A 230,686-nucleotide genomic window follows, 5' to 3' on the forward strand; every position below is an offset into this window, starting at 1 on the left:
GGAATGTTATTCTAATGTATGGAATAATAATAAAAGCGGGACTAGGTTCATGCCTATCAGTACAAACCCTAGAGCACAAAAAAAGCCTGAATCCAGAAAGGATTCAGGCTTTTTAAAACATTCCACAGCAATCACCCTCCAGGGTGATACCCGGTAACCGGCACTATCTTAAAACCGGTTCTTCATCAGCTTGACTCAAGCAGCTTGCCACTCAGTCAGGAACTGTTGAGGTTCAGGGCGCTGCGCAGGGCCTAGTTTATGAATCGGTGTACCCACAGACACAAAGCCCAGGAACTGGTAATCCAGGGAATCAAAGCCCAAGGCTTCAGGGACTTCTTCACCGTAAGTGCCCAGACCAGTACTCCAGAAAGCACCAAAACCCAATTGATGCGCCGCATGCAGCATATTACTGACAGCCGCACCGGTAGCCAATACACGTTCCAGTTCAGGGATTTTTTCTTCACCGTGATCAATGTGGCTGGCCACGGCGATCAGCATAGGCACCTTGGCCAGCCAAGCGCGCACGCTGGCGGCTTTCTGTTCGGTCAAGGGATTACCGGCGCGTTCGTTGGCGGCAATAGCCAGCTCACCCAAAGCCTGCACGTTTTCACCGCGAATCAGGCAAAAGCGCCATGGCTGCAAACGGCCATGGTCAGGAGCGACCATGGCAGCGCGCAAAATCAGGTCCAGCTCTTGCTCGTTCGGGCCGGGGCCTTGCACCAGCTTGATGGAGCGACGGGACAATAAAGAATCAATAGTACTCATAGTGCTTCCAGAATCAGTTAAGCGTGCCCTGCCCTGATGGCAGGGCTCAGTCAGGCTTGAGCAGGGGCGAGCGCTTGCACCAGCAGGGCCTTCATGTCACGCACGGCTTTTTCCCAGCCGTCAAAGACAGCCTGGGCAACAATGGCATGACCAATATTGAGCTCCGTCAGTCCGGGCAAGGCGGCAATCGCTTGTACATTACCGTAATGCAGACCGTGACCCGCGTTCACACGCAGACCTTGGGACACACCTTGAGCAATGCCGGCACGGATACGTTCCAGTTCGCTGGCTGCCTGTTCGGGTGTTTGAGCATCCGCATAAGCGCCAGTGTGCAGTTCAATCACGGTAGCGCCGACGTCACTGGCAGCGCGAATTTGCGCCGGGTCGGCATCAATGAACAGCGAAACACGAATGCCGGCAGCTTGCAATTGCTGCACTGCGGCCCTGACCTGGTCCAGATGACCGACCACATCCAAACCACCTTCGGTTGTCAGTTCGGCACGGTGTTCGGGAACCAGGCAGACATCGTCCGGTTTGATACGGCACGCAATGTCCAGCATTTCGGTGGTGATGGCGCATTCCAGATTCATCCGGGTACGCAGTACGGGGCGCAGCGCCTCGACATCGGCATCCTGAATATGACGCCGGTCTTCACGTAGATGTAAGGTGATCAGGTCCGCTCCGGCTTCCTCTGCTCGCAAAGCGGCCTGAATTGGATCAGGGTATGTGGTCAGACGCTGCTGGCGCAGCGTCGCCACATGATCGATATTGACGCCCAGTTCTAACATTCCCCAAGGACCTCCGTAGTTTCAGGGATGAATGACTAGACGTATTATCGCCTGTTTATTCCGGTGCTGTCCCAGCGGCCTGAGTCTTTGTTTCAGGCTGGATGGTTTCGGCTGTCCAGCCGCCCCCCAAGGCCTTGTACAACTCGACCCGGTTCATCAAGGATGCCAAGCCAGTTTGGATATAAGCCTGACGCGTACCGTACAGGCTGACTTCCGCCGTTTGTACCTGCAGGAAGCTGTCTATACCCACTTCGTAACGCAGCTTGGCCAAACGCAAGCTTTCGCTGGCCGCCTGATCGACCTCTTGCAAGGCATCGATCTGCTGACCATAAGTGGCTTCGCCCGCCAGAGCATCAGCCACTTCACGGAAAGCTACCTGAATGGTTTTTTCGTACTGGCTGATCGCAATATCACGACGAGCCTCGGCCAAATCCAGATTGGCCCAAGTGCTGCCCGACAACAGCGGCATGGTGACTTGCGGCTGGAACTGCCAGTAACGGTTACCCGAACTGAACAAGCCACCCAGCTCGGGACTCATGAAGCCCAACAGGCCGGTCAAGCTCAGACGCGGGAAAAAAGCAGCGCGTGCCGCACCGATGCTGTAGTTGGAGCCACGCAAAACGTGCTCGGCGGCCAGAATGTCGGGACGACGTTCCAGCAATTCTGCGGACAGGCCTACCGGCAAGCTAGGCATCAGCTGCGCACGGGTAAACGGCAAGCCAGCAGGCAGATCCTGGGGAATTTCACGTCCCAACAAGACCTGCAAGGCATTGAGCGCCCGCTGGCGATCACGTTCAACAGCCTGCATATCAGAACGCACGGTGTTGTATTGCACCTTGGCCTGATTCAGGTCCAGCGCAGACACGGTACCGGCATCATAAGAGGATTGCACCAGGCGCAATGTCTCTTGACGGCTACGCAGGGTGTTGCTCATCAGAGCATGCAATTCTTCTGCTGCACGTACCTTAAAGTAGGCTTCAGCAGTGCCCGCCACCAAAGCAATATGGGCGGTGCGCTGAGCCTGCTCAGTGGCAAAGTACTGTTCACGAGCAGCACGGGCCAAATCACGCACCCGGCCAAAGAAGTCCAGCTCGAAAGCAGTAATACCGACGCCGGCCTGATACGTACGAGACACGGGCGCCGAGCTTGGGCCAGCAGGACGCAACTCAGCCGGTGTATGAGTGGCCTGCTGGGCCGCCTGTACACCAATGCTGGGCAACTGATCACTGCGTGCCACACCATACTGCGCACGCGCTTCCTCAATACGCTGGGTGGCAATACGCAAGTCACGGTTGTTTTCCAGAGCCTGTTCGATCAGGGCATGCAGGCGCGCATCGGTAAAGAATTCGCGCCACCCCAGATCAGCGACCTGTGCCACATCCGCCTGGCCCTGCTGGGCCAGAGGAAATTGTGCAGGCACAGGGGAATCAGGACGCTCGTACTTCGGTGCCAAGGAGCAAGCCGACAAGGCAAACGCCACGGCCAGCACCAAGGGACTACGTAAAAACATACTAGACATCAGTGCTGTCCTCCTTGCGAACCGGCCGGTTGTGCAGCTTGCTTGGCCAGTTCTTCCTCGTGCAATTTGGCGGCTTCGCCAAACAAACGGGGTTTGGTTTTAAAGAGCTTGAGGATCACGACAAAGAAAGTCGGCACCATCAAGACCGCCAAAGGCGTAGCGGCCAACATACCGCCCAGCACGCCCAGACCCACGGCGTTCTGACTGGCCGCACCCGCACCGGTAGAGGTAGCCAGAGGCACCACACCCAGCACAAAGGCGAAGGAGGTCATCAAGATAGGACGGAAACGCAGACGGGCGGCTTCCAAAGTGGCATCGATCAAGGTGGCGCCACGGGCGTAAGCATCCTTGGCAAACTCCACAATCAGAATTGCGTTCTTGGCCGACAGACCGATCACCGTCACGATACCCACCTGGAAGTACACGTCGTTAGGCATACCCAGACCGGACACCAGCAAGACCGAACCGAGCATACCCAGTGGCACGGCCAGCATCACGGACAGCGGGATCGCCCAGCTTTCATACAAGGCAGCCAGCAGCATGAACACCACCAAAACAGCCAAGCCCATCAGGATACCCGACTGACCCGCCGCCTGACGCTCCTGGTAGGACAGGCCAGTCCAGTCCACACCAAAGCCGCTGGGCAATTGCTTCATCAGGTTTTCCATCTCGATCATGGCTTCACCCGAGGTGTAACCTGGAGCGGGACCGCCACTGATACGAACAGACTCGTAGCTGTTGTAACGCACGATCTGTACCGGACCTTGTTCGGTCGTCTGGTTCACAAAGGCAGACAGCGGAACCATCTTGCCTTCCTTATTGCGAGCGTTCAGCTTGAGCACGTCCTCAATGGTCATGCGGTACGGCGCATCAGCTTGCACCCAGACACTTTGCACACGGCCCTGGTTGGTAAATTTACCCACGAAGGACGAACCCAAAGCGCCACTGATCAAGGCAGACGCTTCGCTAAAGTTCACTCCCAAGGCAGCAGCCTTGTCACGGTCAATTTCCAGACGAATCTGCTTGCCAGGCCCCAAGCCTGTGATACGCACGCTCTGTGGATCAAACACAGGGCTTTGCTTGGCCAGACCCAACAACTGATCGGCCGCAGCCATCAAGGCATCGTGACCCATGCCACCACGGTCTTCCAGACGCATATCGATACCCGAGGAGTTACCCAGAGCAGAAATAGCGGGTGGCACAATCGCGATCACCATGGAGTCGGGCAAACCGAACAGCAACTGCCCCATGGCTTTGCCGGAGATGGCTTGAGCCGAGTTTTCCTCGCCTTTACGTTCGTTGAAGTCCTTCAAGGGCACAAAGGCAATCGCCGAGTTCAAACCACTACCGTTAAAGCTGAAACCTTGAACGGCGATGATGTTTTCAACCTGAGGCTGCTCTTTGAAGTAATCCTCGACCTTGGTAATGGTTTCAATCGTACGGTTGGCAGTCGAACCGGCAGGCAGCTCGATATTGGCAATCACGTAACCCTGATCTTCCTCGGGCAAGAACGCGGTTGGCATGCGCATGTACAAAAAGCCCAGCACCAGCACCATGATCAGATAGATGAACATCATCCGACCGCCACGACGCAGGGTCTTGCCAATAAAGCTTTCGTAACCGTTGGTGGTACGCGTAAAGACACGGTTGAACCAGCCAAAGAAGCCACGCTTGGTTTCGTGATGCCCCTTGGGGATCGGTTTCAACAAGGTCGCGCACAGAGCAGGCGTAAAGGTCAGTGCCAGAAAGCCCGAGAAGGCAATCGACACGGCCATGGCCACCGAGAACTGACGGTAAATCACCCCCACCGAACCGGCCATGAATGCCAGCGGCAAGAACACGGCCGACAGCACCAGCGTAATACCCACAATCGCGCCACTAATTTGCGGCATGGCTTTCTTGGTGGCCTCTTTAGGCGAGAGCCCGTCTTCCACCATGATACGTTCGACGTTCTCCACCACCACGATCGCGTCGTCCACCAAAATACCAATGGCCAGCACCATCGCGAACATGGTCAGCACGTTCACGGACATGCCCAGCACCTGCATCACCGCGAAGGCCCCGAGAATCGCCACCGGCACCACCAGTGCAGGGATCAGGGTATAGCGCACGTTTTGCAGGAACACGTACATCACGATGAACACCAGCACCATGGCTTCCAGCAAGGTGTAAACCACCTGGGTGATGGATTTGTCCACGTAAGGTGAGGTGTCGTAAGGAATGTCGTAGCGAATGTTTTCCGGGAAGAACTCGGCCAACTTCTCCATTTCGACTTTAATCGCCGCCGCGGTATCCAGCGCGTTCGCTTCAGGCAATAAGGAGATTGCAAAGGCCGCTGTCGGCTTGCTGTTCAGACGGGCACCAAACTGGTAGTTGTCCGCCCCCACTTCCACTCGAGCCACGTCCTTGATACGCACGGTCGAACCATCGGCCTGCGAGCGCAGAATGATGTTTTCAAACTCTTCCACGGTTGCCAACTGACCGTTAACCGTAATCGGCGCAGCCACGCGTTGACTGTCCTGATTCGGTGGGCCACCCAGAATACCGGCAGACACCAGCATGTTTTGCTGACGAATGGCGTTGGTCACGTCTGCCGGGCTCATCTGGTAACCGACCAGCTTGGCAGGATCCAGCCACACACGCATGGCACGACCGGACGCAAACAACTGGAAGCGAGCCACACCAGGGACACGGGAAATCGTGTTCTTAATATTACGTTCGATGTAATCGGCCAGAGCCGTCTGGTCCAGGCTGCCATCCGTGGAGGACAAGGTCACCACTTGCAGAAAGCCTGTACTGGACTGCTCAACGTGCAGGCCCTGCTCCATCACCGCTGTCGGCAAGGACGCGGTAATGTTGCTGACCCGGTTCTGGACGTCCACCTGAGCCATGTCAGGATTGGTACCAGGACGGAACGTGGCGGTGATTTCGGTCGAACCGTAGGAATCACTGACGGACTCGTAGTACAGCAGACCCTTGGCACCGTTCAGTTGATCTTCGATCACACTGGCTACCGTGCTGGCAACGTCTTCCGCCGTTGCACCGGGGTAGGTCGCCCGGATGGTGACCGAAGGGGGTGCCACATCGGGATACTGCGCTACGGGCATATTGGGCAAGGCCAATAAGCCAAATAGCGTGATCGCCAAGGCAACGACCCATGCAAAAATGGGCCTTTCAATAAAAAACTGAGGCATGTCGCTTACTCGCTAGACTTGGCTTCGTTTGGCTCAGCCGCAGCGGCCGGTTCCTGTGCGGGGGCCGCATCAGGAGCAGGCGCAGCGGCGGATTTGTTGCCCTGCTTCCAAGGCATCGTCTGGACAGGTGCACCGGGTCGAATCTTCTGGAAGCCTTCGACAATGATCTGGTCTCCAGCTTGCAGGCCATTCTCCACGACATACTGACCATCGCTTTCAGGTCCCAATACAACCGGTACGGACTGGGCTTTCTCTTCACGAACCACGTAAATATTAGAGGCCCCATCCGAGGTGTACTGAACCGCCTGGGCGGGCACCAACAAGGCATCGGGAATCACGCCTTGTTCCAGACGAACGCGCACGTACATACCGGGCAAGAGGATCTCGTCAGGGTTCGGGAACACGGCACGCAAGGTCACTTGCGAAGTAGAAGGATCCACGCTGACACCGCTAAACAGCAGCACACCGTCCTGATCGTACAAAGAGCCATCTTCCAGCACAGCCTTGGCTTTGGCCTGGGCCTCACCCGCTGACTTCAAGGTGCCATCGGCCATGGCGCGACGCAGTTGAGTCAGCTCTGCCGTCGAACGGGTCACATCAATATAGACACGATCCAGTTGCTGTACGGTTGCCATGTGCGTGGCGTTGGCGGCCGAGACCAGCGCACCTTCGGTTACGAAGGATTTGCCAATACGACCTGACACCGGCGACACAATCTTGGTGTAGCCCAAATCAATATTGGCGCTCTCTAACGTGGCTTGCGCAGCAGCAATCGCCGCATCCGCCTGCATCGCACGGGCCTTGGCATTATCGTAATCCTGACGCGAAACCGCATTTTCCTTGATCAAACGCTCATAGCGCTGGGCCAATTGCTTGGCACTTTGCGCTTCCGCCTGCGCATTTTTCAACTGGGCGGCGGCCTGATTGCGAACAGCTCGGTAAGGAGCAGGATCAATGGTAAACAAGAGCTGGTCTTGTTTGACATCAGCGCCCTGTTCAAAGTTGATTTCTTCCACGATTCCCGACACACGGGCGCGAATTTGTGCATCTTTGATGGCTTCGACTCGTCCAGGCAGCTCGGAGAACAACTCGGTAGAGGTCGGTTGGACGGTAATCACACTGACCGGGACCTTCATCCCGCCGGCCGGAGCTTGAGGCTCTTTGTTGCCGCAAGCGGCCAGAAGAACCAAGGAAGAGAAGGCAGCAATACGGAAAGTCTGCCGACCCAACAAGCTTTGAAATGACATGAAGAACTCCTGAGCTAAGCGTTGCATGGGAGTTTAACGCTTAAACTGACTGGATTGTATGGTTTGGACAAGCAGCAAGTATATGTCGAAAAAGCCCAAATCAAACAGGAAAATTTGCGATGAGACGCATTCCGATCTTGCAATCGTTTGGCGACTACGATTAGCCAGCTCCCCCCTTACACTTGCCCCGTCGTCCGCCTACGCCAAAAGAACACGTATTATCATATGCCTAGGGATTTTTTAATATAAAAAAACCGCGTTTACCCTCTAGAGTTGACGCGGTTTTCCAGATTCGGAATAGTGCTTTCTAGCCTAGCAATAAACTATCATCGGCTAGTGTTTCACCCCGCACCTTCTCAAACATCTCCAGCAAATCACGCACATCCAGGCCTTGGCGCTGCTCACCGCTGACATCCAGCACCACCTTGCCTTGATGCAACATCACCGTGCGGTCGCCCACATCCAGAGCCTGACGCATACTGTGCGTGACCATCATGGTGGTCAGGCCACCTTCGCGCACAATACGGTTGGTCAGTTGCAACACGAAGTCTGCCGTACGTGGATCCAAGGCGGCAGTATGTTCATCCAGCAACAATATCTTGGAAGGACGCAACGCGGCCATCAACAAGCTGACCGCCTGACGTTGACCACCAGACAGCAAACCGATACGGTCTGTCAGACGGTTTTCCAGACCCAGGCCCAAGGTTTCCAGGCGCTCTGCAAACTCAGCACGCATGGAGTGACGCACAGCACGGCTCAACCCGCGGCGACTGCCACGACACGTCGCCAGTGCCATATTTTCTTCAATGGTCAGGTCCTCACAGGTACCAGCCATCGGATCCTGAAACACACGGGCAACCCAGTTGGCACGTTCCCAGACCGGGCGACGAGTCACGTCCACGTTGTCGATCATGATTTGACCATCATCGACAGACTGGTCGCCCGAGATCGCATTCAGAAAAGTAGACTTGCCTGCGCCGTTCGAGCCGATCACGGTCACAAACTGCCCTTCAGGAATGGTCAGGGACAAGCCGCGCAAGGCGCGGGTTTCAATAGGCGTGCCTGGGTTAAAGGTCAGGCACAGGTTTTTTGCTTCTAACATTACTGAGCCCCCTTCTGTTTACGAGCACGCTTTTTCTTGAGCAATGGAATCACCAGCGCCACGGTTACCAACAAGGCGGTGACCAGATTCAAGTCCTGCGCTTTCAAGCCGATCACATCGGCATTCAGGGCCAAAGCAATAAAGAAGCGGTACAGAATCGCGCCCAGCACCACGGCCAAGGTGGCGTAGAACAGTTTACGGGCAGGCAAAATGCTTTCACCCACAATCACGGCGGCCAGACCAATCACGATAGTCCCAATACCCATGGAAATATCCGCCCCACCCTGCGACTGAGCAAACAAGGCACCGGCCAAAGCGACCAGCGCATTGGAAATCGCCATCCCCAGCAAAAGCATATTGCCGGTTGCCACGCCTTGCGCACGAGCCATACGGGCATTGGCACCAGTGGCACGCATGGCCAGACCCGTTTGTGTACCGAAGAACCAATCCAGCGCCAGCTTGGCGATGATCACCAAACCAATCAACAGCAAAGGACGGGCAATATAGTCAGCGATGGCTTCGGGCTGCAGGATCGTAAAGACCGTCGGTTCCATGATCAAAGGAACATTGGGACGACCCATGATGCGCAGGTTAATGGAATACAAGGCGATCATCATCAGGATACTGGCCAGCAGATCCATGATTTTCAGGCGGACATTCAACCAGCCGGTAATGGTTCCGGCAATGGCGCCGGCAAACGTTGCCACCACGGTCGCCAGAAAAGGATCATTGCCCTGACTGATCAGGATGGCGGCAACCGCCCCACCCAAAGGAAAACTACCATCGACCGTCAGGTCAGGAAATCGCAAGATGCGAAAAGAAATCAGAACACCCAGAGCAACCAGTCCGAAAATCAGACCAATCTCCAGGGCCCCCCACATTGAATAAATAGACATATTGTTGGACGTCTAGGATACAAAAGAAACAGGCGGGCAGCTTGTGGCAACCCACCTGCAAGAAGCAGTCAGCTCAGGCTTATTCGACGATTTTTGTAGCGGACTTCACGAAGTCCTCGTTAAGCGAAACGCCTTGGCGCTTGGCAGCGCCCGGATTGACATACAGCTCCAGATTGCTGCTGGTCTCGGAAGCCATATCGCCGGGTTTTTCACCCTTCAGAATACGGATGACTTGTTGACCGGTTTGCAAGCCCAGGTTGTAGTAGTTCACGCCCAACGCCGCAATCGCGCCACGGGCCACACTGTCGGTGTCAGAGGCAATCAGGGGTACTTTGGCATCGTTACCGACTTTGACCAAGGATTCGTATGCCGACACCACGTTGTTATCAGTATTGGTGTAGATCACATCGACCTTGCCCACCAGACTACGGGCAGCCGCACCCACGTCCACGGTACGAGGAGCCGTGGCTTCTACCAGCGTCATGCCATGCTTGGGCAACAGCTCTTTCATTTCCTTGACGACCACGGCCGAGTTGGCTTCACCGGGGTTGTACACCATACCCACACGCTTGGCATCGGGAACGATTTTCTTGATCAGATCCACCTGGGCTTCCAATGCCAGAGCGTCGGACACACCCGTCACGTTGGTGCCGGACGGCTCCATGCTGGGAACCAGATGCGCCACCACGGGATCGGTCACCGCCGAGTACACCACAGGAATGGTCTTGGTTGCTGATACGACAGCCTGAGCCGAAGGCGTGGAAATCGCCACAATCACGTCAGCCTTGTCGCCCACGAACTTGCGAGCAATTTGAGCAGCAATGGCAGGGTTGCCCTGCGCGGTCTGAAACTGCCATTTGAAGCCCGAGGCTTCGTTGTAACCGGCATCAGTCAGTGCTTTGTGTACCCCATCCTTAATGGCGTCCAAGGCCGGATGTTCCACAATCGACGATACCGATACAGATTGCGCATGAACTGCAGCGCCCGACATCAATCCCACACAAGCCAACGCGGCCGCCACCTGATGCACCGATCTGATCAGCTTCATCCAATTACTCCTTAGATGCAAAAACGAAAATTTTAGGTGTTAAGTCTAACGCGAACAGCAGGACTTTGCCCCTTGAGGTAATCCCTGCCCCAACACTTTACTGGTCTAGCATCTGTCGACGAAACGACAACAGTTCCCTGGCCCAACGCGTGGCCGGCAAGCCATAATCGGCCTGCACATGCTCGGCCCGATTGAGCAACTCTCCGGCCGTCATCTCCAGTGTGCTGCCCTTGAAGGCCAGAACCACTTGGTTGCCCTCGTCCATCTCGGGCAACAATAAGACTTTGCCATTGAAGGCTTCACGAATATTGTCAATATTGTGTTTGAAGCTGGGATGCGCACCAAAAAGATTGACGGTCATAATGCCCTCGTCATCCAGAATGGCACGGCAATCCTGGTAAAACTCCAAACTGTCGCGCACCGGGCCTTCGGCATGGGCGTCGTATAAATCCACCATCAAGGCGCGATATTGGCCGTGCTGATCACTGTCTTGCACCCAGACCCCGGCATCAGCCTGATCAATCAGGGAGCGTGGGCTACGTGGCAAACGGAAAAAGGCATGACACATCCCAATTACAGACGGGTTCCATTCCACGGTCTGCACCTGGCTGTCGGTCTGCTTCAGACAGAAGCGCAACAAGGATCCCGCCCCCAGGCCCAGAATGGCCAGCTTGTGTTCGGGCTTGGGGTCTGGCGTAAACAACAGCCAGGCCATCATTTGTTGTGTATAGGCCAAGACCAATTCAGCGGGCTTGCGAATGCGCATTGCACCTTGAATCCACTCCGTTCCAAAGTGCAGATAACGGATCCCCTCGCTTTCCGACAACGTAGGACTATCGTCCCCCTGCTCACCAGCCATGAAACTCTTCCTTGCAAATCAGTCAGGCACCCCGGTTCAGGCAGAAGCAACTTTCCCTCAGCAATCTGAACCTGGACATACCCTGCAGACAGAGAAAACAACGCCGGAAGGTGACATTGCGCCCCTTCCGGCGTTTTTTAGCAAGGCGCCATCATAACAGCGATCACTTGATGAGCAACGGCTCACTGGCGCTCGATAATTAGGGCCACTCCTTAGCTGCCGCCATGACACATGGTTACCAGCGCATACCGCCCCTGGATACGCTGCAACTCATGCAAAGCCTTGACCACGAGTGCCGCCCCTGTCGCCCCCAAAGGATGGCCCATACTAATGCTGCCGCCATTCGGATTGACACGTTCCGGATCAAAATCCAATTCTTTGGCAACGGCGCACACCTGTGCCGCAAACGCCTCATTGGACTCGATCACATCAATATCGGCCACTGTCAGCCCCGCTCGCTTAAGCGCCAAGCGAGTCGATGGCACCGGCCCCATTCCCGCAAGTTGTGGATCCACGCCCGCATGCGCCCATGAGCGCAGCTTGCCCATGGGTTTCAAGCCTTGACGACACGCCTGCCCCTCTTCCATCATCAGCACCACCGCCGCCGCGTCCGCTAAACCCAGAATGTTGCCAGCCGTCACCGTTCCCCCGTCGCTCTGGAAAATAGGCTTCAAGGCGGCAAGCTGCTCCAGGCTCCCATCATGCCGGACATGCTCATCTTGCTCGAAGACGGTCCCCTCATGGGCCACCATCGGAACGATCTGCTCTTTAAAGTATCCGCTTTCAATGGCACGCGCCGCTCGACGATGCGACTCCAGGGCCAACTGATCCTGTTCACAACGAGACACACCGTACTTTCTGGCGACATTCTCCCCCGTCACCCCCACATGCTCCCGAGTCAAAGGGCTGATAAAAATTTCCGACAAAACATCCACCAAGGCCACATTACCCATGCGGCTCCCCCAACGCTGGGAGGTCGCCATATACGGTATTCGACTGGTGCTTTCAACACCGCCAGCCAAAGCCACCTGGGCCTCACCCAATACGATCGCTTGCGCTGCCGAAATAATGGCCTGCAAACCTGATGCACATAAACGATTCACGCTCATCGCAACAGCCTCATGAGCGACCCCCACCCTCATGGAGGCCGCCCGAGCCAAATAGATATCCTGGGGCTCGGTCAGCACCACCTGCCCCATCACCACCTGCTCCACCTCCGAGGCAGATACGCCGCTTCTGCCCAACACTTCCTGCATAACAGCAGCGCCCATCTCAACGGGGGGCACACTCCGTAACGAACCACCAAAGTTACCAAACGCGGTTCGACACGCCTGAACCAGGACGACTTCTTGCATACGAACCTCCTTTTATTCTGACGAGAGAAAAAAGTGGCTCCGTGTTCAGCCACACAAGCCACGTATAATTTGTAAAACAATTCGATGCAATTGGCCGGATGCTTAGGGGCCACTACAAAACAAATAATCAGGTCGGCGTTTTGTAAGATTTACTGTTATGTGCCGCAAAAAAAGCCGGCAAGTGGTTTAGTACCACTTCCGGCTTTCTTGCTCTCTAAACGAGGCCTAGAGAGGGACAATCAACAAGCTCAAGAGCGCTCGAAAATCGCCGCAATGCCTTGGCCGCCACCAATACACATGGTGACCAGCGCGTAACGACCCTGAACGCGCTGCAATTCATGCAAAGCCTTGACGGTAATGGCCGCGCCGGTCGCCCCAATAGGGTGGCCCAGGCTAATACCACTGCCGTTGGGATTGACGCGCGCCGGGTCCAAGCCCAACTCACGTACTACCGCGCAAGCCTGGGCGGCGAAAGCTTCGTTGGACTCGATCACATCCAGGTCCGACACGCTCAAACCGGCACGTTCCAACGCCACACGGGTTGCGGGCACAGGGCCAATGCCCATGATGCTGGGATCGACACCGGCATGGCCCCAAGACACGAGTTTGGCCAATGGCTTCAGACCACGTTGACGCGCCTCTTCGGCACACATCAACAAAACAGCGGCCGCACCGTCATTCAGACCGGAGGCATTGCCCGCCGTCACACTGCCACCGTCGGGCAGGAACACGGGCTTCAAACCGGTAAAGTTCTCCATCGTGGCATCCAGGCGTACGTGTTCGTCCTGATCAAACACGATCTCGCCCTTACGGCTTTTCTGGATGATGGGTACGATCTGCTCTTTAAAGTAGCCTTGTTCGATTGCGCGACGCGCACGCTGGTGCGATTCCAGTGCCAGCTCGTCCTGATCGGCACGGGTTACGCCGTATTGGCGAGCTACGTTTTCAGCCGTAATACCCATATGAACGCGATCAAAGGGATCCGTCAGCGCGCCGGTCATCATGTCCATCATGACCGAGTCGCCCATGCGAGCGCCCCAGCGATGTGCGCTGGACATATAAGGAGCACGGCTCATGCTTTCTGCACCGCCTGCCAAGGCCACCTTGGCATCACCGAGCAAAATGCCCTGCGCGGCCGACACAATAGCCTGCAGGCCCGAGCCACATAAACGGTTAACGTTCATGGCCGGTGTTCCATGCCCCACCCCAGCCTGCACCGAGGCCACACGCGACAAGTACATATCGCGCGGCTCGGTCTGAATGACCTGCCCCATCACGACATGCTGGACGTCTGCCGCTGATACGCCACTTCTGTCCAGTACCGCGCGCAACACCGTGGCTCCCATCTCGATTGGCGACACATTCTTTAATCCACCACCAAAATCACCAATCGCGGTACGGCATGCCTGGACTACCACTACTTCTTTCATATGAATCTCCCTCAATCCCTTTGGGATATGATAACCAGCATAAAAAAGCCAAGCTGACAAAACGTCCACTCGAATATACACGGCTGCCATGGAAAACCGTAAAGCAGACACAAAGACCGTAATTCGCAGTATGGTTTGATACCTTACCCACAAGACACGTTCTTGATAACCCTTTTTATAGGATTCCCCCTCATGTACGAGCGTATCCTGGTATGTACCGACGGCTCAGAACTGTCCGCCCACGCCGTCACCCATGCACTGAATCTGGCCAAGACCAGCGGCGCCAAATTGCTGGCTCTGCGCGTCATTCCGCGCTATCGACAAAGCTATCTGGAAGGCGGCCCCATTATTGACCAGAAGCTGGATAGCCGTATCGAAGCCTCCTGGGTAGAGCACGCGCAATCCGAATTGGCTGCCGTCAAACAAGCCGGGAAAGATATTGGCGTTTCAGTCAAAGGCCTGGTGGTGAAATCAGAACTGGTGGCCGATGCCATTATCTCTACCGCTGAAAAACAAAAAGCCGACCTGATCGTCATGTCCTCGCATGGCCGCAAGGGCTACAAGCGTCTGCTCTTGGGCAGCGAAACACAGCATGTCCTGACCTACTCGGAAATCCCCGTCCTGGTTATCCGCAAGAAAGCCAAGAAAAAATAGAACGTGGCCAGGCATTAAAACGCAAACTTCGGTTTGCGTTTTTTGTTCTCAGGAGTTCGGCATGACAATCAGCACACAGGACAAACGCCGCCGTTTTCGAGCCTTGCATGAAAGCGGCTTACTGGTTTTGCCCAACCCTTGGGACATAGGGGGAGCCAAACGCTTGGAACGTTTGGGTGCTCAGGCGATTGCCAGCAGCAGCGCCGCTTTTGCCTGGTCAAACGGCCTGGAAGATTTTGAAGTGGGCCGCGATGCCCTGCTGGCACATTTGCGGCAACTGGCGGCCAGCACAAACCTGCCGCTCAATGCCGACTTTGAAAACGGTTTTGCCGATGAGCCGAAACAGGTCGCAGAAAACGTCCGTCTGGCCATTGATACCGGCATTGCAGGTTTGTCCATCGAAGATCGCCAAGGCAACGAGCTGTACGAGCTGGATCTGGCCGTGGCCCGCATCCAGGCGGCCAAGCAAGCCATTTGCAGCAGTGGTGAGGACGTTCTACTAGTGGGACGCAGCGAAGGCATGCTGATTGGCGCGCTGGATCTGGAGCAAACCATAGCCCGGCTGCAAGCCTTTGCCCAGGCCGGTGCCGATGTGGTCTACGCCCCCGGTTTACGCGAGCTGGACGATATTGCCCACGTAGTTCAGGCACTGGCACCGACACCCGTGAATGTGCTGCTGATTCATCCGGGGCTGAACGTGCCTGATTTGGCAGCCATTGGCGTACGCCGTGTCAGCACCGGCTCACAACTGGCCTTGGCCACCTGGAATTGCTTTGAACAGGCCAGCCTACAGTTGCTGGAGCAAGGACATCTGCCCCCTACCCAGGCCCATCGCCGCTGGTCTTAGTGCCAAACCGGCAGGCATAAAAAAAGCGCAAGCACCATGGCTTGCGCTTTTTACACCTACAGTCAGAACTTAGTTGTCCTGAGCCTGGTCGCTGGACGCGTCCACCTTGGCTTCCTGATCGGTTTCTACAACTGCTTTCTTGGGAGCCACCCAATTCAGGGGCTCAACCTCAAAGGCCTGTTTACGACGTACTGGTTTCGATTTGCTCACGAATAACTCCTGCTCAATATCGCCAGGGGGCACTGCCCTTAGTGCCCCGATTTCTTTATTATATCAATGATTAGACCACAAATCAATTTTTTAATAATATGAGTGCATTATGGATGCAAATTAGGCGATGTTAGAACAAAATAAAGGCAATTAAAAACGGGGCTTTTTCATAGGCAATTCCAGTCAAAATAACTGGTCTGCAAACACCACTCCCCACCCCAACCTAAGGCCCCCAGTAAAAACTCACTTTTCGCGCATTTAAGTAAAACAATAAAGAGACAATGGCATGCATGATTTCCGCTCCATCGACAATCTGGATCGTTCCTTGCGATGCTTTTTACGCATCGCACAACTGGGTTCGGTCAGCAAAGCGGCTGATGATTTGGGACAAAGCCAATCCAGCCTGAGCAAACAATTAAACACATTGGAACAAAGCCTGGGACAGGTCCTGTTTACCCGCACCGGACGCGGAGTCAGCCTGAATGACGCAGGCGAGCTACTGCGCCAGGCCATTGAACCCGCTTACAGTCGTATTGACGGCGCCATCCATGCAATGCGCCAGGACCATGGCATCAATTCAGGCACAGTAAGGCTGGCCACTGTACACACATTGAGCTACTACTTCATGTCCGATGTGGCTGCCGCTTTCATGAGCTCACACCCGGCCGTGAATTTATCCTTATTGGGGCGCAGCTCGCCCGAAGTGGTGGCGTTGGTGGCAAACGGCAAGGCCGATGTCGGTTTTGTATACGACTCGGCAGTGGACTGTGGAGGCTTGGTCTCGCACACTTTATTTGACGACCAAATGTGCCGTATCTCCGCCAAACAGGAGCCATTTCCAAATGCAGACTTAAACCACCAGGCCTTGCGCCTGATCGGGTTTCCGCCTCACTACGCCCTGCGCCGAATGATTCATAGCAGCGGCTTGCACCCTGAATTTGTGGCGGAAGTCGAAACCATCGACGCCATGTTACGACTGGTCGCCTCAGGATTGGGAGACTGTATCTTGCCCAGTCGCATTCCCGACAGCCTGCTGCACGAGCACAATCTGCACAAATACCCAATCGAGCAACCGAGCCTGCACCGCCGGGTTGTCGCGATTTTGCGGGCAGACCGCGACCCACAAATCCTGACCTCGCGTTTGCTGGAATGTGCTTTGCGCACGGCCCAGAGTCTATAGCGAAACGCTGCAACAAGAACCTGTCACAAGAATTGGTCGCAGGCAAACCGCCCATAAAAACCGGGCCTGATCAAAGACGCTTCAAATCTGGATGTTTTCCAAAATCTTGAAGGTCCATCACCAGGCCCGCTTGCTTTACAGCCCTAGCCAAAGACCGATGCCCAGCCCCGGCCTTGGATAGAAAACTGTTTTACTGCGCCACGCAATCCACGTAGTAACGCTTCTGACCCGAGGCATCGACCTCTTCCACAAAACCGTGGATATCCGTACCAAAGCCGGGACACTGGCGGTGCAGTTCACGCGAGAACTTCAGGAAATCCACAATCGTCTTGTTGAAAGCTTCACCCGGAATCAAGAGCGGAATACCCGGCGGGTAAGGAGTGATCAGGTTGGTCGTCACGCGACCTTCCAACTGATCAATCTCGACCCGTTCAGTACGACGCTGCGCAATGCAGGCAAAGGCATCAGCCGGACGCATGACAGGCACCACATCCGACAGATACATATCGGTCATCAGACGGGCAATGTCGTGCTTGGCGTACAACTGGTGCACGTGCTGACACAAATCGCGCAAGCCCATTTCTTCGTAGCAAGGATACTGACGCGCGAACTGAGGCAGAACACGCCAGACGGGCAAGTTACGGTCGTAATCGTCCTTGAACTGCTGCAAGGCTGTCACCAGGGAATTCCAACGGCCTTTGGTAATACCGATGGTGAACATGATAAAGAAGCTGTACAGGCCAATCTTCTCCACGATCACGCCACGCTGCGCCAGGAACTTGGTCACGATAGAGGCTGGAATACCGGTTTCACCAAACGTGCCCGTCAGATCCAGACCGGGGGTGACAATCGTCGCCTTGATCGGATCCAGCATATTGAAGCCATCAGCCAGCGGGCCAAAGCCGTGCCACTCGCTGTGCTCAACATCATCCGTAATAATCCAGTCTTCGGGCTGCCCCACCCCGTCCTCGGCCAGGGTTGGCGGCCCCCATACCTTGAACCACCAGTCGTCCTCATCAAACTGCGACTCGACCTTGCGCATGGCGCGGCGAAAGTCCAACGCCTCAATAATGCTTTCCTCTACCAGCACACGTCCACCGGGCGGCTCCATCATGGCAGCGGCCACATCGCAGGACGCAATAATCGCGTACTGCGGGCTGGTGCTGGTATGCATCAGGTAGGCTTCATTAAACAAATGGCGATCCAAACTACGGGTTACCGAGTCCTGTGCCAATACATGGCTGGCTTGGCTCAAGCCGGCCAGCAGCTTGTGGGTAGACTGGGTGGAGAACACCATGGTTTCTTGTGGACGCGGACGGTTCTTGCCCATGGCATGGAACTGACCGTAGAAAGGATGGAAAGCCGCATGCGGAATCCAGGCCTCGTCAAAGTGCAAAACTTCCACGTAACCGTCCACGGCATTCTTGATCTCCTGAGTGTCGTAAATAATGCCGTCGTAAGTGGACTGGGTCAGCGTCAACACGCGGGGTTTAACCGTGTCGGCATCCAGGTGCGAGAGCAAGGGGTGCTTGCGGATCTTCTCGCGAATGGTCTCGATATCAAATTCACTGCGTGCAATCGGGCCAATAATCCCGAAGTGGTTGCGCGTAGGACGCAGGAACACGGGAATGGCACCGGTCATCACGATGCTGTGCAGGATGGATTTGTGGCAATTGCGATCCACGACCACCACATCGCCGGGAGCCACAGCGTGATGCCAGACAATCTTGTTGCTGGTGCTGGTGCCATTGGTGACGAAAAAGCAGTGATCCGCGTTGAAAATACGCGCGGCATTGCGTTCACTGGCACCAATGGCCCCGTTGTGGTCCAGCAATTGACCCAGCTCTTCGACGGCATTACACACGTCGGCACGCAGCATGTTCTCACCAAAGAACTGGTGGAAAATCTGCCCGACCGGGCTTTTCAGAAAGGCCACACCGCCGGAGTGACCGGGACAGTGCCAGGAATAGGAACCATCTTCGGCGTAGTCGAGCAAGGCTTTCAGAAACGGGGGCTTGACGCCTTCCACATAGCTGCGCGCTTCACGCACGATGTGGCGCGCCACAAACTCGGGCGTGTCCTCGAACATGTGAATGACGCCTTGCAGCTCGCGCAAGATATCGTTTGGCATATGACGAGCTGTTTTGGTCTCGCCATAGACATAAATGGGCACATCGGTATTGCGACGACGCACAGCCCGAATAAAGGCACGCAAATTGACCAGCGCCGGGGCGCTGTCTCCATCTTGCGTGAACTCCTCATCATCGATGGACAAAATAAACGCGCTGGCACGACTTTGCTGCTGGGCAAATTGACTCAAATCGCCATAACTGGTGGTTCCCAACACCTCGAAGCCTTCAGCCTCGATCGCATCTGCTAATACACGAATGCTCAGACCAGACGCATTTTCAGAACGAAAATCCTCATCGATAATCACAATGGGGAATTGATATTGCATGCCATGTCCTTAATACAAGGGAGCGCCGCAGGGGCGGCAAAAAAAGGGAGGGACGCCAGTCGCTTTCGTGCAGCAGATCGTACCGATTTTCACGTCCCGTCATTTGACACTTGCTTTTCCCTACGTCCTTGGGCATAATTCTACATGTCCCAGGACAAAACAAAAGGCGTGGTGACAGATTGGCTATGTGACGGACTGCAAATCCGTTCAGGTTGGTTCGATTCCAGCACACGCCTCCATCTTGCTTGCATTCAAGACAGACAAAACTGGCCTTCTTTCCGGTTTTGATCACACAGAAAAAGTCGCCATTACGGCGATTTTTTTATTCCCTTTTCCTGCACGGCAAATCCTTGCATCACGCGCTGCGGCCAAGCACTTCCATCGTTTTTGGCCCACCGTTCCAACTTGGCCTGCAATTTAACACAAGCAGGCGCGTGATCTACGCAAAAAACCCTCTTTTTAGTGCCCTAAAAACATCAATCTGCCCACAACGGCATTCAGGTCTTGAACCCTGACTTTGTAGCTGTTACATGCAGACGGTTTGAGGGTAAATTTCTTGTCCGAGAGTGTCTGTTTTTCACTACGACCTAGAACAAAGATCAAGTCGAGCGGTCAATTTCATCCCCATCGCCTCGCTGGCTTTAAAACCAGTCCCTGGCTAGCGCTGATATGATGGCGGCATTCGCGCACGCTAAACGCCCTCTTGCCCGTTTCCGACACGCTGATGGCCGCCTCTGCACCACCTCTACCGACAAAGCTCCGCTCCAACGGCTTCCTCTGCTTTATTTAGATTGTCTGACACCATGAAACTCACCACCTGGAACGTGAACTCCCTGAACGTCCGTCTTCCTCAAGTTCTGGACTGGCTGGCCGCCAACCCCGTAGACGTGCTTTGTCTGCAAGAGCTCAAACTGCCCGACGAGCGTTTTCCTTTGGAGGCTTTTCAGGAAATGGGATATCACGCTCACTGGGCGGGTCAAAAAACCTATAACGGCGTCGCCCTGATTTCCCGCGAGCCGGGCACGGATGTGCAGCGCAATCTGCCCAATTACGAAGACCCGCAGCAACGTCTGCTGGCCGCCACCTACCCATCGCCTGACGGCCCGGTACGCGTGATTTGTGCCTACTGCCCCAACGGGCAGTCGCTCGAGAGCGAAAAGTACAGCTACAAGCTGGAATGGTTCGCCGCCCTGCACGACTGGTTGGAAAAAGAATTGCAGCAGTATCCCCGTCTGGCCATCCTGGGCGACTATAATATTGCCCCAGCTGACCAGGACGTTCACGACCCTGCCAAGTGGGCCGATGATGTTCTGGTCTCCCCGCCCGAGCGGGCCGCCTTCGAGCGCTTGCTGGCACTGGGCTTGCATGACGCCTATCGCCTGTTTGAGCAGAGCGGCAGCCCCTTTACCTGGTGGGACTATCGTCGTTTTGCATTCCGCCGCGACGCCGGTTTACGCATTGACCATGCCTTGTTGTCCGATGCCTTGAAAACCCGTTGCTCAGCCTGCGACATTGACCGCGAACCGCGTGCCAATGAACAGCCCTCGGATCATGCGCCTGTTACCGCTACTCTGTCCTTTACCTGACATAGCCACTGAATTATGCAACTACAAAGCCAAATCATTGAGCAGACTGACTCGGGCTACGTGCTTGAGATCATCCTGGAGCAAGAGCACAAGATCTGGGCGTATCTGGCCATCAGCGAGCCTGACCTGGACGCCGTTGCCAATATCGTCCCCCCCGAACAATTCGAGGCAGGTGGCGATGTGCACGTCATGGCCATCGCCCAGGCCGACGATGCCGCCCAGGAAGTACAAGAGGTTTTGTTTTCCATGAACCCCAACGACACGGTCGTCTTTTTGTGCTCGGACAAGGCCAGTGTGGTGGCTGTCCTGACTGAGTTTGGGCAAACCGACCTAAGCAGCAATTAATTCTTTTATAAAAATCTACTTCTAGAGTCTGCTCTCCATGTCCACGAGCTATCCTGGCACTGTTTTTATGGTTGTCGCCCCCAGCGGGGCGGGCAAATCCAGTCTGGTCAACGCCCTGCTGGCCAACGATTCCAACATCATGCTGTCCATCTCGGCCACGACCCGAGCACCACGCCCTGGTGAGACCGACGGCGAACACTACTTCTTTGTGGACAAGGCGCGCTTCGAGCAGATGTGTGCCGACAACGCCATGCTGGAATGGGCCAAGGTGCATGACAACTACTACGGCACACCCCGCGACCCCATTCAGAAAGCCCTGAATGCAGGCCGCGATGTGCTGCTGGAAATCGACTGGCAAGGCGCCCGTCTGGCCCGCGAACATTTCCCCGAAGCCGTAGGCATTTTCATTTTGCCGCCCTCCTTGCCCACCTTGCAGGCGCGTTTGCGCAAACGCGGACAGGACAGCGAAGAGATCATTGCCCGCCGCGTCGAGGCTGCCGAGCACGAAATCGCCCATGTTCGTGACTGTCAATATGCTATTATCAATGAGGATTTTGATACGGCATTACAGCAGCTATTGAGTATTGTGCAGGCCAGTCGGTTGCGCACCGCCACTCAGTCAGTACGGCATCGCCAACTCTTTCAACAATTAGGCGCAGATGCCCTGCTGAATCAGGGCTGATCTCCTTCTTATTTCTTTTTGATAACAGGTCTACTATGGCTCGCATCACTATCGAGGACTGCCTGGAGCAAGTCCCCAATCGCTTTAAGCTCACCTTGGCAGCCGCCTACCGTGCGCGCGAACTGGCCCAAGGCCACGAACCACGCCTGGAAAGCAAGAACAAGCCTACGGTTACCGCCTTGCGAGAAATCGCCTCCGGCGCGACCGGTCTGGAAATGCTGCGCAAAGTTCCTACCTGATAGGCACAAGCGGAGCACGGTATGGCATTTTCAGGTTTACGGGGCGCATCGTCTGGGCTGTTGGCCGTCCTTAAAAAGGGTTCACGGCTAGGTCGTCGCAAGCCTAAAGAAAAGAACACCCCGGCACTGGCACAATCCGCGCAGGAAAGTGCCAACCCGCCTATTGCCTCACTGGCTCCGCTAACCAAGATCATCTCGCAGTACCTGGACCCGAAAGATGTAGAACGGGTACGGGAAGCGTATCGCTTTTCCGATCAGGCCCACCTGGGGCAATTTCGCGCCAGTGGCGAACCCTATATCTCGCACCCCATTGCCGTCACAGAAATCTGTGCAGGCTGGAAGCTGGATACCGACGCCTTGATGTCGGCCCTGCTGCATGACGTGATCGAAGATCAGGACGTCACCAAGCAGGAACTGGCTGAAAAATTCGGTACTGATGTAGCCGAGATTGTGGACGGTTTGTCCAAGCTGGAACGCCTGGAGTTTGCCACCAAGACGCAACAACAAGCCGACAGCTTTCGCAAGATGCTGCTGGCCATGTCGCGTGATGTGCGCGTCATCCTGATCAAGCTGGCCGACCGCTTGCACAATATGCGCACGCTGGACGCCGTCAAACCTGAAAAACGCCGCCGCGTAGCCCAGGAAACCCTGGATATCTACGCTCCGATTGCGCATCGCCTGGGCCTGAACGCCCTGTTTCGCGAGCTTCAGGACCGCTGCTTCAAGGCCATCTACCCCAATCGCTACAAGGTGCTGCACAAGGCCCTGCTCGCCGCTCGTGGCAACCGCCGTGAAGTGCTGGGCAAAATCACCGAAGCGGTCAAGATTGCCCTGCCTGCAGCCGGCATTGATGCTGAGATATCCGGTCGTGAAAAGTCGCTCTACAGCATTTTCTGCAAGATGGTCGAGCAGAAAAAATCCTTCTCGGACGTGCTGGATATTTACGGCTTTCGCATCATTGTTCATACCTTGCCCGAGTGCTATCTGTCCCTGGGTACGCTGCATCAGCTCTACCGCCCCGTACCGGGCAAGTTCAAGGACTACATTGCCATCCCTAAAGTGAATGGCTATCAATCCCTGCACACCACCTTGATTGGCCCTTACGGCACCCCCGTCGAGTTCCAGTTCCGTACCCGCGAAATGGACCACGTGGCTGAAGAAGGCGTGGCCTCTCACTGGCTGTACAAAGAAGAAGACGTCACGCTGAACGATTTGCAAAAGCGTACACACCGCTGGTTGCAATCCTTGCTGGACATCCAAAGCCAGACGGGTGACTCCACAGAATTCCTGGAGCACGTCAAAGTTGACCTGTTCCCCGATGCGGTTTACGTCCATACACCCAAAGGCAAGATTATTTCCCTGCCACGCGGTGCTACGCCAGTGGACTTTGCCTACAGCATCCATACCGACATCGGCAATCACGCTGTTGCCTCCAAGATCAATGGCGAGTTTGCCCCGCTGCGCACCGAGCTGAAAAGCGGTGACTCGGTGGAGATCATTACCTCCCCCGCCGCCCGCCCAAGCGCGCAGTGGCTGAACTACGTCCGTTCCGGCCGTGCCCGTTCGGAAATTCGCCACTACCTGCGTACAGTTAAATACGAGGAATCCGTAGCTTTTGGTCGCCGCCTACTCGATCAGGCCTTTGACCAGCTAAGCCTGCCTCATGCTACGGACGACGATCCAAACTGGGACAAGCTGGCCAAGGGTTCAGGCGCAGCGTCCCGCGAAGAAATTCTGGCTGATATTGGCTTGGGCAAACGCTTGGCAGCCGTTGTGGCTCGCCGCTTTGCCCCAGAAAATCCCCTGCTGGAAACTACTGCCGCAGAATTTGACGAAATCAGTGCCAACACCTCGGCACCGATTCTGATTCACGGTAACGAGGGGCAGGCCGTACAGTTAGCACCGTGCTGCGGTCCGCTGCCTGGTGACGCTATTATTGGTGGTATCCGCTTAGGTCACGGTCTGGTCGTTCACATGGCGGAATGTGCTGTGGCACAACGCGCCCAGGCCAAAGAACCCGAGCGTTGGGTGCCGGTGATGTGGGACAGCAATACCGCCCGCCACCTCTCGACCCGTCTAGATGTAACTGCGATCAACGAGCGCGGTGTACTGGGCCGTCTGGCTGCTGAAATTACCGATGCCGACTCCAACATCCTGCATATATCCATGCCTGATGAATCGGCTGCAACCTCCGTACTGCACCTAACCGTTCAGGTGGATAGTCGCACCCATCTGGCCCGCGTGATTCGGGCAATTCGCCATGTACCCCAAGTTCAGAAAATTGTGCGTGTGAAGGGTTAAACCCGCTTGCAAACCAGTTTTCAGCCGTACAAAAAACGCCCGCTCACTAGCAGGCGTTTTTTTTGGTCTGAGACCTGACAGCAGACACTCAATAAAAAACAGGCGACTCCCCCTTCTTGCCTACCCAACATAAATTGCCGTGATCGATCAGCAAGAGAGCTTCGACCAGATCATCTACACACCCACATAAGCCACGCACAGGCCGTAGGCCAGCACGCCGGTCAGTGTTGAGCCCGCGATACCACCCGGCCAGCGGCGGCCCAGCAGCACCCCTGCCAGACCTGCCAGCAAAGGCGGCAAGTCCAGGGACATCTGCTCGGGGCGCAGCAAGGAAATCAGGGACACGACGAGCAAAGACACCACACCTGCCGGACCGATAGCGCCAAACAGGCGCGGCCAGATCGAAACGCGACTGGGGTCCGCCTTGCTTTGGCGTCCACCCAGGCGCAAAGGCAGGTAACGAATCAAAAATGTGCCAACGCCTGCCAGCATAATCATGAGCAGAAAACTCCAATCCATCTCTACTCCTTAAGCGCGGCGCAAGGCCATTAGGCCGCCGGCCAGCATACCGACAATAATGGCCAGATACGAGGGCAAGAAAGCCATGGCCAGCACTGCCCCGACAGCGGCTGCCACCAGCACCGGCAAAGGTGCGGAACGGCGGATTTCCAGCAGCAAAGCAAAAAACAAGGCAGGCAAGACAAAACCCAAGGTCTTCTCCAGCACAGGAGACTGGCCCAGCAGGTCGCTGGCAAAGAATGCCCCCAAAGCGGTGCCCAAGACCCAGGAGAGGTAAGAGCCTAACTGCAAGCCACAGTACCAGGACTCTTGCTCTTGGGCCGGCTGGCGGGCCACCCCGGCCGCAGAAGCGGCAAAGACCTCGTCAGTCAAACCTGGAGCCATGAACAGGCTGGACACGGTTCTGGGCCCGGCAAAAAAACCCATTAAGGTCGGACCGTAGAACACATGACGCAGGTTCATAAGCAGCACAATACCCAAAATACTGGGATAGGCCGCCCCTGCGACCAACAGGCTGATCAAAATGAACTGGCTGGCCCCGGCGTACACAATCAGGGACACTAGAACCGCCAGCCAGGGCGACAGGCCTGCATGTACCGCCGTCAGCCCAAAGGAAATCGCTACGGGGACATAGCCCAAGGCGATAGAGGCGCTGTCTCGCAAGCCTCGTCGATATGCCGAACCGATGATCATGAAAAACCTTGCAGCGCCTGACTAGGCCTGGAATGCACCAATAAAGATAGCGGGGTCCACCCGTGCGTTATTCAGACTGACGTTCCAGTGCAAATGAGGGCCGGTCGCACGCCCCGTCGCACCGGAGCGCGCTACGACATCGCCCTTGCTAACACGATCGCCCACACGCACATCAAAGGCCGACAAGTGACAGAACATGGTGATCAGGCCCTGGCCGTGATCCACAAATACGGTTTTACCGTTAAAGAAGTAGTCCGCCACGATGGTGACAACCCCATCGGCAGGCACTTTGACTGCCGTGCCGGTAGGCGCGGCAAAGTCCAGACCCGAATGTGGGTTACGCTCTTGGCCATTGAAGAAACGGCGCAGACCAAACGGACTGGTCAGGCGACCCGGAACGGGCTTTTCAAAGACCACATTGCTGGGGCCTTCGTTGCGAAAGCTGGCATAGGCCTGCATCTGCTCTTCATACTCGCGCTCAAAACGGGCCTGCTGCTGCGGGTCCGGATTCACATGAGACTTGTTTTTCAAGGTAATGCGCTGCTCCCGATACCGCTTGCTGCCCACCTGGAACGCCACACCCGACTGCCCTTGTACCGAGATGCTATGCTGGCCAGCTTGGATTTTCAGGTCCAGCCCGACAATCGCTTTCCAGCGCTGGTCAGCATCCTGAATTACCAGAACACGGTTGCCATTAAAGTGCACCACCGGGGCTGAGCCACCTGATCCCAGGTCCAGCACGGCTACCCCGCCCGGCACAGGACGATGCAGAGTACGTTCGATGAACGTGCCCTGCCCAGGCGCGGCCTGTGCCAGCCACGGAGCGGTCAGACCCCAAACAGTTGCGGCGCCTAAAAGGCGCCGCCGTACCAGAGAAATATCAGTGTGATTCATCAGAATGCTCTTTGAAAAACACCCTGGAGCCTGAGAGCTCCAGGGTTACCGGCCCTGATTCAAGCCGCCTTATTCATCCTCACCACTGGAGGTCAACTCTTTTTCTGCTTCGGGCAGAATCTGTACCTTCTCTTGTACACGCATCGCCTGCAAAACAGCTTGGGTCTCAGTACGAGCCATGGCTTGCGTCAACTGTGCCGTCAACATGTCCAGACCGGGATTGCCCGCCTTGCCGGGTTGGTGGCTCAGAATCTGCACGACGGTATAGCCCTGGGGCTGACGATCACCCACATACGCAGGCAACTTGTCCACGGGATTGGCCAGAACCTTGTTCAGCAAGGCTTCATCCATTTCCGGGAATTCAGCACGGCTCACAGCAAACTGGGCAGAGAAATTCTCGGGTTCGCTACCGGCTTGCAACTGTTTCAAGTAGTCTTCACCCGCTTGTACCGCCAGGGCAGCCGCCTTTTCACGGCGCAGGTTTTCCTCAGCAATCGTACGTACTTTATCCAGTGCAGGCACATGAGCGTCGGTTACGTCGATCACCCGCAAGGCAATCAAGGTGTCAGGGGACACTTCGACAACGCCCGCATTCTTGCGCGAAGCCAAAGCCTCGGCATTGAACAGCGCCTGACGCACACGGCTATCATCCAGCACGGCCGCATCGGGGCCATTGGCGGCAGCCAGATCACCCTCTACTTGCGAAGCAGGAATCAAACCTTGACGGCTGATACCTTCAGCTTGCTTCAAAGTCAAACCCAAGGCATTGGCCGCCGCTTCCAGACTGTCCTCATTGTCGTAGACCAGGTTGGTCAGCTTGCTGGCCATATCGGCAAAGCGCTCAGAGGCCAGTTGCTTGCGCACTTCTTCCTGAACCTTGCTGCGGGCCTGCTCGAAAGACTCGCCTTGCTCGGGCTGAACCTCATTGCTTTTGAAAATATGGAAACCGTTGGGGCCTTCGATCACGCCGGACACATCACCCTTTTTCAGAGCAAATACCGCATTTTCCAACACGCTGGGCCAGGAACCTTTGCTAATCCAACCTAGCTCGCCACCTTCGCGGGCACTACCTTCATCTTGGGAATTGGCACGCGCCAGATCGGCAAAATCGTCTTTATTAGCTTGCGCTTTTTCAGCCAGCTCACGAGCCTTGGTCTGGGCCGCTTCGCGTTCGCTGTCGGAAGCGCCCGCCGGTACGTTCACCAAAATATGGCTGATATTTACGCGGCCAGGCTGCACATAACGTGCCTTGTTCTGCTCGTAATACTGCTTGAGCTGTTCGTCTGTGGGCGTAGGCAGATCCTTGAAGGCTGCGGCCTCATTCAGCAACAGGTATTCCACCTTGACTTGCTGTGGCAATTCCAGCGATTGCTTGTTGGCATCGTACCAAGCCTGCAGGTCTGCATCGCTGATCTGCACCTCGGGTTCAAAATCACGAGTCAAGAAAGTGCGAGTGCGCACACCGCGCTCTTCGGTCAGGGCGATTTCCAGTTTGTTCATGACGCTAGGCAGCATCGAAGTGCTGGCAGCGACCGGGCCAAGCACACGTTGCAGGGCCAACTGACCACGCTGACTTTGCTCGAAATCACGGGTATCGATGCCGGCCGAGGCCAAAACCTGGCTGTAAAGGGCAGGTGAAAAGACGCCGTTTTCCTGAAACTCCGGCATGGTAGCGATATAGTCGCGCAACGCAATGTCGGACACGTTAAAGCGATCAGCAGTGGCCACTTCGATTTGTACACGTTGATCAATCAAGGACTCCAGCAATGCACGACGGCTTTCCAGGCTGTCGGCCTGGGCCAGATCAAAACCGGAAGGATTGTTGCGCTGCATATCATCCAGCTGCATGCGGCGCGCACGATCAAATTCCTGGGATGTAATGGCGCTATCGCCAACTTTGACAATATCGCTATCGCCAGAAACGTAGCTGGAGTAGCCGCTGACACCAATCAATACAAAAGATGGCAAAATCAGCACTAACAGGACCAGCTGCATGACGCGTTGGTTCTTACGGATAATCTCGAACATTAATCATCACCTACTTTCGCTTGCAGCAGGGCGCTGCGGGTGGCGCATCAGACCGGCAAGCCGGCTCGGCCTGAAAATATACCGTATATGAAAACCGTACAGTGTACAGCCCCGGTTAAAATAGTACATTGGCTTTTTATCACGCCTCTTGCGAGTCCGCCATGCCTTCACTGAACCATCACTGGCCCTACCCCGCTTTGATCGCCCACCGTGGCGCCGGCAAGATTGCCCCGGAAAACACCCTGGCTGCCATTCGGGTCGGTACCCAGAATGGTTTTCGCATGATGGAGTACGACGTCAAACTGAGCCGCGATGCGGTTCCCGTACTACTGCACGATGACCAGTTGGACCGCACCTCCAATGGTCAGGGTATTGCCTCCCGGCTGACACTGGCCGAACTGTCAGCCCTGGACTTTGGGGCCTGGCATTCCTCGGCCTACGCCGGAGAGCCCATACCCACATTAAGTTCGATAGCCGCCTTTACCCTAGCCAATCAGGTGCACAGCAATATCGAAATCAAGCCCACCACTGGGGACGAGGCGGAAACGGGTCGACGGGTTGCCCTGGCTGCGCAGGCTCTGTGGGCACAGGCCAGCTTGCCGCCTTTGCTGTCCTCTTTTTCCGAAGCGGCTTTGGAAGCGGCCCAGCAAGCCGCCCCCACCCTGCCTCGCGCCCTGCTGATTGAAGAAGACGTTCCGGCAGACTGGCCTGAACGCCTGGAACGCCTAGGCTGCATGGGTCTGAATTTGAATGATCGTTTTGTCAGCCAGGCCTTGGTTCAGGCGATTCGGCAAAAAGGCTATACCGTAGCCGTATGGACCGTCAACGAGGCTGAACGGGTACGCGAACTGCTGGATTGGGGATGCAATGGCATCTTCACTGATAAAGTCACTACCATTCGCCCCGATACGCTTTAATTAAACCGCAACATCAGGATTTCTCTTGTTCAGTTACCGTCACGCCTTTCATGCTGGCAATCACGCGGACGTGCTCAAGCACGCCACCTTGCTGCATATCTTTAATTACTACACTCAAAAAGACAGTGCTTTCAGCATCATCGATACTCACTGCGGTGCCGGTATCTATGATCTGGAACACGATTGGGCGCAAACCAAGGGCGAGTTCTACGACGGCCTGGACCGGGTCTTGCAGCAAGACGACTACCCGGAGCTGGTGGAACACTATATTGATGCCATTGCCGACCTGAACCCAGACGGCACGGCGCGCTACTACCCCGGTTCCCCCTGGTTGGCACTGGAGCGCTTGCGCCCCCAAGACAGCTTTCATGGCTTTGAGCTACATCCGTCCGAATTTGAAGTCTTGAGCGACAACGTGGCGCAATTGTTCCCTCAAGGCAATCGTCGAGTACGTCTGTATCCAGACAATGGGTTTGAACAGTTGGGGCGCCTGCTACCGCCGCCATCGCGACGCGCCATCGTGGTGATGGACCCCTCTTACGAGGCCAAATCCGACTATCAACAGGTCTTGAACAGCGTCAAAAATGCCCTCAAGCGATTTGCTCAAGCCTGTATTGTCGTGTGGTATCCCATTGTGCAGCGGCCCGAAGTGCAGGCCTTGCAACGCAAGCTGGAGCAACTGGATACGCCCTGGCTGCATGTCAGCCTGTCGGTTCGTGCTCCGGCCAAAAATGGGTTGGGTTTGCATGGCAGCGGCCTGTTCATCAGCAATCCTCCCTGGACGCTGCTCAAGGCTCTGGAACAAAGCATGCCGTGGTTAACAAAAACGCTGGCCCAGGATGACAAGGCCAGCTTTCAACTTCGTCATTCGGGGCTGTAAGCCGCCCCTTTGCCTTTAGGCCAGGCGCTCGGACTCTTTCATGTAGCGCCACTGGCCCATAGGCAGGTCGCCCAGTACCAGTTCGCCAATACGCACACGCTTCAAACCCACAACCTTCAGACCGACCAGCTCGCACATGCGGCGAATCTGGCGTTTCTTGCCTTCGCGCAAAATGAAACGCAGCTGGTCATCGTTCTGCCAGGACACTTGGGCAGGCAGCAAAGGCTTGCCATCCAGGCTCAAACCAAAGTTCAGCAGTTCCAGGCCGCGCTCGCTCAGCTTGCCGGTCACACGCACCAGATATTCCTTGTCGATGACCGAGTCTTCGCCAATAATCTGCCGCGCAATACGACCATCCTGAGTCAGGATCAGCAAGCCGGTGGAGTCAATATCCAGACGACCAGCCGGGGCCAGACCGCGCAAATGTGCTGGGTCAAAGCGTTGGCCACCGCGGCCACCCTTGTACTGCGTGGCCGCACCGATCAGGGAAACCGCATTGCGATAACCGGCTTCAGCTTGCCCCGACACATAGCCCACGGGCTTGTGCAACAGGATGGTGGCACGTTGGGTCTGGCGCTGACGCGCCTGTTTTTCCAGTGTGATTTTCTGATTGGGGTAGGCTTTACTCCCCAATTCAGAGACGATTTGACCGTCCACACGAACCCAGCCGCGTTCGATGAAGGCATCCGCCTCACGGCGTGAACACATGCCGCGCTGGGCCATTAATTTTGAGATACGTTCTTTTTCCATGAGCGCTATTTTATGGCTTTGGCGATAATACAGGACATGAAATTTTCCTCCAGCACAAAAAAACCCTGGCACGAGCGAATTCATCCCTCTGCCACCCCTGCCCAAAAGTACTGGCTACACCGTCCCGGCGCACTGACCGCCGGTTTACGCCGCTTGGGCAACGTCCATCTGGAAGTCGTCAGCGAATACACATGCCGCTTGAGTCCTCAAGAAGCCGCTTTGATTCAAAAGCCACTGGGCACGCTGGCCTGGATACGAGAAGTATCCATGTCCGTGGACGGAATCCGTTGTGTGATTGCCCGCAGTTTCACTCCCCTGCCCGCCTCGCACAGCGTCTGGCAGGGTATGCGCCGGCTACGCAGCCGACCGCTGGCCGACATGCTTTATAACGATGCCCAGATACAACGCTCGGCTTTTTTAAGCTGTCGATTGAATCGGGGCATGAGCGTTTTCCGCACAATTGAGCGCGCCCTGGCCAGTAGTGACGAACCAGTTCCGCCGGCTCAGCAGATTCTGTCTCGCTGCTCCGTCTTCTGGCGGCACGGTCAACCCCTCCTGGTGGCTGAATCCTTTATGCCAGCCTTCTGGGCACGTGGTGCTACACTGGCTTAGCTAAAATTCAGCATTAACTAATAAAACAAAGTTATATACCGAGACCCGCCATGTCCACGCAAGTCGATCCAAGCCGTCGCAACGCCTTTATTCTTTCTGGAATGCAAGCACTTGGCGGGGCCAATCCGGCATTGGTGGTGGCGCTTAGCAGTCTGGTCGGGCAAAAAATGGCCAGCAGCCCGGACCTGGCAACCTTGCCGGTGGGTATTTTCAACCTGGGGTTGGCCATCGGCATTTTGCCTGCCGCTTTTCTGATGCGCCGTTTAGGACGCCAGGGTGGCTACATCATTGGTGCCTTGCTGGGCATAGGAGCGGGCCTGTTGGCTGCTGCCGGGATTTACAGCCTGTCCTTTGTCCTGTTCTGTGTGGGCACCCTGTTGGCCGGGCTGTATGCCTCTTATGTACAAAGCTATCGCTTTGCCGCTGCGGATGACGCCAGCGATACGTTCCGACCCAAAGCCATTTCCTGGGTTATGGCCGGAGGGCTGTTGGGAGCAATTATCGCTACCCAGACGATTATCCATACTCAGGACATCTGGCCGGATCACCCCTTTGCCGCCGCCTTCCTGGCGCAGGCGGCCTTGGCAGCTCTGGTCTTGCCTTTTGCCTTTTGCCTACGCTTGGCACCAGGCACACGAAATCAGCAAGAGAAGATACCCTACACCGGACGCCCCTTGCGCGTGATTGCCTCCAACAGCTACTTCATTATTGCGGTCATCGCTGGGGTCGCTTCCTACGTCCTAATGAATTTTCTGATGACGGCCTCACCCTTGGCCATGGTCATGCACGGTCATAGCCTGAAAGAATCCACCCTGGGCATTCAGTGGCATATTCTGGCCATGTTTGGCCCGAGCTTCTTTACCGGCAACCTGATCAAGCGCTTTGGCAAGATCCCCGTCACCTTTGCGGGCGTGCTCTTGTTGGGGCTGGCCAGCATTGTGGCGTTGCTGGGCATGACGGTGCCGCACTTCTGGGTCAGCCTGATTTTGCTGGGCCTGGGCTGGAACTTTGGTTTCATCGGTGCCACCAATATGGTGGTGGACTGCTACCGTCCCGAAGAGCGTGGTCGTGTGCAGGCATTGAATGACTTCATCATCTTTACCTGTGTGGCCTTGTCCTCCTTTACCTCGGGTCGTGTGCTGGCCGTCTATGGCTGGTACGGCGTCAATACCTGGACGCTGCCAATTTCGGCAGTGGTCATGCTGGCCCTGGCCTGGCTGTACGTCAAGAACAAGCGTCAGCCCTACTTCGCCACTTAATCAAAGCGACCACTCATGAAAAACGGCCCCCAAGCCTGGATGTCATCCCAGGCTTGGGGGCCGTGCTTCCTGCATTCAAATCATTGGTAAATAAGCGGGCCTGGGGCCGCGTGGAAACTGAGCATCCAATGCTTGAATGTGCTCGGGCTGCAACACCAAATCTGCAGCGGCTGCATTTTGCTGGGCATGAACCGCGCGCGATGCCTTGGGAATCACAAACACATTGGGGTCACGCAGCAAAAAGGCCAAAGCCACTTGCCGCGCGGTGGCCTGATAGTGGCTGGCAATCTCGGCCAACAAGGCCCCGCCTTCAGAATCCGGCTCCGGGAAATCGTCGTGACCGAAGGGGCTGTACGCCACCACGCTGATCTTATGCTCCTGACACCAGGGCATGACTGCGTGTTCAATGGCGCGCTCATTCAGGTGATACAGAACCTGATTGCAAGCAATCTCGCCCGGCCCCACGATGTCATACAGCTCTTCCAGATCTGGCACGTCAAAATTGCTGACGCCCCACTGCCTGATCTTGCCTTGCTGAACGAGCCGGTCAAAGGCCGCGCAGGTTTCCTCCAAAGGAACCTGGCCGGGCCAGTGCAATAAATACAGGTCCAGATAGTCCGTACCCAAACGCTTCAGGCTGGCCTCGCAAGCACGGATCACGCCCTGACGGCTGGCGTTAAAGGGCAAGACCTTGGACACCAGAAAAGCCTCGTGACGACGACCTTGCAGAGCCTGACCGATCAAGGTCTCTGCCTGCCCGTCGCCATACATCTCGGCGGTGTCGATATGGTTCATGCCCGCGTCCAGCCCGGCCTGAAAAGCCGTCATGCTTTGCGACCAATCGGCCTGCTCGACATACCAACTGCCTTGGCCCACACACGAAACACGCGGTGCTGAACCTAGTTTTTCATATCGCATCAGCTTGTCCTTCCAGAACGACTACCCACACCAGCCAAGTTGCGGCCACCTTACAGTGCGTCGCGACCGCTCTCCGAGGTTCGAATGCGGATAGCCTGCTCAACCGGTGTCACAAATATCTTGCCATCACCGATCTTGCCAGTGTGGGCGGCTTTAATAATGGCTTCGATAATCGAATCACAGCGATCGGCTGCCACCACGATGTCCACACGGATCTTGGGCAGAAAATCCACCACATACTCGGCACCGCGATAGAGCTCGGTATGACCTTTTTGGCGACCAAAGCCTTTCACTTCAGTTACGGTCAAGCCGTTAACGTCCAGCTCTGCCAGGGCTTCGCGAACTTCATCGAGCTTGAAGGGTTTGATGATGGCCGTAATTTGTTTCATGGTTACTCGCACGTCAAATTTAAAGAGGATCTTTCGCACTGCCCGACAAAGACGGGCGGTGGCTTTCGGCTGCCAGACTCAAGCCAAGGCTCAAATCCCGACCGGTGGGCGACTGGAACAGACGCAAGCCAATCTCAGGCAGCACCGCCAGAATATGGTCAAAAATGTCACCCTGGATGCGCTCATAGTCCACCCAGGCGGTTTTATTAGTAAAGCAATACACCTCGATCGGGATACCCTCTGTCGTAGGGTCCATCATGCGCACCATCTGGATCATGTCCTGGTGAATTTCAGCGTGGCGTTTGATATAGGCCGTGCAATAGGCACGGAAGGTGCCCAGATTGGTCAGACGGCGATAGTTGACCGCATCCATACCCGCACGGCTCAGCTCCTGATTGGAGCGCTCCAAATCTTCTTTTTTCTCAGCCAAATAATCACGCAGCAACGCAAAACGCGACAAGCTATCAACTTCGGCCGGAGTCAGAAAACGAACGCTAGAAGCATCAATGCTCAAGGTACGTTTGATGCGTCGCCCCCCCGACTCGAACATCTGACGCCAGTTGCGATAGCTCTCGGAAAACAGCTTGTAGGTGGGGATAGTCGTGACGGTCTTGTCCCAGTTCTGAACTTTGACCGTATGTAGAGCGATATCAATAACAAAACCGTCTGCCCCGGCCTGCTTCATCTCGATCCAGTCGCCGATGCGCAACATGTCATTGGTGCTCATTTGCGTGCTGGCCACCAGCGACAGCAAGGTGTCTTTAAAGACCAGCAACAGCACGGCCGACAAGGCACCCAGACCGGAGAGCAGCAAGACAGGCGATTGATCCAGAATGATAGAGATCATGACGATAATGCCAATCGCCCACACCGCTATCTTGGCCACCTCCACATAGCCCTTGATCGACTTGGTGCGCCCCTTGCTGGAGTTGGCGTAGACCTCTTGCCACGCTCCCAAGAGGCTGACAATCGCCATGATGAGAAAGACCAGAAAGCCCAGTAAGGCCACCCGTTCGACCACCTCCAGCAAAGTCTTGGCCAAGGGCAACAGGGTCAGATTTGAGCTGACCACCAACAAAGGCACGGCATAGCCCACATTGCGCACAAAGCGTTTTTTCACCAAGGCTCGTGCCCAGTCATCTTTGCCCGCCACTTTCAGCAAACGCCGTACCAGGCGCGAGAGAACGGAACTGGTCAACCAACTGACAACCCAGACCAGCACAGTCAGCATCGCCAAACCGGCCAATATCTGTACCCAGCGATCCTGCGGTAAATACGCTTCGATCCATTGCCATCCCAACAAATCGGCAAAGGTACTGTCTTGCTCCATGTATTCTTCCTTATCCCACCAGCCCCAAAAAGGGCCTGCATGGTTTCCTAGAGTCTCAAAACTATCTAATATACTGCACAGCGTCTGTTTTCTGCGGGACTGGATGACCTGCGTCAGCCCGTCCAATCCACTATAATCACCCTCTATGTCAACAAACACCCCCCCCTCTTCCCAAGACCAGTTCGCCAATAAGGCCATGGCCTGGTCGGCTCGTTTTTCCGAGCCCGTCTCTGACCTCGTCAAACGCTACACAGCGTCGGTGGACTTTGACAAGCGCATGGCCCGCTTTGATATTCAGGGTTCCTTGGCCCACGCCAGCATGCTGGCTGCCGTCGGTGTGATCACCGAGCAGGACAAGGCCGACATTGAGCGCGGCATGAGCCAGATTCTGGACGAAATCGCCCAAGGCCAGTTCCAGTGGTTGCTGGACCTGGAAGACGTACACCTAAACATTGAAAAACGTCTGGTCGAGCTGATTGGCGATGCGGGCAAGCGCCTGCACACTGGCCGTTCGCGCAATGACCAGGTCGCCACCGATATCCGCCTGTGGCTGCGCAATGAAATCGACATTGCCCTGGACCTGCTGGCCCAGATGCAGCGCAAGCTGGCTGAATTGGCGCTGGCTCAGGCAGACACTATTTTGCCTGGCTTTACTCACCTGCAAGTGGCACAGCCCGTTACTTTTGGCCACCATTTGCTGGCTTACGCTGAAATGTTCCAGCGCGACGCCGAGCGTCTGCAAGACTGCCGCAAACGCGTGAACCGCCTGCCTTTGGGCGCTGCCGCTCTGGCCGGTACCAGCTACCCCATCGACCGCGAAATGGTTGCCAAGCTGCTGAACTTTGACGATGTGTGCCGCAACTCGCTGGATGCCGTGTCGGATCGCGACTTCGCCATCGAATTCTGCGCCGCTGCCGCCCTGATCATGACGCACATCTCCCGCTTCTCCGAGGAGCTGGTGCTGTGGATGAGCCCCCGCGTGGGCTTTATTGATCTGGCTGACCGCTTTTGCACCGGCAGTTCCATCATGCCGCAAAAGAAAAACCCCGACGTTCCCGAACTAGCCCGTGGCAAGACCGGTCGCGTCAATGGTCACCTAATTGCCCTGCTGACTTTGATGAAAGGCCAACCCCTGGCCTACAACAAGGACAACCAGGAAGACAAGGAAGGTCTGTTTGATTCGGCTGATACCATTCGCGACACCCTGACCATTTTTGTCGACCTGATCTCCGGCATCAAGGTCAAGCCTGAAGCCATGCGTGCTGCTGCCTTGCAAGGCTTTGCTACCGCTACTGATCTGGCTGATTACCTGGTCAAGAAAGGCCTGCCTTTCCGTGATGCCCACGAAACTGTGGCCTTGGCCGTGCGCGAGTGCGAGCAACTGGGTTGCGATCTGGCTGATCTGAACCTGGAGCAACTGCAGAAATTCGATAGCCGTATTGAATCGGATATTTTTGGCGTGTTGACCTTGGAAGGCTCGGTTGCTTCGCGCAAACACATCGGCGGCACCGCCCCCGAGCGTGTGCGTATCGAGGCACAGCGTATTCTGGATCGTATTCCAGGCTGATAAGAGCTTCGGCTGGAAGTAGAAAAAGCCGCTCCTGAAACAGGAGCGGCTTTTTTTTTGGCATTGACTCAGATTTGATCTGACGTGTTCTGTCAGTTGCGTTAGGGTTGGGACTGGAACTGCTGCTTTTGGCCAAGAATGGCCCTTCGGGAGCAGCCGCTTCGGAGTGATTCAAAATTCAAGTGTGCTTTAGGTAGGAACGCTGCAGCTCACCAGATGAACCAGACTCGAGATTAGATGCTGAATCAGCACCTGCCGCATGGGCGGCTAGTTCGTCGTTGAGGCAATTAGGGCGTTCCAGTGTCGTTTGTCTTCCTGCTGGATTTCCTCAAAAACTGCTTTGACGGTTTCCTCCAGAAGAAAAATTAATTCATTATTCCCCACAATTCGCTCAATCGTGTTTCCATGGCTAAACGTGTGCAAGAACTTGAGAATGGATTTAGCCCGCTCTTTGCCGAATAGCTCAGCTGCTCGCTGATCTACAGTCTCTCTCTGCGTACTTGGGATTCGTGCGAATGTGTAGAGTTCAACAAATCGCCTTAATGCATTCGGAAGAATAAGCAGATGCTCATGTCCGATCTTGTCGGCAGATGTGTGGAACTTGTAAATCTGATCGAACAGGAATTGATACTCTGAGCCATAGCGTGCCAAAGATGCAGGCATGTCTCGCAACTCTGATAAGTTCTCGCTGATGCGTTTTACGATGTATAGTCTGGCCTCGCTGTTGCTATCTGGCTTTAGCTCTCGCATCAAATTGAAGAACTCAAAATTGTGAGTAGAAATGAAGAGCTGCTTGCACGCCGTCTTCCACGCCTCACTTCCATTCGTTTGCCTTACCTTCGTGAAGAACAGATCGTTTATGGCTGCGGTCACCTGAAAAATGTGATTGCTATCGAGGCTTGAGATCGGGTCGTCAATGTAAACAATAGTTTCTTTGAACTCATCTTCCTTAAGCTCCTTGAGCTTGGTTAGGAAATAAGAGAAGGCAACGGCCGTCCTCTCACCATCACTAAGATTCTTGGCGACTCCTCCATTTTTTCTGACAAGCTGGAAGCGCTCTTGGTTACTCGCATCTTTGGTGACCTCGATCTGAATGGCCTGACTTCCAAGCATCGAAGCAAGCCGTTCATTTATCTGCTCTCGGCCCCGTTGTGCATGGCTTATTTCTGCTTGCAGCTTCTCAGACTCCGATTGAAGCCTTTGCACGAAGGTTTGAAGGCGGTCCATTCTTGCTATGATGATCTTCTTTTTTCTTTCGCGGCCTTCTGCCTCCAGTTTGTCGGACGCCTCTTGAACAAAGTGATTTTTCGCCTTCTTCAGTGCATCCTTTCGAGCGTGGACAAAGTTGGCAGCAAGAGCGTTATTCGCCATGATCACCACATTGATAGCAGCGAGGGTATTGCTGATGCCTGATTCAATATCCTCAGAGATCGGGGCAGGCTGAATAGATTTCCTTGGGAACTCCACCTTGCTTTTCACCTCTTCGACTAGTGTGCTCAGAGCTGAATTGAATGCCCTGACCTTTTCTTCGAGCGGTTTGCAGGCTTCGATATAGGCATCCTTGAACTGTGGATTCAGCTCAGCAGGTTTGGGGAGTTCAATATTGATTGCCGCAGCCTCAACACGTCGTTGAAGATCTTGCACCTTGTTCTTGTGCTCAGCTAGATCTTTAGAGAAGTGGGATCGAAAAGCATCGAGCCGATCCTGCGTAACTGTGTTACCGCAGAACTCGCAAGTACCTGGCTCAGCATGCAGCCCAAGGCCGTCCTCAATCCATCGCTCAATAGCTGGATTTTCTTCTAGGTGCTTTAGCGTGTTTGAGAACGTTGGTGTGGTTGAGAGCAGGCTATTTGCTTCTTCGTGAAGCTTCTTAATAGATGGGGCGCTGTGAACCTGAGAGACTTCCAAAGGCTTTTTTGAATCTGGCGTGAGAGCCAAATCAATGGCATCCACCAAATCCTTCTCTGACAACAGTTGAGATTCATCTAGGAGACCAATGGCTAGGATGTCATTGTCAAGATGTCCCGCATTGTAGGGATCGACCTTGAGGCTTAGCCGGATATTTTGAGCAAACACTCGTTTTGCTTCTCTGATAGCCTCGGTGTGCTCATCACATTTTTTTTTGAGCCCTCGGCTGCATTCCTTCGCTGCCTTAACCCTTTCGTTGCACTGGTTGATCCTTCTTTGAGCCTCTTCAGATTCCTTGCCTAGCAGGAGAATTGCATTGCAGTTCCCAGAGTCAAAGGACAGGTTGTTTCTTACGAAATCTGAATTAAAGACGCGAACGGGTATGACGGACTCATGGAAATTCCTTTCTGTGATGGCATCTGTGCCGCCATTAAAAGTGAACTCGCAGTCTTTGAAATCCGGGTGAGGTGACTTTGCTTCGAGCTTGGCAAAGAGCCTAGAGAGAGTGGTCTTTCCAGAATAGTTCCAACCATAGATCAGGTTCTTTGAGGCAAACTCTTTAGTGCCTGCCGGCTTGGTGTATGTCTGATAGACGCCAAGCTTTTTGATCCGCTCTATGCTTCTCAGCATTTAAGTCTCCCTTAGATAGAAATATTCTTCGTGATGCCTTTGCTGCTGGATTCGATTCTACCTGCGTTGGGATTGACCGTCATTGTGCAAGCAGACATAGCGGTTTTCAAGGGTGAAGAACTGCTTTCAGGCCACTCAACTCGTGGTAACGAACGACCTCAAAGGGTCGTTTTCTGCCCGATAGATCTGCCAGCTTCTGTTAGATCACCCTGAGTCAACATATTTATACCGCTTCGACTTACTTCCAATCCTGCCTGCCCGGATTTGCAGCGTAGACTTCGTACTCAGCTTCGCTGCTGATACTGGCAAGCTACCTTTACTAGCTACACCTCCTGGCCTGCCAAATCCTCCAGCAAGGATCGAAGAAGCGGCACCGCCTCAAAGTGCAGGTGCCGCACTCAACGTTAAGGCTGAGGCTGAATCAACAGCATCGTGCTGCTTTGCGCATTACGACGAATGTCCGCATGCGTCACATCCATGGTCTTGCACTCGAAGTTCTCGTACAACTTCAACTGATCCTCGTAATGCGGGCTACGCACACCATTACGGTCGGTGAAACCGCTTTGGCCGGGTGGCATGGCATCGCAGAACTCCACGCCCTGGGTATCAAACACCACACGGTTGTTTTCCGTGCCACGGTTCTGATAGCCGGTAAAGGCAAAGGTATTGCCCAACGTTGTCTGCGGGGTGCCTGTGAAATTCTTGTCACTGAAGCGGTGCACCGAGGTCGGCATGGTCCAGCGCTCCATCTGAGCGCCCTGCTCCTGGCTCAAGCGGGCCTGCGCATTTTGCAAAGCCGTGTGCATGATTTCTGGAGACGAGCGCTCACCAAAAACATTCACACGCTTGGGATCAGGATTGGCTTCCAGGGCCAAGGCACGCAACAGTACCTTGGTGCCCATGCTCAAGTTGATGGAACCAGGATTGGGACCTTGCTGTGTGGCAAAACCTGCCTGGCTGTACATGGTGCGATGGGACTCGGGCACCACCGGCATCAGAACCTGCTTGTACATTTCTTCCAGCCAGGTTTTGAACAACACCCGTGCCGGTCCGGTATTTTGCCCGGCTTGATCGTGTTCCATGCCATCCCAGGCCAACAAGGTCGTCAACGCCGCCTGACTACCATCATTGGCAGGTAGACTTTGCGCCAATTTTTCCAGATGTGGACGGAAGTAGCGCCAGTTCACATCGCTATAGGACGCCTTCTTGTTGAACGTCCAGATCTCCTGCACGCTGAATACGTCTTTCTGCTGATATTGGCTGACCAGCTCGTTCATGCGATCGCCGTAAGTCCAGTAGTACGTATCCGTGTTGGTCTTGTCCGGCGCAGGTTTGTTGTTCCAGTTGACCAGATAGCCCTGGGGTGGATTGTAGGCTTTGGGAATCGCGTCAAAACTCTTGATGCCCAGCCACTCCATGCTGCCGTCCCCTTTAGCAGGCACGCGGATGTCCTGATCGGCAGGACGCTGGGGCAGGAAGGCCGGCGAGACATAGCCAATATTGCCGTGCTTGTCGGCGTAGTACCAGTTAATGGAAATCGCCATCTTACTGGCTTGATCAAGAAACTCCGTCCAGTTGCGGGCCTTGGCCACGTTCAACCAGGCCAGCAAGGACTGCACCTCATAACCATCCCAACTGCGTTTCTTGCTGTAAGCCGTGCCCTGATCGTAATCAAACTGCATCACTGGGCCGTGTACGGTGCGCCAGATCGTCATTTCACGATCAGCCTGACCACGCACCTGGATGCGCTCCTTGCGCTGCTCCATCGTGCGCCAGGCATTGTTGAACCAGTACTGATCGGCACGCGCCGGATTCAGCCTCTCCTGGTACATATCCACCACGTCCTGAGGACCGGCAGTCGCCCCCCAGGCAATCTCGCTATTGGTGCCAAACAGAACAATTGGATAAGCAAAAGGCGTGTTGCCCACCACATCAAAGCCCGCGCCGTGCAAGCCGATGCCGTAGGTATAAGCCGGGTTGTACCAGCCAAACTGCGGGCCATTGATCAGCACGGTAGACCCATCCTGAACGCGCTCGGGGCGAGTGCTCCACAAATTGCTGGCCTTGGGCGCAAAGTCCGGGCCACGACCACCCCAGTGCTTGTCCTGACGTTCCAGCTCGGCAGCCAGCACTTGCGAGGAAACATGAGCCAGATTCCGCGTCCCTGCTTGCGCCTGTGGCTTGTGCTCGGCAGCGGGAGCCGGAACCGTGGTAGGAGCTGTTGTGTCATTGATCCACAGCAGCTCATCAAATAAAGCACGGCCACGTTCCGGGCCGTGCTCTTTTTCCAAAGACTGACGCATGGCCAGCGCCGTCACTTCCAGATTCGTGTCGGAGAAGCGATTAGCCATAGACCCGACCCAAATCATGACCACGTCAAAATCCGTCAGCGGCTCGGGCTGGAAATCAAAGTCTACATATTCTTTGGGCAGCAGCTCGGGACGTCGTCGCACCTGCTCCAGATAGGCGTTATAGCCATCAGCATAGCCACGGAAAATGTCGCGCTCATCTTTGGACAAGGCAGCGATTTGCCGCTGTATGGAAGCGGGTGTGAAATTCTGCCTGACCTGCATGTCGTACTTGACGTAAACATCCTGCTCGCCAGGGCCTAGGACGGCAGCGGTTGTACCTACAAAGGAGCGACGCGCCATGTCCATCTGGAACAGACGGTCTTGGGCGACCGCATAACCATAGCCGTAATACAAGCCATAGTGGCTGTCGGCAAAGACATGCGGCACACCATAGCTGTCGCGCATCACCTCTACCAACTGCACTTGCGCATGAGCCGGTGCCCACGCCAAACCCAAAATCAAACCAGCGGCCGCAACCCCTGTACGAACAAGCCCTTTCTGCATATCTGTCCCTCATTTTTATGATACTGATAATTCTTATGAACCTAAAATATTGAAGCCAATACAAATAGGAAATCACAATGTAAAGCAATCAGGATCGAAAACAAGTGAGGGCTTGCCCTAGTCAGCGCCGCTAAACAAGGACTTGAAAACGTACTTAGAAAGACACCAGGCGGCCGGGGTTCACCGCACTCATCATGCCAATGGCGGCTTTGACCACAGGGATCGCCAGACCCGATAACTGATGGCCCAACGGAATGCTGCGGTGGGTAATATCCGTCAACATGGCAAAGTCCTCGTTGCGACCCATGACGTCGTCACTAATGGCTTTACCAATACGCACGGTTTGCGCCACGCCGTGGCCACTCCAGCCATGCACCATGTAGACGGGCACCGCATCCTCGGTTTTGCGCGAGTCGGTCGCCCCGTTCAGGGTGAAGTCACTGATCCCGCTCCAGGAAAACTCCAGCTGCACCTGCTCCAGCTGTGGGAATACCGTTTGGATACGATCCAGCAAATAATCATTGATACGTTCAGGGGACCAACTGGTGCCCGTACCCTGCCCGCCAAACAGCAAGCGGTTTTGACGCACGGCACGGTAATAGTCGATCTGGAATTGGGTGTCGTACACCGCACGGTCCGTTGGCAGCAGCTCGCTGACCGGGCACTCAAGGGGTTCAGTCACGCCCACGTAGGTATAGAACGGGACGGTGGTATTGGACTGCGTAGGCAAGAACTGCGAGGTCGTGTCATGGACGGCCAGCACCAAGGCCTGACGCGCCAGAATCGTGCCACCGGCAGTGACCGCCAAGGCACCCTTTTCTGTCTGCTCGATCTCCTCGACCGGACTGCCTTCATAAACCCGACCACCATGCTGAACCAGGCCATACACCAGCCCCCGCAACAGCGCCAAGGGATGCAGTTGTCCGCCCAGAGTATCCACCACGGCACCGTGATACAGCGGTGAACGGATTTCCTGTTCCAGTTCGTAGCTACCCACAATCTCCACACTGGTATCGCCCAGGTAGCGGCGGGCATCCGCCCCCTCCACCAGAGCGCCCATATGGCCTGCATGAACCGCAGCCGTCAAATGGCCACGACGACGATCAAAATCCAGTTCGTAATCCTGAGCAATCTGATCGAGCAAATCCATCGCTTCATGCGAGGCAAAGCGCCACAAGCGGCGGGCTTCATCCAAAGGCAGATGGGCAATCATATCTGCCGCTTCCCAACGGGCCAAACCGGGAGTTAACTGGCCACCATTTCGACCTGAGGCGGCAGAGCCAATACTGTCTTTTTCCACCAGCACCACATCCAGGCCGGAGCGGGCCAAATGCAAGGCGGTCGAGGCACCTAACAGGCCACCGCCTACCACCAGCACATCACATTGCGTGTCGGCTTGCAGAGGATCAAAGCGGGTCCAGGGGGCAAGCGATGCTTCGTAATACGTCGCGGGCGCGACGGCGTCGTTCAGATGATCTTTGCGCCAGTTCCACAATCGGGGATTACTGACCAGCAAGCTCTCTGCGCTAGAGACATCGTTTAAAAGTGTGGGTTTAGAAATCAGCATAAATGTCCTGTGTCTGTTACGGCCCTTTGGCCGCCTGGATCACAGAGCGGAATGCTCCGGTGACGCCCCGTCAACGCGGCGTTCCGTTCTGTCTCGTTATCAACACCCCGTTGCAAAAACGGAATGGAACGATCTTCTTCTACGCTGTAGAATTAATTTATTCTACTCTGTAGAGTTAAACTTGGCAAATCAACCCTTTTTATCTCCGCTTCGACAAAGGAACTCTATTGGCACAAGCACCCTCCACGCGTACCCGCAAATTGAATAAGGACGAGCTGGCCATCGCTGCCGTCACCTTGATGGAAGAAGCCGGAGACAGCGGCTTTTCTTTACGCAAACTGGGCGAGCGCGTCGGCTGCGATCCAATGGCCGTGCTCTACCACTTCAAGTCCAAAGAAGGTTTGCTGCGCGCGATGGCTGATTATTTGACAAGTCGCATTCAAGCTGTGGATACAGAGCTCGCGTGGGCGGAACGCCTCTATGAGCTAGCCCGACAATACCGCGAATTGGCCTTAAACCACCCGCAGACGTTCAGGCAGATGCAGCGATTTCTGAATACCGGCAAGGCTGACTATCGGGTGCTTGAACAGGTGTACCGGGCCTTGCGCGACGCAGGTTTGAGCGATGCCGAAATCCCCGCCGCCTGTGTGGGCTGGTACGCCGCTTTATATGGACTGATTCAGGGCGAACTCGGTGGACTTATCCGCCCGGTCACAGAAGAAGAACTGAACGAACTGGAGCAATGGCCTGCTGAGGATGTGCCTATGCTGCGCCAGATTCTGCCGCGTTTTGTCAACCTGCAGCCCGATCACGTGTTCAAAATGATGATGGAGCTGATACACGATGGCTTGATTGCCCATGCCGGTAAAGCGGCGACGCCTACCCAAGGACAGTGAAGCCAGAAACAGACGGAGTCCAGCAGACAAAACAGACTGGTCTGCCTAGATCTAAAGCATCGCGGCAAAGAGCAGATCGCATTGGCAACAGCATGAGCCGGTTCAGGCCATCAGATTAAGCCAAGCACAGGTCCTTACCAACATTCCAACCGGCCTTTAGCACGTCATGCCGCCGAAGTAATCGGCATTGAAAACAACGGCGCCTTGACCTAACGAGCTGACAAAGCCACCCAGGAAAAACAAAACGCCCCGCAAACTGAACTGCACCCCAAAAGTTGGACACTCATCCAACCTTTGGGGCGTTTTATATCCAGCCCGCTTAGGTATGCTTAACGCGTAAAAACCGCAATCGATTCCACGTGCGCCGTGTGCGGAAACATATTCACCACACCGGCTGATTCCAGCGTATAGCCACCTTGATGCACCAGTACACCGGCATCGCGCGCCAACGTACCTGGACTACAGGAAACGTAAACCAGACGCTCGGGGCGTTCGTGCTTTTCCAACTGTGCCAAAGCGGTGGCCACAGCGAAGGCACCATCGCGCGGCGGGTCGATCAACATGCGGTCGAAATGCCCCAGGTCACGTAGCCATTGCACGTCCACTTCAAACAGGTTCAGGGTAGTAAATTTCGCCTTGTCCTGCAGGTCATGGGCCAAGGCCGCTTCACCGGCACGTTCGGTCAAGGTGCTGCTGCCTTCAATCCCGACCACTTCGGCGGCGCGGCGTGCCAACGGCAGGCTGAAGTTACCCAGACCACAGAACAAGTCGGCCACACGGTGCTCGGGTTTGACGTCCAGCAAGGTCAAGGCACGCGAGATCAGGCTGCGGTTAATGTCGTGGTTCACCTGCGTAAAATCCGTAGGGCGATACGGCATGCGCAGATCAAACTCAGGCAGTGCGTACGCCAGTTTGTCCGCATCCTCACGCAACAAAGGGTGCGCTGTTTCAGGGCCTTTAGGCTGCAACCACCAGCTAATATCGTGCTCCTGGCCGAAGTCTTGCAGGCGTTGAATATCTTCGCCCGTCAATGGCTCCATATGACGCAAGGTCAAGGTCGTGATCTTGTCGCCCATGGCCAGCTCGATCTGAGGCAAACGATCCGGTCGGGACAGGCCTGCCAGACAGGTGCGCAAAGGCGCCAGCAAGGCGGACACCTTGGCAGGTAAAACACGACATTCCGTCATGTCCACCACGTAGCGGCCATTCTTTTCACGGAAACCCACCAGCACTCCGCCTTTTTTAGGCACATAGCGCATGGAGAAACGGGCGCGATAACGATAACCCCAGTAGGGACCGTGCAATGGCGCCAAGACGCGGCCAGGTTTGACCTTGCCAATATGACCCAGGGAGTCTTCCAACACACGCTGTTTGACCGCCACCTGGGCCGAAGGCTCCAGGTGCTGCATGGCACAGCCACCACAGACACCAAAGTTGGGACAGGGAGGCTCGGCACGCTGGGACGAGGCTTTCAACAAAGCCGTCATACGGGCTTTATCGTATGAATCTTTGGAGCGTACCGTCTCGGCCAGCACTTCCTCGCCAGGCAAAGCACCTTCCACAAACACCACTTTGCCCTCTTTATGGGCGACGCCGCGTCCTTCCAGATCCAGCGATTCAATTAACAATACGTCAGACATTCGATAAAAACCTAAATAAGCGTCCTGCCAAGCAAAATGGCGCAGTTGCATTGCAGCAAATGATGGCGAATCGCTGATTTTACAATGAGCCTTCCGCACAGCGGGTAAAAACAAGCAGAATGCGGCAAGAGCGGTTGAGCACAGCGGGTGAACCCACCATGCCCAGGAGGGTCAGCAAACAGCGCGGGCAAGCGTCAGGGCCCATCTCCGTTAAAAGCCTCAGAGCACCCAGGCGCCAGACACAGTACACAAAAAAAGCGGCCAAAAGCCGCTTTCTTGTCAGTCCAGATACCGAGCTTATCGCGTAGGCAGGTACGAGATCGGATTGACCGGCGTACCGGAACGACGAATCTCGAAGTGCAGCCGTGGCGAGGTGGTGTCAGATTGACCCAGATCGGCAATACGCTGTCCCTTCTTCACCTGCTGGCCCGTTTTAACGTGCAAGACACTGTTATGGGCATAAGCGGTAATAAAACCATTGCTATGACCGACCAACACCATCGAACCTAAACCACGTACACCATTACCGGCATACATGATCTTGCCATCCGCAGCGGCAACCACGGGATCACCCACCTTGCCTTCAATATCAATGCCCTTGGTCGAGGCATTGAAGCCCTGGATGATCTTGCCACTGGCAGGCCAACCCCAGGCGATCAGGGCAGCGTCGCTAGCGCGAGGCGCAGACACAGGTGTTTCAGTCTTGACCGGAGTGGCCGGGCTGACGGGCGAGGTCTGTGTGCTACCGCTACCGGCTGGGCGAGTGTTGACTGCCGCCATCGAGGTATTGCCATCCAGACGCAAGGTTTGGCCCACGCGCAGCATGGAAGGATCGGTAATCTGGTTCAACTGGATCAGCGAGTTCACGTCCATGCCGTGTGCCTGGGCGATTTTGTAAAGCGTATCGCCAGGACGTACCACATAGGTACCTGTGGCACTGCTGACGCTGCCCGCCGCCGAAGAAGAACTCAGGTCGGTGACTGGGGCACGCTCGTTACGGCTTGCACAACCAGCCAGCAGGGTACTGGTGACCACAGCCGCCACCAGGCACTGACGGGGCGTCAAGAACCACTGTGTACCGGTGGAAGCAGCGGTTAACGGTAACCTGACTGCATGCTGCATAAAAATCTCCTGAGAATATCTGACTAAATCTGGGTTCCGGCTCGCATCGGCACGAAGCGAACCGCATCAAGTTCTTCACGACGCCACGAAGCCTGTCCGGTGCGTTCCACCAAAACCAGGCGCTGTTGTGTCGTACCTTCAGGGGCGATCAGCCTCCCCCCCAATGTTAATTGTTCCAATAAGGTTCTGGGAATGACCGGACCGGCTGCCGCCACAACAATAGCATCATACGGGGCTGCCGCAGGATAACCTTGCATTCCGTCACCAAACAGTATTCGAGCACGTTGCGACAGACCTAATTGACGCATGTGATCGCGGGCCATATCGCACAAACCTTTGATGCGTTCCACGGCGTACACTTCTTTGACCAATTGTGCCAAAACAGCGGCCTGATAACCACACCCGGCGCCGACTTCCAATACTTTATTCGGTATTTTCTGGTCACACACCAAACTGATCATATGAGCCACGACCCAAGGCTGGGAGATGGTCTGCGCAAAGCCAATGGGCAAGGCATCATCTTCATAGGCCCGACTGGCCAAACCTTGATCAACAAACTGATGGCGAGGCACTACCTGCATGGCGGCCAACACCCGTTCATCGGTAATTCCCTGTCGGCGTAAGCGCTCAATCATCATGCCACGCGAGCGTTCCGAGTTCAAACCCAGATTGACACTTGTTGACACTTGCGGTGACAAATTGACCGACGGTGTCGGTTGTAACTGACCCCGTTGCACGATGCGCGTATTGCTGTTGCTGGCAGACAAGCCACTGCCCAGGCTGGACTTGCCAAACCGGTTCCGTGTCCCATCCGCGAAGGGATAGCGTTTGCCGGGTTTGCTTGTCATTGCACCCAGTCCCGCAAACCAGCCAGTTGATCGTGATTCGTCAGATCTGCCCGCAAGGGAGTAATCGACACCGCACCGCTTTCAATCGCTCCGAAATCCGTTCCCTGCTCGCTATCGGACACGCCACCTACACGACCAATCCAGTAGACGGGTTCGCCATAAGGAGTCTGGCTTTTCACCACCGGCTCCGAGGGGTGGCGCTTGCCCAAGCGCGTCACCTGCATACCTGTCAGGGCTTCATACGGCAGGCACGGAATGTTCACGTTCAATAAGGTATTGGCCGCCAGTGGCTGCTTCTGACACCGCTGCACCAAGTCCCGTGCCACGCGCGCCGCGCTGTCCAGGTTTTTCCAGCCCCGTTCGATCAGGGAAAAGGCAATCGCGGGAATGCCGAATAAATGGCCTTCCATCGCAGCAGCGACCGTGCCCGAATACAAAGTGTCATCACCCATATTGGCGCCATTATTGATACCGGACACTATCAGATCGGGACGGAAGTCCAGCAAACCGGTCAGCGCCACGTGGACACAATCAGACGGTGTACCATTCACAAAATAAAAACCATTGCTGGCCTGGCGCAGCGACAAGGGACGATTCAAGGTCAGGGAATTGCTGGCACCACTGCAATTGGTCTCAGGTGCAATGACAGTTAGCTCGCCCAGCCCTTGCAAAGCTTCATACAACGCCTCGATACCGGCTGCTGTATAGCCATCATCGTTGGAGACCAGAATACGCATGCTTACTTTTCCGTTAAAAATCTAACAGGGGCAGCAAATTGTACCCGCTGCCTTTGGTATTTTGCTGCAAGGCCGGTAGAATCCGCGCAACAATAATTGTGGAGCTCAATCCTCATGAACGCCGTTTCTTTTGCTGTGGCTGTACCGCTTGTCGCCCTTTTATCCTACTTGCTGGGGTCTTTGCCGTTTGCCGTAATCGTCAGCAAGATCATGGGCTTGCAAGACCCTCGCACCTTTGGTTCGAAAAATCCGGGAGCCACTAATGTACTACGTAGCGGCAATAAAAAAGCAGCCATTCTGACCTTGTTGGGCGATGCCTTCAAAGGCTGGCTGGCTGTCTTTCTGACCCAACAGGCCATCAGCAACTGGGGCTGGGCACCCACGTTACTGGGCGTCAGCGCCTTTTTTGCCTTTTTAGGTCACTTATACCCGGTCTTTCTGGGCTTCAAAGGCGGCAAAGGCGTGGCAACCGCGCTGGGTGTCATCCTGGCCCTGCTGCCCTGGCTGGCTCTGGCTACCGCAGCCACCTGGCTGATTATTGCCTATGTCAGCCGTTACTCCTCACTGGCCGCCATTATCAGTGCCGTGTTCGCTCCCTTGTTTTACCTACTCGGTGCCAAGGTGGTCTGGCCCATGAATGCGTCCATTGCCACCGCCCTGGTCCTGATCAGTGCTTTCTTGCTGTGGCGTCACCAAGAGAACATTCGCCGTCTGCTGACAGGCAAAGAAAGCAAGATCGGTTCCAAGAAAAAATAAATACTAACGCTCTGGCGGGGAGACGGGCTGATTTACACAGGCCAGATCCCAGCGAGGCCGAATGGCAAAGCCATGCTGACTATCATCTAACGTCGCCAAACCGTGTTTGACCCGCATGGCCGCCGCAAAAGCAATCATGGCACCGTTATCGGTACAGAACTCCAGCGGTGGAAAAAACACCTCGCCCTTCAAACGCGCCACGGCTTTTTGTAGATACGCCCGCAAGTGGCGGTTGGCACCCACACCACCGGCAACCACCAAACGTTTCAAGCCGGTTTGCTTCAAGGCTTTGACGGCCTTGGCGGCCAACACATCCACAATCGCGGCCTCGGTCGCGGCGGCCAGATCAGCGCGTTGCTGTTCAGTCATCCCGCCCTCTTGCGCTTCCAGCTTGCGCAGGCGCGTCAGCACGGCAGTTTTCAAACCACTAAAGCTGAAATCCAGATCCTTGCTATGCATCATGGGACGCGGCAACTCGTAGACGCTGGGGTCTCCCTGTTCAGCCAGACGCGACAGGGCCGGGCCGCCGGGATAGCCCAGGCCCATCAGCTTGGCGCTTTTATCAAAGGCTTCGCCCGCCGCATCGTCCAGCGTTTCACCCAGCAATTCGTACTGACCCACGCCATCCACGCGCATCAGTTGGGTATGACCACCCGAGACCAGCAAAGCCACAAAAGGAAAGTCCGGACGCGGCTCGGCCAACAAAGGCGAGAGCAAATGGCCTTCCAGGTGATGGATGGCAATGGTCGGTTTCTTCAGCGACCAGGCAATCGACTGCGCCACGCTGGCTCCCACCAGCAAGGCCCCGGCCAGGCCAGGACCGGCGGTATAGGCAATGGCATCGACCTGATCGAGCTGCATATGGCAAGAAGCCAGCACCTGACGTGTCAAGGGCAGGACACGGCGGATATGATCGCGAGAGGCCAGTTCAGGCACCACCCCACCGTATTCACGGTGCATGGCAATCTGGCTGTGCAAGGCATGGGCCAACAAGCCCTGTTCCGTGCTGACCAGCGCCACGCCGGTTTCATCGCAGGAACTTTCAAATCCAAGAATATTCATAGGACTTATTTTAGCCTGCTGTATTGGGGAAAATAGGAATTTATCCCCTCAAGACAATCAGCGGATAGTGTCGGGGTTGTGCCGATACATCGCGACAAAGGGGGGCGACGCCGTGGCACACTCGTGGTTAAAATCCCGCATCGATAATCTCAAGCTCCGATCGCCTAATAATCACAAGGAGGCTGCCCATGTTTGAACGTCTCTTCAAACTCTCTGAGCATGGCACCAACGTTCGTACCGAGGTCCTGGCAGGTATTACCACCTTCCTGACCATGTCCTATATTATTTTTGTGAATCCAGACATCCTGTCCTCCACAGGCATGGATCGCAACGCTATTTTTGTCGCTACCTGCTTGGCCGCCGCTTTGGGCACCTTCATCATGGCCTTTGTGGCCAACTGGCCTATCGGCATGGCGCCGGGTATGGGTCTGAACGCTTTTTTTGCCTTCACTGTGGTCGCCTCCCTGGGCTATACCTGGCAACAAGCACTGGGCGCGGTCTTTATTTCCGGCGTAATCTTCCTGATCCTGACGGTGACTGGCATCCGATCCTGGCTGATTCGGGGCATTCCCAAATCCTTGCAAAGCGCGATTGCCGCCGGTATTGGTATGTTCCTGGGCCTGATTGCCTTGATGAACTCGGGCATTGTGGTCGCTCACCCCGACACCAAAATTACATTGGGTGACCTGACCCAACCAGCCGCACTGTATGCCATTTTAGGTTTCTTCATTATTGCCGCCCTGGATGCGCTGAAAATACGTGGTGCGATTCTGATCGGCATTCTGGCCGTGACCGTTTTATCTATGCTGACCGGTCATAGCGAGTTCGGTGGCGTAGTCTCCGCCCCGCCCTCTCTGATGCCCACGTTTATGCAACTGGACATCATGGGTGCTCTGCACACCGGCTTTGTCCACGTAATTCTGGTTCTGGTACTGGTTGAAGTGTTTGACGCCACTGGCACCATGATCGGCGTTGCCAAACGTGCCCGTCTGATCGAGGAAGGCAAACCCAATCGCTTGGGTCGCGCCCTTTTAGCCGACAGCACCGCCATTGTAGCTGGCTCGATGTTAGGCACCAGCAGTACCACCGCCTACGTGGAAAGCGCCTCGGGCGTGCAAGCCGGCGGCCGTACCGGTCTGACTGCCCTGACTATCGGCGTGCTGTTTCTGCTGGCCCTGTTCTTCTCGCCCCTGGCGGCTACCGTGCCCAACTACGCCACCGCCCCCGCCTTGCTGTACGTGGCGTGCTTGATGATGCGTGAAATTACTGAAGTGGAGTGGGAGGACATGACCGAGGCTGTCCCTGCTGCTCTGGCTGCCTTTTCCATGCCCTTCACTTACTCGATTGCCAACGGTCTGGCCTTTGGATTTATCAGCTACGTCATCCTGAAACTGACAACCGGCCGCTGGCGCAGTATTCACCTGGCCACGCTGATTGTGGCCATCTTGTTCGTGATCAAATACGCCATCGCTACGGAATGAAAAAGCATGCTTTAAACTCGTTTGGCGCTTTAGGGCTGTCTGGAAAACGAGTACACTGATCACATGTTTAACGAAGCGGCTGAACACCATCAGCCGCTTTTTTATTGCGGAGGCTCCCCCATGAGCATCGTCGAACTGAACGAAGAAACATTCCAGGCAGCAGTAGAAGACGGCAAACCCCTGATCATCGACTTCTGGGCTCCCTGGTGCGGTCCATGCCGCCAATTCGCCCCTGTCTTTGACGCGGCAGCGGCCAAGCACCCCGACGTGACCTTTGCCAAGGTCAACACCGAAGAAGAGCAAGAACTGGCTGCTGGCCTGCGTATCCGCTCCATTCCAACCTTGATGGTATTCCGTGAACGCGTTCTGCTGTTCTCGCAAGCCGGTGCCCTATCCGCTGCCCAACTGGACGACCTGATCGAGCAAGTCCAGGCTGTGGACATGGAAAAAGTCCATGCTGAAATTGCTGCTCAGCAAAATCAGCAGCCTGACCAGGCTTAATCGGCCCAGTTCCACAAAAAACGCCAGACAACTTGTCTGGCGTTTTTTTATGCCTGAGTCTGCTTTATTCGCAGTTTTCCAACTCAAGAATCGCAAAACCGCTACGTTTGATTTCATTCTCGACCGGCGCGGAAGCCATTTCCGTATGGCAAAAACGACACTCTCGCGAGGTGAAACTTTCCACACTCACCCCTTTGGCCTCGAGATAACGCCGACCATAACTCAGGACCTTGTCCATATCCTTGGCCTCATCGCTGACCAAAATATCAAAGTGCATACGCCGCCCGTCAGGACGCACGACGTAGGTATCAAACACGGCAATCTTCATGACAAACCCTTTTCAGCAAAACACCTAATAGGTACACGTAGGCCCGCAAGAGGGCGAGCCTTCCTTTTCCATCATCCCCTCTTTCTTGTTTTCCTGGGCCGGGCGACGAGCAATCAACTGCCCGACAAACGCACCCAGACGCAAATCATCCAGATGGCCCAATTCCTTCAAAGCCAGCTTGCCATCACGATCAAAAATAATGGTGGATGGCGTGCCGCCCAGTCCCCACTCCTTCATGGTGCGCGGCAAGGGGCCGCTGTCTGAGGGCTGATCAATGGCAATAGGAAAATTCAAGCGATACTCATGGGCGAAGGCTTGCAAGGCTGCCGGGCCCATCACCGCATGATGCTCGAACACGCTATGCAGGCCAATAATGCGCAAATCATCGCGCGAGAACAAGGTATCGAGTTTCTTGGCTTGCGGCAGGCTGTTGATGACACAGCCCGGACAAAGCATCTGAAAGGCAGTGACCACCACAACGCGGCCACGCAAGGATGACAGGCTTAATGGCGCGCTCGTATTGAGCCACTGGCTGGCATGGATCTCGTAGGACATGACATATACCCACAATGCTGACTAAACCCGATCATACCCGCAGGCTGGATGCAGACTTAGAAGGAATCAGAAGTGTTTAGTATGGCCACGGCCCGGACAGCGCGAAGGGACAATCGTCTGGAAAAGATACCTTTTCGTCCAAAAAGGCTCCATCAATACAGATGGCAAGAACAAGCTCATTGCGACCCGGCTTGCTGAACGGAAGATAGCCTACGTTTGCTCCAGGGGCTCACATTCGCCCTGGCCACGCGTCATATTGATAAAGGACTGCTGGAACTCCGTCTTATGCTCGACTGGCAGATTCAATACCCACTGCACGCCTTCAGCGTCGAATTGCTCGTCCTGAACCTGAACGCCAAAACTGTCGAAACGGGATTGAATCAAAGCCAGGTCGGCGAAGGAGCAGCGGCAGCGCAAGGCGGCCATGGGAATCAGTTCCTGCTTGTCAGCAAGACGCAAACATTGAGCGGCCACGCCGCCGTAGGCACGCACCAGGCCGCCCGTTCCCAGCTTGACGCCCCCAAACCAGCGAATGACCAGCACCGCGACACGGTCGCAATCTTGCCCTTCTATGGCTTGCAAAATGGGGCGCCCGGCCGTACCGCCAGGCTCGCCGTCGTCGTTAAAGCGGTATTCAGCCCCGATCTTGTAAGCCCAGCAGTTATGCGTAGCATCGGGCACAGCCTTGGCCTGGAAGAAGGCCAAGGCCTGGCTGGCACTGTCTACTGGTGCAGCCAGTGCCAGAAAACGGCTTTTTTTGATGTCCTGCTCAAAGCTGGTGGGCTCACGCAGGGTAAAGACGGCCACCGCTAGCCTCAGTCCTGTTCGCGGCTGGCCAGGTAGTCTTCGTAGCCACCACGGTAATCAACCAGACGGCCTTCAGGCATCACTTCGATAATGCGGGTTGCCACACCGGATACGAACTCACGGTCATGGGACACGAAAATCAGGGTGCCTTCAAACTTTTCCAGGGCCATCTGCAAGGACTCGATGGACTCCATGTCCAGGTGGTTGGTGGGCTCGTCCAGCAACATGACGTTATGCCGGCCCAGCATCAGACGCGAGAAGGTCATGCGGTTTTTCTCGCCACCGGACAACACCTTTACAGGCTTGATGATGTCATCGGCCGAGAACAGCATGCGACCCAGCACAGAACGCAGAGACTGATCGTCGTCGCCCGCCTGACGGAACTGGCTGATCCAGTCAAACACATTGTCTTCGGTGTCGAATTCGTCCGATACGTCCTGAGCCATGTAGCCGATATCGGCGTTTTCGGACCAGACGACCGAACCGCTGTCGGGAGCCAGATCACCAGCCAGCAAACGCAGCAAGGTCGTCTTACCCACACCGTTCGCCCCCACAATCGCAATTTTCTCGCCCGCATCAATCATGGCCGAGAAGTTCTTGATAACGGGATGATCGTAGGATTTGCTCAGCCCTTCGATGGTGACGGCCAGACGATGCAGGACTTTTTTCTGTTCAAAGCGAATAAACGGATTCTGACGCGAAGAAGGTTTGACTTCGATAGTGTCTGCTTTCAAGCGACCAATCTGCTTCAGACGCGACGTCGCCTGACGGGACTTGGACTTGTTGGCGGCAAAACGGCGCACAAAGTCCTGCAGCTCGCCAATGCGCTCTTTGGCCTTGGAGTTGGCCGCCAACACGCGTTCGCGCGACTGCACGGAAGCCAGCATGTAATCGTCGTAATTGCCGGGGTAGACACGCAGCTCGCCGTAGTCCAAATCGGCCATGTGGGTGCAAACCTGGTTCAGGAAGTGACGATCGTGACTGATGATGATCATGGTGCTCTGGTAACTGTTGAGCACATCTTCCAACCAACGAATGGTATTGATATCCAGGTTGTTGGTCGGCTCGTCCAGCAGCAGGACATCAGGATTGGAGAACAGGGCCTGTGCCAGCAGCACACGCAGCTTCCAGCCCGGAGCAATTTCGCTCATGGGCAACTGGTGCTGTTCGACCGGGATTTCCAGACCCATCAGCAGTTCACCGGCACGGCTCTCGGCGGTGTAGCCGTCGTACTCGGCAAAACGGGCCTCCAGCTCGGCGGCCTTCATGTAGTCTTCTTCCGTGGCCTCTGGATTATCGTAGATGGCATCACGCTCTTGCATGGTGCTCCACATTTCGGTGTGGCCCATCAACACCACATCCAGCACACGTTTGTCTTCGTAAGCAAACTGGTCCTGACGCAGCTTGCCCAGGCGCACGCCCGGGTCCAGCGATACATTACCCCCGCTTGGCTCCAGGTCGCCGCCAATGATTTTCATGAAGGTAGACTTGCCCGACCCGTTGGCACCAATCAGGCCATAGCGGTTGCCTCCGCCCAGTTTGACACTGACGTTTTCAAATAAAGGCTTGGCACCAAACTGGATCGTTAAATTAGCGGTGGAGATCACGTAAACGTACTTTGAAAAAGGTTGAGTTCAACCCAGTAGTGTATCAAGCAGGCGCGAAATCCGTTAGTGTTCGTGCTCATCTAGGACCAGATAAGCCATGCCATCCTCGGTGGCCAGGCCCACTTCCTTGCCAACAGGCAGGCTGACTTTGACCTCCACATGGCCATACGGCAGGCCCGTTACGACTGGAACCTTGACGGTTTCACGCAACCAGCGCACCACCGAATCCATATCGAAACCATTATCCGAAGCGCCCGTTTTGTAGGCCGTGAAACGGCCCAACACCACCGCCATTTGGCGATTCAGAACGCCAGCATGCCAAAGTTGCGTCAACATGCGCTCGACCCGATACGGGGCTTCGCCCACGTCTTCCAGAAACAAGATGCCACCGTCAATATTGGGAAAATAAGGTGTGCCCAGCAAAGAGCAGACCACGGCCAGATTGCCGCCCCACAAAATGCCATGGCCATCGACAGCATCCGAATCCTCGGACTCAAAGCTGAACAACTCCAACTCGCCACGCATCAACTCGCCAAACAGCTCGGTGGTCAGCTCATCGGTTTCATCGCCGCCGAAATCGGCAATCGCCGTGGGGCCGGTGTAGCTGATGGCCCCTGTTTGCGCCAGCAAGGCCAGATTGAAGGCCGTGAAATCCGACATGCCCACAAAACGCTTGCCGCTATCGGCCACCGCGCGCCAGTCGATCTGGCCCAGAATGCGGCTCAAACCATAGCCGCCGCGTGTCGCCATCACAATGGGCTGGGGCTGCTGCAAGGCCCGCTGTACAGCGGCCAGGCGCTGGGCGTCCGTACCGGCAAAGCGTTCGTGCACTTCCAGAGCGTCCGGGTCTATGTCCACGGCAAAGCCCAACTGATTCAGACGCTGGCTTGCCAGCTCCAAACGCTTGGGTTCAAGGATCTGGCCAGAGGGCGAAAACAGGTAAATGCCCGAACTGTCCTGCTGCCCACAATGGCATTGGCCATGTTCGTGGTGATGGTGATGGTGGTCGTGCTCGGGGCTGCTCATGATGAACCTTGATAATAAAGTGCTGATATTTTAGCGAGACTACGGGGTGCCATCCAGCGGCGATTGGACTGTTTGAGCCTGCTTTTGCAACTTCTTTTGTTCCCGTCGTTCGCGGAAAAAATCCCGTAAGGCCTGGGCCGCCTCCTCGGACATCAAACCGCCCGAAACACGGGTGTGGTGATTCAGAGTGGGATGCAAGTGCAAGGACTCCACGCTACCACACACCCCGGTCTTCGGATCGGCTGCCGCCCACACCACGCGTGACAGACGCGCATGCAGCAAGGCTCCCAGACACATCATGCAAGGCTCCAGAGTCACAAACAAACTGGCTCCAGGTAGGCGGTAATTACCGACCTTACGGGTTGCGGCACGCAGGGCCACGATCTCGGCATGCTGAGTGGGATCGTGATCACAGACCGTGCGATTGGAGCCCACAGACAACAGCCTGCCATCCGCATCCAATAGTACGGCACCGACCGGCACTTCGCCGATGCTGGCTGCCAGTTGAGCCTGTTCCAGGGCTAAAGCCATCGCCTGAGCATCACTCAAAACGTCACTGTCTGTTTGCGGTGGTAAGCTAGTTGGCATTGTCACATCCATTGCGTTATTCAAACCCTGTCGGCACAGCAAAAGGGTCATTTTACTGTCTATGCAGAACACTCCTGATTCTCACGCTATTTTGTGTGTTCGAGGCCTGAGCAAACAATACGCAAACGGGCATCAAGCCCTGCACGCTTTAGACCTGGATATCTGGCGAGGCGAAATCTTTGCCTTGCTCGGTGCCAACGGCGCAGGCAAAACCACCTTGATCAGCATTATCTGCGGGCTGGTCAATCGCAGCAGCGGCACCGTCCTGGTAGATGGGGCAGACAATGTCACCGACTACAAGCGCGCCCGCCAGAAAATTGGCTTAGTGCCACAAGAGCTGAGCGCCGACTCCTTCGAGACCGTCTGGAATACCGTCAGTTTCAGTCGTGGCCTGTTTGGCAAAGCCGCCAATCCGGCCCTGATTGAACAGATTCTGAAAGACTTGTCCTTGTGGGATAAAAAAGACAGCCCCTTGATTACGCTCTCGGGCGGCATGAAGCGCCGCGTACTGATTGCCAAAGCGCTTTCTCACGAACCTGAAATCCTGTTTCTCGATGAACCGACCGCCGGTGTGGACGTGGCCTTGCGCCAAGGCATGTGGGCCTTGGTCAAGCGATTGCGCGATCAAGGGGTCACCATTATTTTGACCACCCACTACATCGAAGAAGCCCAGGAAATGGCGGACCGCATTGGCTTTATCAATAAAGGCTCACTGCAACTGGTCGAGACCAAACATAATCTGATGCGCCGCCTGGGCGGCAAAACCCTAAGTTTGACTTTGGCTGAGCCGCTCAGCGCCCTACCCGCCTCGCTGGGTTCACTGGGCCTACAGACCTCCGCGGACGGCATGAGTCTGCTCTACCCCTTGAACAACCGCGACCAGGAACACGATTTGAGCAGCTTGCTGGCGGCTATCGGCCAAGCAGGGCTGAACATTACCGACATCCATACCCGTGAACGCAGTCTGGAAGATATTTACGTTGAGTTTGTAGGGGCACAATCATGAATTGGTACGCCATTCTGGCTATTTACCGCTACGAAATGTCGCGCACCCGTCGCACACTACTGCAAAGCATTGTGGCACCCGTGATTTCTACCGCCTTGTATTTTGTGGTGTTCGGCGCTGCCATCGGCCATCGCTTCAATGAAATTGGCGGTGTGCCCTACGGCGCATTTATTGTGCCTGGGCTGACCATGCTGTCAGTGCTGACGCATAGCGTCTCCAACGCCGCCTTCGGAATTTACTTTCCACGCTTTACCCGCAATATTTACGAGATTCTGTCAGCGCCCATTTCCCACTTTGAAGTGACCCTGGCCTTTGTGGGTGCAGCAGCCACCAAGTCGTTGTTTCTGGCGGCCATCATCCTGATTACGGCGCGCTTGTTTGTCCCTTACGAGATTGCCCACCCCGTCTGGATGCTGTGCTTTCTGGCACTGACCGCCCTGACCTTCAGCCTGCTGGGTTTCATTATTGGCATCTGGGCCGACAATTTTGAAAAACTACAGTTTGTGCCCATGCTGATTCTGACCCCCCTTACCTTTCTGGGCGGCACTTTCTACTCTATCGACATGCTGCCCGAATTCTGGCAAAAGCTGACCTTGCTGAATCCAGTGCTGTACCTGATCAGCGGCTTTCGCTGGAGCTTTTTTGATCTGGCCGATGTGAATGTGTGGCTGAGCCTGGGGATGACACTGCTGTTTTTAAGCGTGTTTCTGGGCGTGGCTGCCTGGATTTTCAAGACGGGATACCGGTTGCGGCCTTGAATAAAAATGGCCGGGACGATCCCGGCCATTTTTTGGCAATTCAAACAAGACCCGTCTTAACTAAATGCTGAGCGCTAAACGACCCGTAAGAGCCACTCAAACAGGACGCACCACGCAATCCATGAAACTGGCCTGATCGCCATACTGACGCAACTTTGCTTCCAGCACGGGAGCAGGAACACCTTCAATGGGCTTATAGCCAAGACGCTGCCAATACCCTACTGCCGGTCCTAAAGACACGAGACTGCAACGACGCAGACCACGCTGCCAGGCGTAGCGACGACCGGCCTGCAACAAGGCCCCGGCCACACCACGGCCTTGTGCTCGGCGCATCACGGCGCAATCGTGAATAAACCATTGGTCTGCAGGCGCAGGCAAGCTGTTCAAGGCATCCCCCAGGGACGGCGGCAACAGCCCCGCCCAGGGATAGGACACCAGATACCCTTGCAATTGATCGTCGGCATCGCGTGCCACCCAGCAGCTCTCCGGCGCCAGTTCCAGGCGGTTCTGATAAAAGCTGCGGTCTTCCAGAATATCCGCGTCATACACATCAGCCTGAACCTCCAGCACCTGGTCCAGATCGTGCAAACGCATTAATTCAATCTGTAAAGTCATACCTACTACACAGCGGCCCACTACTGCCACCGAGCCATTTCACTTTGTTAATCGCGGAAGTTATCGTACTGCAAAGGCAATTCCACCTCGGTCTGTTTAAGCAACGCGATGGCAGCCTGCAAGTCGTCCCGTTTTTTGCCAGTCACACGCAGTTTCTCACCTTGAATCTGCGTATCCACTTTCAGCTTGGCGTTCTTGATGGCGGCAATCAGCTTCTTGGACGTAGGCTGATCCAGCCCCTGGCGCACTTTCACTTTCTGACGGGCACCGGCCACGTTTTCCAGCACTTTTTCCGTATCCAGGCAACGCACATCAATACCACGGGCTGCAATACGACCACGCAAAATCTGCATCATTTGCTCCAGTTGAAACACGCTGGGAGCCGACTGCAAAATGGTGTTCTCGTCTTCAAGTTCAAATTTGGCATCCGTACCTTTGAAGTCAAAACGGGTAGCCAACTCGCGGCTGGCTTGTTCGACTGCGTTACGCAATTCGTGGGTATTGACCTCGGATACAACGTCAAAAGATGGCATTCCTAACCGTCCTGTTCCTTAAGTGCAGACAGGCCGCATAAAGCGACCTGTGTGCTTTTTAGAAAACGCTGGTCTTAGTCCGAAGCGGCTTGCTTGGCCTGCTGACGCAGCGCGAATTTCTGTATTTTACCTGTTGCCGTTTTGGGCAACTCTATAAAACTGAAATGTCGCGGTATTTTAAAGCCAGCCAAGTACTGACGGCAATGCGCGCGCAGTTCTTCCACGGTGACTTCCGCACCGGGACGCAGTTCCACGTAGACATGAGGCGCTTCGCCCCACCGTTCATCAGGCTGAGCGACGACAGCGGCCGCCTGCACGGCCGGATGCCGATACATGACGTCTTCAATCTCGATGGAGGAAATATTCTCGCCCCCGGAAATGATGATGTCCTTGCTGCGATCCTTGATGCGCACATAGCCGTCGGGTTCGCACACTGCCAGATCGCCAGTATGAAACCAGCCTGCTCCCAAGGACTCCTGAGTGGCTTCGGGATTTTTCAGGTAGCCCTTCATGGTGATGTTGCCACGGAACATGATCTCGCCCATGGTCTGACCATCTGCAGGTACAGGCTGCATGGTCTGTGGATCCAGAACCTGCACTGCCCCTTGCAGGTGATAGCGCACGCCTTGGCGGGCATTGCGCTGCGCACGTTCCTGAATGCCCAGTTCATTCCAGGGAGCATGTTGTGCACAGACCGAGGCTGGACCATAGGTTTCAGTCAGGCCATAAACGTGGGTCAGTACAAAACCCATACGCTCCATGCCTTCGATCATGGTGGCTGGAGGTGCAGCGCCTGCCACCATGGCCGACACACCCTTGGGCAGGCGGGACTTCAAGGCTTCGTCGGAGTTGACCAGCAAGGAATGCACAATGGGCGCACCACAGTAGTGGGTAACGCCATAATCGACCATATTGTCCACCATGGCCTGGGCTTCCACCTTGCGCAAACAGACGTTCACGCCAGCACGAGCCGCGATCACCCAAGGGAAAGTCCAACCATTGCAATGGAACATGGGCAGGGTCCACAGATAGACCGCATGCTTGGGCATGTCCCATTCCAAGACGTTGGACAAGGCCCCCAGATACGCGCCACGGTGGTGATAGACCACGCCTTTGGGCTTGCCGGTAGTACCGCTGGTGTAGTTCAGGGCAATTGCATCCCACTCGTTGGCGGGCAATTGCCATTCGTAATCCGGGTCACCTCCGTCAACAAACTCTTCATAGGTTTGCGAGCCGATGCGCTCTGCGCCAGTGTCAAAATAAGTGTCCACGACGTCAATAACCAGAATGGGCTCTTTGCTTTCGCGCAGGCTCAGGGCTTCTTTCATGACGGCGGCAAATTCGCTATCCACCAGAACCGCACGCGCTTCGCCGTGATCGAGCATATAAGCGATGGTGCTGGCATCCAGACGGGTATTCAAGGTGTTTAACACGGCGCCGCACATCGGCACGCCAAAGTGAGCCTGAACCATGGGCGGAGTATTGGGCAACATCACAGCCACGGTGTCGCCCTTGCCTATCCCTGCCTTGGACAAGGCACTACCTAGCTGACGGGTGCGAGCATAAAGCTGCGACCAGTTCATCTTGATGCCGTTTTGGGCGGGCCCGTAAACCAGAGCCGGGTAGTCAGGGTAGACAAAAGCACTGCGCTCGATGAAATCCAGCGGCGACAAAACACGATAATTGGCGTCTGTCTGGGGCAAATCCTGATCGTAAATACTCACCACAAAGTCTCCAAAAAAAGGGCGGGCTAACCGAAATCCACGGCGGTCCGTCTGATAATTGCGCTCATACATTAGCTGGCTACAGCGCTTTGGGCAAGGTCGCCTTTTCAGCTATAGAGGCGCATAATGACACGCTATCTAAGGTATATATCGCGACCGGCTGACTGCTCGCTGACAGTTTGCCCCCTACCCGAAGGTGCTTCATGCCCGTAGCCATGCTGTATATTGCCGCCGGAGGTGCACTGGGCGCACTGCTGCGGTGGCTCCTGAGCCAAGGTCTCAATGTCCTGTTCCCTACGCTGCCCCCCGGTACTTTGCTGGCTAACTTGCTTGGCAGCTATTTGATGGGCATTGCGATGGCCTATTTCAGCGGATTGGGGCTGGGCCACGAAGGCTGGCGCATGTTCATCATGACAGGTTTCCTGGGCGGCCTGACGACCTTCTCTACCTTCTCTGCCGAAATCATGACCCTGATGATGCAACAGCGTTATATCTGGGCCTTGGGCGGCATCGCCATCCATGTCGTCGGCTCCTTGGTGATGCTGGGTCTGGGCATGGCCACCTGGGGCCTGCTGCGGGGACAGACATGATAGACGTGCATTTTCTGCAAGCCGGCTCCCCTCCACCGGATGTGGAGCAACGTTTCGGGAATCAGAACGCCTGGTTCAAACGTGCCTTGCAAGCTCTGGAGGTGAATGTCCACACTTGGCGAGTCCATCAGGACAAGGCCCTGCCCGCAGCAGACTGCCCGGACCCTGTCGTGATCAGCGGTTCCTGGAGCATGGTCACTGACGAGCCGGACTGGAGCGAAAATCTGGCCGCCTGGATTCGGGAGCGCTATCAGACCCCCATGCCTTTGCTGGGTATTTGCTACGGTCATCAATTAATGGCTCACGCCTTGGGCGGACGTGTGGATTACCATCCTCTGGGAGCCGAGGTGGGCTATCTACCCATTCACCTGTCCGAGCAGGCGCACGAGCATGAGTTGCTGACCCATCTACCCATGCAGTTCCCTGCCCTGCTCACGCACCAGCAAAGTGTGCTGAGTTTGCCGGACCATGTGCAAGTGCTGGGCAGTTCCGCCCACGACCCCTATCAAATCCTGCGGTACGGCCCCGCGCAGTGGTCAATCCAGTTTCATCCTGAGTTTTTTGCCGGCCTGCTGCGATACTGCGTGCTGCGAAAGGCTGAGTCCTGGCGAACCCAGGGCATAGACCCGAAAACCCTGGCAGACCCCATTCAGGACACGCCTGACGCCCGTCGTCTGCTGTGCCGCTTTGTGCAGATTTACTCGTCCAGCGGCCCCAGTGGACGACGGAAAAATTCGCCAGGGGTTTGACCCATCAAATCCCGAAAAGCCGCTACAAAGGCCGACATGCTGTCGTAGCCGCATGCCAGGGCGACATCAGTCACCCTTTCATGTCGCTCCAAAAGAGGCAAGGCACTCATGACACGCAAGCGCTGACGCCAGACCCGAAACGTCAACCCCGTTTGCTGGCGAAACAAACGGCTCAAGGTTTTTTCGGACAAACCCTGTTGCTCTGCCAGATCCTGCAAACTCCAGTCACCCGATGGGTGGGCCTGCAATTGCTCACACACTTGCAAGAGGCGCGGGTCCGAAGGCCAGGGCAGAATCAGGCCGCTTTCAGGTGCAGCCAGCAAACGATCCAGCAAGACCTGCACCAGGCGCCCCTGTGCCCCCTCTCGCTCATACAACACAGGCAAAAGGCTGAACTCGCGAATCAGCTCGCGCAACAAACGGTCTACGATCACCACGCGACACACCGTTGGTGCTTCAGGCAAGGCACTGACATCAATATAAAGACTACGAATCTGGGCATCGGGTGAGCTACGCACCCCATGCTCAACGCCTGCGGGCACCCATACCGCCTGCTGAGGCGGTGCCATGAAACGACCGCTGGCCGTGCGCACCTCGATCACCCCAGTCAGGGCATAGGAAAACTGCACCCAGGGATGTCGATGAGGACGAGCAATAGCTTGATTGGGCAAGGTACGCTCCTGGCCATACAAAGGCCTGGGCAGGTAGCGCAACTGCTGCAAACTCGCTGGAATTGGCTCCGCCGGCATCAGAATGTCCGTTTGTCGATAATCCATATCCGTTTAGCGATAAACCCCCAAAAAAGTCTACGGTACAGTGAGGCCTTTCATAACACAAGCCTTTCAAGCCTCTAACAAATCCATGCTCTCTCAACTACGACTGCTTTTTGACAACTTCACCCTGATTCTGATCAGCGTGGTGGCACTGGCAAGTTTCTTTCCCGCCTACGGCCAAGGTGCGGTGATCTTCGATGTGATCACTGGTCTGGCCATTGCCCTACTGTTCTTCATGCACGGAGCCAAACTGTCCCGCGAAGCCATCATTGCCGGAGCAACCCACTGGCGTTTGCACTTGCTGGTCTTTGGCTGCACGTTTGTCATATTTCCGCTGCTGGGTCTGCTGTCCAAGCCCATCTTGCTGCCATTGCTGGGCATGCCTTTGTTTGTGGGCATTCTGTACATGTGTGCCCTGCCCGGCACCGTGCAATCGGCCATTGCCTTTACCTCCATTGCTCGTGGCAACGTACCTGCTGCCATTTGTAGCGCATCAGCCTCCAGCCTGATCGGTATTGTGCTCACGCCAGTGTTGCTCAAGCTCTTGCTGGATGCTGATGGTGGCTCGGCCGCCTCGACCTTGGATGCCATCAAAAAGATCAGCCTGCAGTTGTTGCTGCCCTTTGTCGTCGGCCACCTGATGCGCCCCCTGATTGGCAAATGGATGGATCGCAACCGCAAATGGCTGCGCAGCGTCGATCAATCCTCGATCTTGCTCGTGGTCTACACCGCTTTCAGCGCCTCGGTCATTGGTGGACTGTGGCAGACCGTACCGCCCAAGTCTCTGGCTATTCTGGCTGTGGTCTGCCTGGTCTTGCTGGCCATCATCCTGTTCCTGACCACTTGGCTGGCTCGTAAACTGGGTTTTAATAAAGAAGACGAAATTGCGATTGTCTTCGGTGGCTCCAAGAAAAGTCTGGCAACCGGCGTGCCCATGGCCCAGGTCCTGTTTACCGGTGCTGCGATTGGCCCAGCTCTGCTGCCCATCATGATCTTCCACCAGATTCAATTGATGGCTTGTGCATTCATTGCGAATAAATATGCGCAGCGTCCAGAAACACCAAATGAAAAAGCACAACTGCAACGTGCTTGATCGGAAGGACAAATGAAAATGGCCTGGTTTCTTGGAAACCGGGCCATTTTACTGACTGGAAGCAAAACCCCAACCGGTACGTTGAATAGTTCATCAAGGCAGCTTGATAGGCAGTTTACGAACGCCTTTTCAAGGGCTGGTTTGAGCTTATTTATAGATCCGAAATGTACACAAAAATAGTGGTGCCATCGTACCTGAATGAGCCATCAGGATTCTTTTGATTCAGCACCTTGCGCAAATCAACAGGATGCAGCCACCCTGCCCCCAGCAGACCGCCATTAATCGCTCTGATCTCCGTTCCACCCACCGCAATGGCGGCATGGAAGAACTGCATGCCTGCGACTCGACAAAATCCAATAGCCTTGCCTCCGGGCAAAGAGCTTTGCCCATCCCACTTCCTGCCTTTTGAAAAATTAAATAAAGGTAGCCAGTTCTGGGCAGATATGGACGTTAATTGTTCATAACTAATTTTGGCGTTATACAAATAACGCATATACGCTGCGGCGTCATAGCAAACGCCTTTCATATATGCCGTAATATCATCCGGACCATGAATAAGATATCTGTCTGCATAAATGATTCTATCGGGCGCTGAGAGTTTGGCGGTTTTCGTGCCTTTATCTGTCAAATTCATGGCTAAACCCTTATAAACAGATGAAAAACCTCGGCACATAGTAGCAGCAAATACTAATTTACATTCTTAAGGAAGTACTATTTACCGATTGAATTAAACAATCAACATCCAGCACTGCGCCTAACTAATAGATTAATTAAAAAAGTTAGATAATTTTATAAAAATAATTAAAAACCAAACTAGCAAACAATTAACAAGTAAATCATTCCTAACAAGCGTCTCCATAAACTTGTATTTTCCATCCAAACAAAAAGAGCGCTGAAGCACGCTACTGCTCCAACGCCCTGCTCAACACGCGCCAAACAACGCTACATCCAAACTGCTCACTTCAGCTTGTTGATCTTGTCGTTCAAGGTTGCTGCCGATAACTCCCCTGCCCGCACATCCACCAAACGGCCCTGCTCGTCCAGGAACAAGGTGGTTGGCAAGCCTCGGCTACGTACGGCCTGGCCCAGTTTCATTTGTGGGTCACGCCACATATTGCCCAGCTCCAGGTTCTCGTCCATCAGGTACTTCTGGATTTCACCCAGTTCCTCGCCCTGATTCGCAAACACAATATTGACATCCGAACGGCTGGACTGCACCTGCTTGAAAGCCGGCATTTCTCGACGACAAGGAGGACACCAACTGGCCCACAAATTGACGACAGTCACCTTCCCCTGATATTGATCCAGGCTCTGCGGCGCGCTGAAATCAGCCTGCATGGGGATCAGGTCTATTTCGGGTAATGGCATGGTCGGCTCTACACCGCCTCGGCCGACTGCCACCATGATCAAAGAAAAAGCGGCCACACCCACGGCCAGGCCGCCGGACACGGCTGGCAGCATCGCCTTGTCACGCAGCACACGCCACAGCACATAAAACCAGCCTGCCGTCACAGCGGCAGGGATCATCAGGCCACCGTCACGCAGATCCAGCCAGTGCAATGGCTCGCTTTGGTAGAACTCCCACTGCTGAATCAGAAAGCCCAAACGTCCAACCAGCACGCCCAAAATAATCGCCCGCCACAAGACCGATTCGGCCCGGGTCTGCCTGCGTCTATCCAGCCAGGCGGCCAGAAACAACCCCAGTAATGCCGCGACCATAAAAGCAAACAAAGAGGTGGCAAAGGTAAAGGGGCCGAGCTGTATGCTTTGCATAAACATCAATCCTGACAAGACCAAGTAAAAAGAGACCCGCCATAAGCGGGTCGGGGCAATAAAGACAGACAGCGGCGCGGCTAAAAGATTCCCTAAGTCAGGAGGCCTTGCCCAAGATCTGCATGAATTGACCCATTTTCGTGTGGCACTTGATACCGGGTTCCAACTCTACCCCACTGCTGACATCGATGGCATACGGGCGGTGCAAGGCCACTCGCTCAGCCACATTGTCAATACGCATCCCTCCGGCCAGAACCAAGGGAGGAAGGCCATCCTGGTCTTGCAGACGTGCTTGCAAACCTTGAATCAGTTCGGGATCAAAGGCCGTGCCGGTACCACCGTAGGCATCGTGATAACCATCCATCAACCAGGCGCGTGCATCGCGATAATTCAGGCACTGTTCCAGCAAACCGTCCACTGTATCCAGACCGGGCGCGCCCACCCGAAAAGCCTTGATATAGGGATGTGCGTAGCGCCGGCACTCTTGCGGGCTTTCTTCACCGTGAAATTGCAGCAAATCGGGTTGCACCTGTTCCAGAATTTCCCGCACAACGTTCTCGGAGGCATTCACGAACAGGCTGACTGCCTGCACAAACGCCGGCACACGGGCGCGCAAGGCGACAGCGTGCTCCGTGCTTAACATGCGAGCACTTTTCGGGTAGAAAACAAAGCCCACTGCATCTGCGCCCAACTGCACGGCAGCATCGATATCCTGCGCTCGGGTAAAGCCACAAATCTTGACTCGGGTACGGCTGAACATCGCACATCCTCGAATAAAAAACGGGGGCCAGATGCCCCCGTGTGAATCATAACGCGTCCTTACTGGAAACTGCTGGCGGCATCATCCATTCCAAATCCATAGCTGTCAGAACCATAGGTCGATTCTGTACCGAACTGAATTTGTGAATCATCCAGCAAAACTTCGCCGTGCTTGTAATGTGTGACTAAGCCGGGGAAGGTCAAAACAGCAGCCACCATCAACAATTGAATGATAATAAACGGCACTGAGCCCCAATAAATATCAGTCGTCGACACACGCTTGATACGCTCGCCCGTCACCTTGTCGGTATAGTCATCTTTGGGGGCCACCGAGCGCAGGAAAAACAACGCGAAGCCAAAAGGCGGGTGCATGAAGGAGGTCTGCATATTGACCGCCAACAAAACACCGAACCAGATCAGGTCAATGCCCATCTTGTCAGCAATTGGCCCGAGCAGCGGCACAATAATAAAGGCCAGCTCGAAAAAGTCGAGAAAGAAAGCCAGCAGGAAGGTCAGAATACTGACAATGATCAGGAAGCCCCATTCCCCGCCGGGCATGTCGATCAAGAGGTGCTCGACCCACAGGTCACCATTGATGCCGCGAAAGCTCAGACTAAAGACGGTCGAACCCACCAGAATGAAGACCACAAAGCACGATAGGCGGGTCGTCGATTCCATGGCCTGACGCAGCAGCTTCCAGGATAAGCGGCCACGCGTTACGGCCATGATGATGGCCCCCACCGCCCCCATCGCCCCGCCCTCGGTGGGGGTAGCCACACCAATAAAGATGGTGCCCAACACCAGGAAGATCAGGAACAGCGGTGGCACCATCACGAAAATCACGCGCTCGGCGATTTTGGACAGCATGTTCAGCTTGAGCAACTTGTTGATCAGCGCGATCACCCAGGCCGTTACCCCCCACAACAGCATCAGCACGACGATGTGCTCGTCCATGGGGATATTGGGGTGAGTGGCAAAATAGTGCTGCGAACCAAAGTAGGCCACGGCCGATGCCACAATGCTTAAGACGATCAGCGAGGTCAAACCACGGCTGCCATTAGGCTCCACATACACACGGGCCTCTGGCGGCAAGGCAGGAGCCGACTTGGGCTTGATGTAGGACATCACCACAATGTACAGAACATAGGTCGCCACCAACAGCAGACCGGGCAGCATGGCACCTCGGTACATATCACCGATGGAGCGCCCCAGTTGGTCAGCCAGAATAATCAGTACGATGGAAGGCGGGATGATTTGCGACAGCGTGCCCGAGGCTGCAATCACCCCTGTGGCTAACTTGCGGTCATAGCCATAGCGCAACATGATGGGCAAAGAGATCAAGCCCATGGAGATCACGGAGGCCGACACCACACCCGTCGTAGCAGCCAACATGGCACCGACCAGCACCACGGCAATGGCCAGACCACCACGCAAAGGACCAAATAGCTGACCAATGGTATCGAGCAGATCCTCCGCCATCCCTGAGCGCTCTAAGATCAGCCCCATTAAGGTAAAGAAGGGAACCGCCAGCAAGGTATCGTTCTCGACAATACCAAATACCCGTTGAGGCAAGGCCTGGAATAAGGCCGGCTGCATCATGTCCAGTTCAATGGCGACCAGACCATATAAAATCCCGATTGCCGACAAGGTGAAGGTAACGGGAAAACCCAATAGCAAAAACACGATCAGGTTAAAGAACATGATCGGAGCCAGATTATCAACCAGAAATTCCATTGTTACTGGCCCTTAGAAACAGAGGTTGTTGCTTCGTTTGCCTGGGCAATCTGACGAATTTCCTGGGCAAGTTCTTCTTCTGCGCTCAGCCCACCATTCCTTAATAAGGGGTTGGGACAGACACCGCGCAAAAAGCCTATGCATTTGATCAGGTGGGACACACCGGCCAAAGCCAATAAGGCAAAACCAATGGGGATCAGTAACTTGACAGGCCAACGCACCAGCCCACCCGTATTGGAGGACTGCTCGTTCAGCACATAGGACTGCTCAAAAAACGGAATAGAGAGCCAAAAAATCAGCAAGGTTGCGGGCAGAAGGAAAAAAATCACGCCAATAATATCGATCCAGACCTGAACACGCGGCGGAAAACGTTCCGCTAACGCATCCACCCGTACATGTTCATTCACAAAGAAGGTATAACCGGCCGCCAGCAAGAAAATGGCACCGAACAAATACCACTGCAATTCCAGCCACTGATTGGAGCTGATGCCATACACCTTGCGAACGATGGCGTTAATAGCACTGACCAACACCACGATCAGGGTTAGCCAGGTCACGGACTTACCAACGACCGTATTCAGACGGTCGATCAAACTAGACAATCGTAAGAAAAATTTCATGGCCTTGCTCAGGATATGGTCGCCTTCTGGATTCGCTTGTGGCTCATGCTCGAAGGTGGTCGGCCTTATACAGATAAGAATGTAAGAAACAAAATGGCTTCACATTTTATACGATTCAAGCATGTGAAGCCGGTTCGAATACCGGGGATAAACCCTTTAGACCCGGGCTAAATCATGATTTTTCTGAGACCGTTTCAGCAAATCGCAAGCCACTTAATTCATAGAGCAAATCGTAGGGATTGCGGGTAGGAATATCAAACTGCTGGGGGTAATCTACCCCGGCCAGATACAGACCACTGGCATCGAACGTCGGAGCCGATAAGCGGCGATCGCGCTGCGCCAATAAATGCAAAACCCAATCTGGCGGCTGTCGGCCTTGGCCGATATAAATCAGCATACCCATCAGGTTGCGAATCATGTGATGCAAAAAAGCATTGGCGCTGAAACGGAACAGGAAAAAATCGCCCTGCTGCTCGATATGAATGTGCGACATGGTACGCACCGGGCTGGCCGCCTGACATTGCGAGGAACGAAATGCACTGAAGTCGTGCTCGCCCACCAAATGGTGAGCCGCCTCGCGCATCAAGGCCAGATCCAAGGGGCGATACACCCAGGCAACACGACCATGCAATAAAGGGGAACGCACCCGATGCTGGCGCAACAGGTAAACGTAATGGCGGCCTTGGGCGGAAAAGCGCGCATGAAAATCATCCGGCACTTCGCGCGCCCATTGCACGGCAACGGAGTCCGGCAGCAAAGCATTCAAGCCGCGCACCCACGACTCCAGGCTGCGCTCGGCAGCCGTATCCAGATGAACTACTTGATTGAGGGCATGAACGCCGGTGTCGGTGCGACCGGCGCAGATCGTAGAGACAGGCTGGGCCGTAAAACGGCGCAGTGCCTGCTCCAGAACATCTTGAACGGTGTTGCCACCGGCCTGACTTTGCCAACCCAGCCAGGGCGTCCCTTCATAGCAGACACCCAATGCAATACGTCTCATGGTGGGTTTGCCTTACTGACGAACGGGAGGCTCGTCCGAAGGCGGCTGATCCAGGTCCAGATTGATTTTTTCCAGTTTTTCCCGAACCATCGCTTCGCTAACGGGTGCGGGCGAGTCATCGCCATGGCGATTTTCGGTATTGGCACGGCGCAACACCCAGGTCACCAGGACCACAATTAACGCCAGTACTACGGCCATCACGGCCAACATATGTTCTTGAATCCAGGACACGGTCTTTTTTGCCTTGTTAACTGCACCGGCCATCTTGCCCTGCTCGGGCTCAGATGGTGCGGAAATCGCTCCTGCCACGGCGGCAGAAGAAGCGGCGCCCGAAGCGCCAGAATGCGTGTTGCCCGTAGCAGCATCGCTACCGGCATCCCCCAGACCCAGCTCTTGCGCCGAATCCAGGATTAAATCTTTAGCGGCCTCGCCTTGAGACTGCAAGGCACGGCCCAGGGTGGAGACATTCTCTTCCAATTGCGAGACACGGTCGCCCGTCTCGCGCAGTTGATGCTGCAATTGCTGCTTGGCGTCACGGGCTTGCGTCCCTGCCGACAAGAGCAAACGATCCTGGCCTTGCGCCTGAGCTCCCGGCTCGCCTGAACCCGTTTGCGCCACACCCTGGGAGGCATCAGCCTGATCCTGCCCCTCCTGCGCAGCAGAGCGCAACGCTTGGGCCTGATCGACATAGAGGCGACGAGCTTGAGCATCGTCTATGGACAACATCGCCGCCACATCGGGAATCTGTAAGGTTTGGCCCGCCTTTAGGCGGTGCATATTCTGCTTGATGAACGCATTCGGATTCTGCTTATGAACCGCCATCATCCACTGATAGGCACTGACACCATCCACGGCATGGCGACGCGCCAAGGCATGCAAGGTATCGCCGGATTTCACGCGTACCGCGCTTTGTGCCTTCACATTGGATGGAGTGGTCGAACCGGAAACCTGCACAGACACTGGCGCCTGATGGCCTGCCTGTGTTTGAGTCACCGCTTTGACAGCCACCGGAGCCGGGGCCAGCACGCTGACCTGATGCAGGAACTGTCCGCTATCACTTTGAATCTGCAAGAGCACATCGGCCACAGAACCGGAGAACATCTGCTCGGAAGAGAGCCGAATGCGTCGTACTTGCCCTTGCTCGTCACGCTCGATCACGGTCTTCAGGGAATTCAGATCAACCGGAGGGGTCAAGCCAGCCTGCTGCCAGACCGACAAGGGAGCAGGTGCCACTTTCAGAGACAGGCTTTCTTCCGGACTGATCTGTCGAATACCCACATCCAGCTTGAAAACCTGATTGGGAGCTGACACCAAACGACTATGGCCAATCTCCAAAGCGCAAACCGGTGCGGCCGCCAGCATCCCGGCCACTAGCAGGGCCGAACCCAGCGTACGTACGGGATGAAGGCAGCCAACCATGATTAGAGCTCGCCCAAAGCAATACGCAACATGCGGCGCAGCGGTTCAGCTGCGCCCCACAGCAACTGGTCGCCAACCGTGAAGGCGCTCAGGTACTCGGGACCCATGTTCAGCTTGCGCAGACGCCCCACAGGGATATCCAGCGTGCCAGTCACGGCAACCGGAGTCAGCGAATCTACCGTGGCTTGACGCTCGTTAGGAATGACTTTGGCCCACTTGGAACCTTCAGCCAGGATATCGGTGATCTCGTCCAGCGGTACATCACGAGTCAGCTTGATGGTCAGAGCCTGGCTGTGGCAACGCATGGCACCGATACGCACGCACAGACCGTCGATAGGAATATGCTTGTCCTGCGCACCACGGCCCAGGATCTTGTTCGTTTCCACGCCGCCTTTCCACTCTTCACGCGTCATGCCATTGCCCAGGTCAGAGTCGATCCAGGGGATCAGACTGCCGCCCAGCGGAACGCCGAAATTTTTCTGCGGCAGATTGGGATCGCGCTGTGTCTGCAAGACACCACGGTCGATATCCAGAATGGCCGATGCAGGATCGTCCAGCAGGCTGGAGACGGACTGATTGATCAGACCGAACTGAGTCAGCAGTTCGCGCATGTGCTGTGCACCACCGCCCGACGCCGCCTGATACGTCATGCTGGTCATCCACTCAACCAGATTCTGGTTAAACAGACCGCCCAGACCCATCAGCATGCAGCTGACCGTACAGTTACCACCGATGAATTGCTTGCCACCGTTGGCCAGCGCCGCATCAATCACAGGACGATTGATCGGGTCCAGCACAATCACGGAGTTTTCATCCATACGCAGCGTGCTGGCCGCGTCGATCCACAAACCATTCCAGCCGGCGGCACGCAGCTTGGGGTAGATCTGGCTTGTGTAATCTCCACCCTGGGCGGTCACAATAATGGGCAGCTTTTTCAAAGCGTCAATATCGTGGGCGTCCTGCAAAGGGCCAGCGCCGTCAGCCCACGAGGGAGCTGCGCCGCCAGCATTGCTAGTCGAGAAAAACACCGGCTGAAAAAGGGAAAAATCGCCTTCGTCGCGCATGCGCTGCATGAGCACGGAGCCCACCATCCCACGCCAGCCGACCAAACCTACCGCTTGAGTCATAGTAGTACCACCTGGATATATAAAAAAATAAAACGATAGAAGATACTATCGCAAAGCCTTGAGCACTGCATCCCCCATAGCACTGGTGCTCAGCAATTGACAACCGTCTTCGTAGATGTCGCCGGTACGCAAACCTTGTTCGAGCACGCTGGCAACCGCTGCTTCGATACGTTTGGCCTGGTCTTCTGCATTGAGCGAGTAGCGCAGCAACATGGCAGCGGACAAAATGGTGGCCAAAGGATTGGCTTTGTCCTGACCGGCGATATCGGGTGCCGAGCCATGGCTAGGTTCGTACAAACCTTGCTGGGATGCGTTCAGAGATGCCGAGGGCAACATGCCAATGGAGCCTGTCAACATGGCCGCTTCATCCGATAGGATATCGCCAAACAGGTTGCCTGTGACAATCACGTCGAATTCTTTTGGTGCGCGCACCAATTGCATGGCGGCATTGTCCACGTACATGTGGCTCAATTCCACGTCCGGATACTCACGGGCCACATCAATCATGATGTCGCGCCAGAACTGGGATGTTTCCAGCACATTGGACTTGTCCACGCTGCACAAACGCTTTTGACGTTTTTGTGCGGCCTGGAAACCCACGTGGGCAATACGGCGCACTTCGCTTTCGGCATAGTGCATGGTGTCAAAACCCTGACGCTCGCCAGCAAAGTTGCCCTCTTCCACGGTACGCACACCGCGCGGCTGACCGAAGTAGATATCGCCCGTCAGTTCACGCACGATCAGGATATCCAGACCGGACACGACTTCTGGTTTCAGGGTGGAGGCGTTAGCCAGTTGCGGGTACAGAATGGCGGGACGCAGATTGGCGAACAGGCCCATGGCACGACGCAGGCCCAAAATAGCTTGCTCGGGACGCAGGTGGCGCTCCAGCGAATCGTATTTCCAATCACCCACAGCCCCGAACAACACGGCGTCGGAGCGTTGGGCCAGGCTCAGTGTTTCAGGTGGCAGAGGATGGCCGTGCAGGTCGTAAGCGGCGCCGCCCACCGGAGCCACGGTCATTTCCAGATCCATGCCCAGAGCGCCCAGTACGCGCTGAGCTTGTTCGGTAATCTCGGGACCGATGCCGTCACCGGGCAATACTGCGATTTTATGAGTCATGATGAGTAGGACGTAAAAATTAGAGAGTAAGAGTGAAGAGCGCCGGCCCGACGACCGAAGCATCTTGGCCGCCATAGGCAGGCCGCAACAGCGAGGCTTCTACAAGGCCGGCACCCATGTTCAAGGTTGGCCGACCAACCAAGGGTGGCGGGCCAGACGCTCGGCCTCGTACTGACGGATCATGTCCGCTTTCTGCAAGGTCAGACCAATTTCATCCAGGCCATTCAAGAGGCTGTGCTTGCGCGAGGCATCAATGGTGAATGGCAACTCCCGACCTTCAGGTGTGATGACGCGCTGCTCGGCCAGATCAATACGCAGCTTGTAACCGGGGAAGGCTTTGACTTCATCGAACAGGCGGGCAATATCCAGCTCGTTCAGGACAATAGGCAGCAAGCCGTTCTTGAAGCTGTTGTTAAAGAAAATATCGGCGAAAGACGGCGCAATGATGGCGCGAAAACCATATTGCATCAGCGCCCAGGGCGCGTGCTCGCGGCTGGAGCCACAGCCAAAGTTCTTACGCGCCAACAGCACAGAAGCGCCCTGGTAGCGGTCCTGGTTCAGCACAAAATCCGGGTTCAGCGGACGGCGGGAATTATCCATGCCGGGTTCACCGTGGTCCAGATAGCGCAGTTCGTCAAACAAGTTGGGGCCAAAGCCGGTGCGTTTGATGGATTTGAGGAACTGCTTGGGGATGATCAAGTCCGTATCCACATTCTCCCGATCCAAGGGAGCGACCAGACCTTCATGAGTAGTAAATGCTTGCATGGTATGGATTTCCTCAGCTGAACGAACGCACGTCGACAAAATGGCCAGCAATAGCGGCGGCAGCCGCCATGGCTGGGCTGACCAGGTGGGTACGACCACCCTGCCCCTGACGTCCTTCAAAGTTACGGTTGGAGGTCGAAGCGCAACGCTCGCCAGGTTCCAGACGGTCGGCGTTCATGGCCAGGCACATGGAGCAGCCGGGCTCACGCCATTCAAAACCGGCATTCAGGAAAATCTTGTCCAGACCTTCTTGCTCGGCCTGACGTTTCACCAGACCGGAGCCAGGAACAATCATGGCTTGCTTGACGTTGGAAGCCACTTTACGACCCTTGGCTACGCTGGCGGCCGCACGCAAGTCTTCAATTCGGGCATTGGTACAGGAGCCAATGAATACGCGATCAATGCGAATATCGGTCAAAGGCATATTGGGCGTCAGGCCCATGTATTCCAGGGCGCGTTCCATGCCGTTGCGGGCAACGTCGTCCTTTTCCTTGTCTGGATCCGGTACGCGGCTGTCGATAGGCAACACCATTTCCGGTGACGTGCCCCAGGTCAACTGAGGGGTGATCTGACTGGCGTCGATACGGATCACGCGGTCAAATTCGGCGCCTTCATCGGTATGCAAGGTGTTCCAGTAGGCCACGGCTTGATCCCACAACACGCCTTTGGGCGAGTAAGGACGGCCACGCAGGTACTGAATGGTCTGTTCGTCCACCGCCACCATGCCCGAACGCGCACCGGCTTCAATCGCCATATTGCACACGGTCATGCGGCCCTCCATGGACAAGGCGCGAATCGCCGAGCCGCCGAACTCAATGGCATAGCCTGTACCACCGGCCGTCCCGATCTGACCGATCACATACAAGATCAGGTCTTTGGCGGTACAGCCAAAAGGCAGCGTGCCGTCCACCTGGATCAGCATGCTTTTGCTTTTCTTCATCAGCAGAGTCTGGGTGGCCAGCGTGTGCTCCACTTCCGATGTGCCGATACCAAAAGCCAAAGCGCCCACGGCTCCGTGCGTGCTGGTGTGGGAGTCACCACAAACCACCGTCATGCCGGGCAAGGTGGCGCCCTGCTCGGGGCCAACAATGTGCACAATGCCCTGACGCACGTCGTTCATGCGGAACTCGGTAATACCGAACTCTTCACAGTTGGCGTCCAGAGTATCAACCTGCAGGCGCGAGATCGGATCTGTAATGCCGTTCTGGCGGGAAGTGGTGGGAACGTTGTGGTCCGCCACAGCCAGGTTGGCACTGATGCGCCACGGCTTGCGGCCAGCCAGTGTCAGACCTTCAAAGGCTTGGGGGCTGGTCACTTCATGCAGCAAGTGGCGATCAATGTAGATCAAACAGGTGCCATCCGCGTCCTGATGCACGACGTGTTCGTCGAACAACTTATCGTATAAAGTTTTTGCCATTGCGCTCTCGCGATTCAGTTAAGACGACAACCCGCACAGAGCAGGCTGCATATAAATTTTTTCTTATTATGACAGGCGCAGTAACTGGGACAAGGACATTCACTATCCTAGTATTAGAACTACCAGGATAGCCAAATAAAGAAAAAGCCTAGCAATCTCAACATGATCGAAGGCCCTACTGGCCCGACAGCGCACGGCCGGCATCCGGTCGCCGGGGCACAACTGGTCTTTACTGATTTCCAGTCATCAATGACTAGGGCATTACTCATGCATAATCGGTCAGTAAAGCACGTGGCCTGGAGGAATAAACAGGCTGCTAAAAACCGGAAGAATCAAGCATCGCTAAAGAACGGTAGCTTGCTCCCCCCCTTGTCTTACTTTCGATTGGATACGCCATGAGTACACTTCGCCTTCCCTACGACACCCTGTCTCCCAAAGCCTATCAAGGTCTGCTGCAAACAAAGCTGGCATTGGACAAAAGCAGCCTAGGTAAAGAGCTGATTGAGCTGGTGAACCTGCGAATTTCACAAATCAATGGCTGCTCCTTCTGCCTGGAGATGCACGCCTCATCCCTACGCAGCTCGGGCGTGGCCAATGCCAAGATAGACAGCCTGGCAGGCTGGCGCGTTAGCACGCACTTTAACGAACGCGAACGTGCGGCCCTGGAATGGACGGAATCGGTGGTGGATATCGCCCACACCCATGCCGCGGACGAGCACTTCGAGCCATTAAAAGCCCATTTCAGTGAGGCAGAGATCTCAGACCTGACTTTTGCGATTGCCTTGATGAGCGCCTTCAATCGTCTCGCCATCAGCATGCGCAGGTAAACGCGAGGAATGATTCTGCAACGGCAAGAAGCAAGATACCTACGCCACAACCCGCTTCAGTCCATCGGTGCCCGATAAATATCGCTGCACTACATCGAACTTGAACCGCTCGTCGTACTTCGCCATGTCATAACCCCCGAAAGTTGGAGTAATGTCCAAGCTTCGGGGGTCAATTCAGGGGCGGCTCCCCAGTCTGCAGGAATGCGTTTACTTCAAATCGGCCTTCAGGGTTTCCAGGGCCGCTACAGCGCACGCTTCGTCCAGGTGGCCGCCAGGCGCACCGCCCACGCCGACGGCGCCTATCGTGTCATTGCCGACCTTGACCGGCACGCCGCCGCCCAGCAGCAAAAAACCCTGGATATCACCCAGATTGGCGGCGCCAGCATTTTTCTGCGAACCCTCCAGCATGGCACTGGTCAAGCTACGGGCCGAAGCGGACGTATAGGCCTTGTCGATACTGGCATTGACCGTATGCGAACCGGCCTGATCAGCGCGTTGGAACGCACGCAGCACGCCGGCACGGTCAACCACCGCCGCCGCCACGTTGTAGCCTTTGGCCGAACATTGCTTGACGGTTTCGGCAGCCAGACGATTAGCCAGATCCAGGGAGATGTTTTTTTCGGTCAGCACACCCTGGGCCTGGGCGGCACCAGCGGCGAACAACAAAGCCATCAAAAGGGAAGAGCGCAACATAGCAGTAATCTCCATTTATCAGTTCCGACAACATTGTCGGCATGGAAAAACTATACTTGCGCCGCCCGCACGGGACTATTCGGACGCTTACCCTCGCCTCTACGTAGTTTTACGGAGAGGCACTCACCAAGCTGGCGTAATACCGAATCAGGTGGGCCAGGTTATCGACCTGCAGTTTGGCAAACAGGTTGGCGCGATGCGTTTCAACCGTACGGGGCGACAGCGACAGCGCCCGACCTATCTCCTTATTGGTCAGGCCCTCGACAATCAGCGCCAGCACCTCGCGTTCGCGTTCGGACAAGCTGGTGTAGCGCTCACGCGCCCATTGATCGGCCGCAAGGCGCTCACGGCGGCGCACGTGCTGGCGCACAGCTTGCTGTACCGCGTCCAGCAGAACATCGTCACCGACCGGTTTTTCCAGGAACTCGACGGCGCCCACCTTGAAGGCGCGCCTGCACATGTCTACCGTGCCGTGCCCGGTCAACAGAATGATGGGCTGGTCCACGCCTTGTTCGACCAAAGTATCGAGCAAGGTCAGTCCGCTGATGCCAGGCATGCGCACATCAAGAATCAAGGCCCCGATAGACTGCCGATCGAAAGACTCCAGAAACTGCTGCGGATCCGCCCAGGTCTGCACCCGCAGCCCTACCGTGCCGATCAGCAAGGCCAGACTTTGACGCACGGCGGCGTCATCGTCCAGCAGATGGATCAAGGGCGATAAGCTGGGGCCATTTTCGGTCGGGTTCATGATGATTCTTCGTCCACTCGTTGCAGTTCCAGCGCAAACACGGCCCCTCCCATGGGATCGTTGAACGCTGTCAAACCACCGCCCATGGCCTGAGCCAGGGACTCACTCAGGCTCAAGCCCAGGCCCAGGCCGTCGGAGCGCGTCGTAAAAAAGGGCTCGAACACGCGATCCAGATGCTGCGGGTCGATTCCCGGGCCGTTGTCACGCACGGTCAAGACCACGTGCCCTTGTCGCGGCAGCACCTCGATCCAGATACGCGGATGACTGATCTGGGCGGCGCCCAAGGCGGATACGGCATTATTGAGCAGATTATGAATTATCTGTCCCAGCGCCACGGGCTCGCCGACCACATCGACATCATGTGGAGGAAGACGTTTCTCCAGGGTAATGCCATGCCGTTCCAACTCCGGCATCAGCAAGTGCACAGACTCCTCCAGCACCTGGGTCAAGGACAACGGGTAGCACTGATCAGCCAGCCCGCTTTCACGCAGGCTGTGCCGCAGACGCGTCAGCACGCTGGCCGCCCGCCTGATCTGCTCCACCGAATGTGCCATGGCCTCACGCGCAGGCTCCAGGTCGGGGGGGTCTTCCTGCAGCAGGCGCAGACTGGCTTGGGTATTAGCCAATACGGAGGTCAAAGGCTGGTTCAATTCATGCGCCAGACCCGCGGCCATTTCGCCGAGCGAATTCAAGCGGCCCACCTGCCCGATACGCAGCAGCTCCTGCGCGCGCAAGGTCTGCTCACGTTGCTTGCGCACATAGATGATCAGCGCCACCAGCAAGGCGCTGGCCAGCGCGAACAGCGCCACTTGCCCCCAAGGCAGGTCGGCATAGCTCACGACACGACGCGTGTGCAATTGAAAACGCTGGCTGGGGGAGGCCAAGGTCTTGCCAGACTGAAACACCACAGGCCCGGCATGGTCCAACCCCGGACTGATCACCCATTGTTGATCCTGCCACTCCAGCACCACGCGCACCGGGCTGCCATTACGCCGGAAAGGCCATTCGTCCCAGGCGATGGCGGCATTCAAGTCCAGTAGCACGGCAAAGCTGGCCGGGTGCGCCGCCGCCAGCAGGACATACCGCCCCTGTGCCAGTCGCACGTCCGTTAATACGGCGCGCTCGGTCTTCAAGGACTGCAACTGCGCCTGCTGCCACTGAGGATTGGCCCACGCGATATCGCTCTCTTCGCGATAGATCGCCATGACCTGGGGAAACATGGCTTCCAGCGCTCCCAGACGTTCAATGCGCTGCACAGGCGGCTGCAACAGAGCCAGCATCTGCAAAATGGCGTCATGCTGGGCAAGACGCTGACCCAGCAGCCGGTAGGCAATATTGCTTTGCACCGTGAATGCCTCCTGTTGCCGCGACAGTTCAGCGCGCGTCAACACGGTGGCACCGGCCAAGGACAGGCCGAGCCAGATCAAAAAACCATACAGAAAGGTACGATGGCGCGATCTCATGGATGCATTTTGAGGATGGGAAGCAATTAGGTAAATAGGCCAACTGGTTGATAAAACCAGGGTTTCCTATATTAAACAATGCCCCTGTCCCGCACCGTTGCGAGCGGTGAGCTCTGGATCCGCAAGGCCGGCGGCAGCTTCTGCGAACGCACGTGTCAAGGACCGACGGCCAAGGGCAGGCCTGCACTGCAAAAACCTAAGGTCAGCCCAATTTTTGCAAGATAATCGATACGGAATAAAGTAAGCCTGCTTAAATCTATCCGGAGTCTATAAGGGGACATCTGTTCCCGCTCCATGATGAGAGCGACGCTTGGCAATCCTCAAAAAAGCCTCATCAAGGGCATTCTTCATTTCAAATTCGACTTCAAAAAATCAGCCTTTCACGGCTTAGCCGCCTGCTGATACAAAGGCATGACCCGCTCCGAGATTGCCTGTAAATCTGCAATCCGGGTTGAAGAAGCCGGATGGGTAGACAAAAATTCCGGCTGACTTCTACCCTGCTCCAAGGCTCCCATTTTCTGCCACAAAGTCACTGCCGCACGCGGGTCGTAGCCTGCTCGCGCAGCCAGCTCAACACCAATCAAATCCGCTTCGGACTCATGGGTGCGACTATTGGGCAACTCAAACATCACTTCGCTAAGCGTACCGCCCAGATCATTCACCGCTTGCACGCCGGTCAGGGCGGACAGGACAGTCAAGCCAAAGGAGGTCGCCATTTTCTGGGAAACCTGCTCACGCGAATGCTCGCGCAAGGCGTGGGCCATTTCATGGCCAATGACGGCTGCCAGTTCCGCGTCCGTGGGTTGAATCCGTTTGATCAAACCACTGAAAACCGCCATCTTGCCACCCGGCATGCACCAGGCATTAACCTCGTCCTCATTGATGACGTGAACTTCCCAGTTCCAGGAGCGGGCGTCCGCCCGGAAAACACCGACTTGGCCAATCAGACGTTGGGCAATGGTTTTGACCCGACGAGTCTGGGACGCGTTCGTATCCAACGCCTTTTTCTGCCGCGCCTGAGACAGCACCTGAGCATAATTCTGGGCGGCCACCTGATTCAGCTCGGCTTCGGACACCAGATTGGAAATGAACTGTTTACGCTCGACCCCCACCGCCCCGCTTTGCGTGGTCTGCACCGAGGCGCAGCCCGTCATGGCCAGTATCAAACCGGCTGCCAAAAAGCGTTTTCCTGTCGCCATACCTTTCATGCTCAGCTCCAAAAAACAAATCTGACAAGAAGATGAAGTGCTAGGCCCCTGCGCAAACCCTCAGGCTCAGACACCGCACTGCGAGCGATGACGCAGGCAATGATCCATCAGCACAATCGCCAACAGGGCTTCGGCAATCGGTGTAGCACGAATGCCCACACAAGGATCGTGGCGACCCAGTGTCTGCACCTCGACCGCTTCGCCCGCACGGTTCACGGAAGGACGCAGGGTGCGAATGCTGGCGGTCGGCTTGATCGCCAGGGAAACCGTCACGGCTTGCCCGGACGAAATACCGCCCAGCACACCACCGGCCTGATTGGTCTTGAAACCGTCCGGATACAGCGCGTCACCGTGCTCCGAGCCTTTTTGCGTGATGCAATCAAAGCCAGCGCCAATCGACACACCTTTGACGGCATTCAACCCCATCATGGCGTGGGCGATATCGGCATCCAGACGGTCGTAAATAGGCTCGCCCCAACCGGCAGGTACGCCTTCGGCCACCACTTCAATACGGGCGCCAATGGATTCACCTTCTTTGCGCAGCTCATCCATATAGGCTTCCAGCTGCGGCACCACGTCCAGATCCGGCGCGTAAAAAGGGTTTTGCTCGACCACATCCCAGCTTTTAAAAGGAATCGCGATGGGACCCAGTTGGCTCATATAGCCGCGAATCTTTACGCCAACGTGCTCGGCTAGCCATTTCTTGGCAATCGCACCGGCTGCGACGGTAGGTGCAGTCAGACGGGCCGAGGAACGACCACCGCCGCGCGGGTCACGGTTCTCGAACTTCTTCCAGTAGGTGTAATCGGCGTGTCCGGGGCGAAAGGTGTCCAGCAAATTGCCGTAATCCTTACTGCGTGCATCGGAATTACGAATCAGCAGGCTAATGGGCGTGCCCGTTGTACGGCCTTCGTAAATGCCGGACAGGATTTCCACCTGATCAGGCTCGCGGCGCTGAGTCACGTGGCGCGAGGTGCCAGGACGGCGGCGATCCAGTTCAAACTGAATATCCTGTTCAGACAGCTCCAGGCCCGGAGGGCAGCCATCAATCACTGCGCCAATCGCTGGACCATGAGATTCGCCGTAATTCGTGACGCGGAAACTTTTACCTAGAGTATTGCCGGACATAGAGAGAGTGAACGCAAAGAAAGGGGGGGAAATAAAAGACAGGCACGATTATGGCATTGTTCCCGAATCCGGACATGTTCTGCATCGCACCGGGTTATTTTAGGAAGAGCAGCTGACTGCCAGCTCCGCACTGCCCTCAGGTGGCGGCATGGCATAAGCCTCAAAGCCGGCCCGCTCGGTGTAGGGATCGCGCAGCAACATCAGCAAGGTATCGATTTCGCTGGCATCGTCCTTAGCAGCGGCCTGAATGGCCTGCTCGGCCAAGTGATTACGCAGCACATACAAAGGATTGACGCGATTCATAGCCTCGCGCTGCTCTGGCGTGTCAGAGCCGTCCAGTGTCAGACGTTGGCTATAGGCTTGCCACCAAGCCTGAGCCTGATCTTCAGAACCTTCAAACAGGCTCAGGAAAGCCTCGGGCGCCTTGCTGGCCTGTGCCAGAGCACGGAAGGACAAGGTGAAATCCGCCCCGCTGTTATGCAGTAAGCGCCACCAATCATCGACCAGTTGGGCATCATCAGCCTGCCAGGTACGCAGGCCGAACTTGGCCTGCAAGTTGGCGTGATAGCGATTCAGAAAACTGGCTTCAAAGGTTTGCAGATGCGCTTTGACCGTTTCAACATCTGGCTCCAGCACCATCAAGGCGCTGGCCAGGCGGTACAAGTTCCAATGCACAACCGCAGGCTGCGCGTTCCAGGCATAACGGCCTTGGTTGTCGCTATGATTGCAGACGTGATTCACGCGGAATTGATCCATGAATCCGTACGGGCCGTAGTCAATGGTCAGGCCCAGAATGGACATATTGTCGGTATTCATGACGCCGTGACAAAAACCGACGGTTTGCCAGTCGGCCACCATCTGGGCGCTGCGGTGCGTGACTGCCTGCAAGAAACGGCAGACGCGCTCTTGCTCCGAATCGCCTTCGAGCAGCAGTTCCGGATAAAACTCTCGCAGCACGTAGTCCAGCAACTCACGCACACGCGTGGCGTCATTAGCCCAATGCTCGAACGAGCCAAACCGTACAAAGCTGGGGGCAACACGGGTCACAATCGCGCCCGTTTCCACGGTCTCCCGGTACACAGGCGTATCCGAGGTCACCAGGGCCAAGGCCCGGCTGGTGGCAATACCCAAACCGGCCATGGCTTCACTGGCCAGATATTCGCGCACACTGGAACGCAGCACGGCACGGCCATCGCCCATACGGGAGTACGGGGTTTTACCGGCACCCTTCAACTGCAATTCCTGCGGGCCCGTGGGCGTGTCGATTTGCCCCAGCAAATGTGCGCGGCCATCGCCCAATTGCCCAGCCCAGACACCGAACTGATGACCACTGTATACAGCCGACACCGTCAGGCCACCGGGCAAGGGAGCCTGGCCACTGACCACATCCAGGAACTCCTGCTCACCCAAACGGGAAACATCCAGGCCCAGTTGCGCCGCCAATTCTTTATTGACATGCAGCAAGCGGGCATTGGCCAAGGGTTGCGGCGGAACCGCCGTATGGAAAGCCGATGGCAGATCGGCAAAATGGTGACTGATGGCCAGGCCATCGAACAAGCTGGACATACAGACCCCCTTAGGCCGATTTGGCGGCTTTGGCAGCCTCGGCTTTTTCGGCCTTGCTACGCTGCTTGGCCGCTTTCTTGGCTGGCCAAAGATAGAAAATGGCGCAGAAATAATAAATCAGCGATAAGACAATTTCTGCCATCGCCCAGGGCAACACATCCGCCACCGGGTCAGACCAGGCACGCATGACCCCTTCTGCGAAATACAGCAGAATCATCATGGACGTCCATTGCAGGGTATACAAATTGCCCTTGAGCACGCTGCGCAGCGGCAGCACCAAAGGAATCACTTTCAGCACCAGCCAGGAGCCGCCGGGTTTCAAGGGCGCAAAATGAAGCTCCCAGGCCAGGCACAAAGCAATCAAGGCGACCAAAGCCAGGGCCGCCACTCGATGAAGTATGGGGTTTAAAGGTTCATGCATGCTGTTATTATCACCTGAACCCTGTCGAAAAGCAGCGTCCGCCGCATCAAACCGCTATGAAAAACGACGAGAACTTTCCTATGTCCTCTGAGCAAGCTGAACAAACAGACTTGAATCCAGAAAACATCGACCCTGCTTTGCGGCAGGAGCCCGCGCCCGCCCCCACTGCCAAGCACCATTTTTTAAGTGTGGCGCGCTTTGCCATCAAACGGGTGGCCGAAAAAGATCTGATGAAGGTGGCCTCCAGCCTGACCTACACCACCATTTTGGCCATTGTGCCCATGTTGACGGTGGTGCTGGCCCTGTTCACCGCTTTCCCCCTGTTTCAGGAATTTGAAAGTGCTCTGGAAGGGTTCTTGACCCGCAATCTGATGCCCGAGGTGGTATCAGAGAACATCATGCTGTATCTGAACCAATTTGCGGCCAAAGCCTCCGGCCTGACCGCAGTGGGTAGCTTGTTCCTGATTGTCACGTCCATCATGCTGATCATGACCATTGACGAGACCTTCAACAATATTTTCCAAGTTCATACGCAGCGCCCCCTGGGCCAGCGCCTGCTGGTGTACTGGGCCATTATCTCGCTAGGTCCGATTCTGACCGGTGCCAGCCTGTGGGCCACCACCATTCTGGCGCGGGAGTCCATGGGCTATATCGGCAACCTGTCTGGCATTGTCTCCTTTGCTCTGGCCTATGTGCCTTTCCTGTTTACGACCCTGGGTCTGACGGCGCTGTTCATGTATGTGCCCAACCGCCGCGTGTGGTGGCGTGATGCCCTGATCGGCGGGGTGGTCACTGCCGCCTTGCTGGAGTTGATGAAAGCCGGCTTTGCCTTTTACCTGACTCGCTTTCCCACCTACACGATTATTTACGGTGCCTTTGCCATCCTGCCGATCTTCCTGCTGTGGATTTATATCTCCTGGCTGATCGTCTTGCTAGGCGCTTCCATGGTGGCAATTTTGCCCGATTGGCGTGGACGTAACTGGGTCAAGACCAATGTGCCCGGCATCGCTTTTACCGATGCCGTCAACCTGCTCTATCAGTTGTGGCTGACCCGCCAGAACCAGCAAGGGCTTAGCGTACGTGAACTTAGCCACAAGCTGGAACGCGACCCGGACGAGCTGTACGTCATATTGTGCAAGCTCAAATCCATGGGGCTGATTGCTGACACCCAGCAAGACAGTGACGAGCAATGGGTGCTCAGTTGTGATTTGCGTCAAGTCAGCCTGAAACAACTGACCAACGCATTTTTGCTGGACCGCGCCCATACTCACGAGGGTCCGCTAGAATATGTATTCAATTATCTTTCTCAGTTTTTCGATCAGCGACTATCCAATCTGGAAGAACTGTTTGAGTCGCCGCAAGGCATTCTGACAGGACAACCAGCCATACTAAACGCCGATCCCGGTCAGGAGACCCAGTATGCTAAAAGTCAGTGAAATCCTGCGTGTCAAGGGAGACACGCTTTATACAGGCACCCCCGAAATGACCGTCGAAAAAGCGGTACAGAGCATGAGCGAGCTGGATATTGGTTCGCTGGTGATCATGGAACATGGTCAGTTGGTGGGTATGTTGACCTTTCGCGAGATCATTCGCCACTGGCACGCCCAGGGTAATAAAGCCCAGGGGTTTACCGTGCGCAGCATCATGGATGACGCCCCCGTCAGTGTGACCCCCAACACCAGCGCCGACGAAGTGCAGCGTCTGATGCTGAACAACCATGCACGCTACATGCCCGTAATGGATGGCCCGGTGCTGATGGGGGTTATTTCCTTCTTTGATATGGCACGCGCCATTGTTCACGCCCAACAGTTCGAGAACAATATGCTCAAAGCCTATATACGCGACTGGCCTACCGATTCCGAGCAGGCCAGCGCGCCCTGATCCACCGAGTCCAGCCGCCTTTACTGTCGGCGCTGCAATTGCTCCCAGGCCTGCGCAAGCAGGCCTGGGTCGTTTTTGGCCAGCCAGGTGTGATCCGACAAGGTACGACGCCACTGGCGTGCGCCCTTCTTGCCGTGCGGCCAGCCCAGCATGCTCTTGATCACAATGCGCAACGGAACACCGGCCTGAACATGATGCCGCGCATACGCAATCATCTGTTCGACGACCGAATCTTCATCCAGCAGTACATCCTCGGGCCACAGGCGACGATGAATCTCACTTAATATCGCAGGCGTATGCCAGGCGGCCCGGCCCAGCATCACACCATCGAACTGTTCTTCCAACGCGACCGCTTGATCAGGCTCCTGAATGCCGCCATTCAAGATGAACCGTGCATCAGAAAAGTCCTTTTTCAGTTGCATGGCCATGTCATAACGCAAAGGTGGAATCTCCCGGTTGTCCTTGGGCGACAAGCCTTTCAAAACCGCATTGCGGGCATGCACCGTAAAGACACGACAACCGGCCTCGAACAGCGTCCCCACAAAATCTCGCACAAAATCATAGGACTCGTTGTAATCCAGCCCCAGCCTGTGCTTGACGGTAACAGGTACAGACACCGCGTCCTGCATGGCTTTCACACAGTCAGCCACCAATTGCGGCTCGTTCATCAAACAGGCACCAAAAGCGCCTTTTTGTACTCGCTCCGAGGGACAGCCGCAGTTCAGATTAATTTCGTCATAGCCCCACTTTTCACCGGCCAGGGCACTGGTGACCAAGGCGTCCCGATCGCTGCCACCCAGTTGCAAGGCCACCGGATGCTCGGCCTGATCAAAATCCAGATGGCGCGCCTGATCGCCGTGCGTCAACGCGCCGGTGGTGATCATTTCCGTAAACAGCAAGGCGCGCGGCGCCAGCAGTCGATGAAAAAAGCGGCTGTGGCGGTCAGTCACGTCAATCATGGGCGCCACACTCAAACGCCACATCTGGCTGTCCGGCATCACAAAATTAGTCATAAACAGGGAGCAAAGAGCCTGATAGCAGGCTTGGTAAAAAGGGAAAACACCCATTTTAATGGTTTCAGCCGACCACAGGATGAAGATAAAGCGCGGTAAATCGTCGCAAGGCCCCAAAAAACCGGCGCACTAGTCTAAAATCGGCCGTTTGACCTACTCGCGCGCCTAATAGTGCGCCAACAACCGGACCCTTACTGAAAGCATGGCTGTTTTTACTTCCGTCAGCGAACTTGATGCCCGTGAACTACTGGAACACTACACACTTGGTGAGTTTGTGTCCTTACGAGGCATTACCGCCGGCATTGAAAACACCAATTACTTTCTGAGCACGACCCAGGGCGAGTACGTTCTGACTTTATTTGAAGTCCTGACGCTGGAACAGTTGCCTTTTTACATCGAGCTGATGCACCATCTGGCGGCCAAGGGCGTTCCGGTGCCAGAACCGATGACACGCCGCGATGGTAAACGCATCTGTGTCATGCACGGCAAACCTTGCTCGATTGTGACACGCTTGCGTGGCGGCTACGAGCCCGAGCCTACGGTGGAACACTGCCGGCAGATCGCCCGCACCCAGGCCCAGGCCCACTTGGCCGCTCAGGACTTCCCCCTGGAACAGCCCAATCTGCGTGGCTTGAGCTGGTGGAAAAGCACCGTACCCCAAGTCCTTCCCTTCCTGGATGCCAGCCAGTCCGAACTGATACAGACCGTTCTACAAGAACAAAGCAACTTTGCCGATAGCGATACCTATCGCTCCTTGCCGCAAGGCCCGGCCCACTGCGACCTGTTCCGCGACAACGTGCTGTTTGCCGGCACCTCGGACGCGCCCCAGATGGGCGGCATCATCGACTTTTACTTTGCCGGTTGCGACACCTGGCTGTTTGACGTGGCTGTGGCTGTTAACGACTGGTGCATTGACCGTCTGAGCGGTGCCTTGAACCAGGAAAAAGCCCAGGCCTGGCTGGAGTCCTACGCCCAGGTACGCCCCTTTACTGAAGCAGAGCACAGCGCCTGGCCGATATTGATTCAAGCTGCCGCGCTGCGCTTCTGGATCTCGCGCCTGTACGACTTTTATCTACCTCGCCCCGCTCAAACCCTCAAGCCGCACGACCCACGGCACTTTGAGCGTGTGTTGCGTCAGCGTCGCGACCATGCTGTACCGGCGCTCCCTCGATAAATACGGATACTGATATGCAAGCAGCCAAGCTCCCCTTTCTTTACGGGTGGTACTGGATTCAGGAAGGAATGCGCTTGTTCAAGCTGCAACCAGCCGCTCTGTTTTTCTGGAGCCTGATCACCTCTATCCTGATCAACCTAAGCAATATCTTTCCCATCGTAGGCCAAATGGTGCTGATCGTGCTGGTCCCGACCATGACCTTCATTATTCAGAATGCCTGTCGCCGCATTCATCAGGGGGAGGTCATCCGCCTAGGCATGTGGACCGAGCCCTTGAAACCCGCTCCTGTACGCAACCGCCTGATCAAGCTGGGCCTCATTTATCTGCTGGCCTGCCTGGTCGTGGGCTTTGTGGCGACCTTCCCCTTTGTGAATGAGCTATCGCAATTGATGGACAATAGCGATGCCACTCCACAGGAAGTCATGGCGGCCTTTCGCAAGCCTATTATTTTGTTCTTCGTGCTGTACCTGGGCCTGTCCGCCCTGTTCTGGCACGCTCCGGCTCTGGTAGGCTGGCATGCCATCCCGGTCAAGCAAGCCTTGTTCTTTTCCATGGTGGCTTGCTGGCGCAACAAAGCCGCCTTCCTGCTGTACGGCCTGTGCTGGGCGGCGGCCTTCTTCGCCATCCAAACCCTGGGCGGGCTGTTGCTGGGGGCCGGTTTGAGCCCAGGCACAGCCACCATGGTGCTGACACCTATCAACCTGACCATGGCCGCTATCCTGTACGCCAGCTTCTACCCGGCTTACCGCAGCGTATTTGGTGATCCGATGCGCGATACTGAGCAAGGCTAAGCCCAGTCCAACCATACCCCGCCCCCTGTTTGACGTATTTTCTGCAGGGCGGCGGCCCAAGGTGCAAACTGCTCCGGCCCGGACAGATAACCAAGCGGCGCTTCCAGGACCGATCTGGCCTTTCTATGCCACCGTACTGCTCCTGGCGATACTGCCGGACAAAACCTCAAAGGCTGATCACTTTCATCCAGAAAGCAGATATCCAGAGCCTGACGCATTCCCCATAAATGAACCGCTCTGCACGGTCGCAGCCACACGGCGGTTGCGAAACCCTTATGCTGTGGCAGTGCCTTCCAGCCGCGCCAACGGGCCCAGAACGTACTGGCATCAAATAAATACAGGGCTTGTCGCTGCGTCTGTTGCAGCGGCTGTTTGATCAATACTGATATGGACATCCCCTAGCCTCCCCCTGCCAGCCACGGGCCGAGCAGGCTCATCGCAATCACCAAGAATGTGCAGGGGAAAATACACACCACCAAAGGGGCCAGCAAATAAACGGGCAGCTTGAGGGCTCTTTGCTCGGCTTCCAGGTGCAAATGACTACGCAGCTTTTCTGCTTGAGAGCGTAGCAACAAGGCCAAGGACAATCCCGTGTCCTGCGCCAGCTCCAAAGACAAGGCCAACTCTTCCAGCTCTGCCTGCCTGAAGCTCAAAGCGACATTGCGCATCGCTTGTGGCAAGCGTCGTCCTGCCCGAACCTCGCCCTGTACCTTGTTCAAGCTGATCAGCAAACTGCCTTGTGGTAGGGCCTGCGTTGCACGCGCCCAGGCCTGCTGCAAGCCCAGCCCAGACTCGACAGCCAGCACCAGCAGATCCAGAAAGAAGGGCAAATCCCGGCGGCAACGGGAATGATGCTGACGCTGTAGTTTTCTTCCCCGTGAGATAGCTTGTAATACGCTCAGGAAAAAACCAATCACAGTCAGCCCTGCAAGCTCCATCAATGAAGCCCCCTGAGTCAACAAGAAAGCACTAACAAGGCTTGTGAGCAGTCCAGTCAAAGCCACACGTTTGCTTAAAAAGCCCCGTACCTCCTGGGCATACGAACCCCACAATCGCTCCGGCCACTCATGTACAAAAGGCAGGGATAGGCAGAGACTCAGAACTCTGGAAAACGGTGCCTCCCACGCCTGCCAAGCCGCCTGCCCCAAACTGCTGCCACCTTGCAGCAAAAGCAGATAACGACCGCGCCACGCCCACAACAATGCGATCAGGAACAAGGCCGCACTCAGGGCAGAGAGTATCCAGATCATTGCGAGCATACTCACCCCTCCCCTCGCAGAATCACTTGCATCCACCACAACCCCATCAGCAGCATGGCTACTAGCGCTCCCGCCACCCAAACGCCCAATGTGTTGAACCAGGCTTGCTCAAATGCTGTGGCATCCAGAAGGTATAAAGCTCCCGCCACAAAACCCGGCAAGCAGAACATGATTCGCGCCTGCAAACGGGCCTGAGCGGTCAAGGCAACAATCTTGTCCTCGATAGTCAAACGTGCCCGAATGGTTTGCGCCAGTATCTTCAAGCGTTCCCCTAACCCCGCCCCCGTACTCTGGCCCATCTGCAAGGCACTGACCAGCATGGCCAGTTCTGACACCGGCACTCGCTCCACGAGCTCCTGATACGAGTCCTTGGCACTCGCACCCAGGCGCTGCTGACGCAAGAGCAAACGCAACTCTTGCCCTAAGGGCGCAGGCAAAGATTGAGCCAACTGCTGCAAGGCCGCTTGCAAAGCCAAGCCTGCTTGCAGACTCAAGGCCAAAGACAGCACAAAGTCCGGCAGTTGTCGTCGTAGCGTCTCCAGGCGACGCCGTCCCATCCAGCGCAGAACCACTAAAGGCGTTACCGCAGCCAACAAGGTCACCATCGCTGCCAGCCAAAACGACGGTATCAGCCACCATGCGGCCAGAAAGATCAGAGGCAAACCAGCCCAGGCCACAAAAGCAAGATACTGGCTGCGTACGAACACAAAATGCGACTGCAAGCTCTGCTCGGACTGTTTAAGAAGTTGCTGTCTATAGCGCGTAGCAAGACGCTGCCCTGAACGCAGCAACACATAAGCCAAAGCGGTGGTAGCCAAGACAATCAACAAAATACTGAGCAATTTCATGCTTGCCCCTCTGATGGGGAGACATATTCAGACCTCAAGCCGCTGGCCGTAAAACCAAACTCCGGGCGGTAACTGTACAGAGTCTGCAATTGAATACGCTGCGCTTCTATACCGGTTACTTCCACAATCTCGTGAACTAAACGCTTGCCATCGGGCAAACGGCTCAGTTGCACAATAATGTGCAGCGCCCGCGCGATATGCTCCCGCACGACCAGCAAAGGCAAATCCAGGCCCGCCATCAAGACCATACCCTCCAGGCGCGACAAGGCATCACGTGGGGTGTTCGCATGCAAGGTCCCCATCGATCCTTCGTGGCCTGTATTCATGGCGGACAACATATCAAAGGCCTCCGCCCCCCGACACTCTCCGACCACAATCCGGTCTGGCCGCATGCGTAAGGCTTGTCGCAACAGGCTCCGTATATCCACCTGCCCCTGACCTTCTGCATTCGCAGGCCGTGACTCCAAAGCCACCCAATTACTGTGCTGTAACTGCAACTCGGCTGCATCTTCCAAGGTCACGATTCGCTCTCCCGAATCGATGCAGGTGCTGAGCACATTCAGCAAGGTGGTTTTACCTGTACCCGTTCCGCCTGAGACCAGAATATTGCAGCGCCGCTGCACCGCCTGTTGTAGAAAATAGGCCATCTCCGGAGACAAACTACCCGTCTGCAACAGATCCTCCAGCCCCAGGCGTCGTTTGGGAAATTTGCGTATGGTCACGCAGGTACCCTTGACCGCAATGGGCGACAGTACCGCATGGAAACGCGAGCCATCGGCCAATCGTCCATCCACTGCGGGCGAGCTGATATCCAGCCGTCTACCCAAGGGGGCCAGGATGCGGTCAATAATCGCCCGCAAGGCCGACTCACTGCTGAACACCAGAGGATGGGCTTGGAGCCGCCCCGCCTGCTCGACAAAAACTCGGTCGTAATGGTTGACCATGATCTCCGAGACCGAGGTATCTGCCAGCAAGGGCTCCAAAGGTCCCAAACCCACCGCCTCAGCGCAGACGCTGGCCTGCAGTCTGGCCTGTTCATGCTTGGGGACAGCACATTGGGCCTGGATCAAGCGACCTAGACAATCAAAGGCTTCCTGCTCCAGCTGCTTGTCGCTTACGCGAGACAAGTCCCGACGCTCCAGCTCCAAAGCACTCAACAAAGCTTGATGCAAGCGTTGCTGCTCTTGCCTGAATAGCTCACTGTCGGATACTGGGAGATCTGCTTGCCCGGAAGTGAAAAAGCCTTGCTCGCCTTGTGCGGTCAGTCGCGGCTCCTCCAATACAAAAGACGGTTGTTCCGGGGCTACCAATGGACTCTTCAAGCTCGAAACAGCCCCATCACTTCGTGATGGAACCTCCTGCCCAAAGCCCGTAATCCGCAGCTTGAACCCACCCAACACCAGCACATCGCCCAGGCGCAAGGGCCCGTCGTCATAAACCCGTTTGCCGTTTAGCTGCACCCCTGTCAAAGAGCCATGATCCTGGATGTACACTGCCCCTGCCCGCTGCAACAAACTGGCATGCTGCCGTGCGATACGCCAGGATGGCAGAACAACATCACAGGCAGGGTCACGCCCTATCAAGGCCGGCAAACTGACCGCACAAAGACGTGTCGCCCCCAACTCTGACTCAAGTTCAAGGTTCAACACGAAACACCTCACTATCGGGTTCTGCCCATTGCGACCAGGCTCCTTGTCCTGCCCCCTTTGGAGTGGCGCGCACAGGCGTGTTCAAGCGTGGAGCGTCAGGAAAAGTCTGGTCCAGCCACTGGGCAGCATTCGCCTGCCGAGCCAACAAATCCGGATGTTCTGCCGCCACCAATGTCGGGGTCACAAAGACCGCCAGTTCCGTCTCCTGCCGGGCAAAGCGTTCGGAACGAAACAAGGCACCCAGCACTGGCAAACTGGCCAGCCCCGGCAAGCGATCCACATGCCGGGACTCTTCACGTGAAATAAATCCTGCCAGCACCAAGGTCTGCCCGGAACGCACGTTGAACTCGGTTGAAGCTCGTCGGGTTTTCAACGACGGCCCGGCAGGTTGGGACAAGCTGGCATCCACAGAGCTGACTTCGACCTCAATCTGCGAGCGCACCAAGCCACCACGCTCGACCCTCGGCACGATACGCAGAGATACACCATAAGGCTTGAAGCTGGTCTTGCTGTTTCCCTTGTCATCCGTGGTGGTGTAAGGCAGCTCGCCCCCAGCCAGAAACTCGGCTTGCGAACCACTACGCGCCAGAAGCTGCGGCTGCGCCAGAACCACCGCATGCCCTTCCTGCGCCATGGCTTGAACGCGAGCAGACATCAAGGCGCCAATGCCAAAGAACGCCGCCCCCTGCTTGGCAGGGAATGCCAAAGGCAGGACCGCTTCACCCGGCCTATCCAGAAACTGATGGGTGGCCGCATCCCAGGCACCTCCCATACTCAAACCACCCTGTGAGCTGCCATCCCAGCGCACGCCCAGCTCCCGCAGGCTGTTGCGCGGCACCTCGACCACCTGAACGTCCAACAAGACCATTGGCTCCCAACCGTCCTGCTGCGTAAAATCCAGTAATTGAGGGTGCTCCTGGCTTAACGCCTGAATGCGTTGCTTGTCCTGATCGCTTAAGCCCTCTCCTTCCAGCACCAGCTTTCCGCCCAATTCGCTGACACGTAGCTCGGGGATGCGCTCTAGCAAACTTCGTAGCTCCGCCAAGGTTTGTCTCTGGTTTTCGGGTGACACCTCAACGTGGTAGGACTGACTTTGCCCGGAATGGGACCACACTTGCACCACAGTGCTCCCGGTCTTGCGCGCAAACAAAATAAGCTCGCCCGATTCTGTAGTGACGGCGTGAACAATGTCACCGTCCCCCACCGCTACCCGCTCAACCTGTGTGTCGGGCAGCACCATCAACTCACCCACTTGCAGCCCCAAGCCCTGAGCCTGACTTTGCAGGCTTGCGCCAAACAGGGCTCCGAACAACAAGCTCACAACTGCCCACCTGGGCCCATAGCGATTTCTATTCATGGTGCTGCCCCACAGAAAAACTGTCCGGCATATCCAGCCAACCCAGGCGCTCCACCTCAGCCTGCTGCCCAAGTTGCCCTGCCGGTTTGTTGCCGTACAAAACCTGCACAGGCTGTTTGGGCCTTGCACCCGGCCCCAGCCCCAGAATATCGGCCAGCTCACCGCGCACGGCAGCCTGATGGGGCGTGTGATCATCCGGATTGCGCAGCAAGGCACTGATACGTCCATGTTGTCTGGCCGCCAGCAACTTCAAGGCATCGTCCGGACCCACATCCAAGGTCAAGGTGTTGTAGGCATCCTTATCCAATCGGGCCGTGGCCGAACCTTCACCCGACTTTTGTCCTGTTGCCAAAACAAGAACAGACTGCAACAACGGCGCCGTAACCCGCCGTTGCCTGTCATCAAAGCTGACATAGATATCAATCAAGTCTCCCGGTCGAATCAAACCCGACACCGAACTGATCGCATCCACCGGTACAGTCAATGCACGCCTGCCAGATAACAGTTGCTGTGAAAACGGGCTACTGACTTCCTGCACGTGCGCCTTACTGATCAAGTCACCTGCTCGCAAAGGCTGGCTCAGCACTTGCCCTACTAGATTCTCAAACTGCGCCACATCCCAACTATCACTAGGCACCAGTTCTGCAGGAAAGGCACGGGCGGCCAGATGCTCCGCTTGCAGCACGGTCCCCGCCGCCAGGCCGGACGCGGCCACCACCCGATCCAACTGGACACGATGCGCCGCCTGTCGCAACGCTTTTTCCTGCCGGTCCAGATAACGACTACTGGTCCCGGCTGCCATCAAACCAGCCAACAAGGCCAAGAGGCCAAACCCTGCGCTGGGATGACGACATAGCCACAAGAACTTTGCTCGCATCATGAGACCTCCTTTTCACAGGCACGGCAGATCAAGAGCAAGTAATCTTGCTGCTCATGCTCCAGTTCCATCACATCCAGCTCGGCTGGACCTTTGCGCCAGTAACGCTCACCCGCCTGCGCTCCCCAATCTTTGCGACGCAAGTCGGCTTGCCATCCAGGTTCGGCCACCAGCAGCCAGCTTTGCACTTGCCCTGGCTGTTCGTGCTGCCACAAGACAGCACCGCCAATGGGTGGTGCTGCAGACAAAAGAGGTGGCGGGGCAAACGCCTGAGCGTTTTCAGAAACACTTAACAAACCCGACAAGACGGGGGTTTGTATATCCTCCAGCCACAAAACGCAGTTCTTGCCCTGTTTGGCACGCAGGAACACCCATTGCCCCTCCGTTCTGATTGCTCCGTAATGCACACCACAGAATGGCTCTAGATGAGAAGCCAAGGTCTGCGCATCCAGGCTAGTTTTCAGCCCCCAGCTATACACGGGCCCAACAGCAGTCTGTGCCGCCTGCATTTGATCCCACTGAATTCGGGGATCCTGTATAGGCCCCGTCAAAGCCTGCGTTTTGGCCGGCACAGGGCTGAACATCAACAAAAACAGCAAGAGCAAGGCAAGCAGTTGTCTCATGGCTGCTCCTTGGGGCCATGCTCCGGCACGTAGTCCTGCCACCGACTCAACCAGTCCACATCAGCTTGCGCTCGTCCCCAAGCCGCGTCCATAGGCCCTGCATGTCGTATCGTTTCTCTGGCAGCGGGTCTGCTCGATCCCACTGCCTCACCCCAAGCAGTCGTACTGTTTTCCAAACGCTGACGAGTCTGCTGTGTACTGGCCGCCTGCCCCGCAGCCGCCCACAAGTGAGATTGGCGCTGCAATTGCGTCTTGGTCATCGACGCCTCCAGCCAGCGCGGCCACGGAATGGAAACGCGCGACTGTGCCGTCCAAAATCCGCTACGCAGACTCAAAAGCTCCCATTGCAGGGACTGGGCTGTCGCTATCGGGGATGCCAAAAATCGGGCAGGTGCCGTCTCGTGAGCAGGACTGCTTCCAACTGAAACCGGCTTGCCATGAGCGTCATGCATAAACAGGCTCAAATGCGTGCTTTGCTGCATTTGCTGCAAGCGATACTGCTGCTGCATCAGCCAACGCCCCGCCATCACCATCAAGCCCAACACCACACCCAGCAAACAAGCCTCGATCAGCGCCATCCCTTTTTGTCGCTTACTCATGATTGGCGCCCCCCTGGATCCATCAACCGTGCCTGCCAGAAAGGCAGGAACAGACTGGGATTGGGGCTCACCCCAGAATCTGCGCTATCCGGTGGCCAGGAGAAAAACGATTGAGCCGCCGCCCGTGTATGAACGATCTGACCCAAATGGCCTTGGGCCTGCAAGGTCAGCACCAGATCGGGGCCAGCGCTGTGCTCTGAATCTGACAAAGCGTACCCATCTACCCACGGCCTTTGACTCCAGGGCCTGGCATCGCGTCGTGCCCAGGATTGCGCCACCGTATTGCCTTGAGCAGATAGCAAAGAGCCATTGCCCTGCTCCAGCGCCCACTTCCAGAAGCTCTGCCCAGAAAAGTCATCCGGTGCATCAATCCCGGACGCATGCGCAGGTGTTTGCAAGGCCCACGCCATGGCATATTCCCGGAAGTAACAGCCTATCCAACGGTTGGAACGCACCATATGCATGGATTGCGTATCGTTGGAATGCCAGCGACCCGAACGATCAAATTCGGTACGACCTGCGCGACGCAAACGATGCCGCCACAAGGGACAACGCCGATCCACACCGGGATAAGAGCGAGCCTCGTAATCCCGAGGGGCCAGAAAGCCATACAAGGACACCAAATGCGTCAAACCCGGCTGCCACTGTGTTTGCCCGGATTGTGGTGACAGGAACTGCGGCCAATCGTCCTTCTCAAGCTGCCAGCGAATTGCTTGGGCGGGCCAGTCTGGCAAGCTGCCATCCAAGGTCGCCTGAATAATGGCCTGTCGGCGCTGCGGCAAACCCGCTACCAACTGCTGTTGGGCCTGCGCCAGAACTTGATGAATCAAACGCTGATGGGCTTGAAAAGCCTGTTCCAAGGCCTGCTGATTGTCCCCGGCAGAACGCGCCTGGGTATACGCCAGGCCATGAGCAGGGCCAAACATCATGGCGACTAAATGCGCAGGTGGATTCGCCCGACGCGCTTGCCCGGACTGGGTCTGCGCCGCCCTGTCCCAGGTTGCCAAGGTCAATAAATGCCCCAAAGCCAGTTGATGCCCCAACTGCGCCCGGTTGATATAAGACAGCAGATTCAAGGTACGCGCCTGCTCGGTGGCGGCACCATAGGCCGCCGCATCCAGCACCAAGGACAAGCGCCCTTGCTGCTCGGCAATCTGGTTCACATGAAAGTAGCCGCCCCAGGCGATAGACAGGAGCGCCAGCGCGATCAGCCCCCAGGCCAGCGCCGCCCCCTCCTGTGGATAGTCGGGCTGCCTCATTGCGCATTGCCCGTAAAAGATTTCAGGCTCTTGGCGCTGCCTTGAGCGGCCGCAGCAGAAGCGGCTGATTGCGCTTGTTGTGTCTGCTCGGAGCCATCCTCGCCCGCCAATTCCTTGGCCATGGCCGCAGTCTGGTTGCGAATCACCTGACCAAAGGACTGGTACACCGCAATGGCCGCCACAGCGACCAAAGCCACAATAATTAAATACTCGACCATACCCTGGCCGCGCTGCCGCCTGATGAACTGTCTCATTGGAATCTCCCAAAAGTCAGTTCACAGTCTGCCCCTTGTCAGCGAGCCAGAATATTCGCAAAAGCCGAGCCGGATGGGCTTGTCCTCTCGGTCCCTGTAATCAAACGTTCATATAAATACTACGAATTCCTATTTAAAGCACTGATTTATAACGACAGACATATCGAGAGTTCCGCCATCACGATTCCTCAATCCAATAACTAAAACTAGCAAAACTTTACGGAAAGACTGGATTGGATGTCTAACTCCTATCACAAACTTAAGTAGTTCTACATCACCTCTCTCTTCTTTCCTCAGCAGTCATCTTGCCCGCGACTCCCCGAACTTGCCATCCCAGGACATCGGCAGCCTGCATCACAACCTTGAACACTATTGTCTCGTTAGAGTCACCTGAGCCATCTAAAGGTCTGGCGTACTCGATTAACACTTGCTTCCCAAAACGAGAGCGCAGCGTAACAGGCTCAATTACATACACTGACACATCTAGTTCGGGTGTGCATAGAAACCCCTCACTGAAGACACTCAGAACTTGGCAGCCCTCCCCGGTAACCGCCAGACTTATATCTTGTAAGGCCCCAATTCCTAAAGCCTTAGCCACCCGATCCATCACAAAATTCGGATTATTCGAAAAAATAAGCAAGAAAAAGAATCCGACCGTACCCAGCGCACCTGAAACCTGAAGACGTGCTGTAAGCGTATTGCACGACGCCACTAGTCCCATACATACTGCCTGAGCAATTAGCCACACTCCGAACCCTGCCCACTGCGCTACATCCTCACTGCCTGGCTGGGCTCGATAAAGCTGTAAAAACACCATCGCGTTATAAGTCATAAGCACAACGCCAATGAATAATGCACCAGCCGACAAACCTAACTCTTTCCCAAATCCCTGATTTGATCTGGCCACCTTGAAACGCCAAGCCCCAAATAGCAAGCAAGAAACCGTCATAGCAATAAAGACGACAACAGAGACAATCCGAATTAGCCTCGGGGCCTCCCCGGGGATACTCAAAGCTGCATAGACAGCGCTAGCAGCAAAAAGCGCAACTAGCATTGATGTCTGACCACGTAGCTTTGCATCCCACTTCCCAAACCAGCTATACATGGCCCACCCACCAGCTGTGGTCAACATAAAGATCACGAAAATGAAAAACAGACTCACAAGTGACACGCTGGCTAACAGCGACACCGCTCCCGACAAATCCAGCTCAGGCAAGAAACCATTACTCAAGACAAAGGCTAACAGTACGAGTCCCCCCAAAATCAAAACAAGATTCCAGAGCAACGCCAATCCATTTACAGATTTCAGCGTCCTCCATACCGAAAATTCCGGCTTTACCTTTTCCATAGATCAATGCCCTCACCAAAGCGTGAATCAAAATCAAAATTAAGTGATAGGCAATCACGATGCCCACCATAAAAATCTTGTCCCCGCGAAGTAACGCCCAAATAAGCAGATACATCATAGAAGAAAGACCCATCGCCGCCGCTATTACTTAGCTTGCAACGTGGCCAACCCTAAAATCAGAAATGGTGGGAGGCTCGCAAGAGATGCCCTCATTGACCCTGTCTTGATAGCAAGTCTGTATGCAGTTGGCCCGTATCAGAGACCCATAAAAAAACCCGTCTGGAGACTGCTCTCCAGACGGGTTTATGACTAGCTAGTCAGACTTGGGTCAGACCAGACGCACGTCTATGCTGCCCAGACCGTCGATCGCCCCGTGCATCACATCGCCTCGTTCCACCGAGCCGACACCGGCTGGGGTTCCAGTGAAGATAATGTCACCAGGGACCAGCTCGAACAGACCCGACAGATAAGCGATGGACTCAGCCACATTCCAAATCAGCTGGTTCAAATCGCCGGTCTGACGACGCTCGCCGTTGACGTCCAGGGTGATCGCACCTTGGGATAGCTCACCAATACGGCTGCGTGGCACCAGAGGGCCGGTCGGTGCGGAATGGTCAAAAGCTTTGCCCACTTCCCAAGGACGACCGGCTTTTTTGGCTTGCGTCTGCAAATCTCGGCGGGTCATGTCCAGACCCACCGCGTATCCCCACACACATTCAGCAGCCTGCTCGACCGTAAGATCACGCCCGCCCTGGGACAAGGCAACGACGAGTTCGATCTCGTGGTGCAGATCCTGGGTGCGAGAGGGGTACGGCATGTCGCAAACTTGGCCGGGCAGCACATTCAAAATGGAGTCCGCCGGTTTGCAAAAGAAGAAAGGATCTTCTCGACCGGTAAAACCCATTTCCTGTGCGTGCTCGACGTAATTGCGGCCGACGCAATAAATGCGGCGCACAGGAAAAACCTGCTCACTGCCCTGTACGTTCAATGCCGCCATTGCCGGCGCGGGGATAACCGTGCTCATTTTGCCTGGCCGTCAGCAAAACGCTTGGCACCGTCTACCAGTTCTTTCTTGGCAGCTTCGATACCTTCCCAGCCCTTGACCTTGACCCATTTGCCTTTTTCGATGTCTTTGTAGTGCTCGAAAAAGTGCTTGATGCGCTCCAGCTCTTCAGGCTGCAGGTCTTCAGGCGATTTCACGTTGCGGTACAGGGGATACAGCTTGTCGGTAGGCACAGCCAGCAGTTTGGCATCGCCACCTGCCTCGTCGTCCATGTGCAGCACGCCAATAGGACGGCAAGGGATCACGGCACCGATCTGGATGGGGAAAGGAGCGATCACCAGCACGTCAACCGGGTCGCCATCGTCCGAAATGGTTTGCGGAACGTAGCCGTAGTTGCAAGGGTAGTGCATGGCGGTCAGCATGAAGCGATCCACAAAAACCACGCCGTTCTCGTCAACTTCATATTTGACGGGGTCCGAGTTCATGGGGATTTCGATGACTACGTTGATCTCGTCAGGCAGTTTTTTGCCAGCAGGTACTTGGGCGAGGCTCATTCGTGCAAACCTTTAAAAATAAAAGAGATTAATCATTGGAGCGTCGAGGACGGTCCGAAGTTTGAGAGAGATCGACCCCAGGAATGGGAGCCGTATCAAAGTAATCATCCAGATCCGAAGAGGAACTCACGCTATCTTGCGAAGGCGAAGCTGCAGGAGGCACGGGTTCGGCCACGACAGGCAAGGGACGACCTTGATCAGGCAGGTCCTCGGCCACGACGCTGGCGGCATAGGTGTAACGCGGCAGATCATCGTCATTTTGCGATGGCAAACTATCCGCATCAGTATGACTGGGGTCATGACGCGTATCAGCCGCTGGCAAGGCCGTGCTGACCGCCAGAATCGGCAAAGTACCGGCCATGGAAGCCGCCTTACGCCAGTAAGAAACGGCTTCATCGTGGCGACCCAGGCTGTCGTACAAGTTCCCCAGCAAGGCGTGATTGCGTAGATCACCCTGGATTTTCAGGCTGCGCAGCAGGTAGTGCTCGCCCTGCCCCCACAGTTGGCTGGTCAGGCAAAGGTGGCCCAAGGTGGATAGCAAGACCGGATTGTTGGGCTGGCTACGCAACCACTCTTCGGCCTTGGCCAAACGACGGCCCACATATTCAGGTGGGCACTGGGCGTAGGCTTCCAGAAGACGGCTGTCGAAACTAGCCGCAATGGCCGGTTCCAAAATACGGCCGGCCTCTTCGTAATTACCTTCACGCTCTTGAATCAGGGCGGCTTCCAGCGCTATGCCGGGCAAGACTTTCTCTTCGGATTTCAGGTCCGACCACAAGGCCTTGAACTGTTCAACACCGCCCGCGCGCAAACGAGCGGCAGCAGCAAATTCAATGCAATTGAGCGCCTCTTGACGCTCGATGCCACTGCGACGCACCAGCAAACGGGTCAATTCATACACGCGTTCGGCATTGCCTTGTTGACGATAGGCGCGCAATAGCAAGCGAGTGGCATGCAGATGGCGCGAACTGGCGTCCTGCAAACCCTGCAATAGCTCGATGGCTTCTTCTGTACGGTTCTGATCCAGGTACAGCTCGGCCGAGGCGACGGCACTGGCTTCTTTCAAACGCACATCATCGCCCGCAGCGGCACGAGCGGCCGCCAAAGCTTCATCACGTTGGGCAATCTGACCTTGATAATGTGCCGCACGTGCCGCTGCCAAACCTGCCACGACTTTGCTGGTCTGCGAGCGGGTTTTGCTCATCAGCTTCATCATGTCTTTCTCGGCCTGTTCGTAACGGCCTTCGAGAATGCTGATCCAGCCTGTTTCCAGCAAGGTTTGATCGCGGCGTTGAGCACGGCGGCCGCGCCACAGGCGAAAACGCTCTGGGCCATCACTGAACCACGCCAACAAGCGCAACAGCACATACAGGACGATGAATAGACCGAGCGTACACAGAACCACGTAGGTCAGCGACGCACGCGCCAGATAATGCGGTGTCACCAAGTAGACGTTACCAGCATGTTCACGCAAGACCAAGGCCAAGGCAACTGCGGCGACAAATAAGATGAGAGTCCAAAACCAAGTACGCATACCTTACCCCTGCGCCTGCGCGGGCTGTTCCGTCTCGGCTTGAGCAGGAGCGCCAGACTCAGCCTGCTCAGCAGCAGAAGCAGCAGGCTCCTCCTGCTTGGCTGGTTCTGTGGATTGAGAAGAGTCGGACGGGACGGGGCCGGTGTCGCCCTGCTCCGTCGTGGTGTCGTCGGTGTTGTTCTGACTACGACCAGCCTGGGCTTGACGCAGGCTTTCAATGGCTGCCAAGGTGTTATTCACGGTAGGCAAACGCGCACCGATGCGAGTGTCTTGCAATTGACGGGTCAGGCGCAAGGCTTGTTGAACCTGATTCGACTGGGTATCAAAGCGTTTTTCCAGGGCCGTCGCCACCGCATTGAGCTCGGTCTGCCAGACAGCAGACTGGTTCATCATCATGGCCAACTGTGCGGCCATAATGCGCAGACGCAGATTTTCACGTAGACGGGCGGCCTGATCGGGCGACATCAACAAAGCAGCGGCATCGTCTACACGACGAATGGAGACAAACTGCCCCAGATCGTGGCTGACAGAGCGCCACGCACTACTTCCCCACTGCTGCACCGTATTCCAGCTGCGTTCCCACCAAGGGGCATCCGCAGGCAACTCGGCAGACGCAACCGACTCGGACGACAAGTCCAGGGCTTCGGTGTTCGCACCGCCGGCAACATCATCGGGCACCAGCAAAGGAGCTTCCGATACGTAGCGCGACAAGGTGTCCAGTTGGCGGGACAAAGAGGCCACATCCACTGTGGCTGCCGCTCGAAGGCGTTCCAGATCGCCATTCAGGGTTTGTTGCAAGGAGGCCAGACCGACACGATTAGCACGCGCCAACTGCGCCTGGGCGGCTTCCAGAGAAACGATGGCGTTGGCTACATTGCCACCGAGCATCAGTTGTTGCTGCGCAATCGTGGCCAAGTGATCGACATCATTTAGCAGAACCAATTCCGAGCCGCTGTCTGTCATGGTCTGGAAGGCTTGACTCAGATCATGAAACTGTTCGGTGGAATCGTTAAAGGATTTCTCCAACTGGGCGAGCTTGTCAGATTGACGCTGTGCCAATGCCAGCGCCTGCTGCGCGGTTTGGCGCGCCTGCTCCGTGGTGTTGATATTGGTTGCCAGTTGGGCCTGCAGCTCGGCCTTGTGCTTTTCCAGCAATGAATTCTGGTACCAAAGACCGGCAGCAGCCAGCACCACAACAACAGCCGTCAAGGCATAAGCCGGACCTGCACCACTTTTACGCTGTTCAGGCGTGGTGGTGCTTTCTTTAGGATCGGAGTACGGACGAGAAGCCGGTGTACTGGCTGGGCTGGAAATCGGAGTCTCCGGTTCGCTTGCGGATGCGTTCTCTGTTTTATCGTTCATGGCAAGATTGTAATCCGTGTAAGGCTAATCGCGCGAGAGCACCGCCATCAAGGCAGCGACAATGTCATCATCGTCTGGCGTACACCTTTTTACCATTGGTGGCGCTGTGATTCCAGCCTGCCGCAATAAGGACTGTAAATGTTCCTCAATACGCGGATGAATGACCACATAGGCGCATCGCGCCCAAACGTCCATCAAACCCAGGCTTTGGACATTCGCAAATACCGCATCGGCACTTTGAGAGCTGCTAAGCAACACGGCCAGACGGCCTGCCTGCAAACTGGCACGAATTTGACGGCCCTGCTCCACGCTCCACTGAGCAGGACTACGCTGGTAAATGGCCAGACGCTGAACCTGAATACCGCGTTTCTCCAGTTGTTGCCCCAACCACTCACGGCCATTATGGCCACGCACAATCAGCACCCGCTCAAGTTGCGCGAGCCGGGGCTCCAGCACCGTCCACAGGGCCTCTGAATCCTGCAAGGAGTCAGCACTTTCAGGGTGTAGTACAGCTTCTGAACACACGCCCGGCTGGGTGCGTAGGCGGGTGGCGGTGGCCAAACCAACAGCGGCCAGCAATACGTTGTTAGGCCAGCTCCGGCCACGCGCCTGCAAGGCCGCAAAATAGAAATTAACGGCACTGCTGCTCACAAAGAGCACCAGATCAAAATCGTTGGGGTCTTGCCATTGTTCCTCAGACAGGTTTTGAGCCTGCAGGCTCAAGGCAGGTAAGACCAAGGAAGAAAAACCCTGCACAGCCAGGGCGGCCGACAGGGTTTCATTCCGTCCCGCAGGGCGGGTCAGCAAGACACAGGGCAGGTTCATGCCGCTTTACTCACCTTCTACGGGTAGTTCCGTAAGCAAGCGATCCAGAATGGCTTGGGCACCTTGCTGCTTCAGGTCGTCCGCCAGAGACAGACCCAGCTCTTCCGCATCTTTAGCTGCACCACTGATCTGGGCACGGTAAACCGTGGAACCATCAGGCTCGGCCACCAGGCCGCTTAGATTCAGTTCGTCACCATCCAGCGTGGCATAAGCGGCCAAAGGCACCTGACAGGAACCGCCCAAGGCGCGCGATACAGCCCGTTCGGCCAGCGCACACACATGGCTGGTGGAATGAGCCAAAGGCGCCAGCCAGTGGGCCACATCGGTACGGGTTTTCAGGATCTCGATGCCCAAAGCCCCCTGTCCGGCCGCCGGCAAGCTGTCTTCAATCGAAATGTAATCGCGGATACGTTCGGCTAACTCCAGACGGCGCAAACCAACCGAAGCCAGAATGATGGCGTCGTAATCGCCACGATCCAGCTTGGACAAACGTGTCTGGACATTGCCACGCAACGGACGGATGTCCAGGTGCGGGTAGCGTTCACGAATCTGAGACTCACGGCGCAAGCTGGAAGTCCCTACGATGGCACCAGCAGGTAAAGCCGCAAGATTGGCATAAGTATTGGAAACAAAAGCATCGCGTGGGTCGTCCCGTTCCATGATGATGGGCAGATCAAAGGACTCGGGCAATACCACTGGCACATCTTTCAAAGAGTGCACCGCCAGATGGGCACGGCCATCCAGCAAGGCGGTTTCCAGCTCTTTGACAAACAAACCCTTGCCGCCCACCTTGGACAACGTACGGTCCAGAATCTGATCGCCACGGGTCGTCATTTCGAGCAAGGACACCTTGCATTGCGGGTACAGCTGCTGCAAACGGTCGCGTACATGCTTGGCTTGCCACAAGGCCAGTTGACTGGCACGAGTGGCAATCACCAATTCCTGAGGAGTAGAAGCCACAACAATCACGCAGCGAAGTAGCGCACGATAGCGGCAGCAACAATACCGATAATGGCCAGGATACCTAAGCCTTGTAGCAGCGACAGACCGCTTTCCTGACCTTTGGCGTCAGAGGATTTAAAAATTGCCATAGAATTATGCTTCCTTGGTAGAACCTTTACGGTGCGCCAGCCACTTGCCCAGCGCCACCACTAATAAGGCACAAACAATCTCGACTCCGAGTTTAACAGGCTGGGGCTGCACGCCAAATTGATTTTCCACAATCTTGTCTGTGACCAGCATGCCGCCTGCAATCCAGCCTAACAAAGCACCACCCAGGGTCACCACGATAGGGAAACGGTCGATCAATTTCAGGACCAGAGTGCTGCCCCAGACAATAATGGGGACACTGAGCAATAAACCAAAGATCACATAGCCCAACTGGTGGTCCAGATGCGCGTTTTGCGCTGCACCGGCAATGGCAATCACGTTATCCAGGCTCATCACAAAGTCGGCGATGATAATGGTTTTAACGGCGGCCCAGATCGTGCCGCCCCCTTGGATATTGCCGTGCGCATCATCGTCGGGCATCAACAGCTTAATGCCGATCCACATGAGCAAAAGACCGCCCACCACTTTCAACAAGGGCAGGTCCAGCAAGGTCAGCGCAAAGAAGATCAGGATGACACGCAGAATAATCGCGCCTACAGTGCCCCACAAAATGCCTTGCATGCGCTGCTGCTGAGGCAGGTTGCGGCAGGCAAGCGCAATCACAACCGCATTGTCACCACCGAGCAGAATATCAATCAGTACAATTTGAAACAGTGAACCCCAATGCAGGGTTTGGAGAAATTCAATCATTTCGTTCCCGTGTCGCTAAACGTGAGCCCTCTTCCCAGACGCTGGACAACTTTTCTTTTTTTGTAGCCAGGCCGTTCCAAGACAACAACGCCCCTTAACGCAGCAAGCTAATCCTAGCCTATGCAAGATGGGGGCTTTTTCTTACTTGATTCGTTTGAGCATGATCAGGCTGGCCAGATTCGGGAAGGAATGCGCCCGGTTGTGGTGTTTTTCTTGACGAAACCGGCTGGCCAATCTTGCCCGGCTGCCTAAAGCAGCCAGACAACGAGCCCGCCGAAGCGGGCCCTGGTACGACTATTTACAGCACTGCCTTGAGCAGCTTACCCATTTCGGATGGGTTACGAGTGGTACGAATACCGCAGGCTTCCATCACTTCCAGCTTGGCATCGGCCGTGTCGGCACCGCCGGAGATCAGGGCACCAGCGTGACCCATACGTTTTCCGGGAGGCGCTGTCACACCAGCGATAAAGCCAACAACGGGCTTGGTCATATTGTCTTTAGCCCACAAAGCCGCGTTGACTTCGTCTGGACCGCCGATCTCGCCAATCATGATAACGGCATCGGTATCAGGATCGTCGTTGAACATCTTCAGTACGTCGATGTGCTTCAGACCGTTGATTGGGTCGCCACCGATACCCACAGCCGAGGATTGACCCAGGCCCAGTTCGGTTACTTGTGCAACGGCTTCGTATGTCAGCGTGCCGGAGCGGCTGACCACACCGATGCGGCCCTTGCGGTGAATGTGGCCGGGCATGATACCGATCTTCAGCTCGTCAGGAGTGATCAGACCGGGGCAGTTCGGGCCCAGCAGCAAGGTTTTGCGGTTTTCAGCGCGCATGCGGTTGCGAACTTCCAGCATGTCGCGAACAGGGATGCCTTCGGTAATGCAGATAACCAGGTCCAGGTCCGCTTCGACAGCTTCCCAGATGGCAGCAGCAGCGCCTGCGGGTGGAACGTAAATAACCGACACGGTCGCGCCAGTTTCAGCCTTGGCGTCGGACACGGAGGCGTAGATAGGTACACCTTCGAAATCCTCACCAGCACGCTTGGGGTTCACGCCAGCCACAAAGGCTTCCATGCCGTTACCGTATTCACGGCACATGCGGGTGTGGAACTGGCCGGTCTTGCCGGTGATCCCTTGCGTGATGACTTTGGTGTCTTTATTGATCAGAATCGACATTTGCTAATCCTCAACCTTTTCTTACTTGGCGGCAGCGACAACAGCAGTCGCCGCTTCGGCCATGGTGTCAGCACTGATGATGGGCAGACCGGAATCGGCCAGCATTTTCTTGCCCAGCTCTTCGTTGGTACCCTTCATGCGTACCACCAGAGGCACGTTCAGGTTGACGGCCTTGCACGCAGCGATCACGCCTTCAGCGATCACGTCGCAGCGCATGATGCCGCCGAAAATGTTAACCAGAATGGCTTTGACGCCCTTGTTGGCCAACATGATCTTGAAGGCTTCGGTCACTTTTTCGGCCGTAGCGCCACCGCCCACGTCCAGGAAGTTGGCAGGCTCGCCGCCAAACAGCTTGATGGTGTCCATGGTTGCCATAGCCAAACCAGCGCCGTTCACCAGGCAGCCGATATTGCCGTCCAACTGGATGTAGGCCAGATCGTATTTGCTGGCTTCAACTTCAGCAGGATCTTCTTCAGCCAGGTCACGGAAAGCCACGATATCGGGGTGACGGAACAAGGCGTTACCATCAAAGTTGAACTTGGCGTCCAAAGCGATGATGTCGCCCGAGCCGGTCAGGATCAGAGGGTTGATCTCGGCCAGTTCAGCGTCGGTTTCGGTGTAGCACTTGTACAGCTTCTGGAATTCAGCAACGGCTTTCTCGATGGAAGCGTCAGGAACGCCGATACCGCGAGCCAGCTTGGTAGCTTGCTCGTCGGTCAGGCCAACGGCAGGGTCCACGAATTCTTTCAGAATGGCGTCGGGGTCACGCTCGGCCACTTCTTCAATTTCCATGCCGCCTTCGCTGGAAGCCATCACGGCCACGCGCTGGGTAGCACGGTCGGTAACGATACCGACGTAGTATTCCTTCTTGATGTCCGCGCCTTCCTCGATCAGCAGGCGACCCACTTTCTGGCCTTCAGGACCAGTTTGGTGAGTGATCAACTGCATGCCCAGGATTTCCGAGGCCAGTTGACGCACTTCGTCTATCGAGCGAGCCAGCTTGACGCCACCGCCCTTGCCACGGCCACCGGCGTGAATCTGGGCTTTAACAACCCACACAGAGCCACCCAGCTCCTGCGCAGCTGCAACCGCTTCATCGACGGAGAAGGCAGGAATTCCGCGTGGCACGGCAACGCCAAACTGCTTAAGCAGTGCTTTGCCCTGATATTCGTGAATTTTCATGTGATACCTGTCAGTCTAAAAACACAATAAAAAAAGAAGGCAGGAACTCCAGGCCAGAGCCCGAGACCTGACTAAAACAAAAAACTAGTCCATCCCGTCGGTGACTTTGGGTCGATACCAGATGGGATAAAACTCCTCAACCACGGGACCGCTCAAACGCAAGGCATGACAGCCATCCAGGTGGAAAGGCTGCTTATCGGTGCGATAGATTTCTGATTCTCCACTGCTGCGACGTCGCCCGGCCATGGTCTGTACCGCAGTAGTTGGCAAAACCTGCGCCAACTCGCTCATGTGCGTACAGCCAGCCGAGCGCCCAAAGCGCTCTTTGACACCCTGACGAAACTGCTTGAGCAAATTCAGGCCTACCAATTTCCGGTAGGCGTGCGAAATGGACGAGCAGTTGTCCTGATAAGGGGCCGCATCGTAGACCGCCACCGCATCCACAATCTCGAAGCTGCTATCGATGGTGATACGCAGATGCATTAAATGCACGGGATCGCCTGCCTTGTGGGTTTGGCCATTGCGTATGGGAAAGTCGTAGGACTTCACATCCAGCAGCGAGGCCTCCAGATCCCAGAGGCCATCTTCCCGTGCAAACGACTGTACCGTGATGGTACGGGTATGCATTGGTTCACGGGCAATGGACGGCGGGGGCAAAGGCATTGATATGGACGAGGCGGCAAGATTGAAACCGATCAAGTATAACGCACCTCGTATGTTCCGTATCAGCCACTTACATAATCAGCAAGCACATCCAAAGCGGGCCAAACACAGGGTCTACGCGGCATCGATACTACGGTATACCAAATTTGCATGAAAAAAACGACCACCCGGCGGGAGGTCGCTTTTTCATGCTAGGAAAATCCGGCAACAAGGTGGGACGTGCGATGGCCTGACATTCCATTCAGGCGGTTTATTTCATGCCTGCACTAAATCAGGCAGCAGCCCGCAATGCTTTGGCCGCATCCACCATGGCCTGCAAGGAAGCTGCCGTTTCAGCCCAGCCCCGCGTCTTCAAACCGCAATCCGGATTCACCCACAAACGGTCGGCAGGCAGGCGCTTGGCGGCCTCCCCCAGCAATCGGACCATCCAGCCCTTGTCAGGCACATTAGGCGAGTGAATGTCGTAAACACCCGGGCCGATGTGGTTGGGATACTCAAAGCTCTCGAAGGCATCCAACAAGAGCATGTTGGAGCGTGAGGTTTCGATCGTAATCACATCTGCGTCCATATCGGCAATGGACGGCATAATGTCGTTGAACTCCGAATAGCACATATGGGTATGGATCTGGGTTTCGTCGGACACGGCGCTGGTGGACAGGCGAAAGCAATCCACTGCCCAGTCCAGATACGCCTGCCAATCCCCATGACGTAGCGGCAAACCTTCACGAAAGGCCGGCTCATCGAGCTGGATGACACGAATACCCGCCTGCTCCAGATCCAAGACCTCATCGCGCAGGGCTAACGCCAATTGACGGCAGGTATCGGCGCGCGGCTGATCGTCACGAACAAAGGACCACTGCAACATCGTCACCGGGCCGGTCAGCATGCCTTTGACGGGACGCTCGGTCAAAGACTGGGCATAAGAGGACCAAGCCACGCTCATCGGTGCCAAACGCAACACATCACCAAAGATAATTGGCGGCTTGACGCAACGCGAACCGTAGCTTTGCACCCAACCATTTTGCGTAAAAGCAAAACCACCCAACAACTCCCCAAAATACTCCACCATATCGTTGCGCTCGGCCTCGCCATGCACCAAAACATCCAGCCCAACGCGTTCCTGAAAACGGATGACTTGCTCGATTTCAGCCTGCATGGCTTTTTCATAAGCCGCATCACTGAGCGCACCGCCACGCCAATCGCGTCGAGCCGTACGAATTTCAGTGGTCTGAGGGAAGGAACCAATAGTGGTGGTGGGATAGGCGGGCAAATTCAGCTTGTTGCGCTGAGCTTCAATACGTTGAGCAAATGGAGTTCGTTGACGCTTGAACTGGTTAATTTTGGCCATCTGGGCTTGTACCGCAGGATTGTGCGTACGCTTGGACTCACGGCGCGTTTTCAAAGCAGCTTGTTGAGCTTGAACCGCCTGCTGCCCCGCTTCATCCAAGGTACCATCCAGCAACCCTTGCAACAGCTTGAGTTCATCAAGTTTCTGCACCGCAAAGGATAGCCAGCTCTTTAGTTCAGCATCCAGGCCTGTTTCACTCTGTACGTCCACGGGCACATGCAAAAGCGAGCAGGAGGGTGCTATCCACAGTCGCTCACCCAAGGCCGCTTTCAAGGGTTCCAGAGTTTGAAGTGTTTTTTCCAGATCAGTACGCCAAATATCGCGCCCCGAGATGACGCCGGCAGACAGCACCTGGTCTTGCCCCAATACCGCTTGCACCGCCTGTAAAGCAGCCGGTGCGCACACAGCGTCCACATGCACGCCCGCAATGGGCAAGTCTTTCAAGACCGTGACATTTTCGTGCAGATCATCAAAATAGGTCGCCAGCAGCAGCTTCAAACCGGATTGGTTCAGGCTTTGATAGACACAACGGAAGGCGTCCTGCCACTCTTGAGGCAAATCCAGAACCAGAACAGGTTCATCAATCTGTACCCATTCCACACCCTGGGCTTTGAAACGAGCCAGCACTTGCTCATAAACTGGTAACAAGGCGTCCAGCAAAGCGAGCTTGCCCACATCGGCCAAGCCCTCATACGCATCTCCCTTACCCAGCCACAACCATGTCAAGGGACCAGGAATCACGGGCTTGACCTTGTACCCCAGAGCCTTGGCCTCCTCAATCTGCTCAAACAAGAACTCACGGGCTATCCGAAAACCTTGACCTGGTGCGAGCTCGGGGACGATGTAGTGGTAATTCGTATTGAACCATTTGGTTATTTCACAAGCGGCGACAGCCCTACCGCTAGGCGCACGGCCACGCGCCATGCGAAACAAAATATCCAAAGACACGGGGGCATTTTCAGCCTGGCCGAAACGGGCGGGAACTGCCCCCAGCAAGGTGCTCCACTCCAAAATCTGGTCATACCAGGCAAAATCACCCACAGGCACGGTGTCCAGGCCTGCCTTGCTTTGCAAATCCCAATGCCGAGCACGCAAGGCCTTGCCTGTATCCAAGAGCTCTTGCTGGCTTACCTGGCTGGCCCAATAGGCTTCCAAAGCGCGCTTTAATTCGCGTTGTATCCCCATACGGGGAAAACCCAGATTATGAATAACAGTCATAGTAAACCCATAAATTAGAAATAAGAGGCCCGCATCAGGCGCTCGAAAACTATTGTGCCTGTATACTTACTTGAAAAAAAATCAAATAAACCATGCTAATTATGAGTTTCTCTCAACATGCTTGAAATTCGTCATCTCGAGACCCTAACCGCCATTCGTGACAGCGGCAGCTTGCAGGAAGCCGCCGAGCGTCTACATGTCACACAGTCCGCCCTCTCGCACCAACTGCGAGATCTGGAGGTGCGACTTCAAGTGCAATTACTGAACCGGCGTACCCGCCCTGCCCGCCTGACCACGGCTGCCTTACGCATCCTGGTTCTGGCCGATGACATCTTGCCGCGTGTACGTGCTACCGAACGTGATCTGCAACGGCTTGCCGCCGGACGTACGGGGCGCCTGCATGTGGCGATTGATTGCCATTCCTGCTTTCAATGGTTGATGCCCGCGCTGGACGCATTCAGGCAGCAATGGCCTGATGTCACGCTGGACTTGAGTGCGGCGTTTTCTTTTGCGCCCTTGCCCGCCTTGATGCGGGGGGATCTGGATGTAGTGATTACCTCAGACCCGCAAGACAATCCGGCCGTCCATTACGAGCCCCTGTTTCGCTACGAATTGGTGCTGGCCGTATCCAACCAACATCCTTTGTCACAGTACCGCTATGTAGAGCCTTTCCAACTGACGGATCAAGTCCTGATTACCTACCCGGTAGAACGCAATCGTCTGGATATTTTCACGCAGTTCCTGACACCAGCCGATGTGGAGCCTGCCGCTGTTCGACAGGCCGAACTGACGCCCATGATCGTGCAACTGGTCGCTAGCCAACGCGGCGTGACGGCTTTGCCGAACTGGGCTTTGACGGAGTTTCTGAACCCGGCTTCGATTCGTACCTGCCGTTTGGGCGAGCACGGTATCTGGCGTACGCTTTACGCCGCAGTGCGCAGCGAGGACTTACAGGCGGATTATGTACAGGCCTTTTTGGCGCAAGCACGCGAGACCTGCTTCAAAAGCCTACAAGGCATTGTGGCCGCGCAACCTTGAACTATTTAACGGTGGCATAGCAAAACACCTGAACCGCTATATAGATAAAGGGGACGTATTAACGAGCGTACTCCACACTTGGGCACACGTACGTTTTTTATGGCCGCAGCATACAGCCTAGAGGTGCCGCAAAGCATTGCCGATGAAGGGGCGCACTCAAGCCGGATCGTCTTCCCAATCACCCAATATTTGCTGCAAGATACGACCCGAGAAGCCGCGGCTGGCCATGAAGCGATATTGTTTGGCGTAACTGCGAGGATCATCTGGCGGCGCACTGAATTTCTTGCCCCACACTTGCTTGGCCCGTTCCAGCTCGGTCGCCATCAATTCTTCTTTGATGATCTCGGTCTGTTCTACATCCACGCCATGCTGGCGCAGTTCTTGCAGAATGACCCGGGTGCCCACACGCGAAGCACGGCGGTTCACGACACTATGCGCAAAGCGCTCGTTGGACAGCCATTTCTGCTCGACCAAGGCGTCGAGCAAGGCTTCCACTTCTTCAGCACTTTCTGCATGAGGGGCCAGTCGGCGGCCCAATTCCAGGCGCGAGTATTCGCGTCGGGATAAAAAATTCAAGGCTCTGGCTTTAAGAGACAACCCCGGCCGTTTGGACGAGGCTTTATTTTCCGAAGCCGGCGCAGTATCACCCGAACGATTTTCTACATTTCTGCCCGCCCGTGTGGGTCGGGCAGAAAGCGCAGCAATGCGCTCCCTTTGAGCTTGTTTACGTTCCCGGATTTCTTCCGGGTCTGTCTCAAAGGGTTCATCATCGAACTCTGGGGGGAAAATCAGACTTCTCCCTGGGCCGGATCAACCACAGGGGCCGTAACTGGGCGGCTGGTTGCGGCGCCCATCAAGACAACGCCCAATTTTTCACGCACTTTATTTTCGATTTCACGGGCCAGTTCGGGGCGCTCTTTCAGGAATTCACGCACATTGTCCTTACCTTGGCCAATGCGGTTGCCGTCGTAGCTGTACCAAGCGCCCGCCTTATCGACCACGCCCGTTTGCACACCCAGATCGATAATCTCGCCTTCACGAGAAATACCGCTGCCGTACATGATGTCAAATTCGGTTTGCTTGAAAGGCGGTGCAACTTTGTTCTTGACCACTTTAACTCGGGTTTCGTTACCCACCATTTCGTCGCCACGTTTAATGGAACCGATACGGCGAATGTCCAGACGCACGGAAGAATAAAACTTCAGTGCGTTACCACCCGTGGTGGTTTCAGGGTTGCCGAACATGACACCAATCTTCATACGAATCTGGTTAATGAAGATCACCATACAATTGGCGCGCTTGATGGTTGCCGTCAATTTACGCAAGGCCTGGCTCATCAGGCGGGCTTGCAGACCGGGCAGGGAATCGCCCATATCGCCTTCGATTTCAGCCTTGGGAGTCAGGGCCGCCACTGAGTCGATAACGATCAGATCAACCGAACCCGAACGCACCAGGGCTTCAGTAATCTCCAGGGCCTGTTCGCCGGTATCGGGCTGAGAGATCAGCAGATCGCCCAGGTTCACGCCCAGCTTTTGCGCGTACTGCACATCCAGTGCGTGCTCGGCATCAATAAAGGCACACGTGCCTTTAAGTTTTTGCATTTCTGCAATGACTTGCAGAGTCAACGTGGTTTTACCCGAGGATTCCGGGCCGTAAATCTCAATAACTCGACCGCGTGGCAGGCCACCGACGCCCAAAGCAATGTCCAGACCCAGCGAACCCGTAGAGACCACCTGGATGTCATGCTCGACGTTGTCGTCGCCATAACGCATGATCGAGCCCTTGCCGAACTGCTTTTCGATTTGCGACAGAGCGGCGGCCAGCGCTTTGGAACGTTCCGAGGCCACTGCTTTACTGTTTTTATCGTCCATGAAAAATCCTTGACTGTGGAATGGCGCCCCAACGGACGGGCACGGCAATTAAAAATCAAACCTAATTATTGCATCAAATTATACTGTATATATACACAGATATTCAAATATATTCACCAAGCGCCATCGTTATCCCCTACTGACCGGCCTGTCGAGCTTATGCAACAATGCCGAACAGCCATTCAATCATTTGTTTGTGTAGGGTCATGCGCATACTCATAGCCGAAGACGACAGTATTCTCGCGGATGGACTTTCTCGTTCCTTACGCTACGAAGGCTATGCGGTCGATGTCGTGCACGATGGCGATAGCGCAGACTCCGCCTTGCAGTTGCAAAGCTTCGACCTTCTGATCCTGGATCTGGATCTGCCCAAAAAAAACGGCCTGTCGGTGCTGCAGTCAATCCGCCAGCGCCAGGACACCTTGCCCGTTCTGATTCTGACCGCCAGCGACACCGTAGAACAGCGCGTACGCGGCCTGGACCTGGGCGCGGACGACTATATGTCCAAACCCTTTGCCCTGACCGAGCTCGAAGCCCGTGTACGTGCCTTGACGCGTCGCAGCACGGGCACCAGCAGCGCTTTGCTGCATCACAAGCGGCTGAGCTTCGATCTGAAAGGGCGTATGGCTTATATAGATAATCAGCCTTTGGAGCTGTCGGCACGCGAAACCAGTTTGCTGGAGATTTTCCTGTCACGCAGCGGTCGCATGATCAGCAAGAACCAGTTTGTGGACCTGCTCTGCGAGTGGGGCGAGGAAGTCACCCCGAATGCCATCGAGGTCTACATCCACCGCCTGCGCAAAAAGTTGGAGCCTAGTGGTGTACGCATCCTGACTGTGCGGGGTTTGGGATACTGTCTGGAACCAGAAAAACTGCGAGAAGACGCTCCAGCCTAAGGGATCGTCCATGCAGCACGCCAGCCCGCCCCAAAAAAATACCGACGCACGCGCAAAAGACAAGCGCGTGGCTCCGCGCCCGCTCATCCACAAGATCATGATCTGGATTTTCGGGCCTTTGTTCTTGCTGTGGACAGTGGGCATTGTCATTACTTATTTCATCGCCCAGCACATTGCCAACTCACCCTATGACCGCACCTTGCGCGATCACCTGGACTTGCTGCGAGTAGAAATCAGCCGTCAGGACCTGAGCCAAGCCATTCATTTGTCACATGGCGCGCAGACGATTTTGCGGCAGGAAAGCCCGACACCCACGTTATGGCAAATCCGCGATGCCAATGGCCAGCCGCTCGCTGGGAATGCCAGTTTGCCGGTTCCCGATAGCTGGAGCTATGACACCGACTTGCTGCGCTACCGAGACGTCACTCTGAACGATCAAAGTCTGCGACTGGCCTATGTCTGGGGCGGCAAGGACAAGAACAACACGCCCTTTCTGGCGGTTGCCGCCGAAACCAATGAACATAGAGCGGTTCTACACAGAGAAATTCTGATCGGGATGCTGACACCGCAATTTATTCTGGTGCCGCTGGCAGCCATGCTGGCGGGCCTGGGACTCACTCATGGCCTGGAGCCGCTGAACCTGCTGCAAGCGCGCTTGCGCGCCCGTGCGCCGGGCGATTTGTCACCCGTGGATCAGGAACAAGCGCCTGCCGAAATCGTGCCACTGATTGATGCCATGAATGGGCTACTGGCCCAGCAAGCACAGTTTTCAGCAACTCAACGCCAGTTTGTCGCCAATGCTGCTCATCAACTGAAAACTCCGCTTGCCGGGATACGCACCCAGGCCGAACTGGCCTTGCGCGAACGTGACCCAAAGCAGACCGAAGCCAGCCTGCAACAACTGGTACGCGGCACCGACCGCGCCACGCGTCTGGTTACCCAAATGCTGGCCTTGGCGCGCGCCGAGAGCAGCGACACCCTGTACGCCTCCACCCAGCAAACCCTGGACCTGAATACGCTAACCGAATTGCACGTAGGCCAACGTGTACCCGATGCCCTAGAGCTTGGACTGGACCTGGGCCTGGAAAACCATACCAAAGCCATCCTTTTGCAAGCCGATCCGGTCCTGCTCGATGAACTGATCAACAATCTGCTGGACAACGCCCTGATCTACACCCCGAAGGGCGGGTGGGTCACCATGCGTACCGGCCAGGCCCCAGGCAAAGCGTGGCTGGAAATTGAGGACAACGGACCCGGCATTCCCACTGAACATCAAGCACGGATTTTTGATCGTTTTTATCGCATCATGGGCAACCAGGCGGACGGTAGTGGTCTGGGGCTGGCCATTGTGCGGGAAATCGCCGAGATTCACGGCGCCTCTATCGACTTTATGCCACTGACTGGGGGCCAGGAAAGTGGCCTGCGCTTGCGAGTCAGTTTCCCACTGTCTTTGCCTTGGAGAGCCTGAACCCATGCCCCAGACAATCACCAGTGCTGCCCTTCCGAAAACCAAGAACAAACTGGATAGCCAAGGCCGCAAAGTTATTTTTGCCTCCGCCCTGGGCACCATGTTCGAGTGGTACGACTTTTACCTCTACGGCTCCATGGCCGCCATTCTGGCGCAACACTTCTTTTCCGCCGTGAACCCGACGGCCGGCTTCATCTTCGCCTTACTGGCCTTTGCCGCCGGTTTTGCAGTGCGCCCTTTTGGCGCCCTGCTCTTTGGTCGAATCGGCGACCGTGTGGGCCGTAAGTACACCTTTCTGATCACCATCTTGCTCATGGGTCTGTCCACCTTTCTGGTGGGTGTGCTGCCCAGCTATGAGGCCATCGGAATTGCCGCCCCCATCATGCTGATCGTTCTGCGCCTGTTGCAGGGACTGGCCATGGGCGGCGAATATGGCGGTGCCGCCACCTATGTGGCTGAATACGCACCCCAGCACCGACGCGGCTTTTACACTAGCTGGATTCAGACCACCGCGTCAGTCGGTTTGCTGCTGTCCCTGCTGGTCATCATGGGCATACGCAGCCTGGTCGGCGAAGACGCCTTTGTCGTGTGGGGCTGGCGCATTCCATTTCTGATTTCCGTTCTGTTGCTGGCCATCTCCGTGTGGATACGGATGAATCTAAAAGAGTCCCCGGCCTTTCAGCACATCAAGGAAGAAGGCACGCTCTCGACCTCGCCTATTACCGAGTCTTTTGGCCGTTGGGCGAATCTGCGTATTGCCTTGCTGGCCTTGTTTGGGCTGACCGCAGGCCAAGGCGTGGTGTGGTACACGGGGCAGTTTTACGCCTTGTTTTTCATCACCCACATGCTGGGTTTGCACCCCACCCTGGCGCAAACCTTGATGGTGATTTCTCTGTTACTGGCCACTCCGCTGTTTATCTTTTTTGGCTGGCTCTCAGATCAAATCGGGCGCAAACCCATCATCCTGACGGGCTGCTTGCTCGCTGCCCTGACCTATTACCCGGCCTTCCAGGGCCTGGCCTATTTTGCCAATCCCGCTTTGGTCCAGGCGCAACGCAACGCCCCCGTGACTGTCATCACCGACCCGGCCAGTTGTTCTTTCCAATTCAATCCGGTGGGCAGCCATACCTTCACCAGCTCTTGCGATATCGTGAAGTCCTATATGGCCAGCCACGCTGTCAGCTACAACAACGTCACAGGCTCACCCGGCCAGGTGGCCCAGGTGCGTATTGGCGACCATGTTATTGACGGCTTTGAAGGCGGGGATCTGAGCCGAGCCGATTTTGCTCGCCACTCGCAAGAACTAAAAAATGAACTGACCCAGACCATGCGCCAGTATGGCTACCCGAACGGTGCTGATCCGGCCCAGACCAATAAAGTCATGCTGGTGCTCCTGCTGACGTACCTGGTGGGTTTGGTCACGGCGGTCTATGGCCCTATCGCGGCCATGCTGGTGGAAATGTTCCCGATTCGCATCCGCTACACGTCCATGAGCCTGCCCTATCACATCGGCAACGGCTGGTTCGGGGGATTTTTACCCACCCTGTCCTTTGCCATCATTGCCGTCACCGGCAATATATATGATGGTTTGTGGTATCCGATCTTGATCTGTCTGGTCACCGTTGCAATTGGCGCTCCCTTTGTGCGGGAAACCCGCCACAACGACATCAATCGTTAGCAACGCCTTGCATCCGAACGCTTTTCGCCTGCCATTGCGCGCCCCCTCTCTGGCAAATGCAAGGGTCCGTAAATGGCCGGGCGACACAAGAAGATCTGCGCGTACAATCGAACATTGCCTCGGGCATGGTGCCCGCTTCCTTTATCTGTTTAATTATCTTCGTATCCATGTGGTTTAAGAATCTACGCATCTATCGTCTCTCCCCCGACTGGGTATGTTCCGCCCAAGAGCTGGAAGAAGCTCTGTCCAAACACAGCTTCACCCCTGGCTCCAGCCAGGAACCGTTGAGCCTGGGCTGGGTCAGCCCCCGCGAGAACAATGCCCTGGTACATGAAGTCAACGGCCAGTACCTGATCGCTTTGCGTGCCGAAAAGAAGCTGCTGCCCACCACCGTGATCAATCAAGTCGCTCGTGAAAAGGCTCGTGATATCGAAGAGCAACAAGGCTACAAACCCGGCCGAAAGCAAATGAAGGAAATCAAGGAGCAAGTCATTGTGGACTTGATGCCTCGCGCCTTCGCCGTCTCACGCGACACCCGTGTGTGGATCGACACCCGCAACCACTGGCTGGCTATCGATGCCGCTGCCACCGCCAAGAGCGACGAAGTGCTGGGCCTGCTGGCCAAAAGCATAGAGCCCTTCCCCGTGCAGCCCCTGTACACCGAGCAATCGCCCGCTGCAGCCATGACCTCCTGGTTGGTGGATGAAGAACAACTGGCCAACTTCACCGTGGACCAGGACACCGAGTTGCGCTCTACTGGCGACAGCGGTGCTGCCGTGCGCTACGTCAAGCAAAGCGCGGATATAGCCGAAGTGCGCAAGCACGTGGAGGCTGGCAAGCAGTGCACCCGTTTGGCCATGACCTGGGCGGATCGCATCAGCTTTGTGCTGACCGACGCGCTGGACGTCAAACGCGTGGCCCCGCTGGATATCCTGACTGAAAAACAAGACGTGACGGCCGTCAACGATGACGAAATTTTTGATGCCGACATGACCTTGATGACCTCCGAGCTGGCCAAGATGATCAGCGATCTGGTCGAAGTGCTGGGCGGCGAACGCAAGTAAAGCCCGTCCACATAGCCTAGCTGAACCGCCCTTCAGGCCAGTTCCTGTTGGGCGGCGCGATACACACCAGGCGTCATTCCCGTCCAATGGCGAAAGGCCCGGTGAAAAGTCGCTGGCGAACTGAATTTCAATGCATAAGCAATTTCAGCCAGCGACATATCTTTGCGCAGCAATTTGAAAATTGCCAAGTCTCGGCGCAATTCATCCTTGATCCCCTGAAACGACAGGCCTTCTTCTTGCAGCCTGCGGATCAAGGTGCGTGCGGACATATGCAGTTTTCCCGACACATCCTCTAGGGTATGACCCAAGTCGGCATGCAGAATTTCCCGTACCTTCAGGCGTAAGGCGTGTTCGCGATAGGAGGTAAAAATCCAGTCACGCGGGGCGCGTTCCAAAAAGGCCCGTGCCTCGACCTGCGTTCGTTGCGGGCGCACCTGCCCCAACTCCACCTGAAACAAAATATGCGAACAGGGCACATCAAAACAGACTGAAGCGGGAAACAATACAGAATAGTCCGCCGCAAAGGCCGGTCGAGCAAATGCAAACGCAACCTGTTGCACCGGCACTTCACGTCCCACCAGCCAGGAGACAATGCCGTGCGTGAATTTCAACATGAGCGCATGACCGAAGCGATGTACAACGGCCGTGGAATAACGCGGCACCAATTCGATGCCTAACTCCTTGTCAGTGCGGATCAGGTTCAAGCTGAAATCGTCCAGCAGCAGATTCCAAAACTGGGTAAAACGATACAAGGCCACATTGATGGAAGGCGCATCTCGCACGGTGCGCACAATGTACTTCAAGGCCCCTGAACGAATCGGACGTGTCCAAAAACCCATCATTTCATCACCTGTTTTCTTGGCGCTTTCCTGATACAAGCGCACTAACTGATCCCGCGTCAGCCGGGCACCGGGCCGATCAATAAAGCCCTTCACAATGCCCGCCTGCTTCAAGCACTGATCCAGAACCTCCTCCGAATAACTGGTGCGCAGGCTGTGAAACCAGTCTTGCACCAGATCCAGCGCCACCGTGGCGGTACGTGCGGCATCGACAGGCACGGGAAGCGCGCCGGGTGCACCATTCATTTTGTCATCCCCTCTAAGATTGTCACTTTTTGCATACTCGGCGTCAGTATTCGCTATTGGGTAAGGTGCTAAACCATCCTATGCTGACACACATAATACAAGGAGACATCACCATGTTAGGCACTGGAAATATGATGCACATGCCCTTGCTCATCAGTTCAATTCTCACCCACGCCCTAGAGAATAACCCTGAGCAGGAAATTGTTACCGCTTTGGATAATGGCGAGCTACATCGCTACCGCTATCTTGAATTTGCCCACCGAGTTCAGGATCTAGCCCTGGGACTGCACCGTGCAGGTCTGCAGCCCGGCGAGCGCGTGGCGACTTTGGCATGGAATACCTACCGCCACCTGGAAATTTACTACGCCACCTCGGGCATCGGTCTGATCTGTCACACCGTCAATCCCCGTCTGACGTACGAGCAAATTGCCTTCATCATCAATGATGCCCAAGACACGGTGATGTTCTACGACGAACATTTCGAAGAAATGGTCAACTATCTGCGCGGCCAATGCCCCACCGTCACGCAGTGGGTGCGCATGGGCAGCCAGGCCCACGGCCCGTTGGCTGACGAATACGAAAGCTGGCTGGGCAATGACACCACCGGCTTTACATGGCCCGTGTTTGACGAGAACACAGCCAGCGGCCTGTGCTACACCTCCGGGACCACGGGCGAGCCCAAAGGCGTGCTGTATACCCACCGCTCCACGCTCTTGCATGCCTACGCCTCGTCCCACCCCAATGCCCTGAGCATTGCCAGCAGCGATACCATCATGCCTTTGGTGCCCATGTTTCATGTCAACGCCTGGGGCCTGCCGTATTCAGGCTTGCTGTCCGGCGCCAAGCTGGTGCTTCCCGGTGCGAACCTGCAAGGCGAACGTATTTATTCCTTATGTGAACAGGCGGGTGTCACTCTGTCTGCGGGTGTACCCACCATCTGGAAAACCGTGCTGGACTACGCCAAAGCGACTGACAAACCGTTCAGCACCTTGAGCCGCATTCTGATTGGCGGCTCGGCTTGTCCCCCCAATATGATTGCCACCTGGGCCAGCTACGGCATTACCGTTCGCCACGCCTGGGGGATGACGGAAACCTCGCCGCTGGGCACGGTATGCCAATTGCTCCCCAAGCACAGCAATCTGCCCGAAGCGCAGAAACAACACGTGCTGGCCTCGCAAGGCCGAGCCCTGTTCGGCGTGCGCCTGAAAACCGTCGACGACCAAGGCAATACCTTGCCACGCGATGGCAAGAGCAGCGGCCACCTGCTGATCCAGGGCAACTGGATCATGGACCGCTATTACGGCAAACCTGATCTGGCCAGTGAAAACGGCTGGTTTCGCACCGGTGACGTAGGCGCCATCGACGCCGATGGCTACGTCTACATTACCGACCGCAGTAAAGATGTGATCAAGTCCGGTGGCGAATGGATTTCCTCGATCGAGATCGAGAACATCGCCATGGAGGAACCTTTGGTCGAGCTGGCAGCCTGCATCGCCCAAGCGGACGACAAGTGGGGGGAACGCCCTGTGCTGTTCGTGGTGCCACGCGAAGGGGCTGATCTGGACGAGACCCAGATGCTGCGACGCTATCAGGATCGTGTCACCCGCTGGTCGGTACCCGACAAAGTAATTTTCATCGACCAGATGCCCATGACGGCAACTGGCAAGATCCAAAAAATGGCGCTGCGAAAAATGCTGGCCGATCAAACCAATCCCAGCTGACTTGCACTGCCGCCCTCGCGATTACGTAACACAAGGAGTTTTTTATGGCCGCCCCTTTCCTGCTGACCACCGAGTTGGACAACATCGGAATTGTCACGCTGAACAAGGCGCACAAGCGCAACGCCCTGGATGAAGATGCCATTGCTGAAATTGATGCGTACTTCTCCAATATTCCCGAGCACATCCGGGTCATTCTGATGAAGGCAGAAGGCGACCATTTCTGCGCGGGCCTGGACCTGAAAGAACACCACGACAAAGAACGCGGCGCGGTGGATTTTTTGCGCGTTTGCCAAAGCTGGCACCGTGCGTTCGACAAGATCGAACATGGTGGCATCCCCGTCATCGCCTGCTTGCAGGGCGCCGTCGTGGGCGGTGGTCTGGAACTGGCCAGTGCGGCGCACATTCGTGTCGCAGACAGCAGCACCTTTTTTGCCCTGCCTGAAGGCACACGCGGCATCTTTACCGGTGGTGGCGCTACCGTGCGTACCGCCAAAATCATCTCCCCCAACCGCATGATCGAACTGATGCTGACAGGCCGCGTACTTGATGCCGTGGAGGGAGAACGATTGGGCTTGGCGCATTACGTATGCAATAACGAAGCCAACCCTAAAACTGCTTATGAGCTGAGCCTGGAACTGGCCCAGCGCATTGCAGGCAATGCCATCTTGTCGAACTACGCCATTGTCAGCTCGATCAGCCGCATTGCCGATATGTCTGCCACCGATGGCCTCTTTGCCGAGGGCTTGATGGCAGCCGTAGTACAAACCGGGCGAGATGTGCAGGACCGCTTGGGGGAGTTTGTTAATAAGAAAGCTCATAAAGTGAAGCCGACCAAATAACATCGGCCAGGCGAACATGGGCAGTAATCACAACAATACGGAGACAAAACCATGCTGTCGCATCAAGAGTTAAGCCGGAAACTAGCCGGACTACAGGAATATGAGCAACTCAAGTCGCAGCGGCGGCGTCTGGCATTTGCCTGCGCCGGCCTCTGCCTGGGGCTGACGGGCCTGCTCATCGTAACGGCCATTTTTTGGCCCGGCGTTCTAACCCATGAGCTGGGCAGTGGAGGAGCTGTCAACAGTGGCATGGTGTACGGAATAGGACTGATTTTTGTGTCCTGGTTATTAACCGGCGTGTATATCCATATCGCCAACACCCGCTTTGACCCGCTGTGCGAGCGAGTACTGGCAAAGGTACGCCCATGAATACACAAGCCATTCTGATCTTTGCGGCTTTTGTCCTGGTTACCCTGGGCATTACCTACTGGGCCTCGTCGCGCACACGTTCCAGCTCGGACTTTTACACGGCAGGAGGCGGCATTACCGGCACGCAAAATGGCCTGGCCATTGTGGGCGACTACATGTCCGCTGCAACCTTGCTGGGCATTTCGTCCCTGGCCTTTACCAACGGCTTTGACTCGCTGCTGTATGCGGTTTGCGCCTTCATGGGCTGGCCGATCATCATGTTTCTGATTGCCGAGCGCCTGCGCAACCTGGGCCGCTACACCTTGAGCGACATCGTCTCATACCGGCTGGATGAACGCAGCACGCGCATCTTTACTGCGATCAGCTCGCTGACGGTAGTGCTGTTTTACCTGATCGTGCAAATGGTCGGCGCAGGGCAACTGGTGCAACTGCTGTTTGGCATCGACTACACCTATGCCGTGGTGGCCGTGGGCTTGCTCATGATGGTGTACGTCGTGGTGGGCGGCATGGTGGCAACCACCTGGGTACAGATCATCAAGGCGATTTTGATGATGGGTAATGGCTTTTTGATGGCTGCCCTGGCCATGTGGTATTTCAACTTTGACTTTTCTGCCATGGTCAGCGCTGCTGCCGATCATCATCAGGCAGGCCAAGCCATGAAGGGCCCCTGGAAGCTGATGGCCGATCCGTTCTCGGGTCTGTCCCTGGCCGTTTCCCTGGTGTTTGGCATTGCAGGTCTGCCCCACATCATGATGCGTTTTTTCACCGTACCTGATGCACGCGCAGCCCGTAAATCGGTATTCGTGGCAACCGGGCTGATGGGCGTGTTCTTTGTGGTGATCTGCTTTCTGGGTCTGGCTGCCATGGCCATCTTGCCCAACCACCCCGAGTTCTATGTGGATGGCAAGGTTGGGGGCATGGTGTTGGGCGGCTCGAACATGCCTATCATGCATCTGGCAACGGCCTTGGGCGGCAATCTGCTGTTTGGTTTGCTGGCCGCCGTGTCCTTTGCCACGATTCTGGCCGTGGTCAGTGGCCTGACCTTGGCAGGAGCATCAGCGGTCGCTCACGATCTGTACGCCAAAGTCATCCGCCGTGACGACGTCACGCCATCGCAAGCCATGCGCGTCAACCGCCTGGCATCAATCGGTATTGGGTTCGTGGCCATTTTTCTGGGCCTGTTGTTCCGTGGCCAAAACGTGGCTTTCCTGGTTGCCCTGGCCTTCAGTATTGCCGCCTCGGCTAACTTCCCGGTCTTGCTGATGTCCATGTACTGGCGCGGTGTCACTACCCGAGGCGTTATCTATGGCGGTTTGAGCGGCCTGCTCGTGGCGCTGGGCCTGGTGATTCTGTCTCCAGCCGTGTGGGTACGCATTCTGGGCTTTTCCGAGGCAGTATTCCCGTATGACTTCCCCACCCTGATTTCCATGCCTTTGGCATTTTTCATGATCTACTTTGTATCAAAACTGGACAACAGCCGTCGCGCCAGCCAAGACCGTGATGGGTTTGACGCCCAGCAAGTCCGCGCTGAAACCGCAGTTGGTATTGCCGCTGTGTCTCACTAGGTACCTGGTACGCTGGCGGTAGCCCAGCCCAATCAGGTTACCGCCCCTTGTTTTAATTCATCCCAGCAGGAGCATCACCATGACAGAGTTAAACACCCCCGAAATTGCTCACTACATCGGAGGTGGCCAGCAGGCTGGCGCCGGTACCCGTACTCAACCGGTATACAACCCGGCCACCGGCCAGGTTAGCGCCAAAGTCAGACTGGGTAGCCAGCAAGATATTGACGCTGCGGTGGCCAGTGCCCAGGCCGCTTTCCCCGCCTGGGCCGACACCCCACCACTTCGCCGCGCCCGTGTCCTGTTCAATTTTTTGGCCTTGCTCAACGAGAACAAGGAAAAGCTGGCCGCCATGATTACGGCCGAGCATGGCAAAGTTCTGTCCGATGCAATGGGCGAAGTCACTCGCGGCATTGAAATTGTGGAGTTTGCTTGCGGCATTCCTCAACTGCTCAAAGGCGATTTCACCGAACAGGTCAGCACCAATATCGACAACTGGACCATGCGCCAGCCCCTGGGGGTGGTCGCGGGTATCACCCCTTTCAACTTTCCGGTCATGGTGCCCATGTGGATGTTCCCTGTAGCGATTGCTGCGGGCAACACCTTTGTGCTCAAACCCAGCCCTATCGACCCCAGCCCCAGCCTGTTTATTGCCGAGCTGCTGAAGCAGGCTGGCCTGCCCGATGGTGTGTTCAACGTGGTGCAAGGCGATAAAGACGCGGTTGAGGCCTTGGTCAATCATCAGGACGTGCAAGCCGTGTCCTTTGTGGGCTCCACCCCGATTGCCAACCGTATTTATGAAATGGGCGCCATTGGCGGCAAGCGCGTCCAGGCACTGGGTGGCGCCAAGAACCACCTGGTCGTCATGCCTGACGCCGACATCGACCTGACCGTGGACGCCCTGATCGGTGCCGCCTACGGTTCGGCAGGCGAGCGTTGCATGGCCATCTCAGTCGCTGTACTGGTGGGTGACTCTGCCGAGCGCATCCTGCCCAAGCTGGAAGAACGCACTCGCAGCCTGAAGATTCTGAACGGCACCAATGCAGCGGCAGAAATGGGCCCCATCGTGACGCAGCAAGCACGCGAGCGTATCAGCAGCTGCATCGACAAAGGTGTACAAGAAGGCGCCAAACTGCTGGTAGACGGTCGTAACTTTGACGGTGCCAAAGCCGGTGAAGGTTGCAAGGACGGCTTCTGGATGGGCGGCACATTATTCGATCACGTCACTCCCGACATGAGCGTCTATCAGGATGAAATCTTTGGCCCTGTGCTGTGCTGCGTACGCGTACCGGACCTGGCCAGTGCCATTGAGCTGATCAACAAGCACCAGTTCGGCAACGGTGTCGCTTGCTTTACCAGTGACGGGAACGTGGCCCGTGAATTTGGCCGCCGTATCCACGTGGGTATGGTCGGTATCAACGTCCCTATTCCTGTCCCTATGGCCTGGCACGGTTTTGGTGGCTGGAAAAAGAGCCTGTTTGGCGACATGCACGCCTACGGTGAAGAAGGCGTGCGCTTTTACACACGCCAGAAATCCATCATGCAACGCTGGCCTGAGAGCATCTCCAAGGGTGCAGAATTTGCCATGCCTACATCCAAATAAACATGGATTTTCTGGGCTGAATTTTCGCCTGCAAGCGACGATTCAGCGTGGCATGTCACCGCTATCAATCTGCTCACCCAGCCGATTTTAAAAGCGCTGTGATAAAAGACAAAAAACCGGGGCTCTGATTCAGAGCCCCGGTTTTTTTAATGCTGGCGCAGGATTAGCGCTAGCATCTACTCAACTTAGTACATGCCATGGAAAACCGCATCATCAGGACCGACGTGCGATGGCGGGTCCCAGGTCACATCACGCATGGAATGCTGCACCAGCGTCTCCACACCCAGCAGCACAGCAAAGATCGCCATACGTACGGGAATACCGTTGTCAGCCTGACGGAAGATAGCCAGGCGCGGGTCGTGGTTCAGGTCCACACTTAGATCATGGGCACCTTCACGGCTATCACGTGGCAATGGATGCATCACAATCACATCAGGGCCGCAGCAGCGGTCGATAATGGCTTTGTTAACCTGGAAGTCAGCCGTAAAGCTGCCATCCTGCCCTTCTTCAAAACGCTCTTTTTGCACTCGCGTGGCGTAAATCACATCCACGCCGGGCAGACCTTTTTCCAAGGAACTGGTCTGTTCAATGACATGCTTACCTTGCTTGGCAACCTGCTCCACAATGTGTTCAGGCATTTCCAGGCCGGGGGGCGAAATCAGGGTGAATTTCAGGCCACGGTACATGCCCAGCAGCTTGATCAGGGAGTGCACGGTACGGCCATATTTCAGATCCCCTACCAGAGCGATATGTGCGCCATCCAGCAACTTGCCCAGACGCGAAAACTCCGTGCTGATGGTGTACAGATCCAGCAAGGCCTGGCTGGGGTGTTCGCCCGCACCATCACCACCGTTCACCACAGGAATATTGGTGGCACGTGCAAATTCCGCGACCGAGCCTTGCTCAGGGTGACGGATCACCATGGCATCCACATAGCCGCTCATGACGCGGCTGGTGTCGTAAATGGACTCGCCTTTGGCCATGGAGGAAAAGGTAAAGCCGGTGGTGTCACATACCGAACCACCCAGGCGGCAAAAGGCCGAGCCGAAGCTGACGCGAGTACGGGTGGAGGCTTCAAAAAACAGGTTACCCAGCACAGCACCTTCCAGCACGCGCGATACTTTTTGACGGCGGGCGATAGGCTGCATGATGTCGGCCAGGCTGCACAGCTCTTCCACGGTTTCACGGGTGAACTGATCTACGGACAAGAGCTGATGTTTGCCGCCGGTGGCAATGCGATCACGCAAGGGACCGGACTGTGCGCTTTGCGCATATTTGCTCAGCAATGCTTCGTTTTCCACGATTTCCGTGACAAAACGCTGCACCACTTCAGGCATGGCCCGCGACTCCAAAGAGCCTTCAGGCAGCAGCCAGGTATCCAATGCACGGCGCTTGACCCCAATACGTGCCGCAAAAACGTCACGAGTCAGGTTCAGGCGACGCATTGCATCACGCAAAAAAACTTGTTGGGAGACGGCCATATCAGCTCTCGCTTCTAAAACATACGCAATGCGTATATTTTAAGACCGCAATTGATCAAAAAGCGAGAAAGAATTGAACCCACTGCAGAAAATACAACGACAATCTACGCAGCCGCTCAGAGCCGCTACTCGCTACGCGCACGGAGCAAAGCAAGACAACAATTAGGGATGCTGCCGATACGGCGTGGTAGAAGGTGCGGCCTGATCATCATTGGGCGCCATGAGGCCCTCGTAATCTTACTGACCGGAGGTAAGCCACTCGCTATGCTGGTAGGCAAAATCAGCCAGGCCCAAGGTGCCCCAGACACCGATCACAAAAAGCGCCAGGCTCAAGGCCAGAAAGAAGGCCGAACAGAAACCGGGAATCCAGGCCCAGCGACGCCCTGATTTGGAGCTGTGCCACGCCAGGGTCCAATGGCTCCAGCACAAGGCCAGAAACGCCGAGACCAGCCCCATCAGAAAGACGAACAGGGGCAGACGTAAAAAAGCGGGGACAAAAACGGATCCGATCGCTCCAGTGCCCATCAACATGATGAATAAGAGCGCGGCCCCATGAAGGCCGATCAGAACCCGAAAAGAAAGGATATAAAAAGTAAAACTGCTGGGCGGGGTCACCATACCGACTTTCCTGTTTTTAACAAGAGGGGTGGGTGTGGACACCCACCGCATTTTTCAACAAGCCAGGCATGGATGAACCCAAGACCAGGGTGGCATTAAGGTCGTAAGCAGGGCTTACTTCTTGCCGTTGGTTTGTGTCGCTTCTTGACCGGCAATGGCACGCGCAGCAGCCAAGGCGTTAGCTTCAGTACCCACCATGAAAATCAGGCGGCCATCTTTAACGGGCGAACCGTAAGCGGGAGCAGCCAACATCGTGTCACCCACGACCAACGCCAAGCGCTTTTTGGGGAACTGAGTGGTCACTTGCAGCAAACGTTGAGCCGCCTCTGGCGTTAAATCCAACGCCAACAAGCCTTCCTTGCTGTCGTTAGTACCGGCCTGTACGCCAACCAGATCCTGACGCACCACCACGGCACGCGGATTCACAAATAGAACACCATTGGGCTGGACATCGACGCGAGCCCAACCCGCTTGCTCCTGCGTGTCAGCCAGGAAAATCTGTACCGGTGCGGCTTGCTGCTGGACACCTGCCTGTGCTTGAGGCTGCTGAGCGCCAGTTGCTGGCGTGGAGGGAGTTGTTTGCGTTGCGGTGCTGGAAGCACCAGCGGTATCGCTCGGTTTTTCTTGAACGGTCTGACAAGCGGCCAGTGCGACCAAGCCAACAGGAGCCAAAATTCGAGCGAGCGCGCGTAAAGTCATCATAATGAAGTTTCCCTCTCTCTTTACGAAGAATCAATAAGGATAGCAGTGTATCAGCCATGTAAAAGTGCAAGCGGTTAATCTTTGTTAAAGCTTGTCATTTGTGCACCTCTAATTTGTACGCTGACTTCATCCATTAAGCGACCGTGTTCCGTTTTCAATTCAATTCGCAGCGTTCCCGGCACCAGCGGAATTCGCAACTGTGCCCCCTTCCCCGCTTCTACTCCCTGCACCCACCACACCAAGGGCTCGGTAATCTGTCCTTGGGCCAACAATCGCAGTTGCTGGTTTTGTGGTGGAATATCCGGATCCAGCGCGAAAATAGTGCCATTGACTGGCTCGCGAATACGGGCCGGGCCAGCATAGGCCTGTTCCACATCACTTAACACCACGCGATCAGTCTGCGTGCCTTCGACAAAAAATTCCTCACGGCTAGGTTCCATGGCAGGCAAAAACTCAATCTGACGCCTCTGCACCTGAGCAGGCATAGCCGTTTGACGGCCGGGGCGACGCTGCTGCAGGATCGAAATCACCTCGTGCCAGATCGGTGCCGCACCGCTAACGCCTGATACATCTTGCATACTTTGACCGGCACTATTTCCCACCCAAACACCGACGGTAAAGTGCTCTGTCCACCCCAGGGCCCAGTTATCACGCATATCTTTACTGGTTCCGGTTTTAACCGCACTCCAAAACGGTGTACTCAAGGCACTGTCCAAACCAAAGGTCAGTACCCGCGCCTGACGGTCAGACAATATGTCGCCCACAATCCAGCTAGCGCCTGCATCCATCACAGGATGAAAGGCAGCGCTTTGCTGGTCCATACGTGTTTGCACGGCTTGAGTCTGGCCTAAATTGGCCAGAGCACGGTAGGCATTGGTCAACTCCAACAAGCTGACATCCGCACTGCCCAAGGCCAAGCTATACCCATAGAAATTACCATCCTGGCGCAGATTCATGCCTAACGCACGCAAGCGATCCACCAGATTGGCAGGCCCCAGCATGGTCAACACCCGCACAGCGGGGATATTCAACGAAGAGGCCAGGGCATTACGCGCACTGACCCAACCCACAAACTGCTTGTCATAGTTTTGCGGGATATACAGGCCATTACCGGTGGACAAATTCAGCGGGGAATCCTCCAGCAAAGACGCCGCTGTCAACAGTCGCTTTTCAATCGCCATCTCATACAGAAAAGGCTTGAGCGTAGAGCCGGCCTGCCGCAAAGCGCGAGCATGATCCACCTCGGCCGCCTCGGACAGGTCACCACTGGAACCGACGTAGGCCAGAACCTGCCCGCTGTGATTGTCCAGCACCACAACGGCAGCATCCTGCACACGCGCGGTCCTGAGATCGAGCAAGTGTCGCCGCATACTGGCCTGCACCTGCATTTGCAATCGCGTGTCCAAGCTTGTGTGGACACTGTCACCCGCTTTGATTTGCGGATTCTGATCCAAGACCCAACGGGCAAAATGCGGCGCCCGTTGAGCCTGCCCCAAGGGGGCTTGTCCGGCCCGGCGCAAAGCCACCGGCACCAGATTACTCAACGCTCGACATTGCTCGGCGCGCCCCATTTCCTGCAAGGTCAAACACGCCCGGCGTTCAACCGTCAAGGCCGAGGCATTCGGGCCGCGCAACAACACAGCGGCAATGGCCGACTCACGCGCGTCCAATGCTGCGGCCTGCTTTTGAAACAGGGTGCGCGCCATCGCATCCACCCCGATCAGCTCACCCCGGAAAGCCACCTGATTCAGATAGGTTTCCAAAATTTCGGGTTTGCTCCAGGTATCTTCCAACGATTGGGCCGCCACCACCTGATCCAGCTTTTGCCAGACCGAGCGCCCACCACGACCACCAAGCAGATCCTGGTCCATCAGACCGGCTAGCTGCATGGTAATGGTCGAGGCACCGCGACTCCGTCCGGCAAACAGACCATCCCAGGCCGCAGAGCCGACGGATAACCAATCCACCCCACCATGAGACTCAAAACGGCGGTCCTCAGACATCAGGACCGCCATTTGCAAAGCCGGAGAAATTTGCTCCAGCGCGACCCAGTCGCCGCGTCGTTGATGAAAGTCCAGACGGACTCGTTGGATAAGCTGGCCCTGGCGATCCAGAACCTGTACATCGGAAGAGCGGTACGCTTGCCGAACGTCCTCGTAGCTGGGGGTAGCCTGCCCAGGACTGGCCCACAGGGCCAGTCCCAGCACCAGCAGTCCTGCTTTACTTGACGGGTGCATCCACAACTTCCAGAACTTGCTCGTTAGGCCAGACGGCAAATACATCAGGCTCGTACAGGGCCTCAGCACGACTGGCTGGCAACACAAACTGGCCCACAGTGTTCAAACGCACCGTATAGCTGACCTCGGTCGTGCCTTCTTCAAAGCGCTCGTAGTAAGCACGGTAACCATCAAAGCGACGCTCGACGAAGCTGGGCCACTGGCCGGATTGTTCTTCACCGGCTGTTGCCATGGCAGAGTCGCGACCCAGGCCACTGCCCAAGATCGTGGCTCCGGCAGGAACTGGATCAGACACAACGACCCAGCTTGCCTGACCTTGGGCCTTGACCTTGATCTTCACGCGCATGATGTCGCCACGACTCCACACGCCAGGCTTGGCCTGCTCCACAGCCTCAATATGACGCTCCAGGCTCAAGCCAGCAGAGATAGGTTTGGTCACAGGCACCGCCGCCAGGGAACGGACGTCGATCCAGGCCTTGCCTTCGCCCATTTGCTCAACGCTCAGGTTCTCGACCTGATCACCCCGCCAAGGCACGTCAATCTTGGCGGAACGCACACCCTGGCCGTCAGGTTTGAGCATGTCCCAGTCCACCACTTGGGCCGTTTCCGAGCCCAGAATCACCATGGACTGGCCGCTAGGTTGCTGTTCATGATGACGGCTGAACTGCTCAATGGCCAAGCTACCCAGAAGGTTTTCAGTGGTCATGCGCCATGCACCCCGTTGCTGTTCTGCCAACAGGCCCTGGGCCAGGCGAGGCATATCCTCGGTCCAGTCCGGCATCTGATTGACCAACAACATCAGGCGAGCCTGGTTGGTCACACGGCTGGTCATGGCCCATGGGCTGCCGTTAAGCGCATCCTCACCAAAGACCAGACGGGTACCACGACTGATCAGGCGTGCCTGAATCAGACCCATGGCTTCTTTACGCGTCTGCTCGGCTTTTTTGATGCCTGGCAAACGCTGAGTCAGATCAACCCAGGCCAGCAGAATTTCGGTTGGCCAGCTTTGCAGGTTCAGCTCCACCGAATCCAGCATATTGACGCGAGCGCGGTCGTACTTGGCCAACACAGCCGCAGCACGAATTACCTCGATATCACGCTCTTGACGAGACACCGTTTGCATAGTCGGGATTCGACCATTGACCACGTTCTCCAGGCCCTGCAGCATCTCGTTGCGCAAGCCATCCGGAATGGAGAAGTTCAAGCCAATGGATTCAGCAATATAGCTGATATCCAGGATGTAGCTGGTCAGCACACGACTGCCCCAACCGTAGTTGCTTGGGAAGTAACGCAGCAAACCATTCTGGTCCATATACGAAGGCATGCGCTGCATCAGACCAGCCCAAGCCTGTTCGGAACGCAGGCCCATGAAGCGCGAGGCTTGCTGCTCAAAGCAACTGTAAGGATAGCGTTCAAACCAGGCACGCACCCCTTCCATACCGCCGCCCAAAGAAGAGCGAAACAGCATCTGCAGCCCTCCTTGAACCACCCCTTGCTCGTTCTTCAAGGCACCAGCCGGTGCCTGCACCGACATGTTCAGGGGGGCATCAATACCCACAGCAACCAGTGTTCCCTGCTGAACGGTGATGGGGGTGGCAGTCAAGACCTCCTGCTTAATCGTCAGGCTGTCTTTGGCTGCTTTGCCCGTGACACCGGACTGCTGAACTTCCTGTGCATCAACCGTCCACTCCATTTGGTGCGAATCGGCCGATCCACTGGACAGTGGAACCGACATAGGCCAAACAAGCACTTTGGCCGAGCCGGAAGCCAGCTCAACGGTTTGCTCAGGCAACTCTGCCGATGGCAAGCCTTTACCACGGTACTTCGCCTGCACTTTCACGGTCATGGCACGTGGGCTGCTATTACGCAGCGTCACCTGGGCCTGATAGTCATCGCCTTCACGGGCAATGGCAGGCAAACCGGAAATGATTTGCAGGTCTTGCGTGGTGACGATCTGGGCCGAACCGCTACCAAAGCGATCACCCGCCAGATCAGCCACAGCCACGATGCGGTACTGGGTCAGGGAGTCTTTCAGCGGGACAGTCACCGTTGCGCGACCCTGTGCGTCCAGCTCCACATTACCATTCCACAGCAGCAAGGTATCCAGCAGCTCGCGAGTGGGGCTTTTGCCACCGCCACCACCGGCCGCTACGGCCTTGCGACCATAGTGACGACGCCCCACGATTTCAGACTGCGCCGTGGCGGTCTGCACGTTGTAGCCACGCAAGGCGCGCATGGCGTTAAGCAAGTTCCAGCTATTGTTCGGGCTCAGCTCCAGCAGGGCCTGATCCACCGCGGCCAAGGCCACGGAGGCACCGGCTGCCGGTGTGCCATCGGACTTCAGAACCTGAATATCAACTTTGGCCTGTTCGCGAATCGCGTACTGACTGCGGTCTGTCGTCACTTTCACATCCAGCGCATCTTGCTGGCTGCTGACTTCAATGCTGGCCAAACCAAAACGATAGCTAGGCTTGGACAAGTCCACGGTGGTCGTCGGGGCCACAAATTCGCCACCGCCTTCCGAGTAGGCCTTGTACCAGTTCAAAGGCTGACTCCAGCCCCAGCTAAAGAAGGAGTACCAAGGCACTTCACGCAGTCGGCCACGCAGCACCAGCACAGACACATAGACGTTCGGCCCCCACTCAGGCTTGATCTCTACACTGACGTTCGGGCTATCGCCCTCCAACTGAACCACTTGAGCCTGCAAGACTCCTTCACGCTCCACTGACACCAGGGCCGTGGCTTCGCGAAAAGGCATGCGCACCTGAAACTCGGCTGTCTCGCCAGGAGCCCAGGTCTTTTTCGCAGGAATCACGTCGATACGGTCATCGTTCTGACCACCAAACCACATATCGCCCGAACCGCTGACCCAAACACTGCTGGCGGAGACCGACTCACGGCCTTCGCCATCACGCGCAATCGCACGCAGCTCGACCTGACCGCCCTTGTCCAGTTTGACATCACACTGCACCAGGCCTTGATCGTCACTGCGGCCCTCGCAGATCGTGCCCAGGTCTTCGCGCTGCTCCTGATTGTCGTAGCTGTAGAAGCCACCCACCATACGCTTGCGAATCGAGAAGCGCTGCACATTGGCAGCTTCAATCCGCACGGGCACGTTTTTCAGAGGCTTGCCGTCAGGGCTCACCGCAATGGCCGAGAGCTTGGTGGACGAACCGGCGGCCAACCAGCTACCCGCACGCAGACCAGCCACTACATCGGCAGGCCATACAGACACCGTTTGGGTCAGGGTCTGAATTTCACCGTTAGGATCGGCAAAGGTCGCTTCCACCAGAAATTCGGAAGGTCGATCCACCACAGGCAGATCATCCAGCTTGGCACGCAAACCTCCTTGAGCATCCAACTGGAAGCGCTGCTTGTTCAGAAAAACGCGCGCGTTCGAGGCGTCAGATTGCTCAACCGTCTGGGGAGGAGCAAAGCTATAGTCGTCATACGCGCTAAATGAAGGCGACTGGGTACGAACCACCGCCGACAACTGCACTGGTAAGAAGTCCGCAGGACCACCTGACAGATAGTGCAGTTGCAAATCCGCCTGCATCTGTTTGGGGCTAACCAGATAAGGACGATCCTGGCCATCACCCAACTTGATGCTGCCGCCCAAAACAGGCAACTTAAACTGTTCAACGCGGAACTCGCCAAAATTGAAGTACTGGTTTTCACCTTCGGTACGCAAACGGTAAACACCCAGCTCGGCATCCTTGGGGATCTTCCAGTCATTCAAAGCAAATACACTGCCAGCGGCGGTCTTTTGCCACTTCAAAGGCAACTCAATTCGCTTGCCGCTGCCATCGTGCTCGACAATCATCGCCTCGGGATAACGATCGGGAGCCTTGAAACCGTCACGTACGCGTTCGCGCACGTAGTGCTTCATGTGCACCACTTCACCAGCACGAAACAGGCTGCGATCCATGACAGTGTGGGCCACAGGGTCGTCGCGACCGCCCCAGTTGTAGGGCACATTAAAGCGCCAGGGCTCGATACCCGAATTCCACTCGCTCAAGGCGAAGCTGAAATCAGCTTTACCGCGCGCCATGGGGTTGCTTTTGTCGATGCGCGCTGTCACAAACAAGCCGGAAAGACCTGTTTCCTGGCAGTAGTCGGCGCTGTCCACTGACTGCGGATGGTGGAACATCCCGTCTTTGTCCGTCTCGCCCTGCACCAGTTCCTCGCCACGGCAGTTCATGACACGGATCTTGGCGCCCGGCACCACCTTGGCATCATCCAAGGTGGTCACCCAAACCAGCAAGTCGTCCCCCCCTTTTTTGATGTGTACACCCAGATTAGTCACCAGCACGGAGCTGCGCACGTACATGGTGCCTGCCGATTCCAGCAAAGACGCGCCCAAACGTGGGGAAGCAACTTCCAGCACATGGAAACCAGGCTCTTTCAGCGGTACGCCGATCAGCTCAAAAGGACGTTCATCTTTTTGATCCATGCCAGGCAGGTCCAGCTTCTTGACCTCTTTGCCGACCAGCAAAGGCTGAGCACGTAGGTCCAATTGACCGTACTGATCAATCGGAGCGGTAATGTTGAAATCGCCGCCCATCATGTCACGCAGTCGTTCCGCACTGACCCTCCAGGAATAATCCAGCTGGCGCAGACGGGAATACCAGGCCAGGACCTCTCTATCATCCTTTACGGCCAAGGCCCCCACCTGACCGGCCGACACCAGCATTTGCTCAGTCGTGAGATCCGGCTCGACATTACGCAGGCTCAAACCAATGGCCGGGGGATCAGAATCATCCGAACCCTCGCGATCGGCATGGCCGAAACGCTCCACAATCCCAAAAGGCTCCACGGCAAACTTCACCAGCGGCGGATACGTTGTGGTGCTCATCCCATTACTCAGAACCTGCGGGTTCTTAAGACTGCGGCCAGCGTCGTCAGTCAGGCCGTCCGGAATTTTGACCGTCAGCTTAGCGTTTTCAGGGAAAGGTCCCTGGAAACGCAGGTATTGGCTGGGGCCACGATCCTGCCATGCCTCATCACTATCAGACACAGGCTCCCAAACTTGTTGGCCCGCTTCCAAACGGATCTGGCTCAAGTACTCGTACGCGACGGGCGCGGAGAACTGAACACCGAAGCTGCCAACTGGCGTGCAAGGTGCTTCGGCGCGCTCTCGCATGCAAGAGAGCGAGGCCGTAAATTCAGGACGCACATTGAAATCGTAGGTGTAACGATCCGTATTAGGGACACCCTTGCGATTTTCGATCTGGGTCATGATGCCCGGCTCCAGCACCACCGACACGGCGGCATCGGCTGGCAAGGGCCGCGCACACTGCACGGCTTGGTAACGCTCGTCTACCTCATCCACATAGAACTCAGAGCGAACCATCGCATCTCGCTGGGCACCTTCAACCGCTTTCAGGCCAATGCGCTCGCCAATACCCTCTACCCGGCAATAACCGTTCTTGATTAAAGAGCCGGTATTAACAGGCGCATTGAAACTGAATAGAAAAACCTGGTCCTCATCAATAATGTTGTAATACGGGCGGTTGCTTTCCAAAATGGCACCGCCAGAATTAAAACGATACTGAGCCGGCCCGCTGATCGCCTCATTGTTAATGCTGCGAAAGCTTTTGGACACGACCGCCGTACAACTCAACCCTGGCCCTGGGCGCTCGTCAAACTCATAAATCCAACGACGGGAATCGAGCCAGCGGCCCTGGCCAACCACAGCGGGATCATCACACTGCACCAGCACGGGCGCAGGTAATTGCGAATCCCCAAAATGGACAGCGGGTTTGGCAAAAGTAACTTTGACGTCCCGTAAATCCGATGTCGCCCCCTGAGGCGAAAAACTGCTTATCGTAATGGCTTGAGCGCTACTGACGCTCAGCAAGAACACCAAACCCAGCAAAGACTGGCGATGCATCGTTCTTCCCCTATGGAATATGCTATTTTCGGCGCCAGTTTAATGGAAATCAGCGCCTCTGAGCATGAATGAGAGACCTCAAAAGGACATAAAGAACACCACCAAGTGCAACAAAAAAAGACACGCTGATTTAAAAGCCTGCAATCTCACTTAAGGCAAACTCTGATGGCATTTGAAAGTAAAAATTTCATATGCGACCAATACCCCGCTTTTTTCCTAAAACAGGCGATATCAACTACGATTAGAAGCACAATTTCGCCACCCCTTACTGGAAACCCGGCCTACCCGCCCCATATGTGTTAAGGCTTGCACAGATCCCTCCGCCTTGATTTCAGGACAGACACATGAGCTCGATGACACTGCAGGAACTGGATAAAACCCGCGAAGAATGTCGCCAATTAATCAGTCGACGCGCCCTGCTATCGGCGGCCGCTGCCGTGGTCCCCATCCCCGGTGTGGATGTGGGCGCAGATGTGGCTATTTTGATGAAGGTCATTCCCATCATCAATGCCCGCTTTGGGCTGACCGCCAACGATGTGGACGCCCTAAGCCCGGAGCTTAAAAAACTGGTAGTCGTCGGTGGAACCAGCATGGGGCTGGGCATGGTGGGACGGGTTCTGACAACGGACCGTGTTATCAATATTCTGGTGCGCCTGGGAGCCAAAAAACTGGCCGGCAAATACGGCGCCAAATATGTCCCCTTGATTGGTAGTGCCATCTCGGCATCCATCAGCTTTGTCGTGCTGCGTAAAGTGGGCAACCAGCATATTGAAGAATGCTATGAAATTGCGCGACGCCTGGCGTTGGAAACGCAACGACATGAAGCGGTACATACGATCGATGGCAGTGAGCAAGGCCTGATACGTGAAATCAAGGACTAAAACCCTGTCGATGCTTTAGCTCTTATCAAGATCGCTCTTTGAATAGCTCAGATAAGCTGGACACAGTGAGCAAGCTGACAAAGTGTGACAAAGCGACGGGTCATTAACCCGCCCCCTCGTCATACTGCTCATTTTAGCCAGCAGGAACCACCCCAGGCGTTTTACTACGGCCATTCAACATATAGTCCATCAGCTCGCGCACCGACTTCATCGCCTTGCCAAAAGGCAGGGCTTCGGAACTGCGAAAGAACAGACCACGCTCCACATCCCCTTTCAAGGCGTAGGCTAGCTGACGGTCAATACAAAACTGACCATGACGCTGCACACCATCGCGCAAACCACAATGGGCCAGGCAATCAAAGCCTTCCGTGCAAGCACGCTCACGCGCCACCGATTGCAGTTTTTGCTCTTTGTGCAAATAGGCATCCAGCCAAGGCGTACGAACAGCGCGAGCGGGCAAGCCGGCCACACTCATGAATGTCACGATGTCCTTGGGCTCCGCATCCAACAAAACGCGCTTGAAGTTCTCATGCGCATCACCTTCTTCAGTGACCGCAAACGCTGTCCCCATTTGCACACCGTCTGCACCCCAATCCATTAATTGACGTAGTTGTTCAGGGCGGTGAATCCCGCCTGCGGCGATCAAGGGAATACGCTCGGCCTCCAGGCCCAGCTCGCGGAACAAGGCTCGGCAGCCCTCCAGCACACGCTGGAACGCATATTCAGGTTTGTTCAAGGACTGATCGTCGGCGGCGCCCAGGTGACCTGCGGCATAACGGGGGTTTTCCAGAACGACGGCGTCCGGCAGACGCTTGCGACGCAGCCATTTCTTGACCAGCAGGGTGACGCCACGTACATCCGACAAGATAGGAATCAGGGCAACTTTGGGGTGATCCTGAACCAGTTCAGGCAAATCCAGGGGCAGGCCAGCGCCTACCACCACCGCGTCTGCGCCGCTCTCGCAGGACTGACGCACATATTCGGGATACTGCGAAACAGCCTTCATGATATTAACTGCAATCCCGCCCTTTCCCCCTGATCGCTCTCGAGCCCGATGAATTTCACGGTCCAGCGCCTGCAAATTAGCCGCATCGACTACGCCTTTTTCGACACCTCCCCCGGTGCTGTCCATGAGATCTTCGTGATGGCGTCGTAAATCCACGCTGGAGATCGTCCCCAGCCCTCCCAATGCGGCCACTGTACCCGCCAGCCGGGACGCCGAAATACCGACTCCCATGCCGCCTTGAACAATAGGCAAAAGCAGTTTTCCCTTCAGGGACATGAGACGTAAATCCGTCTTTAGCACGATGTTAATACCTTAGGTTGATGCAAGAACCTGCCGGCCACGTCGGGACCCGAAACAGGGCAATAGAATCGTGGCCGTCTGCAAAGACGGCCACTGTGTTAAATCAGGCGGGAATAGCGTGCACCGCTTTCCTGGCTCAAATACTTGTCGAACACCATGCTGTAGGCGCGCACAAACAGGCGACCTTTGGGCAACACCTGGATAGACTGGGAATCGACCGTCAGCAAGCCGGCTTGGGCATAGCTGTGGAGCTCTTGCAGCTCAGAAGAAAAATAGCTAGCAAAATCAATACCATAACGCGCTTCCAGACGCGCAATAGGCACAGGCATGCTGCACATCAAATGCATGATCACTTCCGCCCGTAGGCGATCGTCTTGCTGCATCACAATGCCGCGCTCGATCGGTAGACGCCCCTGATCTATATCGGCGTAGTAATTGCGCAGGCTGCGGGCATTTTGCACATGCATAGTCCCCACTTGACCGATAGACGACACACCGAAAGAGACCAGATCACAGGCGGCACGGGTGGTGTAACCCTGAAAGTTGCGGTGCAAGCTCCCGTCCAGACGGGCCAGATTCAGTTCATCGGTAGGCAGGGCAAAGTGATCCAGACCAATGTAAACATAGCCGGCGTCCAACAGACGCTGCGAAGACATCAGGAACAGTTGCAGACGCTGGTCGGCGTCAGGCAATTCTTCTTCGTTAATCAAGCGCTGAGCCTTAAAGCGCGTGGGCAAGTGCGCGTAGTTATAAAGAGCGATGCGATCTGGACGCAATTGCACCAGCGAGTCAATCGTGATGGCAAAGCTTTCTAAAGTCTGCAAAGGCAAACCGTAGATCAGATCCGTATTGATGGATTGAAAACCGGCCGCCCGGCTTTCTTCGATGGCGCGTTTGACCATCTCGAAGGGCTGAATACGATTAATCGCCTTTTGCACGTTGGGGTCAAAGTCTTGCACCCCAAAACTGGTACGGTTAAAGCCCAGAGCCGCCAGGTTCTGGAGAGTGCCTTGCGCCAAGGTACGTGGGTCGATTTCGATGCCCAACTCCGCATCGTCCGTAAACGCAAACTGCTCGTTAAGCTTGGCCATCAGACGAGCCAGTTGCTCGTTATCCAGGAACGTGGGCGAGCCGCCGCCCAAATGCAATTGTTCGGTGCGCCTGCCCGCATCCATGTATTGGGTAACCATGTCAATTTCGCGCAGCAGGTAATCCAGGTACTGCTCACTCTTGCTACGGTCCTGCGTAATAATTTTATTGCAGGCACAAAAGTAGCAAAGCGACTGGCAAAACGGAATATGCAGGTACACCGACAAAGGGGGATTACTGCTGCTCAAGGCCCGTCGCGATAGCTCGTGAATATAGGGCTGGGCGGGGAAGTCCTGAAAAAAACGGTCTGCGGTGGGATAGGAGGTATAACGTGGTCCAGAACGATCAAAGCGCCGGATCAGGGCTTCTGAGATTTCAATATCTTGCGCGGTCGGAGCACTGGTATCCGATGCTTCCAAAGTTTGCGGCATACAGGGGCCTCCTGAAAAAGACCGGTTTCTTCTAGTCAAGCATTTATTGTGAGAGAAAACCTCACGTATGCGCTTGACCTGCATCAAGCCCGCAAGAACTAAAAAAACGCTTTTTTTCTCGCAGTTGGACTGAAATTAGCCGCATATATCGTATTATTAAGCGCTAGCCGCCTAAATCACCGCCTGTTGGAGTCAGATGTATTTGCTCGTGATCCTAGCACTGCCGTTCATCGGTAGTTTGCTATCTTCCCTGATGCCCGCGAACTCTCGCAAACTCCAAGCATCTCTTGCAGGCGCTGTTGCCATTACCTGCACCCTACTGACTCTCTACGCCTATCCAGACATTGCTCGCGGAGAGGTGTTGGAGTCATCCCGTTCCTGGATTCCCGCTCATGGCTTGACCTTCAAGCTGCGCATGGACGGCTATGCCTGGCTGTTCAGTGTCATCATTACTGCCATGGGGGCCTTGATTGCCCTTTACGCGCATTATTACCTGTCAGCCCAAGATCCAGTCCGACGTTTCTTCTCCTTTCTACAAGCCTTTATGGGTTCGATGCTCGGCGTGGTGCTGTCGGGCAACCTGATCCAGTTGGTGGTGTTCTGGGAGCTGACGAGCATCTCCTCCTTCATGCTGATCGCCTACTGGTATCACCGCATGGATGCGCGCCGGGGTGCGCGTATGTCGCTGATCATCACCGGCACTGGGGGGTTCTGTTTACTGGCAGGTGTGCTCATGCTGGGCCAGGCCGCTGGCAGCTATGACCTGAGCGTGGTATTGGAGTCGGGCGAGCAGATTCGCAACCACCCTTGGTATACCGGGATGCTGATCCTGATTGCCTTGGGCGCGCTCACTAAAAGTGCCCAGTTCCCCTTTCATATCTGGCTACCCCATGCCATGGCCGCCCCCACTCCCGTGTCGGCGTATTTACACTCGGCCACCATGGTCAAGGCGGGCGTATTCCTGTTGGCACGCCTGTGGCCTGCACTGTCGGGCACGACAGAATGGGCTGTCATTATTGGTGGCGCCGGTCTGTGCTCTCTGACACTGGGAGCCTACGTAGCCATGTTCCAGCGCGATATGAAAGGCGTGCTGGCCTACTCCACCATTAGTCATCTGGGTCTGATTACCTTGCTGCTGGGGCTGAACAGCCCGCTTGCTCTGGTCGCGGCGCTGTTTCACATGATGAACCATGCCACCTTCAAGGCTTCCTTGTTCATGGCAGCCGGTATCGTGGACCACGAAACGGGAACCCGTAACCTGAATCGGCTATCCGGTCTGCGCCACGCCATGCCCTTGACAGCCACTCTGGCAACTGTCGCGGCAGCCGCCATGGCCGGCGTGCCCCTATTGAACGGCTTTATCTCCAAAGAAATGTTCTTTGCCGAGACCATTCTGGCCGGTAACGGCAATATCTGGGAGTACGCCCTGCCCGTTGTGGCGGTCATCGCCGGGGCCTTTAGCGTGGCCTATTCCCTACGCTTTATCGCCCAGGTCTTCTTTGGTCCTGTCGCCACCGACTTGCCACGACAGCCGCATGAGCCGCCTCGCCGCATGTTGATCCCCAGTGCCATTTTGGTGCTGACCTGTTTGTTGGTCGGTATTATTCCTAGCCTGACGTTTGGCCCCTTCCTGCATACTGCGGCCAACGCCATTCTGGGCGCTGAAATGCCCCAATACAACCTGGCCGTCTGGCATGGTTTCAACCTGCCCTTGATCATGAGCCTGCTTGCCACCGGCATGGGCGTGATCTTCGTTCTGATCATCAACCGTTTCTACAAAAACCGCCAAGGCCGCACGCCTTTGCTGACCCGTGCCGATGGCAGGCGCTTCTTTGAGCTGGCCATGGAATATCTGGAAGTGGCCGCAAACTGGGCGGTAGGCAAACTGTACTCGCCACGCCTGCAACGTCAGATGCTGCTGATCATTGTGGCAACACTCTGCGTTGCCTCCCTGCCTCTGGCCCGTGGAAACTGGTTCAAATCCACCATTTCTACACCCATTGACCCATTCTTTGTCCTGATGTGGGCAGTGGGAATTGCCTGCGCGATTGGTGCTGCCCGTCAAGCCAAATTCCACCGTCCGGCCTCCTTGTTGCTATCCGGAGGTGCCGGTCTGGTTACCAGCCTGACCTTTGCCTGGCTGTCGGCCCCTGACCTGGCACTGACTCAATTGGCCGTAGAAGTAGTCACCGTGGTGCTGATTTTGCTGGGCCTGCGCTGGTTGCCACAACGGGTCAGTGATATACCCGGCAATCAGGACAAGAGTGCTCGCGCCCTGCTACGCCGTAGCCGCGATTTGATCATTGCCATTCTGGCCGGTTGCGGTATTGCTGTGCTGGCCTACGCCATGATGACGCGCCCTCACCCCAGCGGTATCTCCCCCTTCTTTGTCGAGAAAGCGCTGCCTCTGGGCGGCGGGGCCAACGTAGTGAACGTGATTCTGGTCGACTTCCGTGGCTTTGATACCTTTGGTGAAATCGTGGTGCTGGCTATTGTTGCCTTGACGGTCTTCGCCTTGCTGCGTCGTTTCCGCCCCCCCATTGAAGCCATTGCCCAGCCGCTGGCCCGTCGCCAGAACGTCAAGGACAGCCGCGAAGCTGTCTTTGTGGAGCCCGACCCCAAGACTGCCCTGCCCGAAGGCATCATGCAGATCCCTGCCGTCTTGCTGCGCTTGCTACTGCCTATCTCTACGCTGATCGCCTTGTACTTCCTGCTGCGCGGGCACAACCTGCCTGGTGGTGGTTTCGTGGGAGGCCTGATCATGGCAACCGGCATTATCTTGCAGTACATGGTCAGCGGCGTGGTGTGGATGGAATCCCGCCCACTGATTCAACCTCAAACCTGGATTGGCTTGGGTCTGTTGACCGCCGGTGTGGCCGCCATGCTGGTCTGGGCCTTTAACAAGCCCTTTCTATCGGCCCAAAGCTGGGATCTGCACCTGCCCCTGGTTGGCAATGTGCATACTTCCAGCGCACTGATTTTTGACATCGGCGTGTTCATGCTGGTGATTGGCTCCACCATCCTGATTTTGATCGCGTTGGCTCACCAGTCCCTACGTTTTTATCGCAAACTACCGTCGCTGCAATCCGCCTCGAACGCTTCATCCGGGATGGAGAACAAATAATGGAAATCGTGCTTTCAATTGCGATTGGTGTACTGGCCGGCTCAGGCGTTTGGCTCCTGCTGCGCCCACGTACTTTTCAGGTCATCATGGGACTGGCTTTAGTGTCCTACGCCGTGAACCTGTTCATCTTCAGTATGGGTAGGCTCAAAATCAGCGCCGCTCCCGTTATCAACGCCAGCAAACAGGGGGTGGACTATGCGGACCCCCTGCCCCAAGCTTTGGTGTTGACCGCGATTGTGATTGGTTTTGCCACCACCGCCCTGTTTCTGGTCGTCATTCTGGCCAATCGCGGCCTGAGCGGCACTGACCACGTTGATGGCCGCGAGGAAGACGATCTGTGAGTCTACTCAACCAACACTTGCCCGTATTGCCGGTCGCCATCCCTATGGTGGCTGCGGCCCTGATGGTGATGCTGCGCGACAAGCGCCGTCACTACAAGCTGCTGATCGCCTTTGGCTCCTTATTGGCCCAATTGTTTTGTGCCGTTTATCTATTGTTACTGGCCGATGGCACGCTGGCCCCGATCTGGCCACAATCCGTCGGAGTGTACCTGCTGGGGGATTGGCCGGCCCCCTTCGGAATCGTTCTGGTCGTGGACCGTTTGGCCGCCTTTTTGCTGGTTCTGACCAATGTGCTCGCTTTTTGCTGCTGGTTCTATTCACTGGCCCGTTGGGACCGCGTAGGGGTACATTTCCATTCCCTGTTCCAGTTGCTATTGATGGGTCTGAACGGCGCTTTCCTGACGGGTGACCTGTTCAACCTATTTGTATTTTTCGAGGTTTTGCTGGCAGCATCCTATGGGCTGATGCTGCACGGTTCGGGCGCCGCCCGCGTCAGTGCCGGACTGCACTACATTGCCGTCAACCTGATCTCCTCCTTCCTGCTGCTGATCGCCATTGCCCTGATTTACGGTGTCACTGGCACCTTGAACATGGCCGATTTAGCCCTGCGCGCCGGCTCCCTGCCCGACGCGGACCGCCTGGTGTTCGAGTCAGCTTTGGCCATCCTGGGTATCGCCTTTCTGATCAAAGCCGCCGCCTGGCCTTTGAACTTGTGGCTACCCAATGCCTACGGCAATGCCAGCGCTCCAGTCGCTGCCATGTTCGCCATCATGACCAAGGTTGGTATTTACGCACTGCTGCGCATCGGCTCCTTGCTACTTCCCACCGGAGCCCCGGCCGCCTTTGGCGTGGCCTGGATGTTCCCGGCGGGCATTGCCACTCTCACCTTTGGCGCTATCGGCGTGATGGCCGCACAACAACCCGAACGGCTGGCCAGTTATTGCATCATCGTGTCCTCAGGCACCCTGCTGGCCGCCCTGGGTATGCCAGGAGTCATTCTGACAGGCCCTGCCCTGTATTACATGCTGAGCAGCGTACTGGCTCTGGGTGCGTTTTTTCTGCTGCTGGAGCTGGTCAGCCGCACCAAGCCCTTTGGAGCCGACCTGTTGGCAGTCAGTCAGGAGGTCTTTGATCTGGACGACCCGGAATCCGAAGACCATAGCGATGATGTGGTCGGCGTGGCCATCCCCGGTGTCATGGTATTTCTGGGCATGTCCTTTATTGCCTGCGCCTTGCTGATTGTGGGCCTGCCGCCGCTATCGGGCTTTGTGGCCAAGCTGTCCTTGCTGACGGCCGCCCTGAAAGCCTCGGGTCAGTCGCCAGAGCCGCTTAACGCCTGGATTCTGACAGCCGCTGTGCTGATCTCGGGTGTGGCCGGTTTGATCGCCATGGTGCGTGTGGGAATTCGTCTGTTCTGGAGCAATAGCTCCTTGACGATTCCCCGCCTGAAACTGATCGAAGCCGCCCCCATCGCCAGCATTATTATGGCTTGCGCGATCTTGAGTTGGTATGCCGGCCCCATCACGACTTACCTGGAACAGACGGCGCAACAACTGGATGAACCCCGTATTTACATCGGCTCGGTCTTGCGGCAAAACCCCGTGCGCTCTGTCCAGGCGGAGGGATTCTAATGCGACGCTATACCAAACATCTTTTCCTGCCTTTGCTGCTACTGAGTCTATGGCTGCTGCTGAACGACTCACTCTCGGCCGGTTACGTGGTGCTGGGCCTGTTCCTGGCCATCGCCCTGAGTTTGGCTGCCATTCCCTTTCGTCCAGTTAAAGCCAGTATCCGTCATCCCTTTCTGGCCCTGAAACTCATCTGCCAAGTCACGTGGGACATTGCACTGTCCAATATTGCCGTGGGCCATCTGGTGTTGAAAGGCGGCGATGCGCCACGACCCGGTTTTTTAGCCATTCCCCTGCGCATGACCGACCCGCACGGTCTGGCAGCGCTGGCCTGCATCATTACCTATACACCAGGTACCGTCTGGTCCGGCTTTGACTATGAAACCCGCGTCCTGACCTTGCATATTCTGGATCTACAAGACGAGCAGGTCTGGTTAGACACTATTCAGAAGCGCTATCAAGAACCGCTACTGGAGATTTTCCAATGATAGACATTGTTTACTGGGCCTGTCAGTTTGCCCTGGGCTGCTTTGTCCTGGGCATGGGCTGCGCCGTCATCCGTCTACTTAAGGGTCCGTCGGCCGCCGACCGCGTACTGGCGCTGGACACCATGTACATCAACGGCATGCTGGCCTTGTTGGCCCTTGGCATCCGCTTTGACTCCACCCTGTATTTTGATATCGCCTTGCTCATTGCCCTGTTTGGTTTTGTAGGTTCGGCAGCGATGGCGAAATTCCTGCTACGCGCCGAGGTAATCGAACCATGACTACACCTTTGTTGCCCTGGTGGCTGGCCGTCCCGGTCGCCCTTTTACTAGTACTGAGCGGCATCGTGGCTCTGGTGGGGTCCGCTGGCCTGCTGCGTTTTAAGCATTTTTACTCTCGCATCCACGCCCCCACTATGGGCAATACATTAGGTACATTCTTTATGGTGCTGGCCGTAGCCATCAGCGCCAGCCACTTGATGAGCCGTCCTATCCTGCACCCGCTCATCCTGAGTGTGCTCTTGATCATTACCTCGCCAGTGACAGCCATTTTTTTGATGCGCGCCGCCATCAAGCGAGAGCATCGCCAGCGTCTAGCCAAATATGGCCCGGATGAACCGGGCTACCTGGACATGCCACATAAAGCGCCTCTACCGAAAGAATTGGCTGAACCGCCAACCAGCGACAGGACTTGAATCAAGCCATGGGGGTTTAGAAAAGTTTTATTACCCTCACTTGCACCTGCTCCACCTATACTAGTAAGTGTTTACTGCGTATCGGGAATTGCCCCATACGCAGTCGTTTTTGGGGCTTTGCGGCCTGCTACTCATACCTGCTCGTAACAGCGCTCGCCAAGCCGGTGATTCCCTTAGCAAGTCAAGGAGTGAGATCGATGAGTCTACTTACACGCCCATCCCGAATTCTGAAAGCAAGCTTGCTCAGCTTAGGTTTGCTCTCACCCGCTGCCTGGGCTCAAACCCCGTCCCAAGACTACCAACGCGATATCCAGCGCTGTGAACAATTCACCGGGGAGCAGCGCACCACTTGCCGTCGCGAAGCTGGTGCCGCTTTGCAAGCCGCGCGTCACCACAAGCTGGACAAACGCGACCACAATATGGATGCCAATCGCCAGGCGCGTTGCCATCGCCTGCCTGCGGATCGCCAGCAAGACTGCCTGAAAGCCATGACCGGCCAGGACACAACGGTGCGCGGTAGCGTGGAAGGCGGCGGTATTTTGCGCGAGACCACGACGGTGATGCCTGCCCCGTAAGTGCACGATGCACACGGCTATCCTGGCAGGTAGTCAAACAAAAAGAATGGGCCTTGCAAGGCCCATTCTTCATTTCTGCGGGCTGTTTCTTTAGCCCATCTCCAATTTACAACTCCACCTGTATCCCCATCTCCACCACACGATTAGGCGGAATCTTGAAAAAGCGGGTACTGCGGCTGGCATTGCGAGCCATGAACGCAAACAAGCGCCGACGCCAGCCCAAATACCAAGGCTGACGCGATTGAATCATCACCGTCTGGCGCGACAGGAAATAGGACGTTTGCATCGGCTCCAGATTCAGCTCTGGGTGCTCCAGGGTGATCTGCTCCAGTAATTGCGGCACATTAGGTTCCTGCTTGAAACCCCAGGAAGCGACCGCCTGCCAACTGCCACGACTGAGACGTTGCAGGGTATAACGCTCTCCAAATGGAACATAAGGGACACCGGCACTCGTCACAGTCAAGAACAAGACCTGCTCGTGCAGAACCTTATTGTGTTTCAGGTTATGCAATAGCGCCGGAGGAACAGAGTCGGGAATCGTACTCATGAATACGGCCGTACCCGGTACGCGGGTAGGCGCGTACTCCTCCAGACTCAGCAAAAACTCTTTCAGCGGCTGTTTGTTTTCCAGCAGGCGCTCGTGCAAAGCAGCCCGCCCCTGACGCCAGGTCAACATCAGGCCCAACAACACAGAGCCCACTAACAAGGGTAGCCAGCCACCCTCCAAAATCTTGAGCGCATTGGCCGAAAACAGGAGCACGTCCAGAATCAGGAAAATACCCAACAACCCCAACCAGGCCCAACGCTTGATTCCGCTGGCGCGGCGCGGCAGCAAAAGCAAGGCCAGCAAGCTGGTCATCAACATCGTCCCTGTTACCGCAAAACCGTACGCATGGGCCAGACGATCCGAGGAGCCAAAGCTCAGAACCAGAATCATCACTGCCACACACAGCAGTAAGTTCACACGCGGCAGATAAATCTGCCCCTCTTCTTTAGCCGACGTGTGTTGAATCACCATGCGTGGCCAGAATCCAAGCTGAACTGCCTGACGGGTAACAGAGAACGCGCCGGAAATCACGGATTGGGACGCAATCACCGTTGCGACCGTGGCCAGCATGACCATCGGTACCAAAGCCCAGTTGGGAGCCAGAAAAAAGAAGGGATTACGAATCGCCGTCGGGTCAGAAATCAGCAAAGCACCTTGACCGAAATAGCACAGGACCAGGCAAGGCATCACGATCATGAACCATGCTTTGCGTATCAATGGACGACCAAAGTGTCCCATATCGGCATACAAGGCCTCGGCACCGGTCAAGGCCAGTACCAGCGCCCCCAGCAGCAAAAAGGTTTGCCAGGGTGCCTCAGCAACAAAGGCCACGGCCCAACGCGGATCCAAAGCCAGCAACACTTGCGGGTGCTCAATAACACGCCACAGCCCCAGCCCACCCAACACCAGAAACCAGGTCAACATAATGGGGCCGAACAGCTTGCCCATGGTTCCCGTACCGCGCGACTGAATCAAGAACAAGGCCAGCAAGACCCCCAGCGCCAGAGGCACTATCCAGGGATCCAGCACATGGGACACCATACCTATGCCCTCCAGCGCAGACATCACAGAAATGGCTGGCGTAATAATACTGTCCCCGTAAAACAAAGCCGCGCCGATCAGCCCCAGCACCACAATGATCTGACGACGCGGCCCTTGAATGCCACGTGCAGCCAACTCCATCAGTGCCAGCGTACCGCCCTCCCCTTTATTATCCAGGCGCAACACTACCGTGACGTACTTGATGGAGACCACCACCGTCAACAGCCAGAACAACAAAGACAACACTCCATAGACCTGTTCGGCGCCGGGCTGTCCATAAGGACTCAGGGCCACTTTCATGGTGTAGAGCGGGCTGGTTCCAATATCGCCATACACTACGCCTAACGCGCCCATTAACAAGGCGGCTTGCGCCGCTTTCTTGGGGTTTTCTGTTGCTGTGTTCAAGGCTTAATTTCCAATCAAAGTATCGTGCCGGGTCAGACGCGCACCAATACGCGGACCAGGAAAAACAATGGTGATGCGAGTACCCGGAAAATCAGGACGACTCATCAAGCTCCACCAGGCGCCATGTGCACGGGCAATTTCCTGCACAATAGCCAAGCCCAAACCAGAGCCCCCCGCCTGCGTGCCAGGGGAACGGTAAAAAGCCTCAAATACGCGCTGCTGCTCGCTGGCCTCGATACCCGGCCCATGATCCTCCACCGACAAAGAAGGCGGATTACTGGCCACCCGCAAAACAATGCGGTCTGTACCTAGCCCATAGCGCAAGGCGTTATCCATCAAATTCGACAACAGCTCACGCAATAATATGGGGGCAGCATCAATCCAGACCGGCTTTTCAGGCGCCAGCAAATGGATTTCCACACCATGCTGGCGAGCCTGCAAGAACCAGTCACCGCCTTCTTCACGCACCCATTCGCACAAATCCAGACGCACAAAACTGTCCTTGATATTGCTATCTGCATCGGTGCGCGCCAGCACCAGCAACTGCTGACCTAGGCGAATCATGCGGTCCGACACGCTTTTGATGCGCTCGGCTCGTTGGCGAATGTCCTCTGGCAACGGTCGTGCCAACATCAGCTCAGACTCCAGTTGCAAACCGGTCAGAGGGGTACGCAACTGATGCGCCGCATGACCAATAAAGCGTTTTTGCGCCTGCAGGGTATCACGCTGGCGTTCCAGCAACTCGTTAAAGTGCTCCACCAACGGCACCACTTCGGCGGGCAAAGCACTGGCATCCAGGCGCTCGAAGTCATCATCGGACCGATTGCGGATCTGTTGTGATAAATCATCAATAGAAGCCAGTTGCGAGCGAATCCCCGACAACAACACCCAGGCAATCAGACTGACCAGCAATACCTGGCTAAGCGCCATGGTCCAGAAGATATCGCGCAGCAGCCAATCTTCCAGGCTCATGCGTCGCGTCAGTATCCAGGTAACACTCAAGTCGAGCACCACCAGAATGGAGATCGGGGGAAACAGACGGCCCATCAATTTACGGGCCAAAGAACCGGGGGCAAGAAAGCGCTCCAGCCAGCCTCGCAACAAGGAGGTTTTTACCGCTGGAGAAAGATGCTGATCGGGCATGGTTGACCTAGATTTTCAGACAGCAGGCACGGGCTGCCGTTATGCTCCGGCCACGCTCTCCACATCGAGCAAATAACCAAAGCCGCGCACAGTCTGTATAACCGCCCCGGTGCCCTCCAGGCGCTTGCGCAAGCGATACACGTAGACCTCGACCGCATTGTCGCTGAAATCGGCGTCCCAGGCAGACAGTGAGTTGATAATTTGCTGCTTGGTGACCACACGGCCCGCGCGCATCATCAACATTTCCAGTACGGATAACTCCCGCACCGACAAAGTGACGCGTTGACCCGCACAGCGCAACTCGCGGCCAATGGTATCAAAGCTCAAGGGACCGACATCGATAATAGGCTGTACCTGGCCACTACGCCGACGACCAAACACACGTACTCGGGCGGCCAGCTCAGACAGGTCAAAGGGCTTGATCAGGTAGTCGTCCGCACCAGCGTCCAGACCACCGACGCGATCATCCACGCCATCACGCGCAGTCAGAATCAGAACGGGAATGGCATTGCCTTGCCGACGCAATTGGCGCAGCACCTCCAGGCCACTGATACCGGGCAAGTTCAAGTCCAGAAGCAGAAGGTCATAGACCTGGGCAGTCAGCTCCTTCAAGGCACTTTCGCCTTCCTGGAGCCAGTCAACAGCGTAGCCCTGGTCGTTGAGAAATTCCTGCAGTGCGGCGCCCAGTATGGCGTCGTCTTCGATAACTAGTACACGCATTCGGGAGATTTTATTACGAAACTGACCCCTCGCGTTGCAGATGCAAAGCGAGGGGCCAGAAAAAACAACACGAACCAGAACCCAGGATTACGGAGCAGGCGCAGGCTCGGCTTCCTGCTGGGTAGCGGCGCCATCCTTGGCTTGACCGTCTTGACCGGCAGCCTTGGTCGTGGGGCCTGGACGAGTGATGAAACCCAGACGGGTCAGACCGGACGCCTTGGAGCGGCTCATCACCTGAGCCAGTGTTTCATAGCGCGTATCGGTATCAGCACGGATACGCAGTTCAGGCTGAGGCTCATCCTTGGAGTAGGGAGCCAGCGTGGCAGTCAAGTCCTCCATCGCCACGGGCTGCTCATTCACGAAGATCTGCCCTTCAGCGTCAATGGCCAGATCAATCGTCTTGGGATCTTGCTGAACCGGCTCGGATGTGGCCTGGGGCAGCTGAATCTTGATCGAGTGCGACAGCAGCGGAGCGGTGATCAGAAAAATCACCAGCAGAACCAGCATGACGTCGATCAGGGGCACCATATTGATTTCGGACAGCGCAGAGCCCGAATTGCGATTGTCAAAGCTGCCAAAAGCCATGATTAGTGCTCCCGCTTGGCAGCCGCTGCCGCGCTTGATGTCGCACCGCCACCCGAGCTAGGGACGCGGCGCAAAACAGGTTGGTTGTCCTGCACGGGTTGGCCTGTGGTCAGGAATGTAAACAAATCGTGGGCAAAGGCGTCCAGTTGGGACAAGTAAACGCGGTTGGTACGCACAAAGGCGTTGTAGGCCAACACGGCGGGAATCGCCACGGCCAGACCCAGACCCGTCATCACCAGCGCTTCACCCACAGGACCAGCAATCTTGTTCAGGGTCACGCCATCGGACAGACCAATATTGATCAGTGCGTGGTACACCCCCCAAACCGTACCGAACAAACCCACAAACGGGGCGGTGGAACCGACCGAAGCCAGCAGCGTCAGGCCGTTTTCCAACTTGGCCGTTTCTTCGTCCATGACTTTGCGCATGATGCGCGAGACAAAGGCATCGGTAGAACCCTTCTCTTCCAGACGCATAGCGCCATATTTCACATGATGTTTTTGAGCGTGGATGGCGTGACTGGCCAAATGGCTGAACGGATCGCGGGCACCGTGAGTGGCGATTTCGTTTTCAACCTGCTCCAGGGAGCTGGCGGACCAGAACTCGCGCATGAAACCTTGCGAGCGACGCTTCAGACGGAAGGACAGTACGCCCTTGACGATGATCAGGTACCAACTGGCAACCGACATCAAGGCCAAGATCACGAACAAGGTCTTGCCAACCACATCACTTTGCTGGATAAAGTGCAGCACCCCGGTCGCTTCCTCAGCAGCAGCAACACTGGCGGCAGCCTGATCGGCAACAGGCCCTGCAACTTGTGCCAGGCTTACCCATACGCTTTGAAATAGTTCCTGCATCATTGATATATCCTAGTAAACAAAGTCGAAAGGAATATCGGCCATGGCACGATAGGCCACACCATTTTCCGTATACGGTTTGAAACGCGCTGTGCGTACCGCCTTCAATGCTGACTCATCCAGACGCTCATAGCCTGAAGAGCTTTGCACCTTGGCCTCCAGCACGGTTCCTTGGGTTGAAATCACTACACGAACCACCACGCGGCCCTGTTCACGACGGCGTTCCGACGCCCTTGGATACACAGGCACAGGACGGCGCCCCAAATAATCCACACGACCGATCAGCTTGGGTCGGTCCCCATCGGTAGAGCGGGCAGCGGTTTGGGAGGTGTTGTCCGTTGCCGGGCCTGCTTGAGCGGCCGGCGCTGCTGGCTGAGCAGGCTGCGGTGTTTCTGCCGGTGGGACCTCAGGCTTGGGCTGTGGCTTGGGCTTGGGTTTCGGCTTGGGTTTTGGTTTGGGCTTGGGCGGCTCGGGAATGGGTGGTTTTTCCACGATAGGCTCTGGCTCAGGCTCCGGCTCAACAACGGGTTCGGGCTCAGGCTCGGGATCGGGTTCCACCTCGGGTTCAGGTTCAGGCTCAGGCTCAGCCACCACCTCCTCAGGGGGGGCGCTGACCTGCTCTTGCTGAACCGGGGACTCCGACACTTCCACCAGGGTCACACCGACAACATCCATCGGGGCGGGCTCGCCCACAATCTTGGGGGTTTCCGTCCACAAGATGGTAGCCACGACACCCACGTGCAATCCCAGTGCTAATGCCAAGCCAGTTGCCTTCAAGGCCAGCATCGAGCGATTATTCTTTTGAGAAGCAATTCCGGTCATAATCCGTTCTACACATTCTGCAACCCGCATGGACCATGACGGGACCGGACAGGATGCCCAGTGAAGTATCGAATCTTAACAGAAACAGGAATGATTCTCAATACTGAATCTCTATAATATTTTCTGCTGACAACCCGCCTCACAAAAACCTTCCAGATACTAACGCAGACAGGCTGCCCTAAGGGCAGCCTGTTTGTGAATAATTTGCAAAAAATCAGGACAAACGCACTTCAGCCTCAGGCCCAATAGGAAAAGCGCTGAACTTGCGCGGCAAGGCCAAGGCCCGTTCACCAGGTCGCAAGCCCAGCTGCGACCAGCGCTGATGATCAAACTCAGCTTCCCAGGCTCGCTCCCCCTCGTTCAAGGCCAACTCGACCCGCACCGTCGCGCCCAGAGGAATAATGCGCTGCACGGCTACGACGATACCCTGACCATCCAATTGACGCTGCAAATCCAGATCGTGCGGACGTACATATCCGACAGCCTCGCCCTGCCCTGTACCCTGACCATTCAAAGCCTGATTGGACTCGAATTGCCCCAACTGAGGATCAGCGACAAAGCGTCCGTGCTCGAACTGACCCGGCAAGCGATTCGCTGCCCCCAGAAACTCATACACAAAGGGACTGGCCGGATGGTTATAGACATCCTGCGGAGCACCTTCCTGCTCAACCCGACCTTTGTTCAACACCACGATACGGTCCGCCACTTCAATGGCCTCTTCCTGATCGTGCGTCACAAACAAGGTGCTGATATGCAGATCGTCATGCAAACGGCGCAACCAGGAGCGCAACTCTTTGCGCACCTTGGCATCCAAAGCACCAAAGGGCTCGTCCAGCAGCAGGACACCCGGCTCTACGGCCAAGGCACGTGCCAGAGCAATACGCTGTCGTTGACCACCTGACAAGGCCGCTGGATAGCGATCGGCCAGCCAGTCCAGTTGCACCAGTTCCAATAGTTCATGCACACGCTGACGAATCTGGGCTTCGGGCAAACGCTGCTTACGCGGTTTGATACGCAGACCGAAGGCAACATTTTCAAACACCGTCATATGACGGAACAAGGCATAGTGCTGGAACACAAAACCCACCTGGCGATCACGCGTGCCCACGGCGGCTACATCCTTGCCGTTGATCAGCACCTGACCCGCATCCGCATATTCCAGGCCAGCCACGATACGCAGCAAGGTTGTCTTGCCGCAGCCAGAAGGCCCCAGCAAGGCCACCAGCTCGCCCGCTGGAAAATCCAATGTCACATCACCCAGTGCGGTAAACGCACCAAACTGTTTAGATAGATGACGAACTTCGATACTCATAATGAACTCCGAATGCGATCATCCGTGATGACCGTCTTGAACCATTTTGCGCTCGGCCCACAATTTAAGCGCCAACGTCAGTAAAGCCAAGACTGCCAACACCGAAGCCGCCGCAAACGCGCCCACCGTGTGATAGTCGTTGTACTCAATCTCTACATGCAAAGGCAGCGTGTTGGTCTGGCCCCGTATATGGCCCGACAGCACCGACACCGCCCCAAATTCGCCCATGGCACGGGCATTACATAGAATCACGCCATACAGCAGGCCCCACTTGATTTTGGGCAGAGTTACCCGCCAGAACATCTGTCTGCCATTGGCCCCCAGCACCCGCGCAGCCTGTTCTTCCTCACTGCCCTGCATTTGCATCAGTGGAATCAACTCGCGCGCCACGAAGGGAAAAGTGACAAACAAAGTCGCCAGGACCAAACCGGGCAAAGCAAAGACGATACGAATGTTGTTGGCATCCAGCCAGTCCCAAAACGGGCCCTGTCGACCAAAAATCAGCAAGAACATCAAACCGGCAATCACGGGCGATACCGAAAATGGCAAGTCGATCAAGGTGGTCAACAGGCTTTTGCCACGAAACTCAAAACGAGCAATGGCCCAAGACGCCGCCAAGCCAAATGCAATATTCAACGGCACCGCAATCACGGCAACCAGAACCGTCAGGCTGGCCGCATGCCAGGTATCGCTCTGGCTCAAGGCGGACAGATACGGCATGATGCCCCGGCTAAAGGCCGTCATGAACACCAGGATCAAGGGCAGCAGCAAGAACAGCACAAAGAAGAGCAAGGCAATGCCAATCAGTATGGCTTTGACGGCCGGGCCTTCATCCTGCGCCGCCCGCAAACGTGCCGTCTGTACCGGCACCGCCTGCACAGCGGTGTCTATTGTCAGGCTGCTCATCGTGCGCCCTCCAAAGATAAAGGCGCTGCTACCTTTGCCGCTTTAGCACTGGCCTGCCCTGAGTGACGCAACTGCAAATACCACTGCAAACGGTTGATCGCCAACAGAATGATGAAGGACAACACCATCATCAGGACAGCCAAGGCCGAAGCTCCCGCATAGTCAAACTGCTCCAGCTTGATCACGATAAGCAAAGGCGTAATTTCCGAGACCATAGGGACGTTACCAGCAATGAAAATCACCGAACCGTACTCACCCACCGCACGAGCAAAAGCCAGGGCCACGCCCGTCAAGCAGGCAGGCAAAATGGCGGGCAAAATGACCTTGGTGACCGTCTGGAAGCGATCCGCCCCCAAACACGCACTAACCTCTTCCTGTTCCTGCTCCAGTTCTTCAAGAACCGGCTGCACGGTACGCACAACAAAAGGCAGGCCAATAAACACCAGCGCGATCAGCACCCCCCAAGGGGTAAACGCAATCTGCCCTACATAAGGTTCAGCCCAGGAACCGATCCAGCCGGTAGGCGCATAAATAGCGGCCAGTGAAATACCGGCTACCGACGTGGGCAGGGCAAAGGGAAGATCAATCAAAGCATCCACGATGCGGCGTCCAGGAAAACGGTATCGCACCAGAACCCAAGCCAGAATCAAGCCGAACACACCATTGATCAACGCCGCCAACGCGGCCATGCCAAAGGTCAATTTCAAAGAAGCCAAGACACGCGCGGCACTAATGGTTTCCCAAAACGCCGACCAGCCCATAGAGGTGGTCTTGAGCACAACAGCAGACAAGGGAATCAGCACAATCAGGCTTAAATAACTGATGGATAAACCCATCGTCAGACCAAAGCCTGGTAAAGCCCGCTGCTTGCGCACAGCGGGCAAAAATCCCCACAGACGAGCCTGTAACATCGGACGGTCCTCGGTGATAGTAGGGTTATCTGCTCAAGTAGATGCTGTCGAACACGCCGCCATCCGCAAAGTGCTTGGCTTGCACCTGTGTCCAGCCACCCAGCTCATCATCCACCTTATACAACTTCAACGCCGGAAACTGATCGCGGTACTTAGCGGCCACCGACTCCAGGCGAGGACGGTAAAAATGACGTGCGGCGATTTCCTGCCCTTGCGGGCTATACAGATATTCCAGATAGGCTTGGGCCACTTTTTCTGTGCCATGCTTGGCGACATTAGTGTCAAGCAATGCCACAGGCGGCTCGGCCAGAATGCTGCTGGAAGGCACCACAATATCGAAGCGATCAGGCCCCAGATCCTTCACCGACAAGAGAGCCTCGTTTTCCCAGGCAATCAATACATCGCCAATGCCTCGCTCCACAAAAGTTGTGGTCGATCCACGCGCACCGGAATCCAGCACGCTGACGTTGCGATACAGTTTGGCCACAAAATCTCGGGCCTGCGCCTCGTCCCCATTACCTTGCTTTAAGGCATACAACCAGGCAGCCAGATAATTCCAGCGTGCCCCTGCCGAGGTTTTAGGATTAGGCGTCACCACCTTCACATCAGAGCGAATCAAATCGTTCCAGTCGTCAATCCCCTTGGGATTGCCCTTGCGCACCAGCAGAACAATCGTAGAGGTGTAAGGCGTACTGTTGTCCGGCAGGCGAGCTTGCCAGCCTTTGTCCAGTAAACCGGACTGGGCGATCTGATCGATATCGGAAGCAATACCCAGTGTCACCACATCAGCGGGCACACCATCAATAACGGTACGCGCTTGCTTGCTGGAGCCACCGTGGGAACTACGGATGACCACACTGTCACCTGTTTGTTCTTTGTAATGTGCCTGGAAAGCCTTGTTGAATTCAGCGTACAGCTCACGCGTTGGGTCGTACGAAACATTCAGAATACTGACCTCGGCCGCAACAGCCGTTGCCGCCGCCAGCACCAAAGCGAGCAAAGCCCCCGCCCGAACGCCCTTCCACTTCTGTTGAATCCGCTTCATGTCCCATCCCCTAGAAACCATTTCCAAGCAATGAGAACGAGTCTAGCAAGGGTGTTACACCCGGCTAAATACCGATTCTTTGGTTAGATATAGCGGGGAGATGGAGGGGGCGGAAAGGGCTGCCGGATCAAGACTGGTCTACGCTAGCCCGATCAAAGAAACGCTTGCAATTGCCCTGATCGCGCTAGAAGTTGGCTTCAATCAACTCGCCCTGCCCGGCACCAAAATTCACATCTTCGATCGAGTTCAGACGACATAGAAACAAGGCACCGGGCCACAAACTGCTCCATATTCTGTGCACAATGTTCCGGGTTTCATCCCATGGGAAGTAGTGCAAGGACAGGCTGGCCAGAACCAGCTCAAGATTATTCGCCGCTTCCGGCCAAGGGCCGCGCCTATCCCTGCACTCAATCTGCGCCTCGGGCGCACGCTGCTGCGCGATCGCCACGCACTCAGGCGAGAGATCAAAAGCCGTCACCTTCACGCCTGCCCGGATCAAAGTCAGCGTGTCGTCACCAAAACCACAGCCTGTCTCCAGCACCGGCGAGGCGATTTCACGTTGAGCGATTAAAGGCAACCAGCGATCAAGCCAAGGGCCCGAACACATAAGCGCGTTTCTTGTACGACAAGGAAAAAATCAGGCGGCAGAAACGCTAAGGTCACGGATCAGCAAAGTTAGAACAATCGCCGCCAACAGACACTCACCGACATTGAACCAAAGGTGCCACGGCTTGGACTTGTCATTCATACTCAGCGCGTAGCGAATTCCTCTGTAATTGATCCAGCCCAGGCTCACGACCAACACCGGCCACAGGATCCACAGCGGTGGGAAAAACAGAAGAAACATGAAGGCCAGCCAAGCCAGAATCAGAGTGGCAAGTGGAGACAGACAAGAGAGGAGTTTGCTCATGAAGACCCAAGGAGCGCATATCGACCAGCCTAGTGTCACCTGAAATAGTCGCTGCGCTCAAGAGCAGGCAAAAAGCAGCGACAAGTTTGGCAAGACTGCGAAATCATCTCGGCCCTACCTTGCCTTGGACCGGATAAGTAGAATTGAAAAAGCCGAACCCAATGTTTCAAAGGGCCCGGCTTTATTGATCAACGCAACGCTTGCCTAATCAGGCAAGCAGAGGATCAAATGATCTGGATCTGGGTAGCGCAAGGGCCTTTCTGGCCTACGCCTGCAACGAAAGAAACTCGTTGGTTCTCTTCAAGAGATTTAAACCCAGCACCCTGAATTTCACTGTGGTGTGCGAAGAGGTCTTTACCGCCACTTTCGGGCATGATAAAGCCGAAGCCTTTTTCGTTATTGAACCACTTCACGATACCAATTTCTGTTTTCAATGTATGTCCTAATTAATCAGGGGAAAAATGTCCCTGGACACACTATGGACGCTATTTGCAGATATAGATAGCGCCGTTACAAATTAAACCGACGCCACACCTGCGCGAATCATCAACGAAGCATATGAAGGGTGCTCGGCCTCATGACTTTGCGCCCCGCTATACGTCGATATCCCAGAGCACTGTGCCCATATCTGAATACCTATAGGTCACTTACTCGCAGGTAATGCAGGAATTGACGTTGGCCCCAGCTACGTCTCTCGCATGCTCTCCCCTGGAAGAAAAACAGGTCAAAAGCGCATTGGTGAGGAGCGTGTCGAACGACTGAATGCCGCCTTCCCTGGCTGGTTTGCCGCTGAATCTGGGGAGCTGACAACTGCAATCAGTTGCGCACCGCCCCCAGCATACCTATGGCCGGAACACCTCTCCCCCACCACCTCTAAGGGCCGTGGCCAGGAAGCCGGCGTCCCCGTGCAACTCATTCAACACGTAAATGTGCTTGAGCAGTGGGTGCGTGAAAAGTGGGTAGTGTGAACCCGTACTGCATCAGGGGACTGACTGATAGCCGCAACAATATGTCTCCCACCATCAATGACGGGATTTTTTTTATCGATGTGGAGTGCCAGAGTGTTTAAGCTGGCGGAGTCTACGTGCTTAATGTCGCGGGTCGGTTAAATAGCCGCCTGATGCTTAACCCGGCACACAACCATTTAGACTAGAGAGCCCCATACTTGCACCAGCCCAAAAAGATGCACCAGCCCATAAACCAAACAGATCGCTGAGCTGATCATGATAAACCGGCGGCTTCGACCGGTACCCGCAAGGGCCAACGGCCCAAGCAAACCGCGCAACAAGTAGATCGAGGTAATGCCGATCAAAGCCGGTCGCACCAAGGGAAGGCGCTCGATCACGCCAGCAGCGGACAGCGCGTAGGCCGCCCATACCGCAAGCACTAAGGCGATCCCTGCTGTAAACACCGCAGGAAACCAGCGGCCAGCCTGAGCCGCACGCACAAAGCGATCGCCTGCGCCAAACAGTTGATACCAGGAAGGCCCAACAATGATCACCCCAACATGCAGCAGGGCAGCTATAAGACTGAGCCCAGCGCCGATCACAAGCATTAAGTTATGTTCGTTTGCCATTTCATCCTGACTTATTGCGGGCCTCCGCCAACTGGAGGGGAGTTGCGTAATTTAGCATGCCAACCACTTCACCGTCGCATGACAATGCACTCCAAAGCTGGCGGATACGGCAGATCAGTCCTTGTTCGCGGAAGTCGGCCCTCTTGAATGATCGCCAATTTCCTTTCGTACTCACCGCGCTAAGCCTACGGTCCCGCCCCATATCAACACGTCCGCCACCCGACAGCGCAGCATCCAACTTGATGTGCGTACCCATCCGGTAACGAGACGCTGTGAATGATCAGGAAACTGGACGTAACCTTTTCTCACTCCCCAGTCGGTGCAACGTGCCCCCTACGCGGGCACGAATGATAACTGGCGCAGCAGCCCCACCTTTTTCATTTCTGATGATCCAATTATCTACCCAGCCGACAGTAATCCTGGCCAACGGCCAATCCTCATGCATGCGCACAATCGTGCGCTGTGCTGCGACATTCTTCGGGAATGGATGGGCTTCCGGTTGGCACTCTCTGTCCAAGGCGCTAATCGTCAGGATGCGACCGTCTGGCTGATGCGCTGAAGAAATGATGTCCCAATCCCGCAAAGGACATCAAACCGCTGGGCATACTCATCGCCCCTTGCTCAGAGACGAAGGTCATATGGACAGGTTTTTCCAGTAACCCGGCTTTTTTGAATACGTATTCCCAGGTGCCGTTTGTGCGGACCTGTTTACAAGCCATTACATTTTCCCAGCACGCCATCCAAGCTTAAACAGGCTTCAATGCAGGGCGTAGTTGAGTGGGTAGCAAGCCAATCCTGGTTGGTTGAGGCTATCCAAAAAGCGGGCTAAACAGGCACAAAAAAAGCACTTAGTTTTACCTAAGTGCTTGATTCGACTAGCAAAAGAAATGGTGGGTGCTGAGGGGTTCGAACCCCCGACCTACGCCTTGTAAGGGCGCCGCTCTACCAGCTGAGCTAAGCACCCATTTCTGCGATGCCGTTCTTCTTGTGAAGAAAAAGAATTATAGGATCAAAGATTTCTTTTTGCAAGTCTTTTGCGTCAATTAATTTAAAAATTAATTCACGGCGTCTTTCAGAGCCTTACCGGGACGGAACTTAGGCACGTTTGCGCCTTCGATCTCGATGGTTTCGCCGGTACGTGGGTTACGACCCGAACGGGCAGCGCGTTCCGACACAGCGAAGGTGCCAAAACCAACCAGAGTAACCGTATCTTTTTCTTTCAGCGTGGTGGTCACGGCATCGATAAACGCATCCAGCGCACGACCAGCGTCAGCTTTGGACAGATCGGCTTTGGTGGAAATGAATTCGATAAGCTCGGTTTTATTCATTGAGAAAATACCCCTGAAAATTATTTTACGGGCCCCCAGCGGGAACCAGTGTGTGGCGGTCAGACTTAATAGTGACAAACGAAAGGGCAGCTAAGCACTGCCGTCTGCCATTGCTACCGGGCGCATAAGCACCCCGGTTGGCTACCGCGTATTAAGCCTTCGTTTAATACCCGTGTCAAGCAAAAAACCTCTGTAACCCGCATCATTGCTCACTGTTGATACAAGTTGCAGGACTTTCCCTAATTTGTGCCGCGAAACTTAACAGGCCGTCGCAAATATGTTATTTGAACTTTTAAAACTTCAAAATTAGCCAACTGATACTGTGATTTTGAATGTTTTTCAACCGCTTATGCGCCCCTCTTTGCAGCCGCAAAAACCACTCTCAGCCTAATTTCCCTTACGAGAGCCGGACTTAACAACAGATAACACCTTATCTGAGTGACAGGAGCAAGGCTCTGCACCCTTCTCTTGAGCACCAACCGTGCCCATATCAGAGCGGTCTGCTCTCCTACAATTTTCTGCATTGTTTGACTGTATTTCGGTACTTGCTACCGTCAAGGAGCGCAACGATGCACGGCAAGGTTTATTTGGTTGGGGCGGGGCCTGGCGACCCTGAACTTCTCACACTACGCGCTTTATACCTGCTGCAACATGCAGATGCTGTGGTCTATGACCGCTTGGTCAGCCGCGCCATCATGAGCTGCATCAACCCTGAAGCCACCCTGCACGATGTTGGCAAGGTGGCCGCCTGCAAACCCAGCATGCAGGACGACATCAACGACATCCTCTTATCACTGAGCAGAACGCATCAGCGCGTTATCCGCCTAAAAGGCGGTGATCCCTTTATTTTTGGGCGCGGCGGCGAGGAGCAGCTTTATCTGCAACAACACGGCGTCCGGGCCGAGGTTGTGCCTGGAATTACTGCCGCGACGGGCTGTGCGGCTTCTTTAGGCATTCCCTTGACTCATCGCGGGCTGGCCAGCAGTGTGCGCTTTATCACCGGACATTTGCGGGACAACCAAGGGCTGGAGCTGAACTGGGCCTCCCTATCCGACCCCACCTGTACGCTGGTGTTTTACATGGCCATGGCCAATTGCCGTCATATCGCCCAGGCCTTGATCCAACATGGACGCAGCCCACATACGCCCATCGCCCTGGCACAGGACGCCACACTTAAAAGCCAGCGATGGGGCTTGGGTACGTTGCAGACACTTCCACAGCTAGCACAGACATTTAGCCCTCCTGCCTTGCTGATCATTGGGCAAGTTGTACAGCTACACCCAGACTACCCGCAGCCCACATCGAACACGCAAGACACACTCACACCCGAATCATCCTGGGCACTGATGTGAGTGGTTTGCACTTCTCTTTAAAACGCTGCGGCAGACGGACTCTGGCCCGGATTGGGTTGCCTGTATTGCTCATCCTTGTTGACCCGCAACAAGCCACTGCAAATGACGTCACGTTGACTTCAGAGCAGCGCCTCTCTTTACAAACACTACTTCATCAAGAGTGCGGTTCCTGTCATGGCTTGTTCTTGAAAGGAGGTCTAGGCCCAGCCTTGACGGCAGATGCCTTGCAAGGCCAAAGCCCAGAACAAATCGCCTTGACCATCATGCAAGGTCGCCCCGGCACCGCCATGCCTGCCTGGAACCGCTTTTTGCAGCCAGCGGAAAGTTTATGGCTGGCGAACTTCCTTCTCCAGAACTCGGATACAGCACCATGAAAGCACTCATGACTCTTAGCCTGCTTGTCGTGTTAAGCGGCTGTGCCAACTCACTACGCGGCACTAACGACCTGGGGCTGATCGTCGAGCGCGCCACAGGCAGCGTAGCCCTTGTTGAGACCAGTCACCGCAGTCGCTTGGCGCGTATTGAGGGCTTGGGTGACCTCTCCCACGCTCATATCACTTATTCGCGCGACGGACGGTATGGCTATATATTCGGACGTGATGGCGGGCTGAGCAAAGTGGACCTGATCAAACAAGTTGTAGTCCGCCGCATTATTCAGTCCGGCAATGCCATAGGTGGGGCGATCTCCCAGGACGGCAAGCTGATTGTGGTACAGAACTACGAACCCGGCGGTATCAAGGTTTTTGACGCAAAGACCCTGGAATTGGTCAGTGAAGTTCCGTCCTACTACGCCCCCGACAAACGCGCCAAGGTGGTTGGACTGGCTGACCTACCGAATCAGCAATTCGCCTATTCCTTGTTCGAGGCCGGTGAAATCTGGCTCACCGACTTATCCGACCCGCTGCGCCCCACAACACGGCGTTTTGCGGCAGGCAGCCAACCTTACGATGCCATGGTCACCCCAGACGGACGCTACTACATTGCCGGCCTGTTTGGCGAAGACGCTTTGGCCATGCTGGATTTATGGAAGCCTGAAAATGGAGTCCGAAAAATCTTGCCAGGCTATGGCAAAGGCGAAACCGCCCTGCCCGTCTACAAGATGCCGCATCTGCGTGGCTGGTCCCAAGCGGGTCAGGACTTGTTTTTGCCTGCCATTGGACGCCATGAAGTACTAGTGGCCAGCACCTTGGATTGGCAAGAAAAAACTCGCATCCCTGTTCAGGGCCAACCCGTTTTCGTCATGGCTCAGCCCGATGGCCGGCAAGTCTGGGTGAACTTTGCTTTCCCAGACAACGACAAGGTACAGGTCATTGATGTCGCCACTTTAGAAGTGATTCGGACCTTGGACGCAGGCAAAGCGGTTCTCCACATGGAGTTCACCCCACGCGGCGAGGCTGTCTGGATTTCAGCACGAGACGATAATCGAGTCAGCGTATACGACACCCGCAGTTTCAAGCGATTGGACAGCCTGGAGATTCAGCAACCCAGCGGGGTGTTTTTTACGCATCGGAGTGGTCGCATTGGTTTCTGATCTTTCCCCTTCTGCCTTTCAACTATTGAATGCCTGGCAACACGGCTTCCCCCTGGAGTCCCGTCCGTTCCGTAAGCTGGGGCTGCTATTGGGACTAAGCGAGCAAGCCGTGATGGACTATCTCCAAGGCTGGCGCAGCGATGGCATCATCAGCCGTATCGGGCCGGTACTGAACCCCGCCTGCATGAGCAGCACCTTGGTGGGCATGCCTATCCCAGCCAAGGATCTGGACAGGATTGCGAACTGGATCAGCACCCTGCCCGCTGTGAACCACAACTACGCACGCGAACACGCGGTCAATCTATGGTTTGTGCTGACCTGTGCGAATGAGCAAGAACGGCAGGCAACCCTGGACCACATCGCCCAATACACCGGTTTGTTGCCCTTATCCTTGCCCATGCTCCGGGCCTATCACATTGACCTGGGGTTTAGCCTGACTACTCATGTCAAAATTGCCAGCCCCTTGGCACCAAGCCATAGTCTGCCTGCATTAGGCAGCGCTGAACGCAAACTCCTGGAGCGCTCCTTGCAAGGCTTGGAGATACAAGCCGAACCTTTCAAACCTTGGGCAGAGCATGCCCAAATGAGTGAGAAACAAGTCCTGCAACACCTGCGCAGCTTTCTGGAACAAGGTGTTTTCAGACGGTTTGGTCTGGTTTTACGCCATCGCACGCTAGGCTATAGCGCCAATGCCATGTGTGTCTGGACGGTAGACAACCATCGTATCGACGCCTTGGGTGAGGAACTGGCCAGACAAAACGGCATCACGCTTTGTTACCAACGACAGCCCCACCCGCCACATTGGAATCACAATCTGTTTTGCATGATTCACGGCAAAGATCGCCAGCACGTACTGGCTCACCATGCGGAACTGAATAGCCGTTTAGGCTTGGGACAGTTCCCACAGGACGTGCTGTTTTCCACTCGCTGTTTCAAACAACGCGGAGCCCTGCTTGGCCCGGCCTATCATGACTGACACTCACACGACGCCACTGCATGCGCCGGTCGAGTTAGACGACACCGACCGCCACATTCTCAATCGCTTGCAAGAGGGTTTCCCCATCTGCTCCCGCCCCTTTGCACGACTGGCTCCTGATCTTTCTTTAAGCGAATCCGACCTGATTGCGCGTGTCCAGTGCCTGCGTCAATCCGGAGTCCTGACCCGCTTTGGCCCCCTCTTCCAAATTGAAGCCTTAGGCGGCGCTTACTGTCTGGTCGCCATGTCTGTACCGGAAAAACGGTGGGACAGCGTTGTCAAAGCCGTGAACCGCCATCCCGAAGTCGCCCACAACTACCGACGCGCTCACGCCTTAAATATGTGGTTTGTACTGGCCACGGCAAGCGCACAAGACCTTGAGGCTTGCCTGACCACAATCGAAACCGAAACCGGCTTACCTGTCTTCGCTTTTCCAAAAGAACAGGAATACGCACTTAGCCTGAAACTGGAGCTTTGACATGGAGCATTTGAACCCTGCCTATACCGCACTGATACATGCTTCGCAGCAAGGGCTGGCTATAGAGCCGCAGCCTTACCTAAGGCTGGCGCAGGCGCTAGGCGTCTCCGAAGCCTATGTCATGAAGCAGTTTCAAACCATGTTGGACCAAGGTTTGATAAGACGGATTGCAGCCATCCCGAATCACTACGCCCTGGGCTATGTAGCCAATGGCATGTGCGTCTGGAACATTGCAGACGAGCGCCTGGACACCGTGGGTACATGGTTAGGTTCACAAGCTGGAGTCAGCCATTGTTATCGTCGCCCGCGTCGTCTGCCTGCGTGGCCATACAACCTGTTTGCCATGCTGCATGGCAAGGACCATGACACGGTCCGTGCCCAAGCAAAGAACATCAGCATGCACATCACGCAGCACTTTCCGGGTGTCTTGCATGATCACGACATTTTGTTTTCCACGGCCATTCTTAAAAAGACCGGCCTGCGTCTGCGGAGGCCTTGAGCATGTTCCGGATATCCCGTTTTATCGCTGCCCTGCACTCCCCTGTTGCCGCCACGCGTGCCAGCAAAGCCCCTGTGGTGATCTGGAATCTGATACGTCGTTGCAATCTCCATTGCAGCCACTGTTACTCTGCCTCCACCAACAAGGATTTTCCCGGCGAACTGAGCTACGAGCAGGCCTGCTCTGTCATGGACGATCTACATCAGTTCGGTGTGCGCGCCCTGATTCTGTCCGGCGGTGAACCCTTGCTGCGCAGAGACATTTACGACTTGGGTCGACGCGCAAAAACACTGGGTATGTACGTAGGGCTATCGTCCAACGGCACCCTGATTACTGAACAGAATATCGACCAGATTGCCGACTGCGGCTTTGACTATGTCGGCATATCCCTGGATGGTTTGCAGGCCAGGCATGACCGTATTCGTGGTGAAAACGGAGCCTACGCTGCTTCCTTGCATGGTTTACGGCTGTGTCGCGAAAAACACTTGAAAGTGGGCCTGCGCTTTACTCTGACCCAGGAAAATGCGGCTGACCTCAATGGCCTGCTGGCAGTGATGGACCAGGAGCAAATCGACCGCTTTTATCTCTCTCATCTAAATTACGCGGGCCGAGGTCTTAGCAATCGCGCTTTGGCCAGCCATCACGCCGTCACCCGGCGGGCCATGGAACAACTTTTCACGACCTGCATGACGTATCAGAAAGCCGGAAAACCCAAGGAATTTACCTCAGGGAACAATGATGCCGATGGCGTTTTCTTCCTGCACTGGGTACGACGCCACTACCCAGATCAGGCTAAAAAAATTCTGACCATGTTGCGTCAATGGGGTGGAAACTCCTCCGGCCAAGGAATTGCGAACATTGATAACCGTGGCAATGTACACCCGGACACCATGTGGTGGCACTACAGCTTAGGCAATGTGCTGAAACAGCCTTTCTCAGAGATTTGGTCCAACAATCAAGATCCTTTGTTAGCGAGACTGCGCCAACGGCCAAGGCCTGTACAGGGACGCTGTGCGGGATGCGCCTACCTGGATATTTGCAATGGTAATACGCGCACCAGGGCAGAAAAAAGTACGGGCAATGTATGGGCAGAAGATCCGGGTTGCTATCTCAATAACCGGGAAATTACTGCCTGAGCCTGCCCAATCAAGAAGCCAGTCAAAGCCCTTTTCGCTGTACCCCAATCCCCTTCCCTGCCCGGCCACGAAACCATGCAAAGCAACTGTCCAGAACAGTAAAGCAGCACTGAGAGGCGAATACAGTCTCCAGACATAGCCAAGTTCGGATAAAAGTCTGGACAGAGACAGACCCGAACCCCGGATTTCCTGCATACTCTGTACCGGTACAAATACAAACACCGATGATGATGATGCTGCCGGTGCCAGTGCTGGTGCAGACGCCAATGCTGGTGCTGAAGCGGATGTGGATGTGGATGTGGATGTGGATGCTGGCAAAGTTCATCATTTCCAGGCCCATAAGCCTGCACAAACAAGAGACAAAAAAAGTGAGGCAAGAATTCTTGCCTCACTCAAGCAGCTCCATATAACGTAGCAAGCACACGCCACCTAACTCTTCATCACTCCAACACTTCTAAGCCAGTTCACAGCTCAAGCCTTGCTGCTTTAACAGCTCAAGCAAAGGTTGCACATCCCACGAAGACTTCCAGGCAATGACGATGCGCTCTCCTGGCGCCCATGAACGGCATAGCGGTGTCCAGAATGCCTGATTCAACAGGGTATCTTGCAAGACCACACCGGCCTGATCCAAGGCCATCAAACGGGCATCACGGCGTGCTTTTTCCAGAATCGCGGGCAGGATCAGAGGCAGGTACAAGACCCAGTCCGCCTGATTCAATTTTCGCAGAGCGCGCAGCGTCAACAAGTCCACGGCCTCCAAATCCGCGATAGGCAAAATGGTGACCTGAACATGCTGCTGGGGAGTCTGCTTCTGCAAGGCGTCATCAAAAGCTGCCAATGCTTCGGTGGACTTTCCTTGTGCCAGGAGGTCAGGAATATGGCCATCAAGCACGTAGTCAAAAAAATGACGGCGAGTATGCACCTCGGGAAAAGCTTGCTTGATATCAGCTCGACGACGAGCCAGCAGACCGGCCAAGTCCCCTACGGATTCAGGCAACTCGCTTTCTATCCACTCCCGAACCCGCCGCGCCAGCACAGGTGCAGACCCTGCCGAGGAAACCGCAATCATTAAAGGCGAACGGTCGATCATGGCAGGAACCTGCACGGTGGACAGTTGCCCGTCATCAACCACATTACAGGGCAGATGCAAGGCATCGGCCGCCTGAGCCACGATACGATTTATTTCTCGTCGTCCGGTGGCCGCGATAACCAGCCAGGCCTCGCGAATATGCTCGGCGACAAAAGCAGTGAACAAGCTGCTTAGCGCCCCTGCTTGCGCGCTGGCCCGTAACCAGGGAGTCTGTTCCGGTGCAACCACCGTCACCCGCGCTCCTGCACGTAACAAGAGCCGAACTTTACGTTCGGCAACCGAGCCGCCACCTACAACAACAACGGCTTTGCCAGTCAGATTGAAGAACAAGGGAAACACATTCATTGCAGGACATCCTTAAGGCGCCAGTAAAAACTGGCGCCCAGTTCACACTTACTTCAAGCTGGCAAAGTAGGCAGCCAGTTCATTCACCATTTCCGGGCTGAGCGGTTCAGCCATCGGGCTCATGATGGGATCGTTACGCTCTCGGGATTTGAACTGCTGCAGCTGCTTGACCAGATACTCCACCTTCTGCCCCGCCAAGTTGGGGTACATGCCTTCCGTACTGACACCTTCCAGACCATGACAAGAGGCACATAAAGGCAACATGGATGACGCCTGGGCCGACAGTTGTGACTGCCCATGCGAACCTTGTAAACCGGCGGGTTTATCCGCCGCCAACGCTGCACCTGAGCCTAAAAGACCAACCAGAGCCACACCCATAAAAAGCTGTTTCATGACATTCCTTTGCTTAGAATTTTTGGGTTTCAGGCTGACCGATGGTGAGCCAGCGAGTGCGAGCGCGAGAGAAAATACCCGATGGGCTTTCCATCTTGTGCTCGGCTACCAGCTCCAGGCTACGGCTGTCGTAGATTTTCAGACGGTCCCCCCAGTAACCCGAGCTGACGTACAAGTAATCTCCTGTGCGGTTGTAGTTAGGGAAGAAGGCATGGCCGCCCACATCCAGGGTTTTCGCCACCGACAAGGTGTTTTTGTCGATTAACTGAATCCAGGAAGCGCGCTTGTCCTTGTCAATAATGTCCACCGCCACATACGGTGCATTGGGATGTGCGGCAGGCGATTCGGTGGCCCCGGCTACCGGGATTTGTTTCACCACGGAAAAGTCCTTGGTATCCCAGGCCGTAACAACCGAACCCAGCTTGCAGCTGCCCATATTGGTACCGAAAGCCAGCATGCGACCATTCACTTCGGTAACCGCCCCCGAGCCTGCATGCGGTTGGCAGCCAGCTGGAATATCACGCACCACCTTGTCGTCCTTCAAGTCGATCGCCACATATTTGTTGTCATCGTAGGAAGCCACCATGGAGTAGCGACCATCAGGCGTCAGGAAAGTGTCATGCAACATGCGGCCCACCTTGGCCAGTTTGGTGACCGGCATGTCTGGCTTGTCCGGATCAATAATCCAGATCTGCCCGGCTTGGCGCAGCGTCAGTGCAAACTTGTTATTGATGCGGCTGCCAATGATGGGACCGCCGGCGGATTTGATGAAATTGCCATCCGGGTCCTCGCCCTCCAGAGCAAGATACTTCACCGGCTCCAGTGTGTCGGCTTTCAGGATGACCATGCTATTGGGCACAAAAGAACTCAGTGCCAACCACTTACCATCTTTGGACAATGCAATACCGGTCCCCGTCAGGCCCACTTTGGCCTGCCGCACAATCTGCAAGGTGTACAGGTCAATTTTGTAGACGTGACCATCATCGCTTTTCAGGTAACCCCAACGCTCATGGCTGGGACTGAACTCCATGATATGTGGCGCACCAACCGTGGCGATTTCTCCTACCTTCTGATTGTTCTTGCCATTGATGAAAACGGCGCGTGCCTGATTAGAACCATCCCCCCGACCGTAGCGTCCCCGGGCCATGATGACCATCAAGTCGTAGACGGAGTCGATCTCGTAATTGGGCTTGCTGGGCAAGGTGGATTCGTCCACCAGTACTTTCACGCTGGCACGAATTTGATCCATGTCCCAACTGCGTTCCACCACGGGCTCGTTCTTGATCATCTTGGCCAGGGCACGAATATCCTCGTCGGGTAAACGTCCGACAAAAGGCGGCATCAAGGTATCCGGGATTCCAGTCATGATGGTGCCGCGCAAGGCAATCTCGCTTTGAACCAGGCGATCACTGTGCAAGCCCGGAGCAATATACCCTCCCCGGTCGGCTGCGTGACACACCGCACAGTTTTGCTGAAACAAGTTGTCTACCCGCACTTGCTCTTGCGTCGGTGCCGCCAGAGCCGCACTGACGCTGGTAGACAGGAAGGCCAGGGTCATCATTTTTCTATACATTCCATTACCTCCAACAATTGCCTTGCTAAAGGGCAAGACCATAACAACTATAACGATTGTTATTTTTTACTGAGAAGGTATGGATACAGATTACATAATGGGAATGGTTTTTTTATATCGTAATTACAATAAATTAAACACTCTTACTGAGATAAAAATATCCATGACAAGAGGCCAGTTGGCAGATCAAGAAGTCGGATAAATTTATCACGAACGAATCGTCACTTTGAGCTAACTCAAGTTAAAACTAGAGGCTGCTGCCTATAGTGGCCCGGCTTGGCTCGCCCTTGATGGTTTTGATTATTTTTCCAGTCCCGCCATGTTTTCTTTACCGATTACGCTCTCTCATACCCATAGCCCACCGTATAAGCGACAAATTGCACGTCAAATTGAAACCCTGATCTGTTCGGGACGTTTGCAGGAAGGCAATCGCCTGCCCTCAATCAACCGTATGGCTTCTTTGCTGCAGGTTTCTAAAAACACGATCATGGGTGCCTATGATTTGCTAATCGACTCCAACCTGATTCATAGCGAACCCAGCCGGGGCTTTTTTGTCGCCACGCCCACCCGCAACGGGCGCAGTCGACTGGTGCCGGATTTTGTCATGGAGACGGCCCACTGTTCACGCAACCTGCGTACCAGCACGGCCCTGGCCAGCGGTGTTCATGTGCCCGCCGCCAGTGTGCCGGTTCGTTTTGATTTCAAGATTGGGCGCCCCTCGCTTCATGCCTTTCCGCTGCGCCAGTTCATTTATCTATCCAATCAACTATTGCGTTATGCAGGCACTGGTATGACGGACTATCCACCGCCTGAAGGTTTATGGGGTTTGCGGCTGCAAATTGCAGATTATCTGGCCGCCAGCAAAGGCATTTTGGCTGACCCGGACCACATCCTCATTACGGCAGGGACGCAGGAGTCCTTGAGCCTGATTGCGGCCCACTTTCTGGACGAAAACAGCTGTGCGGTGCACGAATCGCCTGGCTATAACGGCTTCAGGCATCTACTGGCACGCCATCGTACTCAGGGCATTCCCGTGCCTGTAGATCAACACGGCTTATGCACCGATCAATTGCCCAACAGGGCGGTCCAACTAGCCTTTGTCACGCCCTCCCATCAATACCCCTTGGGGCACACGCTGACAGTGCCGCGCAGGCAGGAGCTGCTGGCTTGGGCCAGCTCCAGCGGTGCTTTGATTATTGAGGACGACTACGACGGAGACTTCTGTTATGGCCCGGCCCTACCTGCGCCGCTCAAGGCCATGAGCCCCGGACAGGTAATTTACCTGGGTTCGTTCTCGAAAACATTGGGGCCTGGTTTGCGCTTGGGCTATATGGTTTGTCCACCCCATTTGAGCCAGGACTTTATTGCTCGCAAGGCCTTGCTCAACAATGGATCGCCCTGGTTAACACAAGCTATTCTGGCACGTTTTTTTGATGAGTATGACTATCCTCGGCACCTGCAGTATTTGCGTCGCCGTTACCTGGAGCAACGCAATACCCTGCTGCAGGGACTGAAAAAAGCATGGGGAAATACCGGAGTGGTCAGCGGACACAATGCTGGCATGCATCTGGCTTTCCGACTGCCTTCACAAGGCCCGGATGCCCATCACGTTGCTGCGGCAGCGCTTCGCTATGGCATACGCCTATACCCTTTGGCACAGGCCGCCAGCCAGGAAGCGGACGGCAGCGACCCACGCCATCTGCTATTTGGCTACGCGAATCTGGAGTGCAGCGAGTTACAACAAGCGATGCAGCATCTAGCCCTGATACAAGCCAGGCTGAACCATGGCTAGCTGTGCAAAGAACTTAAGACTGGGCCAGTGCCTGATCAAAGTCGGACGTCAGATCAATGATCTCTTCGATACCCACAGAGATACGCAACTGATTGTCGGAAATACCCATCAGGGCACGCTGCTCGGGCCCCATCTCGTAGTAGATGGTATGGGCAACGGGCAGCACCAGACTGCGGTTGTCACCCAGGTGCGTAGCCAGAACAAAGACTTTCAGACGATTCAGGAAGTCGAAAATTTCGATGCCCTCTTCCAGCACGACACTCATCAGGCCGCCGAAGCGATTGCCGAACAACTGAGCCGTACGCTCGTGTTGAGGATGATCCTCCAGACCCGGATACTGCACGTGCTTCACCTTGGGGTGAGCCTTCAAATGGCGCGCCAAAGCCAGCGCATTGGAACAGATGCGCTCCATACGCAACGGCAAGGTTTCCGAGCCTACAGCCAAACGGTGGGCCACATCGGACGACAAGGTGCCGCCCATATCGCGCAAGCCCTTCTTACGAATCTGTACCAGGCCCCAGTTCTGCGTATTGCCATTGCGGTATACCTGGGCAATATTAGGATAGGTCGTCCAATCAAACAGACCTGTATCTGTCACCATGCCACCCAGAGCATTACCGTGGCCACCAATGTGCTTGGACAGCGAGTTGACCACCAAAGAGGCTTTGAACTCGCGGCCGGGCGACAGGTAAGGCGAGGACAAAGTGGCATCAACCACATACAACAAGCCCTCGTCCTGACACCATTGCCCCACCCCTTTCAAATCAGCCACCTGTGTGCCCGGATTGGCAATGGTTTCAAGAAACACCATGCGAGTATTGGGCTGACGCGCGGCTTGCACCTGGGCCACATCGGTTGCGTCTACCAGCGTGGTTTGAACACCCAGGTCGCGCAAGGTGCCCAACAGACTGTTGGTGTTACCGAACAGATATTTGCTGGCAATCAGGTGATCACCCTGGCGCAGCAAGGTAAACAGGGTCGCGGTCAATGCTGCCATACCGGTTGCAAAGCTGACGCTGCCCACCCCTTTTTCCATACGCGTAATCTTGGCTTCCAGCGCCGCCGTGGTGGGTGTGCCCTGACGAGAATAGGTAAAGCCGGATTTGCCCTGAAAGACTGCGGCCAGCTCACGCGCATCCTGAAAACCGAACTCGGTCGATGGGTGCAATGGCTGATGAATAGCGCCATACTGCGTACCCAAACGACGGTCAGAGTGCAAGGTAGAGGTAATAAAGCCGTTTTCTTCCATGATCGTTTCAAAGCCCATAATGCGTGTACACACCGTCAGCACCGATTGGGTTTTGCCCGGCTGACGGCCAATTACTTATTATCTGGTGAAGCGGCGAATGAAGCCCGCCGTTTTTTATACAAATAAGTAATTAAGTAAGTAACAAGACTTAAAAGAAATTAGGCCTGGCTACGTTGACGCAAGGTTTCGTACAGACAAACCGCACTGGCGACACTGACGTTCAAGCTTTCTACCGCGCCCATCATGGGAATGGAAACCAGCTCGTCGCAGGTTTCACGGGTGAGACGGCGCATGCCCTCGCCCTCGGCCCCCATCACCCAGGCCATGGGGCGGCGGGCATCCACCTGGTGGAATGTGTGGGTGGCTTGATCACTGGTACCGACTAGCCAGACATCGCGCTCACGCAGCATGCGCATGGTACGGGCCAAGTTCGTCACCGTAATGTAAGGGGTCGATTCGGCTGCACCGCAAGCCACGCGCGAGACCGTCGCGTTCAGACCCACGGCACGATCACGAGGCGCAATCACGGCATGCGCGCCGGCTGCGTTGGCACTACGCAGGCAGGCACCCAGGTTATGAGGGTCTGTGACCCCGTCCAGAATCAGCAAAAAAGGAACCTGACCGGCCTCTTCCAGATCATCCAGCAATTCGTTGACATCAACGGCCAGCTCTTGCTCCAGAGCCAATGCCACCACACCCTGGTGACGTGTGCCTTTGGCCAGACCATCCAGACGCTCGACCGGCACGGCCATGACTTTCAAGCCTGCCTGCTCTACCTGTTCGATAAAGGCCAGCATCCGTTTGTCGCGCCGGGTCTGATCCACATAGACCTCGCGCACCGAAGCGGCGCTGAAACGAACTCGGGCAATAACGGCATGGAAACCGGCCAAAACCTGCTGAGGCATAACAATCCTTGGGGGAAATAAGAGCAAATAAAGAAAGCCGGGCAAAAAGCCCGGCTTGGCATTGTACGCCTATCGGCGTCGCCCTCTAGGGCTGCGCGTGGATTTGGCGGACTTGGCCGCCTTCTCCGTACTGCGTTCTTCATCCCGCTCGGCCTGCTTTTGAGAAGCTCGTCGCTGGGAGGCCGTGGTGCCCTTCAAGGCCAGCGGCTTGGTTGAAGCCGCTTTCTTGATGGGCCGCTCGGACGGATCAGACCCTTCGGCCGCCGCCTTCACCGCTTTGTAGCCCACGCCTTTAACCAGACGGAACTCAATACGGCGCGCCTCCAGATCAACACGGGCGACCTGCACTTGTACCGCATCGGTCAGACGATAGCGCAGACCAGTGCGCTCACCACGCAACTCGTTCGAGGTTTCGTTGTACTGGAAGTAATCTGCGCCCAGCTCCGAGACGTGAACCAGGCCCTCCACATACAAGGTATCCAACGTTACAAACAAACCAAAGCTGGTTACGCCACTGATCTTGCCAGAGTATTCCTCGCCCACGTGCTCTTTGACAAACCAGCACTTGAGCCAGGCTTCCACATCTTTAGAGGCCTCATCAGCACGACGTTCGCGCGCCGACAACAAGGCACCCAGTTTTTCCCAGCGTGCAAAATCACGCTTGCTGGCTGGCAAGGCGGCATCGCCCGGTTCTTCGGCAATCGCCGGAATGTAGCGCTGGCCTTTCAAAATACCCTTGATGACGCGGTGTACCAGCAAGTCCGGGTAACGGCGAATGGGCGAAGTGAAGTGAGCGTATTGTGAATAAGCCAGACCAAAGTGACCCGTTTTCTCCGGGCTGTAAATAGCCTGCTGCATGGAACGCAAGCACATGGTCTGAATAATGGCGAAGTCGGAACGACCACGAGCGGCGGCCACCACTTTGGCGTAATCGGCAGAAGTCGGTTCGTCGCCCCCTTCCAGGGTCAGACCCAAGCTACGTAAATATTCGCGCAAGGCTTCCAGCTTGGGTGGCGTTGGGCCCTCATGCACACGGTACAAACCATTGCGACGGCTACGAGCAATGAAATCGGCTGCGCAGGTGTTGGCTGCCAACATGCACTCTTCGATCAGCTTGTGGGCATCGTTACGAACCAGAGGTTCAATACGCTCGATGCGACCCAAGGGGTTACACACGATTTTGGTTTCAACCGTATCAAAATCAATGGCACCTCGTGCAGTGCGCTGCTCGGCCAACAAACGGTACAAGGAGTACAGGTTCTGCACAGGTTCAAGCACATGCTGAATCTGTGCGGCGGCCGGACCTGTAGGCTGCTGCAGGGCGCTCCAGATATCGGAATACGTGGTGCGCGCATGTGAGTGAATGACCGCTTCATAAAACTGATAGGCCGATACGGTGCCGGACTTGGGACCATCAGCCAAGACGACCATATCGCACACCATGACCAGACGGTCTACCGACGGGTTCAGAGAACAGATCCCGTTGGACAGGCTTTCTGGCAACATGGGGATCACACGGCGCGGGAAATACACGCTGGTACCCCGCTCCAGAGCGTCTTCATCCAAGGCATCGCCGGAGCGTACGTAATGGCTGACATCGGCAATCGCCACCAGCAATCGCCACGCCCAGCGCGAGCGTTTGCCCGTGCCAATATCAACGCGTTCGCAATACACCGCATCATCAAAGTCCCGTGCGTCTTCACCATCAATGGTGATGAAAGGGACATCGCGCAGATCAACGCGACCTTTATATTCCGATGGCTTTACCTTGGCAGGAATACGGGCTGCCTGCTTGAGAGCCTTCTCGGAGAAATCGACCGGCACTTCAAACTTGCGCACCGCTATTTCGATTTCCATGCCGGGATCATCAATTTCCCCCAGCACTTCAATGACACGCCCCAAAGGCTGGCGATGGCGCTCGGGCTGCTGGGTGATCTCTACCGTGACGACCTGACCGGGCTCGGCCTCGCCCTGATCTCCACTTGGGATCAGGATGTCGTGCTTGATACGCTGATCTTCGGGCACCACGATAAACGTGCCACGCTCGCGCAAGAACCGGCCCACCAGCTTACTGGTATGACGCGCAGTAACTTCGACAATCGAGGCATCTGGTTTGCCACGGTATTCACCGACGATACGCACCATAACGTGGTCGCCGTGCAACACTTTGGCCATCTCTCGTGGCGACAAAAACAGATCAGGCTGCCCATCGTCGCGCTGCAAGAAACCAAAACCGTCGCGATGGCCCAACACTTTGCCTGCGATAAAGCCAGTTTGGCTGTTTTTGCGAATTTTGCCTTCGGGGGAGATAAGCAGTTGCCCATCGCGCTCCATTGCGCGTACACGCCGCTCAAAACCCACCGTAATTTCTTTACCCAGGCCCAGCTTTTTCGCCAGAGCCTGCATGGTCAGGCCGTCTGCATCCTCGCGCAGCCCCGCCAAGATCACTTCCCGCGTCGGGGTATCCGGGTCAAAGTCAGGCGGCAACTCATAACGGCCCGTTGATTGAATACGGTCCTCAGTACTGTCTTGATGTTTTTTATTCAAAAGGACACTTCCATTATTAATAAAGTATGCCTATAATCTTTTTTCTTTGCTGCTCACGCAGCGAAGTCGTTAAAAAGCTTTTGGCACAACCATAAGCATACAACGATATGCCCAGGTGGCGGAATTGGTAGACGCGCATGGTTCAGGTCCATGTGCCTTCGGGTGTGGAGGTTCGAGTCCTCTCCTGGGCACCACAAATTCCTAAAAAGCCGATCATCGCAAGATGGTCGGCTTTTTTCATTCTCGCCCAGAAAGTCAGGTGCTTGAGCACCTGACGTGAGGACGAGAAAGGTCGGGCATGCAAGCCCGACCGGGGTCGCGCCTGTGAGACCGAGTCCTCTCCTGGGCACCAAAATTCCGAAAGGCCGATCATTTCTCAATGATCGGCCTTTTGTAGTTTGCTGCTTCACCAATTCAATATCCTTCAGTATCAGTGCGACAAAGCCTGACTGCGTCAGAAAACGAGCAGCAATGCGACTCCTTTCTTGTTTGAACACAGCCATTTCCACATAACGAATCATCACCACATAATCGGCTGCTTTCTTTACAAGCTTGTGAATGCATAGGCAAACAAGCACTGGCGGGACCAAGCTGAAACTCTCAGGGCGCCACACCATCACACCCGTGCCTGCCCCTGCTTCGTACAGCCATAAAAAAACCGACTGTGTTTCTACAATCGGTTTTCTGCTCCAGGATGTAGTGAGTTTAACCGCCACAACCACCGCAACAAGCACCATCTTCACCATGCACAGGTTTAGCGATTTGATAGCCTGCCTGCTCAACGGCCGCATGGAGGTCTTCCAGCGAGACCTGGGTTTCATCAAAACGGACCGATGCCTTTGCATTTTCGAACGAGGCATCTGCCGCTTGCACGCCATCGATAGCCGCCAAGGCAATGGCTACTTTATCGGCACATTCAGGATGTCGCAGACCCGCCAGTTTCAGCATTCCAACTTGCATTTTCTATCCCTTTAACATGAGGTGAGGCAGTTGATGAAATCGCCACCGCCCATAAAGATATATATTAAATAAATCTTATAAATACAGCAAGAGACAAGAAGCCACCATAGAGAAAAAAGCCCAGCTTGCGGCTGACTGACAGCAAAGCCACGATACTGAGTAACGCCGCCATAAGCAGGGGATAGCGGGGCGCCACAGGCGAACTCGCCCAGAAGGGCAATCCCGTGACGATCACCGGGACAAAACCGCAGAGTACAGCCACCCCAATGTTGTGACTCAAGGACATACAGGTGTTTTGCCCTACTACAGGCAGGAGCTCATGCAACTGCTGGGTCATGGAGCTGCGAGAAAGCCAAGAGCACAAGACTAGCCAGACGCAGGCTGCAATCAATAGAAAAGGCCAATCATCACTCTGAACACACACAACAAAAAGCCGACCATCTTGTGATGATCGACTTTTTTTGAGGAATTGGTGATATCCAGGAGAGGACTCGGTCACACAGGCGCAACCCCGGTCGGGCTTGCATGCCCGACCTTTCTCGTCCTCACGTCAGGTGCTCAAGCACCTGACTTTCTGGGCTGGAATGAAAAAAGCCGACCATCTTGCGATGATCGGCTTTTTAGGAATTTTGGTGCCCAGGAGAGGACTCGAACCTCCACACCCGAAGGCACATGGACCTGAACCATGCGCGTCTACCAATTCCGCCACCTGGGCTCTGACTGCGGAATTTGTTTTTCAACCAACCCCTGCAAGACAGAAGGTAACTATAGCACGATTTTTAAATGATGCAAACTATTTCTGTATTTTTTCATATCCGACGGAAATAAACGCGGCCCTTGCACTTCATAAGAATCGCTTTTATGCTTATTGCTATATCAAGAGTTGGGGCAACCCATGCCAACCTGTGTACCCGCACAAGGTGGATTCAAGATATGGCCATCTGGCAATCAATGGGATCATCAAGACAAGAACCCGCTGCCAGCGGGTTTTTTTATGCTTGGCCCCTGCCGGGCAAAGGGTCTTTTAATCCAACTTGCTCACCCGGAAGCGCCTTCCAAGAGCTAAACAGGAGTATTTCATGTCGTCTGCACCGTTTTACTATCACCTGACTTTAGAGCAGCACAGCTACCGCATTGTCCTGCGCCCCGGATGTTCCCGGCTGGCCGTGGTATGTGAACTGCATGCTGATACGGTCGGGGATTACGAGCCGCGCTGGCTGGGTTCCAGTTGTCGCGGTGGCTATTGGGCTCGCTTCCAGCATGATATCGACAGCACCTTGCTGCTGAACATGGATGCCATTGCCCGTTTGATTGACGAGCACCGTCTGGCTCATCCCAATGCCGTGCTGGATACGGATTTACAGCCCGTCCTGAACGTAGGCGGGCGCTTGCGCGCCCAGCCCTACCCTCAGCAAAAAGCCGCTTAGTCCAGACGTGGGGCATCCTCGCCCTGGTCACCTTGACGCCAGTAGCTACTGGCCCGAATCGCACCTTTGTCCAGACCGCGTTCTTGCACCCAGTATTCGCGCAGGCTTTGAGCGATGGCATATTCTGCGGCGACCCATACATGGCCGATGCCGCTCAGCTCGGGCGCAGCACGCAGGGCATCCAAAATGCCATTCAGACCGGCCAGCGAAGGAATCCAGTTCACCGTGACATGGTCCGGCGCTTCCATCGCACCCACGGTCAGCAGATTACGTGCCAGCACGTAAACCTGCACCTTCACGTTGGACGGTAGTTCATTCACTCGTCGCGCCATGGCAGGCACAGCGGTTTCGTCGCCAATCAGGATTTGCCAATCCAGATCCTTGCTGACCAGAAAGGAGCCGCGCGGACCGGCCACGCCCAGCTTGTCACCCTCTTTGGCTTGCATGGCCCATTGGCATGCAGGACCTTCACCATGGACCACAAAATCAATATCCATCTCAAGTTCCTGTTCACGGAACAGGCGAGGCGTGTAATCACGGATGGGGGGCTTTTCCTGTCCGGCAGCAAAGACCATGCCACGATCGCCCATTTGGGGCAGACGCAACTCTTTGGTGGCCGGGTCCGGGAAAATCAGCTTGACGTGATCATCAAAGCCGGGGGTATAAAAACCTTCCAGATCCGAGCCTTCCAGGGTGATGCGCACCATATCAGGACCCAATTCGCGCCGCTTTTTCACGGTCAGCAAACGCAACTTCAGGGTATGAGCCACTTTCTGCGTTAATTGTTCGGACTGCATTTTTCAGACTCCTTGGGCAAGTTCCGTATTTCGGCGATGGCTTTTTCCAGAATGGCCACCACCTCCGCCTGTCGCGCCAGACTGGCGGTCGATTGTTCAAACATGGCCTGCTTCAGGCTGTGGCGTACCTGGACAAATTCCGGCAACCAGCCCGTTTGCTCCTGCGCGGCCTTCAAATCCTCGTCGCTATTGTGTTCGGCCAGCATCTGCCGTATCCACACCAGCTTGCGCCCGCGATAGGTCAGGGACTGCATCAGGTAATCGCACTTTTCCTTTTGCTCTTGCAAATACGCTTGACCTTCCTTGGTCAGGCTGTACATCTTGCGACGACCTTCTTCTTCGATCAGCACCCAGCCTTGCGTGGCGCAATACGCAAGGGCGGGATACACCGCGCCCGCGCTGGGCACATAGCTGTTCTGGCTAAGCTGCGCAAAGCGGCGAATCAACTGATAACCGTGAGTACTGCCCTCTTTGAGCAGAACCATCAGCATGAGCTGCATGGCCCGAGCGGAGTACTTTCGGCCCTGGCCCATATCCAGCAGCATGCGCTCGACATCCACTGTATTGAATTTCATGTCCATACTCTTATGCTATATCACATGACACACTATAATGATAATGAGAATGCTAATCAACTAAAAACTGAAATTGAATTTATCGAGTGAAAAACGCTTGCTTTACTTTGGGATCTCATCCTATAATTTAATGCTTGAGACGGGCAGCAGCCTTAATCAAAGCCCAGGTGGCGGAATTGGTAGACGCGCATGGTTCAGGTCCATGTGCCTTCGGGTGTGGAGGTTCGAGTCCTCTCCTGGGCACCAAAATTCCGAAAAGCCGATCATCGCAAGATGGTCGGCTTTTTTCATTCCAGCCCAGAAAGACAGGTGCTTGAGCACCTGACGTGGGGACGAGAAAGGTCAGGCATGCAAGCCCGACCGGGGACGCGCCTGTGTGACCGAGTCCTCTGCTGAGCACCACAAATTCCTCAAAAAAAAACCGATCATCGCAAGATGGTCGGCTTTTTGTTTTGTACATTCAGCACACAAAAGGTTTGAAAATCGTGTTTGAGGGCGAGAATAGTTGCCATGCAAATTCTGCGGGGATCATCTCGATGCGCCCAAGCTCTCTGCTGGCACTACAACCGCCGACCAGTAGAACTTCTTTCAGGATGCAACTCAAAGCGCCCAGAACAAACTCCAGCTGCACTGAAGAATAACCAAGCACAAAAAAGCCGAAACAGTGCCCATGTTGCTTCGGCTTTTTTACTCTGGCGGTGTTATCGCAAGTTATTCAGCTATCCCACCCTCTTCACCATCATTCCAATGGGCGATGACGACGTTGCCAGAAAGGCTGTGCCGCGTAGCGTTGCTCCATCCCATACAAAGCGTGCTGCGAATTCAAATGGCGCACCAAGCCCAGCAGATAGTCTTTCTCGTAAGCTCGAGCCGGTTCCGAATTGCCTTGTGTCAGGGCCACAGCAGCTTGCGCCGCTTGTGATCCGCTCCACAAGGCCGTTGCCAAACCGTTGGCGGCCAAGGGGTCCATGGCCGCGCCTGCATCGCCTGCTCGCAAGATACGACCTTCCACGAAGTAAGACACTGTGCAGCTGGCAGCGGCGCTGACTTTAGGCGTGTAGTCGGCCATCTTGCTATCCAGACCCAGGCTTTCCATACGCACCCGTGCCGCATCAGCACAGCCCAGCAAACCGGCCCATACCGCACCATCACGGCTCAAGCCATCAGGCAAAAGATCCGAGTCCGAGAACAAGGCCACCATCAAGCGATGACCTGGCATGGGGGACAAATACCACCAGCCCAGCTCTACCGCCTCCACCAGAGAAGCGGCTAATGGCTCGGCTCCTTCGGGCAAGTCAAAGACATGCCAGGCAGCGACCAGTCTGTCCAGACGATGGCGCTCGGCTGCCGCACCGGCGGACACGGCCGCACGGCCGGTGCAATCGATCAAGGCCGTTGCCTCCAGGCTGCTACCGTCTGCCAGCCTGGCAATGACTCCTTCCGCTTGATGCTCCAGACTCAAGACGCGAGTCTGGCGAATACTGACCTTCATTTCTTTTTGCACGCGCTCAAACAGCACCTGCTCCAGACGGGCCTTGTCCAGCAAATAGCCCTGCCCGTCCTCATCCTGCACGGTACGCAATCCTGCGCCACCCCATACTGAAAAACGCCCTTGAGAGCGCAAGGCAACCGCCTCGTCCAGGCAGCTTGCCCAGCCCAGACTGGTCAAGACCACGGCCCCGCGTTCGGACAAGGTCTCGCCAAACGAGGGCTGGGGCTCCTGAGGAGACACCAGCGTCACTTCCTGACCTTGCATACTCAGGCGACGCGCCGCCGCTAAACCCGCCACACCGGCGCCAACAACAATAATCATGCCTTCATCCTCAGGTTCCCGCCTGCTTTATCAGCGGGACAATGTCCATAGAACCGCGTTGTACTTACCCATACAGCCCGGGCGGAACTCCCGCCTGCCCGACTGGCCCCGGACGTTTTACCACGACAGCCCGGTGAGGAAAACGATTTAAACCCAATAGGCACACTCAAGCCTATTGCAGCCACCTTAAACAGAAAAATCCACGAAACCCCGCGTCGATCCCCCCTCCCGAAAAAGGCCACGAATTAGCACGCATCAACACACATAAAATCCAACAAAGGGAAAACCGGCGGTCATTTTTTTATAGTTATAAAAATCACGAGACTTTTCTTTACAAAATGCGAGGCAACGAAAACAACATGACCCAGCCTCCCAACACCAGATAGGGGCCAAAGTGAATCGCCTGCCCTGCTTGCAAACGCCCACCAAGGCGCAGGACCAGAGCCGCCAACAGGCCCAGTATCGATGCCGATAACAACACCCCCGGCAACGCAGTTGCTCCCAACCAGGCCCCCAAGGCAGCCAGTAACTTGAAGTCGCCATACCCCATGCCCGCGCGTCCGGTCAGCAACAAGAACACATGGTTCAACAGCCACAGCAATCCGTAACCCAGCGCCGCCCCCATCACTGCCAAGGGCAGGCTACTAAAAGTGTGATCCAGGTTGACCAGCAAACCCAGCCACAGCAAGGGTAAAGTCAGGCGATCGGGCAGATAGCCGGTTTCCGCATCAATCCAGGCCAGTAAGGCCGTCCCGGCGATCAACACGCAAGCCGCCACTGCCGCTGGCGTCAGTTGCCAGCGCCAACCGGCCCATAGCATCAAGACCAAGGCCAGGCTCTGGCATACCCACCCCCATTGGCGATGGGTACGCGGCGAACGCCTGGTCAGTTCAGGCTCCAGCTCGATGGGCAGGCTCCAGGACAAGCGTCGGGCAGGCCAGACGAAACAGATTGCCAAGACCAGAGCAAGCCCCATTCCCGCCCAGGCATTGCCCCACGACGTCCACATCATAATGATCCTTCACTGGGTGAATAAACACGCGCTGGCACAGGCCGCGCAGCCCAAATCCTAGCAGAGCCTTGCGTGCTTTTGATGACGTAAGCATTTTTTGCTCCGGGGGGAAAAAGCCGGACGGTGGCATTTTTTTGTTACCCGAATGACAGACAGAGCCCCACAAGGCTAGGCATAATGCGCTTCACACCTTTGTTTCGCTTACGGATGAATAAGGAAGCGCTATGAACCACTTTGTGCCCCACGCTGCGCGTACGCCTCGCCTGCGCTCTTTGACCGGCGCCCTGCTCCTGGTCTGGATGGGCTCGGCAGCCAGTAACGCCTGGGCTCAGCAGATCGAGTCCATTACCTTATCCAGCGCTGGTATGGCCGAGATCGAGCGACAAGTCCCCATTTCCGACGCAGGCACCACCCAGTTGCGTGTACCGCTGACTCAGGTCGATGACATTCTGAAAACCCTCATGGCCGTCGATGGCAAGAACCGCATTGACTCCCTGACTTTGTCGGGTCTGGCCCCGCTAAAAGAAAGCTTCGACAGCCTGCCCTTCTCGGCCAAAGACCTGCGCTCGCCCGCTACCCTGGCGCAGGCCCTGCGCGGCCAGCAAGTCAGCGCCAGTTCGCAAGGCCGTCTGGTACGTGGTGCCATCTTGGGGGTGCAAGCAACGGCAGCCACTAATGAGCGTCCCGCCCAGGCCATCTTGAGCATACTGACAGAGCAAGGCCAGATCCAGACTCTGGAGCTGGGCCCGGATACCAGCCTGGAAGTGCTGGACAAGACTTTGCAGCAGCAATTGCAGCAGGCCACCGACGTGTTGGCGGGCCAGAGCAATCAACAATCGCGTGATATTCAACTGGTCCTGAACAAGACCGATACCCAAACAGCGCGCCTGTCTTACCTGATTCCCGCACCGGTCTGGAAAAGCGCCTATCGCCTGATGATGCAGGACGGCAAGGCCCGTCTGCAGGCCTGGGCCATTTTCGAAAACACCAGCGGCGAGGACTGGAAGGATGTGAAAGTCACCCTCAGCTCCGGTTCGCCTGTGATGCTGCGCCAACGTCTGCTGGAGCGTTACTGGAACGAGCGCCCTGAACTGCCGGTGGCGGTAGGCAGCTCCATCGCGCCGCAAGCAGACACCCAGGCCACCTTGAGCGCGAATCGCGCCCGCAAAGCAGCCAGCGAGGCCATGCGTGCGCGCATGGCGCCAGCCGCTCCCGCTCCCATCATGATGGAAAACGCGGCCTACGCCGCCGATAGCAGCATGGCCAAACAGTGGGCTTCGGGCGGCGCGGGTGCCAGCACCCAGGCACAAGAAGGCCAGACTCAAGTGCGCTTTAGCCTGCCGCAAAAGCTGAGCGTGCCCACCGGCCAGACGGTCTCAGTGCCGTTTATCGATACCTCTTTGCAAGCCGAATCCCTGTCGGTGTACCGCAGCGGCCAGGCCGGTGATCACCCTACAGCCGCGATCTGGGTCAACAATGAACAGGCCAACAGCCTGCCGCCCGGCATCATCACGGTCTTTAACCAGGCGGATGGTCATATCGGTGATGCAGAACTGGCCGGTCTGCCTGCTGGCGAGCAGCGCCTGATCTACTTTGCCCAGGACAACAAAGTGCAGGTCCGCGAAGAACAGACGGATGAGTACCGCCTGAGCAAAACCCGTGTGACCGACGGCGTAGCCCGTTCGGAATGGACACGCGTGCAGAACTTTCGCTACGAGATCAAGGCCCCCGCGGATGAGGACCGTACGGTGCTGATCCAGTTGCCCCGTCAGGACGGCTGGACCTTCAAGTCAGATGCTCACGACAGTGATACCGCACAGGAACACCGCCTGAAGGTAAACGTGGCCAAAGGCAAAACCGTTACCGTCACCGCGCAACTGAGTTTGCAAGACCATATGGAATTGCGCCTGGAGGAGATTGACGAGAACATGCTGCTGCAATGGCGTGGCAGCGGCCAGGACAGCACACAACAAGCCAAGATGGACAAGCTGATCGAGCTGCGTCGTCAACTGAGCCAGGCCCAGCAGGCTCAAAACCAGGCCGTCGAGCGCCTGAACGAAACCGTGGCCGAACAGGAGCGCATCCGCGCCAACCTGGCTGCGGTCAGTGCTCAAAGCACCTTGGGCCAGCGTTTTAGCGAGCAACTGGCCCAACAGGAAGACCAGATTGCCAGCCAGCGCAAAGCCGTTCAGGAACGGCGCGACGCCCTGCAACAAGCCCGTCAGGCTTTTGAGAAGGGTCTGGCTGAACTGGCTTGATCCTGCTCGCTATACAGGCACAGGCAACTCGGCCTGCACCTGCTCCAGAAACGCGCGTATGGCATGGCCCTGCGCGCGTTCTTTCAGGCAATACACGAACTCGCTCAAATGAGCCGAGACATCACTCAGCGGCAAGCTGATAATGTCCGGATGCGCAGGCACTTCACGCAAGGGCAGCAAGCTGGCCCCCATGCCACACACCACCCCCCACCCGATCGCCTCCCGACTACCGATTTCCAGAATCTGGCTTGGTTCCTGTCCGGCCTGACGAAACACTTGATGGCACAGTTCGCGCGTCATGGACCCTTGCTCACGCATCAAAATGGGATAGCGGCACAAATCCATAATGCGCACACGTTGGCGATTTGCCAAAGGATGGTCTACCCGCAGCACAGCCACCAATGGATCCGAGGCCAGCAGCAGACGTACCAGGCGCGAATCATCAACCAGTGCCGACGACGCGATCACATCCAACTGATAGTCATGCAAGGCCCCCAGAACCCGTTGCGAGTTATCAATGCTCAAGCGCATCTTCACGCCGGGGTAGGCCTGATGGAAATTCCGTAATACCGCCATGATGTAATACGGCCCAGTCGCGCCTACCCGCAGCATGCCGCTTTTAAGATCGCGCAGATCACGCAAACTGAAATCAATCTGTGCGGCCTGCTGCATCAATTGCTCGACCTGCGGCAAGAGACGTTCCCCTTGCTGACTCAGGTACACACCCTTGCCCTGCCTGTAAAACAGCTCGACCCCATAGCGGGTTTCCAACTGCCGCAGATGGGATGTGACAGTAGGCTGGCTGATGCCCAATTGTTGGGCCGCCTTGGTAATAGAGCCACAATGCGCCGTGGCATGAAAGGACTTGAGTTCCAGAGCCAGCATGCTGCTGCTCTCCTTGGGAAGAGGGAAAGCCCAAATTATCCGATGCTCGTATTACAGAAATTAGTTGTACTGTCATAGGGCCGCCATATACGCCTCCCATACTGACGTTCATGACATTCATGACAAGTCGGAACCCCGGGATGAGCGCCAAGCCAGCTTTTTTAACCATACAAGGACTGCACAAGCAGTTCGGCTCCTTTACCGCATTAGACCAGGTCAGCCTGGACATACAAGCCGGTGAACTGGTGTGTTTGCTGGGCCCCTCGGGCTGTGGCAAAACCACTTTGCTGCGCTGCATTGCCGGGCTGCAACAAGCCGATAAAGGCATCATCGTGATGGCAGGCCGAGACATTACCCACCTGCCGCCCCAACAGCGTGACTACGGCATTCTGTTCCAGTCCTACGCCCTGTTTCCCAACCTGACCGTGGCCCAGAACATTGCCTACGGCCTGTCTCCACGCAAGAACCTGGCTACCCAAGTACGTCAGCGCGTGTCTGAAATGCTGGACCTGGTAGGTTTGTCCGGATCGGAAAACAAATACCCGGCACAACTGTCCGGTGGCCAGCAACAGCGCGTGGCCCTGGCCCGTGCACTGGCTCCCTCGCCCTCGCTGCTCCTGCTCGATGAGCCCATGTCGGCTCTGGATGCCCAGGTGCGCGAACGCCTGCGCAGCGAGCTGCGCGATCTGCAAAAACAACTGTCCATTACGACCCTGATGGTCACGCATGATCAGGAAGAGGCCATGGTCATGGCCGACCGTATCGCCGTCATGGACAAAGGCCGCCTGGTGCAGTTTGATCGCCCCCAGGCCTTGTACCGCGCTCCTGCGGATCCGTTTGTAGCCGGCTTTATCGGTGATGCAAACTGGCTGCCCTTCACCCCCTTGCACGATTGTTCAGTGCTGGTGGAACGTGTCCGTCTGGACTTGAGCCAGGAAGCCCCCACCCGCGCCGGACGCCTCTTCATTCGTCCTGAGAACATTCGTGTGTTGGACAACAACAGCCCCGCTCCTGTCACCAATACCTTTTTGGCCGACATTGTGGATGGCATCTTTCTGGGTCGTCACTACAAGCTGACGCTGCGCCCCGAAGGTATGGATGGACTGACCGTGCAGGCCATCGTCAACCCCGAGCAGGGCGACCGCTTGCTTGATCCCTTGGCCGCGCGTCGCTGCCGAATCCAGCTTCCCAGCGAGGCGCTGCATGCCCACCACTGATTCCATGCCACAGCCTGGCACTGCGCCCCTGACATCCACCAGCCTGTATAGCCTGCCTGTAGCTAAAACCAGCGTGAAGAACCACCCCTTGATTCGCCCCGTGCTGCCGGCCTGGATAGGCTCGGCAGTACGACGCATCTTATTGATTGCCCTGTTTGCCCTGCTGATCCTATTTCTGGCCTTGCCCATGCTGTTTATCTTGCTGCGCGCCATCCAGGACGGTGACGGGCAGTTAGTGGGCGTGGGGCAGTTCTGGTCGATTATCAGCGCACCCGGCTTTATGTCCATGGTGGGCCGCAGTGTGCTGGTCGGCGTAACCACGCTGATTATTGTCATCCCCGCCGCCTACGCCTTTGCCTTTGCCCTGCAACGCTGTTGCATACGGGGCGCAGGCATGTTCCGTGCCCTGGGCCTGTTGCCCTTGCTGGCTCCCTCCTTGATGCCAGGTTTATCGTTGATTTACTTGTTCGGCAATCAAGGTGTGCTGCGCCACTGGTTGGGCGGCGAGACAATTTATGGTTTCTGGGGCATTGTGCTGGGTGAAGCCTTCTACACCTTCCCGCATGCTCTGATGATTCTGAGCACGGGTCTGGCCCTGGCCGACGCTCGCCTGTATGACGCCGCCCGCGCCATGGGTGCGAACTCCTGGCGCCGTTTCCTGACGGTGACACTGCCCGCCAGCCGCTATGCCATCTTTTCTGCTGCTTGCCTGGTCTTTACGCTGACCGTCACCGACTTCGGTGTACCTAAAGTCGTGGGTGGCTCCTACAACGTACTGGCCATGGAAGCCTATAAAGCCGTGGTCGGTCAGTTGCAGTTCTCCAAAGGCGCCGCCATTGGCGTGCTGCTGCTGATTCCCGCTGTGCTGACTTTCTTTCTGGATCGCCACCTGCGGGCTCGTGCCCGTGGCCAGGCTCAAGGATCGCTGAGCGCCTATTCGCCCCTGCCACACCGTCAGCGCGACCGTTATTTCACCGCTGTCCTGATACTGGTTTCCCTGGCCATTCTGACGATTGTGGGCATGGCGGTCTGGGCCTCGCTGATCAAGTTCTGGCCTTACAACCTGAGCCTGTCCCTGAAGTCCTACGACTTCAACAATATGGACGGTGGCGGCTGGTTGGCCTGGCGTAACAGTCTGACCATGGCCTTGTTTACCGCCGTTCTGGGCTCGGCCCTGATCTTTCTGGGTGCCTGGGTACTGGAGAAACTGCCAGCCCGAGGCAAGGCCGAAAAAGGACTGTACGGCATGCTGCACATGCTGGCACTGGCCCCTATGGCCATTCCCGGTCTGGTGCTGGGCCTGGGCTACATCTTCTTTTTCAATCACCCCGAGAACCCCTTGGCGGGACTGTACGGCTCCATGACCTTGCTGGTGCTGTGTACCGTCATCCACCTGTACACCAGTGCTCACCTGAACTTTGTCACTGCTCTGAAAGCCATTCCCGGCGAGCTGGAAGCGGCGGCTGCGTCCCTGAAAGCGCCACGCCTTTCCACCTTGATGGGCGTGACCGTGCCACTGTGCCTGCCCGCCCTGCTATCGGTTTCGCGCTACCTGTTTGTATCGGCCATGACAACCGTGTCTGCCGTGGTCTTTCTGTACAGCCCGCAAACCGTACTGGCCTCGGTCGCGGTCATGAATATGGACGACGCGGGCTTTATTGGCCCGGCGGCTGCCATGTGTACGGTCATCATGCTCAGCTCCGGCTTTGTCTGTCTGCTGGTTCATGTTCTGAGCCGTGCCGCCTTGCGCCGCAGCCAAGCCTGGCGTTCCACCTCTTCCCTTTCCCCAACCCGATAGGACCGCAATGCCATCCCCTACTTGCGCGAATACGCCATTAGCCACGCCACGCTCCCAGGCCCCGCGCCTTGAAGCCCTGATCTTTGACTGGGCCGGTACGCTGGTGGATTTTGGCTCCTTTGCCCCGACCCAAATTCTGGTGGAAGCCTTCAAATGCTTTGACTTGACCCTGAACCTGGACCAGGCCCGCAGCGCCATGGGCATCGGTAAATGGGACCACATCAAAGCCATGCTGGCACTGCCTGAGGTGCATGCCCAGTTCATGGCCCTGCACAATCGTGAGCCCGATGACAGTGATGTGGACCGTATCTACAACACCTTCTTGCCCATGCAAAACGAGCGCGTGGGTGAGTTTTCCACCGCCATTCCCGGTGCGCGCGAAACGCTGTCCTGGGCACGCCGCCAAGGGCTGAAAATTGGTTCCTGCTCCGGCTATCCGCGCCTGGTGCTGGACAACCTGCTGCAACACGCGCACCGCCAGCAAGTGCTGGTGGACTACCACGTGGCTTTTGACGAAGTCCCCCAAGCGCGTCCCTGGCCTGCCATGGCGTTGGAAAACGTCATTCGCCTGGAGATCACGAATGTCGGTGCCTGCGTGAAGATTGACGATACCCCGGTCGGTATCGAAGAAGGTCGCAATGCCGGCATGTGGACCGTGGGCTTGCTGCTGTCGGGCAACGCCGCTGGTCTGACCGAGCTGGAATTTCTGGCTCTGGACGAGCAAAGCCGCCAAACCCTGCGCGATCGCGCAGCGGCCACCTTTGCCCATGCCCAGCCCCACTACCTGATTGATACCGTTGCCCAACTACCCGCCGTGATTGAGCAAATCACCGAGCGCATGGCCCAGGGCGAATGCCCTGCCGACTCCCTCTAACCCCCACCCCCCTTTTGCTGTCACAAGGACACTTCTCCATGAAAACCATTGTTCTGAGCTCCTTGGCTGCCGCTTTGATGGGCGCCGCTTCCCTGGCTCAAGCCGCTACAACCCTGACCGTCTACACGGCGCTGGAAGCCGATCAGCTCAAGGCTTATCAGGCTGCTTTCGAGAAAAAAAATCCCGATATCAAGATCCAGTGGGTACGCGACTCCACCGGCATCATTACCGCCAAATTGCTGGCTGAAAAGAACAACCCAAAGGCTGACGCCGTCTGGGGTCTGGCCGGCTCCTCACTGGGTTTGATGGCCAGCCAGGACATGCTGCAACCCTACGCTCCCCAAGGCCTGGACAAGATCGACGCCAAAATGCGCGACCAGAACAACCCGCCTAGCTGGGTTGGTATGGACGGCTTTGCCGCTGCCCTGTGTGTCAACACCATTGAGCTGGAAAAAAACAAGCTCCCTATGCCCACCTCCTGGGAAGATCTGACCAAACCCGAATACGCCGGCAAGATTGTTATGCCTAACCCCGCCTCCTCGGGTACCGGCTTTCTGGACGTGAGCGCTTGGCTGCAACTGTTTGGTGAAGACAAGGGCTGGGCCTTCATGGACGGTCTGCACAAGAACATCGGTGCCTACACCCACTCCGGCTCCAAGCCTTGCAATATGGCCGCTGCTGGTGAATACACGATTGGCGTGTCCTTTGACTACCGTGGCGCTCGCCTGAAAGAAGAAGGCGCTCCCCTGGAACTGGTGTTCCCCAAAGAAGGCCTGGGCTGGGAAATCGAAGCCGCTGCCATCATGAAAGGCACCAAGAACCTGGAAGCCGCACAGAAACTGGCTGACTTCTCCGCCAGTGAAGAAGCCAACCACTTGTACAAGACCAACTTTGCCGTGCTGGCCATTCCTTCCATCGCCACGGCTAACCCACATCTGCCTACAGACCTGAACCAACGTCTGATCGACAACAACTTCGTCTGGGCCGCTGAGAACCGCGAGCGCATCATCGAAGAGTGGACCAAACGTTACGACGGTAAATCGGAAGCCAAGAAGTAATGAACACACAACACTACGATGTAATCGTGGTGGGGGGCGGCATCCTGGGCATGGCACATGCCTGGGCGGCTGCCCGCCGCAAGCTGAGCGTCGCTGTGCTGGAGCGCAGTCACCAGGCCCAAGGCGCCACCATACGTAATTTCGGTCAGGTTCTGGTCACTGGCCAGGCACCAGGCATCATGATGGATCTGGCTCGCCAAAGCCGCGGTCTGTGGTTGGAACTGGCTGAGCAAGCCGGTTTCCATGTACGCAGCAATGGCTCGCTGGTGCTGGCACGCAATCATCTGGAACTGGAACTGCTGGAGGATTTTGCCCAGGGCCGTGCCCAAGAAGAAAACGTCGCCTGCAAAATGCTCAACGGCAAAGAACTGGCCTCCCTATTTGATGGCCGTTTGGGGCATCACCACGGTGCGCTGCAAGGCTTTGATGATTTGCAGATCTACTCGCGCGACGCCCTGCCCGCCATCACCAGCAGCTTGCAAGCCATGGGCGTGGATGTATACACCCAGGCGCATGTGCATTATGCGCAAGAAGGCCAGGTACACAGCAGCGCGGGCAACTTCACAGCCAACAGCATTTTTGTGTGCCCCGGCCACGACTACAGCAGCCTGCATCGCGACCTGCTCGACACTGTCAAACCGTCGGTGACACGTCTACAAATGTTGAAAGTACGTGCGCAAGATACCGGCTGGGCTTTGGACCGCCCTTTGCTGACGGGTTTGTCCTGCCTGCACTACGGTGCCTTCAGCGATCTGCCTCTGGCAGACACGCTGCGTGAACAAGTACAACAACGCCATGGTGTCTTGCTGGATCAAGGCATCCATCTGCTGATCAGCCCCACACCAGAAGGTGACCTGATCATTGGCGACTCGCACGACTACGGCCTGCAAGCCAGTCCCTTCAATCAGGAGGACACCGATCAGTACTTGCTGGCTCTGGCAGAAACGGTGCTGGGTTGCCCGGTACAGGTTTTGCAACGCTGGCAAGGCGTGTATGGCGCCAAAGGCCCTGGACCGTTTTCGGTTCTGCAAGCCGATGGCAGCACGCAAGTGACGGTCATGCACACGGGCTTGGGAATGACTACCGGCCTGGCCATTGGCGAACGCAATATTGCGGCGCGCTACGATTGATCAGTACCCCCGCCCTGCCGCTCCGGCAAGGCAAGTGCCAGAGATAACTGATCTGTATACTGGCCCAAAAAACGCGCAGCCCACGCTGCGCGTTTTTCTTTTCCTAAAGCGTGTGTCTGGATGGCGGAATCCAAGCCCCAAAAACAGGGCAAATCCATGCATTTTCTTACTGGGAATTTCCCATGAGAAACCCAATAGAGTGGAATAAAATACGCCACACAATAGGCCAGAGCGGGCGCTCATGAGCTTTAGCAATCCACATAGCCATGCCGCCAAGTACCTCGTCGCGATTGGCGATGAAATCCCGGCCTACCCCATGACAGGAACGGATCAATGAAAGACAGTGAGAGCGGGTTGCACTTTATAGACTGCAATGAAGCGCAGCATGCAACCGCCATTTTGGCAATTCTGAACGACGCCATCGTGAACTCCACCGCACTCTACGACTATGTGCCGCGCCCGCCCGAGGCCATGGTGAGCTGGTTTGCCACCAAACGCGCCAATGACTTTCCGGTGGTCGGAGTGATCGATAAAACCGGCACACTGATGGGCTTTGCCAGTTGGGGCAGCTTTCGCGCTTTTCCCGCCTACAAATACACCATGGAGCACAGTGTGTATGTGCACCCGGAACACCGTGGCAAAGGTTTGGGCAAAATCCTGATGCAAGAGTTGATACGTCGTGCTCGTCAGGCCAATGTCCATACGCTGGTCGGTTGCATTGATGCCAGTAATGCCGGCAGTATCCACCTGCACCAAAGCCTGGGCTTTACGCATGCCGGCACCTTCAAGGAAGTGGGCTTCAAATTTGGCCGCTGGCTGGATGTGGCTTTCTACCTGCTGACCCTGGATACGCCTGCCGAGCCGGTAGACGGCTGAAGAGTATCAAAAAAGCCCCCACGCTGCGCCTTCGGCTTGCTGCCCCCCAAGGGGGAGCTTTTGCCTTGGGGCGGCCCGGCGGCAAAAAAGCCCCCACGCTGCGCCTTCGGCTTGCTGCCCCCCAAGGGGGAGCTTTTGCCTTGGGGCGGCCCGGCGGCAAAAAAGCCCCCACGCTGCGCCTTCGGCTTGCGCTCCACCTCGCGGCTTGTATGCCGCTCGGATTCGCTAGGCACACAGCAGTCCGCAATGGACTGCTGTGTGTCCAGGCTCATCCCCGAGGGAGAGGTTTCGCCGGGGGCGCCGAGCCTTGGGGCGGCACGGCGACAAAAAAACCATCGCTGGCGGCACGCCGCGATGGTTTTTCTCAAACGGTTTGTCCCTGACTCAGGCGCTGGCTTTCGGCTTTTCGTAGCACACGGCAAAGGCAATCACGCCCAGCACAAGACTGAACATCCCCACACCCACTGCCACGGCAGCCACCAGGCCCAGACCAATTGCAATAAACACGCCGGGAAAGGCGTAGTTTCGCAACCAGGAAGGCTTCTTGGGAACAAGAAATAGCCCTAAAAACAAGAACCAGGGCATCACAATCGTCCAGAACAGACTGTCCATTAGCACGTCACGCATCATTATTCCATTGAAGTAGGAGGGGCTTGGGCGAGAGCTAGACACCCCCGCCGTTCTGGGTGGATTGTAAACGTCCTGAGGCTGGCCTCCCAGTATGGGCGACTGTTATAAAAGAGAATTATTGTTTTACAGCTAAAGGACACGCCATGAGTACGCTTAGCTTGACCAGCGCAGACCAGCACCGTTTCCAGGCCTATGCCGCAGGCGACGAAAAGGCCGAACGCGGCTTAATCGTGTTGCAGGAAATCTTTGGTGTGAATCAACACATACGCAACACCTGCGATCGTTTTGCCGAGCAGGGCTACCGGGTCTTGTCCCCCGCCCTGTTTGATCGGCAGCAAAAGAATGTAGAACTGGGCTACACCGCCCAGGACGTGCAAGCCGGTCTGGCCCTGCGCAACGGCATTGCCCAGGATAAAACCCTGCTGGATATCCAGGCCTGCGTGGACGCCTTGGGTTCGCGCAAGATTGGCATTGTGGGGTATTGCTGGGGGGGCTACTTGAGCTGGCTGGCCGCCTGCCGCGTGCAGGGTCTGAAAGCGGCCAGTTGCTGGTATGGTTCGCAGATTGCCCAGAACGCCCAGGAACAGCCCAAGATTCCGGTGCAAATGCACTTTGGTGCCCAGGACCACTCCATTCCCGCCAGCGCCATTCAGACGATCAAAGACGCTCAGAAGGAGGTGGCCATTTACGTGTATGAGCCTGCCGGTCATGGTTTTGGCTGCGACCACCGCCCTGACTTTCACGAGGCGTCCTACAAACTGGCTCAGGAACGTACACTAGCCTTCTTTGCCGAACATCTGCGTTAACCATCCATGCTTGAATCCAGCGACGACCTGCTTGCCCTGTTGAACACCACCATGCCTTATGGGAAATACAAAGGTCGCTTGCTGGCGGACCTACCGGGGCATTATCTGAACTGGTTTGCCCGCGAAGGCTTTCCTTCCGGGCGGCTGGGTCAACTACTGGCCCTGATGCAAGAACTGGATCATAACGGTCTGAAATCCCTGTTGGATCCCTTGCGCCCGCGTGGCCGGTAAGCAGACTAATACCTTACTGAAAAGCAGGCTGCGGCAGTCTATCGACAGCCCGCTTGCTACTATCAACACTTCCTCTACGCCCCATTGTGAAGGACGTCATGACCATCGATCTCTCTGCCTTTCCCATCACCCGCAAATGGCCCGCTCAGCACCCCGAGCATCTGCAACTGTATTCCTTGCCCACCCCCAACGGCGTCAAGGTTTCCATCATGCTGGAAGAAATTGGCCTGCCTTACGAGCCGCATCTGGTCAGCTTTGAGCGCAACGACCAGCTCAGCCCGGAGTTTATTTCGCTCAGCAGCAACAACAAGATCCCGGCCATTCTGGACCCCAATGGCCCCGGCAATAAACCGCTGGCCCTGTTCGAGTCCGGTGCCATCCTGATCTATCTGGCCGAAAAATCCGGTCAGCTCCTGTCGGCTGACCCAGCCCAGCGCTATGAAGCCCTGCAATGGCTGATGTTCCAGATGGGGGGTGTCGGTCCCATGTTTGGTCAGCTAGGCTTCTTTCACAAATTTGCCGGTAAGGACTTTGAAGACAAGCGCCCTCGTGACCGCTATGTCAACGAATCCAAGCGTCTGCTGGGTGTGATCGACAAGCACTTGGACGGCAAGGACTGGATGGTGGGCAACCACTACTCCATCGCCGATATTGCCCTGTTCCCCTGGATTGCCAACCTGATTGGTTTTTACGGCGCAGGCGAGCTGGTGGAGTACGAGCAATTCAAGAATGTGGCTCGCGTTCTGCAACAATTCCAGGCCCGCCCAGCAGTACAACGCGGCCTGAATATCCCTGTTCGCGATTAATGGATAAGCAGCGCCAATCAATGCTTATAAGCCAATATGCAATAGCCCTGCTATCAAACTGGTCTTTTTTGTTTCGCTTGGCGCCAATCCGTACAATTGGCCTCCTAAACATTCTGCGCAAGCGGTACTATTCCGTTTGCCAGGCTTGCCCATCAATCAAAAAACCAGTCTGCTCATAGAGCGGATACAGGCAAATCCACCAGCCTGATGAGCAAGCCTTCAAAGCCCTGGATTCTTTCCAGGGCTTTTTTTTGTGTACGGTTTGGCGCCTTCGCTGCTACGCTTTTGGCTCCTTGCGACCTTGCCAGAACACCGCCATGAAAACACACCACTATGAATTGTTGATCAACTGGACCGGCAACACTGGAAACGGCACCCGTACACTCCGTTCCTACTCACGCAATCATGAGCTAAGCGCGGTCGGCCTTGACACTATTGCCGCCTCTTCAGACTCCGCCTTTCGAGGTGATCCGGACCGTTGGAACCCCGAGCAGCTTTTCCTGGCATCGATCGCTCAGTGCCATATGCTGTGGTATCTGGGACTGGCGGCAGAAGCCGGCATTGTGGTCACGGCCTATGAAGACCGCCCTGTTGGCAGCATGATCGAACAGGCCAACGGGGCCGGTCAATTCGAGAGTGTTACCTTGCACCCATGTCTCACAATCACACCAGACAGTGACGCTGCCTTGGCCAAATCGCTTCATGATCGCGTGGGCGAATACTGTTTTATTGCCCGCTCGGTCAAAACCCCGATTGACCATGACGTCACGGTTCAGATACACGCCCCGAGGGCCCCGCAGCAGACATAAACATTACACTGCCGGCAAAGGAATGAACTGCTCATCATCCAGCGGTGGCAGCTTGATTCGGCCATGGAGCCAATCGTCCTTGGCTTGCTCGATACGGTCCTTGCTCGAGGACACGAAGTTCCACCAGATATGGCGTGGCCCCAAAGGCTCACCGCCCAGCAGCATCAAGTGGCTGTTTTGCTCAGCAAGGATACGGGGGCTGTCGCCTTTGGCAAAGACCAGCATCTGACCGGCTCGATAGCGTTGTCCCCCCACTTCCAGCTCGCCCGCACAGATATAAATTGCGCGCTCTTCATGGCCGGTTGGCAAGGGTACGGACTGGCCGCCTTGAACGCGCAACTCCATATAGAACAGGGGCGAGTCCACACTAACAGGACTAGACAAACCCAGCGCCGAACCGGCAATCAGGCGGCCTTCCAGGCCTATGTCCTGAATCAGGGGCAATTGCTCGGCTTCGTAATGCACAAAGTCCGGGTTCTGTTCTTCTTTGTGTTCCGGCAAGGCCACCCAAGCCTGGATCCCATCCATGCGGCCGCCTTGCGTGCGCATGGGTTCAAAACGCTCGGAGTGACTAATACCTGAACCGGCGCTCATCCAATTCAGCGCGCCCGGCGTAATGTCCTGTTCCACGCCCAGACTGTCACGATGCGTCATGGCCCCTTCAAACAAATAGGTGACGGTAGACAGGCCGATATGCGGATGTGGCAGCACATCGTTTTCCGTTCCTACCGGTGCCCTCAGCGCTTGCGGCCCCATGCGATCAAAGAAGATAAAAGGCCCCACCATACGCCGTTGGCGAAAAGGCAAAACGCGCCCCACCTCAAATGCTCCAATGCTGTGCTGACGTTGTGGAATAAGTAGCTCGACCATAGACACCTCTACTGGAAAGTCACACACATACAATCCCGATTACTATACTCTGGTCCCTGATTGGTTCGCCCACTCTCGCATGTCCACACTCTCACTCTTCGATCCCGTTCCCGGCCATGTGCTGACGCTGGATACCGGCCTGATAGCCCTGCCTGGTTTGGCCTTGCCCTACGCCTGCGCCTTGGCACAGGCCATTCAAGAACTGCTGCACAGCGCCCCCTGGCGACATATGCAGGTTCCATCAGGACATCGCATGTCGGCTGCACAAAGCAGTTGTGGCGTTTTGGGTTGGACATCGGACGAGCACGGCTACCGCTACAGTCCTACAGACCCGCAAACAGGTTTGGCCTGGCCAGCTATGCCTGCTGTATTCAAGGACTTGCTAACGCACATTGCCCAGGAGTCGGGCCAAGGCCCTTTTCAGGCCGATACCTGCCTGATCAATTACTACGATGAGCAGGCGCATATGTCCTTGCATCAGGACAAAAACGAGCGCGACTTGCAGCACCCGATTATCTCGGTGTCCCTGGGACGTGAAGCCTTGTTTTTATGGGGTGGCGCAAAACGCAGCGACCCGGTGCGTACCCTGCGTCTACGCGATGGCGATGTGCTGGTCTGGTGGGGGCCATCCAGACTGAATTTCCATGGGGTGCGCAGACTGGAAGGCCCGGCCCATCCACACTGGGGCTCGGGCCGGGTCAATCTGACCTTCAGAAAAGCAGGCTAAGCGGGTGTAATCAACCCAGTTCGGGCGGTGCAAAACGACGGTTTTCCAGCACGGGCAAAATCCGGCGAGCATACGCCAGACGCTCCCGATCCAGATCCACCAACAGCAGGGCCGGTGCCTCTGCCGCCTGGGCCACGATCACGCCCAAAGGATCCACCACCAGACTTTGGCCGATATTGCGTTCGCCACATTCCCCCACGGCTACCATATAGGCCGTGTTCTCCAAAGCACGCGCCGTCGTCAGCACACGCCAATGGTGCTCTTTCAACGGTCCTTTCAGCCAGGCCGAAGGCGCCAGCAAGACTTGAGCCCCATCCACGCACAAGCGTCTGGCCAGTTCAGGAAAACGCAGATCGTAGCAAGTCATCAAACCGACCTTGAAACCGGCCACATCAATCAAGGCAGGGATTTCAGTGCCCGGCTGGACATAGCGCGACTCCTGCACCGAAAAGGCATCATACAAATGGAGCTTGTTGTAATGCGCCAGCACCTGACCATCACGCAGCACCACCAAGGTATTCCAGACTTTACCTTCCCCTGCCGGCGTATGAATGCAAAACACCACGGTCAAATCGGTATCGCGGGTCGCAACGCTCAGGCGGCTGACAAATTCCCCGTCCAGGGCCTGCGCGGATTTCAGGACCACTTCGGGGTCGGCCACATTTCTGGCCAGCACACCCTCAGGCAACACCAATAACTGCGCATCAGACCGTAAGGCCTGCTCGATCAACCCCAAGCATGCGCTCAGGTTTTCCTGCGAATCTCTGGATACGGCCATCTGGCCCAATGCAACTTTCATGACCACCTCCTTGAGTATGCTGCCTAAATGATTCTAACGCAGCACCCCGGCTTGGCCAGCCAGCAGTCCGAGCATACAAAGGGTTCACCTGGTGATCAAACGTAAAACAACACTTTGCCCTTCTGTATCACTGATATGTTTGCCTATCGCTCCCTTCCCAGCATGTAAAAAAAAAGACATGAATTGAAATTAAAAAACAGCTCATATTTTCGTCAATACCCCAAATGCGTTTAACCACACTAAACAGGTTAGACGAATTCAAGAACATTCCAGTAAGACTTTCCGCTTAATTAAGCGACTGAACAAGCAAACAATACAATAGCTTGCCGACCTGCAAGCTGCGCTCTGGGAGCTTATCTACACAACTTGCATTCTTCCCTCATGAACTTGAATTGGATTCAAGCAAGAAGCTCGGAACACAATACTTCCTGCCAAGCAAATCCTTAAAAACCATCAAATATATGATAATGAGATATAAAAAATAATCATATTTACAATGTCATAAAAGATATACAAACAGGCAAAATTACTCTTTCATTAAGCCGGACAAAAATGGCAGAAATTAGGGTTAGTCTTGATACAGTCTGGAAATTATCTGCTTTACTCCCCTCAAAGGATCGCTTAACTTTGACAATTTATGACCGGACATAATCAAAAAATCAACTTATCCTGGATAAGCCAATAAATCAAAGAAAGAGAAAATCAGCTTAAAAAAAATGGGCCTGCTGCAAACATGCACAGGCCCACTCTTTAATTCCTAACACCACCCAATCGCCTGAAAAAAGGCATTGAGCCAGGGCTGAATGCCGCTTCGACATTAGACCTTCAATGTACCAATGATTGAAACTCAAAATAAGTAAAACAAAAAAACCCCCGATTTCTTGCAAAATCAGGGGAAAGCTACCACAGGAAAATGATTGGATACAAAACACCCAATACCGTGATTCTATATAAAAAATATAAAAAAATCTCTATACGTTGCTTCGGACTAACGCTGTAGATCATTAAATTAATTTGTGCTAGGACGTAATAAAAACTAAAAATTTAAAAAGAACTTCAATACCCTGCAGTTACATAACCTTATTCAAGCTCTAGAAATCTTGAGCCAGACACCAGGACTGCGTGACAATAAGGCCTCTTACGGGTGGACGTGCCACCCCTCTTGTTTCTCAGGCTTTTATCTTGTCTTCATCACACGACTCTTTATCCCCACGCCAGGTTCTGCTGGCGATTCTGGCCTTGGCAGTGGGTGGTTTTTCCATCGGTACGGGCGAATTTGTCATCATGGGTTTGCTGCCTGATGTCGCCCAGGATCTCGGTATCGATATTCCCACTGCGGGCCATTTAATCAGCGCTTATGCGCTGGGCGTGGTTATCGGCGCGCCAGTGTTAGCTGTGCTCGGGGCGCGCTGGCCTTGGCGACGCCTCTTGATTGCCTTGATGGGCGCCTACGCCATAGGCAATTTTCTGACCGTCATCGCCCCCAGCTATGAAACCGTGTTAGTCACCCGCTTTTTGGCAGGCTTTCCACATGGCACTTACTTTGGTGTTGCGGCTCTGGTGGCCGCCCGTTTGGTGCCGCCCCATCGCCGCGCACAGGCGGTGGCCTATGTCATGCTGGGATTGACCGTCGCCACCTTATTAGGTGTACCCATTGCGACCGCTTTGGGCCAATGGCTGAGCTGGCAGGCGGCCTTTACTTTTGTCAGCATCATTGCCCTGATCACCATGGCACTGGTGCTGCGGTTTGTGCCTTTTGTCCCTCCCAATACCTTGGCCAGTCCCTTGCGCGAGCTAGGCGCCCTGAAACGCAAGCAAGTCTGGTTGACTCTAGGTATAGGCGCGATTGGCTTTGGCGGCATGTTCTCGGTATTCAGCTATGTGAAATCCACGCTGATGGAGCTGGCCGGGCTGTCAGCAAGCGCCATTCCCGTTGTACTGGCTCTGTTTGGGGTCGGTATGATCTTGGGTAATCTGCTGGGCGCACGCTATGCTGACCGCTATCTGGATCGCAGTATCCGTCTGGTGCTGATCTGGGCAACCGGTGTGCTGCTCTTGTTCATGATTACGGCCCACCACCCTATTCTTGGCCCTTTGAATATCATGCTGATCGGCACCTTGGTGGCTTTGGGTCCGGCCTTGCAAATTCGTTTGATGGACGTGGCCGGAGATGCCCAAACACTGGCTGCTGCCTTGAATCATTCCGCCTTCAATATGGCCAATGCCTTGGGAGCCTGGTTAGGTGGCCTGACGATTGCGGCTGGTTGGGGCTGGACCTCCACCGCCTGGGTCGGCGCCCTGCTGGCGTTGGGCGGCTTGGGCCTGCACACCCTTTCACTGCGCATCAAAGAATAAGGACAGAAATTGCCCCCAAAGCAATGGGCGTCGCTATATAGCTACAACAACGTCAAGACAGGCAAACTTGCTACTTCCCAATAGCCGTGGCAGAACAAGCAATCCGCCAGTCGTCCCCAAAAAAAGGCCTGTGATTGCAAGAATCTCGCAATCACAGGCCGCTTTTTCGACCCTCTCTCGACGATCCAGCTCTTTACGGCTTACAAATTCGGCTCAAGCCTTACCAGTCAATGCAGGGCGGGCCGCCAGCCAACCGGCATAGCTCATTGCGAAACTGACCAAAAGACACAAGCCCAGAGCCCAGCCCCAGCTATCGAACAGATCATGCAAGCCGCCCATGGCGGGCGGACCAAAGGCAGCCAGCAAATAGCCCATGCATTGCGCCATTCCTGACAGGGACGCCGCCTGCGAAGTGGAGGTCGACCGCACGCCGATCAAGGCCAGGGCAATCAAGAACACGCTACCGCTACCGATGCCAAACAGGACCGCCCACAGCAGAGACCAAGACGGCAAGACCAAAAAACCCACAAAGGTCAGGGTCTGCAACAAGGCGCCGGCCAAGGCAACGGCACGCTGATCATGCAAACGACTAAGCACAGGCATGAGCAGCAAGGCGGGAATGGCCGTCGCCAGCTGCATCAAACCGTGAATCTGGCCGGCATGATCCGCTTCAAAACCATAATTGACCAACATCACAGGCAACCAGCTAGCAATCATGTAGTAAGCCACCGAGTTCAAACCCATATACAAGGTGATGTGCCAAGCCAGGGGCAAGCGCCACACTGACACGCTGCTGGCAGCCGCGGCTGGTGCACGTTGAGCCGCACGGCGATCCGCTCCCAGTTGGGTGGCCCACACCGCGACACTGGCCAGTGCCATGACACCCACCACAATCAGGGACGACCAGCGCCAGCTTTGGCCTGTCCACTCTGCCATTGGCACGGCCATCGCAGAGTTGAAAGCCGCCACCAGGCCCATAAACAGCACATACAAAGAGGTCATGAAGCCAATACGCAGGGGGAAATGGCGTTTGACCAGGGACGGCAAAAGCACATTACCCAGTGCAATCCCGATGGCCAGCAAGCCGATACCGGCGAACAGTTCCGTCGTGCCCCCCAGGACGCGTACCACCACGCCAATGGCGATCAGCACGGAAGCAATAAACAGGGAACGGGACAGCCCCACCTTACGGGCGATGGAGGCAGCCAGCAATGAGACCACGGCAAAGATGAACAAAGGCATGGCGGTCAACAACCCAGCCTGTGTCGAGGACAAGGACAGGTCGGCCTGGATCAGCTCCAGCAAGGGGGCTAACCCCGTAATCGGAGCCCGCAGACTGCCGGCGATCAGCAAAACACCGATCAGCACCAGCAAGGGATGGGAGAGCCAGGAAGGTCGAGCAAGGGACATGACAGGCAGCTAGTAGGTGAAAACCCTAGTCTATCTTGTTTCATACTCGGCGCGAACAGGATATTATGACAACTTATACCTCAAACCAGACAAACCATGAGTTTTAGCACCAATCCTCAGGGCGGACCTGTCTTCAGCATCAAAATGGAGATGGGCAGTACGACCGAAAATCCACTGCACACCCATCCCAATGGGCAGTTGATCATGACGCAATATGGCTCCGTCACTCTGCAAACTGACCAGGGCTACTGGATGGTGCCACCGCTGTGTGCCGTCTGGGTACCTGTCGGGATTCGTCATCGCGCCCGCGCCGACGATCAGGCGCTGATTCATTTCCTGTACATACAGCCCGGCCTGGATCAATTGCCGGATCACTGCTGCACCCTGGATTTGAGCCCCATGGTGCGCGAAATGATTATTCATTTAAGCGATCTGAATGCTGACTACGAACCGGGTAGCCAAACGCACAGACTGGCCTTGGTCCTTTTGGAAACGCTGAATCAGATGCCTAGCCGCCAATTGCATGTGCCTGTGCCCGAGGACAAGGTCTTGCAAACGATTGCACAGCATATGCAGCAACAGCCTGACGCACGTCCCACGATGGCCGACTGGGCCAAAGCGCTGGCCATGAGTGAGCGCACCCTGGCCCGACATATGCTAAAACACACAGGGATGAGCTTTGGGCGCTGGCGTCAACAATTCATGATTATGCTGGCCCTGCAAAAACTGGGTTCGGGAATGTCCGTAAAGAGCACGGCCAGGGAATTGGGTTACACCTCTATCAGTGCCTTTATTAGTGTTTTCAAATCTATTTTGGGCGAAACCCCCAGCCGTTATATAAGCCAAACCTATTCTTCTTGAGCCTCTACGACCCTCACCACACGCATCCATGTCCTCCACACACCTGTCCCGCCCCGGGTCTCTGCAGCGCTTATTAAGTTGGTTCCAGATCTCTCATATGTCGGCGGGGCTGATTGCCGTGCTGGTAGGCTATACCAGCTCCGCTGCCATTGTTTTTCAGGCAGCGCAGGCGGCCGGAGCCAGCACTGCCGAGCTGGGTTCTTGGATGTGGTCTTTGGGTATTGGTTTGGGCCTGCTGTCGGCAGGTCTTTCACTACGCTACAAGATTCCGATTCTGACCGCCTGGTCCACCCCCGGCGCCGCACTGCTGGCCACCGGCCTGCTTGGCCTGCCCATGTCTCAGGCAGTGGGTATTTTCCTGTTTTCGTCTCTGCTGACCACAATTTGCGGTCTTAGCGGCAGCTTTCAAAAGCTGATGCAGTACATGCCGCGCAGTATTGCCGGCGCCATGCTAGGCGGCATCTTGCTGCGCTTTGGCTTGGACCTGTTTGGTGCCATGCAGACTCAGTGGTTGCTGTGCCTGAGCATGTTCATCGTGTTCCTGGTGGTGCGCCAGTGGTCGCCCCGCTATGCCGTGCCTCTGGCACTGGTAGCCGGTGTCACGATTGCCGCCCTGCAAGGTTTGCTGAAAATGGATATTTTGAGCTGGACGCCTGCAACGCCGGTACTGGTCTGGCCCGAGTTTTCCTGGACTGCCCTGATCGGTGTCGGCATTCCGTTTTTCATCGTGACCATGAGCTCGCAGAACATTCCAGGCGTGGCCGTGTTGAAAGCCCATAATTACGATGCCCCTAACTCCACCGTCATCAGTTGGACCGGGATTATCGGCCTGATCTTTGGCCCCTTCGGTGGCTATGCCTACAATCTGGCCGCCATTAGCGCCGCCCTGTGCATGACGCCGGAAGTGGATGCAGACCCGCGTCAGCGCTATCGTGCCAGTGTCTGGGCCGGTATTTTCTATTTTGCCGCCGGTATTTTTGGTGCCACTGTCGTCAGCCTGTTTGCAGCCTTCCCCACAGAATTGATTGCCGCCATCGCGGGTCTGGCCTTGCTGGGCACGATAGGCAACAGCATTCACATGGCATTGGAGGCTCCGGATACTCGTGACGCGGCGCTGGTCACCTTTTTGACTACCGCCTCAGGCATGAGCCTGCTCAATATCGGCAGCGCTTTCTGGGGCCTGGTTTTTGGTATGGCTATGTATCTGATTCAGAAACGAAAAGTGTCCTGAACTGGCGATTTCCCCGATCTTTGTTCAAGACGGCAAACAAGCTTCACATTTGCTTGCTTGGCCGTCCTGTTCATTTGGCACACTACAGGCGTGACCACTTTTCTCTAACGGAGGTGCTTCATGCCCGCTTTATCTCAAGCTCAACAAAAAGCCGCCGGCGCTGCTTTGTCCGCCAAACGAGGAGAGACTCCCGTATCCAGCCTGAAAGGGGCGTCGATAGAAATGTATAAAACGCTCAGTGAAGGTGAGTTGGAAGAACTGGCCAGCACCGATACCGCGCGCCGCAATCTGCCTGAGCACAAAGAGTAATCAGACCGCCAGAACGCGCACGCCGCTTTGCTCGAAGGCCTGATGCAAACGCTGCGCAAACTCGGCCGCACCGGCCTGATCCCCATGCAGACACAGGGTATCGGCCGACAAAGGCACCGTTTTACCTGACAAGCTGGTAACGGTGCCTTGCTCTATCATTTGCATGACTTGCTGCACGGACTGATCGGCGTCGGTAATCATGGCGCCAGCTTGCTGACGGGGTGTCAGACTGCCATCGTCCTGATAGCTGCGGTCGGCAAACACCTCTTGAGCCACCGTCAAACCCGCATCACGGCCGGCCTGCACCTGCACACTGCCTGCCAACGCATACAGAATCAGGCTGCGATCAATATCGGCTACCGCCTGGGCAATGGCTTTTGCCAATGCCGCATCGCGGGCGGCCATATTGTAGAGTGCGCCATGCGCCTTGACGTGATGCAGGGCGGCACCCTGTGTGCGGGCAACGGCAGCCAAGGCCCCCACCTGCACCACCACCATGTCATAGACCTGCTCGGGGGTAACCGCCATTACCCGCCGACCAAAGCCTGCCAGATCTGGCAGACCGGGGTGGGCACCCAGCTTCACGCCATGGCTTAGCGCCAAAGCCACCGTCTGACGCATCGTGCCAGGATCGCCGGCATGAAAGCCGCAGGCGATATTGACCGACGTCACCCACGGAATCACCTGCTCATCATGGCCCATAACCCAGGGGCCAAAGCTCTCGCCCATGTCGCAGTTCAAATCAATACTCAAGCTCATGGAGTTCCCTCTGATAATCCATCCAACCTGCCAGCGGCCTGGGCAATGCAACGCCTGAACCACAGCAGCTCTGCCGCATTATGCGTGCGCGGATGCCACAACTGATAAAAACGCATCAGTGGAAAGTGAACCGGGCAAGGCAGAACCGTAATCGGCAGAATGCGGGCATAGTACTCGGCAAACTGGCGGTTAGTGGTAAATACCATATCCGTGCGGCTCAAAATGCCAGGCACCAGACCGAAATACGGCACTACCATCTGTACATGACGGCTGATGCCCTGCTCGGCCAAGCAGCCATCAATAAAGCCGCGCTTGTCCGTCACATGAGCTGAAGGGGCCAGATGCGGCATTTCCAGATAATGCTGCAAGGACAGGCCACGCTGCGCCAGCGGATGATGACGGCCCAGCATACAGACCACCTCGTCATCAAACAGGCGCGCCAGATGCAGCTTTTCCGGAGGCTCCAGCCAGTTGCCGATCACCACGTCCAGTTCGCCCTCCTCCAGGGCCTGCACGTAGTCCAGATCCGGGTTGATGGTATGGACCACCAAGCGGGCCTGCGGTGCCTGACGACGCACCCGCTCCGCAATATCCGGGATAAAAGCACCGTCCAGATAGTCCGGTGCCCCCAGGTTGAAAACCCGAGTAGACTGACTGGGATCCATGGGTTCCGCGCTAGCAGAAATTCGCTCGATCGCTTGCAAGGCTTCCGTAGCATGAGCCAGCAAAAAGGGACCGCGCTCGGTAGGCACCATTCCCTTTTTACCGCGCAACAAAATCGGATCGCCCGTGATTTCGCGCAAGCGCCGCAAGGCATTACTGACGGCTGGCTGGGACATGCCCAAGCGGATAGCCGTACGCGAGACGCTGTGCTCTTTGAGCAGCGACTGCAATACCCGCAGCAAATGCAGATCTAGTTGTTCTCGTAATTTTGGCATGGTCTCAATAATACAAGCGCTGGCCCGCGCCGTTGATCCGTGTAGACACTCATACGCCTATATAGTGAACATCATTCCAAGCAAATGTTCGCGTCCTAAGCAAATGCTATCTTCGATCCGTAAAAAACCAGTCGAGTGAGATCATGGAGACAAGACCAATTCGTTTTATTTATCGCGGCGAAGTACAGGAAGTGGCCCAAGCCCCGACCACGCGAACCGTTTTACAGTATATCCGTGAGGATCTGCACTGCACCGGCACCAAAGAAGGCTGTGCCGAAGGTGATTGCGGCGCCTGCACGGTCATGATTGGCGAACTGGACCAGAACAATCAACTGCAATTACGTGCCGTCAATGCCTGTATCCAGCTACTGCCTACGCTGGATGGCAAGGTGCTCTACACCATTGAAGATCTACGCCAGGACGATGGCACCTTGCACCCTGTACAGCAAGCCATGGTGGACTGGCACGGCGCCCAATGCGGCTTTTGTACGCCCGGCTTCATCATGTCGCTGTGGGGTCTGTACATGACGCACTCACCTGAAAACGGCCCGGTTTCCCGAGAACAGATCGACGATGTGCTCTCGGGCAATCTGTGCCGCTGTACCGGCTACCGCCCCATTATTGATGCGGCCAAGGCCATGCACAGCTACCCGGCAGTCAGCATGGATCGCCAATCCATTGAAGACAAGCTGCGCGCCATTCGTCAGGACGGCATGCTGGCCTATGAATATCAGGGTCAGACCTTCCACGCCCCCCGCACCCTGGATCAGTTGACCCAATTGCGCGAGCAATATCCGCAAGCCCGCATTCTGGCTGGCAGTACCGATATAGGCCTGTGGGTGACCAAGCAATTCCGCGATCTACCGCATCTTATTTATATTGGCCAAGTCGTTGAACTGCGCGAGCTGAAAACCACCGAGGACGATCTTTACATTGGTGCAGGCGTGTTGCTGAACGACGCTTTTGATGCCCTGATCAAAGACCACCCCGAATTGACGGAGCTGCGCCAGCGTTTTGCCTCCTTCCCTATTCGCAACGCCGGTACTTTGGGCGGCAACGTGGCCAACGGTTCGCCCATTGGTGACTCCATGCCGGCCCTGATTGCCATGCGCACTCGTGTCGTGCTGCGCAAAGGTGGGCTTGAGCGCGTCATGCCTTTGGAAGACCTGTATCTGGCCTATCAGAAAACCGCCATGGAACCGGGCGAGTTTGTACAAGGCCTGCTGGTCCCACGCCACAAGGGCCAATGGCAATTTCGCACCTACAAGCTGTCCAAGCGGTTCGACCAGGACATTTCTGCCGTGTGTGCCGCCTTTGCGGTGGAGCTGGATGGCAAAATCGTCAAACAGGCCCGCATCGCCTTTGGTGGCATGGCCGCCACTCCAAAACGTGCCAGCCACGCCGAGCAGGTGCTACAAGGCCAGGAATGGAACGAGGAAAACGTACAGGCTGCCATGCAGGCACTCCAGCAGGACTACCAGGCCCTGAGCGACATGCGTGCCAGCAGTGAATACCGCAACCAAAGTGCGGCCAATTTGCTGTACCGCTTCTTCCTGGAAACCCACCCTGAACACGCTTTGAGTCCCGCCCAGTTGAATGTCTTTCACCGAGCTCAAGCCAGCCTGGAGACTTTGTGATGAAAATTGACAGTATCGACCACCTGAACACTGCCACGGCGCAACGCGTCGGCGTGTCCTTTTTGCACGAATCGGCAGACTTGCACGTGAGCGGCACCGCCACGTATACCGACGATTTACCCGAATTGCAGGGCACAGCCCACATTGCGCTGGGCCTGTCGGAGAAAGCCCATGCCCGTTTGCTGGAAGTGGATCTGGACGCCGTGCGCCAGGCACCCGGCGTCATTGCCGTGCTAACCGTTGCGGACATTCCCGCCGCGAATAATTGTGGCCCGATTCTGCATGACGACCCGATTCTGGCCGATGGTGTGGTGCATTACGTTGGCCAGCCCATTTTCGCGGTGATCGCCAAATCCCACGACCAGGCACGCCGTGCCGCGCGCCTGGGCAAGATCAGCTATGAAGAGCTGCCTGCCATCCTGACACCACAAGAAGCCAAGGCCGCCAACGCCGGGGTTCTGCCCTTGATGAGCCTGAAACAAGGCGACGCCAAGAAAGCGCTGGAATCGGCACCGCACCGTCTGCAAGGCACATTCCAGTGCAATGGTCAGGAACAGTTTTATCTGGAAGGTCAGATTTCCTACGCTGTGCCCAAGGAATACGGTGCCGTGCATATCTGGTGCTCCACGCAGCACCCTTCGGAAATGCAGCAGTTGGTTGCCCACTGCCTGGGCGTTGGCGCACACAAGGTTCACGTGGAATGCCGTCGCATGGGCGGCGGTTTCGGCGGCAAGGAATCCCAATCGGCCCTGTACGCCTGCGTGGCCAGTGTGGCCGCCGTCAAGTTACAACGCCCCATCAAGCTGCGTCTGGATCGCGACGACGACTTCATGATTACCGGCAAGCGTCACGGTTTCTACTACGAATACGATATTGGCTACGACGACGAAGGCCGCCTGCTGGGCGCCCGTCTGGACATGACCGCCAACTCGGGTTTTTCTGCCGACTTGTCCGGCCCGGTGGCAACCCGGGCCATCTGTCACTTTGACAATGCCTACTACCTGTCTGATGTAGACATGAGCGCGCTGTGCGGTCGCACCAATACCCAATCCAACACGGCCTTCCGAGGCTTTGGGGGCCCGCAAGGGGCTTTGGTGATGGAAGTGGCACTGGACACCATTGCCCGCCGTCTGGGCAAAGATCCACTGGATGTGCGCCGCATTAACTTCTACGGCAAAGAAGACCGCAATGTGACGCCGTACGATCAAACCGTGGTCGATAACGTCATTCACGAACTGGTGGCCGAGCTGGAAGAGAGCAGTGAATACCGGCAGCGCCGTGAACACATTCGTCAATTCAATGCCAGCAGCCCAGTTCTGAAAAAGGGGCTGGCACTGACGCCGGTGAAATTCGGTATTTCCTTTAACGTGCCCGCCTTTAACCAGGCCGGTGCTCTGGTTCACGTCTATCGTGACGGCACCGTCCTGGTAAACCACGGTGGCACGGAAATGGGCCAGGGCCTGAACACCAAGGTAGCCCAGGTGGTTGCCCATGAGCTGGGCCTGAATCTGGAGCATATCCGGGTCACGGCCACCGATACCACCAAAGTAGCCAATACATCGGCCACCGCCGCCTCTACCGGGACCGACTTGAACGGTAAAGCCGCTCAGGATGCGGCCTACCAGATTCGCCAGCGCCTGACGACAGTGGCGGCCCAGCTGTTCTCGGTTGAAGAATCCAACGTGAAGTTCGAGCGCGGTCAGGTCCAGATCGGTGACCAGACCATGCCCTTCTTCCAACTGGTTGAGCACGCCTATCAGGCCCGTGTCCAGCTATGGTCCGATGGTTTTTATGCCACCCCTGGCCTGCACTGGGACTCTAAAGTCATGAAGGGTAACCCCTTCTACTATTTTTCCTATGGTGCTGCCGTCGCTGAAGTGCTGATCGACACCCTGACCGGAGAATCCCGTCTTTTGCGTGCCGACGTGCTGCACGATGTCGGCAAATCCATCAATCCGGCCCTGGATATTGGCCAGGTTGAGGGCGCCTTTATTCAAGGCATGGGCTGGCTGACGACGGAAGAGCTAGTATGGAACGCCCAAGGCAAGCTCACCACGCATGCGCCGTCAACCTACAAGATCCCGGCCATCAGCGACTGCCCCATAGACTTTCGCGTCAATCTGTTCGATGGCCACAACGCCATGGATTCGATTCACCGCTCCAAAGCCGTGGGCGAGCCGCCCTTGCTGCTGCCCTTTTGCGTGTTCAACGCAATCCGCGATGCGGTCGCCAGCGTAGGAAACTACCAGATCGAGCCCGAGCTGAACGCTCCCGCCACTGCCGAAGCCGTCATGCGGGCGGTTGCGGCGATTCGAAAAGCGAAATGAGTAGCTGGCCCTCTCTTGCCCTCGCCCGTGTAAAAGCGGGTGAGCGGCTGGTTTTGTGCTCGGTGGCCTTGGCAAAAGGCTCCACCCCGCGCACCACGGGTACGGCCATGCTGTTCAGCCAAACTGAGCAGTGGCTGACCATTGGTGGCGGACACCTGGAATGGGTGGCAGCAGAACAGGCACGTGCCATGCTCAGCCAGCCCGGCGGCCCCGGCTGGAGCATGAGCCGCCTGCCACTCGGCCCCAGTCTGGGCCAATGTTGCGGCGGGGTGGTTACCTTGCTGTACGAAACTCTGGATGCGTCAGACTTGGGCTGGCTGGAAGAACTGGACAACACCGTGCGGGCCGGTCAGGCGACCAGCCGCCGTTCGCAATTGCTCTCGGACGGTAACAAGCAGGTTGATATTCAAAGCCCTTCGATTGTGGACGAGTCCCGACTGGACTACGACGGCTCGCAAGGCGTCTGGATGGAAGACCTGCCGCCCCCACCCCTGACCATTCTGCTGTTTGGGGCTGGTCACGTGGGCGAGGCCTTGGTGCAGATTCTGGGCACCCTGCCATGCCAGGTTCTATGGATTGACGAGCGCCCCGAGCTATTTCCCGCCCAGGTACCCAGCAATGTCAGCCTGGAAATTACCGACATCCCCGATGCCCTGATTGAACAAGCACCAAGCAATAGCTATTTTCTGGTAATGACGCATAATCACGGCCTTGATTTGGCGCTGTGCCAAAAGATCTTGCGCCGCCCCGATACCGCCTATGTGGGCCTGATCGGTTCCATGACCAAACGCCGTCAATTCGAGCGCCGCCTGCAACAGCGCGGTATGCCCGAATCCCGTATTCAGGAACTGATCTGCCCCATTGGCGTGCCAGATATCAAGGGCAAGGCCCCTTCGATTATTGCCGTGGCTGTCGCCGCCGAATTGCTGGCCCACGCCTATGAAATGGGCCAGCTCAGTCGCTGATGCGACCTCGACTTCTAGGACACTATGACTACCTCTTTACACTCCGCCTGCGCCTACCGTGCCCAACTGCTGTACTTTGTTGCAGACCCCGCCACACTGGAAGATCCTTCCGAAGCCGTGAGCTACCACAGTGATGGTCTGTTGCTGGTCAACGAGCAAGGCCAGATTCAGGCCTGTGGCGACTGGGCCGAACTGTCGCGCAGCCTGCCTGCCGGTACAAAAACCGTGGATCTGAGCGGGAAAATCATCATGCCGGGCATGATCGATACCCACCTGCACTTCCCGCAAACCGACATTATTGCCTCCCCTGCCAGCGGCCTGCTGCCTTGGCTGGAAACATATACCTTCCCGACTGAGGGCCGTTTTGGCGATAGCGACCATGCCCGCGAAGTAGCTGGCGTGTTTCTGGACGAATTGCTGCGCAACGGCACGACCACCGCCCTGGTCTACGGCAGTGTGCACCGTCAATCCGTGGATGCCTTCTTTGAAGAAAGCCACGAGCGCAATCTGCGCATGATTGCGGGCAAAGTCATGATGGACCGCAACTGCCCGGACTATCTGCAAGATACCGCCGAGTCGGGCGCACGCGACTCGGAAGACCTGATCAAGCGCTGGCACGGCAAGGGCCGCCAATTGTACGCATTGACCCCCCGTTTTGCCCCTACCTCCACCCCGGAACAATTGGCCGCTTGTGGTGAACTGGCCCGCGCCTATCCCGATGTCTTTCTGCAAACCCACGTGGCGGAGAACAAGGACGAAATCAAATGGGTGAGCGAGCTGTTCCCCAAGAACCGCAGCTATCTGGACGTATATGACAGCTTTGGCCTGCTGCGCCCCCGTGCTATTTACGGCCACAGCATCTGGCTGGATGAGCAAGACCGCGCCCGCATGCACGATACCGGCAGTATCGCGGCCCACTGCCCCACGTCCAATCTGTTCCTGGCCTCCGGCCTGTTCGACTTCCAGTCCATTCGCCACAGCAAGGTGCTGCACACCCTGGCCACCGACGTGGGCGGCGGTACGTCCTTCTCCATGCTGCGCACCATGAACGAAGCACACAAGGTAGCCCGTCTGAACAATTACCACCTGACCGCCGCATCCATGTTCTATATGGCCACCGAAGGCGCTGCCCACGCGCTGGACATGCAAGGCCAAATCGGTACGCTGGCTCCGGGTGCCGAGGCCGATTTTATTGTGATGGATCCCAAGGCAACGCCCTTGATGGCGCGCCGCAGCACCATGCTGAACTCGCTGGAAGAGCAACTGTTCGTACTGGCCCTGCTGGGTGACGATCGTTGCATTCAAGCCAGCTACAGCGCAGGCCGCTGTGTGCATCAGCGCGATCACTAAAACAGACCAAAAAACGCATGCCCGGCTTCTATCCTCCCCCATGACTGAAGCCGGGAACGAGTTTTCTTCCTTATCGGCCCGCCAAAGCACATTACGATTTCACGCGGATTTTACGCTGCCAACGATACATTGAGCCCGTCAGCAGAGAACCAGTTCCGGTTCCCTCGAATTCTTGGCGAGATTTCTTTATGTCCGGCACATCTATTCAGGTGCAGCGCAACGCTTTGTTCTACCTGTTAACCCAGGTTCTGGGGGTCACTTTCTTGTTTCTCTGGTTGGCCAGCCTGACTCAGGACTGGTCACCGCTTAACCCCTTGCTGGCTATCAGCCATCAGCCCGGCCATATGGCCCATGAAATGAAAGAGGCGCAAGGCTTGTTGACCGGCCTGATTGCCGCCGCCGGACTGTCATTTGCCGCTTGGAAACTGTTGCGTTTGCGTGGACAGGATGCCGTGGCAGGCAAGCGCATCATGCTGCTCGGCACCGCCCTGTTCCTGGCCGTTCCCTTGCTGATGCTGATGTTGCAGCGCTCTGCCTCCTCCTACGGACTGCCGTCCATGTACCTGTCGATACCCGAAATCAAACCCTTGCTGGGTGTGGGGGCAGTCGTAGCGGTGGGAGCCGGTCTACTGCATTTGTACTTTGCAGGCTGGGCCTTGAACCAGTCCCGCCTGCGCTGGGGTGGCCTGTTGGCAGGCCTGCTGTGCGCGTTCTTGCTGGGCTTGCTGGAAACCGACCAAGAACGTCTCGATCTGCCGCAGGTCTTTGCCTCGCTGGCCATTGTCTGGTTGTTAGGCAGCTTGGCCTTCTATCCGCTGATTGTGAACCCCAAACGCTGGTCTGCTTCCCATAGCAAGCGCGCCACCATCGCACAGGCCTGGGAACATCTGGCCAGCATTCAGGTACAGCGTCGTCGAACCTTGGGGGTGTTTGGTGGCCTGATGGTCGTGATTCTGCCTTTCTTTGCCCCCACCTGGGCCAGCGATTCGCTGGTCTTTCAATTCACCCGCATGGCCGGTCTAGGTCTGGTGCTGATTGCCGTCCTGGGCCGTTGCTGGTGTATGTTGTACCTGGGTGGGCACAAAGGCTCCAGTCTGATCAGCCAAGGCCCCTACTCCATCAGCCGCAACCCGCTGTATCTGTTCTCACTTTGTGCTGTCACCGGCATGGGCGCACTATCTGGCAGCCTGCTGCTTGGTCCCGTGTTGGCACTATTTGTCTACGCCGTCTTCAATAATGTGATCGACGAAGAGCAGGTTTTGCTGCAAAAGGTTTTTGGCCAGGATTATCAGGACTACTGCCAGCGCGTCCCTCGTCTGGCCCCACGCCTGAGCCTGTGGAACAGCCCAGATGAGCTGCGTGTGTCCCTGACAGGTTTGGCCCGTACCCTGCGCGACGCCTTGCCCTACTTCCTGATCTGGCCCGTCTTTGCCCTGGCTCAGTGCTTGCAGATAAATGGCTGGGTACCCGTACTTCTGCGTCTACCCTGATCGCTCCCAAGTGCAGTAAGCTGAACAAGAACTGTCCCAACCCTGTGGAACAAGCTGTCATGCGTGTCCTGATTGTTGAAAACGATACCACCATTGCCGAAAATCTTTATACCTATCTGGAGCTGAAAGGCTTTGCGGTCGATGCCGCCTACGACGGCAATGGTGCGCTGACACTGCTGCAAGAACAGGATTTTGATGCGCTGGTGCTGGATCTGGGCCTGCCCGGTCTGGATGGCTTCGGTGTCCTCCAGGCCCTGCGCCAATCCAAACAAACGCCCATCCCCACGTTAGTCCTGACGGCTCGCAGCCAGCTCGAAAGCAAACTCACCGCCTTTGACCTGGGAGCCGACGACTATCTGATCAAACCCTTTGCTCTGGCCGAAGTCGAGGCGCGGCTACGCGCCCTGATGCGTCGTGGCCCACCACAAGTACAGCACGGTTCGCTACATTGGGGCAGTCTGGAATACAACCTGGATACGGCGCTGGTCAGTGTGGACGGACAAGAGCTGCACCTGAGCTTCAAAGCCCGCCAGTTGCTGGAAGCCTTGTTACGCGACCCGCAAGCCATTCTGACTCGCCGCTCTCTGGAAAAAACACTGTGGCCTCAGGGAGCGCCGTCGCCTGAAGCCTTGCGCAGCCAAATCCATCTCTTGCGCCGTGCTCTTTCCGAAGCAGGTGCAGGTACCGTCGAAACCTTGCCCGGCATGGGCTGGCGCTTGCAACAGGAGAGTTAAGAGATGGCCAAAGCGCCACGCCGAAGCCGCTTCATGAGCACCCTCACCCAGCGCGTGTCCTGGGCCCTGACCCTGATTGCCGCCTTGTTGGTCATCATCATGGGTGGGCTGGCCTATGTGGCCTTTGCACGCATGGAAGACGAGATGGTCAATGCCATGCTGATCTCCTACGCCCGCAACCCTAGCCTCTTGCCCGACAGCGCCTACAACCGTAGCGAAGCCTTGGGGGCAGAACTGGACAGCTACTGGTTCCTGCCAGGCCAAACCCTGGACAACCTACCTGAATTTGCCCGCGTCCCCAGACCTGGGATTTACGAGTTCCATATAGGCAGCGATACCTGGCACGTACTGCGCCAGGATAAAGAGCAAGGGCAACTGTATCTGGTGTATCGCGCCACCCCTCACGAAGACCGGGTGCGCGAGTTTGGTCTGATTCTGCTCCTGATCGGTTCTGCCACGATTTTGCTGGTGTTTTTGCTCGGACGCCGGGTCGCTCGCCACGCCGTGGCTCCCATGCTGACCCTGTCCCGTCACCTGGAAAACTGGGCACCTGGGCGCTCCGGCCTGCCCGAGCACCAGGACGATGAGGCTGGACGTCTGATCCGGGCCTTTAATCGCATGCAGGAGCAGGTTGAAGAACTGCTGACTCATGAACGCGAGTTCGCCGCTAATCTGGGCCATGAACTCCGTACAGGGCTCACCGCCATACGCAGCGATTGCGAGCTTTTGTTGCTGCAACTGCCCGAAGGCCCACAACAACAGCGTCTACAGCGCATGATGGCGCAAGCCGATGCGGTCACCGCCAGTCTGGATGCCGCCGAAAGCCTGGCCTATACCGCAGAGCGCCATGTGCGCGAGGTGGACGTTCACGAACTGGCTCAACAAACCTGGCAGGCCGTCGCCCTGCTGGATGCGAATAGCCACCAAGTATGCTGGAGCAACTTGGTGCCCGACACCTTGCTCTACACCCTGGACCCCTATGCCCTGTCCATGCTGCTGCGCATCCTGATGCGCAACGCCATCGACCATGCCGCACCCTGCAAACTACAACTGAGCTGGATTGCGCCCTCCATCCTGGCTTTGCAAGATGACGGCCCCGGCATCGCCACGCAAGATCAAATTCTGATTTTTGAGCGCCATTTCAGCCAAGGCAAGCAACTGCCCACAGGACTGCGTACAGAGGGCCACAGAGGCATCGGACTGGCACTGGCCCGCCAACTGGCGCTGGCTCAAGGCTGGAGCTTGAGCGTGCAAAGTGGGCCGGATGGCAAGGGCTGCATATTCAAGCTGGATCTGGATCCGTCCTGATATCTTGATGCCCTGAAACCGCGATCTTATTTGCGCTAACAGCGTCGCCAAGAGCAACAAAAACCCATTGCAACAGGCAAACCCAAAGAACAAGTCAGCTTGTATCGACAGCAGCGTCCACTCCTTGAAAAGACATTTCAAAAGGCAGGTCTCTGAGCACAAAAAAAACCCGGCCTGAAAAGGCCGGGTTTTTTATTTTGCCTAAGCAAACAAGCTAAAGACTTACTGGCTTTCCAGAAAGCTCTTCAACTTATCAGCACGGCTAGGATGACGCAACTTGCGCAAAGCCTTGGCCTCTATTTGACGAATACGCTCACGCGTGACATCAAACTGCTTGCCCACCTCTTCCAGAGTCTGGTCGGTGCTCATCTCGATACCGAAACGCATGCGCAGCACTTTGGCTTCGCGTGGCGTCAAGGAATCCAGGACATCTTTCACCACGTCGCGCATGGAACCGTGCAAAGCCGAATCCGATGGCGAAACAGTGTTGTTGTCCTCGATGAAATCGCCCAAGTGGGAATCGTCATCGTCACCGATAGGCGTTTCCATGGAGATAGGCTCTTTGGCGATTTTCAGGATCTTGCGAACCTTGTCCTCGGGCATGTCCATCTTCTGGGCCAGGGTTGCGGGATCGGGTTCAACGCCGGTTTCCTGCAAGATCTGACGATTGATACGATTCATCTTGTTGATCGTTTCGATCATGTGAACCGGAATACGAATCGTGCGGGCCTGGTCAGCAATCGAACGCGTAATGGCCTGACGAATCCACCACGTTGCATAGGTGGAGAATTTGTAGCCACGACGGTATTCAAACTTGTCCACCGCCTTCATCAAACCGATATTGCCTTCCTGAATCAGATCCAGGAACTGCAAACCACGGTTGGTGTACTTCTTGGCAATCGAGATCACCAGACGCAAGTTGGCCTCGGTCATTTCGCGCTTGGCTTTACGAGCCTTGGCTTCACCGGTGGTCATGCGTTTGTTGACTTCTTTGAGATCCTTCAAAGGCAGAACAACGCTGGTTTGCAGGTCGATCAGCTTTTGCTGAACTTCCTGAATGGCAGGGATATGGCGTTCCAGAATGGCGCTGTAAGCGTGGTTGCCAGCAACCTCTTGCACCACCCAATCCAGATTGGTTTCGTTGCCTGGGAAAGCCTTGATGAAGTGCGCACGTGGCATATCAGCACGATCCACACAGATGTTCAGGATTTCGCGTTCGTGCTGACGCACAATCGCAACCTGCTCACGCATGGTGTCGGCCAGCTTTTCCACCATCTTGGCGGTAAAGCGAATGCCCATGAATTCGTTCAGGATGGTTTCCTGTGCCTGCACGTAACCGGGGCTCTTGTAGCCATCGGTCTCGAAAGACACGCGCATCTTGTCAAACCATTCGCCAATGATGTCGAATTTCTTGAGCGACTTATTGCGCAGGTATTCAATCTGCTTGCTGCTCATGCCGCCAGCTGGACCTTCGTCCTCATCGTCAGCGCTCACGCCGGAACCGGCGTATTCCTCGCCATCATCGTCCACTAGGCCGTCAACCACTTCGTCGATCTGCATGACGCCTTCACGCACACGCTGAACATAGGCCAGAATTTCGTTAACCGTGGTTGGGCAGGCGGCAATCGCCATCACCATGTGCTTCAGACCATCTTCGATACGCTTGGCGATTTCAATTTCACCTTCGCGAGTCAGCAGTTCCACCGAGCCCATTTCGCGCATGTACATACGCACAGGGTCAGTCGTGCGACCGAAGTCGGAATCCACCGTGGTCAACGCAGCCTCAGCTTCGTCCTCAACATCGTCGTCGCTGGATGCCATGGGCGCGTTATCGCTCATGAGCAAGGTATCAGCGTCGGGAGCCTGGTCGTAAACCGAAATACCCATGTCACTGAAGGTGCCGATAATGCCATCAATGGCTTCGACATCCACCAGATCATCGGGCAGGTGGTCATTGATTTCACTGTAGGTCAGGTAACCGCGATCCTTACCCAGCTTGATCAGGGCTTTGAGGCGGTTGCGACGGGCTTCCTGTTCTTCAGGGCTCAGTTGGCCACGTACCCCAAAAACGTCTTTTTCGGCTTTGGCGCGCTTGGCACCACGCTTGGCCACCGGCTTGAGATCAGGAATGACCTCTTCTTCGCCCATTTCGTCGTCATCGACAAAATCGATACCGTCGTTATTGGCATTTTTTGCAGGACGTCCACGGCGACCGCCGGTAGCGGCTTTAGCCGCTGTTTTCTTGGCAGCCGCTTTTTTAGCTACCGTTTTTTTAGCAGCCGCCTTTTTAGCTGCCTTTTTGGCAGGCGCTGCGCCTGGCTCTCCACTTTCGTGAAGCTCATCGAGCTCTACCGAGCTTGATGCCCCTGATTTTGCTGTCGCGGCCAAGGTTTTCTTAGCAGACCGAGAGACCGTCGTCGAGGTTTTACCAGTCGTTTGAGTCATATTTTCTTCCATAGACGCCATTTACCCCTGTGGCACTAAATGTGTAGCCACCGAGTCGTACAGGCAAAAGAGCCTGATGATGAGCGTGTTCACAACCGGCTTGCGCCTGGGCGTGTTGCGCGAGCGAACCCTAAGTCATTTAATCCCTGGCTCATGGGCTCAAGGCATAAGGTGGTTCACAATCCGCTAACCCGCCGCATTTGCTTGCGTACCAGTTTTAACCCCCTGGCCGGCCACAAACACCACACATAACCCATTATTTTACTTCACTTGCCGAGTATAAGCAGCATTCAACAAAGCAATACGGCGTGTCAATTCTTGATAACGCTGACGCTGCTCGGGCTCTTTCAAGCCCGTAGTGATCAATGCCGACTGCTCTGCCTTGATCGCATCCAGTTCGATGCGATGCAGCGCATCACGCCATTCGCCTTGGGGATCGGGCAATTCTTCCTCGCCCAAAAGCTCCGTGGCCAGCGCCTCAAGCACAGGGGCCAAGTCAGACTCGGGGTCCACGGCCTCCAGCAACGCGCCGGCGTGACGCGCCGAACTGATATTACTTAAGGCGATCAGCTCTTGCACCAACCGTAAGTGGGGGCTTTGTGCCAAAATTTCAAGCTGTTGATCGCCTAGCCCTCCCACCAAAGTGGGATGCCCAATAAGCAAGCGCAGCAATCGCTTGGCCATCGGGGTCACGGTACGGCTGCCACCGAGGACAGCACGCTCTTGCCGTTGGCGATTATTCTTGCCCCCCTTGCCTCGCCCTGATAGCGGCCGCTCCTGGTATTGTTCCTGAGGCTGCCAACCGGGCTCATCTTGCCAGCCATCCATCGGCAAACTGTCGGCAAAGGAACCATCAAAGCCGTCCTCAAACGGGGCCATCTCATCCGTTGCGGGCGCAGCTTGTATCGGTACAGCAGGCCTGGCGACCAGGCCGTCCTGTGCCGGTGGCGTATCGACAACAGCTCGACGCAACGGCTCTACCGTGCTCAAACGCTGCGCCAGCTCTTCCGGGGTGAGCAGCACCATGCGGGCAAATTCATGTTGAATCTGCACCTTCAAAGTGCTGTCGGCCAGCTCCAGCAACAAAGGCAACGCTTCGTGTACACAGGCCGCGCGACCTTCTGCCTCGTCCATACGATGATGGGCAGCCAGTTCATCCAGGAAAAAGCGTGATAACGCCGCTGCTTGCTGGGCTTGCTCGCGAAACGCTTGCGCGCCGTACTCACGAACAAACGAATCCGGGTCGTGGTTATCCGCCAAAAACATGAAGCGGATGGAGACATCATCACGAACCAAGGGTAAGCAGGTATTCAAGGCACGCCAGGCAGCTTTGCGCCCAGCCCTGTCACCATCAAAGCAGAACACCAGCCTGTCGCTGGCGCGCATTAATTTGGTGATGTGGTGTTCGGTGGTCGCGGTGCCCAATGTCGCCACAGCGTTGTGCAAGCCATGTTGCGACAGCGCCACCACGTCCATATAACCTTCAACAATCAGGACAAAGCCTTCTTGGCGTATGCCCTGACGCCCTTCCCACAAGCCGTAAAGCTCATGCCCTTTGGAAAACAGCGTCGTTTCTGGTGAGTTCAGGTACTTGGGTTCGCCTTTTTCGATCAGACGGCCACCAAAGCCAATGATATGGCCTTTGGTACTGCGGATCGGAAACATGACACGCGAACGAAAACGATCGTAGCGACGACCATCCTCGGACTCAATCACCAAGCCGGACTCAACCAGTTGCTTGTCTTCGTATTGCGGAAAAACAGCCGATAGCCCGCGTCGCTCGGTACCTGTCCAGCCTAGGCCGAAACGGGCAGCCGTCTCCCCATCCAGGCCACGACGTTTTAAATAATCGATCGCAATGGGAGATTGTTTTAGCTGACGCAGGTAATGCCCCTGTGCCGTCTCAAGAATATGATGCTGGCGCGATAGCTCGTCTTTACGACGCGCATCGGCAGCACGTTGGCGTGGGGTGCGATCTGCTTCGGGCACAGTCATTCCGACGGACCCAGCCAAGCTGCGTACCGCCTCGGGGAATGAAGCCCCGGTGTGTTCCATCAGGAACGAGATAGCCGATCCGTGAGCGCCGCAACCGAAGCAATGGTAAAACTGCTTGGTCGGACTGACTGTAAATGAAGGGGATTTTTCGTTGTGAAAAGGGCACAGGCCAAGCAAGTTGGCCCCGCCTTTACGCAACTGCACATATCGCCCGACGACATCTACGACATCGACACGGGCGAGCAGTTCCTGAACAAAAGATTCAGGGATCAATACAAGCGTGGGGGCAGTTGCTGGCTGCGGATGCGTTTGTAATGGCGCTTCACGGCGGCTGCGTGCTTACGCTTGCGCTCAGCCGTTGGCTTTTCGTAGAATTCGCGCGAGCGCAGCTCGGTCAACAGACCGGTTTTTTCAATAGTGCGTTTGAAGCGGCGCAAAGCAACTTCAAAAGGTTCGTTTTCTTTCAGGCGAACAATGGACATGTAATCCCTGACCTTTGTAAAAAGAGTTAGCGTAACAGATAGCCCAACATGGTAGCACGATTGCAGGCATACACCAAGCAAGGCGCAATTAGGCTATCCACCAAGTATCTGAATACCAACGATCAAGCCTGACCTGTACCCTTACGGATCCAGGCGTCCAGCTGATGAGGGCGAATGCTATCGTAGTCCTCAAAAGGCTGATGAATCCAGGGATTTGTGGGCAACTTGGACACGTAGTAGTCTGGGTCGACTTGTGCGTGGCCTTTCCACCACAAAACAGCGGTTTTCAGCTCGGTGATCGCAGGAAACTGTGCACGCAAGTGATCGCGTACACGCATAAAAGTCTTGCCGGTATCGACCATATCATCGACTAGCAGCACATTGCCATCCAAGGTGCCACGGGTAATGGTGATGTATTGCGCAATATCCAGATCGCCCTGTTCGGTACCGGCGGCCTCACGATAACTGCTGGTGGCCAAAATACCCAAGGGCACATCATAGATGCGCGAAATAACGTCTCCCACTCTCATGCCGCCTCGAGCCAGGCAAACAATTTTGTCGAATTTCCAGCCTGATTCGTGAATGCTCAGGGCCAATTGCTCAATCAGGCGATTGTATTGTTCCCAGGAAACCCATTCATCAGTATCGCTATTTGGGGGCAGACTCATATGTATTCCAGATATAAATGCACTAGCTGCGCTTTGGTACCTGCAAAACAAGAGTCTGGTAGGCCAACGCAGCGTCCAGAACGACAAAGCGGCCCTTCAGGCCGCTCCGTACGCACCGTACAACGGTGCAAGGCATTATACCGCGATAAATCGCTTATTTGGTAAACGGATCGCGCAATACAATAGTTTCGTTGCGATCTGGCCCTGTGGAAACCATGTCGATAGGCACATCGCACAGTTCAGCAATACGTTCCAGATAACGACGAGCGTTGATAGGCAGCTTGTCGTAGTCGGTCACGCCCACTGTGGACTCGGTCCAGCCGGGCATTTCTTCCAGAACAGGTTCGGCTTCAGCAACCGCGTGTGCACCGTAAGGCAAAACGTCCAGGAACTCGCCCTTGTAGCGGTAACCCACACCAATCTTGATTTGCTCAACGCCGTCCAGCACGTCCAGCTTGGTGATGCACAGTCCGGAAATACCGTTGATCATGACCGAGCGCTTCATGGCGGCAGCATCAAACCAACCGCAACGACGTGGGCGACCGGTTACGGAACCGAACTCCTTACCCACGGTAGCCAGACGCATGCCGGTGTCATCCAGCAATTCGGTTGGGAATGGCCCCGAACCCACACGTGTCGTGTAGGACTTGGCAATGCCCAGCACGTAGCTCAGTTCCTGAGGACCGACACCCGAACCCGCAGAAGCGGCACCGGACAGACAGTTGCTGCTGGTAACGAAGGGGTAGGTACCGTGGTCAATATCCAACAGCGCACCTTGGGCACCTTCAAACAGAAGCTTTTGCCCTGCTTTTTTGGCCTGGTACAGGTTATTGGACACGTCAGCGACCATAGGAGCCAGTTGTTCAGCGTGCTTCATGGCCAGATCACGCACTTGCTCGGCGCAAACGGCTTCGGCGCCCAGGTACTGGGTCAGCACGAAGTTGTGGTAATCCAGCGCTTCGGAGAGTTTTTCGTCGAAGATTTCGGGATCGTACAGGTCCTGAACACGCAGGGCACGGCGTGCCACCTTATCTTCGTAGGCAGGGCCAATACCGCGACCAGTAGTACCGATCTTGCCATCGCCTTTACGCTTTTCACGAGCCTGGTCCACAGCGATGTGGTAGGGCAGAATCAGTGGGCAGGCGGGCGAGATCTGCAGGCGCGAACGCACGTCCAGACCGGCCGCTTCCAGCTCGGCAATTTCGGTCAGCAGGGCTTCGGGCGAGAGCACCACGCCATTGCCAATGTAGCAAGTGACGTGCTCGTGCATGATGCCCGAAGGAATCAGGCGCAGAATTGTCTTCTTGCCATTAATCCACAATGTATGGCCAGCGTTATGCCCACCCTGGAAACGAACCACGCCATGCGCGGACTCGGCCAGCCAGTCGACGATCTTGCCTTTGCCTTCGTCACCCCACTGGGTGCCAATCACCACAAGGTTTTTGCTCATGTCTAGTATCAGAATAAAGGAGGCCGGCACGGTGCCGGACCGATAACAATCACCAGCGCCATAAACCGTCTGGTTTACAGCGCCCTAACTTGCCACTGACCGTCCGACAAGACCAGCTCGCGGTCGATCACGAATTCATCCAGATTCAGCTCCTGACCGGGCAGCATCTGAATCACAATTTCACCGTTCTGACGCAACTGCTTGACCGCTGCACTCAGGGCCGCATCATTGCCCCAGGGGGCACGTACCGCGCGGGCCGCCTGAGCCGGCGGCAGGCCAGCCGAGAGCTTGCGCAAATCCAGGCTGAAACCGGTTGCAGGACGGGCACGGCCATACATGCGGCCAATGCCATCAAAACGTCCGCCCTTGACCAGGGCATCGTGCCAGCCTTCGGCGTAGACCGAAAAGATCAGGCCCGAATGGTAGGCATAACCGCTGCCGATATCGGCCAGGTCCACTGTAATTTCGTGGCCAGGCAAGGCATCAATAAAGCTGCGCAGGCTACCCAAGGCTTCACGCACCTCGGGCTCATCGGGCAAAACGCTACGAGCGCGCTCCAGCACGCTGCCATCGCCATACAAGGAAGTCAGAGCCAACAGATAGCGAGTAGTTTCGGGCAGACACCCCGACTCACGACCCAGGGCGCGCAGGCCCGACACATCTTTGGCGTTCAGAAGTTCACATACTTCTGCCACGCGGGTTTTCAAAATAGGATCGCGCTCGATCAGGAAGCGCCCCAGATCGGGGTAGTTCAAGTCCAGACGAGGATGATGCACCCCTGCCCGACCCACGCTTTCCAGCGCCAGTTGCACCACTTCCAGATCGGATTCGATACCGGCATGGCCGAAGATTTCCGCGCCGATCTGCAATAGCTCACGGTCCGACAGCAAACCAGCCGGACGAGCATGCAAGACCGAACCACAGTAGCAAAGCCGAGTCACGCCTTCGCGGTTAAGCAAGTGAGCATCAATACGAGCTACCTGGGGGGTCATGTCGGCACGTACGCCCATCGTACGACCCGAGATTTGATCGACGACTTTGCTGGTCCGCAGATTCAAATCTGTGCCAGAAACCGCCTGCAGGGATTCCAGATACTCCACCAGCGGCGGAGCGACCAGTTCGAACCCGTAAGTACGATACAAGTCTAGCAAATCGCGGCGCAGCTCTTCGATGCGACGCGCCTCTGCAGGCAAGATATCAGCCAGGCTCTCTGGCAACAACCAATTGGACATACTCGTGCCTCGGACTACTTATAAACGAAAGTTCCAGCCAAACAAAAAGCGACTTAGGGCTTGTAAGCCGCCTAAGTCGCATGCGAAGTGGTGTTAGTAACTTACACGCTAGTATAAACGATCAGGGCCGCGGGTGGAACACCCAACGGCCCTAAGTTCTCTAGCGGGGATCAGTTCGCAGGTGCTGCGGGTGATCCTTGCTCGCCCCAATACTTGAAGAAATCAGAGTCAGGACTGATGACCAGCGTATCGGTCTGCTTGCTGAAAGCACTACGATAGGCTTCCAGGCTGCGGTAGAAACGGTAGAACTCGGGGTTCTTGCCATAACTATCGGAGTAAATAGCAGCGGCTTCACCATCACCCTGACCACGAATGGCCTGAGCTTGTGCGTAGGCATCTGCCAGCAACTCTTCACGCTGACGTTCGGCTTCGGCACGGATACGCTCGCTTTCAGCGGCACCGGTTGCACGCAAGCGGTTTGCTTCTTGTGTACGCTCGGCTTCCATACGGCGGTACACCGATTCCGAAATCTCGGGAGCGAAGTCAATGCGGCGCAAACGCACATCAACCACTTCCACCCCCAAAGGACGAGCACGCGCTTCAACGGCAGTCAGCACCTCGCGCATAATGGCATCACGTTCGGTAGACACCACTTCTTTCACGGTACGGACGTTCACCGAAGCGTTCAAAGCGTCACGAATCTGAGCCTGCAAACGCTCGACCGCACCACGATCCGTTGCGCCAAAAGTCACGTAAAACAGGCGTGGATCGGAAATACGCCATTTGACGTAAGAGTCGATCAACAGGTTCTTCTTTTCAGCGGTCTGAATACGCTCGGGGTCCTTGGTTTCAATTGTCTGCAGACGCTTGTCAAGGAACACCACGTTTTCAAATGGCGGCGGCAACTTGAAGTGCAAACCGGGCGTTGTAATGGTATCGCGCACTTCACCCAGGGCAAAAACCAGCGCCGCATCGCGCTCACGCACGATAAATACGGAAGACAGCAGCAGACCGACAATTACCGCCAGGGCCACCAGAGCAGGAAATAAACGTTGCATCAAGCTCTCCTAGCGTGCGTATGGGGAATAAGGGCTGACCAGCGAACCCAGCGAAGTATCCAGGCCGGCTGAGTTAGCAGGTGCCGGCGCTTTGGGTACCGAAGCTGGTGCGGGCGAACGGCTTACCTGCCCTTGAACCGACGCAGAAACGACCGGGGCTGACGGCTCCATATCGGTACGGCTACCTACCTGACGCACGATCTTGTCCAAAGGCAAATAGAGCATGTTGTTATCGCTACGGGTATCAACCAGTACCTTGCTGGTGCTTTCCAGGATTTCCTGAATCGTGGACAGGTACAGACGATCCCGCGTTACACCCGGAGCCTTCACGTACTCGGCCTCAACGCTGCCAAAACGTGCGGTGTCACCCTTGGCATCACCAATCACACGAGCCTTGTAACCCTCGGACTCCTGCATCATGCGAGCCACTTGACCAGCAGCTTCGGGCAATACCTTGTTGGCGTATGCCTGACCCTCATTGATCTGACGCTCGCGGTCCTGACCGGCCTTGACGGCATCATCAAAGGCCGCTTGAACCTGCTCGGGCGGCTGCACGTTCTGGATAGCCACGGTGCTGATCTGAATACCGGTACGGTAACGGTCCAGAATGGACTGAGCCAGTTGCTGCACGTCCGACGCAATCTGCGTACGGCCGGAATACAGAACGGTATCCATAGGCTGTTTGCCCACGACTTCACGCATGGCGGTTTCTGCCGCCTGACGTACCGATTCGTCCGGATTATTGGTGTTGAACAAATAGTCCGGTGCACCGGTAGGCAACAGGCGGTACTGAACCACGTACTGCATATCAACGATATTCTCGTCGGTCGTCAGCATCAGGGACTCAGGCAGGACTTTGTTGCGCGCACTTCCTCGGTAACCCACCTCGAAGGTACGCAACTGGGAAATATTGACAGTTTGGTAATCTTCGATCGGAGCAGGCCAGCGCCATTGCAGACCGGGATTCAAGGTTTTGGTGTACTCGCCAAAACGAGTCACCACGGCAACCTGACCTTCTTGCACGATGGTAAAGCCACTGGCCATCCAAAGACCTACCGCCACCA

The 230,686-nt window shown here is 55.9% G+C and carries 210 protein-coding genes, 5 tRNA genes and 1 riboswitch (1 of these 216 cut by a window edge); of the genes, 81 read left to right on the plus strand and 134 right to left on the minus strand.

Annotated elements, in window-relative coordinates; genetic code table 11:
• Nucleotides 1-195: 195 nt before the first annotated feature.
• The 11 genes from OKX01_RS10275 to OKX01_RS10325 form a co-directional block, all read right to left on the minus strand.
• Nucleotides 196-765 (minus strand): nitroreductase, encoded by a 570-nt coding sequence (locus tag OKX01_RS10275; protein ID WP_094196855.1) that lies wholly within the window; start codon nucleotides 763-765, stop codon nucleotides 196-198.
• A 50-nt stretch (nucleotides 766-815) separates the two neighbouring features.
• Nucleotides 816-1,553: a pyridoxine 5'-phosphate synthase gene (gene pdxJ / locus OKX01_RS10280; protein ID WP_094196856.1), complete on the minus strand. Its 738-nt coding sequence runs from the start codon at nucleotides 1,551-1,553 to the stop codon at nucleotides 816-818.
• A gap of 55 nt (nucleotides 1,554-1,608) precedes the next feature.
• Complete coding sequence (locus OKX01_RS10285) at nucleotides 1,609-3,072, minus strand: efflux transporter outer membrane subunit (RefSeq protein ID WP_108727545.1); 1,464 nt, start codon at nucleotides 3,070-3,072, stop codon at nucleotides 1,609-1,611.
• The gene (locus tag OKX01_RS10290; protein WP_108727546.1) at nucleotides 3,072-6,266 is read right to left on the minus strand and encodes an efflux RND transporter permease subunit; all 3,195 of its coding nucleotides are present in this window, start codon (nucleotides 6,264-6,266) and stop codon (nucleotides 3,072-3,074) included. Before OKX01_RS10290 ends, OKX01_RS10285 begins: the two co-directional genes overlap by 1 nt.
• 5 nt (nucleotides 6,267-6,271) lie before the next feature.
• Complete coding sequence (locus tag OKX01_RS10295) at nucleotides 6,272-7,513, minus strand: efflux RND transporter periplasmic adaptor subunit (protein ID WP_094196859.1); 1,242 nt, start codon at nucleotides 7,511-7,513, stop codon at nucleotides 6,272-6,274.
• 307 nt (nucleotides 7,514-7,820) lie between these two features.
• On the minus strand, nucleotides 7,821-8,615 hold the full coding sequence (locus OKX01_RS10300) for an ABC transporter ATP-binding protein (RefSeq protein ID WP_108727547.1): 795 nt from the start codon (nucleotides 8,613-8,615) through the stop codon (nucleotides 7,821-7,823).
• On the minus strand, nucleotides 8,615-9,511 hold the full coding sequence (locus OKX01_RS10305) for an ABC transporter permease (protein WP_094196861.1): 897 nt from the start codon (nucleotides 9,509-9,511) through the stop codon (nucleotides 8,615-8,617). The genes OKX01_RS10300 and OKX01_RS10305 overlap by 1 nt, the downstream gene beginning before the upstream one ends.
• 79 nt (nucleotides 9,512-9,590) lie before the next feature.
• A complete protein-coding gene (locus OKX01_RS10310) occupies nucleotides 9,591-10,559 on the minus strand; it encodes an ABC transporter substrate-binding protein (RefSeq protein WP_094196862.1) in 969 nt (322 codons plus the stop codon).
• Between the two features lie 97 nt (nucleotides 10,560-10,656).
• Complete coding sequence (locus OKX01_RS10315; RefSeq protein WP_094196863.1) at nucleotides 10,657-11,418, minus strand: spermidine synthase; 762 nt, start codon at nucleotides 11,416-11,418, stop codon at nucleotides 10,657-10,659.
• A gap of 212 nt (nucleotides 11,419-11,630) precedes the next feature.
• Complete coding sequence (locus tag OKX01_RS10320; RefSeq protein ID WP_094196864.1) at nucleotides 11,631-12,773, minus strand: acetyl-CoA C-acyltransferase; 1,143 nt, start codon at nucleotides 12,771-12,773, stop codon at nucleotides 11,631-11,633.
• A gap of 248 nt (nucleotides 12,774-13,021) precedes the next feature.
• The gene (locus tag OKX01_RS10325) at nucleotides 13,022-14,203 is read right to left on the minus strand and encodes an acetyl-CoA C-acyltransferase family protein (protein ID WP_094196865.1); all 1,182 of its coding nucleotides are present in this window, start codon (nucleotides 14,201-14,203) and stop codon (nucleotides 13,022-13,024) included.
• A gap of 192 nt (nucleotides 14,204-14,395) precedes the next feature.
• On the opposite strand from OKX01_RS10325, the gene OKX01_RS10330 reads away from it, so the two are divergent.
• Both OKX01_RS10330 and OKX01_RS10335 read left to right on the plus strand, forming a co-directional pair.
• Nucleotides 14,396-14,857, plus strand: coding sequence for a universal stress protein (locus OKX01_RS10330; RefSeq protein WP_009457090.1), 462 nt, complete (start codon nucleotides 14,396-14,398; stop codon nucleotides 14,855-14,857).
• Between the two features lie 61 nt (nucleotides 14,858-14,918).
• Nucleotides 14,919-15,704 carry an isocitrate lyase/PEP mutase family protein gene (locus OKX01_RS10335; protein WP_094196866.1) on the plus strand — a complete coding sequence of 262 codons (786 nt, stop codon included), beginning with the start codon at nucleotides 14,919-14,921 and terminating at the stop codon, nucleotides 15,702-15,704.
• A 69-nt stretch (nucleotides 15,705-15,773) separates the two neighbouring features.
• On the opposite strand, the gene OKX01_RS10340 is transcribed toward OKX01_RS10335, so the two are convergent.
• Nucleotides 15,774-15,914: a hypothetical protein gene (locus tag OKX01_RS10340; RefSeq protein WP_159063934.1), complete on the minus strand. Its 141-nt coding sequence runs from the start codon at nucleotides 15,912-15,914 to the stop codon at nucleotides 15,774-15,776.
• Between the two features lie 286 nt (nucleotides 15,915-16,200).
• On the opposite strand from OKX01_RS10340, the gene OKX01_RS10345 reads away from it, so the two are divergent.
• On the plus strand, nucleotides 16,201-17,094 hold the full coding sequence (locus OKX01_RS10345; protein ID WP_125276758.1) for a LysR family transcriptional regulator: 894 nt from the start codon (nucleotides 16,201-16,203) through the stop codon (nucleotides 17,092-17,094).
• 190 nt (nucleotides 17,095-17,284) lie between these two features.
• On the opposite strand, the gene OKX01_RS10350 is transcribed toward OKX01_RS10345, so the two are convergent.
• On the minus strand, nucleotides 17,285-19,552 hold the full coding sequence (locus OKX01_RS10350) for an arginine/lysine/ornithine decarboxylase (RefSeq protein WP_094196868.1): 2,268 nt from the start codon (nucleotides 19,550-19,552) through the stop codon (nucleotides 17,285-17,287).
• 165 nt (nucleotides 19,553-19,717) lie between these two features.
• Between OKX01_RS10350 and OKX01_RS10355 the strand changes: the two genes are divergently transcribed.
• From OKX01_RS10355 to OKX01_RS10380, 6 genes are all read left to right on the plus strand, one after another.
• Nucleotides 19,718-19,791: transfer RNA gene (locus tag OKX01_RS10355), tRNA-Cys, on the plus strand.
• Between the two features lie 564 nt (nucleotides 19,792-20,355).
• Nucleotides 20,356-21,138, plus strand: coding sequence for an exodeoxyribonuclease III (gene xth / locus OKX01_RS10360; protein WP_094196869.1), 783 nt, complete (start codon nucleotides 20,356-20,358; stop codon nucleotides 21,136-21,138).
• Between the two features lie 15 nt (nucleotides 21,139-21,153).
• The gene (locus OKX01_RS10365) at nucleotides 21,154-21,483 is read left to right on the plus strand and encodes a hypothetical protein (RefSeq protein ID WP_264671717.1); all 330 of its coding nucleotides are present in this window, start codon (nucleotides 21,154-21,156) and stop codon (nucleotides 21,481-21,483) included.
• A gap of 37 nt (nucleotides 21,484-21,520) precedes the next feature.
• Nucleotides 21,521-22,165 carry a guanylate kinase gene (gene gmk / locus OKX01_RS10370; protein WP_094196871.1) on the plus strand — a complete coding sequence of 215 codons (645 nt, stop codon included), beginning with the start codon at nucleotides 21,521-21,523 and terminating at the stop codon, nucleotides 22,163-22,165.
• A gap of 35 nt (nucleotides 22,166-22,200) precedes the next feature.
• A complete protein-coding gene (gene rpoZ / locus OKX01_RS10375) occupies nucleotides 22,201-22,404 on the plus strand; it encodes a DNA-directed RNA polymerase subunit omega (protein WP_003799665.1) in 204 nt (67 codons plus the stop codon).
• Between the two features lie 21 nt (nucleotides 22,405-22,425).
• Nucleotides 22,426-24,705 carry a RelA/SpoT family protein gene (locus OKX01_RS10380; RefSeq protein WP_094196872.1) on the plus strand — a complete coding sequence of 760 codons (2,280 nt, stop codon included), beginning with the start codon at nucleotides 22,426-22,428 and terminating at the stop codon, nucleotides 24,703-24,705.
• Between the two features lie 174 nt (nucleotides 24,706-24,879).
• Here the strand turns inward: OKX01_RS10380 and OKX01_RS10385 are convergent, their stop codons facing one another.
• From OKX01_RS10385 to OKX01_RS10400, 4 genes are all read right to left on the minus strand, one after another.
• The gene (locus OKX01_RS10385) at nucleotides 24,880-25,224 is read right to left on the minus strand and encodes an AzlD domain-containing protein (RefSeq protein ID WP_094196873.1); all 345 of its coding nucleotides are present in this window, start codon (nucleotides 25,222-25,224) and stop codon (nucleotides 24,880-24,882) included.
• Nucleotides 25,225-25,233: 9 nt separating this feature from the next.
• Nucleotides 25,234-25,917, minus strand: coding sequence for an AzlC family ABC transporter permease (locus OKX01_RS10390; protein WP_094196874.1), 684 nt, complete (start codon nucleotides 25,915-25,917; stop codon nucleotides 25,234-25,236).
• 21 nt (nucleotides 25,918-25,938) lie between these two features.
• Entirely contained in the window at nucleotides 25,939-26,811 is an 873-nt protein-coding gene (locus OKX01_RS10395; protein ID WP_094196875.1) for a M23 family metallopeptidase, read from the minus strand.
• A 69-nt stretch (nucleotides 26,812-26,880) separates the two neighbouring features.
• Nucleotides 26,881-28,839 (minus strand): SurA N-terminal domain-containing protein, encoded by a 1,959-nt coding sequence (locus OKX01_RS10400; RefSeq protein ID WP_094196876.1) that lies wholly within the window; start codon nucleotides 28,837-28,839, stop codon nucleotides 26,881-26,883.
• 161 nt (nucleotides 28,840-29,000) lie between these two features.
• Here OKX01_RS10400 and ugpQ point away from each other — a divergent pair, with 161 nt between their 5' ends.
• Nucleotides 29,001-29,756 (plus strand): glycerophosphodiester phosphodiesterase, encoded by a 756-nt coding sequence (gene ugpQ / locus OKX01_RS10405; RefSeq protein ID WP_199827820.1) that lies wholly within the window; start codon nucleotides 29,001-29,003, stop codon nucleotides 29,754-29,756.
• A gap of 25 nt (nucleotides 29,757-29,781) precedes the next feature.
• Complete coding sequence (locus OKX01_RS10410) at nucleotides 29,782-30,636, plus strand: 23S rRNA (adenine(2030)-N(6))-methyltransferase RlmJ (protein ID WP_094196877.1); 855 nt, start codon at nucleotides 29,782-29,784, stop codon at nucleotides 30,634-30,636.
• 15 nt (nucleotides 30,637-30,651) lie between these two features.
• On the opposite strand, the gene OKX01_RS10415 is transcribed toward OKX01_RS10410, so the two are convergent.
• Nucleotides 30,652-31,386, minus strand: coding sequence for a pseudouridine synthase (locus OKX01_RS10415; protein ID WP_094196878.1), 735 nt, complete (start codon nucleotides 31,384-31,386; stop codon nucleotides 30,652-30,654).
• 36 nt (nucleotides 31,387-31,422) lie between these two features.
• Between OKX01_RS10415 and OKX01_RS10420 the strand changes: the two genes are divergently transcribed.
• A complete protein-coding gene (locus OKX01_RS10420) occupies nucleotides 31,423-31,998 on the plus strand; it encodes a chorismate--pyruvate lyase family protein (RefSeq protein WP_094196879.1) in 576 nt (191 codons plus the stop codon).
• A 50-nt stretch (nucleotides 31,999-32,048) separates the two neighbouring features.
• Nucleotides 32,049-33,257, plus strand: coding sequence for an MFS transporter (locus tag OKX01_RS10425; RefSeq protein ID WP_094196880.1), 1,209 nt, complete (start codon nucleotides 32,049-32,051; stop codon nucleotides 33,255-33,257).
• A 75-nt stretch (nucleotides 33,258-33,332) separates the two neighbouring features.
• On the opposite strand, the gene OKX01_RS10430 is transcribed toward OKX01_RS10425, so the two are convergent.
• From OKX01_RS10430 to OKX01_RS10440, 3 genes are read right to left on the minus strand one after another with little or no spacing between them, the layout of a single operon-like run.
• Entirely contained in the window at nucleotides 33,333-34,175 is an 843-nt protein-coding gene (locus tag OKX01_RS10430; RefSeq protein ID WP_094196881.1) for an aldo/keto reductase, read from the minus strand.
• A 50-nt stretch (nucleotides 34,176-34,225) separates the two neighbouring features.
• On the minus strand, nucleotides 34,226-34,564 hold the full coding sequence (locus OKX01_RS10435) for a P-II family nitrogen regulator (RefSeq protein ID WP_094196882.1): 339 nt from the start codon (nucleotides 34,562-34,564) through the stop codon (nucleotides 34,226-34,228).
• 19 nt (nucleotides 34,565-34,583) lie between these two features.
• Nucleotides 34,584-35,894, minus strand: a complete 1,311-nt coding sequence (locus tag OKX01_RS10440) for a mechanosensitive ion channel family protein (RefSeq protein ID WP_094196883.1) — start codon at nucleotides 35,892-35,894, stop codon at nucleotides 34,584-34,586.
• A gap of 145 nt (nucleotides 35,895-36,039) precedes the next feature.
• Here OKX01_RS10440 and argH point away from each other — a divergent pair, with 145 nt between their 5' ends.
• Nucleotides 36,040-37,461 carry an argininosuccinate lyase gene (argH, locus tag OKX01_RS10445; protein ID WP_094196884.1) on the plus strand — a complete coding sequence of 474 codons (1,422 nt, stop codon included), beginning with the start codon at nucleotides 36,040-36,042 and terminating at the stop codon, nucleotides 37,459-37,461.
• Nucleotides 37,462-37,728: 267 nt separating this feature from the next.
• Here the strand turns inward: argH and OKX01_RS10450 are convergent, their stop codons facing one another.
• The 3 genes from OKX01_RS10450 to OKX01_RS10460 form a co-directional block, all read right to left on the minus strand.
• Nucleotides 37,729-39,999 carry an AAA family ATPase gene (locus tag OKX01_RS10450; RefSeq protein WP_094196885.1) on the minus strand — a complete coding sequence of 757 codons (2,271 nt, stop codon included), beginning with the start codon at nucleotides 39,997-39,999 and terminating at the stop codon, nucleotides 37,729-37,731.
• A gap of 404 nt (nucleotides 40,000-40,403) precedes the next feature.
• Nucleotides 40,404-42,854 (minus strand): penicillin G acylase, encoded by a 2,451-nt coding sequence (locus OKX01_RS10455; protein ID WP_094196886.1) that lies wholly within the window; start codon nucleotides 42,852-42,854, stop codon nucleotides 40,404-40,406.
• A gap of 154 nt (nucleotides 42,855-43,008) precedes the next feature.
• Nucleotides 43,009-44,421, minus strand: a complete 1,413-nt coding sequence (locus OKX01_RS10460; protein WP_234354309.1) for an NAD(P)/FAD-dependent oxidoreductase — start codon at nucleotides 44,419-44,421, stop codon at nucleotides 43,009-43,011.
• Nucleotides 44,422-44,648: 227 nt separating this feature from the next.
• Here OKX01_RS10460 and OKX01_RS10465 point away from each other — a divergent pair, with 227 nt between their 5' ends.
• Nucleotides 44,649-45,317: a TetR/AcrR family transcriptional regulator gene (locus OKX01_RS10465; protein WP_094196887.1), complete on the plus strand. Its 669-nt coding sequence runs from the start codon at nucleotides 44,649-44,651 to the stop codon at nucleotides 45,315-45,317.
• 329 nt (nucleotides 45,318-45,646) lie between these two features.
• On the opposite strand, the gene rlmD is transcribed toward OKX01_RS10465, so the two are convergent.
• The 4 genes from rlmD to surE all read right to left on the minus strand — a co-directional run bounded on the left by rlmD (nucleotide 45,647) and on the right by surE (nucleotide 49,664).
• On the minus strand, nucleotides 45,647-46,957 hold the full coding sequence (gene rlmD, locus OKX01_RS10470; protein WP_230017960.1) for a 23S rRNA (uracil(1939)-C(5))-methyltransferase RlmD: 1,311 nt from the start codon (nucleotides 46,955-46,957) through the stop codon (nucleotides 45,647-45,649).
• Nucleotides 46,958-47,254: 297 nt separating this feature from the next.
• A complete protein-coding gene (locus OKX01_RS10475) occupies nucleotides 47,255-48,079 on the minus strand; it encodes a peptidoglycan DD-metalloendopeptidase family protein (protein WP_094196889.1) in 825 nt (274 codons plus the stop codon).
• 23 nt (nucleotides 48,080-48,102) lie between these two features.
• Complete coding sequence (locus OKX01_RS10480) at nucleotides 48,103-48,927, minus strand: protein-L-isoaspartate(D-aspartate) O-methyltransferase (RefSeq protein WP_094196890.1); 825 nt, start codon at nucleotides 48,925-48,927, stop codon at nucleotides 48,103-48,105.
• Nucleotides 48,924-49,664 carry a 5'/3'-nucleotidase SurE gene (gene surE / locus OKX01_RS10485; protein ID WP_094196891.1) on the minus strand — a complete coding sequence of 247 codons (741 nt, stop codon included), beginning with the start codon at nucleotides 49,662-49,664 and terminating at the stop codon, nucleotides 48,924-48,926. Before surE ends, OKX01_RS10480 begins: the two co-directional genes overlap by 4 nt.
• A 114-nt stretch (nucleotides 49,665-49,778) precedes the next feature.
• On the opposite strand from surE, the gene plsY reads away from it, so the two are divergent.
• Nucleotides 49,779-50,420, plus strand: a complete 642-nt coding sequence (gene plsY, locus OKX01_RS10490) for a glycerol-3-phosphate 1-O-acyltransferase PlsY (RefSeq protein ID WP_094196892.1) — start codon at nucleotides 49,779-49,781, stop codon at nucleotides 50,418-50,420.
• A 3-nt stretch (nucleotides 50,421-50,423) separates the two neighbouring features.
• On the opposite strand, the gene tsaD is transcribed toward plsY, so the two are convergent.
• Nucleotides 50,424-51,482 (minus strand): tRNA (adenosine(37)-N6)-threonylcarbamoyltransferase complex transferase subunit TsaD, encoded by a 1,059-nt coding sequence (tsaD, locus tag OKX01_RS10495; protein WP_094196893.1) that lies wholly within the window; start codon nucleotides 51,480-51,482, stop codon nucleotides 50,424-50,426.
• A gap of 188 nt (nucleotides 51,483-51,670) precedes the next feature.
• Here tsaD and OKX01_RS10500 point away from each other — a divergent pair, with 188 nt between their 5' ends.
• Both OKX01_RS10500 and trxA read left to right on the plus strand, forming a co-directional pair.
• Nucleotides 51,671-52,963, plus strand: coding sequence for an NCS2 family permease (locus OKX01_RS10500; protein ID WP_094196894.1), 1,293 nt, complete (start codon nucleotides 51,671-51,673; stop codon nucleotides 52,961-52,963).
• Between the two features lie 120 nt (nucleotides 52,964-53,083).
• Entirely contained in the window at nucleotides 53,084-53,464 is a 381-nt protein-coding gene (gene trxA, locus OKX01_RS10505) for a thioredoxin (RefSeq protein WP_094196895.1), read from the plus strand.
• 64 nt (nucleotides 53,465-53,528) lie between these two features.
• Here the strand turns inward: trxA and OKX01_RS10510 are convergent, their stop codons facing one another.
• The 6 genes from OKX01_RS10510 to tadA form a co-directional block, all read right to left on the minus strand.
• A complete protein-coding gene (locus tag OKX01_RS10510; protein WP_094196896.1) occupies nucleotides 53,529-53,792 on the minus strand; it encodes a DUF2024 family protein in 264 nt (87 codons plus the stop codon).
• 24 nt (nucleotides 53,793-53,816) lie between these two features.
• Nucleotides 53,817-54,347: a peroxiredoxin family protein gene (locus OKX01_RS10515; protein WP_264671718.1), complete on the minus strand. Its 531-nt coding sequence runs from the start codon at nucleotides 54,345-54,347 to the stop codon at nucleotides 53,817-53,819.
• A gap of 210 nt (nucleotides 54,348-54,557) precedes the next feature.
• Nucleotides 54,558-55,154 carry an IMPACT family protein gene (locus OKX01_RS10520; protein ID WP_094196898.1) on the minus strand — a complete coding sequence of 199 codons (597 nt, stop codon included), beginning with the start codon at nucleotides 55,152-55,154 and terminating at the stop codon, nucleotides 54,558-54,560.
• An 8-nt stretch (nucleotides 55,155-55,162) separates the two neighbouring features.
• Nucleotides 55,163-56,761, minus strand: a complete 1,599-nt coding sequence (locus OKX01_RS10525; RefSeq protein ID WP_094196899.1) for an ABC-F family ATPase — start codon at nucleotides 56,759-56,761, stop codon at nucleotides 55,163-55,165.
• 63 nt (nucleotides 56,762-56,824) lie between these two features.
• On the minus strand, nucleotides 56,825-57,787 hold the full coding sequence (locus OKX01_RS10530; RefSeq protein WP_125276744.1) for an LD-carboxypeptidase: 963 nt from the start codon (nucleotides 57,785-57,787) through the stop codon (nucleotides 56,825-56,827).
• A gap of 39 nt (nucleotides 57,788-57,826) precedes the next feature.
• Complete coding sequence (gene tadA / locus OKX01_RS10535; protein WP_166727010.1) at nucleotides 57,827-58,375, minus strand: tRNA adenosine(34) deaminase TadA; 549 nt, start codon at nucleotides 58,373-58,375, stop codon at nucleotides 57,827-57,829.
• A 61-nt stretch (nucleotides 58,376-58,436) separates the two neighbouring features.
• On the opposite strand from tadA, the gene OKX01_RS10540 reads away from it, so the two are divergent.
• Nucleotides 58,437-59,381, plus strand: a complete 945-nt coding sequence (locus OKX01_RS10540; RefSeq protein WP_264671719.1) for an ABC transporter ATP-binding protein — start codon at nucleotides 58,437-58,439, stop codon at nucleotides 59,379-59,381.
• Nucleotides 59,378-60,139: an ABC transporter permease gene (locus tag OKX01_RS10545; protein ID WP_094196902.1), complete on the plus strand. Its 762-nt coding sequence runs from the start codon at nucleotides 59,378-59,380 to the stop codon at nucleotides 60,137-60,139. The genes OKX01_RS10540 and OKX01_RS10545 overlap by 4 nt, the downstream gene beginning before the upstream one ends.
• Nucleotides 60,140-60,235: 96 nt before the next feature.
• Here OKX01_RS10545 and OKX01_RS10550 read toward each other — a convergent pair whose 3' ends face one another.
• From OKX01_RS10550 to OKX01_RS10560, 3 genes are all read right to left on the minus strand, one after another.
• On the minus strand, nucleotides 60,236-60,754 hold the full coding sequence (locus OKX01_RS10550) for a GNAT family N-acetyltransferase (RefSeq protein WP_413544449.1): 519 nt from the start codon (nucleotides 60,752-60,754) through the stop codon (nucleotides 60,236-60,238).
• Nucleotides 60,755-60,801: 47 nt separating this feature from the next.
• On the minus strand, nucleotides 60,802-61,287 hold the full coding sequence (locus OKX01_RS10555) for a YajQ family cyclic di-GMP-binding protein (RefSeq protein ID WP_108727566.1): 486 nt from the start codon (nucleotides 61,285-61,287) through the stop codon (nucleotides 60,802-60,804).
• A 74-nt stretch (nucleotides 61,288-61,361) separates the two neighbouring features.
• Nucleotides 61,362-63,014 (minus strand): acyl-CoA synthetase, encoded by a 1,653-nt coding sequence (locus OKX01_RS10560; protein ID WP_094198364.1) that lies wholly within the window; start codon nucleotides 63,012-63,014, stop codon nucleotides 61,362-61,364.
• A gap of 200 nt (nucleotides 63,015-63,214) precedes the next feature.
• Here OKX01_RS10560 and crcB point away from each other — a divergent pair, with 200 nt between their 5' ends.
• Together crcB and OKX01_RS10570 are read left to right on the plus strand one after the other, a co-directional pair.
• Nucleotides 63,215-63,601 carry a fluoride efflux transporter CrcB gene (gene crcB, locus OKX01_RS10565; RefSeq protein ID WP_094196917.1) on the plus strand — a complete coding sequence of 129 codons (387 nt, stop codon included), beginning with the start codon at nucleotides 63,215-63,217 and terminating at the stop codon, nucleotides 63,599-63,601.
• On the plus strand, nucleotides 63,598-64,350 hold the full coding sequence (locus OKX01_RS10570) for a glutamine amidotransferase (RefSeq protein ID WP_094196918.1): 753 nt from the start codon (nucleotides 63,598-63,600) through the stop codon (nucleotides 64,348-64,350). Before crcB ends, OKX01_RS10570 begins: the two co-directional genes overlap by 4 nt.
• Here OKX01_RS10570 and OKX01_RS10575 read toward each other — a convergent pair.
• Entirely contained in the window at nucleotides 64,299-65,126 is an 828-nt protein-coding gene (locus OKX01_RS10575; protein ID WP_264671720.1) for an AraC family transcriptional regulator, read from the minus strand. The genes OKX01_RS10570 and OKX01_RS10575 overlap by 52 nt on opposite strands.
• An 85-nt stretch (nucleotides 65,127-65,211) precedes the next feature.
• Here OKX01_RS10575 and OKX01_RS10580 point away from each other — a divergent pair, with 85 nt between their 5' ends.
• Nucleotides 65,212-66,216 (plus strand): bile acid:sodium symporter family protein, encoded by a 1,005-nt coding sequence (locus tag OKX01_RS10580; protein ID WP_094196920.1) that lies wholly within the window; start codon nucleotides 65,212-65,214, stop codon nucleotides 66,214-66,216.
• A 151-nt stretch (nucleotides 66,217-66,367) separates the two neighbouring features.
• Here the strand turns inward: OKX01_RS10580 and OKX01_RS10585 are convergent, their stop codons facing one another.
• The 11 genes from OKX01_RS10585 to leuC all read right to left on the minus strand — a co-directional run bounded on the left by OKX01_RS10585 (nucleotide 66,368) and on the right by leuC (nucleotide 77,952).
• Complete coding sequence (locus OKX01_RS10585) at nucleotides 66,368-66,850, minus strand: urea amidohydrolase (protein ID WP_199827822.1); 483 nt, start codon at nucleotides 66,848-66,850, stop codon at nucleotides 66,368-66,370.
• Nucleotides 66,851-67,173: 323 nt separating this feature from the next.
• Nucleotides 67,174-67,989, minus strand: a complete 816-nt coding sequence (locus tag OKX01_RS10590; RefSeq protein WP_094196921.1) for a TlpA disulfide reductase family protein — start codon at nucleotides 67,987-67,989, stop codon at nucleotides 67,174-67,176.
• A 97-nt stretch (nucleotides 67,990-68,086) separates the two neighbouring features.
• Nucleotides 68,087-68,749 carry a phosphoribosylanthranilate isomerase gene (locus OKX01_RS10595; protein ID WP_108727569.1) on the minus strand — a complete coding sequence of 221 codons (663 nt, stop codon included), beginning with the start codon at nucleotides 68,747-68,749 and terminating at the stop codon, nucleotides 68,087-68,089.
• Nucleotides 68,750-68,808: 59 nt separating this feature from the next.
• A complete protein-coding gene (locus OKX01_RS10600) occupies nucleotides 68,809-70,482 on the minus strand; it encodes a TRAP transporter large permease (RefSeq protein ID WP_094196923.1) in 1,674 nt (557 codons plus the stop codon).
• Nucleotides 70,483-70,484: 2 nt separating this feature from the next.
• Nucleotides 70,485-71,102, minus strand: coding sequence for a TRAP transporter small permease subunit (locus OKX01_RS10605; RefSeq protein WP_094196924.1), 618 nt, complete (start codon nucleotides 71,100-71,102; stop codon nucleotides 70,485-70,487).
• Nucleotides 71,103-71,274: 172 nt separating this feature from the next.
• On the minus strand, nucleotides 71,275-72,102 hold the full coding sequence (gene truA, locus OKX01_RS10610) for a tRNA pseudouridine(38-40) synthase TruA (protein WP_094196925.1): 828 nt from the start codon (nucleotides 72,100-72,102) through the stop codon (nucleotides 71,275-71,277).
• 12 nt (nucleotides 72,103-72,114) lie between these two features.
• Nucleotides 72,115-73,521: a FimV family protein gene (locus OKX01_RS10615; protein WP_264671721.1), complete on the minus strand. Its 1,407-nt coding sequence runs from the start codon at nucleotides 73,519-73,521 to the stop codon at nucleotides 72,115-72,117.
• A 2-nt stretch (nucleotides 73,522-73,523) separates the two neighbouring features.
• The gene (asd, locus tag OKX01_RS10620; protein ID WP_094196927.1) at nucleotides 73,524-74,648 is read right to left on the minus strand and encodes an aspartate-semialdehyde dehydrogenase; all 1,125 of its coding nucleotides are present in this window, start codon (nucleotides 74,646-74,648) and stop codon (nucleotides 73,524-73,526) included.
• 45 nt (nucleotides 74,649-74,693) lie between these two features.
• The gene (gene leuB / locus OKX01_RS10625; RefSeq protein ID WP_094196928.1) at nucleotides 74,694-75,770 is read right to left on the minus strand and encodes a 3-isopropylmalate dehydrogenase; all 1,077 of its coding nucleotides are present in this window, start codon (nucleotides 75,768-75,770) and stop codon (nucleotides 74,694-74,696) included.
• A 120-nt stretch (nucleotides 75,771-75,890) separates the two neighbouring features.
• Nucleotides 75,891-76,535 (minus strand): 3-isopropylmalate dehydratase small subunit, encoded by a 645-nt coding sequence (gene leuD / locus OKX01_RS10630; RefSeq protein WP_009462149.1) that lies wholly within the window; start codon nucleotides 76,533-76,535, stop codon nucleotides 75,891-75,893.
• A 13-nt stretch (nucleotides 76,536-76,548) separates the two neighbouring features.
• Complete coding sequence (gene leuC, locus OKX01_RS10635) at nucleotides 76,549-77,952, minus strand: 3-isopropylmalate dehydratase large subunit (protein WP_264671722.1); 1,404 nt, start codon at nucleotides 77,950-77,952, stop codon at nucleotides 76,549-76,551.
• 395 nt (nucleotides 77,953-78,347) lie between these two features.
• Between leuC and OKX01_RS10640 the strand changes: the two genes are divergently transcribed.
• Nucleotides 78,348-78,779 carry a carboxymuconolactone decarboxylase family protein gene (locus OKX01_RS10640; RefSeq protein ID WP_108727574.1) on the plus strand — a complete coding sequence of 144 codons (432 nt, stop codon included), beginning with the start codon at nucleotides 78,348-78,350 and terminating at the stop codon, nucleotides 78,777-78,779.
• Nucleotides 78,780-78,986: 207 nt separating this feature from the next.
• On the opposite strand, the gene OKX01_RS10645 is transcribed toward OKX01_RS10640, so the two are convergent.
• The 7 genes from OKX01_RS10645 to OKX01_RS10675 all read right to left on the minus strand — a co-directional run bounded on the left by OKX01_RS10645 (nucleotide 78,987) and on the right by OKX01_RS10675 (nucleotide 86,006).
• Nucleotides 78,987-79,487, minus strand: a complete 501-nt coding sequence (locus OKX01_RS10645; protein ID WP_264671723.1) for a GlcG/HbpS family heme-binding protein — start codon at nucleotides 79,485-79,487, stop codon at nucleotides 78,987-78,989.
• 94 nt (nucleotides 79,488-79,581) lie between these two features.
• Nucleotides 79,582-80,220, minus strand: coding sequence for a response regulator transcription factor (locus OKX01_RS10650; RefSeq protein WP_094196932.1), 639 nt, complete (start codon nucleotides 80,218-80,220; stop codon nucleotides 79,582-79,584).
• Nucleotides 80,217-81,683, minus strand: coding sequence for a sensor histidine kinase (locus OKX01_RS10655; protein WP_264671724.1), 1,467 nt, complete (start codon nucleotides 81,681-81,683; stop codon nucleotides 80,217-80,219). Before OKX01_RS10655 ends, OKX01_RS10650 begins: the two co-directional genes overlap by 4 nt.
• Nucleotides 81,684-82,063: 380 nt before the next feature.
• Nucleotides 82,064-82,891, minus strand: a complete 828-nt coding sequence (locus OKX01_RS10660; RefSeq protein WP_094196934.1) for a M48 family metallopeptidase — start codon at nucleotides 82,889-82,891, stop codon at nucleotides 82,064-82,066.
• 66 nt (nucleotides 82,892-82,957) lie between these two features.
• On the minus strand, nucleotides 82,958-84,019 hold the full coding sequence (aroC, locus tag OKX01_RS10665) for a chorismate synthase (RefSeq protein ID WP_094196935.1): 1,062 nt from the start codon (nucleotides 84,017-84,019) through the stop codon (nucleotides 82,958-82,960).
• 99 nt (nucleotides 84,020-84,118) lie between these two features.
• The gene (locus tag OKX01_RS10670; RefSeq protein WP_108727577.1) at nucleotides 84,119-85,585 is read right to left on the minus strand and encodes a protein adenylyltransferase SelO; all 1,467 of its coding nucleotides are present in this window, start codon (nucleotides 85,583-85,585) and stop codon (nucleotides 84,119-84,121) included.
• A 10-nt stretch (nucleotides 85,586-85,595) separates the two neighbouring features.
• Entirely contained in the window at nucleotides 85,596-86,006 is a 411-nt protein-coding gene (locus tag OKX01_RS10675; protein WP_094196937.1) for a DUF2069 domain-containing protein, read from the minus strand.
• An 80-nt stretch (nucleotides 86,007-86,086) separates the two neighbouring features.
• Here OKX01_RS10675 and OKX01_RS10680 point away from each other — a divergent pair, with 80 nt between their 5' ends.
• Together OKX01_RS10680 and OKX01_RS10685 are read left to right on the plus strand one after the other, a co-directional pair.
• Nucleotides 86,087-87,442 (plus strand): YihY family inner membrane protein, encoded by a 1,356-nt coding sequence (locus OKX01_RS10680; protein WP_230017934.1) that lies wholly within the window; start codon nucleotides 86,087-86,089, stop codon nucleotides 87,440-87,442.
• Nucleotides 87,426-87,887, plus strand: coding sequence for a CBS domain-containing protein (locus tag OKX01_RS10685; protein ID WP_094196939.1), 462 nt, complete (start codon nucleotides 87,426-87,428; stop codon nucleotides 87,885-87,887). Before OKX01_RS10680 ends, OKX01_RS10685 begins: the two co-directional genes overlap by 17 nt.
• Before the next feature lie 20 nt (nucleotides 87,888-87,907).
• Here OKX01_RS10685 and dusA read toward each other — a convergent pair whose 3' ends face one another.
• Complete coding sequence (gene dusA / locus OKX01_RS10690; protein ID WP_230017932.1) at nucleotides 87,908-88,900, minus strand: tRNA dihydrouridine(20/20a) synthase DusA; 993 nt, start codon at nucleotides 88,898-88,900, stop codon at nucleotides 87,908-87,910.
• A 202-nt stretch (nucleotides 88,901-89,102) separates the two neighbouring features.
• On the opposite strand from dusA, the gene OKX01_RS10695 reads away from it, so the two are divergent.
• Together OKX01_RS10695 and OKX01_RS10700 are read left to right on the plus strand one after the other, a co-directional pair.
• Complete coding sequence (locus OKX01_RS10695) at nucleotides 89,103-90,074, plus strand: homoserine kinase (protein ID WP_094196940.1); 972 nt, start codon at nucleotides 89,103-89,105, stop codon at nucleotides 90,072-90,074.
• Between the two features lie 14 nt (nucleotides 90,075-90,088).
• Complete coding sequence (locus tag OKX01_RS10700) at nucleotides 90,089-90,865, plus strand: BPSS1780 family membrane protein (RefSeq protein ID WP_230017928.1); 777 nt, start codon at nucleotides 90,089-90,091, stop codon at nucleotides 90,863-90,865.
• Nucleotides 90,866-91,263: 398 nt separating this feature from the next.
• On the opposite strand, the gene OKX01_RS10705 is transcribed toward OKX01_RS10700, so the two are convergent.
• From OKX01_RS10705 to metE, 22 genes are all read right to left on the minus strand, one after another.
• Nucleotides 91,264-92,124 (minus strand): type II secretion system F family protein, encoded by an 861-nt coding sequence (locus tag OKX01_RS10705; RefSeq protein ID WP_230017925.1) that lies wholly within the window; start codon nucleotides 92,122-92,124, stop codon nucleotides 91,264-91,266.
• A 2-nt stretch (nucleotides 92,125-92,126) separates the two neighbouring features.
• Nucleotides 92,127-92,972 carry a type II secretion system F family protein gene (locus tag OKX01_RS10710; RefSeq protein ID WP_094196944.1) on the minus strand — a complete coding sequence of 282 codons (846 nt, stop codon included), beginning with the start codon at nucleotides 92,970-92,972 and terminating at the stop codon, nucleotides 92,127-92,129.
• Nucleotides 92,969-94,618 (minus strand): ATPase, T2SS/T4P/T4SS family, encoded by a 1,650-nt coding sequence (locus OKX01_RS10715; RefSeq protein ID WP_264671725.1) that lies wholly within the window; start codon nucleotides 94,616-94,618, stop codon nucleotides 92,969-92,971. Before OKX01_RS10715 ends, OKX01_RS10710 begins: the two co-directional genes overlap by 4 nt.
• Nucleotides 94,608-95,978, minus strand: coding sequence for a type II and III secretion system protein family protein (locus OKX01_RS10720; RefSeq protein ID WP_413544450.1), 1,371 nt, complete (start codon nucleotides 95,976-95,978; stop codon nucleotides 94,608-94,610). The genes OKX01_RS10715 and OKX01_RS10720 overlap by 11 nt, the downstream gene beginning before the upstream one ends.
• On the minus strand, nucleotides 95,971-96,858 hold the full coding sequence (gene cpaB / locus OKX01_RS10725; RefSeq protein ID WP_264671726.1) for a Flp pilus assembly protein CpaB: 888 nt from the start codon (nucleotides 96,856-96,858) through the stop codon (nucleotides 95,971-95,973). Before cpaB ends, OKX01_RS10720 begins: the two co-directional genes overlap by 8 nt.
• Nucleotides 96,855-97,478: a hypothetical protein gene (locus OKX01_RS10730; protein ID WP_121739024.1), complete on the minus strand. Its 624-nt coding sequence runs from the start codon at nucleotides 97,476-97,478 to the stop codon at nucleotides 96,855-96,857. The genes cpaB and OKX01_RS10730 overlap by 4 nt, the downstream gene beginning before the upstream one ends.
• Entirely contained in the window at nucleotides 97,475-98,077 is a 603-nt protein-coding gene (locus OKX01_RS10735; protein ID WP_264671727.1) for a pilus assembly protein TadE, read from the minus strand. Before OKX01_RS10735 ends, OKX01_RS10730 begins: the two co-directional genes overlap by 4 nt.
• Complete coding sequence (locus OKX01_RS10740; RefSeq protein WP_264671728.1) at nucleotides 98,074-99,336, minus strand: hypothetical protein; 1,263 nt, start codon at nucleotides 99,334-99,336, stop codon at nucleotides 98,074-98,076. Before OKX01_RS10740 ends, OKX01_RS10735 begins: the two co-directional genes overlap by 4 nt.
• Nucleotides 99,333-99,590: a hypothetical protein gene (locus tag OKX01_RS10745; protein ID WP_009462197.1), complete on the minus strand. Its 258-nt coding sequence runs from the start codon at nucleotides 99,588-99,590 to the stop codon at nucleotides 99,333-99,335. The genes OKX01_RS10740 and OKX01_RS10745 overlap by 4 nt, the downstream gene beginning before the upstream one ends.
• A 274-nt stretch (nucleotides 99,591-99,864) precedes the next feature.
• Nucleotides 99,865-100,938 (minus strand): hypothetical protein, encoded by a 1,074-nt coding sequence (locus OKX01_RS10750; RefSeq protein ID WP_264671729.1) that lies wholly within the window; start codon nucleotides 100,936-100,938, stop codon nucleotides 99,865-99,867.
• A gap of 328 nt (nucleotides 100,939-101,266) precedes the next feature.
• Nucleotides 101,267-101,962, minus strand: a complete 696-nt coding sequence (locus OKX01_RS10755) for a fumarylacetoacetate hydrolase family protein (protein ID WP_094196952.1) — start codon at nucleotides 101,960-101,962, stop codon at nucleotides 101,267-101,269.
• Nucleotides 101,959-102,495: an inorganic diphosphatase gene (gene ppa / locus OKX01_RS10760; protein ID WP_094196953.1), complete on the minus strand. Its 537-nt coding sequence runs from the start codon at nucleotides 102,493-102,495 to the stop codon at nucleotides 101,959-101,961. The genes OKX01_RS10755 and ppa overlap by 4 nt, the downstream gene beginning before the upstream one ends.
• A 28-nt stretch (nucleotides 102,496-102,523) precedes the next feature.
• Complete coding sequence (locus tag OKX01_RS10765) at nucleotides 102,524-104,029, minus strand: heme biosynthesis HemY N-terminal domain-containing protein (protein ID WP_094196954.1); 1,506 nt, start codon at nucleotides 104,027-104,029, stop codon at nucleotides 102,524-102,526.
• Between the two features lie 3 nt (nucleotides 104,030-104,032).
• The gene (locus OKX01_RS10770; protein ID WP_264671730.1) at nucleotides 104,033-105,391 is read right to left on the minus strand and encodes a uroporphyrinogen-III C-methyltransferase; all 1,359 of its coding nucleotides are present in this window, start codon (nucleotides 105,389-105,391) and stop codon (nucleotides 104,033-104,035) included.
• A 24-nt stretch (nucleotides 105,392-105,415) separates the two neighbouring features.
• On the minus strand, nucleotides 105,416-106,216 hold the full coding sequence (locus OKX01_RS10775; RefSeq protein ID WP_094196956.1) for a uroporphyrinogen-III synthase: 801 nt from the start codon (nucleotides 106,214-106,216) through the stop codon (nucleotides 105,416-105,418).
• Between the two features lie 6 nt (nucleotides 106,217-106,222).
• Complete coding sequence (gene hemC, locus OKX01_RS10780; protein WP_094196957.1) at nucleotides 106,223-107,185, minus strand: hydroxymethylbilane synthase; 963 nt, start codon at nucleotides 107,183-107,185, stop codon at nucleotides 106,223-106,225.
• Nucleotides 107,182-107,307 carry a hypothetical protein gene (locus tag OKX01_RS10785; protein WP_003799533.1) on the minus strand — a complete coding sequence of 42 codons (126 nt, stop codon included), beginning with the start codon at nucleotides 107,305-107,307 and terminating at the stop codon, nucleotides 107,182-107,184. Before OKX01_RS10785 ends, hemC begins: the two co-directional genes overlap by 4 nt.
• A 4-nt stretch (nucleotides 107,308-107,311) precedes the next feature.
• Entirely contained in the window at nucleotides 107,312-108,016 is a 705-nt protein-coding gene (locus tag OKX01_RS10790) for a TerC family protein (RefSeq protein WP_094196958.1), read from the minus strand.
• A 298-nt stretch (nucleotides 108,017-108,314) separates the two neighbouring features.
• Nucleotides 108,315-109,196, minus strand: a complete 882-nt coding sequence (gene sucD / locus OKX01_RS10795) for a succinate--CoA ligase subunit alpha (protein ID WP_094196959.1) — start codon at nucleotides 109,194-109,196, stop codon at nucleotides 108,315-108,317.
• Between the two features lie 21 nt (nucleotides 109,197-109,217).
• A complete protein-coding gene (gene sucC, locus OKX01_RS10800) occupies nucleotides 109,218-110,378 on the minus strand; it encodes an ADP-forming succinate--CoA ligase subunit beta (RefSeq protein WP_094196960.1) in 1,161 nt (386 codons plus the stop codon).
• Nucleotides 110,379-110,462: 84 nt separating this feature from the next.
• Complete coding sequence (locus OKX01_RS10805) at nucleotides 110,463-111,041, minus strand: DUF2889 domain-containing protein (RefSeq protein WP_230017903.1); 579 nt, start codon at nucleotides 111,039-111,041, stop codon at nucleotides 110,463-110,465.
• 271 nt (nucleotides 111,042-111,312) lie between these two features.
• Nucleotides 111,313-113,607, minus strand: coding sequence for a 5-methyltetrahydropteroyltriglutamate--homocysteine S-methyltransferase (gene metE, locus OKX01_RS10810; protein WP_264671731.1), 2,295 nt, complete (start codon nucleotides 113,605-113,607; stop codon nucleotides 111,313-111,315).
• 117 nt (nucleotides 113,608-113,724) lie between these two features.
• On the opposite strand from metE, the gene OKX01_RS10815 reads away from it, so the two are divergent.
• Nucleotides 113,725-114,645, plus strand: coding sequence for a LysR family transcriptional regulator (locus OKX01_RS10815; protein WP_121739037.1), 921 nt, complete (start codon nucleotides 113,725-113,727; stop codon nucleotides 114,643-114,645).
• 156 nt (nucleotides 114,646-114,801) lie between these two features.
• Here OKX01_RS10815 and recX read toward each other — a convergent pair whose 3' ends face one another.
• Both recX and recA read right to left on the minus strand, forming a co-directional pair.
• Complete coding sequence (gene recX, locus OKX01_RS10820) at nucleotides 114,802-115,350, minus strand: recombination regulator RecX (protein ID WP_257504848.1); 549 nt, start codon at nucleotides 115,348-115,350, stop codon at nucleotides 114,802-114,804.
• An 83-nt stretch (nucleotides 115,351-115,433) separates the two neighbouring features.
• Nucleotides 115,434-116,516: a recombinase RecA gene (gene recA / locus OKX01_RS10825; protein ID WP_230017900.1), complete on the minus strand. Its 1,083-nt coding sequence runs from the start codon at nucleotides 116,514-116,516 to the stop codon at nucleotides 115,434-115,436.
• 206 nt (nucleotides 116,517-116,722) lie between these two features.
• On the opposite strand from recA, the gene OKX01_RS10830 reads away from it, so the two are divergent.
• The 4 genes from OKX01_RS10830 to OKX01_RS10845 all read left to right on the plus strand — a co-directional run bounded on the left by OKX01_RS10830 (nucleotide 116,723) and on the right by OKX01_RS10845 (nucleotide 121,622).
• Nucleotides 116,723-117,412, plus strand: coding sequence for a response regulator transcription factor (locus tag OKX01_RS10830; protein ID WP_094196964.1), 690 nt, complete (start codon nucleotides 116,723-116,725; stop codon nucleotides 117,410-117,412).
• Nucleotides 117,413-117,422: 10 nt separating this feature from the next.
• Nucleotides 117,423-118,880, plus strand: a complete 1,458-nt coding sequence (locus tag OKX01_RS10835; protein WP_264671732.1) for a sensor histidine kinase — start codon at nucleotides 117,423-117,425, stop codon at nucleotides 118,878-118,880.
• Nucleotides 118,881-118,884: 4 nt separating this feature from the next.
• On the plus strand, nucleotides 118,885-120,558 hold the full coding sequence (locus tag OKX01_RS10840) for an MFS transporter (RefSeq protein ID WP_094196965.1): 1,674 nt from the start codon (nucleotides 118,885-118,887) through the stop codon (nucleotides 120,556-120,558).
• Between the two features lie 167 nt (nucleotides 120,559-120,725).
• Complete coding sequence (locus OKX01_RS10845; RefSeq protein WP_108728719.1) at nucleotides 120,726-121,622, plus strand: recombination-associated protein RdgC; 897 nt, start codon at nucleotides 120,726-120,728, stop codon at nucleotides 121,620-121,622.
• A 32-nt stretch (nucleotides 121,623-121,654) separates the two neighbouring features.
• Here OKX01_RS10845 and OKX01_RS10850 read toward each other — a convergent pair whose 3' ends face one another.
• Nucleotides 121,655-122,707 carry a helix-turn-helix domain-containing protein gene (locus tag OKX01_RS10850; protein WP_249459429.1) on the minus strand — a complete coding sequence of 351 codons (1,053 nt, stop codon included), beginning with the start codon at nucleotides 122,705-122,707 and terminating at the stop codon, nucleotides 121,655-121,657.
• 113 nt (nucleotides 122,708-122,820) lie between these two features.
• Here OKX01_RS10850 and OKX01_RS10855 point away from each other — a divergent pair, with 113 nt between their 5' ends.
• From OKX01_RS10855 to OKX01_RS10875, 5 genes are all read left to right on the plus strand, one after another.
• Complete coding sequence (locus tag OKX01_RS10855) at nucleotides 122,821-124,428, plus strand: long-chain-fatty-acid--CoA ligase (RefSeq protein WP_108727596.1); 1,608 nt, start codon at nucleotides 122,821-122,823, stop codon at nucleotides 124,426-124,428.
• A 44-nt stretch (nucleotides 124,429-124,472) separates the two neighbouring features.
• Entirely contained in the window at nucleotides 124,473-125,267 is a 795-nt protein-coding gene (locus tag OKX01_RS10860; protein WP_094196967.1) for a crotonase/enoyl-CoA hydratase family protein, read from the plus strand.
• Between the two features lie 51 nt (nucleotides 125,268-125,318).
• The gene (locus OKX01_RS10865) at nucleotides 125,319-125,636 is read left to right on the plus strand and encodes a DUF485 domain-containing protein (protein WP_094196968.1); all 318 of its coding nucleotides are present in this window, start codon (nucleotides 125,319-125,321) and stop codon (nucleotides 125,634-125,636) included.
• Nucleotides 125,633-127,201, plus strand: coding sequence for a cation/acetate symporter ActP (gene actP / locus OKX01_RS10870; protein WP_094196969.1), 1,569 nt, complete (start codon nucleotides 125,633-125,635; stop codon nucleotides 127,199-127,201). The genes OKX01_RS10865 and actP overlap by 4 nt, the downstream gene beginning before the upstream one ends.
• A 79-nt stretch (nucleotides 127,202-127,280) precedes the next feature.
• Nucleotides 127,281-128,801, plus strand: coding sequence for a CoA-acylating methylmalonate-semialdehyde dehydrogenase (locus OKX01_RS10875; protein WP_230017896.1), 1,521 nt, complete (start codon nucleotides 127,281-127,283; stop codon nucleotides 128,799-128,801).
• A gap of 185 nt (nucleotides 128,802-128,986) precedes the next feature.
• Here OKX01_RS10875 and OKX01_RS10880 read toward each other — a convergent pair whose 3' ends face one another.
• From OKX01_RS10880 to OKX01_RS10900, 5 genes are all read right to left on the minus strand, one after another.
• Nucleotides 128,987-130,282: an aspartate carbamoyltransferase gene (locus OKX01_RS10880; RefSeq protein WP_094196971.1), complete on the minus strand. Its 1,296-nt coding sequence runs from the start codon at nucleotides 130,280-130,282 to the stop codon at nucleotides 128,987-128,989.
• A 237-nt stretch (nucleotides 130,283-130,519) separates the two neighbouring features.
• Nucleotides 130,520-130,900 (minus strand): hypothetical protein, encoded by a 381-nt coding sequence (locus OKX01_RS10885; RefSeq protein ID WP_264671733.1) that lies wholly within the window; start codon nucleotides 130,898-130,900, stop codon nucleotides 130,520-130,522.
• A gap of 114 nt (nucleotides 130,901-131,014) precedes the next feature.
• On the minus strand, nucleotides 131,015-131,602 hold the full coding sequence (locus tag OKX01_RS10890; protein ID WP_264671734.1) for a hypothetical protein: 588 nt from the start codon (nucleotides 131,600-131,602) through the stop codon (nucleotides 131,015-131,017).
• A gap of 74 nt (nucleotides 131,603-131,676) precedes the next feature.
• The gene (gene pbpC / locus OKX01_RS10895) at nucleotides 131,677-133,839 is read right to left on the minus strand and encodes a penicillin-binding protein 1C (RefSeq protein ID WP_264671735.1); all 2,163 of its coding nucleotides are present in this window, start codon (nucleotides 133,837-133,839) and stop codon (nucleotides 131,677-131,679) included.
• Nucleotides 133,823-139,732, minus strand: a complete 5,910-nt coding sequence (locus OKX01_RS10900) for an alpha-2-macroglobulin family protein (protein ID WP_094196975.1) — start codon at nucleotides 139,730-139,732, stop codon at nucleotides 133,823-133,825. Before OKX01_RS10900 ends, pbpC begins: the two co-directional genes overlap by 17 nt.
• A 344-nt stretch (nucleotides 139,733-140,076) precedes the next feature.
• On the opposite strand from OKX01_RS10900, the gene OKX01_RS10905 reads away from it, so the two are divergent.
• Nucleotides 140,077-140,613, plus strand: coding sequence for a hypothetical protein (locus OKX01_RS10905; protein WP_094196976.1), 537 nt, complete (start codon nucleotides 140,077-140,079; stop codon nucleotides 140,611-140,613).
• Nucleotides 140,614-140,746: 133 nt separating this feature from the next.
• On the opposite strand, the gene OKX01_RS10910 is transcribed toward OKX01_RS10905, so the two are convergent.
• A complete protein-coding gene (locus OKX01_RS10910; RefSeq protein WP_094196977.1) occupies nucleotides 140,747-141,895 on the minus strand; it encodes an NAD(P)H-dependent flavin oxidoreductase in 1,149 nt (382 codons plus the stop codon).
• A 122-nt stretch (nucleotides 141,896-142,017) separates the two neighbouring features.
• Nucleotides 142,018-143,439: an oxygen-independent coproporphyrinogen III oxidase gene (gene hemN, locus OKX01_RS10915; protein WP_264671736.1), complete on the minus strand. Its 1,422-nt coding sequence runs from the start codon at nucleotides 143,437-143,439 to the stop codon at nucleotides 142,018-142,020.
• Between the two features lie 196 nt (nucleotides 143,440-143,635).
• On the opposite strand from hemN, the gene OKX01_RS10920 reads away from it, so the two are divergent.
• The 7 genes from OKX01_RS10920 to OKX01_RS10950 all read left to right on the plus strand — a co-directional run bounded on the left by OKX01_RS10920 (nucleotide 143,636) and on the right by OKX01_RS10950 (nucleotide 150,286).
• Nucleotides 143,636-146,563, plus strand: a complete 2,928-nt coding sequence (locus OKX01_RS10920) for a monovalent cation/H+ antiporter subunit A (protein WP_108727601.1) — start codon at nucleotides 143,636-143,638, stop codon at nucleotides 146,561-146,563.
• On the plus strand, nucleotides 146,563-146,904 hold the full coding sequence (locus OKX01_RS10925; protein WP_094196980.1) for a Na+/H+ antiporter subunit C: 342 nt from the start codon (nucleotides 146,563-146,565) through the stop codon (nucleotides 146,902-146,904). The genes OKX01_RS10920 and OKX01_RS10925 overlap by 1 nt, the downstream gene beginning before the upstream one ends.
• A 44-nt stretch (nucleotides 146,905-146,948) precedes the next feature.
• The gene (locus OKX01_RS10930) at nucleotides 146,949-148,535 is read left to right on the plus strand and encodes a monovalent cation/H+ antiporter subunit D (RefSeq protein ID WP_230018783.1); all 1,587 of its coding nucleotides are present in this window, start codon (nucleotides 146,949-146,951) and stop codon (nucleotides 148,533-148,535) included.
• Entirely contained in the window at nucleotides 148,535-149,020 is a 486-nt protein-coding gene (locus OKX01_RS10935) for a Na+/H+ antiporter subunit E (RefSeq protein WP_094196982.1), read from the plus strand. The genes OKX01_RS10930 and OKX01_RS10935 overlap by 1 nt, the downstream gene beginning before the upstream one ends.
• Entirely contained in the window at nucleotides 149,017-149,298 is a 282-nt protein-coding gene (locus tag OKX01_RS10940) for a K+/H+ antiporter subunit F (protein ID WP_009461751.1), read from the plus strand. The genes OKX01_RS10935 and OKX01_RS10940 overlap by 4 nt, the downstream gene beginning before the upstream one ends.
• On the plus strand, nucleotides 149,295-149,711 hold the full coding sequence (gene mnhG, locus OKX01_RS10945) for a monovalent cation/H(+) antiporter subunit G (RefSeq protein ID WP_230017886.1): 417 nt from the start codon (nucleotides 149,295-149,297) through the stop codon (nucleotides 149,709-149,711). Before OKX01_RS10940 ends, mnhG begins: the two co-directional genes overlap by 4 nt.
• A 197-nt stretch (nucleotides 149,712-149,908) precedes the next feature.
• A complete protein-coding gene (locus OKX01_RS10950; RefSeq protein ID WP_094196984.1) occupies nucleotides 149,909-150,286 on the plus strand; it encodes a hypothetical protein in 378 nt (125 codons plus the stop codon).
• 106 nt (nucleotides 150,287-150,392) lie between these two features.
• Here the strand turns inward: OKX01_RS10950 and OKX01_RS10955 are convergent, their stop codons facing one another.
• The 16 genes from OKX01_RS10955 to OKX01_RS11030 form a co-directional block, all read right to left on the minus strand.
• Nucleotides 150,393-152,228, minus strand: a complete 1,836-nt coding sequence (locus OKX01_RS10955; RefSeq protein ID WP_094198373.1) for a potassium transporter Kup — start codon at nucleotides 152,226-152,228, stop codon at nucleotides 150,393-150,395.
• Between the two features lie 54 nt (nucleotides 152,229-152,282).
• On the minus strand, nucleotides 152,283-153,422 hold the full coding sequence (locus tag OKX01_RS10960; protein ID WP_094196985.1) for a sensor histidine kinase: 1,140 nt from the start codon (nucleotides 153,420-153,422) through the stop codon (nucleotides 152,283-152,285).
• A gap of 39 nt (nucleotides 153,423-153,461) precedes the next feature.
• Nucleotides 153,462-154,142: a response regulator transcription factor gene (locus tag OKX01_RS10965; RefSeq protein WP_094196986.1), complete on the minus strand. Its 681-nt coding sequence runs from the start codon at nucleotides 154,140-154,142 to the stop codon at nucleotides 153,462-153,464.
• Nucleotides 154,143-154,229: 87 nt separating this feature from the next.
• Entirely contained in the window at nucleotides 154,230-154,727 is a 498-nt protein-coding gene (locus OKX01_RS10970) for an ExbD/TolR family protein (protein WP_108727603.1), read from the minus strand.
• Between the two features lie 2 nt (nucleotides 154,728-154,729).
• Nucleotides 154,730-155,587, minus strand: a complete 858-nt coding sequence (locus OKX01_RS10975) for a MotA/TolQ/ExbB proton channel family protein (protein ID WP_108727604.1) — start codon at nucleotides 155,585-155,587, stop codon at nucleotides 154,730-154,732.
• A 9-nt stretch (nucleotides 155,588-155,596) separates the two neighbouring features.
• Nucleotides 155,597-156,397: an energy transducer TonB gene (locus OKX01_RS10980; RefSeq protein ID WP_413544475.1), complete on the minus strand. Its 801-nt coding sequence runs from the start codon at nucleotides 156,395-156,397 to the stop codon at nucleotides 155,597-155,599.
• A gap of 223 nt (nucleotides 156,398-156,620) precedes the next feature.
• On the minus strand, nucleotides 156,621-157,718 hold the full coding sequence (locus OKX01_RS10985; RefSeq protein WP_264671737.1) for a sulfate/molybdate ABC transporter ATP-binding protein: 1,098 nt from the start codon (nucleotides 157,716-157,718) through the stop codon (nucleotides 156,621-156,623).
• A gap of 18 nt (nucleotides 157,719-157,736) precedes the next feature.
• A complete protein-coding gene (gene cysW / locus OKX01_RS10990) occupies nucleotides 157,737-158,624 on the minus strand; it encodes a sulfate ABC transporter permease subunit CysW (protein WP_094196990.1) in 888 nt (295 codons plus the stop codon).
• Nucleotides 158,621-159,535 (minus strand): sulfate ABC transporter permease subunit CysT, encoded by a 915-nt coding sequence (gene cysT, locus OKX01_RS10995; protein WP_094196991.1) that lies wholly within the window; start codon nucleotides 159,533-159,535, stop codon nucleotides 158,621-158,623. The genes cysW and cysT overlap by 4 nt, the downstream gene beginning before the upstream one ends.
• 25 nt (nucleotides 159,536-159,560) lie before the next feature.
• Nucleotides 159,561-160,580: a sulfate ABC transporter substrate-binding protein gene (locus OKX01_RS11000; RefSeq protein WP_264671738.1), complete on the minus strand. Its 1,020-nt coding sequence runs from the start codon at nucleotides 160,578-160,580 to the stop codon at nucleotides 159,561-159,563.
• Between the two features lie 184 nt (nucleotides 160,581-160,764).
• Nucleotides 160,765-161,187 carry a class I SAM-dependent methyltransferase gene (locus OKX01_RS11005; RefSeq protein WP_264671739.1) on the minus strand — a complete coding sequence of 141 codons (423 nt, stop codon included), beginning with the start codon at nucleotides 161,185-161,187 and terminating at the stop codon, nucleotides 160,765-160,767.
• Between the two features lie 30 nt (nucleotides 161,188-161,217).
• A complete protein-coding gene (locus tag OKX01_RS11010) occupies nucleotides 161,218-161,490 on the minus strand; it encodes a hypothetical protein (RefSeq protein WP_264671740.1) in 273 nt (90 codons plus the stop codon).
• Nucleotides 161,491-161,714: 224 nt separating this feature from the next.
• Nucleotides 161,715-161,924: a cold-shock protein gene (locus OKX01_RS11015; RefSeq protein ID WP_094196995.1), complete on the minus strand. Its 210-nt coding sequence runs from the start codon at nucleotides 161,922-161,924 to the stop codon at nucleotides 161,715-161,717.
• A 710-nt stretch (nucleotides 161,925-162,634) separates the two neighbouring features.
• Nucleotides 162,635-163,045 carry a hypothetical protein gene (locus OKX01_RS11020; protein WP_234354312.1) on the minus strand — a complete coding sequence of 137 codons (411 nt, stop codon included), beginning with the start codon at nucleotides 163,043-163,045 and terminating at the stop codon, nucleotides 162,635-162,637.
• Between the two features lie 909 nt (nucleotides 163,046-163,954).
• Nucleotides 163,955-164,030: transfer RNA gene (locus OKX01_RS11025), tRNA-Val, on the minus strand.
• A gap of 91 nt (nucleotides 164,031-164,121) precedes the next feature.
• A complete protein-coding gene (locus OKX01_RS11030) occupies nucleotides 164,122-164,394 on the minus strand; it encodes an HU family DNA-binding protein (protein WP_003799450.1) in 273 nt (90 codons plus the stop codon).
• A 569-nt stretch (nucleotides 164,395-164,963) separates the two neighbouring features.
• Between OKX01_RS11030 and cobA the strand changes: the two genes are divergently transcribed.
• The 8 genes from cobA (at nucleotide 164,964) to OKX01_RS11070 (ending at nucleotide 170,776) form a co-directional block, all read left to right on the plus strand.
• Nucleotides 164,964-165,746, plus strand: coding sequence for a uroporphyrinogen-III C-methyltransferase (gene cobA / locus OKX01_RS11035; protein WP_264671741.1), 783 nt, complete (start codon nucleotides 164,964-164,966; stop codon nucleotides 165,744-165,746).
• Between the two features lie 185 nt (nucleotides 165,747-165,931).
• Nucleotides 165,932-166,120: a c-type cytochrome gene (locus tag OKX01_RS18900; RefSeq protein WP_230017876.1), complete on the plus strand. Its 189-nt coding sequence runs from the start codon at nucleotides 165,932-165,934 to the stop codon at nucleotides 166,118-166,120.
• The gene (locus OKX01_RS11045; RefSeq protein ID WP_094197000.1) at nucleotides 166,117-167,277 is read left to right on the plus strand and encodes a cytochrome D1 domain-containing protein; all 1,161 of its coding nucleotides are present in this window, start codon (nucleotides 166,117-166,119) and stop codon (nucleotides 167,275-167,277) included. The genes OKX01_RS18900 and OKX01_RS11045 overlap by 4 nt, the downstream gene beginning before the upstream one ends.
• Nucleotides 167,258-168,253 carry an Lrp/AsnC family transcriptional regulator gene (locus OKX01_RS11050; protein WP_249459462.1) on the plus strand — a complete coding sequence of 332 codons (996 nt, stop codon included), beginning with the start codon at nucleotides 167,258-167,260 and terminating at the stop codon, nucleotides 168,251-168,253. The genes OKX01_RS11045 and OKX01_RS11050 overlap by 20 nt, the downstream gene beginning before the upstream one ends.
• Nucleotides 168,246-168,731: an Lrp/AsnC family transcriptional regulator gene (locus tag OKX01_RS11055; RefSeq protein ID WP_094197002.1), complete on the plus strand. Its 486-nt coding sequence runs from the start codon at nucleotides 168,246-168,248 to the stop codon at nucleotides 168,729-168,731. The genes OKX01_RS11050 and OKX01_RS11055 overlap by 8 nt, the downstream gene beginning before the upstream one ends.
• A gap of 1 nt (nucleotide 168,732) precedes the next feature.
• Nucleotides 168,733-169,230 (plus strand): Lrp/AsnC family transcriptional regulator, encoded by a 498-nt coding sequence (locus tag OKX01_RS11060; protein ID WP_094197003.1) that lies wholly within the window; start codon nucleotides 168,733-168,735, stop codon nucleotides 169,228-169,230.
• A gap of 2 nt (nucleotides 169,231-169,232) precedes the next feature.
• On the plus strand, nucleotides 169,233-170,366 hold the full coding sequence (gene nirJ, locus OKX01_RS11065; protein WP_264671742.1) for a heme d1 biosynthesis radical SAM protein NirJ: 1,134 nt from the start codon (nucleotides 169,233-169,235) through the stop codon (nucleotides 170,364-170,366).
• A 224-nt stretch (nucleotides 170,367-170,590) separates the two neighbouring features.
• Nucleotides 170,591-170,776, plus strand: a complete 186-nt coding sequence (locus tag OKX01_RS11070) for a hypothetical protein (protein WP_264671743.1) — start codon at nucleotides 170,591-170,593, stop codon at nucleotides 170,774-170,776.
• 44 nt (nucleotides 170,777-170,820) lie between these two features.
• Here the strand turns inward: OKX01_RS11070 and OKX01_RS11075 are convergent, their stop codons facing one another.
• The 3 genes from OKX01_RS11075 to OKX01_RS11085 are packed head-to-tail and all read right to left on the minus strand — an operon-like array spanning nucleotide 170,821 to nucleotide 173,767.
• Nucleotides 170,821-171,801 (minus strand): bifunctional precorrin-2 dehydrogenase/sirohydrochlorin ferrochelatase, encoded by a 981-nt coding sequence (locus tag OKX01_RS11075; protein WP_094197006.1) that lies wholly within the window; start codon nucleotides 171,799-171,801, stop codon nucleotides 170,821-170,823.
• 48 nt (nucleotides 171,802-171,849) lie between these two features.
• On the minus strand, nucleotides 171,850-172,194 hold the full coding sequence (locus OKX01_RS11080; protein ID WP_094197007.1) for a c-type cytochrome: 345 nt from the start codon (nucleotides 172,192-172,194) through the stop codon (nucleotides 171,850-171,852).
• Nucleotides 172,195-172,207: 13 nt separating this feature from the next.
• Nucleotides 172,208-173,767: a nitrite reductase gene (locus OKX01_RS11085; protein ID WP_230017873.1), complete on the minus strand. Its 1,560-nt coding sequence runs from the start codon at nucleotides 173,765-173,767 to the stop codon at nucleotides 172,208-172,210.
• Between the two features lie 319 nt (nucleotides 173,768-174,086).
• On the opposite strand from OKX01_RS11085, the gene OKX01_RS11090 reads away from it, so the two are divergent.
• Entirely contained in the window at nucleotides 174,087-175,559 is a 1,473-nt protein-coding gene (locus OKX01_RS11090; protein WP_094197009.1) for a PLP-dependent aminotransferase family protein, read from the plus strand.
• Between the two features lie 13 nt (nucleotides 175,560-175,572).
• On the opposite strand, the gene OKX01_RS11095 is transcribed toward OKX01_RS11090, so the two are convergent.
• The 3 genes from OKX01_RS11095 to rnr form a co-directional block, all read right to left on the minus strand.
• Nucleotides 175,573-176,808, minus strand: coding sequence for a cystathionine gamma-synthase family protein (locus OKX01_RS11095; protein ID WP_094197010.1), 1,236 nt, complete (start codon nucleotides 176,806-176,808; stop codon nucleotides 175,573-175,575).
• 158 nt (nucleotides 176,809-176,966) lie between these two features.
• A complete protein-coding gene (gene rlmB, locus OKX01_RS11100) occupies nucleotides 176,967-177,713 on the minus strand; it encodes a 23S rRNA (guanosine(2251)-2'-O)-methyltransferase RlmB (RefSeq protein ID WP_063690574.1) in 747 nt (248 codons plus the stop codon).
• A gap of 69 nt (nucleotides 177,714-177,782) precedes the next feature.
• On the minus strand, nucleotides 177,783-180,260 hold the full coding sequence (gene rnr, locus OKX01_RS11105; protein WP_264671744.1) for a ribonuclease R: 2,478 nt from the start codon (nucleotides 180,258-180,260) through the stop codon (nucleotides 177,783-177,785).
• 109 nt (nucleotides 180,261-180,369) lie between these two features.
• Here rnr and OKX01_RS11110 point away from each other — a divergent pair.
• Nucleotides 180,370-180,454: transfer RNA gene (locus OKX01_RS11110), tRNA-Leu, on the plus strand.
• Nucleotides 180,455-180,965: 511 nt separating this feature from the next.
• Here OKX01_RS11110 and OKX01_RS11115 read toward each other — a convergent pair.
• The 3 genes from OKX01_RS11115 to OKX01_RS11125 all read right to left on the minus strand — a co-directional run bounded on the left by OKX01_RS11115 (nucleotide 180,966) and on the right by OKX01_RS11125 (nucleotide 181,935).
• A complete protein-coding gene (locus OKX01_RS11115) occupies nucleotides 180,966-181,220 on the minus strand; it encodes a heavy-metal-associated domain-containing protein (RefSeq protein WP_094197012.1) in 255 nt (84 codons plus the stop codon).
• A gap of 64 nt (nucleotides 181,221-181,284) precedes the next feature.
• Nucleotides 181,285-181,557: a hypothetical protein gene (locus OKX01_RS11120; protein WP_264671745.1), complete on the minus strand. Its 273-nt coding sequence runs from the start codon at nucleotides 181,555-181,557 to the stop codon at nucleotides 181,285-181,287.
• Between the two features lie 293 nt (nucleotides 181,558-181,850).
• A tRNA-Leu gene (locus OKX01_RS11125) sits at nucleotides 181,851-181,935 on the minus strand.
• A 153-nt stretch (nucleotides 181,936-182,088) separates the two neighbouring features.
• A riboswitch (SAM-I-IV-variant riboswitch) is annotated at nucleotides 182,089-182,182 on the plus strand.
• A gap of 117 nt (nucleotides 182,183-182,299) precedes the next feature.
• Here OKX01_RS11125 and OKX01_RS11130 point away from each other — a divergent pair.
• On the plus strand, nucleotides 182,300-182,647 hold the full coding sequence (locus OKX01_RS11130) for a hypothetical protein (protein WP_249459470.1): 348 nt from the start codon (nucleotides 182,300-182,302) through the stop codon (nucleotides 182,645-182,647).
• On the opposite strand, the gene OKX01_RS11135 is transcribed toward OKX01_RS11130, so the two are convergent.
• Together OKX01_RS11135 and OKX01_RS11140 are read right to left on the minus strand one after the other, a co-directional pair.
• Nucleotides 182,644-183,444 carry a siderophore-interacting protein gene (locus OKX01_RS11135; RefSeq protein WP_264671746.1) on the minus strand — a complete coding sequence of 267 codons (801 nt, stop codon included), beginning with the start codon at nucleotides 183,442-183,444 and terminating at the stop codon, nucleotides 182,644-182,646. The two genes, OKX01_RS11130 and OKX01_RS11135, sit on opposite strands and share 4 nt — an antisense overlap.
• Nucleotides 183,426-184,019, minus strand: coding sequence for a PadR family transcriptional regulator (locus OKX01_RS11140; protein ID WP_230017866.1), 594 nt, complete (start codon nucleotides 184,017-184,019; stop codon nucleotides 183,426-183,428). The genes OKX01_RS11135 and OKX01_RS11140 overlap by 19 nt, the downstream gene beginning before the upstream one ends.
• 161 nt (nucleotides 184,020-184,180) lie before the next feature.
• Here OKX01_RS11140 and OKX01_RS11145 point away from each other — a divergent pair.
• Nucleotides 184,181-184,265, plus strand: a tRNA-Leu gene (locus OKX01_RS11145).
• 493 nt (nucleotides 184,266-184,758) lie between these two features.
• Here OKX01_RS11145 and OKX01_RS11150 read toward each other — a convergent pair.
• Both OKX01_RS11150 and OKX01_RS11155 read right to left on the minus strand, forming a co-directional pair.
• A complete protein-coding gene (locus tag OKX01_RS11150; RefSeq protein ID WP_264671747.1) occupies nucleotides 184,759-185,832 on the minus strand; it encodes an NAD(P)/FAD-dependent oxidoreductase in 1,074 nt (357 codons plus the stop codon).
• 331 nt (nucleotides 185,833-186,163) lie between these two features.
• The gene (locus OKX01_RS11155) at nucleotides 186,164-186,844 is read right to left on the minus strand and encodes a prepilin peptidase (protein ID WP_413544451.1); all 681 of its coding nucleotides are present in this window, start codon (nucleotides 186,842-186,844) and stop codon (nucleotides 186,164-186,166) included.
• 224 nt (nucleotides 186,845-187,068) lie between these two features.
• Here OKX01_RS11155 and OKX01_RS11160 point away from each other — a divergent pair, with 224 nt between their 5' ends.
• On the plus strand, nucleotides 187,069-189,102 hold the full coding sequence (locus tag OKX01_RS11160; protein WP_264671748.1) for a DUF4139 domain-containing protein: 2,034 nt from the start codon (nucleotides 187,069-187,071) through the stop codon (nucleotides 189,100-189,102).
• 9 nt (nucleotides 189,103-189,111) lie between these two features.
• Here the strand turns inward: OKX01_RS11160 and OKX01_RS11165 are convergent, their stop codons facing one another.
• The gene (locus tag OKX01_RS11165) at nucleotides 189,112-189,987 is read right to left on the minus strand and encodes a LysR substrate-binding domain-containing protein (protein WP_094197019.1); all 876 of its coding nucleotides are present in this window, start codon (nucleotides 189,985-189,987) and stop codon (nucleotides 189,112-189,114) included.
• Nucleotides 189,988-190,127: 140 nt separating this feature from the next.
• Here OKX01_RS11165 and OKX01_RS11170 point away from each other — a divergent pair, with 140 nt between their 5' ends.
• The 6 genes from OKX01_RS11170 to OKX01_RS11195 all read left to right on the plus strand — a co-directional run bounded on the left by OKX01_RS11170 (nucleotide 190,128) and on the right by OKX01_RS11195 (nucleotide 196,940).
• On the plus strand, nucleotides 190,128-191,204 hold the full coding sequence (locus OKX01_RS11170) for a putative 2-aminoethylphosphonate ABC transporter ATP-binding protein (RefSeq protein ID WP_094197020.1): 1,077 nt from the start codon (nucleotides 190,128-190,130) through the stop codon (nucleotides 191,202-191,204).
• A 91-nt stretch (nucleotides 191,205-191,295) separates the two neighbouring features.
• Nucleotides 191,296-193,002 (plus strand): putative 2-aminoethylphosphonate ABC transporter permease subunit, encoded by a 1,707-nt coding sequence (locus tag OKX01_RS11175; protein ID WP_395029277.1) that lies wholly within the window; start codon nucleotides 191,296-191,298, stop codon nucleotides 193,000-193,002.
• 7 nt (nucleotides 193,003-193,009) lie between these two features.
• Complete coding sequence (phnX, locus tag OKX01_RS11180; protein ID WP_108727629.1) at nucleotides 193,010-193,876, plus strand: phosphonoacetaldehyde hydrolase; 867 nt, start codon at nucleotides 193,010-193,012, stop codon at nucleotides 193,874-193,876.
• A gap of 38 nt (nucleotides 193,877-193,914) precedes the next feature.
• On the plus strand, nucleotides 193,915-194,934 hold the full coding sequence (locus tag OKX01_RS11185) for a putative 2-aminoethylphosphonate ABC transporter substrate-binding protein (RefSeq protein ID WP_094197023.1): 1,020 nt from the start codon (nucleotides 193,915-193,917) through the stop codon (nucleotides 194,932-194,934).
• Nucleotides 194,934-196,064 carry a TIGR03364 family FAD-dependent oxidoreductase gene (locus tag OKX01_RS11190; RefSeq protein WP_108727630.1) on the plus strand — a complete coding sequence of 377 codons (1,131 nt, stop codon included), beginning with the start codon at nucleotides 194,934-194,936 and terminating at the stop codon, nucleotides 196,062-196,064. Before OKX01_RS11185 ends, OKX01_RS11190 begins: the two co-directional genes overlap by 1 nt.
• 333 nt (nucleotides 196,065-196,397) lie before the next feature.
• A complete protein-coding gene (locus OKX01_RS11195; protein ID WP_264671749.1) occupies nucleotides 196,398-196,940 on the plus strand; it encodes a GNAT family N-acetyltransferase in 543 nt (180 codons plus the stop codon).
• Nucleotides 196,941-197,324: 384 nt separating this feature from the next.
• On the opposite strand, the gene OKX01_RS11200 is transcribed toward OKX01_RS11195, so the two are convergent.
• Nucleotides 197,325-197,567 carry a hypothetical protein gene (locus OKX01_RS11200; protein ID WP_230017856.1) on the minus strand — a complete coding sequence of 81 codons (243 nt, stop codon included), beginning with the start codon at nucleotides 197,565-197,567 and terminating at the stop codon, nucleotides 197,325-197,327.
• A 146-nt stretch (nucleotides 197,568-197,713) separates the two neighbouring features.
• Here OKX01_RS11200 and OKX01_RS11205 point away from each other — a divergent pair, with 146 nt between their 5' ends.
• The 4 genes from OKX01_RS11205 to OKX01_RS11220 all read left to right on the plus strand — a co-directional run bounded on the left by OKX01_RS11205 (nucleotide 197,714) and on the right by OKX01_RS11220 (nucleotide 200,222).
• A complete protein-coding gene (locus OKX01_RS11205) occupies nucleotides 197,714-198,376 on the plus strand; it encodes a dienelactone hydrolase family protein (protein WP_264671750.1) in 663 nt (220 codons plus the stop codon).
• 6 nt (nucleotides 198,377-198,382) lie between these two features.
• Nucleotides 198,383-198,607, plus strand: coding sequence for a DUF3820 family protein (locus tag OKX01_RS11210; RefSeq protein ID WP_264671751.1), 225 nt, complete (start codon nucleotides 198,383-198,385; stop codon nucleotides 198,605-198,607).
• A 98-nt stretch (nucleotides 198,608-198,705) separates the two neighbouring features.
• Nucleotides 198,706-199,413: a glutathione binding-like protein gene (locus OKX01_RS11215; RefSeq protein ID WP_264671752.1), complete on the plus strand. Its 708-nt coding sequence runs from the start codon at nucleotides 198,706-198,708 to the stop codon at nucleotides 199,411-199,413.
• A gap of 317 nt (nucleotides 199,414-199,730) precedes the next feature.
• Nucleotides 199,731-200,222: an OsmC family protein gene (locus OKX01_RS11220; RefSeq protein WP_264671753.1), complete on the plus strand. Its 492-nt coding sequence runs from the start codon at nucleotides 199,731-199,733 to the stop codon at nucleotides 200,220-200,222.
• A gap of 3 nt (nucleotides 200,223-200,225) precedes the next feature.
• Here OKX01_RS11220 and OKX01_RS11225 read toward each other — a convergent pair whose 3' ends face one another.
• A complete protein-coding gene (locus OKX01_RS11225) occupies nucleotides 200,226-201,092 on the minus strand; it encodes a pirin family protein (RefSeq protein WP_108727637.1) in 867 nt (288 codons plus the stop codon).
• Nucleotides 201,093-201,171: 79 nt separating this feature from the next.
• Between OKX01_RS11225 and OKX01_RS11230 the strand changes: the two genes are divergently transcribed.
• Nucleotides 201,172-201,819 (plus strand): alpha-ketoglutarate-dependent dioxygenase AlkB, encoded by a 648-nt coding sequence (locus tag OKX01_RS11230; RefSeq protein ID WP_094197032.1) that lies wholly within the window; start codon nucleotides 201,172-201,174, stop codon nucleotides 201,817-201,819.
• A gap of 10 nt (nucleotides 201,820-201,829) precedes the next feature.
• Here OKX01_RS11230 and OKX01_RS11235 read toward each other — a convergent pair whose 3' ends face one another.
• Nucleotides 201,830-202,618, minus strand: coding sequence for a deaminated glutathione amidase (locus OKX01_RS11235; protein WP_094197033.1), 789 nt, complete (start codon nucleotides 202,616-202,618; stop codon nucleotides 201,830-201,832).
• A gap of 1,182 nt (nucleotides 202,619-203,800) precedes the next feature.
• Between OKX01_RS11235 and OKX01_RS11240 the strand changes: the two genes are divergently transcribed.
• Entirely contained in the window at nucleotides 203,801-204,973 is a 1,173-nt protein-coding gene (locus OKX01_RS11240) for an MFS transporter (protein WP_094197034.1), read from the plus strand.
• Between the two features lie 213 nt (nucleotides 204,974-205,186).
• Here OKX01_RS11240 and OKX01_RS11245 read toward each other — a convergent pair whose 3' ends face one another.
• Complete coding sequence (locus tag OKX01_RS11245; protein ID WP_264671754.1) at nucleotides 205,187-206,383, minus strand: MFS transporter; 1,197 nt, start codon at nucleotides 206,381-206,383, stop codon at nucleotides 205,187-205,189.
• A 96-nt stretch (nucleotides 206,384-206,479) separates the two neighbouring features.
• On the opposite strand from OKX01_RS11245, the gene OKX01_RS11250 reads away from it, so the two are divergent.
• The 3 genes from OKX01_RS11250 (at nucleotide 206,480) to OKX01_RS11260 (ending at nucleotide 208,784) form a co-directional block, all read left to right on the plus strand.
• A complete protein-coding gene (locus OKX01_RS11250; RefSeq protein WP_094197036.1) occupies nucleotides 206,480-207,244 on the plus strand; it encodes an AraC family transcriptional regulator in 765 nt (254 codons plus the stop codon).
• Nucleotides 207,245-207,272: 28 nt separating this feature from the next.
• Nucleotides 207,273-208,475 (plus strand): benzoate/H(+) symporter BenE family transporter, encoded by a 1,203-nt coding sequence (locus OKX01_RS11255; RefSeq protein ID WP_230017851.1) that lies wholly within the window; start codon nucleotides 207,273-207,275, stop codon nucleotides 208,473-208,475.
• 120 nt (nucleotides 208,476-208,595) lie between these two features.
• Complete coding sequence (locus OKX01_RS11260; RefSeq protein ID WP_264671755.1) at nucleotides 208,596-208,784, plus strand: DUF3008 family protein; 189 nt, start codon at nucleotides 208,596-208,598, stop codon at nucleotides 208,782-208,784.
• Here OKX01_RS11260 and OKX01_RS11265 read toward each other — a convergent pair whose 3' ends face one another.
• Together OKX01_RS11265 and OKX01_RS11270 are read right to left on the minus strand one after the other, a co-directional pair.
• Nucleotides 208,785-209,543, minus strand: coding sequence for a LamB/YcsF family protein (locus OKX01_RS11265; RefSeq protein ID WP_230017849.1), 759 nt, complete (start codon nucleotides 209,541-209,543; stop codon nucleotides 208,785-208,787).
• The gene (locus tag OKX01_RS11270) at nucleotides 209,540-210,481 is read right to left on the minus strand and encodes a LysR family transcriptional regulator (protein ID WP_094197040.1); all 942 of its coding nucleotides are present in this window, start codon (nucleotides 210,479-210,481) and stop codon (nucleotides 209,540-209,542) included. The genes OKX01_RS11265 and OKX01_RS11270 overlap by 4 nt, the downstream gene beginning before the upstream one ends.
• 143 nt (nucleotides 210,482-210,624) lie before the next feature.
• Between OKX01_RS11270 and xdhA the strand changes: the two genes are divergently transcribed.
• The 7 genes from xdhA to OKX01_RS11305 all read left to right on the plus strand — a co-directional run bounded on the left by xdhA (nucleotide 210,625) and on the right by OKX01_RS11305 (nucleotide 220,292).
• Nucleotides 210,625-212,118 (plus strand): xanthine dehydrogenase small subunit, encoded by a 1,494-nt coding sequence (gene xdhA, locus OKX01_RS11275; protein ID WP_264671756.1) that lies wholly within the window; start codon nucleotides 210,625-210,627, stop codon nucleotides 212,116-212,118.
• A complete protein-coding gene (gene xdhB / locus OKX01_RS11280) occupies nucleotides 212,118-214,445 on the plus strand; it encodes a xanthine dehydrogenase molybdopterin binding subunit (RefSeq protein WP_264671757.1) in 2,328 nt (775 codons plus the stop codon). The genes xdhA and xdhB overlap by 1 nt, the downstream gene beginning before the upstream one ends.
• Complete coding sequence (xdhC, locus tag OKX01_RS11285; protein ID WP_121739085.1) at nucleotides 214,442-215,410, plus strand: xanthine dehydrogenase accessory protein XdhC; 969 nt, start codon at nucleotides 214,442-214,444, stop codon at nucleotides 215,408-215,410. Before xdhB ends, xdhC begins: the two co-directional genes overlap by 4 nt.
• Before the next feature lie 24 nt (nucleotides 215,411-215,434).
• Complete coding sequence (gene guaD, locus OKX01_RS11290; RefSeq protein ID WP_094197044.1) at nucleotides 215,435-216,760, plus strand: guanine deaminase; 1,326 nt, start codon at nucleotides 215,435-215,437, stop codon at nucleotides 216,758-216,760.
• 188 nt (nucleotides 216,761-216,948) lie between these two features.
• A complete protein-coding gene (locus OKX01_RS11295) occupies nucleotides 216,949-218,250 on the plus strand; it encodes a methyltransferase family protein (RefSeq protein ID WP_264671758.1) in 1,302 nt (433 codons plus the stop codon).
• 59 nt (nucleotides 218,251-218,309) lie between these two features.
• Nucleotides 218,310-218,984, plus strand: coding sequence for a response regulator transcription factor (locus OKX01_RS11300; RefSeq protein WP_094197045.1), 675 nt, complete (start codon nucleotides 218,310-218,312; stop codon nucleotides 218,982-218,984).
• Between the two features lie 33 nt (nucleotides 218,985-219,017).
• A complete protein-coding gene (locus OKX01_RS11305; protein WP_264671759.1) occupies nucleotides 219,018-220,292 on the plus strand; it encodes a sensor histidine kinase in 1,275 nt (424 codons plus the stop codon).
• A gap of 222 nt (nucleotides 220,293-220,514) precedes the next feature.
• On the opposite strand, the gene rpoD is transcribed toward OKX01_RS11305, so the two are convergent.
• The 8 genes from rpoD to hflK all read right to left on the minus strand — a co-directional run.
• Nucleotides 220,515-222,737, minus strand: a complete 2,223-nt coding sequence (gene rpoD / locus OKX01_RS11310; protein WP_094198377.1) for an RNA polymerase sigma factor RpoD — start codon at nucleotides 222,735-222,737, stop codon at nucleotides 220,515-220,517.
• Between the two features lie 261 nt (nucleotides 222,738-222,998).
• Entirely contained in the window at nucleotides 222,999-225,005 is a 2,007-nt protein-coding gene (gene dnaG / locus OKX01_RS11315; protein WP_094197047.1) for a DNA primase, read from the minus strand.
• Nucleotides 225,002-225,214: a 30S ribosomal protein S21 gene (rpsU, locus tag OKX01_RS11320; protein ID WP_003799344.1), complete on the minus strand. Its 213-nt coding sequence runs from the start codon at nucleotides 225,212-225,214 to the stop codon at nucleotides 225,002-225,004. Before rpsU ends, dnaG begins: the two co-directional genes overlap by 4 nt.
• Nucleotides 225,215-225,336: 122 nt before the next feature.
• Nucleotides 225,337-225,882 carry a phosphoribosyltransferase gene (locus tag OKX01_RS11325; RefSeq protein ID WP_021446480.1) on the minus strand — a complete coding sequence of 182 codons (546 nt, stop codon included), beginning with the start codon at nucleotides 225,880-225,882 and terminating at the stop codon, nucleotides 225,337-225,339.
• A gap of 154 nt (nucleotides 225,883-226,036) precedes the next feature.
• Nucleotides 226,037-227,332, minus strand: a complete 1,296-nt coding sequence (locus OKX01_RS11330; protein WP_162988159.1) for an adenylosuccinate synthase — start codon at nucleotides 227,330-227,332, stop codon at nucleotides 226,037-226,039.
• Nucleotides 227,333-227,406: 74 nt separating this feature from the next.
• A complete protein-coding gene (locus OKX01_RS11335) occupies nucleotides 227,407-228,564 on the minus strand; it encodes an ATP phosphoribosyltransferase regulatory subunit (protein ID WP_108727646.1) in 1,158 nt (385 codons plus the stop codon).
• Between the two features lie 170 nt (nucleotides 228,565-228,734).
• Nucleotides 228,735-229,622 carry a protease modulator HflC gene (gene hflC, locus OKX01_RS11340; protein WP_094197050.1) on the minus strand — a complete coding sequence of 296 codons (888 nt, stop codon included), beginning with the start codon at nucleotides 229,620-229,622 and terminating at the stop codon, nucleotides 228,735-228,737.
• Nucleotides 229,623-229,631: 9 nt separating this feature from the next.
• On the minus strand, nucleotides 229,632-230,686 hold the 3' portion of the coding sequence (gene hflK / locus OKX01_RS11345; protein WP_094197051.1) for an FtsH protease activity modulator HflK. 265 nt of this gene lie beyond the right edge of the window; 1,055 of the gene's 1,320 nt are visible here — the last part of the coding sequence; the start codon falls outside the window, past its right edge; the stop codon is at nucleotides 229,632-229,634.

This window comes from Alcaligenes sp. SMD-FA, from assembly GCF_025960365.1.
Taxonomy (GTDB): domain Bacteria; phylum Pseudomonadota; class Gammaproteobacteria; order Burkholderiales; family Burkholderiaceae_B; genus Alcaligenes; species Alcaligenes aquatilis.

Coding starts and splice junctions, on each gene's coding strand:
- OKX01_RS10275 (WP_094196855.1), bottom strand. CDS start 765: ATGAGTACTATTGATTCTTTATTGTCCCGTCGCTCCATCAAGCTGGTG.
- pdxJ (WP_094196856.1), bottom strand. CDS start 1,553: ATGTTAGAACTGGGCGTCAATATCGATCATGTGGCGACGCTGCGCCAG.
- OKX01_RS10285 (WP_108727545.1), bottom strand. CDS start 3,072: ATGTCTAGTATGTTTTTACGTAGTCCCTTGGTGCTGGCCGTGGCGTTT.
- OKX01_RS10290 (WP_108727546.1), bottom strand. CDS start 6,266: ATGCCTCAGTTTTTTATTGAAAGGCCCATTTTTGCATGGGTCGTTGCC.
- OKX01_RS10295 (WP_094196859.1), bottom strand. CDS start 7,513: ATGTCATTTCAAAGCTTGTTGGGTCGGCAGACTTTCCGTATTGCTGCC.
- OKX01_RS10300 (WP_108727547.1), bottom strand. CDS start 8,615: ATGTTAGAAGCAAAAAACCTGTGCCTGACCTTTAACCCAGGCACGCCT.
- OKX01_RS10305 (WP_094196861.1), bottom strand. CDS start 9,511: ATGTCTATTTATTCAATGTGGGGGGCCCTGGAGATTGGTCTGATTTTC.
- OKX01_RS10310 (WP_094196862.1), bottom strand. CDS start 10,559: ATGAAGCTGATCAGATCGGTGCATCAGGTGGCGGCCGCGTTGGCTTGT.
- OKX01_RS10315 (WP_094196863.1), bottom strand. CDS start 11,418: ATGGCTGGTGAGCAGGGGGACGATAGTCCTACGTTGTCGGAAAGCGAG.
- OKX01_RS10320 (WP_094196864.1), bottom strand. CDS start 12,773: ATGCAAGAAGTCGTCCTGGTTCAGGCGTGTCGAACCGCGTTTGGTAAC.
- OKX01_RS10325 (WP_094196865.1), bottom strand. CDS start 14,203: ATGAAAGAAGTAGTGGTAGTCCAGGCATGCCGTACCGCGATTGGTGAT.
- OKX01_RS10330 (WP_009457090.1), top strand. CDS start 14,396: ATGTACGAGCGTATCCTGGTATGTACCGACGGCTCAGAACTGTCCGCC.
- OKX01_RS10335 (WP_094196866.1), top strand. CDS start 14,919: ATGACAATCAGCACACAGGACAAACGCCGCCGTTTTCGAGCCTTGCAT.
- OKX01_RS10345 (WP_125276758.1), top strand. CDS start 16,201: ATGCATGATTTCCGCTCCATCGACAATCTGGATCGTTCCTTGCGATGC.
- OKX01_RS10350 (WP_094196868.1), bottom strand. CDS start 19,552: ATGCAATATCAATTCCCCATTGTGATTATCGATGAGGATTTTCGTTCT.
- xth (WP_094196869.1), top strand. CDS start 20,356: ATGAAACTCACCACCTGGAACGTGAACTCCCTGAACGTCCGTCTTCCT.
- OKX01_RS10365 (WP_264671717.1), top strand. CDS start 21,154: ATGCAACTACAAAGCCAAATCATTGAGCAGACTGACTCGGGCTACGTG.
- gmk (WP_094196871.1), top strand. CDS start 21,521: ATGTCCACGAGCTATCCTGGCACTGTTTTTATGGTTGTCGCCCCCAGC.
- rpoZ (WP_003799665.1), top strand. CDS start 22,201: ATGGCTCGCATCACTATCGAGGACTGCCTGGAGCAAGTCCCCAATCGC.
- OKX01_RS10380 (WP_094196872.1), top strand. CDS start 22,426: ATGGCATTTTCAGGTTTACGGGGCGCATCGTCTGGGCTGTTGGCCGTC.
- OKX01_RS10385 (WP_094196873.1), bottom strand. CDS start 25,224: ATGGATTGGAGTTTTCTGCTCATGATTATGCTGGCAGGCGTTGGCACA.
- OKX01_RS10390 (WP_094196874.1), bottom strand. CDS start 25,917: ATGATCATCGGTTCGGCATATCGACGAGGCTTGCGAGACAGCGCCTCT.
- OKX01_RS10395 (WP_094196875.1), bottom strand. CDS start 26,811: ATGAATCACACTGATATTTCTCTGGTACGGCGGCGCCTTTTAGGCGCC.
- OKX01_RS10400 (WP_094196876.1), bottom strand. CDS start 28,839: ATGTTCGAGATTATCCGTAAGAACCAACGCGTCATGCAGCTGGTCCTG.
- ugpQ (WP_199827820.1), top strand. CDS start 29,001: ATGCCTTCACTGAACCATCACTGGCCCTACCCCGCTTTGATCGCCCAC.
- OKX01_RS10415 (WP_094196878.1), bottom strand. CDS start 31,386: ATGGAAAAAGAACGTATCTCAAAATTAATGGCCCAGCGCGGCATGTGT.
- OKX01_RS10420 (WP_094196879.1), top strand. CDS start 31,423: ATGAAATTTTCCTCCAGCACAAAAAAACCCTGGCACGAGCGAATTCAT.
- OKX01_RS10425 (WP_094196880.1), top strand. CDS start 32,049: ATGTCCACGCAAGTCGATCCAAGCCGTCGCAACGCCTTTATTCTTTCT.
- OKX01_RS10430 (WP_094196881.1), bottom strand. CDS start 34,175: ATGCGATATGAAAAACTAGGTTCAGCACCGCGTGTTTCGTGTGTGGGC.
- OKX01_RS10435 (WP_094196882.1), bottom strand. CDS start 34,564: ATGAAACAAATTACGGCCATCATCAAACCCTTCAAGCTCGATGAAGTT.
- OKX01_RS10440 (WP_094196883.1), bottom strand. CDS start 35,894: ATGGAGCAAGACAGTACCTTTGCCGATTTGTTGGGATGGCAATGGATC.
- argH (WP_094196884.1), top strand. CDS start 36,040: ATGTCAACAAACACCCCCCCCTCTTCCCAAGACCAGTTCGCCAATAAG.
- OKX01_RS10450 (WP_094196885.1), bottom strand. CDS start 39,999: ATGCTGAGAAGCATAGAGCGGATCAAAAAGCTTGGCGTCTATCAGACA.
- OKX01_RS10455 (WP_094196886.1), bottom strand. CDS start 42,854: ATGCAGAAAGGGCTTGTTCGTACAGGGGTTGCGGCCGCTGGTTTGATT.
- OKX01_RS10460 (WP_234354309.1), bottom strand. CDS start 44,421: ATGCTGATTTCTAAACCCACACTTTTAAACGATGTCTCTAGCGCAGAG.
- rlmD (WP_230017960.1), bottom strand. CDS start 46,957: ATGTCTGACGTATTGTTAATTGAATCGCTGGATCTGGAAGGACGCGGC.
- OKX01_RS10475 (WP_094196889.1), bottom strand. CDS start 48,079: ATGCAGCATGCAGTCAGGTTACCGTTAACCGCTGCTTCCACCGGTACA.
- OKX01_RS10480 (WP_094196890.1), bottom strand. CDS start 48,927: ATGACAAGCAAACCCGGCAAACGCTATCCCTTCGCGGATGGGACACGG.
- surE (WP_094196891.1), bottom strand. CDS start 49,664: ATGCGTATTCTGGTCTCCAACGATGATGGCTATACAGCAGCCGGTATC.
- plsY (WP_094196892.1), top strand. CDS start 49,779: ATGAACGCCGTTTCTTTTGCTGTGGCTGTACCGCTTGTCGCCCTTTTA.
- tsaD (WP_094196893.1), bottom strand. CDS start 51,482: ATGAATATTCTTGGATTTGAAAGTTCCTGCGATGAAACCGGCGTGGCG.
- OKX01_RS10500 (WP_094196894.1), top strand. CDS start 51,671: ATGTTTGAACGTCTCTTCAAACTCTCTGAGCATGGCACCAACGTTCGT.
- trxA (WP_094196895.1), top strand. CDS start 53,084: ATGAGCATCGTCGAACTGAACGAAGAAACATTCCAGGCAGCAGTAGAA.
- OKX01_RS10510 (WP_094196896.1), bottom strand. CDS start 53,792: ATGAAGATTGCCGTGTTTGATACCTACGTCGTGCGTCCTGACGGGCGG.
- OKX01_RS10515 (WP_264671718.1), bottom strand. CDS start 54,347: ATGTCCTACGAGATCCATGCCAGCCAGTGGCTCAATACGAGCGCGCCA.
- OKX01_RS10530 (WP_125276744.1), bottom strand. CDS start 57,787: ATGAGCAGCCCCGAGCACGACCACCATCACCATCACCACGAACATGGC.
- tadA (WP_166727010.1), bottom strand. CDS start 58,375: ATGCCAACTAGCTTACCACCGCAAACAGACAGTGACGTTTTGAGTGAT.
- OKX01_RS10540 (WP_264671719.1), top strand. CDS start 58,437: ATGCAGAACACTCCTGATTCTCACGCTATTTTGTGTGTTCGAGGCCTG.
- OKX01_RS10545 (WP_094196902.1), top strand. CDS start 59,378: ATGAATTGGTACGCCATTCTGGCTATTTACCGCTACGAAATGTCGCGC.
- OKX01_RS10550 (WP_413544449.1), bottom strand. CDS start 60,754: ATGACTTTACAGATTGAATTAATGCGTTTGCACGATCTGGACCAGGTG.
- OKX01_RS10555 (WP_108727566.1), bottom strand. CDS start 61,287: ATGCCATCTTTTGACGTTGTATCCGAGGTCAATACCCACGAATTGCGT.
- crcB (WP_094196917.1), top strand. CDS start 63,215: ATGCCCGTAGCCATGCTGTATATTGCCGCCGGAGGTGCACTGGGCGCA.
- OKX01_RS10570 (WP_094196918.1), top strand. CDS start 63,598: ATGATAGACGTGCATTTTCTGCAAGCCGGCTCCCCTCCACCGGATGTG.
- OKX01_RS10575 (WP_264671720.1), bottom strand. CDS start 65,126: ATGGATTATCGACAAACGGACATTCTGATGCCGGCGGAGCCAATTCCA.
- OKX01_RS10580 (WP_094196920.1), top strand. CDS start 65,212: ATGCTCTCTCAACTACGACTGCTTTTTGACAACTTCACCCTGATTCTG.
- OKX01_RS10585 (WP_199827822.1), bottom strand. CDS start 66,850: ATGAATTTGACAGATAAAGGCACGAAAACCGCCAAACTCTCAGCGCCC.
- OKX01_RS10590 (WP_094196921.1), bottom strand. CDS start 67,989: ATGCAAAGCATACAGCTCGGCCCCTTTACCTTTGCCACCTCTTTGTTT.
- OKX01_RS10595 (WP_108727569.1), bottom strand. CDS start 68,749: ATGTTCAGCCGTACCCGAGTCAAGATTTGTGGCTTTACCCGAGCGCAG.
- OKX01_RS10600 (WP_094196923.1), bottom strand. CDS start 70,482: ATGGAATTTCTGGTTGATAATCTGGCTCCGATCATGTTCTTTAACCTG.
- OKX01_RS10605 (WP_094196924.1), bottom strand. CDS start 71,102: ATGAAATTTTTCTTACGATTGTCTAGTTTGATCGACCGTCTGAATACG.
- truA (WP_094196925.1), bottom strand. CDS start 72,102: ATGAGACGTATTGCATTGGGTGTCTGCTATGAAGGGACGCCCTGGCTG.
- OKX01_RS10615 (WP_264671721.1), bottom strand. CDS start 73,521: ATGGTTGGCTGCCTTCATCCCGTACGTACGCTGGGTTCGGCCCTGCTA.
- asd (WP_094196927.1), bottom strand. CDS start 74,648: ATGACTCAAGCGGTAGGTTTGGTCGGCTGGCGTGGGATGGTGGGCTCC.
- leuB (WP_094196928.1), bottom strand. CDS start 75,770: ATGACTCATAAAATCGCAGTATTGCCCGGTGACGGCATCGGTCCCGAG.
- leuD (WP_009462149.1), bottom strand. CDS start 76,535: ATGCAAGCATTTACTACTCATGAAGGTCTGGTCGCTCCCTTGGATCGG.
- leuC (WP_264671722.1), bottom strand. CDS start 77,952: ATGGCAAAAACTTTATACGATAAGTTGTTCGACGAACACGTCGTGCAT.
- OKX01_RS10640 (WP_108727574.1), top strand. CDS start 78,348: ATGAGTACACTTCGCCTTCCCTACGACACCCTGTCTCCCAAAGCCTAT.
- OKX01_RS10645 (WP_264671723.1), bottom strand. CDS start 79,487: ATGGAGATTACTGCTATGTTGCGCTCTTCCCTTTTGATGGCTTTGTTG.
- OKX01_RS10650 (WP_094196932.1), bottom strand. CDS start 80,220: ATGAACCCGACCGAAAATGGCCCCAGCTTATCGCCCTTGATCCATCTG.
- OKX01_RS10655 (WP_264671724.1), bottom strand. CDS start 81,683: ATGAGATCGCGCCATCGTACCTTTCTGTATGGTTTTTTGATCTGGCTC.
- OKX01_RS10660 (WP_094196934.1), bottom strand. CDS start 82,891: ATGAAAGGTATGGCGACAGGAAAACGCTTTTTGGCAGCCGGTTTGATA.
- aroC (WP_094196935.1), bottom strand. CDS start 84,019: ATGTCCGGCAATACTCTAGGTAAAAGTTTCCGCGTCACGAATTACGGC.
- OKX01_RS10670 (WP_108727577.1), bottom strand. CDS start 85,585: ATGTCCAGCTTGTTCGATGGCCTGGCCATCAGTCACCATTTTGCCGAT.
- OKX01_RS10675 (WP_094196937.1), bottom strand. CDS start 86,006: ATGCATGAACCTTTAAACCCCATACTTCATCGAGTGGCGGCCCTGGCT.
- OKX01_RS10680 (WP_230017934.1), top strand. CDS start 86,087: ATGTCCTCTGAGCAAGCTGAACAAACAGACTTGAATCCAGAAAACATC.
- OKX01_RS10685 (WP_094196939.1), top strand. CDS start 87,426: ATGCTAAAAGTCAGTGAAATCCTGCGTGTCAAGGGAGACACGCTTTAT.
- dusA (WP_230017932.1), bottom strand. CDS start 88,900: ATGACTAATTTTGTGATGCCGGACAGCCAGATGTGGCGTTTGAGTGTG.
- OKX01_RS10695 (WP_094196940.1), top strand. CDS start 89,103: ATGGCTGTTTTTACTTCCGTCAGCGAACTTGATGCCCGTGAACTACTG.
- OKX01_RS10700 (WP_230017928.1), top strand. CDS start 90,089: ATGCAAGCAGCCAAGCTCCCCTTTCTTTACGGGTGGTACTGGATTCAG.
- OKX01_RS10705 (WP_230017925.1), bottom strand. CDS start 92,124: ATGCTCGCAATGATCTGGATACTCTCTGCCCTGAGTGCGGCCTTGTTC.
- OKX01_RS10710 (WP_094196944.1), bottom strand. CDS start 92,972: ATGAAATTGCTCAGTATTTTGTTGATTGTCTTGGCTACCACCGCTTTG.
- OKX01_RS10720 (WP_413544450.1), bottom strand. CDS start 95,978: ATGAATAGAAATCGCTATGGGCCCAGGTGGGCAGTTGTGAGCTTGTTG.
- cpaB (WP_264671726.1), bottom strand. CDS start 96,858: ATGATGCGAGCAAAGTTCTTGTGGCTATGTCGTCATCCCAGCGCAGGG.
- OKX01_RS10730 (WP_121739024.1), bottom strand. CDS start 97,478: ATGAGACAACTGCTTGCCTTGCTCTTGCTGTTTTTGTTGATGTTCAGC.
- OKX01_RS10735 (WP_264671727.1), bottom strand. CDS start 98,077: ATGAGTAAGCGACAAAAAGGGATGGCGCTGATCGAGGCTTGTTTGCTG.
- OKX01_RS10740 (WP_264671728.1), bottom strand. CDS start 99,336: ATGAGGCAGCCCGACTATCCACAGGAGGGGGCGGCGCTGGCCTGGGGG.
- OKX01_RS10745 (WP_009462197.1), bottom strand. CDS start 99,590: ATGAGACAGTTCATCAGGCGGCAGCGCGGCCAGGGTATGGTCGAGTAT.
- OKX01_RS10750 (WP_264671729.1), bottom strand. CDS start 100,938: ATGGAAAAGGTAAAGCCGGAATTTTCGGTATGGAGGACGCTGAAATCT.
- OKX01_RS10755 (WP_094196952.1), bottom strand. CDS start 101,962: ATGAGCACGGTTATCCCCGCGCCGGCAATGGCGGCATTGAACGTACAG.
- ppa (WP_094196953.1), bottom strand. CDS start 102,495: ATGAGCCTCGCCCAAGTACCTGCTGGCAAAAAACTGCCTGACGAGATC.
- OKX01_RS10765 (WP_094196954.1), bottom strand. CDS start 104,029: ATGCGTACTTGGTTTTGGACTCTCATCTTATTTGTCGCCGCAGTTGCC.
- OKX01_RS10770 (WP_264671730.1), bottom strand. CDS start 105,391: ATGAACGATAAAACAGAGAACGCATCCGCAAGCGAACCGGAGACTCCG.
- OKX01_RS10775 (WP_094196956.1), bottom strand. CDS start 106,216: ATGAACCTGCCCTGTGTCTTGCTGACCCGCCCTGCGGGACGGAATGAA.
- OKX01_RS10785 (WP_003799533.1), bottom strand. CDS start 107,307: ATGGCAATTTTTAAATCCTCTGACGCCAAAGGTCAGGAAAGCGGTCTG.
- OKX01_RS10790 (WP_094196958.1), bottom strand. CDS start 108,016: ATGATTGAATTTCTCCAAACCCTGCATTGGGGTTCACTGTTTCAAATT.
- sucD (WP_094196959.1), bottom strand. CDS start 109,196: ATGTCGATTCTGATCAATAAAGACACCAAAGTCATCACGCAAGGGATC.
- sucC (WP_094196960.1), bottom strand. CDS start 110,378: ATGAAAATTCACGAATATCAGGGCAAAGCACTGCTTAAGCAGTTTGGC.
- OKX01_RS10805 (WP_230017903.1), bottom strand. CDS start 111,041: ATGCCTTTGCCCCCGCCGTCCATTGCCCGTGAACCAATGCATACCCGT.
- metE (WP_264671731.1), bottom strand. CDS start 113,607: ATGACTGTTATTCATAATCTGGGTTTTCCCCGTATGGGGATACAACGC.
- OKX01_RS10815 (WP_121739037.1), top strand. CDS start 113,725: ATGCTTGAAATTCGTCATCTCGAGACCCTAACCGCCATTCGTGACAGC.
- recA (WP_230017900.1), bottom strand. CDS start 116,516: ATGGACGATAAAAACAGTAAAGCAGTGGCCTCGGAACGTTCCAAAGCG.
- OKX01_RS10830 (WP_094196964.1), top strand. CDS start 116,723: ATGCGCATACTCATAGCCGAAGACGACAGTATTCTCGCGGATGGACTT.
- OKX01_RS10835 (WP_264671732.1), top strand. CDS start 117,423: ATGCAGCACGCCAGCCCGCCCCAAAAAAATACCGACGCACGCGCAAAA.
- OKX01_RS10840 (WP_094196965.1), top strand. CDS start 118,885: ATGCCCCAGACAATCACCAGTGCTGCCCTTCCGAAAACCAAGAACAAA.
- OKX01_RS10845 (WP_108728719.1), top strand. CDS start 120,726: ATGTGGTTTAAGAATCTACGCATCTATCGTCTCTCCCCCGACTGGGTA.
- OKX01_RS10850 (WP_249459429.1), bottom strand. CDS start 122,707: ATGAATGGTGCACCCGGCGCGCTTCCCGTGCCTGTCGATGCCGCACGT.
- OKX01_RS10855 (WP_108727596.1), top strand. CDS start 122,821: ATGTTAGGCACTGGAAATATGATGCACATGCCCTTGCTCATCAGTTCA.
- OKX01_RS10860 (WP_094196967.1), top strand. CDS start 124,473: ATGGCCGCCCCTTTCCTGCTGACCACCGAGTTGGACAACATCGGAATT.
- OKX01_RS10865 (WP_094196968.1), top strand. CDS start 125,319: ATGCTGTCGCATCAAGAGTTAAGCCGGAAACTAGCCGGACTACAGGAA.
- actP (WP_094196969.1), top strand. CDS start 125,633: ATGAATACACAAGCCATTCTGATCTTTGCGGCTTTTGTCCTGGTTACC.
- OKX01_RS10875 (WP_230017896.1), top strand. CDS start 127,281: ATGACAGAGTTAAACACCCCCGAAATTGCTCACTACATCGGAGGTGGC.
- OKX01_RS10880 (WP_094196971.1), bottom strand. CDS start 130,282: ATGGCCGTCTCCCAACAAGTTTTTTTGCGTGATGCAATGCGTCGCCTG.
- OKX01_RS10885 (WP_264671733.1), bottom strand. CDS start 130,900: ATGGTGACCCCGCCCAGCAGTTTTACTTTTTATATCCTTTCTTTTCGG.
- OKX01_RS10890 (WP_264671734.1), bottom strand. CDS start 131,602: ATGATGACTTTACGCGCGCTCGCTCGAATTTTGGCTCCTGTTGGCTTG.
- pbpC (WP_264671735.1), bottom strand. CDS start 133,839: ATGCACCCGTCAAGTAAAGCAGGACTGCTGGTGCTGGGACTGGCCCTG.
- OKX01_RS10900 (WP_094196975.1), bottom strand. CDS start 139,732: ATGCATCGCCAGTCTTTGCTGGGTTTGGTGTTCTTGCTGAGCGTCAGT.
- OKX01_RS10905 (WP_094196976.1), top strand. CDS start 140,077: ATGAGCTCGATGACACTGCAGGAACTGGATAAAACCCGCGAAGAATGT.
- OKX01_RS10910 (WP_094196977.1), bottom strand. CDS start 141,895: ATGTCCCTGAAGGGAAAACTGCTTTTGCCTATTGTTCAAGGCGGCATG.
- hemN (WP_264671736.1), bottom strand. CDS start 143,439: ATGCCGCAAACTTTGGAAGCATCGGATACCAGTGCTCCGACCGCGCAA.
- OKX01_RS10920 (WP_108727601.1), top strand. CDS start 143,636: ATGTATTTGCTCGTGATCCTAGCACTGCCGTTCATCGGTAGTTTGCTA.
- OKX01_RS10925 (WP_094196980.1), top strand. CDS start 146,563: ATGGAAATCGTGCTTTCAATTGCGATTGGTGTACTGGCCGGCTCAGGC.
- OKX01_RS10930 (WP_230018783.1), top strand. CDS start 146,949: ATGGTGGCTGCGGCCCTGATGGTGATGCTGCGCGACAAGCGCCGTCAC.
- OKX01_RS10935 (WP_094196982.1), top strand. CDS start 148,535: ATGCGACGCTATACCAAACATCTTTTCCTGCCTTTGCTGCTACTGAGT.
- OKX01_RS10940 (WP_009461751.1), top strand. CDS start 149,017: ATGATAGACATTGTTTACTGGGCCTGTCAGTTTGCCCTGGGCTGCTTT.
- mnhG (WP_230017886.1), top strand. CDS start 149,295: ATGACTACACCTTTGTTGCCCTGGTGGCTGGCCGTCCCGGTCGCCCTT.
- OKX01_RS10950 (WP_094196984.1), top strand. CDS start 149,909: ATGAGTCTACTTACACGCCCATCCCGAATTCTGAAAGCAAGCTTGCTC.
- OKX01_RS10955 (WP_094198373.1), bottom strand. CDS start 152,228: ATGGGCGCGTTAGGCGTAGTGTATGGCGATATTGGAACCAGCCCGCTC.
- OKX01_RS10960 (WP_094196985.1), bottom strand. CDS start 153,422: ATGCCCGATCAGCATCTTTCTCCAGCGGTAAAAACCTCCTTGTTGCGA.
- OKX01_RS10965 (WP_094196986.1), bottom strand. CDS start 154,142: ATGCGTGTACTAGTTATCGAAGACGACGCCATACTGGGCGCCGCACTG.
- OKX01_RS10970 (WP_108727603.1), bottom strand. CDS start 154,727: ATGGCTTTTGGCAGCTTTGACAATCGCAATTCGGGCTCTGCGCTGTCC.
- OKX01_RS10975 (WP_108727604.1), bottom strand. CDS start 155,587: ATGATGCAGGAACTATTTCAAAGCGTATGGGTAAGCCTGGCACAAGTT.
- OKX01_RS10985 (WP_264671737.1), bottom strand. CDS start 157,718: ATGAGTATCGAAGTTCGTCATCTATCTAAACAGTTTGGTGCGTTTACC.
- cysW (WP_094196990.1), bottom strand. CDS start 158,624: ATGAGCAGCCTGACAATAGACACCGCTGTGCAGGCGGTGCCGGTACAG.
- cysT (WP_094196991.1), bottom strand. CDS start 159,535: ATGTTACAGGCTCGTCTGTGGGGATTTTTGCCCGCTGTGCGCAAGCAG.
- OKX01_RS11000 (WP_264671738.1), bottom strand. CDS start 160,580: ATGAAGCGGATTCAACAGAAGTGGAAGGGCGTTCGGGCGGGGGCTTTG.
- OKX01_RS11005 (WP_264671739.1), bottom strand. CDS start 161,187: ATGTGTTCGGGCCCTTGGCTTGATCGCTGGTTGCCTTTAATCGCTCAA.
- OKX01_RS11010 (WP_264671740.1), bottom strand. CDS start 161,490: ATGAGCAAACTCCTCTCTTGTCTGTCTCCACTTGCCACTCTGATTCTG.
- OKX01_RS11020 (WP_234354312.1), bottom strand. CDS start 163,045: ATGCTTGTGATCGGCGCTGGGCTCAGTCTTATAGCTGCCCTGCTGCAT.
- OKX01_RS11030 (WP_003799450.1), bottom strand. CDS start 164,394: ATGAATAAAACCGAGCTTATCGAATTCATTTCCACCAAAGCCGATCTG.
- cobA (WP_264671741.1), top strand. CDS start 164,964: ATGCACGGCAAGGTTTATTTGGTTGGGGCGGGGCCTGGCGACCCTGAA.
- OKX01_RS11045 (WP_094197000.1), top strand. CDS start 166,117: ATGAAAGCACTCATGACTCTTAGCCTGCTTGTCGTGTTAAGCGGCTGT.
- OKX01_RS11055 (WP_094197002.1), top strand. CDS start 168,246: ATGACTGACACTCACACGACGCCACTGCATGCGCCGGTCGAGTTAGAC.
- OKX01_RS11060 (WP_094197003.1), top strand. CDS start 168,733: ATGGAGCATTTGAACCCTGCCTATACCGCACTGATACATGCTTCGCAG.
- nirJ (WP_264671742.1), top strand. CDS start 169,233: ATGTTCCGGATATCCCGTTTTATCGCTGCCCTGCACTCCCCTGTTGCC.
- OKX01_RS11070 (WP_264671743.1), top strand. CDS start 170,591: ATGATGATGATGCTGCCGGTGCCAGTGCTGGTGCAGACGCCAATGCTG.
- OKX01_RS11075 (WP_094197006.1), bottom strand. CDS start 171,801: ATGAATGTGTTTCCCTTGTTCTTCAATCTGACTGGCAAAGCCGTTGTT.
- OKX01_RS11080 (WP_094197007.1), bottom strand. CDS start 172,194: ATGAAACAGCTTTTTATGGGTGTGGCTCTGGTTGGTCTTTTAGGCTCA.
- OKX01_RS11085 (WP_230017873.1), bottom strand. CDS start 173,767: ATGTATAGAAAAATGATGACCCTGGCCTTCCTGTCTACCAGCGTCAGT.
- OKX01_RS11090 (WP_094197009.1), top strand. CDS start 174,087: ATGTTTTCTTTACCGATTACGCTCTCTCATACCCATAGCCCACCGTAT.
- OKX01_RS11095 (WP_094197010.1), bottom strand. CDS start 176,808: ATGGAAGAAAACGGCTTTATTACCTCTACCTTGCACTCTGACCGTCGT.
- rlmB (WP_063690574.1), bottom strand. CDS start 177,713: ATGCCTCAGCAGGTTTTGGCCGGTTTCCATGCCGTTATTGCCCGAGTT.
- OKX01_RS11115 (WP_094197012.1), bottom strand. CDS start 181,220: ATGCAAGTTGGAATGCTGAAACTGGCGGGTCTGCGACATCCTGAATGT.
- OKX01_RS11120 (WP_264671745.1), bottom strand. CDS start 181,557: ATGACCCAGCAGTTGCATGAGCTCCTGCCTGTAGTAGGGCAAAACACC.
- OKX01_RS11130 (WP_249459470.1), top strand. CDS start 182,300: ATGTCGTCTGCACCGTTTTACTATCACCTGACTTTAGAGCAGCACAGC.
- OKX01_RS11135 (WP_264671746.1), bottom strand. CDS start 183,444: ATGCAGTCCGAACAATTAACGCAGAAAGTGGCTCATACCCTGAAGTTG.
- OKX01_RS11140 (WP_230017866.1), bottom strand. CDS start 184,019: ATGAAATTCAATACAGTGGATGTCGAGCGCATGCTGCTGGATATGGGC.
- OKX01_RS11150 (WP_264671747.1), bottom strand. CDS start 185,832: ATGATTATTGTTGTTGGCGCCGGTGTGGCGGGTTTAGCGGCGGCGCGT.
- OKX01_RS11155 (WP_413544451.1), bottom strand. CDS start 186,844: ATGATGTGGACGTCGTGGGGCAATGCCTGGGCGGGAATGGGGCTTGCT.
- OKX01_RS11160 (WP_264671748.1), top strand. CDS start 187,069: ATGAACCACTTTGTGCCCCACGCTGCGCGTACGCCTCGCCTGCGCTCT.
- OKX01_RS11165 (WP_094197019.1), bottom strand. CDS start 189,987: ATGCTGGCTCTGGAACTCAAGTCCTTTCATGCCACGGCGCATTGTGGC.
- OKX01_RS11170 (WP_094197020.1), top strand. CDS start 190,128: ATGAGCGCCAAGCCAGCTTTTTTAACCATACAAGGACTGCACAAGCAG.
- phnX (WP_108727629.1), top strand. CDS start 193,010: ATGCCATCCCCTACTTGCGCGAATACGCCATTAGCCACGCCACGCTCC.
- OKX01_RS11185 (WP_094197023.1), top strand. CDS start 193,915: ATGAAAACCATTGTTCTGAGCTCCTTGGCTGCCGCTTTGATGGGCGCC.
- OKX01_RS11190 (WP_108727630.1), top strand. CDS start 194,934: ATGAACACACAACACTACGATGTAATCGTGGTGGGGGGCGGCATCCTG.
- OKX01_RS11195 (WP_264671749.1), top strand. CDS start 196,398: ATGAAAGACAGTGAGAGCGGGTTGCACTTTATAGACTGCAATGAAGCG.
- OKX01_RS11200 (WP_230017856.1), bottom strand. CDS start 197,567: ATGCGTGACGTGCTAATGGACAGTCTGTTCTGGACGATTGTGATGCCC.
- OKX01_RS11205 (WP_264671750.1), top strand. CDS start 197,714: ATGAGTACGCTTAGCTTGACCAGCGCAGACCAGCACCGTTTCCAGGCC.
- OKX01_RS11210 (WP_264671751.1), top strand. CDS start 198,383: ATGCTTGAATCCAGCGACGACCTGCTTGCCCTGTTGAACACCACCATG.
- OKX01_RS11215 (WP_264671752.1), top strand. CDS start 198,706: ATGACCATCGATCTCTCTGCCTTTCCCATCACCCGCAAATGGCCCGCT.
- OKX01_RS11220 (WP_264671753.1), top strand. CDS start 199,731: ATGAAAACACACCACTATGAATTGTTGATCAACTGGACCGGCAACACT.
- OKX01_RS11225 (WP_108727637.1), bottom strand. CDS start 201,092: ATGGTCGAGCTACTTATTCCACAACGTCAGCACAGCATTGGAGCATTT.
- OKX01_RS11230 (WP_094197032.1), top strand. CDS start 201,172: ATGTCCACACTCTCACTCTTCGATCCCGTTCCCGGCCATGTGCTGACG.
- OKX01_RS11235 (WP_094197033.1), bottom strand. CDS start 202,618: ATGAAAGTTGCATTGGGCCAGATGGCCGTATCCAGAGATTCGCAGGAA.
- OKX01_RS11245 (WP_264671754.1), bottom strand. CDS start 206,383: ATGTCCCTTGCTCGACCTTCCTGGCTCTCCCATCCCTTGCTGGTGCTG.
- OKX01_RS11250 (WP_094197036.1), top strand. CDS start 206,480: ATGAGTTTTAGCACCAATCCTCAGGGCGGACCTGTCTTCAGCATCAAA.
- OKX01_RS11255 (WP_230017851.1), top strand. CDS start 207,273: ATGTCCTCCACACACCTGTCCCGCCCCGGGTCTCTGCAGCGCTTATTA.
- OKX01_RS11260 (WP_264671755.1), top strand. CDS start 208,596: ATGCCCGCTTTATCTCAAGCTCAACAAAAAGCCGCCGGCGCTGCTTTG.
- OKX01_RS11265 (WP_230017849.1), bottom strand. CDS start 209,543: ATGAGCTTGAGTATTGATTTGAACTGCGACATGGGCGAGAGCTTTGGC.
- OKX01_RS11270 (WP_094197040.1), bottom strand. CDS start 210,481: ATGCCAAAATTACGAGAACAACTAGATCTGCATTTGCTGCGGGTATTG.
- xdhA (WP_264671756.1), top strand. CDS start 210,625: ATGGAGACAAGACCAATTCGTTTTATTTATCGCGGCGAAGTACAGGAA.
- xdhB (WP_264671757.1), top strand. CDS start 212,118: ATGAAAATTGACAGTATCGACCACCTGAACACTGCCACGGCGCAACGC.
- xdhC (WP_121739085.1), top strand. CDS start 214,442: ATGAGTAGCTGGCCCTCTCTTGCCCTCGCCCGTGTAAAAGCGGGTGAG.
- guaD (WP_094197044.1), top strand. CDS start 215,435: ATGACTACCTCTTTACACTCCGCCTGCGCCTACCGTGCCCAACTGCTG.
- OKX01_RS11295 (WP_264671758.1), top strand. CDS start 216,949: ATGTCCGGCACATCTATTCAGGTGCAGCGCAACGCTTTGTTCTACCTG.
- OKX01_RS11300 (WP_094197045.1), top strand. CDS start 218,310: ATGCGTGTCCTGATTGTTGAAAACGATACCACCATTGCCGAAAATCTT.
- OKX01_RS11305 (WP_264671759.1), top strand. CDS start 219,018: ATGAGCACCCTCACCCAGCGCGTGTCCTGGGCCCTGACCCTGATTGCC.
- rpoD (WP_094198377.1), bottom strand. CDS start 222,737: ATGACTCAAACGACTGGTAAAACCTCGACGACGGTCTCTCGGTCTGCT.
- rpsU (WP_003799344.1), bottom strand. CDS start 225,214: ATGTCCATTGTTCGCCTGAAAGAAAACGAACCTTTTGAAGTTGCTTTG.
- OKX01_RS11325 (WP_021446480.1), bottom strand. CDS start 225,882: ATGAGTCTGCCCCCAAATAGCGATACTGATGAATGGGTTTCCTGGGAA.
- OKX01_RS11330 (WP_162988159.1), bottom strand. CDS start 227,332: ATGAGCAAAAACCTTGTGGTGATTGGCACCCAGTGGGGTGACGAAGGC.
- OKX01_RS11335 (WP_108727646.1), bottom strand. CDS start 228,564: ATGTCCAATTGGTTGTTGCCAGAGAGCCTGGCTGATATCTTGCCTGCA.
- hflC (WP_094197050.1), bottom strand. CDS start 229,622: ATGCAACGTTTATTTCCTGCTCTGGTGGCCCTGGCGGTAATTGTCGGT.